The 223,123-nt window shown below is 60.9% G+C and carries 219 protein-coding genes, 1 tRNA gene, 1 other RNA gene and 6 pseudogenes (2 of these 227 cut by a window edge); 97 read left to right on the top strand and 130 right to left on the bottom strand.

Annotated elements, in window-relative coordinates; genetic code table 11:
* The 12 genes from ACS4RR_RS10350 to ACS4RR_RS10295 all read right to left on the bottom strand — a co-directional run.
* Positions 1-796, bottom strand: the 5' portion of a protein-coding gene (locus ACS4RR_RS10350; protein ID WP_260109074.1) for a UDP-N-acetylmuramoylalanyl-D-glutamyl-2,6-diaminopimelate--D-alanyl-D-alanine ligase. It extends 638 nt beyond the left edge of the window; the window shows 796 of its 1,434 coding nt (coding positions 1-796); the start codon lies at positions 794-796; its stop codon lies off the left edge, out of view.
* Positions 793-2,313 carry a UDP-N-acetylmuramoyl-L-alanyl-D-glutamate--2,6-diaminopimelate ligase gene (locus ACS4RR_RS10345; RefSeq protein ID WP_222279956.1) on the bottom strand — a complete coding sequence of 507 codons (1,521 nt, stop codon included), beginning with the start codon at positions 2,311-2,313 and terminating at the stop codon, positions 793-795. The genes ACS4RR_RS10350 and ACS4RR_RS10345 overlap by 4 nt, the downstream gene beginning before the upstream one ends.
* Before the next feature lie 6 nt (positions 2,314-2,319).
* On the bottom strand, positions 2,320-4,080 hold the full coding sequence (locus tag ACS4RR_RS10340) for a peptidoglycan D,D-transpeptidase FtsI family protein (protein WP_222279955.1): 1,761 nt from the start codon (positions 4,078-4,080) through the stop codon (positions 2,320-2,322).
* Entirely contained in the window at positions 4,080-4,598 is a 519-nt protein-coding gene (gene ftsL / locus ACS4RR_RS10335; protein ID WP_456190061.1) for a cell division protein FtsL, read from the bottom strand. The genes ACS4RR_RS10340 and ftsL overlap by 1 nt, the downstream gene beginning before the upstream one ends.
* A gap of 1 nt (position 4,599) precedes the next feature.
* Positions 4,600-5,625, bottom strand: a complete 1,026-nt coding sequence (gene rsmH / locus ACS4RR_RS10330; protein ID WP_222279954.1) for a 16S rRNA (cytosine(1402)-N(4))-methyltransferase RsmH — start codon at positions 5,623-5,625, stop codon at positions 4,600-4,602.
* 17 nt (positions 5,626-5,642) lie between these two features.
* A complete protein-coding gene (gene mraZ / locus ACS4RR_RS10325) occupies positions 5,643-6,080 on the bottom strand; it encodes a division/cell wall cluster transcriptional repressor MraZ (RefSeq protein WP_024320776.1) in 438 nt (145 codons plus the stop codon).
* 409 nt (positions 6,081-6,489) lie between these two features.
* An RNA gene (rnpB, locus tag ACS4RR_RS10320) (RNase P RNA component class A) lies at positions 6,490-6,887 on the bottom strand.
* A gap of 156 nt (positions 6,888-7,043) precedes the next feature.
* The gene (locus ACS4RR_RS10315; RefSeq protein WP_456190060.1) at positions 7,044-8,219 is read right to left on the bottom strand and encodes an NAD(P)/FAD-dependent oxidoreductase; all 1,176 of its coding nucleotides are present in this window, start codon (positions 8,217-8,219) and stop codon (positions 7,044-7,046) included.
* A gap of 11 nt (positions 8,220-8,230) precedes the next feature.
* Entirely contained in the window at positions 8,231-9,472 is a 1,242-nt protein-coding gene (locus ACS4RR_RS10310; RefSeq protein ID WP_407751602.1) for an NAD(P)/FAD-dependent oxidoreductase, read from the bottom strand.
* A gap of 99 nt (positions 9,473-9,571) precedes the next feature.
* A complete protein-coding gene (locus tag ACS4RR_RS10305; protein WP_222279951.1) occupies positions 9,572-10,195 on the bottom strand; it encodes a lytic transglycosylase domain-containing protein in 624 nt (207 codons plus the stop codon).
* 261 nt (positions 10,196-10,456) lie between these two features.
* The gene (locus ACS4RR_RS10300) at positions 10,457-11,218 is read right to left on the bottom strand and encodes an N-acetylmuramoyl-L-alanine amidase (RefSeq protein WP_162115953.1); all 762 of its coding nucleotides are present in this window, start codon (positions 11,216-11,218) and stop codon (positions 10,457-10,459) included.
* Entirely contained in the window at positions 11,215-11,922 is a 708-nt protein-coding gene (locus tag ACS4RR_RS10295) for a J domain-containing protein (protein ID WP_222279949.1), read from the bottom strand. Before ACS4RR_RS10295 ends, ACS4RR_RS10300 begins: the two co-directional genes overlap by 4 nt.
* A gap of 410 nt (positions 11,923-12,332) precedes the next feature.
* On the opposite strand from ACS4RR_RS10295, the gene ACS4RR_RS10290 reads away from it, so the two are divergent.
* From ACS4RR_RS10290 to ACS4RR_RS10280, 3 genes are all read left to right on the top strand, one after another.
* Entirely contained in the window at positions 12,333-13,544 is a 1,212-nt protein-coding gene (locus ACS4RR_RS10290; protein ID WP_222279948.1) for a pyrophosphate--fructose-6-phosphate 1-phosphotransferase, read from the top strand.
* A 57-nt stretch (positions 13,545-13,601) separates the two neighbouring features.
* On the top strand, positions 13,602-14,237 hold the full coding sequence (locus ACS4RR_RS10285) for a LysE family translocator (protein WP_162115951.1): 636 nt from the start codon (positions 13,602-13,604) through the stop codon (positions 14,235-14,237).
* 115 nt (positions 14,238-14,352) lie between these two features.
* Positions 14,353-15,276, top strand: a complete 924-nt coding sequence (locus ACS4RR_RS10280) for a lytic transglycosylase domain-containing protein (protein WP_222279947.1) — start codon at positions 14,353-14,355, stop codon at positions 15,274-15,276.
* Between the two features lie 29 nt (positions 15,277-15,305).
* Here ACS4RR_RS10280 and ACS4RR_RS10275 read toward each other — a convergent pair whose 3' ends face one another.
* Entirely contained in the window at positions 15,306-16,736 is a 1,431-nt protein-coding gene (locus ACS4RR_RS10275) for a serine hydrolase domain-containing protein (protein WP_456190059.1), read from the bottom strand.
* Positions 16,737-16,975: 239 nt separating this feature from the next.
* Here ACS4RR_RS10275 and ACS4RR_RS10270 point away from each other — a divergent pair, with 239 nt between their 5' ends.
* From ACS4RR_RS10270 to ACS4RR_RS10250, 5 genes are all read left to right on the top strand, one after another.
* A complete protein-coding gene (locus ACS4RR_RS10270) occupies positions 16,976-18,220 on the top strand; it encodes a BtaA family protein (protein ID WP_456190058.1) in 1,245 nt (414 codons plus the stop codon).
* On the top strand, positions 18,217-18,891 hold the full coding sequence (locus ACS4RR_RS10265) for a class I SAM-dependent methyltransferase (RefSeq protein WP_222279944.1): 675 nt from the start codon (positions 18,217-18,219) through the stop codon (positions 18,889-18,891). Before ACS4RR_RS10270 ends, ACS4RR_RS10265 begins: the two co-directional genes overlap by 4 nt.
* A gap of 125 nt (positions 18,892-19,016) precedes the next feature.
* Positions 19,017-19,814, top strand: coding sequence for a glycoside hydrolase family 25 protein (locus ACS4RR_RS10260; RefSeq protein WP_162115947.1), 798 nt, complete (start codon positions 19,017-19,019; stop codon positions 19,812-19,814).
* Between the two features lie 81 nt (positions 19,815-19,895).
* The gene (locus ACS4RR_RS10255; protein ID WP_456190057.1) at positions 19,896-21,113 is read left to right on the top strand and encodes a lytic murein transglycosylase; all 1,218 of its coding nucleotides are present in this window, start codon (positions 19,896-19,898) and stop codon (positions 21,111-21,113) included.
* A 133-nt stretch (positions 21,114-21,246) separates the two neighbouring features.
* On the top strand, positions 21,247-22,152 hold the full coding sequence (locus tag ACS4RR_RS10250) for a DMT family transporter (protein ID WP_162115945.1): 906 nt from the start codon (positions 21,247-21,249) through the stop codon (positions 22,150-22,152).
* Between the two features lie 479 nt (positions 22,153-22,631).
* Here the strand turns inward: ACS4RR_RS10250 and metF are convergent, their stop codons facing one another.
* The 4 genes from metF to ACS4RR_RS10230 form a co-directional block, all read right to left on the bottom strand.
* A complete protein-coding gene (gene metF / locus ACS4RR_RS10245) occupies positions 22,632-23,537 on the bottom strand; it encodes a methylenetetrahydrofolate reductase [NAD(P)H] (RefSeq protein ID WP_017965126.1) in 906 nt (301 codons plus the stop codon).
* A 1-nt stretch (position 23,538) separates the two neighbouring features.
* Positions 23,539-24,564, bottom strand: coding sequence for an ArsR/SmtB family transcription factor (locus tag ACS4RR_RS10240; RefSeq protein ID WP_018494816.1), 1,026 nt, complete (start codon positions 24,562-24,564; stop codon positions 23,539-23,541).
* Positions 24,565-24,776: 212 nt separating this feature from the next.
* Positions 24,777-26,426 (bottom strand): energy-dependent translational throttle protein EttA, encoded by a 1,650-nt coding sequence (ettA, locus tag ACS4RR_RS10235; protein ID WP_162115944.1) that lies wholly within the window; start codon positions 26,424-26,426, stop codon positions 24,777-24,779.
* A gap of 98 nt (positions 26,427-26,524) precedes the next feature.
* Positions 26,525-27,265, bottom strand: a complete 741-nt coding sequence (locus ACS4RR_RS10230; RefSeq protein WP_456190056.1) for a ribonuclease T2 family protein — start codon at positions 27,263-27,265, stop codon at positions 26,525-26,527.
* 158 nt (positions 27,266-27,423) lie between these two features.
* Here ACS4RR_RS10230 and ACS4RR_RS10225 point away from each other — a divergent pair, with 158 nt between their 5' ends.
* The 4 genes from ACS4RR_RS10225 (at position 27,424) to ACS4RR_RS10210 (ending at position 32,289) form a co-directional block, all read left to right on the top strand.
* Positions 27,424-28,353, top strand: a complete 930-nt coding sequence (locus ACS4RR_RS10225) for an alpha/beta fold hydrolase (RefSeq protein ID WP_456190055.1) — start codon at positions 27,424-27,426, stop codon at positions 28,351-28,353.
* Between the two features lie 31 nt (positions 28,354-28,384).
* Positions 28,385-29,341, top strand: a complete 957-nt coding sequence (locus tag ACS4RR_RS10220) for a DMT family transporter (protein WP_260109079.1) — start codon at positions 28,385-28,387, stop codon at positions 29,339-29,341.
* 73 nt (positions 29,342-29,414) lie between these two features.
* Positions 29,415-30,617, top strand: a complete 1,203-nt coding sequence (gene caiB / locus ACS4RR_RS10215) for a succinate--glutarate CoA-transferase (protein WP_456190054.1) — start codon at positions 29,415-29,417, stop codon at positions 30,615-30,617.
* 13 nt (positions 30,618-30,630) lie between these two features.
* Complete coding sequence (locus ACS4RR_RS10210; RefSeq protein ID WP_407751588.1) at positions 30,631-32,289, top strand: thiamine pyrophosphate-binding protein; 1,659 nt, start codon at positions 30,631-30,633, stop codon at positions 32,287-32,289.
* Positions 32,290-32,436: 147 nt separating this feature from the next.
* Here ACS4RR_RS10210 and ACS4RR_RS10205 read toward each other — a convergent pair whose 3' ends face one another.
* From ACS4RR_RS10205 to ACS4RR_RS10195, 3 genes are all read right to left on the bottom strand, one after another.
* Positions 32,437-32,781 carry a RidA family protein gene (locus tag ACS4RR_RS10205; RefSeq protein ID WP_456190053.1) on the bottom strand — a complete coding sequence of 115 codons (345 nt, stop codon included), beginning with the start codon at positions 32,779-32,781 and terminating at the stop codon, positions 32,437-32,439.
* A gap of 72 nt (positions 32,782-32,853) precedes the next feature.
* Positions 32,854-33,192 (bottom strand): protein tyrosine phosphatase family protein, encoded by a 339-nt coding sequence (locus ACS4RR_RS10200; protein ID WP_017965135.1) that lies wholly within the window; start codon positions 33,190-33,192, stop codon positions 32,854-32,856.
* Between the two features lie 71 nt (positions 33,193-33,263).
* Positions 33,264-34,103: an aldose 1-epimerase family protein gene (locus ACS4RR_RS10195; protein ID WP_456190052.1), complete on the bottom strand. Its 840-nt coding sequence runs from the start codon at positions 34,101-34,103 to the stop codon at positions 33,264-33,266.
* A 356-nt stretch (positions 34,104-34,459) separates the two neighbouring features.
* On the opposite strand from ACS4RR_RS10195, the gene ACS4RR_RS10190 reads away from it, so the two are divergent.
* Positions 34,460-35,860: a L,D-transpeptidase gene (locus ACS4RR_RS10190; protein ID WP_456190051.1), complete on the top strand. Its 1,401-nt coding sequence runs from the start codon at positions 34,460-34,462 to the stop codon at positions 35,858-35,860.
* 73 nt (positions 35,861-35,933) lie between these two features.
* On the opposite strand, the gene ACS4RR_RS10185 is transcribed toward ACS4RR_RS10190, so the two are convergent.
* The 6 genes from ACS4RR_RS10185 to ACS4RR_RS10160 all read right to left on the bottom strand — a co-directional run bounded on the left by ACS4RR_RS10185 (position 35,934) and on the right by ACS4RR_RS10160 (position 43,575).
* Positions 35,934-36,647: an AAA family ATPase gene (locus tag ACS4RR_RS10185; RefSeq protein ID WP_130669019.1), complete on the bottom strand. Its 714-nt coding sequence runs from the start codon at positions 36,645-36,647 to the stop codon at positions 35,934-35,936.
* A gap of 229 nt (positions 36,648-36,876) precedes the next feature.
* Entirely contained in the window at positions 36,877-38,028 is a 1,152-nt protein-coding gene (locus ACS4RR_RS10180) for an iron-containing alcohol dehydrogenase (RefSeq protein WP_170276387.1), read from the bottom strand.
* Positions 38,025-39,410 carry an aldehyde dehydrogenase family protein gene (locus tag ACS4RR_RS10175; protein ID WP_170276386.1) on the bottom strand — a complete coding sequence of 462 codons (1,386 nt, stop codon included), beginning with the start codon at positions 39,408-39,410 and terminating at the stop codon, positions 38,025-38,027. Before ACS4RR_RS10175 ends, ACS4RR_RS10180 begins: the two co-directional genes overlap by 4 nt.
* A 208-nt stretch (positions 39,411-39,618) precedes the next feature.
* Entirely contained in the window at positions 39,619-40,983 is a 1,365-nt protein-coding gene (locus ACS4RR_RS10170) for a glutamine synthetase family protein (protein WP_456190050.1), read from the bottom strand.
* A gap of 150 nt (positions 40,984-41,133) precedes the next feature.
* On the bottom strand, positions 41,134-42,684 hold the full coding sequence (locus ACS4RR_RS10165; protein ID WP_456190049.1) for an amino acid permease: 1,551 nt from the start codon (positions 42,682-42,684) through the stop codon (positions 41,134-41,136).
* 120 nt (positions 42,685-42,804) lie between these two features.
* Positions 42,805-43,575 carry an N-formylglutamate amidohydrolase gene (locus ACS4RR_RS10160; protein ID WP_456190141.1) on the bottom strand — a complete coding sequence of 257 codons (771 nt, stop codon included), beginning with the start codon at positions 43,573-43,575 and terminating at the stop codon, positions 42,805-42,807.
* 179 nt (positions 43,576-43,754) lie between these two features.
* Between ACS4RR_RS10160 and ACS4RR_RS10155 the strand changes: the two genes are divergently transcribed.
* From ACS4RR_RS10155 to ACS4RR_RS10135, 5 genes are all read left to right on the top strand, one after another.
* The gene (locus tag ACS4RR_RS10155) at positions 43,755-44,627 is read left to right on the top strand and encodes a MurR/RpiR family transcriptional regulator (RefSeq protein WP_456190048.1); all 873 of its coding nucleotides are present in this window, start codon (positions 43,755-43,757) and stop codon (positions 44,625-44,627) included.
* Positions 44,628-44,817: 190 nt separating this feature from the next.
* Positions 44,818-45,921 (top strand): ABC transporter substrate-binding protein, encoded by a 1,104-nt coding sequence (locus ACS4RR_RS10150; RefSeq protein ID WP_456190047.1) that lies wholly within the window; start codon positions 44,818-44,820, stop codon positions 45,919-45,921.
* A 71-nt stretch (positions 45,922-45,992) separates the two neighbouring features.
* Positions 45,993-46,886: an ABC transporter permease gene (locus ACS4RR_RS10145; protein ID WP_003561109.1), complete on the top strand. Its 894-nt coding sequence runs from the start codon at positions 45,993-45,995 to the stop codon at positions 46,884-46,886.
* Positions 46,883-47,671: an ABC transporter permease gene (locus tag ACS4RR_RS10140; RefSeq protein ID WP_170262233.1), complete on the top strand. Its 789-nt coding sequence runs from the start codon at positions 46,883-46,885 to the stop codon at positions 47,669-47,671. The genes ACS4RR_RS10145 and ACS4RR_RS10140 overlap by 4 nt, the downstream gene beginning before the upstream one ends.
* Before the next feature lie 12 nt (positions 47,672-47,683).
* The gene (locus ACS4RR_RS10135; RefSeq protein WP_017965148.1) at positions 47,684-48,745 is read left to right on the top strand and encodes an ABC transporter ATP-binding protein; all 1,062 of its coding nucleotides are present in this window, start codon (positions 47,684-47,686) and stop codon (positions 48,743-48,745) included.
* A gap of 69 nt (positions 48,746-48,814) precedes the next feature.
* Here ACS4RR_RS10135 and ACS4RR_RS10130 read toward each other — a convergent pair whose 3' ends face one another.
* From ACS4RR_RS10130 to ACS4RR_RS10110, 5 genes are all read right to left on the bottom strand, one after another.
* The gene (locus tag ACS4RR_RS10130; RefSeq protein WP_170276384.1) at positions 48,815-49,816 is read right to left on the bottom strand and encodes an ABC transporter ATP-binding protein; all 1,002 of its coding nucleotides are present in this window, start codon (positions 49,814-49,816) and stop codon (positions 48,815-48,817) included.
* A gap of 10 nt (positions 49,817-49,826) precedes the next feature.
* The gene (locus tag ACS4RR_RS10125; RefSeq protein WP_245268406.1) at positions 49,827-50,843 is read right to left on the bottom strand and encodes a Gfo/Idh/MocA family protein; all 1,017 of its coding nucleotides are present in this window, start codon (positions 50,841-50,843) and stop codon (positions 49,827-49,829) included.
* A gap of 47 nt (positions 50,844-50,890) precedes the next feature.
* Positions 50,891-51,730, bottom strand: a complete 840-nt coding sequence (locus ACS4RR_RS10120) for a carbohydrate ABC transporter permease (RefSeq protein WP_017965151.1) — start codon at positions 51,728-51,730, stop codon at positions 50,891-50,893.
* 9 nt (positions 51,731-51,739) lie between these two features.
* Positions 51,740-52,687: a carbohydrate ABC transporter permease gene (locus ACS4RR_RS10115; RefSeq protein WP_017965152.1), complete on the bottom strand. Its 948-nt coding sequence runs from the start codon at positions 52,685-52,687 to the stop codon at positions 51,740-51,742.
* A gap of 218 nt (positions 52,688-52,905) precedes the next feature.
* The gene (locus ACS4RR_RS10110) at positions 52,906-54,165 is read right to left on the bottom strand and encodes an ABC transporter substrate-binding protein (RefSeq protein ID WP_456190046.1); all 1,260 of its coding nucleotides are present in this window, start codon (positions 54,163-54,165) and stop codon (positions 52,906-52,908) included.
* A 529-nt stretch (positions 54,166-54,694) separates the two neighbouring features.
* Here ACS4RR_RS10110 and ACS4RR_RS10105 point away from each other — a divergent pair.
* Both ACS4RR_RS10105 and ACS4RR_RS10100 read left to right on the top strand, forming a co-directional pair.
* Complete coding sequence (locus ACS4RR_RS10105; protein ID WP_456190045.1) at positions 54,695-55,579, top strand: glucosamine kinase nucleotide-binding domain-containing protein; 885 nt, start codon at positions 54,695-54,697, stop codon at positions 55,577-55,579.
* The gene (locus tag ACS4RR_RS10100) at positions 55,576-56,340 is read left to right on the top strand and encodes a GntR family transcriptional regulator (protein ID WP_260296647.1); all 765 of its coding nucleotides are present in this window, start codon (positions 55,576-55,578) and stop codon (positions 56,338-56,340) included. Before ACS4RR_RS10105 ends, ACS4RR_RS10100 begins: the two co-directional genes overlap by 4 nt.
* 3 nt (positions 56,341-56,343) lie before the next feature.
* Here ACS4RR_RS10100 and ACS4RR_RS10095 read toward each other — a convergent pair whose 3' ends face one another.
* The 3 genes from ACS4RR_RS10095 to metH all read right to left on the bottom strand — a co-directional run bounded on the left by ACS4RR_RS10095 (position 56,344) and on the right by metH (position 61,057).
* The gene (locus tag ACS4RR_RS10095) at positions 56,344-56,745 is read right to left on the bottom strand and encodes a type II toxin-antitoxin system VapC family toxin (RefSeq protein WP_456190044.1); all 402 of its coding nucleotides are present in this window, start codon (positions 56,743-56,745) and stop codon (positions 56,344-56,346) included.
* Positions 56,742-56,975 (bottom strand): type II toxin-antitoxin system Phd/YefM family antitoxin, encoded by a 234-nt coding sequence (locus ACS4RR_RS10090; RefSeq protein ID WP_260296649.1) that lies wholly within the window; start codon positions 56,973-56,975, stop codon positions 56,742-56,744. The genes ACS4RR_RS10095 and ACS4RR_RS10090 overlap by 4 nt, the downstream gene beginning before the upstream one ends.
* A 308-nt stretch (positions 56,976-57,283) precedes the next feature.
* Positions 57,284-61,057 (bottom strand): methionine synthase, encoded by a 3,774-nt coding sequence (gene metH, locus ACS4RR_RS10085; protein WP_260296655.1) that lies wholly within the window; start codon positions 61,055-61,057, stop codon positions 57,284-57,286.
* A gap of 275 nt (positions 61,058-61,332) precedes the next feature.
* On the opposite strand from metH, the gene ACS4RR_RS10080 reads away from it, so the two are divergent.
* Positions 61,333-62,592 (top strand): AGE family epimerase/isomerase, encoded by a 1,260-nt coding sequence (locus ACS4RR_RS10080; protein ID WP_260296657.1) that lies wholly within the window; start codon positions 61,333-61,335, stop codon positions 62,590-62,592.
* A gap of 9 nt (positions 62,593-62,601) precedes the next feature.
* On the opposite strand, the gene ACS4RR_RS10075 is transcribed toward ACS4RR_RS10080, so the two are convergent.
* The 8 genes from ACS4RR_RS10075 to ACS4RR_RS10040 all read right to left on the bottom strand — a co-directional run bounded on the left by ACS4RR_RS10075 (position 62,602) and on the right by ACS4RR_RS10040 (position 69,788).
* A complete protein-coding gene (locus tag ACS4RR_RS10075; RefSeq protein ID WP_456190043.1) occupies positions 62,602-63,225 on the bottom strand; it encodes a DUF2799 domain-containing protein in 624 nt (207 codons plus the stop codon).
* 133 nt (positions 63,226-63,358) lie between these two features.
* Entirely contained in the window at positions 63,359-63,856 is a 498-nt protein-coding gene (locus ACS4RR_RS10070) for a heme-degrading domain-containing protein (RefSeq protein WP_456190042.1), read from the bottom strand.
* 130 nt (positions 63,857-63,986) lie between these two features.
* Complete coding sequence (locus ACS4RR_RS10065) at positions 63,987-64,598, bottom strand: flavin reductase family protein (protein ID WP_456190041.1); 612 nt, start codon at positions 64,596-64,598, stop codon at positions 63,987-63,989.
* A gap of 4 nt (positions 64,599-64,602) precedes the next feature.
* Positions 64,603-65,346, bottom strand: coding sequence for an aspartate/glutamate racemase family protein (locus tag ACS4RR_RS10060; RefSeq protein WP_456190040.1), 744 nt, complete (start codon positions 65,344-65,346; stop codon positions 64,603-64,605).
* Between the two features lies 1 nt (position 65,347).
* Complete coding sequence (locus ACS4RR_RS10055) at positions 65,348-66,169, bottom strand: ABC transporter permease (protein WP_017965164.1); 822 nt, start codon at positions 66,167-66,169, stop codon at positions 65,348-65,350.
* Between the two features lies 1 nt (position 66,170).
* Positions 66,171-67,085, bottom strand: coding sequence for an ABC transporter permease (locus tag ACS4RR_RS10050; protein ID WP_017965165.1), 915 nt, complete (start codon positions 67,083-67,085; stop codon positions 66,171-66,173).
* 262 nt (positions 67,086-67,347) lie between these two features.
* The gene (locus ACS4RR_RS10045) at positions 67,348-68,646 is read right to left on the bottom strand and encodes an ABC transporter substrate-binding protein (RefSeq protein WP_170262225.1); all 1,299 of its coding nucleotides are present in this window, start codon (positions 68,644-68,646) and stop codon (positions 67,348-67,350) included.
* 53 nt (positions 68,647-68,699) lie between these two features.
* Positions 68,700-69,788 carry an ABC transporter ATP-binding protein gene (locus ACS4RR_RS10040; protein ID WP_170255222.1) on the bottom strand — a complete coding sequence of 363 codons (1,089 nt, stop codon included), beginning with the start codon at positions 69,786-69,788 and terminating at the stop codon, positions 68,700-68,702.
* A gap of 267 nt (positions 69,789-70,055) precedes the next feature.
* Here ACS4RR_RS10040 and ACS4RR_RS10035 point away from each other — a divergent pair, with 267 nt between their 5' ends.
* Complete coding sequence (locus ACS4RR_RS10035; protein ID WP_162115916.1) at positions 70,056-70,766, top strand: GntR family transcriptional regulator; 711 nt, start codon at positions 70,056-70,058, stop codon at positions 70,764-70,766.
* A gap of 62 nt (positions 70,767-70,828) precedes the next feature.
* Here ACS4RR_RS10035 and ACS4RR_RS10030 read toward each other — a convergent pair whose 3' ends face one another.
* A complete protein-coding gene (locus ACS4RR_RS10030) occupies positions 70,829-71,242 on the bottom strand; it encodes a DUF4174 domain-containing protein (protein WP_017965169.1) in 414 nt (137 codons plus the stop codon).
* A 220-nt stretch (positions 71,243-71,462) separates the two neighbouring features.
* Positions 71,463-71,846, bottom strand: coding sequence for a BRA0787 family protein (locus tag ACS4RR_RS10025; protein ID WP_222386328.1), 384 nt, complete (start codon positions 71,844-71,846; stop codon positions 71,463-71,465).
* Between the two features lie 359 nt (positions 71,847-72,205).
* Here ACS4RR_RS10025 and ACS4RR_RS10020 point away from each other — a divergent pair, with 359 nt between their 5' ends.
* The 3 genes from ACS4RR_RS10020 to ACS4RR_RS10010 all read left to right on the top strand — a co-directional run bounded on the left by ACS4RR_RS10020 (position 72,206) and on the right by ACS4RR_RS10010 (position 73,051).
* The gene (locus ACS4RR_RS10020) at positions 72,206-72,412 is read left to right on the top strand and encodes a hypothetical protein (RefSeq protein ID WP_017965171.1); all 207 of its coding nucleotides are present in this window, start codon (positions 72,206-72,208) and stop codon (positions 72,410-72,412) included.
* A gap of 25 nt (positions 72,413-72,437) precedes the next feature.
* The gene (locus ACS4RR_RS10015) at positions 72,438-72,677 is read left to right on the top strand and encodes a DUF2934 domain-containing protein (protein ID WP_017965172.1); all 240 of its coding nucleotides are present in this window, start codon (positions 72,438-72,440) and stop codon (positions 72,675-72,677) included.
* A 158-nt stretch (positions 72,678-72,835) separates the two neighbouring features.
* Entirely contained in the window at positions 72,836-73,051 is a 216-nt protein-coding gene (locus tag ACS4RR_RS10010) for a hypothetical protein (protein WP_456190177.1), read from the top strand.
* A 174-nt stretch (positions 73,052-73,225) separates the two neighbouring features.
* Here ACS4RR_RS10010 and ACS4RR_RS10005 read toward each other — a convergent pair whose 3' ends face one another.
* Entirely contained in the window at positions 73,226-73,420 is a 195-nt protein-coding gene (locus ACS4RR_RS10005; protein WP_017965174.1) for a hypothetical protein, read from the bottom strand.
* A gap of 123 nt (positions 73,421-73,543) precedes the next feature.
* On the opposite strand from ACS4RR_RS10005, the gene ACS4RR_RS10000 reads away from it, so the two are divergent.
* The 3 genes from ACS4RR_RS10000 to ACS4RR_RS09990 all read left to right on the top strand — a co-directional run bounded on the left by ACS4RR_RS10000 (position 73,544) and on the right by ACS4RR_RS09990 (position 75,230).
* Entirely contained in the window at positions 73,544-74,269 is a 726-nt protein-coding gene (locus ACS4RR_RS10000) for a LuxR family transcriptional regulator (RefSeq protein WP_017965175.1), read from the top strand.
* Between the two features lie 95 nt (positions 74,270-74,364).
* Positions 74,365-75,030, top strand: a complete 666-nt coding sequence (locus tag ACS4RR_RS09995) for an acyl-homoserine-lactone synthase (protein ID WP_260109088.1) — start codon at positions 74,365-74,367, stop codon at positions 75,028-75,030.
* Positions 75,027-75,230 (top strand): hypothetical protein, encoded by a 204-nt coding sequence (locus tag ACS4RR_RS09990; protein ID WP_017965177.1) that lies wholly within the window; start codon positions 75,027-75,029, stop codon positions 75,228-75,230. Before ACS4RR_RS09995 ends, ACS4RR_RS09990 begins: the two co-directional genes overlap by 4 nt.
* Positions 75,231-75,325: 95 nt before the next feature.
* Here ACS4RR_RS09990 and ACS4RR_RS09985 read toward each other — a convergent pair whose 3' ends face one another.
* Complete coding sequence (locus ACS4RR_RS09985) at positions 75,326-75,694, bottom strand: response regulator (RefSeq protein ID WP_260109089.1); 369 nt, start codon at positions 75,692-75,694, stop codon at positions 75,326-75,328.
* A gap of 199 nt (positions 75,695-75,893) precedes the next feature.
* On the opposite strand from ACS4RR_RS09985, the gene ACS4RR_RS09980 reads away from it, so the two are divergent.
* Positions 75,894-75,969, top strand: a tRNA-Ile gene (locus tag ACS4RR_RS09980).
* Positions 75,970-76,047: 78 nt separating this feature from the next.
* Here ACS4RR_RS09980 and ACS4RR_RS09975 read toward each other — a convergent pair.
* Entirely contained in the window at positions 76,048-76,479 is a 432-nt protein-coding gene (locus ACS4RR_RS09975; protein ID WP_456190039.1) for a hypothetical protein, read from the bottom strand.
* 144 nt (positions 76,480-76,623) lie between these two features.
* On the opposite strand from ACS4RR_RS09975, the gene ACS4RR_RS09970 reads away from it, so the two are divergent.
* From ACS4RR_RS09970 to ACS4RR_RS09955, 4 genes are read left to right on the top strand one after another with little or no spacing between them, the layout of a single operon-like run.
* Positions 76,624-76,806, top strand: a complete 183-nt coding sequence (locus ACS4RR_RS09970) for a transcriptional regulator (protein ID WP_456190038.1) — start codon at positions 76,624-76,626, stop codon at positions 76,804-76,806.
* Entirely contained in the window at positions 76,807-77,064 is a 258-nt protein-coding gene (locus ACS4RR_RS09965) for a hypothetical protein (RefSeq protein ID WP_456190037.1), read from the top strand. It abuts the gene before it with no gap.
* Positions 77,061-77,585: a hypothetical protein gene (locus ACS4RR_RS09960; protein ID WP_456190036.1), complete on the top strand. Its 525-nt coding sequence runs from the start codon at positions 77,061-77,063 to the stop codon at positions 77,583-77,585. The genes ACS4RR_RS09965 and ACS4RR_RS09960 overlap by 4 nt, the downstream gene beginning before the upstream one ends.
* A 9-nt stretch (positions 77,586-77,594) precedes the next feature.
* The gene (locus tag ACS4RR_RS09955; RefSeq protein ID WP_456190035.1) at positions 77,595-78,104 is read left to right on the top strand and encodes a hypothetical protein; all 510 of its coding nucleotides are present in this window, start codon (positions 77,595-77,597) and stop codon (positions 78,102-78,104) included.
* A 4-nt stretch (positions 78,105-78,108) separates the two neighbouring features.
* On the opposite strand, the gene ACS4RR_RS09950 is transcribed toward ACS4RR_RS09955, so the two are convergent.
* Positions 78,109-78,357, bottom strand: coding sequence for a winged helix-turn-helix domain-containing protein (locus tag ACS4RR_RS09950; RefSeq protein WP_456190034.1), 249 nt, complete (start codon positions 78,355-78,357; stop codon positions 78,109-78,111).
* Positions 78,358-78,527: 170 nt separating this feature from the next.
* Here ACS4RR_RS09950 and ACS4RR_RS09945 point away from each other — a divergent pair, with 170 nt between their 5' ends.
* Positions 78,528-78,935: a type II toxin-antitoxin system PemK/MazF family toxin gene (locus tag ACS4RR_RS09945; protein WP_182208826.1), complete on the top strand. Its 408-nt coding sequence runs from the start codon at positions 78,528-78,530 to the stop codon at positions 78,933-78,935.
* Positions 78,936-79,173: 238 nt separating this feature from the next.
* Here ACS4RR_RS09945 and ACS4RR_RS09940 read toward each other — a convergent pair whose 3' ends face one another.
* The 5 genes from ACS4RR_RS09940 to ACS4RR_RS09920 form a co-directional block, all read right to left on the bottom strand.
* On the bottom strand, positions 79,174-79,707 hold the full coding sequence (locus ACS4RR_RS09940) for a helix-turn-helix transcriptional regulator (protein WP_456190033.1): 534 nt from the start codon (positions 79,705-79,707) through the stop codon (positions 79,174-79,176).
* Entirely contained in the window at positions 79,694-80,458 is a 765-nt protein-coding gene (locus ACS4RR_RS09935; RefSeq protein WP_456190032.1) for a hypothetical protein, read from the bottom strand. Before ACS4RR_RS09935 ends, ACS4RR_RS09940 begins: the two co-directional genes overlap by 14 nt.
* Positions 80,459-80,630: 172 nt before the next feature.
* Positions 80,631-80,822, bottom strand: coding sequence for a hypothetical protein (locus tag ACS4RR_RS09930; protein WP_456190031.1), 192 nt, complete (start codon positions 80,820-80,822; stop codon positions 80,631-80,633).
* 11 nt (positions 80,823-80,833) lie between these two features.
* The gene (locus tag ACS4RR_RS09925) at positions 80,834-81,190 is read right to left on the bottom strand and encodes a hypothetical protein (protein ID WP_456190030.1); all 357 of its coding nucleotides are present in this window, start codon (positions 81,188-81,190) and stop codon (positions 80,834-80,836) included.
* A complete protein-coding gene (locus tag ACS4RR_RS09920) occupies positions 81,190-82,641 on the bottom strand; it encodes a hypothetical protein (protein WP_456190029.1) in 1,452 nt (483 codons plus the stop codon). Before ACS4RR_RS09920 ends, ACS4RR_RS09925 begins: the two co-directional genes overlap by 1 nt.
* Positions 82,642-82,924: 283 nt before the next feature.
* Here ACS4RR_RS09920 and ACS4RR_RS09915 point away from each other — a divergent pair, with 283 nt between their 5' ends.
* Positions 82,925-84,067, top strand: a complete 1,143-nt coding sequence (locus ACS4RR_RS09915; protein WP_456190028.1) for a lysozyme family protein — start codon at positions 82,925-82,927, stop codon at positions 84,065-84,067.
* A 43-nt stretch (positions 84,068-84,110) separates the two neighbouring features.
* Here the strand turns inward: ACS4RR_RS09915 and ACS4RR_RS09910 are convergent, their stop codons facing one another.
* The 10 genes from ACS4RR_RS09910 to ACS4RR_RS09865 form a co-directional block, all read right to left on the bottom strand.
* Complete coding sequence (locus tag ACS4RR_RS09910; protein ID WP_456190027.1) at positions 84,111-86,522, bottom strand: hypothetical protein; 2,412 nt, start codon at positions 86,520-86,522, stop codon at positions 84,111-84,113.
* Between the two features lie 9 nt (positions 86,523-86,531).
* Positions 86,532-87,050 (bottom strand): hypothetical protein, encoded by a 519-nt coding sequence (locus ACS4RR_RS09905; RefSeq protein WP_456190026.1) that lies wholly within the window; start codon positions 87,048-87,050, stop codon positions 86,532-86,534.
* Positions 87,051-87,092: 42 nt separating this feature from the next.
* Positions 87,093-87,587, bottom strand: coding sequence for a hypothetical protein (locus tag ACS4RR_RS09900; RefSeq protein WP_130794516.1), 495 nt, complete (start codon positions 87,585-87,587; stop codon positions 87,093-87,095).
* 192 nt (positions 87,588-87,779) lie between these two features.
* Positions 87,780-88,019 carry a hypothetical protein gene (locus tag ACS4RR_RS09895; protein ID WP_130763670.1) on the bottom strand — a complete coding sequence of 80 codons (240 nt, stop codon included), beginning with the start codon at positions 88,017-88,019 and terminating at the stop codon, positions 87,780-87,782.
* 260 nt (positions 88,020-88,279) lie between these two features.
* Positions 88,280-88,453, bottom strand: coding sequence for a hypothetical protein (locus ACS4RR_RS09890; protein WP_168306749.1), 174 nt, complete (start codon positions 88,451-88,453; stop codon positions 88,280-88,282).
* A gap of 141 nt (positions 88,454-88,594) precedes the next feature.
* Positions 88,595-89,644: a hypothetical protein gene (locus tag ACS4RR_RS09885; protein ID WP_456190025.1), complete on the bottom strand. Its 1,050-nt coding sequence runs from the start codon at positions 89,642-89,644 to the stop codon at positions 88,595-88,597.
* Positions 89,645-89,912: 268 nt separating this feature from the next.
* On the bottom strand, positions 89,913-90,107 hold the full coding sequence (locus ACS4RR_RS09880) for a helix-turn-helix transcriptional regulator (RefSeq protein ID WP_456190024.1): 195 nt from the start codon (positions 90,105-90,107) through the stop codon (positions 89,913-89,915).
* Between the two features lie 123 nt (positions 90,108-90,230).
* On the bottom strand, positions 90,231-91,550 hold the full coding sequence (locus ACS4RR_RS09875) for a tyrosine-type recombinase/integrase (RefSeq protein ID WP_456190023.1): 1,320 nt from the start codon (positions 91,548-91,550) through the stop codon (positions 90,231-90,233).
* A gap of 347 nt (positions 91,551-91,897) precedes the next feature.
* The gene (locus ACS4RR_RS09870; RefSeq protein WP_456190022.1) at positions 91,898-92,692 is read right to left on the bottom strand and encodes a hypothetical protein; all 795 of its coding nucleotides are present in this window, start codon (positions 92,690-92,692) and stop codon (positions 91,898-91,900) included.
* Positions 92,693-93,780: 1,088 nt separating this feature from the next.
* Positions 93,781-94,485, bottom strand: a complete 705-nt coding sequence (locus ACS4RR_RS09865; protein WP_260109092.1) for an FkbM family methyltransferase — start codon at positions 94,483-94,485, stop codon at positions 93,781-93,783.
* Between the two features lie 336 nt (positions 94,486-94,821).
* On the opposite strand from ACS4RR_RS09865, the gene ACS4RR_RS09860 reads away from it, so the two are divergent.
* Positions 94,822-95,016 carry a hypothetical protein gene (locus tag ACS4RR_RS09860; protein WP_017965184.1) on the top strand — a complete coding sequence of 65 codons (195 nt, stop codon included), beginning with the start codon at positions 94,822-94,824 and terminating at the stop codon, positions 95,014-95,016.
* Positions 95,017-95,089: 73 nt separating this feature from the next.
* Here the strand turns inward: ACS4RR_RS09860 and ACS4RR_RS09855 are convergent, their stop codons facing one another.
* The gene (locus ACS4RR_RS09855; protein ID WP_260109093.1) at positions 95,090-95,281 is read right to left on the bottom strand and encodes a hypothetical protein; all 192 of its coding nucleotides are present in this window, start codon (positions 95,279-95,281) and stop codon (positions 95,090-95,092) included.
* A 255-nt stretch (positions 95,282-95,536) separates the two neighbouring features.
* On the opposite strand from ACS4RR_RS09855, the gene ACS4RR_RS09850 reads away from it, so the two are divergent.
* Positions 95,537-95,683 (top strand): hypothetical protein, encoded by a 147-nt coding sequence (locus tag ACS4RR_RS09850; protein ID WP_003541569.1) that lies wholly within the window; start codon positions 95,537-95,539, stop codon positions 95,681-95,683.
* A gap of 97 nt (positions 95,684-95,780) precedes the next feature.
* Here the strand turns inward: ACS4RR_RS09850 and ACS4RR_RS09845 are convergent.
* A pseudogene (locus ACS4RR_RS09845) lies at positions 95,781-96,226 on the bottom strand (GNAT family N-acetyltransferase).
* Positions 96,227-96,414: 188 nt separating this feature from the next.
* On the opposite strand from ACS4RR_RS09845, the gene ACS4RR_RS09840 reads away from it, so the two are divergent.
* Complete coding sequence (locus ACS4RR_RS09840; RefSeq protein ID WP_170276370.1) at positions 96,415-97,155, top strand: SIMPL domain-containing protein; 741 nt, start codon at positions 96,415-96,417, stop codon at positions 97,153-97,155.
* 488 nt (positions 97,156-97,643) lie between these two features.
* Here the strand turns inward: ACS4RR_RS09840 and ACS4RR_RS09835 are convergent, their stop codons facing one another.
* From ACS4RR_RS09835 to ACS4RR_RS09810, 6 genes and pseudogenes are all read right to left on the bottom strand, one after another.
* Complete coding sequence (locus ACS4RR_RS09835) at positions 97,644-98,003, bottom strand: hypothetical protein (protein WP_017965188.1); 360 nt, start codon at positions 98,001-98,003, stop codon at positions 97,644-97,646.
* Between the two features lie 176 nt (positions 98,004-98,179).
* Positions 98,180-98,485, bottom strand: a complete 306-nt coding sequence (locus ACS4RR_RS09830; RefSeq protein ID WP_162119546.1) for a hypothetical protein — start codon at positions 98,483-98,485, stop codon at positions 98,180-98,182.
* A gap of 118 nt (positions 98,486-98,603) precedes the next feature.
* Positions 98,604-98,804, bottom strand: a pseudogene (locus ACS4RR_RS09825) (YjbQ family protein); the annotation flags it as partial.
* A 13-nt stretch (positions 98,805-98,817) separates the two neighbouring features.
* Positions 98,818-99,169, bottom strand: a pseudogene (locus ACS4RR_RS09820) (DUF1428 domain-containing protein).
* A 115-nt stretch (positions 99,170-99,284) separates the two neighbouring features.
* The gene (locus tag ACS4RR_RS09815) at positions 99,285-99,956 is read right to left on the bottom strand and encodes a DUF922 domain-containing Zn-dependent protease (protein WP_456190021.1); all 672 of its coding nucleotides are present in this window, start codon (positions 99,954-99,956) and stop codon (positions 99,285-99,287) included.
* 3 nt (positions 99,957-99,959) lie between these two features.
* Positions 99,960-101,180 carry an MFS transporter gene (locus ACS4RR_RS09810; RefSeq protein ID WP_170254893.1) on the bottom strand — a complete coding sequence of 407 codons (1,221 nt, stop codon included), beginning with the start codon at positions 101,178-101,180 and terminating at the stop codon, positions 99,960-99,962.
* A gap of 237 nt (positions 101,181-101,417) precedes the next feature.
* Between ACS4RR_RS09810 and ACS4RR_RS09805 the strand changes: the two genes are divergently transcribed.
* Complete coding sequence (locus ACS4RR_RS09805) at positions 101,418-101,885, top strand: ester cyclase (protein WP_260109096.1); 468 nt, start codon at positions 101,418-101,420, stop codon at positions 101,883-101,885.
* Positions 101,885-102,811, top strand: coding sequence for an NADP-dependent oxidoreductase (locus tag ACS4RR_RS09800; protein ID WP_260109097.1), 927 nt, complete (start codon positions 101,885-101,887; stop codon positions 102,809-102,811). The genes ACS4RR_RS09805 and ACS4RR_RS09800 overlap by 1 nt, the downstream gene beginning before the upstream one ends.
* Positions 102,812-102,951: 140 nt before the next feature.
* On the opposite strand, the pseudogene ACS4RR_RS09795 reads toward ACS4RR_RS09800, so the two are convergent.
* Both ACS4RR_RS09795 and ACS4RR_RS09790 read right to left on the bottom strand, forming a co-directional pair.
* Positions 102,952-103,885 (bottom strand): annotated as a pseudogene (locus tag ACS4RR_RS09795) (LysR family transcriptional regulator).
* 78 nt (positions 103,886-103,963) lie between these two features.
* Positions 103,964-104,683, bottom strand: coding sequence for a Crp/Fnr family transcriptional regulator (locus ACS4RR_RS09790; protein ID WP_260109098.1), 720 nt, complete (start codon positions 104,681-104,683; stop codon positions 103,964-103,966).
* Positions 104,684-104,815: 132 nt separating this feature from the next.
* Here ACS4RR_RS09790 and ACS4RR_RS09785 point away from each other — a divergent pair, with 132 nt between their 5' ends.
* Positions 104,816-105,061, top strand: a complete 246-nt coding sequence (locus tag ACS4RR_RS09785) for a DUF6894 family protein (protein ID WP_162119554.1) — start codon at positions 104,816-104,818, stop codon at positions 105,059-105,061.
* Positions 105,062-105,228: 167 nt separating this feature from the next.
* On the opposite strand, the gene ACS4RR_RS09780 is transcribed toward ACS4RR_RS09785, so the two are convergent.
* From ACS4RR_RS09780 to dnaG, 16 genes are all read right to left on the bottom strand, one after another.
* On the bottom strand, positions 105,229-105,462 hold the full coding sequence (locus ACS4RR_RS09780) for a DUF6894 family protein (protein ID WP_162119555.1): 234 nt from the start codon (positions 105,460-105,462) through the stop codon (positions 105,229-105,231).
* An 80-nt stretch (positions 105,463-105,542) separates the two neighbouring features.
* Positions 105,543-105,941, bottom strand: a complete 399-nt coding sequence (locus ACS4RR_RS09775) for a DUF427 domain-containing protein (protein WP_260109099.1) — start codon at positions 105,939-105,941, stop codon at positions 105,543-105,545.
* 97 nt (positions 105,942-106,038) lie between these two features.
* On the bottom strand, positions 106,039-106,731 hold the full coding sequence (locus tag ACS4RR_RS09770; protein WP_260109100.1) for a B3/B4 domain-containing protein: 693 nt from the start codon (positions 106,729-106,731) through the stop codon (positions 106,039-106,041).
* A complete protein-coding gene (locus ACS4RR_RS09765; protein WP_260109101.1) occupies positions 106,731-107,630 on the bottom strand; it encodes a DMT family transporter in 900 nt (299 codons plus the stop codon). The genes ACS4RR_RS09770 and ACS4RR_RS09765 overlap by 1 nt, the downstream gene beginning before the upstream one ends.
* Before the next feature lie 83 nt (positions 107,631-107,713).
* Positions 107,714-108,520, bottom strand: coding sequence for an AraC family transcriptional regulator (locus tag ACS4RR_RS09760; RefSeq protein ID WP_260111054.1), 807 nt, complete (start codon positions 108,518-108,520; stop codon positions 107,714-107,716).
* Positions 108,521-108,597: 77 nt separating this feature from the next.
* Complete coding sequence (locus tag ACS4RR_RS09755; protein WP_456190020.1) at positions 108,598-109,395, bottom strand: APH(3') family aminoglycoside O-phosphotransferase; 798 nt, start codon at positions 109,393-109,395, stop codon at positions 108,598-108,600.
* Positions 109,396-109,501: 106 nt separating this feature from the next.
* Positions 109,502-109,663 carry a hypothetical protein gene (locus tag ACS4RR_RS09750; RefSeq protein WP_456190019.1) on the bottom strand — a complete coding sequence of 54 codons (162 nt, stop codon included), beginning with the start codon at positions 109,661-109,663 and terminating at the stop codon, positions 109,502-109,504.
* A 110-nt stretch (positions 109,664-109,773) separates the two neighbouring features.
* Positions 109,774-110,868: a DUF930 domain-containing protein gene (locus ACS4RR_RS09745; RefSeq protein ID WP_260111055.1), complete on the bottom strand. Its 1,095-nt coding sequence runs from the start codon at positions 110,866-110,868 to the stop codon at positions 109,774-109,776.
* Between the two features lie 36 nt (positions 110,869-110,904).
* Positions 110,905-111,642, bottom strand: coding sequence for a DUF930 domain-containing protein (locus tag ACS4RR_RS09740; RefSeq protein WP_456190018.1), 738 nt, complete (start codon positions 111,640-111,642; stop codon positions 110,905-110,907).
* 446 nt (positions 111,643-112,088) lie between these two features.
* Positions 112,089-112,382 (bottom strand): GYD domain-containing protein, encoded by a 294-nt coding sequence (locus ACS4RR_RS09735; protein ID WP_017965212.1) that lies wholly within the window; start codon positions 112,380-112,382, stop codon positions 112,089-112,091.
* A gap of 320 nt (positions 112,383-112,702) precedes the next feature.
* Positions 112,703-114,760 carry an RNA polymerase sigma factor RpoD gene (gene rpoD, locus ACS4RR_RS09730; protein ID WP_456190017.1) on the bottom strand — a complete coding sequence of 686 codons (2,058 nt, stop codon included), beginning with the start codon at positions 114,758-114,760 and terminating at the stop codon, positions 112,703-112,705.
* Between the two features lie 467 nt (positions 114,761-115,227).
* Entirely contained in the window at positions 115,228-116,265 is a 1,038-nt protein-coding gene (tdh, locus tag ACS4RR_RS09725) for an L-threonine 3-dehydrogenase (protein WP_011652887.1), read from the bottom strand.
* Positions 116,266-116,482: 217 nt separating this feature from the next.
* The gene (locus tag ACS4RR_RS09720) at positions 116,483-117,670 is read right to left on the bottom strand and encodes a glycine C-acetyltransferase (protein ID WP_260109104.1); all 1,188 of its coding nucleotides are present in this window, start codon (positions 117,668-117,670) and stop codon (positions 116,483-116,485) included.
* Between the two features lie 65 nt (positions 117,671-117,735).
* The gene (locus ACS4RR_RS09715) at positions 117,736-118,464 is read right to left on the bottom strand and encodes a class I SAM-dependent methyltransferase (protein WP_017965217.1); all 729 of its coding nucleotides are present in this window, start codon (positions 118,462-118,464) and stop codon (positions 117,736-117,738) included.
* 69 nt (positions 118,465-118,533) lie between these two features.
* Positions 118,534-120,402 (bottom strand): DNA helicase RecQ, encoded by a 1,869-nt coding sequence (gene recQ / locus ACS4RR_RS09710; RefSeq protein ID WP_222279928.1) that lies wholly within the window; start codon positions 120,400-120,402, stop codon positions 118,534-118,536.
* Positions 120,402-122,411: a DNA primase gene (gene dnaG, locus ACS4RR_RS09705; RefSeq protein WP_260109106.1), complete on the bottom strand. Its 2,010-nt coding sequence runs from the start codon at positions 122,409-122,411 to the stop codon at positions 120,402-120,404. The genes recQ and dnaG overlap by 1 nt, the downstream gene beginning before the upstream one ends.
* Positions 122,412-123,081: 670 nt before the next feature.
* On the opposite strand from dnaG, the gene ACS4RR_RS09700 reads away from it, so the two are divergent.
* On the top strand, positions 123,082-123,972 hold the full coding sequence (locus ACS4RR_RS09700) for a hypothetical protein (RefSeq protein ID WP_222386522.1): 891 nt from the start codon (positions 123,082-123,084) through the stop codon (positions 123,970-123,972).
* Between the two features lie 3 nt (positions 123,973-123,975).
* On the opposite strand, the gene ACS4RR_RS09695 is transcribed toward ACS4RR_RS09700, so the two are convergent.
* On the bottom strand, positions 123,976-124,431 hold the full coding sequence (locus ACS4RR_RS09695; RefSeq protein WP_222386523.1) for a GatB/YqeY domain-containing protein: 456 nt from the start codon (positions 124,429-124,431) through the stop codon (positions 123,976-123,978).
* 270 nt (positions 124,432-124,701) lie between these two features.
* Between ACS4RR_RS09695 and carA the strand changes: the two genes are divergently transcribed.
* Together carA and ACS4RR_RS09685 are read left to right on the top strand one after the other, a co-directional pair.
* Positions 124,702-125,907, top strand: a complete 1,206-nt coding sequence (carA, locus tag ACS4RR_RS09690; RefSeq protein WP_032985309.1) for a glutamine-hydrolyzing carbamoyl-phosphate synthase small subunit — start codon at positions 124,702-124,704, stop codon at positions 125,905-125,907.
* A 226-nt stretch (positions 125,908-126,133) separates the two neighbouring features.
* Positions 126,134-126,454, top strand: a complete 321-nt coding sequence (locus tag ACS4RR_RS09685) for an antibiotic biosynthesis monooxygenase family protein (RefSeq protein ID WP_260109107.1) — start codon at positions 126,134-126,136, stop codon at positions 126,452-126,454.
* Between the two features lie 17 nt (positions 126,455-126,471).
* Here the strand turns inward: ACS4RR_RS09685 and ACS4RR_RS09680 are convergent, their stop codons facing one another.
* Both ACS4RR_RS09680 and ACS4RR_RS09675 read right to left on the bottom strand, forming a co-directional pair.
* Positions 126,472-127,875, bottom strand: coding sequence for an MATE family efflux transporter (locus ACS4RR_RS09680; RefSeq protein WP_456190016.1), 1,404 nt, complete (start codon positions 127,873-127,875; stop codon positions 126,472-126,474).
* A 142-nt stretch (positions 127,876-128,017) separates the two neighbouring features.
* Entirely contained in the window at positions 128,018-129,262 is a 1,245-nt protein-coding gene (locus ACS4RR_RS09675; RefSeq protein ID WP_260109108.1) for a TCR/Tet family MFS transporter, read from the bottom strand.
* Between the two features lie 397 nt (positions 129,263-129,659).
* Between ACS4RR_RS09675 and ACS4RR_RS09670 the strand changes: the two genes are divergently transcribed.
* Positions 129,660-130,655: an aldo/keto reductase gene (locus ACS4RR_RS09670; RefSeq protein ID WP_260109109.1), complete on the top strand. Its 996-nt coding sequence runs from the start codon at positions 129,660-129,662 to the stop codon at positions 130,653-130,655.
* A gap of 56 nt (positions 130,656-130,711) precedes the next feature.
* On the opposite strand, the gene ypfJ is transcribed toward ACS4RR_RS09670, so the two are convergent.
* Entirely contained in the window at positions 130,712-131,632 is a 921-nt protein-coding gene (gene ypfJ / locus ACS4RR_RS09665) for a KPN_02809 family neutral zinc metallopeptidase (protein ID WP_017965273.1), read from the bottom strand.
* A gap of 679 nt (positions 131,633-132,311) precedes the next feature.
* On the opposite strand from ypfJ, the gene carB reads away from it, so the two are divergent.
* The 4 genes from carB (at position 132,312) to ACS4RR_RS09645 (ending at position 138,952) form a co-directional block, all read left to right on the top strand.
* On the top strand, positions 132,312-135,800 hold the full coding sequence (carB, locus tag ACS4RR_RS09660; protein ID WP_260109110.1) for a carbamoyl-phosphate synthase large subunit: 3,489 nt from the start codon (positions 132,312-132,314) through the stop codon (positions 135,798-135,800).
* 138 nt (positions 135,801-135,938) lie between these two features.
* The gene (locus tag ACS4RR_RS09655; protein ID WP_456190015.1) at positions 135,939-137,204 is read left to right on the top strand and encodes a T6SS phospholipase effector Tle1-like catalytic domain-containing protein; all 1,266 of its coding nucleotides are present in this window, start codon (positions 135,939-135,941) and stop codon (positions 137,202-137,204) included.
* A 185-nt stretch (positions 137,205-137,389) separates the two neighbouring features.
* Positions 137,390-137,866: a transcription elongation factor GreA gene (gene greA / locus ACS4RR_RS09650; RefSeq protein ID WP_017965278.1), complete on the top strand. Its 477-nt coding sequence runs from the start codon at positions 137,390-137,392 to the stop codon at positions 137,864-137,866.
* Between the two features lie 27 nt (positions 137,867-137,893).
* Positions 137,894-138,952: a glycosyltransferase family 4 protein gene (locus ACS4RR_RS09645; protein ID WP_260056473.1), complete on the top strand. Its 1,059-nt coding sequence runs from the start codon at positions 137,894-137,896 to the stop codon at positions 138,950-138,952.
* A 73-nt stretch (positions 138,953-139,025) separates the two neighbouring features.
* Here the strand turns inward: ACS4RR_RS09645 and ACS4RR_RS09640 are convergent, their stop codons facing one another.
* Positions 139,026-140,360: a dicarboxylate/amino acid:cation symporter gene (locus ACS4RR_RS09640; RefSeq protein ID WP_170262666.1), complete on the bottom strand. Its 1,335-nt coding sequence runs from the start codon at positions 140,358-140,360 to the stop codon at positions 139,026-139,028.
* 224 nt (positions 140,361-140,584) lie between these two features.
* Here ACS4RR_RS09640 and ACS4RR_RS09635 point away from each other — a divergent pair, with 224 nt between their 5' ends.
* Both ACS4RR_RS09635 and ACS4RR_RS09630 read left to right on the top strand, forming a co-directional pair.
* Entirely contained in the window at positions 140,585-142,453 is a 1,869-nt protein-coding gene (locus tag ACS4RR_RS09635) for a sensor histidine kinase (protein WP_260109112.1), read from the top strand.
* Between the two features lie 4 nt (positions 142,454-142,457).
* The gene (locus ACS4RR_RS09630) at positions 142,458-143,804 is read left to right on the top strand and encodes a sigma-54-dependent transcriptional regulator (protein ID WP_260109113.1); all 1,347 of its coding nucleotides are present in this window, start codon (positions 142,458-142,460) and stop codon (positions 143,802-143,804) included.
* Positions 143,805-143,836: 32 nt separating this feature from the next.
* Here the strand turns inward: ACS4RR_RS09630 and ACS4RR_RS09625 are convergent, their stop codons facing one another.
* Entirely contained in the window at positions 143,837-144,304 is a 468-nt protein-coding gene (locus tag ACS4RR_RS09625) for an Lrp/AsnC family transcriptional regulator (protein WP_456190014.1), read from the bottom strand.
* A gap of 230 nt (positions 144,305-144,534) precedes the next feature.
* Here ACS4RR_RS09625 and trxB point away from each other — a divergent pair, with 230 nt between their 5' ends.
* The 6 genes from trxB (at position 144,535) to ACS4RR_RS09595 (ending at position 150,470) form a co-directional block, all read left to right on the top strand.
* Positions 144,535-145,509 (top strand): thioredoxin-disulfide reductase, encoded by a 975-nt coding sequence (gene trxB, locus ACS4RR_RS09620; protein ID WP_260296706.1) that lies wholly within the window; start codon positions 144,535-144,537, stop codon positions 145,507-145,509.
* A gap of 22 nt (positions 145,510-145,531) precedes the next feature.
* Positions 145,532-146,428: a LysR family transcriptional regulator VtlR gene (locus ACS4RR_RS09615; protein WP_026154247.1), complete on the top strand. Its 897-nt coding sequence runs from the start codon at positions 145,532-145,534 to the stop codon at positions 146,426-146,428.
* A 554-nt stretch (positions 146,429-146,982) separates the two neighbouring features.
* Positions 146,983-147,276 (top strand): ArsR/SmtB family transcription factor, encoded by a 294-nt coding sequence (locus tag ACS4RR_RS09610; RefSeq protein WP_011652911.1) that lies wholly within the window; start codon positions 146,983-146,985, stop codon positions 147,274-147,276.
* A gap of 1 nt (position 147,277) precedes the next feature.
* Positions 147,278-148,444, top strand: coding sequence for an MFS transporter (locus ACS4RR_RS09605; RefSeq protein ID WP_260109116.1), 1,167 nt, complete (start codon positions 147,278-147,280; stop codon positions 148,442-148,444).
* 25 nt (positions 148,445-148,469) lie between these two features.
* Positions 148,470-149,594, top strand: a complete 1,125-nt coding sequence (locus ACS4RR_RS09600) for an alkene reductase (RefSeq protein WP_456190013.1) — start codon at positions 148,470-148,472, stop codon at positions 149,592-149,594.
* 75 nt (positions 149,595-149,669) lie between these two features.
* The gene (locus ACS4RR_RS09595) at positions 149,670-150,470 is read left to right on the top strand and encodes an aminoglycoside phosphotransferase family protein (protein WP_456190012.1); all 801 of its coding nucleotides are present in this window, start codon (positions 149,670-149,672) and stop codon (positions 150,468-150,470) included.
* Here ACS4RR_RS09595 and ACS4RR_RS09590 read toward each other — a convergent pair.
* Entirely contained in the window at positions 150,467-151,489 is a 1,023-nt protein-coding gene (locus ACS4RR_RS09590) for an NAD-dependent epimerase/dehydratase family protein (RefSeq protein WP_260109119.1), read from the bottom strand. The two genes, ACS4RR_RS09595 and ACS4RR_RS09590, sit on opposite strands and share 4 nt — an antisense overlap.
* 94 nt (positions 151,490-151,583) lie before the next feature.
* Between ACS4RR_RS09590 and ACS4RR_RS09585 the strand changes: the two genes are divergently transcribed.
* Entirely contained in the window at positions 151,584-152,483 is a 900-nt protein-coding gene (locus ACS4RR_RS09585) for a LysR family transcriptional regulator (RefSeq protein WP_017965289.1), read from the top strand.
* 104 nt (positions 152,484-152,587) lie between these two features.
* The gene (locus tag ACS4RR_RS09580) at positions 152,588-153,103 is read left to right on the top strand and encodes a GrpB family protein (RefSeq protein ID WP_260296708.1); all 516 of its coding nucleotides are present in this window, start codon (positions 152,588-152,590) and stop codon (positions 153,101-153,103) included.
* Positions 153,104-153,105: 2 nt separating this feature from the next.
* Here ACS4RR_RS09580 and ACS4RR_RS09575 read toward each other — a convergent pair whose 3' ends face one another.
* On the bottom strand, positions 153,106-153,387 hold the full coding sequence (locus ACS4RR_RS09575; protein WP_017965291.1) for a DUF2188 domain-containing protein: 282 nt from the start codon (positions 153,385-153,387) through the stop codon (positions 153,106-153,108).
* A gap of 231 nt (positions 153,388-153,618) precedes the next feature.
* Between ACS4RR_RS09575 and ACS4RR_RS09570 the strand changes: the two genes are divergently transcribed.
* Positions 153,619-154,716, top strand: a complete 1,098-nt coding sequence (locus ACS4RR_RS09570) for a calcium:cation antiporter (protein ID WP_260109122.1) — start codon at positions 153,619-153,621, stop codon at positions 154,714-154,716.
* A gap of 40 nt (positions 154,717-154,756) precedes the next feature.
* On the opposite strand, the gene ACS4RR_RS09565 is transcribed toward ACS4RR_RS09570, so the two are convergent.
* The 6 genes from ACS4RR_RS09565 to ACS4RR_RS09540 form a co-directional block, all read right to left on the bottom strand.
* Entirely contained in the window at positions 154,757-155,446 is a 690-nt protein-coding gene (locus ACS4RR_RS09565) for a glycosyltransferase family protein (RefSeq protein WP_260109123.1), read from the bottom strand.
* A 95-nt stretch (positions 155,447-155,541) separates the two neighbouring features.
* Entirely contained in the window at positions 155,542-156,411 is an 870-nt protein-coding gene (locus ACS4RR_RS09560) for a 3-deoxy-manno-octulosonate cytidylyltransferase (protein ID WP_260109124.1), read from the bottom strand.
* 43 nt (positions 156,412-156,454) lie between these two features.
* Entirely contained in the window at positions 156,455-157,345 is an 891-nt protein-coding gene (locus tag ACS4RR_RS09555; RefSeq protein ID WP_312858810.1) for a glycosyltransferase family 8 protein, read from the bottom strand.
* A 197-nt stretch (positions 157,346-157,542) separates the two neighbouring features.
* The gene (locus ACS4RR_RS09550; protein WP_260109126.1) at positions 157,543-157,929 is read right to left on the bottom strand and encodes a type II toxin-antitoxin system VapC family toxin; all 387 of its coding nucleotides are present in this window, start codon (positions 157,927-157,929) and stop codon (positions 157,543-157,545) included.
* Between the two features lie 2 nt (positions 157,930-157,931).
* Positions 157,932-158,192, bottom strand: a complete 261-nt coding sequence (locus ACS4RR_RS09545; RefSeq protein ID WP_011652922.1) for a type II toxin-antitoxin system Phd/YefM family antitoxin — start codon at positions 158,190-158,192, stop codon at positions 157,932-157,934.
* 102 nt (positions 158,193-158,294) lie between these two features.
* On the bottom strand, positions 158,295-159,497 hold the full coding sequence (locus tag ACS4RR_RS09540; protein WP_003561278.1) for a pyridoxal phosphate-dependent aminotransferase: 1,203 nt from the start codon (positions 159,495-159,497) through the stop codon (positions 158,295-158,297).
* A gap of 378 nt (positions 159,498-159,875) precedes the next feature.
* Here ACS4RR_RS09540 and ACS4RR_RS09535 point away from each other — a divergent pair, with 378 nt between their 5' ends.
* From ACS4RR_RS09535 to ACS4RR_RS09525, 3 genes are read left to right on the top strand one after another with little or no spacing between them, the layout of a single operon-like run.
* Positions 159,876-162,266 (top strand): marine proteobacterial sortase target protein, encoded by a 2,391-nt coding sequence (locus ACS4RR_RS09535; protein WP_510177801.1) that lies wholly within the window; start codon positions 159,876-159,878, stop codon positions 162,264-162,266.
* Positions 162,256-163,029 (top strand): class GN sortase, encoded by a 774-nt coding sequence (locus tag ACS4RR_RS09530; RefSeq protein ID WP_456190010.1) that lies wholly within the window; start codon positions 162,256-162,258, stop codon positions 163,027-163,029. Before ACS4RR_RS09535 ends, ACS4RR_RS09530 begins: the two co-directional genes overlap by 11 nt.
* A 60-nt stretch (positions 163,030-163,089) precedes the next feature.
* A complete protein-coding gene (locus tag ACS4RR_RS09525; RefSeq protein ID WP_260109129.1) occupies positions 163,090-164,232 on the top strand; it encodes a PQQ-dependent sugar dehydrogenase in 1,143 nt (380 codons plus the stop codon).
* A gap of 4 nt (positions 164,233-164,236) precedes the next feature.
* On the opposite strand, the gene ACS4RR_RS09520 is transcribed toward ACS4RR_RS09525, so the two are convergent.
* Positions 164,237-164,707: a DUF3052 domain-containing protein gene (locus tag ACS4RR_RS09520; RefSeq protein WP_456190009.1), complete on the bottom strand. Its 471-nt coding sequence runs from the start codon at positions 164,705-164,707 to the stop codon at positions 164,237-164,239.
* Positions 164,708-164,807: 100 nt separating this feature from the next.
* On the opposite strand from ACS4RR_RS09520, the gene ACS4RR_RS09515 reads away from it, so the two are divergent.
* The 3 genes and pseudogenes from ACS4RR_RS09515 (at position 164,808) to ACS4RR_RS09505 (ending at position 167,016) form a co-directional block, all read left to right on the top strand.
* Positions 164,808-165,698 carry a DMT family transporter gene (locus ACS4RR_RS09515; RefSeq protein WP_407768193.1) on the top strand — a complete coding sequence of 297 codons (891 nt, stop codon included), beginning with the start codon at positions 164,808-164,810 and terminating at the stop codon, positions 165,696-165,698.
* 486 nt (positions 165,699-166,184) lie between these two features.
* Entirely contained in the window at positions 166,185-166,400 is a 216-nt protein-coding gene (locus tag ACS4RR_RS09510; RefSeq protein WP_260109131.1) for a cold-shock protein, read from the top strand.
* A gap of 147 nt (positions 166,401-166,547) precedes the next feature.
* Positions 166,548-167,016 (top strand): annotated as a pseudogene (locus ACS4RR_RS09505) (BA14K family protein).
* A 60-nt stretch (positions 167,017-167,076) separates the two neighbouring features.
* Here ACS4RR_RS09505 and ACS4RR_RS09500 read toward each other — a convergent pair.
* Positions 167,077-167,949, bottom strand: coding sequence for an oxidoreductase (locus ACS4RR_RS09500; protein WP_260109133.1), 873 nt, complete (start codon positions 167,947-167,949; stop codon positions 167,077-167,079).
* 34 nt (positions 167,950-167,983) lie between these two features.
* On the opposite strand from ACS4RR_RS09500, the gene ACS4RR_RS09495 reads away from it, so the two are divergent.
* Positions 167,984-168,442, top strand: a complete 459-nt coding sequence (locus ACS4RR_RS09495; protein WP_260296718.1) for a winged helix-turn-helix transcriptional regulator — start codon at positions 167,984-167,986, stop codon at positions 168,440-168,442.
* 48 nt (positions 168,443-168,490) lie between these two features.
* Here ACS4RR_RS09495 and ACS4RR_RS09490 read toward each other — a convergent pair whose 3' ends face one another.
* The 4 genes from ACS4RR_RS09490 to ACS4RR_RS09475 form a co-directional block, all read right to left on the bottom strand.
* Positions 168,491-169,867: an ATP-binding protein gene (locus ACS4RR_RS09490; protein WP_017965306.1), complete on the bottom strand. Its 1,377-nt coding sequence runs from the start codon at positions 169,865-169,867 to the stop codon at positions 168,491-168,493.
* A 24-nt stretch (positions 169,868-169,891) separates the two neighbouring features.
* Positions 169,892-170,593, bottom strand: coding sequence for a response regulator (locus ACS4RR_RS09485; RefSeq protein WP_260056483.1), 702 nt, complete (start codon positions 170,591-170,593; stop codon positions 169,892-169,894).
* Entirely contained in the window at positions 170,594-171,085 is a 492-nt protein-coding gene (locus ACS4RR_RS09480) for a MarR family winged helix-turn-helix transcriptional regulator (protein WP_017965308.1), read from the bottom strand.
* A 522-nt stretch (positions 171,086-171,607) separates the two neighbouring features.
* The gene (locus ACS4RR_RS09475; protein ID WP_260056485.1) at positions 171,608-172,225 is read right to left on the bottom strand and encodes a DUF1236 domain-containing protein; all 618 of its coding nucleotides are present in this window, start codon (positions 172,223-172,225) and stop codon (positions 171,608-171,610) included.
* Between the two features lie 287 nt (positions 172,226-172,512).
* Here ACS4RR_RS09475 and ACS4RR_RS09470 point away from each other — a divergent pair, with 287 nt between their 5' ends.
* Positions 172,513-173,208 carry an MBL fold metallo-hydrolase gene (locus ACS4RR_RS09470; protein ID WP_260109135.1) on the top strand — a complete coding sequence of 232 codons (696 nt, stop codon included), beginning with the start codon at positions 172,513-172,515 and terminating at the stop codon, positions 173,206-173,208.
* A gap of 220 nt (positions 173,209-173,428) precedes the next feature.
* On the opposite strand, the gene ACS4RR_RS09465 is transcribed toward ACS4RR_RS09470, so the two are convergent.
* The 4 genes from ACS4RR_RS09465 to ACS4RR_RS09450 form a co-directional block, all read right to left on the bottom strand.
* The gene (locus ACS4RR_RS09465; RefSeq protein WP_130744750.1) at positions 173,429-173,770 is read right to left on the bottom strand and encodes a tRNA-binding protein; all 342 of its coding nucleotides are present in this window, start codon (positions 173,768-173,770) and stop codon (positions 173,429-173,431) included.
* 10 nt (positions 173,771-173,780) lie between these two features.
* A complete protein-coding gene (gene proC / locus ACS4RR_RS09460; protein WP_222279915.1) occupies positions 173,781-174,608 on the bottom strand; it encodes a pyrroline-5-carboxylate reductase in 828 nt (275 codons plus the stop codon).
* Position 174,609: 1 nt separating this feature from the next.
* The gene (locus ACS4RR_RS09455; RefSeq protein ID WP_017965314.1) at positions 174,610-175,110 is read right to left on the bottom strand and encodes a type III secretion system chaperone family protein; all 501 of its coding nucleotides are present in this window, start codon (positions 175,108-175,110) and stop codon (positions 174,610-174,612) included.
* A gap of 389 nt (positions 175,111-175,499) precedes the next feature.
* Positions 175,500-175,760 carry an accessory factor UbiK family protein gene (locus tag ACS4RR_RS09450; protein ID WP_003561307.1) on the bottom strand — a complete coding sequence of 87 codons (261 nt, stop codon included), beginning with the start codon at positions 175,758-175,760 and terminating at the stop codon, positions 175,500-175,502.
* Between the two features lie 201 nt (positions 175,761-175,961).
* Between ACS4RR_RS09450 and lgt the strand changes: the two genes are divergently transcribed.
* The 6 genes from lgt to ACS4RR_RS09420 all read left to right on the top strand — a co-directional run bounded on the left by lgt (position 175,962) and on the right by ACS4RR_RS09420 (position 181,944).
* On the top strand, positions 175,962-176,810 hold the full coding sequence (gene lgt, locus ACS4RR_RS09445; RefSeq protein WP_456190008.1) for a prolipoprotein diacylglyceryl transferase: 849 nt from the start codon (positions 175,962-175,964) through the stop codon (positions 176,808-176,810).
* A 19-nt stretch (positions 176,811-176,829) separates the two neighbouring features.
* The gene (locus ACS4RR_RS09440) at positions 176,830-177,930 is read left to right on the top strand and encodes a class I SAM-dependent methyltransferase (RefSeq protein ID WP_456190007.1); all 1,101 of its coding nucleotides are present in this window, start codon (positions 176,830-176,832) and stop codon (positions 177,928-177,930) included.
* A 111-nt stretch (positions 177,931-178,041) separates the two neighbouring features.
* Positions 178,042-178,836 (top strand): peptidoglycan editing factor PgeF, encoded by a 795-nt coding sequence (gene pgeF, locus ACS4RR_RS09435; RefSeq protein ID WP_456190006.1) that lies wholly within the window; start codon positions 178,042-178,044, stop codon positions 178,834-178,836.
* A gap of 5 nt (positions 178,837-178,841) precedes the next feature.
* Positions 178,842-179,993: a M24 family metallopeptidase gene (locus ACS4RR_RS09430; protein WP_017965319.1), complete on the top strand. Its 1,152-nt coding sequence runs from the start codon at positions 178,842-178,844 to the stop codon at positions 179,991-179,993.
* 91 nt (positions 179,994-180,084) lie between these two features.
* Positions 180,085-180,906 (top strand): hypothetical protein, encoded by an 822-nt coding sequence (locus ACS4RR_RS09425; protein ID WP_456190005.1) that lies wholly within the window; start codon positions 180,085-180,087, stop codon positions 180,904-180,906.
* Positions 180,907-181,011: 105 nt separating this feature from the next.
* Positions 181,012-181,944, top strand: coding sequence for a ribose-phosphate pyrophosphokinase (locus ACS4RR_RS09420; RefSeq protein ID WP_017965321.1), 933 nt, complete (start codon positions 181,012-181,014; stop codon positions 181,942-181,944).
* A gap of 53 nt (positions 181,945-181,997) precedes the next feature.
* Here ACS4RR_RS09420 and ACS4RR_RS09415 read toward each other — a convergent pair whose 3' ends face one another.
* The 3 genes from ACS4RR_RS09415 to ACS4RR_RS09405 form a co-directional block, all read right to left on the bottom strand.
* Complete coding sequence (locus ACS4RR_RS09415; RefSeq protein ID WP_456190004.1) at positions 181,998-183,296, bottom strand: FAD-dependent oxidoreductase; 1,299 nt, start codon at positions 183,294-183,296, stop codon at positions 181,998-182,000.
* Between the two features lie 4 nt (positions 183,297-183,300).
* Positions 183,301-183,870, bottom strand: coding sequence for a PadR family transcriptional regulator (locus ACS4RR_RS09410; protein ID WP_456190003.1), 570 nt, complete (start codon positions 183,868-183,870; stop codon positions 183,301-183,303).
* 174 nt (positions 183,871-184,044) lie between these two features.
* Positions 184,045-185,073, bottom strand: a complete 1,029-nt coding sequence (locus tag ACS4RR_RS09405; RefSeq protein WP_456190002.1) for an aldo/keto reductase — start codon at positions 185,071-185,073, stop codon at positions 184,045-184,047.
* Between the two features lie 117 nt (positions 185,074-185,190).
* Between ACS4RR_RS09405 and ACS4RR_RS09400 the strand changes: the two genes are divergently transcribed.
* On the top strand, positions 185,191-186,096 hold the full coding sequence (locus ACS4RR_RS09400; RefSeq protein WP_456190001.1) for a LysR family transcriptional regulator: 906 nt from the start codon (positions 185,191-185,193) through the stop codon (positions 186,094-186,096).
* 48 nt (positions 186,097-186,144) lie between these two features.
* On the opposite strand, the gene ACS4RR_RS09395 is transcribed toward ACS4RR_RS09400, so the two are convergent.
* Positions 186,145-187,620, bottom strand: a complete 1,476-nt coding sequence (locus ACS4RR_RS09395) for a hypothetical protein (RefSeq protein ID WP_456190000.1) — start codon at positions 187,618-187,620, stop codon at positions 186,145-186,147.
* 393 nt (positions 187,621-188,013) lie between these two features.
* Between ACS4RR_RS09395 and ACS4RR_RS09390 the strand changes: the two genes are divergently transcribed.
* The 5 genes from ACS4RR_RS09390 to ACS4RR_RS09370 all read left to right on the top strand — a co-directional run bounded on the left by ACS4RR_RS09390 (position 188,014) and on the right by ACS4RR_RS09370 (position 193,244).
* Positions 188,014-188,622: a 50S ribosomal protein L25/general stress protein Ctc gene (locus ACS4RR_RS09390; RefSeq protein WP_017965326.1), complete on the top strand. Its 609-nt coding sequence runs from the start codon at positions 188,014-188,016 to the stop codon at positions 188,620-188,622.
* A gap of 235 nt (positions 188,623-188,857) precedes the next feature.
* Positions 188,858-191,209, top strand: coding sequence for an EAL domain-containing protein (locus tag ACS4RR_RS09385; RefSeq protein WP_017965327.1), 2,352 nt, complete (start codon positions 188,858-188,860; stop codon positions 191,207-191,209).
* Between the two features lie 25 nt (positions 191,210-191,234).
* Positions 191,235-191,948, top strand: a complete 714-nt coding sequence (locus ACS4RR_RS09380) for a substrate-binding periplasmic protein (RefSeq protein ID WP_026154253.1) — start codon at positions 191,235-191,237, stop codon at positions 191,946-191,948.
* Between the two features lie 106 nt (positions 191,949-192,054).
* Entirely contained in the window at positions 192,055-192,786 is a 732-nt protein-coding gene (gene pth / locus ACS4RR_RS09375; protein WP_260296731.1) for an aminoacyl-tRNA hydrolase, read from the top strand.
* Positions 192,787-192,791: 5 nt separating this feature from the next.
* Positions 192,792-193,244, top strand: coding sequence for a GNAT family N-acetyltransferase (locus ACS4RR_RS09370; protein WP_445944929.1), 453 nt, complete (start codon positions 192,792-192,794; stop codon positions 193,242-193,244).
* A gap of 31 nt (positions 193,245-193,275) precedes the next feature.
* Here ACS4RR_RS09370 and clpS read toward each other — a convergent pair whose 3' ends face one another.
* Positions 193,276-193,587: an ATP-dependent Clp protease adapter ClpS gene (clpS, locus tag ACS4RR_RS09365; RefSeq protein ID WP_162116518.1), complete on the bottom strand. Its 312-nt coding sequence runs from the start codon at positions 193,585-193,587 to the stop codon at positions 193,276-193,278.
* Positions 193,588-193,928: 341 nt separating this feature from the next.
* Here clpS and ychF point away from each other — a divergent pair, with 341 nt between their 5' ends.
* Positions 193,929-195,032 carry a redox-regulated ATPase YchF gene (gene ychF, locus ACS4RR_RS09360; protein WP_456189999.1) on the top strand — a complete coding sequence of 368 codons (1,104 nt, stop codon included), beginning with the start codon at positions 193,929-193,931 and terminating at the stop codon, positions 195,030-195,032.
* Positions 195,033-195,104: 72 nt separating this feature from the next.
* Here ychF and ACS4RR_RS09355 read toward each other — a convergent pair whose 3' ends face one another.
* Positions 195,105-196,199 (bottom strand): LTA synthase family protein, encoded by a 1,095-nt coding sequence (locus ACS4RR_RS09355; RefSeq protein ID WP_260296736.1) that lies wholly within the window; start codon positions 196,197-196,199, stop codon positions 195,105-195,107.
* Positions 196,200-196,280: 81 nt separating this feature from the next.
* Between ACS4RR_RS09355 and ACS4RR_RS09350 the strand changes: the two genes are divergently transcribed.
* Together ACS4RR_RS09350 and ACS4RR_RS09345 are read left to right on the top strand one after the other, a co-directional pair.
* Complete coding sequence (locus ACS4RR_RS09350; protein ID WP_260296737.1) at positions 196,281-196,772, top strand: MaoC family dehydratase; 492 nt, start codon at positions 196,281-196,283, stop codon at positions 196,770-196,772.
* Positions 196,769-197,236, top strand: coding sequence for a MaoC family dehydratase (locus ACS4RR_RS09345; protein ID WP_017965335.1), 468 nt, complete (start codon positions 196,769-196,771; stop codon positions 197,234-197,236). Before ACS4RR_RS09350 ends, ACS4RR_RS09345 begins: the two co-directional genes overlap by 4 nt.
* Positions 197,237-197,254: 18 nt before the next feature.
* Here the strand turns inward: ACS4RR_RS09345 and ACS4RR_RS09340 are convergent, their stop codons facing one another.
* The 4 genes from ACS4RR_RS09340 to petA form a co-directional block, all read right to left on the bottom strand.
* Positions 197,255-197,797, bottom strand: a complete 543-nt coding sequence (locus tag ACS4RR_RS09340; protein WP_017965336.1) for an adenine phosphoribosyltransferase — start codon at positions 197,795-197,797, stop codon at positions 197,255-197,257.
* 115 nt (positions 197,798-197,912) lie between these two features.
* Positions 197,913-198,797, bottom strand: coding sequence for a cytochrome c1 (locus ACS4RR_RS09335; protein WP_017965337.1), 885 nt, complete (start codon positions 198,795-198,797; stop codon positions 197,913-197,915).
* A gap of 20 nt (positions 198,798-198,817) precedes the next feature.
* Positions 198,818-200,098 (bottom strand): cytochrome b, encoded by a 1,281-nt coding sequence (locus ACS4RR_RS09330; RefSeq protein ID WP_017965338.1) that lies wholly within the window; start codon positions 200,096-200,098, stop codon positions 198,818-198,820.
* A 14-nt stretch (positions 200,099-200,112) separates the two neighbouring features.
* Entirely contained in the window at positions 200,113-200,691 is a 579-nt protein-coding gene (gene petA, locus ACS4RR_RS09325) for a ubiquinol-cytochrome c reductase iron-sulfur subunit (protein ID WP_456189998.1), read from the bottom strand.
* Positions 200,692-200,975: 284 nt separating this feature from the next.
* Between petA and ACS4RR_RS09320 the strand changes: the two genes are divergently transcribed.
* On the top strand, positions 200,976-201,908 hold the full coding sequence (locus tag ACS4RR_RS09320; RefSeq protein ID WP_456189997.1) for an endonuclease/exonuclease/phosphatase family protein: 933 nt from the start codon (positions 200,976-200,978) through the stop codon (positions 201,906-201,908).
* Here ACS4RR_RS09320 and ACS4RR_RS09315 read toward each other — a convergent pair.
* The gene (locus ACS4RR_RS09315) at positions 201,864-203,777 is read right to left on the bottom strand and encodes an ABC transporter ATP-binding protein (protein ID WP_456189996.1); all 1,914 of its coding nucleotides are present in this window, start codon (positions 203,775-203,777) and stop codon (positions 201,864-201,866) included. The two genes, ACS4RR_RS09320 and ACS4RR_RS09315, sit on opposite strands and share 45 nt — an antisense overlap.
* A 162-nt stretch (positions 203,778-203,939) precedes the next feature.
* On the opposite strand from ACS4RR_RS09315, the gene ACS4RR_RS09310 reads away from it, so the two are divergent.
* Positions 203,940-204,170 (top strand): ribbon-helix-helix domain-containing protein, encoded by a 231-nt coding sequence (locus ACS4RR_RS09310; protein ID WP_026154255.1) that lies wholly within the window; start codon positions 203,940-203,942, stop codon positions 204,168-204,170.
* A gap of 111 nt (positions 204,171-204,281) precedes the next feature.
* On the opposite strand, the gene ACS4RR_RS09305 is transcribed toward ACS4RR_RS09310, so the two are convergent.
* Positions 204,282-206,138: an ABC transporter ATP-binding protein gene (locus tag ACS4RR_RS09305; protein ID WP_456189995.1), complete on the bottom strand. Its 1,857-nt coding sequence runs from the start codon at positions 206,136-206,138 to the stop codon at positions 204,282-204,284.
* Positions 206,139-206,524: 386 nt separating this feature from the next.
* Here ACS4RR_RS09305 and ACS4RR_RS09300 point away from each other — a divergent pair, with 386 nt between their 5' ends.
* Together ACS4RR_RS09300 and ACS4RR_RS09295 are read left to right on the top strand one after the other, a co-directional pair.
* A complete protein-coding gene (locus tag ACS4RR_RS09300) occupies positions 206,525-206,986 on the top strand; it encodes a tRNA (cytidine(34)-2'-O)-methyltransferase (protein WP_260296742.1) in 462 nt (153 codons plus the stop codon).
* Between the two features lie 209 nt (positions 206,987-207,195).
* A pseudogene (locus ACS4RR_RS09295) lies at positions 207,196-208,841 on the top strand (Na/Pi cotransporter family protein).
* A 3-nt stretch (positions 208,842-208,844) separates the two neighbouring features.
* Here ACS4RR_RS09295 and ACS4RR_RS09290 read toward each other — a convergent pair.
* The gene (locus ACS4RR_RS09290) at positions 208,845-209,105 is read right to left on the bottom strand and encodes a hypothetical protein (RefSeq protein WP_017965345.1); all 261 of its coding nucleotides are present in this window, start codon (positions 209,103-209,105) and stop codon (positions 208,845-208,847) included.
* A 179-nt stretch (positions 209,106-209,284) separates the two neighbouring features.
* Between ACS4RR_RS09290 and hemF the strand changes: the two genes are divergently transcribed.
* The 3 genes from hemF (at position 209,285) to ACS4RR_RS09275 (ending at position 210,869) form a co-directional block, all read left to right on the top strand.
* Positions 209,285-210,196, top strand: a complete 912-nt coding sequence (gene hemF, locus ACS4RR_RS09285) for an oxygen-dependent coproporphyrinogen oxidase (RefSeq protein ID WP_260109155.1) — start codon at positions 209,285-209,287, stop codon at positions 210,194-210,196.
* Positions 210,197-210,299: 103 nt separating this feature from the next.
* Positions 210,300-210,569 (top strand): hypothetical protein, encoded by a 270-nt coding sequence (locus ACS4RR_RS09280; RefSeq protein WP_017965347.1) that lies wholly within the window; start codon positions 210,300-210,302, stop codon positions 210,567-210,569.
* Positions 210,570-210,683: 114 nt separating this feature from the next.
* Positions 210,684-210,869, top strand: coding sequence for a DUF1059 domain-containing protein (locus ACS4RR_RS09275; protein ID WP_003565542.1), 186 nt, complete (start codon positions 210,684-210,686; stop codon positions 210,867-210,869).
* Here ACS4RR_RS09275 and ACS4RR_RS09270 read toward each other — a convergent pair whose 3' ends face one another.
* Genes ACS4RR_RS09270 through ACS4RR_RS09260 form a run of 3 tightly spaced genes read right to left on the bottom strand, consistent with a single transcriptional unit; the run spans position 210,870 to position 213,390 of the window.
* Positions 210,870-212,123, bottom strand: a complete 1,254-nt coding sequence (locus tag ACS4RR_RS09270; RefSeq protein WP_260296744.1) for a CCA tRNA nucleotidyltransferase — start codon at positions 212,121-212,123, stop codon at positions 210,870-210,872.
* On the bottom strand, positions 212,120-212,770 hold the full coding sequence (locus ACS4RR_RS09265) for a CoA pyrophosphatase (RefSeq protein ID WP_017965349.1): 651 nt from the start codon (positions 212,768-212,770) through the stop codon (positions 212,120-212,122). Before ACS4RR_RS09265 ends, ACS4RR_RS09270 begins: the two co-directional genes overlap by 4 nt.
* A complete protein-coding gene (locus tag ACS4RR_RS09260; RefSeq protein WP_017965350.1) occupies positions 212,767-213,390 on the bottom strand; it encodes a DUF1285 domain-containing protein in 624 nt (207 codons plus the stop codon). The genes ACS4RR_RS09265 and ACS4RR_RS09260 overlap by 4 nt, the downstream gene beginning before the upstream one ends.
* A gap of 158 nt (positions 213,391-213,548) precedes the next feature.
* Here ACS4RR_RS09260 and ACS4RR_RS09255 point away from each other — a divergent pair, with 158 nt between their 5' ends.
* The 6 genes from ACS4RR_RS09255 (at position 213,549) to ACS4RR_RS09230 (ending at position 221,834) form a co-directional block, all read left to right on the top strand.
* On the top strand, positions 213,549-214,559 hold the full coding sequence (locus ACS4RR_RS09255; protein WP_017965351.1) for an AAA family ATPase: 1,011 nt from the start codon (positions 213,549-213,551) through the stop codon (positions 214,557-214,559).
* Between the two features lie 13 nt (positions 214,560-214,572).
* Positions 214,573-215,493 (top strand): DUF58 domain-containing protein, encoded by a 921-nt coding sequence (locus ACS4RR_RS09250; protein WP_162116506.1) that lies wholly within the window; start codon positions 214,573-214,575, stop codon positions 215,491-215,493.
* Positions 215,490-218,303, top strand: a complete 2,814-nt coding sequence (locus ACS4RR_RS09245; protein WP_456189994.1) for a DUF4159 domain-containing protein — start codon at positions 215,490-215,492, stop codon at positions 218,301-218,303. The genes ACS4RR_RS09250 and ACS4RR_RS09245 overlap by 4 nt, the downstream gene beginning before the upstream one ends.
* A 1-nt stretch (position 218,304) precedes the next feature.
* A complete protein-coding gene (locus ACS4RR_RS09240) occupies positions 218,305-220,374 on the top strand; it encodes a hypothetical protein (RefSeq protein ID WP_260109158.1) in 2,070 nt (689 codons plus the stop codon).
* A 4-nt stretch (positions 220,375-220,378) separates the two neighbouring features.
* Entirely contained in the window at positions 220,379-220,795 is a 417-nt protein-coding gene (locus ACS4RR_RS09235) for a GNAT family N-acetyltransferase (protein WP_260109159.1), read from the top strand.
* Positions 220,796-220,885: 90 nt separating this feature from the next.
* A protein-coding gene (locus tag ACS4RR_RS09230; protein WP_260109160.1) for an IS630 family transposase occupies positions 220,886-221,834 on the top strand; the annotation gives its coding sequence in 2 pieces (ribosomal slippage) (positions 220,886-221,221 and positions 221,223-221,834; 948 coding nt in all).
* Positions 221,835-222,043: 209 nt separating this feature from the next.
* On the opposite strand, the gene ACS4RR_RS09225 is transcribed toward ACS4RR_RS09230, so the two are convergent.
* A complete protein-coding gene (locus ACS4RR_RS09225; RefSeq protein ID WP_162116502.1) occupies positions 222,044-222,607 on the bottom strand; it encodes a GNAT family N-acetyltransferase in 564 nt (187 codons plus the stop codon).
* 194 nt (positions 222,608-222,801) lie between these two features.
* Between ACS4RR_RS09225 and ACS4RR_RS09220 the strand changes: the two genes are divergently transcribed.
* Positions 222,802-223,123: the beginning of a glutathione S-transferase family protein gene (locus tag ACS4RR_RS09220; protein ID WP_026154256.1), read on the top strand. The gene runs 689 nt beyond the window's last position; the window shows 322 of its 1,011 coding nt (coding positions 1-322); it begins with the start codon at positions 222,802-222,804; its stop codon lies off the right edge, out of view.

Raw genomic sequence — 223,123 nt, 5'->3', positions numbered from 1 at the left:
CGGAGCCATTGAATTCTGCGAGCCGGAATTCGGCCTTGGCATGCTGGCCGAAGGAATGGATATGCTCGATGCCGTGTGATTGCGCCGTGCGGTCGAGGAAATTGAACTGGTCGTTGTCGCGGTTGAGCACGACATGACCACCGGGTTCGAGCCCCTCGAAGATCTCGGCCTTGGCGGCGGCGATTTCCTTGATATTTTTGAAATTGCCGAGATGCGCCGGCGCGATCGTCGTGATGATGGCGACATCGGGACGAATCATCGCCACCAGCGGCCGGATCTCGCCGGGATGGTTCATTCCGACTTCGAAGACGCCGTAATCCGCATCCTCAGGCATGCGTGCCAGCGTCAGCGGCACGCCCCAATGATTATTGAAGGAGGCGACGGAGGCGTGCACCTTGCCGGAGGGCGACAGCACATGCCGCAGCATTTCCTTGGTGGTCGTCTTTCCCACAGATCCCGTCACCGCGATGATCTGGGCCTTTGAGCGCTCGCGCGAGGCAAGGCCAAGCCGGCCGAGTGCCGCGAGCACGTCTTCCACGACGATCATCGGCACCGTCAGCCGACCCATGGCGGGAAGCCGCGCCTCGCTGACGACGAGAAGGGAGGCACCGTTCGCCATCGCCATCGATGCGTAGTCGTGACCGTCGACACGGTCGCCCTTGATCGCGAAGAAGGCTTCGCCTAGCGAAATCGAACGGCTGTCGATGGAGATGCCGGTGATTCCTTCGGGCGGAGTGCCGAAGGGGCGCCCCGCCATCGCTGCGATCATGTCTTCGGTCGTCCAGAGCCAGCTCAAGATTTCAGGTCCTCCAAGGCCTTGCGCACCTCCGCATGATCGGAAAACGGCAGGGTGACGTCGCCGATCGTCTGCCCTTCCTCATGCCCCTTTCCGGCGACGATCAGCGTATCCCCGGATCTCAGCATGCCCGCAGCCTCGCGGATCGCCGCGGCGCGATCGGCAATTTCCGAGGCGCAGCTTGCTGCCGCCATGATCTCCGCCCGGATCGAGGCCGGCTCCTCCGAACGCGGATTATCGTCGGTGACGATGACGACGTCGGCAAGTCGGCAGGCGATTTCGCCCATGATCGGCCGCTTGCCGCGGTCACGGTCGCCGCCGCAGCCGAAGACGACGATGACGCGGCCGGTGGTGAAGGGTCTGACCGAGCCCAGCACGTTTTCCAGCGCGTCCGGCTTGTGGGCGTAATCGACATAGGCGAGCGCCCCGTCTTTTGTATGGCCGACAAGTTCGAGACGGCCGGACGCGCCGACGAGCTTCTCGAGCGCGGCCATCGCAACCTTCGCCTCAACGCCGGTCGACATGGCAAGCCCCGCCGCGACCAGTGCGTTGGCGACCTGGAAGTCGCCGGCCAGCGGAATGTCCACCTCGAAGATCTCGCCGCCGATATGGATCTCGGCCGTCTGCTTGTGGCGGAAGTGCTCGACCCGCTTCAACGAGAGGTAGTCACCCTTTCGCCCGACGGTACGAACATCGTGACCGGCATCGGTCGCGGCCTTGATCGCCTGCGCCGACCACGGATCGTCAGCGAAGATCACCGCCGGCGATCCCTTCGGCAACAGCGTATCGAAAAGCCGCATCTTGGCGGCCATATAGGCCTCGATCGTCGGATGATAATCCATGTGGTCCCGGCCGAGATTGGTGAAGGCGGCTGCCGCAAGCTTCACGCCGTCGAGCCGGCACTGGTCGAGGCCGTGGCTGGAGGCCTCCATAGCGGCATGCGTCACGCCCTCTCCGGCAAGTTCCGCCAACAGCTCATGCAGCGACACAGGATCGGGCGTCGTCAGCGAGCCATATTCGTTGCGCGTCGGCGAGACGATGCCCGTCGTGCCGATCATCGCGGCCGCGTGGCCGGCATGCGCCCAGATCTGCCGGGTGAAAGAAGCGACGGAGGTTTTGCCCGCGGTGCCGGTGACGGCGACCATGGTATCGGGCTGCCTGCCATGGAAACGCGCGGCGGCGATGGAAAGGAAACGCCGCGGCTCCTTGACTGCAAGCACCGGGATCGCAGCAGCGACGGCTTGGGAGGCGATCGCGACGGCAGCGCCGCGGCCGGCGGCATCCGCGATGAAGCCTGCGCCGTCCGCCTTGGTGCCGGCGACCGCGACGAAAGCATTGCCCGGCGCCACCTTGCGGCTGTCCGAAGACAGGCCTGAAATATCAAGCAAACCTGCCGGGCCTTCGAGCTGTGCTTCAAGTTCCGGAAACTGATCTCCGGCCAGGTCTCGCAATTTCATCGCACGCACTTTTCTCTCTTGAATCCGGTTCACCCCTCGCGAATCGGCGTCGATATTCATTCACACTCAATAAGACACCAGCAAGGCCGATCCGCCCTCCCCGAATTTCGGCTCGATGCCGAGAATGGGGGCCGCGCGGCTGATGATCTCGCGGGCGATCGGACCGGCAGTACCGGCCGAGATCGTTCCGCCATAGGCCTTCTCACCGGTCTTCGGCTCGTCGCAGAAGGTGATCACCGCATATTTGGGATCGTTGATCGGGAATGCGGCGATGAAGGAATTGAAATTCAGGGTCGCCGAATAACGCCCGTTCACCACCTTGTCAGCCGTGCCGGTCTTGCTGCCGACGGAAAAGCCCGGCACGCGGGCGACGCGCCCGGATCCCTTGTAGCCGTTGAAGTCAAGGAGATAGCGAATCTCGTCGCTGGTCGACTTCTTGATCACCTGCGTGGCGATCTGATCGGCCTGCTCGCGCGTGCGCGGCAGGAATGTCGGCTCGATCAGCTTGCCGCCGTTGACGAGAGCGGCAGCCGCCACCCCTGTCTGCAGCGCCGTCGTCGAGACGCCATGGCCGAAGGAAATCGTGATCGAATTGATCTTCTTCCAAACGCGCGGCTGGCTCGGCATCTTCACTTCGGGCAGCTCGGTCTGCATCTTCGTCAAGAGGCCGAACTTGGTCAGATAGTCCTTCTGCGCATCGATGCCGACGATGTCGATGACGCGCGCCGTGCCGATATTCGACGAATATTGGAAAATCTCGGGAACAGTCAGCCAGCGGCGCTGCCCGTGAAAATCGTGGATGGTGAAACCGCCGATATAGATCGATTTGCTGGCATCGAAACTATCGGTCATCTTCACCTTGCCGCTGTCGAGCGCCATGGCCAGCGAAAAGGTCTTGAAGGTCGAACCCATTTCGAAAGTGCCGTTGGTCATCCGGTTGAGCCAACCCTCCTTGGCGCCTTCCTGCGGATCGTTCGGATCGAAATCCGGCGCCGATGCCATCGCCAGCACTTCTCCCGTATGCACGTCGATGACCGCAGCACCCGCGCCCTTGGACTGAAAGTTGTTGACGGCGTTGACGACCGCGTCCCGCACGATGTTCTGCACGCGCAGGTCGATCGATAGCCGCACCGGCTCGAGCGGCTGGTCGCTGGTCATGCCGACGGAGGCGAGATCCGCAAGCCCCTGGTCGTCGATAAATTTCTCCATGCCGGCGACACCGCGGTTGTCGATGTTGACGTAACCGAGGATATGCGCGGCGGTCGAGCCGCCCGGATAGAAGCGGCGCTTCTCCGGCCGGAAGCCGATCCCGGGAATGCCGAGCGCCAGGATCTGGCTCTGCTGCTTCGGCGTCAGCTGCCGGCGCAGCCAGGCGAAATGCGAGGTCTTGACCGAGAGTTTCTTGTAGGTGTCCTTGACGTCGAGCTCGGGCAGCACCGTCGCGAGCTTCTCGACCGCCTCGTCGGCGTCGACGATCTTGTTCGGTTCGGCAAACAGCGAGACGGTACGGATGTCCGTCGCCAGCACCTCGCCGTTGCGGTCGAGAATGTCGGGGCGCGAGGCCATCAGCCGGTCGGGCGGCAGGATGCTGGAGACGACCTCCTGGTCCTTCATTGCATATTCGACGAGACGGCCGCCGATGACCGCGTAGACACCCATGAAGCCAAGGATCAGCAGGCCGACGCGGCTTTTTGCCTGCCCTGATTTCTTCTTGCGCGATCCCTCGATCGCCAAGCCGGCGGGGGAAGGACCACCGAAGCGGTTATAGACGCCGGCGGAGAAATGCGCCTGGCTCTTCAAAACCATGATGCGGGAAAGAAACGACATTATTCCTCCACCGATCCGGTTTCGATCTGATCTGCATCCTCTGCCTCACCGCGCGGCGAAGGCGTTGGAATGGGTTGTGCCTTGGCGATGGCTTGCGCGCCCTTGGCGGTGTCTGGCGCGCCCTTGGCACTGGCCACGGTCGCGCCTTTGGCGCTGGCCTTCTTGGCGCTGGCCTCGGTCGCGCTTTTGGCGCTGACCTTGGCCTCCGTCACATCAGGCACGGGAACCTCGGATTTCAGCATCGGCAATTCCTTGGCATGCACCAGCGCCGTCGATTCCGTCGGCTGCAGCTTCAATTCGTCATTATAGGCTCTGACCAGTCGCTCCAGCCGGTTCGGCTGCGATTGCAGCGCCCAGTCGGCCTTGAGAAGGTCGATCGTGTCCTTCTCGAGCTTGATCTCGGCTTCGAGGCGGTGAACCTCCTCGAGCTTCAATTCGGCGCGGTGCTTGATCGTGTAGGTTACGGCGGCAGTGGCCGTCATGACGCCGATGAGCACGAGATCAAACGTTTTCAGCATATCAACCACCAAGCTTTCCGAGGCTGGCAAGATTGGGAAACCCGAAGAGCGACATATCCGCGGCTTCGGCGGCAGCGTCGGTCCTCAGGCCAGCGCGAAGCTTGGCGGAGCGGGCACGCGGATTGATCTCCGCCTCCGCCTCGCTTGCCGAAACCATCGGCTTGCCGATGACCGCAAAGGTTGCGGCCCGCTCATGTGCGACCGGCAGGTGCCGCGAACCCGACGCCTTGCCGGCGCGGTCGGAGAAGAATTTCTTGACGATGCGGTCTTCGAGCGAATGAAAGGTGACGACGACGAGCCGCCCGCCGGGTTTCAGTGCCGCCTCCGCCGCAAACAGCGCCTGCGCCAACTCGCCGAGCTCGTCATTGACGAAGATGCGCAATGCCTGGAAGACGCGCGTTGCCGGATGGATCTTGTCCTTCATCTTGCGCGGCGTGACGAGCTCGACGAGACCGGCGAGATCGCGTGTCGTTTCGAACGGCTTTTCGGCGCGGCGCTTCTCGATCGCATGGGCGATGCGCGGCGCCTGGCTTTCCTCACCGAGAAAATGGAAGATGCGGATGAGATCGGCGACCTTGGCACGGTTGACGACATCGGCGGCCGAAACGCCTTCGGCCGACATCCGCATGTCGAGCGGACCGTTTTTCTGGAAGGAGAAGCCGCGCTCGGCCTCGTCGATCTGCATGGAAGAGACGCCGATATCGAGCACGACGCCGTCGAGCCCGCGCGGCGGCGCGTAATCGCCAAGATGCGAGAATTGCGAATGAACGAGCCTGAGCCGACCGCCATGGGCAGCGACCATCGCTTGGCCCGCCGCAATTGCCGTCGGATCGCGGTCGAGCGCGATCACGTCGGCGCCGGTCGCCAGGATGGCCGAGCTATAGCCGCCCGCACCAAATGTGCCGTCGAGGATGAGTTTGCGGGGCGCGGGCGCCAGCGCCGCAAGGACTTCGACGAGAAGAACCGGAATGTGGCGAACCGGTCCGCCACCGGCATCAGTTGAACCTCCGCCAGGATTCGCCACCATTCCGTTCCCTCGTTCTTTCAGGAACGCTTGCCCGCCAGCTTGCGCTCCCCTCGTGCTTGCGCCTGTGCAGCCACAAAAGCCTGCGGCTGCCAGAGCTGAAAATGATCCGCCCGACCGACGAAGGTCACTTCGTCCGAGATGCCAGTGAAGCCCCGAATGAAATCCGTGACCATCAGCCGCCCCTCGGCGTCGAGCTTCATGAAGACCCCGCCTCCATGAATGAGAAGCGACATCTCGTTCGCATCCGGCGAAAACGGATCCTCCGCAGCAATCTGCCGTTCGAATCTTTCGAGAAGATCCGGACCGCCGACGCTGATCGCCGGAAACACAAAGTCCTGAAAGCAGTAGAGCTCCTGGACGTTGCGCTGCGCCAGCACGGAACGGAAAGCCGAAGGCACGGAAACCCTGCCCTTGGCGTCGATCCTGTTGGTCGCGTTCGAAAGGAAGCGGCTCATCACACGAAACATCCGTTCCCGCAGGGATCCGGACCAAAAAACGCCCGAAACTCCCGATATCAGGCACAGCTTCGCAAGCCGGATGAGCAAAAACCCTTCCGACGCTTCCGGAGAGGAAGACGCCTTTGCTTTGCGATGAATGGGCAGATGATTGCCCTGGTGCAGTGCGCATTTGGGATAGCATGGGACCATATGGGCGTCAATGGGATACGCCCATTTTGCAACGGACGCATGATCAAAAATTTATAAGCCGTTAAGTTTAACAAAGGGTTAGCAGCTTACCCTACAAATGACACGCATTGGTAAAGCCACAAGCAAAATCCATCCTATGGATGCATAAACATTCGCTTGAAACAGTCGGTTTCAGCGACTTACGCGGAAATCCGGCTGCCGCGCCGTTAAGATGGTAATCGCCAGTTGGCCTGTAAGCCGGGTTCTGTATGGCTCCGGCGTGAACCGGAACGTGGCAGCCATTCCTCTGGGACAGCGTTCGCACGCTGCCTCACGCAACCCACCCGGATGACTGGCCTGGAAACCGGCCGGAAGGCCTTTCGGCCTGCCACGTCATCCCTATTCGGTCTTGCTCCCGGTGGGGTTTACCGTGCCATTTCCGTTGCCGGAGATGCGGTGGGCTCTTACCCCACCCTTTCACCCTTACCTGTCATGACAGGCGGTTTGCTTTCTGTGGCACTTTCCCTGAGGTCGCCCTCGCCGGACGTTATCCGGCACCGTGTTTCCGTGGAGCCCGGACTTTCCTCACCCTACCGCCTTTCGGCATTGGTAAAGCGCGGCTGCCCAGCCAACTGGCACGGCTCCCATAAACGAGAGGGATCGCAATTGCTATCGAAATAAACGATATCGCTCAGAGCAATTCCAGCAACACTGCGCATCGGTTTTGCGTTCGGAATTGCGGAACAACAAAAAAGAGAGCACCCCCGTGGTTCGGAGAAAAACGGAAATGCTCTAGCGAAATTGCGGTGTGAAATCCGTGGAATAGCCCTGTACGCCGATTCCGCCTGACAAAAGCAGCTCGGCCCCAAGCCGGCCGATTTCGTCCGAGCTCTTGGCCGACGTTCCGGCACAGCCCGTGAGCACCGCGATTTCTGGCGATGAGGTGTAGCCAATCATCGGGTAGCCGCTTTCCGTATGCGACACGACGCAGGCCGCCGTCGAAATCGAGAGCGGCACGATATCGGGCACGAGACCTTCAACGATGCGTTTGAGATGCGCGCGCACCGTATCGCGGCCCTCGGTCTTGAACCAGGCGCGCATATCGGCGTTGTCGCTGAGTGCCATATCGTCAGGATCGCCGCCGATCTTCAAGTAGAATTTGCCGTCGGGATACCGGATCGGCGGCAGCAGGTAGATTTCGATGCCGGGCGCCCGGAGAATGAGCGACGGCATCGCGGCCAGGCGCGCAGCATCGGCCTCGCTTACCTCGAAAAGCGTCACGGTCCGGGCATAAACCGTCATGGCAAGGGGCCGCGGCAACAGATTCTCCGCAATGGAAAATCCGCCCGCTGCCAGCAGCACTTTTTCACCGCGGCAGGTCCGGCCGCCTGATGTTTCGACGACAGCCACGCCGCCCTCGCTGCGGATCGAAACGACATAGTCACGAATGACGGTGGCGCCTGCCTTTTCGGCGAGCAGCGACTGCGCCTTGACCAGGCTGCGCGGACTGATGTGGCCCGCCCCCTTCGCCTCGAAGACGCCGGCGCCACCATCAGGAAAGGCGAAAAAGGAAAAGACGGCCTTCAGGCCGGCCCCATCGAGAAGGCGAGTCTCGACACCGAGCGAGATGGCGGCCTGTCGGGTTCTCTCGAGATAATCGCTCTGCGTCGGCGCGACGACGGCACAGCCGACCTCGCGATAGAAGTCGATGCCGCTGTCGCGAGCGATCTCGCCATAACGGCCGATCGAACGGTTGGCGAGCAGCGCCCAATTGCGGTCGGGATCGATGGTACGGGTGATGCGCCCCTCGTCGTAATGGCTGGCGAAGACGCCCTGATGCGCCTTGCGGTCATCAGGCTCGTCCGGACCGATCACTGCGACACCGTCCACTTGCCGCGCCAGATGCCGCGCCGCCGCTGCCCCCATGAGCCCGCGGCCGACGACGATATATTTGAAATCGACTGCCATGCTTTTCGTCTCTACGACGCCGCCTGTCTTTTCAGACCCGCAAAGGACGCTGCATCATCTTGAATTGCTGCGAAGACCGGCGTCAGTTCGCCGCCGAAATCCTGATCGCCGAGCCGTCCTTCCGCCAGAAGTACCGCTCCCAGCCGCCCGAGTTCGTCGGAGGACTTGGCCGCGACGAAATTGCCCCCAGTCAGCACAGCGACGCGTGGCGACTGCGTAAATCCGGCATAGGGATAACCGGTCGGCGTGAAATTGGCCACGCAGGGCGCCGAAGTCACGCGGCAGCCGGCAAGCTCCGGCATCAGCTGCAAGGCAATACGCGAGAGATGATCGCGCTCGGCAGCACTGCCGTCGGAACGGAACCACGCGCCGGCATCCTCCAACCTCTCGAAGCAAAGCGGCTCGGTGTCGCCACCGAGTTTCAGATAGGTCTTGCCGTCGGGATAACGCACCGGCGGCAGGATATAGATGTGATCCTCTTCCCGGTCACCGAGCACGATCGTCGACGGCATATCGCCGAAAATCGCCATCTCGCGCTCGCCGATTTCGTAGAAAGCGACGGTGCGCGCCATAACCCTGGTATCGACGGGACGCGGCAGCAGGGCATGGAAATTGCCGAAACCGCCGGCGGCGACCAGCACACGTTCGGCGCTGTAACTTCTGCCGCCGGCCGTCACCTCGACATGGGAACCGGCGTCGTGCACGGATGTCGCGGTTGCCTCGATAAGCGAGACACCACCCTGTTCGGCAAGCTTGATCTGCGCCCGCACCAGCGCCCGCGGATTGATGTGGCCGGCGCGCTTACGCTCGAAATATCCGCTGAAATCAGGGTCAAAGGCAAGATAGGGAAAACGTTGGGGAAGCTCCGGCGGTGTGATGGTCTCGATATCGCTGCCGAGCGACCGGCTGACGGCCAGTGCCCGGTTGATATAGTCCTGCTCGTCCGTCGGGGTCGGACCGGCAAAGAGGCAACCGACCTCCGAATGGAAGGAAATGCCGCTCCTTGCCTCGATCTCGCCGTAGCGGTCGAGCGCGCGGGCGGCGAAGGTTCCCCAGGCAAGATTGCCGTCGAAAGTGCGGGTGATGCGCGCTTCGTCGTAGTGGCTGGCGAAGACGCCGTGATGGGCCTTGCGCTGGTCCGGCTCACGCGGGCCGATCAGCGCGATGCCGTCGGCCATCGAGGAGAGATGCCGTGCGGCGGCGGCACCCATCATGCCGCATCCGATGATGATGAACCTGAAATCGACTGCCATATCCCACCTCGTTTCAAGGCGGGATATCACGGCAAGCGTGCTGATTCATATCCGTAAAAATGCCGCAAGGGAATTTCGTCCCGACGCGACTGGCTATGCTCAGTCGAGCATCGCTAGGACCTTGCCGCAATAGGTCTTCGACACCGGGTTCATGCGCGTGGCGGCATGACCGGCATTGTATTTTAGGATGGTGTTGCAGGTCTCGCCACCACCGAGATCATGGGCGGCAGCCAGATATTTCATGCCATACTTGATGTTGGTTTCCGGGTCGAACAAGCCCTTGGCGCTGCCAGAATAGCCCATCATGCGGGCAGTGGCAGGCTTTATCTGCATGAGGCCGATCTCACCGTGGCTGCCGCGCGCATTCGGATTGAAATTGCTTTCGATGCGGATGACCGCGGTCGCAAGCGCAACCGGTACATTATATTGGTTCGCATATTTGCTGATCAGTGCGGAATAGAAATTGCCGGAAACATCGGCGACGGGATAGCCGCTCTGGCGCTCGACCGTCTTCAGCGGGCGTTCCGCCGTCTTGAGCGGACGCTTCGCGGGCTTGACCGAACGCTCCGCTTTTTTCAACGGACGCTCTGTCTTCTTCGAAGGACGCTCGACTTTCTTCACCGGCGCATCGGCTCGCACACCCCAACCATTCGCAAAGGCAAAGCTATTTCCCGCCAGCACCATGCCAACGCATGTTGCAGCAACAACAATCAGTTTTCTCATGTAGTCTTGAACACTCCGACCCAAAGAATTTCCGGACGGCGCGCCTCGCTGTCATAATGAATACCAGATCAAGGATGGATCTGGATTCGCGGTAATTCTTATCGTTTCATATAGCGCCCGTGGTTTAACTTGAAAAAAACCCCCGGCACCGCTTAGCGGCGTTCTTAGACCATCGTAATGCGGAGATAATAGGGAAATGATGTGGCGAGGCGGTTTTCTCGCCGGTCGCCAAAAAACCGTCCTGATATCCGGCTCTTCCGGTCAGGAATAATGCGGCAACGCCGACAGCAACCGGTGCAGCGTGTCGATCGTCGAGAAATCGGCAATGCCATCCACCCGTTCGGGCCGGAAATGGCGCTGGAAAGCTTCCACGTCGCCTGCCGTTTTTTCGGAGAATTCACCCGTGATTTCAGTGCTGTAACCATAAAGAGACAGCATCGATTGCAGCGCTTCCACAGGTTGGCCGGTATCGCCGCGCTGGAAGAAGCGCCCACCGGTGATCGTTGCCGGCTCGACCCAGTGGCCGATGCCTGCCCGGTGGAGCTCGGCCCAGGGGAATTTCTCACCCGGATCGACCTTGCGGATCGGGGCGACATCGGAATGCCCGAGCACCCGTTCCGGCACGATCGACCAACGTTTGACACAGTCGCGACACAATTCGATCACCGCGGCGATCTGCTCTTTCGGATAATCAGGGAGCCCGCCGGGATGGCCGGCATTGGCGATCTCGATGCCGATCGACAGCGAATTGATATCGGTCTCGCCGTGCCAACTGCTTTTTCCCGCATGCCAGGCACGTTGCATTTCCGGCACGAGCTGCACCACCTCGCCGTTCTCATGCACGAAATAATGGCTGGAAACCTGGCTCTCGGCGCGACAGAGCCAGTCGAGCGCACCATCTGCCGTCGGCATGCCGGTATAGTGCAGCAGGATCATGTCGGGACGGCGCCCATCCGCCCGTTCGCCATGGTTCGGCGAAGGCTGCACGCGGGCGCTTCTGCAGTCGGCCTCGAAAGAGGTCATGCGGCGCGGCGTTCCTTCTCGATCGCCTCATAGGCCGCGTTCAGCGCCGCCATGCGCTCATTGGCGATCACATGGAATTCCTTCGGCACGCCACGCGAGATCAGCCGATCGGGATGATGTTCGCTGACGAGGCCGTAGTAACGGCGGCGGATGGACGGGAAATCATCCGAAGGCGAGACGCCGAGCACCTTGTAGGGATCGCCGCCGGACGAGACGTGGCGGGCGGCAATCTGCTCGAAGCGGGTCTCGCTCATCTGGAAGATCTCACCGATATGGCGCAGAAAATTCAGTTCCTTCTCGTGGATCAGCCCGTCGGCCTTGGCGATGTGGAAGAGGCCGTCGAGCACGTCTTCCAGCACCGTGCAATTGGCCGCACAGGTGACGCACAGCGTGGAGAGTCGTTCGGCATAGGCTTCGTAGCCGGCAACGTCTTGGCGCGCGAGGTTATAAAGCCTGGCGACGTTCTTTGCCTGATCCTGCGGGAATTCGAAGATTTCGCGAAAGGCTTCGACCTCCTTCTCGCTAACGATGCCGTCGGCCTTGGCCATCTTGGCCGACAGCGCGATGATCGCCACGGAGAAAGCCACCTTACGCCGGGTCTCGGGATCGCCTTCGAAAACCGTGCGGATAGCCTCGACCACCGCAGACAGCGCATTGCCTGCAGTATTGCCAATGGCATTCAACAGTTTTTCCCAGAAGGACATCGAAAATCTCACACACTTGTCAACTTATAGGCAAACAGCTTGACCAAAGAATCGCAGCCTTTGCAAGGCGACTATTGGTCGTAGGGCCGAACACAGTTTTCACGATTTGGTAATTGTCGCACCGCAGCAAACGTTTCATCGCGCCCGCTTCATCTCGTATCAGGCGACTGACCGGCAGTCGCCGGCACCCGCCCGGCACGTGGGCTCCGGTGCGCGCGACGGAAATTTCCACAACAGTTCTCGGCGAGCAGATCGGGCTTGAAACGATTATATCGCACTTCCAGTCGCCTTTGCAGTCCAACGCGGCAGAAAGGCGCGTTTTTCGTAAATTCTTTACTTTACAGGCCCCTTTCCCTGCCGCATCCATGCGCTAGGTAACGCCGCCGCACCGAAACGCCATAGGAGGGATCATGGCCAAGCAGAAAGTCGCAATGCTGACCGCCGGAGGCCTGGCGCCCTGTCTCTCTTCCGCTGTCGGTGGCCTCATCGAACGCTACAGCGACGTCGCGCCCGATCTCGATATTGTCGCTTACAAGTCGGGCTACCAGGGTGTGCTCATCGGCGACAGCCTCGAGATCACCCGCGAGATGCGCGAAAAAGCGCCGCTGCTGCACCGCTACGGCGGCTCGCCGATCGGCAATAGCCGCGTCAAGCTCACCAATGCCGCCGACTGCGTCAAGCGCGGCCTGGTCAAGGAAGGCGAGAACCCGCTGCGGGTCGCCGCCGAACGCCTTGCCAATGACGGCATCACCATTCTCCACACGATCGGCGGCGACGACACGAACACCACGGCCGCCGACCTTGCGGCCTACCTCGCCGCCAACGGCTACGATCTGACCGTCGTCGGCCTGCCGAAGACTGTCGACAATGACGTCGTACCGATCCGCCGGTCGCTCGGCGCCTGGACGGCCGCCGAAGTTGGCGCGCATTTCTTCGACAATGTCGGCAACGAGCAGACGGCCGCGCCGCGCACTCTCGTCATCCACGAGGTGATGGGCCGCCATTCTGGCTGGCTGACGGCCGCCACCGCTCGCGCCTATCTCCAGCGCACCAGCGGCAACCAGTATGTCGATGGCCTGATGATGAACGCACATCTGAAGAGCATCGACGCCGTCTACCTTCCTGAGATGGCCTTCGACCTCGACGCTGAGGCCGCCCGTCTGAAGGAGAGCATGGACCGCAACGGCCACGCTACCGTCTTCGTCTCGGAAGGCGCCTGCCTCGACGCCATCGTCGCCGAGCGCGAAGCCGCCGGCGAGACCGTCAAGCGCGACGCCTTTGGCCATGTGAAGATCGACACGATCAATGTCGGCGCCTGGTTCCAGAAGCAGTTCGCCAATCTCTTGAACGCCGAGCGTTCCCTCGTGCAGAAATCGGGCTATTTCGCTCGCTCCGCGCCTGCCAACGGCGACGACCTCAGGCTGATCCAGAGCATGGTCGATCTCGCCGTCGAAAGCGCTCTCAATAAAATCTCCGGCGTCACCGGCCACGACGAAGGCCAGAACGGTAAATTGCGCACTATAGAATTCCCGCGCATCAAGGGCGGCAAGACTTTTGATCTTTCGACGGGATGGTTTGCCGAAGTCATGGACAATATAGGCCAGAAATACAAAGAAGCGTGATTGACGGATGGTTAATATGATGTCTTTGCTTATTCCCGAGGAATAGGAGGAGACACCATGTCACTTGAAGCTTGGCTCGCTTTTGCGGCTGCATCCGCCATCATGCTGGCCATACCGGGACCGACGATACTGCTCGTCGTTTCCTATGCGCTCGGTCATGGACGCAGGACGGCGTTTGCGACGGTGAGCGGCGTGGCGCTTGGTGACTTCACGGCGATGACGGCTTCTCTCTTCGGTCTCGGCGCCGTTCTGGCCGCCTCCGCGACCCTCTTCACCGTCTTGAAGTGGATCGGCGGCGCCTACCTGATCTGGCTGGGAATCAAGCTCTGGCGGGCTCCCATCATCGGCGAACCGGTTGCCGACAACGACAATCTGCCGGAGGAGAAGTCGCTCAAGATCTTCTTCCACGCCTATGTCGTCACCGCCCTCAATCCGAAGAGCATCATCTTCTTCGTCGCCTTCGTGCCGCAGTTCCTCAATCCGGCCCTGCCCTTTGTCGGGCAGATGGCGATCATGGAAGCGACCTTCCTTGTACTGGCGATCCTCAACGCCTCCACCTACGCTTTTCTCGCCCATACCGCGCGCGGATTGATTCGCAAGGCGAGCATCCAGCGCGCCGTAAACCGCACCGGAGGCACTCTGCTGATCGCTGCAGGTGCCGTAACGGCCGGATATCGCCGTATTGCAGCCTAGAAATATTCCGTGGTTGCCGGAATGTCACGAATAGGTTAATGGGGTCACCAGGGCTTAAGGTTTTTGGTAACTTTTATACGCTGCCGGGGCGGCGCGATTTCACGAAAGTGGCGGAATGGTAGCGATCGGATTATGCGGCCTGAAACGCAGTCTTGTCGTTTCCACGATACTCTGCGGCATGATGACGGGATGTGCGAGCGTCGAATACACGTCCCAGACCGAACTGACCGCTGTCCAGACCGTCGTGCCGATGCCGAAACCCGGCGAAGATGCAACACTCGCCGCGATCCCGACAGCCGAAGGTGCAGCCGTGGCCGACGCCACCATTCCCCAGGCATCACCCTCCTCCCTGACCGCAACGGCGATGCCGGCCGTGACAGCTTCTCAGCCTGGCGATCTTACAATGCCGCCGGCAGCCTATGCGCAGATCCCGCTGACGCCCGAGATGACGGCGATCCAGTCCGTCGTGCCGACGCCGCGTCCGGGAACGCCGGCACAGCCGACGACGCAGCTTGCCTTTGCCGCCACACCGCAGAACAGCGCGCTTGCAGCACTGGCCGCAGTCGACACCACGCCGCGCGCCAGCATGGACTACGGTTTCGACGAATCCGGGCCGATCGATCCGCCGACGGCGCCACCGATGTTCAGCGATGACGACAAAGACGATGCGCCGACGGTCGAGAAGAGCTTCGTCACCAAGCTCATTGCCAAATATTCGAAGCTCTACGAAATTCCCGAGACGCTGCTCCACCGCATCGTCCATCGCGAGAGCCGCTATAATCCGAAGGCCTACAACAAGCGCGGCTATTTCGGCCTCATGCAGATCAAGTACAACACCGCCAAGTCCATGGGTTATGACGGTGCCCCGGGTGGCCTCTTTGATGCCGAGACCAACATCAAATATGCCGCGAAATATCTGCGCGGCGCCTGGCTCGTCTCCGACAATAAGGAAGACGATGCCGTCCGCCTGTATGCGCGCGGCTATTATTACGACGCCAAGCGCAAGGGCATGACCGACATCGCCCAAGGAAATTATTGAAATCTGGAGATAACGGCTGAAGCCCTTGCCTATGGCAGTGGCTGAGCTTGTCGTTGCGATCCGGCCTGCTGCTGCGGCGCCCCCGATTGCGGCAGGGCCGCCAGGATCGCCTTCAGCAGCACCTGCGGCTGATAGTTGAGCCGGCTCGGCGTCAGGCCAAGTCTGACGACCACCAGATTGGCGGAGGGGACGATCGCCATGCTCTGCCCGTCATGTCCCGTCAGCCAGAACGTATCCTCCGGCAGCCCGGCCTCAGCGCTCGAGTTGTCGCCGGGGCCAGCCAGCCAAGCCTGACCTTGCGTATACCGCCCGTTCGAAGCCGCCGTCGGAGTGCGCATGGCGCCGACGAAACCCTCCGGCAACAGCCGCTGGCCATTCCAGACGCCGTCCTGGAGCAGGAACTGCCCGAAGCGCGCCCAGTCATGCGCCGTCGCATAGAGATAGGAGCTTCCGGCAAAGGTGCCGCGCGCATCGAGCTCGAACACGGCGCTCGTCATGCCGAGCGGCGAAAACAACGCATCGTGCGGATAAGAAAAGGCCGCCTGAGTATTGCCGACCCTGTCCATCCAGATGCGCGACAGCAGCACGGCCGTGCCACTCGAATAGCGGAAGCGTTGACCGGGTGCGGCCTCCATCGGCGCATTGGCCGGCAGCGATACCATGTCGGGATTGAGGTAGAGCATGCGCGTCACATCGGCGACGTCGCCATAGTCCTCATTGAAGGCAAGGCCGCTCTCCATGCCAAGCAGGTCGGAAACCTTGATCCTGGCGCGCGCATCGTTCTTCCACTGCGCCAGCAGCTTATCATCGTCGAAGGAGATCTTGCCCCCGAGCATCAGCCGGCCGAGGATCGTCGCATTCACCGTCTTCGTCATCGACCAGCCGATCAGCGGCGTCTTCGCCGAGAAGCCGGGGCCATAGGCCTCAGTGACGATGCGGCCATCGCGCACCACCACGATCGCCCGCATTGCCGGGCCGGCAACTCCGGTATCGGCAAGCAGCGCGGCGATCTTTCCGTCCTGCCGATCGCCGGTGCCCTCACCCTCCGGCCATAATGCATCGTTCGCCTGCACCTTGGCCGGCGGATCGAAGGGCACCGCATTCGCCGCCGCCTCGAAATTGCCGTCCGGCACGCTCGTGCAGCCGAAAGCGCCGCGATAGAGCGCATAACTCGGCGCAAACAGCCCCATGAAGCGCGCCGTCACACGGTCGTTGTCGCGGTCGACGCTGACGCGCACCAGCCGCAGCAACGGATTTCCGGGCGCCTGGACATCGTCATGGAGCACATCCTCAGCCTCTCGGCCAGCAATGAAGACGTTGGAACAGACGATCTTGGCGGCATAACCGTCGCCGACGCGCAGCAATTCCGGCGGCCGGATGAAGAGCCAGGCGGCAGCAGCGATGACGACGAGAACGAGAAGGAGAGCGAGCGCCTTCAGGATACGCAGGGCAAATCGCATGGCATTCCTCCCTGCCGGGAGAGAAGCAGGAATCGCACGCGCCGGAAAGGGGCCGGAACGAAGAAGGCTCGTCATTGCGATCACTTTCCCAGGAGTGCGGGCAATCGATTTTCGCGAGAGCAAACGATCGCTCTCCCAAGGAGGTCGAAGTCTCCGAAGAACGGTGCCCCACAGCCCGCGTCATCAAACTGTAGCAGAGGCGCGTTACACGCCCTGAACGCTAAAAAGGTGACAGACTCATGTCAGAATTTGCACCGGATGCCGGCTTCCGCAAGAACCGGAAACTCAAGGACGCCCTTCTCCGCCACAAGGCTTTTTCGAAGGATGGCTTTTCCGAGCGTCTCTTCGGCCTTCTCTTTTCCGGCCTCGTCTATCCGCAGATCTGGGAGGATCCGGATCTCGACATGCAGGCGATGGAGCTGAAGCCCAACCATCGCATCGTCACCATCGGTTCTGGCGGCTGCAACATGCTCGCCTATCTCTCCGAGGCGCCGGCCTCAATCGACGTCGTCGATCTCAACCCGCATCACATCGCCCTGAACCGCCTGAAGCTTGCCGCCTTCAAACACCTTCCCGGCCATGCCGATCTCGTCCGCTTCCTGGCGATGCCGAACGAGAAGTCGAACAGCCGCGCCTACGACCAGCATCTCGCCGCCCGCCTCGATGAGGCGACCCGCAGCTACTGGAACGGCCGCAAATTCGGCCGCCGCCGTGTCACCGTCTTCGACCGCAACATCTACGAAACCGGTCTGCTCGGCCGCTTCATCGGCGCGGCCCATCTTCTTGCCCGCCTGCATGGCGTCAAGCTGCGCGAGATGACCAAGACCCGCTCGATCCGCGAGCAGCGCCAGTTCTTCGACGAGCAGATCGCGCCGCTCTTCGAAAAGCCGGTCGTGCGCTGGATCACCGGTCGCAAGAGCTCGCTCTTCGGCCTCGGCATTCCGCCGCAGCAATATGACGAGCTCGCAAGCCTTGCGGCCGATCATTCGATCGCGCCGGTTTTGAAGCACCGCCTGGAAAAGCTCGCCTGTCATTTCCCGATGAGCGACAACTATTTCGCCTGGCAGGCCTTCGGCCGCCGCTACGGCACCGAAGCGGAAGGCCCGCTGCCGACCTATCTGAAGTCGGAGCACTATGAGGTGATCCGTGCCAACGTCGACCGCGTCAACGTCCACCACGCAAGCTTTACCGAGCTTCTCGCTCGCGAGCCGGCCGCCTCGCGCGACCGCTACATCCTGCTCGACGCACAGGACTGGATGACCGACGAGCAACTGAACGACGTCTGGACTGAAATCACCCGCACGGCGCGCGAAGGCGCCCGCGTGATCTTCCGCACCGCCGCAGAAAAAAGCATTATCGAAGGCCGCCTGGCGCCTGTGATCCGCGACCAGTGGGATTACTTCGAGGAGAAGTCGCGTGAACTGACCGCGCTCGATCGTTCGGCAATCTACGGCGGCTTCCACATTTACGGGAAGAAGGCGTGAGCAAGGTCGGCACTGAGGCGGCGGGAAAGAGCAATGAACATGCCAGCCTGATGGATGGCATGTACCGCTACCAGCGGCATATCTACGACCTGACCCGCAAATATTACCTTCTCGGCCGCGACAGCACGATCCGCCATCTCGACGTGCCCGAAGGCGGCACTCTGCTTGAAGTCGGCTGCGGCACCGGGCGCAACATGGCCTTCGCCCACAGGCATTTCCCGACCGCCAAACTGTTCGGCCTCGACATTTCACAGGAAATGCTGATTTCGGCGCGCAGGACCTTCGCCACCAAGGCGACGATCCCGGAATTCCGCATCGCCGATGCCACGGCGTTCACACCGCGCGAATTCGGCGTCAGCGGCTTCGACCGCATCCTCATTTCCTATGCCTTGTCGATGATCCCGGACTGGGAGCGCGCCGTCGATGCATCGATCGCCGCGCTCAATCCCGGCGGCCAGCTGCACATCGTCGATTTCGGCCAGCAAGAAGGTTTGCCGGGCTGGTTCCGGCGCATGCTGCAGTCCTGGCTTGCGAAATTCCACGTCACCCCGCGCGCCGATCTGCGTGAGGTTCTGGAAGCGCAAGCCCATGAAAACAACGCGATATTGTTGTTCGATACCGTCGGCGGCGGTTATGCCTGGCGGGCTGCCATTATCAGCAAGCGCTTATAATTCGCTTGAAACTAACCGATTTTTTACGTTGATATGGTGAAAAGAGGATTATCCTCTGCTGGCTCGTCATCTTCGAAGGTCAGGCTGTGGGGCAAAGAGATCATTCGAGTTACGACAGGACGCCCATGCGCCGGTTTTTGTTTTGCGTTTTGCCCCTGGCCATCCTGCTGGCCGGCTGCAGCTCTTCCGGTCATGACTATCTCGAAACGGCGTCGATCAAACCGAAGACACGCTTCAAGGATACCGATCCGCAGGATTTCGGGGCGAAGCATCCGCAGGAGAACGCGATCCACGGCATCGACATCTCCAAATGGCAGGGCGATATCGACTGGGGCACGGTGAAGAATTCCGGAGTGGCCTTTGCCTTCATCAAGGCGACGGAAGGCAAGGACAGGGTCGATCCGCGCTTCGACGAATACTGGCGCGAGGCCCGCGCCGCCGGCATCCCGCACGCTCCCTATCATTTCTATTATTTCTGCTCCTCCGCCGACGAGCAGGCCGACTGGTTCATCCGCAATGTGCCGAAGGAGGCCATGCGCCTGCCGCCGGTGCTTGACGTCGAATGGAACGCCGAATCGAAGACTTGCCGCTACCGCCCCGACGCTGAAACGGTGCGTGCCGCAATGCAGCGTTTCATGGATCGGCTGGAGGCCTATTACGGCAAGCGCCCGATCATCTATACCTCGGTGGATTTCCATCGCGACAATCTCGCCGGCTACTTCCAGGATTATCATTTCTGGGTCCGTTCAGTCGCAAAACATCCCGAGGTGACCTACTCCGACCGCCGCTGGGCCTTCTGGCAATATACCTCGACCGGCGTTATTCCCGGCATCAATGGTCCCACAGATATCAATGTCTTCGCCGGCAGCGCAAAGAACTGGAACAATTGGGTCGCGGCCGTTTCCAAGGATAGAAATTCTTAGTAACGTCTTGCGATGTTTCTTGCTTCCGTCACATTCGTCTGTGAAAGCGACGGCAATCTGTTTGATATAAGGACCGCATCCATGCACCGCTCGCTCGCAAGCCGCTCTGCACTCGCTCTTCTGTTTGCCCTCGCCCTCGCAGGCGGCGCGGCCGCCCAGCAGGCGCCAGACGCAGCCCCGGCAGCGCCCTGCGGCGACGATCTGTCAGCCTTCCTCGATGGCGTCAAGAAAGATGCGGTCGCAGCCGGCGCAAGTGCGGCAGCCGCCGACGAGGCCTTCGCCGGCGCCGAGATCGACCCCAAGGTCCTGAGCCGTGATCGCGCTCAGGGCGTCTTCAAGCAGACCTTCCTCGAATTCTCCCAGCGCACCGTCAGCCAGGCCCGCCTCGACATCGGCCGCCAGAAGATGAAGCAATATGCCGACGTCTTTGCCCGCGCCGAGCAGGAGTTCGGCGTCCCGCCGGGCGTCATCACCGCCTTCTGGGCGATGGAAACCGATTTCGGCGCCGTCCAGGGCGATTTCAACACCCGCAACGCCCTGGTGACGCTGTCGCATGACTGCCGCCGCCCGGAACTCTTCCGCCCGCAACTGATCGCCCTTGTCGAGATGGTTCAGCACGGCGACCTCGACCCCGCCACCAATACCGGCGCCTGGGCCGGCGAGATCGGCCAGGTGCAGATGCTGCCGCGCGACATCGTTGTCTATGGCATGGATGGCGACGGTGATGGTCATATCCGCCTGAAGCAAAGCAGCCCGGATGCCATCCTGACGGCGGCGAAATTCATCCAGCATCTCGGCTTCGAGCGCGGCCAGCCCTGGCTGCAGGAAGTGACTCTGCCCGATAATCTGCCCTGGGAAAAATCCGGCCTCGGCGGCACGATGAAAGCGGGAGAGTGGTTCGCGCTCGGTGTCAAGCCGCGTGACGGCAATACCGCATTCGGCAACCTCGAAGGCGACCTCGTTCTGCCGCAGGGCCGCATGGGGCCGGCCTTCATCGCCTATCCCAATTTCAAGATCTATCTCGAATGGAACAAGTCGTTCATCTACACGACCTCGGCTGCCTATTTCGGGACGCGCCTTTCGGGCGCCGAGCCCTATCTCAAGGGCGTGCCGGAACAGGGGCTCGCCAGCGACCAGATGAAGGCGCTGCAGACCAAGCTGCAGTCGCTTGGCCATGATGTCGGCGAGATCGACGGCATCCTCGGCTCCGGCACGCGTGTCGCGATCCAGAAGGAACAGCAGCGCCTCGGCATGCCCGCCGATGGCTGGGCGACGCCTGCCCTTCTCAACGCTCTCTGATCTCCGCTGACTTTTTACCGCCGCCCGCTTCGCAAGAAACGGGTGGCGCGATCCGCTGCTTGCGCTAAAGGATCAAGTCGAAATCCGGTGCCGGCTTTCGGCAAGACGAGCGGCTCACGGTGGAGGAAGCGACGTGGACAGCAGGATGAATGCTTGGACCTGGGGCCTGCTGGTCCTGCTCGGCCTGATCTGGGGCGGCTCCTTCTTCTTTGCCCGCATCGCCGTCCAGCATGTGCCGCCGCTGACCCTCGTCTTCTTCAGGCTGCTGCTCGCGGCGCTGGCGCTGCATATCTATATCGCCGGCCGTTTCGACTTCTATGCGATCCTCAAGGCCCGCTGGCGCGAATTCCTGATCCTCGGGCTCATCAACAATGCCCTGCCGCACGCGCTGATCTTCTTCGGCCAGACCCGCATCGGCGCCGGTCTTGCGGCGATCCTGAATGCAACGACACCGATCTGGACCGTGCTGATCGCCAACTACTTCACCTCAGACGAGAAGCTGTCGCCGGCAAAGATCGCCGGCTGCCTCGTTGGCCTGATCGGAACGATCGTGCTGATCGGACCCGGCATGTCGGCCGGCGGTGAAGCCCCGCTCTGGGCACTGCTTCTTCCCGTGCTTGCCGCCATCTCCTATGGCTTCGCCGCCACTTACGGCAAACGCTTCAAGGATGTTCCTGCCCCTGTCACCGCAGCCGGCCAGTTGACCGCCTCCTCGCTGATTGCGCTGCCGCTGTCGCTGCTGACCGATCGTCCCTGGGCGCTTGCCGCACCGCCGCTGGATGCGCTCCTGGCCATCCTGGCGCTGGCGCTACTGTCGACGGCCTTCGGCTACATCCTCTATTTCCGGATCATGGCGACCGCCGGCGCCACCAACGCCTCGCTCGTCACGCTGCTGGTGCCGCCGAGCGCCATTCTTCTCGGCGTGCTTTTCCTCGGCGAAAGGCTCGCACTTGGCGAATTGGCCGGCATGGCGCTGATCGGTTTCGGCCTCATCATTCTCGATGGCCGCGCCTATCGCCTGCTGGCGAAAGCTGTTTGAACCGGTTGCGAATTTCGTATGTTTTCAACCGGTTGCCGATCCGCCATGTTTTAGACGCATAGGTAAATCCACAATCGCCTGATTTAACGGCATGTTAAATTGTGTGAACAAAAAACTGTTGAAAATTATCTATTTATTTCAAAGGTTTGCAAGAGCACCATTCGACTTATCCACCGAACCGTTCTGCAGCGCAGCATAAGATCTGCTTCCCAACCGACATATTTCAGACATATTATCGGCCGGTTAACGCGAGGAGACAGACATGGGACTCACGCAATCCTTGAATGTTCTGTTGGTCAGTGCTGCGTTTGCTTTCGTCTTGTCCATGCTCTTCATCTGAGCCGGCCGGCGAAGGTGTGACGACTGATAGTGCCTGAACTCCTGAATAGCTGATCAATCCGCCAACGAAAAAGCGCATGTCCCGCCCGACATGCGCTTTTCACTTCTACAGCGCCGCGCGTCTTTCAGACGCGCAAAGATCAGGCGGCTGCGCCCGCACTTTTTGCCGCCGGGCGGGAGAGGCCGAGATTGTCGAGCACGGCGGAAACCAGCGGCGCGCGGTTCATCGTATAGAGATGGAAATCATGGATGCCACGCCGGACGAGATCCTCGATCTGTTCGGCGGCGACCTCGGCGGCGACCTTCGCCCGCTCCTCGGGCTTGTCGTCGAATCCTGCAAAGCGTTCGTCGAGGAAGGCGGGGATGATTGTGCCGCAGGCCCCGGCGAAGCGTTTCAGCTGCGTCAGGTTCTGGATCGGCATGATGCCGGGCACAACGGGGATCGAGATGCCGGCGCCGCGCACCCGTTCCAGGTAGCGCTCGAAATTGTCGTTGTCGAAGAAGAATTGCGTCAGTGCCCGGTCGGCGCCATTGTCGGCCTTGCGCTTCAGCATGTCGATATCGGCCGCCGTATCGCGGCTCTCCGGGTGTTTTTCCGGATAGGCGGAGACCGAAATCTCGAAATCGCCAATTTCCTTGAGGCCGGCCACCAGCTCCGCGGCATTGGCATAACCGCCTGGATGCGGCTGGTAGGGCGCGCCGGCGCCGCCTGGCGCATCGCCGCGCAGCGCCACGAAATGCGTCACGCCGGCTTTGCGGAAGGTGTCGACCACCTGGTGCGTCTCTTCCTTCGTCGCACCGACGCAAGTGAGATGCGAAGCAGTGGCAAGCGGCGTCTGCGACAGGAACCGCGTGACGGTGGAAAGTGTCGGCGCTTTGGTGGTGCCGCCGGCGCCATAGGTCACCGACACGAAATCCGGGTCCCAGTCCTGCAACTGGCCGACGGCGTGCCAGAGCTGGCCTTCCATCTCCTCCGATTTGGGCGGAAAGAATTCGAAAGAGACTCTAATGTCGTTGCGGCCGCGTGCTTCGTTTTTCAAAGCCATGTCATACCCTCCCGGCAAATGTAGGTTCAGCGCCCTCGCTCGTCTGCGAAGCCATCAGGCGCCTCGGATCGCGCGCGAGCCAGACGGTGACCGTCAAGCCTTGCCCGCTTTGCTGACCCGGATGAAGATCGACGGCCTGCTCGACGTCGAGCCCGGCCTTGCGCAGCCAGTCGGACATCGCCTGGTGCGAAAAGCCGAGACGGACATGCGCATGCTCGTCGCGGAGATATTCGAGCGTGTGCGGCGCCAGGTCGATGACCACGAGCCGACCGCCCGGCCGGAGCATGCGCGCCGCTTCCGCGATCGCAATTTCCGGCTGATCGAAGAAATGCAGCACCTGATGGATCGTCACCAAGTCGAAATCCTGTCCCTCGAACGGCAGGTTCAGGATATCGGCGTGGCGCACGGTGGCCTTGGTGATGCGGGACTTGTCGAGATTGGCGCGCGCCACGCTCAGCATGTCACGGCTGGCATCGACGCCGATCGCCCGGCGGTAGAGGCCGGACAGAAGCTCGAGGATGCGGCCGGTGCCGGTGCCGAGATCAAGCAGAGAATCGATCGGCTGGTTACCGAGCAGCCGGATGACGGCAGCGTCGACCTCCTCATCAGCCGCATGCAGGCGGCGAAGCTCGTCCCATTCGGCCGCGTTGCGGCTGAAATAGGCCTGCGCCCGCTCGGCGCGCTGACGCTTGACTTGCGACAGCCGCTCGCCATCGCGAAGGATGGTCGGATCGTTCTCGGAGACATGCTTGAGCAGGGCCCGCACCAGCATGGCCGCCTTGCCATCCTGCTTCAGACGGAAATAGGCCCAAGCGCCCTCCTGATATCGTTCGATCAGTTCGGCTTCGCCGAGCAGCTTCAGATGGCGGGAGATGCGCGGCTGGGACTGGCCGAGAATTTCGGTAAGATCGGTAACCGTCAGGTCGCCGCCGTCAAGAAGCGCCAGAAGACGCAGGCGCGTGGGCTCGCCGGCCGCCTTCAAGACGTCCACCAGCGCATCCAGTCCAAGCTTCAACGGTTCGCTCATCTCTAATCCAATCAAGACATAAAGATATCTTTATGTGATTTGAAAAGCAGTGGCAAGCAGCAATTCGCTCTCTCCACGAAATTGCCTGCTCAGATTGCGACAGAGCCCGACATGAAAAAGCCCCAGCGAATGAACTGAACCCCGAGGTTGGATGTCCAACTTTCGGGGGCCAGTTCAGAACCGGGGCTCTCACAAACGAAAAATGGGTGAAATCAGCGTGTCAGACGCTTATGGGCCTGGCTGCCCGGGTTGAGGGCGTCGGGGCCGAGACGACGAACCTTGTCCTGTTCATAATCCTCGAAGTTGCCTTCGAACCATTCGACATGGCCGTCGCCTTCGAAAGCCAGAATATGCGTCGCCAGCCGGTCGAGGAACATGCGATCATGGCTGATGATGATGGCGCAGCCGGCGAAGTTTTCCAGCGCGTTTTCAAGGGCACCCAGCGTTTCCGTATCGAGGTCGTTGGTCGGTTCGTCGAGCAGCAGAACGTTGCCGCCGGCCTTCAGCATCTTGGCAAGGTGAACGCGGTTGCGCTGACCACCGGAGAGATTGCCGACCTTCTGCTGCTGATCGCCGCCCTTGAAGTTGAAGGCGCCGCAATAGGCGCGGGAGTTCATGTCGAACTTGCCGAGCTTGATGATTTCGGCGCCGCCGGAAATTTCCTCCCATACCGTCTTGTCGGCCGCAAGGGTGTCACGGCTCTGGTCGACATAACCGAGATGCACGGTTTCGCCGATGCGGATCGAACCCCCATCCGGCTTTTCCTGACCGGTGATCATCCTGAATAGCGTCGTCTTGCCGGCGCCGTTCGGGCCGATGATGCCGACGATGCCGCCGGGCGGCAGCTTGATCGACAGGTCGTTGATCAGCGTGCGGCCCTCGAAGCCCTTGGTGACGCCCTCCATCTCGATGACCACCTGGCCGAGGCGCTCGCTGACCGGGATGATGATCTGCGCGTCGCCGGGACGCTGCTTCTCGGCGGCATCCACCAACTGCTCGTAGGACTTGATACGGGCCTTGGACTTGGCCTGACGGGCCTTCGGGCTGGAAGCGATCCATTCCTGTTCGCGGCTGATCGCCTTCTGGCGCGATGCGTCTTCGCGGCTTTCCTGCAGCATGCGCTTGGCTTTCGCCTGCAGGTAGGCCGAATAGTTGCCTTCGTAGGGAATGCCACGGCCGCGGTCGAGTTCGAGGATCCATCCGGTGACGTTGTCCAGGAAGTAGCGATCGTGGGTAATCATCATCACGGCGCCCGGATAGTCGCGCAGATGTTTTTCGAGCCAAGCGATGGTTTCGGCGTCCAGGTGGTTGGTCGGTTCGTCGAGCAGCAGCAGGTCCGGCTGCGAAAGCAGCAGGCGGCAGAGCGCGACACGGCGTCGCTCACCACCCGAAAGGCTGGTGACATCGGCGTCGCGCGGCGGGCAGCGCAGCGCTTCCATCGCCATTTCGACCTGGCTTTCCAGATCCCAGAGGTTCTGGCTATCGATGACGTCCTGAAGCTTGGCGCCCTCTTCCGCCGTCTCGTCGGAATAGTTCATCATCAATTCATTGTAGCGATCGAGGACAGCCGTCTTCGAGGCAACGCCTTCCATGACGTTCTCGAACACCGTCTTGTTTGCATCGAGATGCGGCTCCTGCTCCAGATAGCCGACGGTCGCACCTTCGGCGAGCCAGGCTTCGCCGGTATACTCCTTGTCTTGGCCTGCGATGATGCGCAGCACGGTGGATTTACCCGCGCCGTTCGGACCAAGGATACCGATCTTGGCATCCGGGTAGAACGAAAGGTGGATATTCTCCAGGATCTTCTTGTTGCCATAGGCCTTGTTAAGGCCGGACATATGATAGATGAACTGACGTGCCATGCTGCGCTGCTCCGGGCGGGAAACTTCGATTGTGCCGCTATGTAGGCGAAACAGCGCCTGCGGGCAACGCCGAAACCCGGTTTACTCAGGATTTCCGGTCAAAAGCCCGCAGCGTCGACGACGCCCTCGTCGCAGCCGAACGACGTTTTTCCCGCACCCTGGATCAGATCGGCGAGGCCCGTACTTTTCGCCGATGCCGCCCCGGCGGCTTCCGAAAGCCCGATCGTCAGCTCGCTGATCAGCCTGACATTGCCGGCCCGTCGGCAGCTCATCTTGACGCGGTCGCCGGCGCCCGGCCCGAAACTCTTGTCGAAAGCCGCCTTGATCGCTTCGGACTTGACCGGCTTGCCGATGTTGGCAGCGAAGAGATCGCGCACGGCCGACGCGTTCAGTGCGCCCACCAGATGCACGCCGACACCGAAATAGTCGTCGGCGCTCATCTTCGTGCAGGTGCCATGCTTCACCCATTCATGCCGTTCCAGGCCGGATTCCGTGCCGGGCATCGCCTTTGCCAGCGCCGTCTTCGTCTCGGCCGCAAGCGTGACCTCCGGCAGCTTGTTCCAGTCGCCATCCTTGTCGGCGGTCTTCTGCTCGGCGCTCACCCCGCAATAATCCTCCCGCATCGGCCAGAGCCCGTGCAACGAGAAGTTCGTCGCGTCGGGGCGCTCGCCGGTCTGGCTTGCGCATTCGGCCTTCTTCTGGTTCGTCTGGCAAAAGGCCGGCTGCCAGCTCGCCGCCAGAATGAAGCGGGTGCGCCCGCCAGCCTCCTGCGCCACGGCGGCGCCGGCAACAACCATCGACAAGGCAATCGTCAAGGTACGCAACTGCATGCTGCTCATTTCAACCCCCAAAAAAGAACAATACAGGAACAAATAAGCACGAAGATCGAATGGCCGCAACCCTGAATCGCAACAGGGCCGCAATTTATTGTCGGATAATCAAGCACCCATGTTGCAATTGCCCAGCGATCTGGTCTGTTGCCGCCGGGAGGATCCATATGTTTGCTGAAACGCAAAGGCTGGCCGTGCCTGGGGCGTCGCTGGCCTATCACCATGCCAAGGCCGAAGCTGCAGCTCGTGCCATCCTGTTGATATCGCACGGCTTGGCCGAACATTCGAAACGATACCGCTCCTTTGCCGAGGCGATGGCGGCGCGCGGCTATCACGTCTATGCCCATGATCACCGAGGCCACGGCGAGACGACGGCACCCGATGCGCCGATCGGTCGCTTTGCCTGGCGGGGTGGGGTCGAAAAGGTGGCCGGCGACGTCATCGCTATGCGCGGTTATGCGGCCTCCCGCCATCCCGGCCTGCCTGTGATCCTCTTCGGCCATTCGATGGGCGGCCTCATCGCCCTCAACGCTGCCGTCACGGCTCCGGCCGACTTCGACGCCGTCGCGATCTGGAATTCGAATTTCGCCGTCGGCCTTGCCGGCCGCGCCGCCCAGGCGATCCTGCTTGCCGAGCGCATGCTGAAGGGCTCCGACGTGCCGAGCGGCCTGCTGCCGAAGCTTACCTTCGGCACCTGGGGCAAATCCATTCCCGGCCGCCGCACCGAGTTCGACTGGCTGTCGCGTCTTCCCGATGAAGTCGACAAGTATGTCACCGATCCGCTCTGCGGCTTCGACGCCTCAGTCTCTCTCTGGCTCGATCTCTTCGAGCTGACCTTCCGCGCGCCGCAGAAAATCCACCTCGACCGGCTGCCGCGGGACATGCCGATCCATCTCGTCGGAGGCGGGGAGGATCCTGCGACGGAGCGTGGAAAAGCCCTGCTCTGGCTGTCAAACCATTTGAAAGGGCAAGGCTTCTCCCGTATCAGCACTGAGATATATCAGGACATGCGTCACGAAACACTAAATGAGATCGGTGCGGATGCGGCGATCGCAGCCTTCGCGGACTGGTGCGACAGGGCCGTCGCAGGATCCTGAGCGACCAATATCCTGAGGCAGGGATTTCATCATGAACAGCACCTCCGCCCGCCCTGTTTCGTCCGCCTCCGACGTGACTATGGGGCTTGCGCTGATGTTTATCTCGGTGATGTTATCGCCGATCATCGATATCTTCGCCAAGCTTGCCATCCTCACCGTCCCGTCCGCCGAAATCACCGCCGCCCGCTTCGCCGTGCAAGCGCTCTGCATGCTGCCAATCGTCGTGTGGCGGCGCAGCTTCGCCGATTTTTCCTGGCGCCAGAGCCTGTTCCACGCGATCCGCGGCGCGATCATCACGATCTCGATGATCTCCTTTGTCACTACGCTGAAATACATGGCAGTCGCTGACGCAATAGCGATCTTCTTCGTCGAACCGATCATGTTGACGATCCTCGGCGGTATCTTCCTGAAGGAGATGATCGGTTGGCGGCGTTACACGGCCTGCGGCGTCGGCTTCTTCGGAGCGATGCTGATCATCCAGCCGAGTTTCGAAGAGGTCGGCTACATCGCTCTTCTGCCTGTCGTCAGCGCCTTCTGTATTGCGATCTTCGTGCTGATGACCCGCGTGCTCTCGCATAGGGAAGATCCCTGGTCGATGCAGTTCCAGATGGGCATCTGGGGCCTGCTCTTCTGCATCATCCTGCTTTATCTCAGCCGGGGAACCGGCTCCGACATCTTCGATCCGGTCATGCCGGAAGGCCGCGCCTGGTTCTATCTCGCCGGCGTCGGCGCTATGGCCGCGATATCGGGCATCCTTGGCGTCTATGCTTATCGCGCAGCACCGGCTTCAACGCTTGCGCCGCTGCAATATTTCGAGATCGTCTCGGCAACGATCTTCGCCTGGCTGGTCTTCGGCGACTTCCCGAACGCGCTCAAATGGCTCGGCATCATAATTATCATGGCGTCTGGCTTCTATATCCTCTGGCGCGAGCGGCGCTTTGCATCGAAACCGGTATCCGATACATCAGAGGCGACGTGGACGCCGTAAATCTAGAATGAGAGTACAATTCCGAAAACCGCTCACACTTTTCGGCACTATGCTCTGAACCTGCCGGAGGAACATGACGGAGACCGTGACGAAAAAACCGCCGCTTGCCGGCATCCGGGTGATCGAGCTTGCCCGCGTGCTCGCCGGCCCCTGGGCGGGACAGATGCTCGCCGATCTCGGCGCCGACGTCATCAAGGTCGAAAATCCAGACGGCGGCGACGATACGCGCCAATGGGGGCCACCTTTCGTCGAGGGCGCCGACGGCAACAACCTCTCGGCCGCCTATTACCACGCCGCCAATCGCGGCAAGCGCTCCGTCACCGCCGACCTGAAGAGCGCCGAAGGCCAGGATCTCGTCCGCCGCCTCGTCTCCACCGCCGATGTGGTGATCGAGAATTTCAAAGTCGGCGGCCTCGTCAAATACGGGCTCGATTATGACAGCCTGCGCAAGGCGAACCCGAAGCTCGTCTATTGTTCGATCACCGGCTTCGGGCAGAACGGCCCTTACGCCAGCTTCGCCGGCTACGACTACATCGTCCAGGGCATGTCCGGCTTCATGTCGATCACCGGTGAGCCGGACGGCCAGCCAATGAAGGCAGGTGTTGCCATCGCCGATATCTTCACCGGCATCTATGCCGTCTCGGCGATCGAAGCCGCCCTGATCCACGCCCTGAAGTCAGGCGAAGGCCAGTTGGTCGACGTGGCCCTGCTCGATGTGCAATCGGCCGTGCTCGCCAACCAGAACATGAATTACCTGGTTTCCGGCGAGGCACCGACCCGCCTCGGCAACGCCCATCCCAATATCTCGCCCTATGAGGTCGTGCCGACGGCTGACGGGTATCTCATTCTCGCAGTTGGAAATGACGGCCAATTCCGCCGCCTCTGCAGCGTCCTCGGCCTGGAGACCATCGCCGGTGACGAGCGTTTTGCCACCAACAAGGCGCGCGTCGGCAATCGCGGCGAAGTGCACCGCCTCATCTCCACCGAGACGCTGAAATGGCAGAAGGCGGATCTGCTGAAGGCCTGTGAAGCGAACGCGGTTCCATCAGGCGCAATCAACACGATCGAGGAAATGTTCGCCCATCCGCAGGTGCGGGCCCGCGGCCTGCGCATCAACCTTGAGGATGGCGTCGGCACCGTGATCCCCGGTGTCAGGACGCCCGTGGTGCTGTCGGAGACGCCGCTGCATTATATCAGGCCGAGCCCGCGTCTCGGCGAACACCAGGCAGAAATTCTGGCGGAACTCGCCGAGCGCGAGAGAAAGGCGTCGTCATGAGGAAGGCATCGTCATGAAGAAGACGGGCGGGGAACTGATCGTCGAGGCGCTGAAGGCGAACGGTGTCAAACGTCTCTCCTGCGTGCCCGGCGAGAGCTTCCTCGCCGTGCTCGACGCGTTGCGCGACAGCGATATCGACGTCCTCGTCTGCCGCCAGGAGGGCGGAGCGGCGATGATGGCGGATTGCTGGGGCAGGCTGACCGGCGAACCCGGCATCTGCATGGTGACCCGCGGCCCCGGCGCCACCAACGCCTCCGCCGGCCTGCATATATCAAGGCAGGACTCGATCCCGATGATCCTGTTCATCGGCCAGGTGCAGCGGGAAGCACGCGAGCGCGAGGCCTTTCAGGAGGTCGAATTCCGCCGCGCCTTTACCGAATTCGCCAAATGGGTGGGCGAGATCGACGATGCCGCCCGCATTCCCGAGTTCGTCACCCGCGCCTTTGCGGTCGCAACGTCCGGCCGGCCCGGCCCTGTCGTGCTGACGCTGCCGGAGGACATGCTGCGCGATGAGGTCGAAGCACCCCGCGCCAGGCATTATGCCAATGTTGAGGCCCATCCCGGCCGCCGCCAGATCGACGATTTCTGCGTAAGATTGCTGAAGGCCGAGCGTCCGATGGTCATCCTTGGCGGCACACGTTGGGATGCCGATGCGGTCGCCGATTTTCAGAGCTTCGCCGAGCGTTTCCACCTGCCTGTCGGCTGCTCCTTCCGCCGGCAGATGCTGTTCGATCATCTCCATCCCTGCTACGCCGGCGATGTCGGCATCGGCATCAATCCGGCATTGGCAAAGGAGATCAAGGAGAGCGACCTGCTGATCCTGCTTGGCAGCCGCATGTCCGAAATGCCGTCCTCGTCCTATACGCTGATCGATATCCCCTACCCCCAGCAATCGCTGGTGCATATCTATCCCGACCCTTCCGAGCTCGGCCGCATCTACCGTCCGGATCTTGCCATTTGCGCCGCACCTGCCGATTTCGTCGCCGGGCTCGCCGATCTGGAAGCGCCGGCCAAACCACATTGGACCGAGCGCACCGTGCGCCTGCACCAGGCCTATCTCGCCTGGTCGAAACCACCCTCGACAGGTCCAGGCGCTGTCCAGATGGGGCCGATCATGGAATGGCTGGAGGCCAATACCGGGCCGCAGGCGATCTTCACCAATGGTGCGGGCAACTACGCCACTTGGGTGCACCGCTTCCATCGTTTTCGCCGCTTCAACACTCAGGCCGCCCCCACCTCCGGGTCAATGGGTTACGGCCTGCCGGCGGCGGTGGCAGCCAAGCGGCTGTTTCCCGAGCGTGAGGTCATTTGCTTTGCCGGCGACGGCTGCTTCCTGATGCACGGCCAGGAATTCGCCACCGCCATCCGCTACGAGCTGCCGATCATCGCAATCGTCGTCAACAACGGCATGTACGGCACGATCCGCATGCATCAGGAGCGCGAGTATCCCGGCCGCGTCAGCAGCACCGATCTGACCAATCCCGACTTCGCGGCCCTTGCCCGCGCCTATGGCGGCCACGGCGAGACGGTGGAAACGACGGCGGATTTCGCCCCGGCCTTCGAGCGAGCACGCGCCAGCGGCAAGCCGGCAATCATCGAGGTCAAGCTCGATCCCGAAGCGATCACGCCGACACGCACGCTTTCCGAAATCGCGCAAACAAAAAGCCGGTGAGCACGCGCAGCGCTCACCGGCTTCAGGCAATCGAAATGGTGCGACTTAGAGCGGTTCAGCTTTTCATAGAAGCGCAGAGCCGCTCTAACCTTTGGTTTTTGCGCAATTCCGGACGGAAAACCGCTTCGCACTTTTCCTGGAGTTGCTTTAGCCGAGTGCTGCCGTAATGATGAACTCGACCTTGTATTTCGGCGCAGCGAGCTTGGCTTCGCTGGTGGCGCGGGCCGGCGGATTGGCCGGATCGATCCAGCCTTCCCAGACGGCGTTCATCTCGGCGAAATCGGCGATATCGGACAGGTAGATGATCGTCTGCAGGATCTTCGACTTGCTGCTGCCTGATGCAGCCAGCAGGCGGTCGACTTCGGCAAGGGAGGACTTGCACTGATCGGTGACGCTTTCGCCCTCGCCGACCTGGCCTGCGAGATAGACCGTGTTGCCGTGAATGACGGCGCCGCTCATGCGCGAGCCGACGTCGATACGCTTGATGCTCATTATAGTCTCCTGAGTGAATGGCAGGTGGCGGCGCTGAGGTTCAACGCCGGAAAATCGGCCCCCCGAACGGGCTCAACTACGGATATGGTGGGTCTTCTGGTAAATCGCCGTCGAGCGTGCGCCAGAGCGGCAATAGCCGAGCATTGGCCGCGGGAATTCATCGAGCGCGTCGACCATGCCCTGTACGGCTTCCTCGGTCACGCCCATCGGTCCAACCGGCACATGGGCGATCTCGAGGCCGAGCTCCCTGGCGCGCGCCTCAATGACGGAGAACGACGTCTGGTCGGGACTTTCGTGGTCGGGACGGTGGCAGACGATCGATTTGAACCCCAGCGCCTTGATCTCGTCGAGCTCCTCCAGCGTGATCTGGCCTGAAACCGAATATTCATCGTCGATCTGGCGAATATCCATCGTCTTGTCTCCTCAAAAATCGTGGGTTGAAGGTCTACGACGGAGGTCTGCCAGCGTCAACAACACTTCTCTCATAGGAAAGCAAAGGTCAGCGCATAGCTGCGGCTCTCGCCTGGCGCCAGCATGTGGAACTCGCCGGCTGCCTGAAGCTCGTCGCGCGATATCCAGCGATGCGAAACGGGCTCGATTCCGATGATATGGGCGGGCGCCTTCTGGTTCCGCCAGACCTGCAGATGGGGCAGCGTGTCGGCGCGGAAGCGCACGCGCAGCGTCCTGCCGCCGATTGCGGCGATCGGTCCGAGGCGGACCTCCGCAAAACCCTCCTCCGCAGCCGGCGCCGCGACGCAGAAGATGCCACCCGGCTCCTCCCCGAATGCCCAGGGGAAACCGCCATTCTCCAGCATCCGGCCTTCAAGCCGTGTGCCCTCGTCCAGCCATTTGCCGCCGGTGTTCATGTGATACATCAGGAACGTCGGCACCGTCCGATCGCTCGTATTGACGACCCGATCCTCGAGCCGCACCTCGCCGCTCGCCCCATCGATCCGCCACAGCCGCTCGATGCGCTGCGGCAATCCTTCGATGGTGGTGATGTCGATATCGGCGCGGCATTCGGCGTTGCCATTCTCGAATTTCGTCCACAGCACCTTTGCCGCATGGCCGGCGGCCGATCCGTGCAGCGGATAGACCTTGCCATCATCCCGGCCCGGGATCGGCTGGCGGTGGCGGATATGATCCGGCCCGCAGGTGAAGAGAAAGCCCTCGAGCGAGTGATCGATCTGCGTATCACCGTCGTCGGGAATGGCACGTTTCGGCGCGATGTCGACGCCGTCGACGATACATCCGCCGATATCCAGCACCGATGTTTCGTCCAGCATCAGGCGCGGCCCGCTTGCGGCGGCAAATTCGATCATCACAGTCTCCTCGGGGAATTGTCGCTTTTAGAGCGCCGTGCGTCCTTTCGGACGCACAAAGGACGCTAACACTTTGAATCGACGCATCCTGCTTTCCGAAAATCCAATCCGATTTTCGGAAAGCAGGATGCGCTAGCGTTAGGTTTCGCGTCGCCATTCGTCAATCGGCGTCGTCCCCATCTTGCGTTTTTGCAGCAACCGTGGATTTTGCGGAACTGACACAAGGACGCAAACGTTTATGAGTAAAAGGAAATCTTAGTGATTTTCATATTTTGTTCAGCACGCTTTCATAAATTCCATACTAGCGTCAAAATTCGCAGGTGTGTGTCTGCCAGTCACTGTTCGAGGTATGAGACGTGAATCGCTTTTTGAAGTCGGCCTTTTGCTTCGCGGCCGTCCTGGCTGCCCTTGCGGCTACAGCGCCGGAGGCAGGCGCACAGCAGTTCCGCGATCGCCGCCAGAGCGATATCGTGCTTGTGACGCCAAGCGGCGAAATCCTCGATTATGTTCCAGCTGGCTATATCTACGCCCGCGACCGTAGCGGCAATCGCGTGCTGATCGACGACTATGGCAATGTCGTCGCCACCGAGATGCGCGCCCGCGGCTACTATCCGCCGCGGCCCGGCCCGCGGGAAGTCTATAACGACCAGTACGGCAACGATCCCTATTATCCCGACAACAATCCCGATGGCGACACACGTTATTCCGAGCGCGGCGCCGTCACCGGCGGTATTCCGGGCGATGCGGCGATCGAACGTCAGCCGCTCGGCGACGAGCCCTATCCCGATGACAACAGCATCGGCAATCCGCAGCCTGGCGGCGACTATGCCTCGATCGACCCCGACCAGCAGATCCCGCCCGCCGACCAGCCGAAGACCGCACCCGATGAGCCCGTCATCACGCTGAAGAACAAGTCGAAGCCCGAGATCGTCGCATTGCAGGTCTTCCTCGATCGCGCCGGCATCTCTCCGGGCGTCATCGACGGCCATATGGGCTCGAACGTCACCAAGGGCATCTATGCCTATGACCAGATGACCGGCTCGAAGCTCGATCCGAACGACACCGACGCCATTCTGGAAGAGCTGCGCATGAACGGCGGCCTGCCCGTCGTCAGCTACACGATCACGCCGGCCGATGCCGCCGGTCCCTTCGTCGCTGAGATCCCGGAAGATTATTCGCACAAGGCGCTGCTGCCGTCGCTCGCCTACACCTCGACGACCGAAATGCTGGCCGAACGCTTCCACATGGATGAGGCCTTTCTCAAAGAGATGAACCCCGGCGCCGATTTCACCGTTGCAGGCACCATCATCAAGGTCGTCAATCCGGGCGAGCCGAAGAGCGGCGAAGTTGCCCGCATTATCGCCGACAAGGGCCGCAAGCAGGTCTTCGCCTATGACGGCGCCGGCAATCTCCTCGCCGCCTATCCGGCATCGATCGGCTCCACCGACACCCCTTCTCCGTCGGGCTTGGTAAATGTCGAGCGCGTCGCCCTCAATCCCGGTTATACCTATAATCCGAAGATCAATTTCCAGCAGGGTGCCAACGACAAGATCCTCAACATCCCGCCCGGTCCGAACGGCCCCGTCGGCACCGTCTGGATGGCGCTTTCCAAGCCGACATACGGCATTCACGGCACGCCCGAACCCTCGAAGATCGGCCGCACCCAGAGCCACGGTTGTATCCGTCTGACCAACTGGGATGCGACAGAGCTTGCCAAAATGGTCAAGCCGGGAGTGACGGTCGAATTCGTCGATTGAAATCATTCTCGCGATAGAAACGACAAGGCCGCCGGATCGCTCCGACGGCCTTGTCGTTTCATGCAGGAGATATTCAGGCTGCGGAGCGGACCATCGGGCTCGTCACGCGGGCGGATGCCGTCAGCCTCACCGGCAGCTTGCGCATCATTTCCTCGGCAAAACAGGTGGCGTTTTCCCGTGCCTTGTCGAGATTGCTGACGCGTGTGGGATCGATCGTGTGCAGCGTGCCGCCACAGTCGAAGATGTCGCGGAAGGCGGAGCGTTCGATGATAGCCGTATCGAGCACCGGCACATGCCGCTCGCTGAGCAGCGACTTGACGACTTGCAGCGCCCGCGTCGTCACCATCGAGTTGACGCGGGTGAGCACCACCGAATGGCCGATCTTGATGCCGGCCTTCTCATCCAGGTACTGCAGCAGTTCGAGCACCTGCGCGCCGCCCCGCGCATCCATGGCGCAGCCCTGGATCGGGATCAGCACGTGGTCGGAAAGGCCGACAGCGGTGGCAAGCAACGGATTGCGCGCACCGGGCAGATCGACGATGAAATAGTCGGTATTGTGCTTGTTCTCGCTGATATGCACCGGCAGCGACGCAGTCGTGACGAAATCGATCACCGAAAGATTGGGCACATGACCTGATATTTCGTGCCAGCGCGAAATCCAGTGCTGCGGGTCGGCGTCGAGAATGGTGACGCGATAGCCTTTGCGGGCAAGCTCGGTCGCGAGCAGCAGAACAGCGGTCGTCTTGCCGGCGCCGCCCTTGGTATTTGCGAATGTGATGACAGGCATGTTCGGCCCTCGGAAGGAATGGTGCGAGCTGGAATCGCTCTTTTACGCACCGTCGGAGCATCGTGCGGTTAATTCATTCTTTCTAATCATGGTTAACAAATTCGAAACACGCGCGGCGAAATTGCAGCCGGTATTTTTCACATCCCTAAAAATAGGGATGCCACCGTAACGAAAAAAGCCTGGAAAACCGAGGTTTTCCAGGCCAGTCTGTTGGTCCGCTCTTATCTTGTCAGAAGCAATCCTTGAAAAGGGCCTTGGTATTTTCCAGCGTCATTGCAACCGGGTTGCCGCCCGCGCTCGGATCTTCGATCGCCATGGCCGACAATTCGTCGATGCGGTCGGCAGCGATTCCCATCGCCGACAGCGTCTCCGGCACGCCGAGTTCCGAGCGGAGCTTCAGCACATAGTCGTAGAACCCGTCGAAACCGCCCGAAATGCCGAGATAGGCGGCGGCTCGGCCGATCTTCTCCTCGATCGGCTTGCGGTTGAAGCGCAGCACCGCCGGCATCACCACCGCATTGGTCATGCCGTGATGGGTGTTGTAGACGGCGCCGATCGGGTGCGATAGCGCGTGGATGGCGCCGAGCCCCTTCTGGAAGGCGACCGCTCCCATGGCGGCAGCGGCCATCATGTTGGCGCGGGCTTCCAGATCGGTGCCTTCCCGATAGGCGCGCGGCAGGAACTCCTTGACGAGACGCAGGCCTTCGAGCGCGATGCCAGCCGACATCGGGTGATAGAAGGGCGAGGAATAGGCCTCCAGACAATGGGCGAAGGCATCCATGCCGGTGCCGGCCGTGATGATCTTCGGCATGCCGACCGTCAGTTCCGGATCGGAAATGACGACGCCGGGCAGGAACTTCGGATGGAAGATGATCTTCTTCACATGGGTTTCGGAATTGGTAATGACGCTGGCGCGCCCAACTTCGGAACCGGTGCCTGCCGTTGTCGGCACCGCAACGATCGGGGCGATGCCCTCAAGGCTCGCACGCGTCCACCAGTCGCCGATATCCTCGAAGTCCCATACTGGCCGCGTCTGGCCGGCCATGAAGGCGACGCACTTGCCGAGATCGAGGCCGGAGCCGCCGCCGAAGGCAACGACGCCGTCATGGCCGCCGTCCTTGAAAGCCCTGACGCCGGCTTCGAGGTTCTTCTCGTTCGGGTTCGGATCGACATCGGCAAAGATCGCCCGGCCGAGACCGGCATCTTCGAGGATATCGAGCGCAGTCTTGGTGATCGCCATCGAGGCAAGGCCCCGGTCTGTGACGAGCAGCGGCTTCTTGATGCCGAGGCTCTTGCAGGCGTCGGCCAGTTCCGCGATGCGGCCCCGGCCGAGCTTGACCGATGTCGGATAGCTCCAGTTTGCGGTGATGTTGCTGCTCATGCTGTGACTTTCTTCAGATGGAAGGATTTCGGGCGCGTCAGATTGTGGAAGCCGATGATCGACAACGAGCCGCCGCGGCCGGTCTCCTTGACGCCGGTCCAGCAAAGCGCCGGATCGAGATAATCTGCGCGGTTCATGAAAACGGTGCCGGTTTCGATCTCGCGCCCAAGCCGCCCTGCCCGCTCGACATCTTGGGTCCAGAGCGAGGCCGTCAGCCCGTACTGGCTGTCGTTCATCAAAGCGAGTGCCTCCTCGTCGCTCTTCACCTTCATGATGCCGACTGCCGGACCGAAAGTCTCTTCGCGCATGAAGGCCATGGAGTGGTCGACATCGACGAGGATCTGCGGGGCGAGATAAGCGCCGCCGTCGTCCTGGGGGAAAAGCTTGGGATCGACAAGAGTTTTGGCGCCCTTGGAAACAGCATCGGCGATCTGCTCGCGCACCACCTTGGCGAAGCGCTTGTGCGCCATCGGCCCGAGCGATGTCTCGAGATCGAGCGGATTGCCGAGTTTGTAGTTCGACACCCAGGCGACCGATTTCTCGACGAAGGCATCGTAGAGCGATTCATGCACATAGATACGCTCGATGCCGCAGCAGCATTGGCCGGAGTTGTAGGTCGCGCCGTCCATCAGCGTGTCGACGGCCGCCTCGAGATCGGCGTCCTCCATGACATAACCAGGATCCTTGCCGCCGAGCTCGAGGCCGAGGCCGGTGAAGGTGCCGGCAGCCGCCCGCTCCATTGACCGCCCACCTTCGACCGATCCGGTGAAGTTGACGAAATTGAAGCTGCCGGCGGCAATCAGCGCAGACGTCGTTTCATGATCGAGGAAGACGTTCTGGAACACATCCTCAGGAACGCCGGCCTCGATGAAGGCCTGCACCAGTCGCTCACCGACCAGCAGCGTCTGCGAGGCATGTTTAAGCACCACGGTATTGCCGGCCATCAGCGCCGGCGCAATCGTGTTGATCGCCGTCATATAGGGATAGTTCCACGGCGCGACGACGAAGACGACGCCATGCGCCTCGCGCTCGATGCGGCGCTCGAAACGCTCGCTCTCCTCGACGACGACAGGCGCCAGCGCATCCGCCGCGATCGAAGCGACATAGTTGGAGCGCTCGTTGAAGCCCTTATATTCGCCGCCATACTTAACCGGCCGGCCCATCTGCCAGGCAAGCTCCGGCACGACGACGTCGGCCATCTCGTTCAACCGCGCGGCACCCTTCAGCACCAGTTGCACACGCTCTTCGAGCGGCCGTTTCGCCCAGGCTTTCTGCGCTTTGCGGGCGCGCGCCACCACATCCTTGGCGGCATCGAGAGAAAGGGCTGCGCGCTCGGCATAGACCGACCCGTCAACCGGTGAAATGCATTGGATCATTGCCATGATCTGTTTCCTGTCCTCGTACTCTTCAAAATTTGCGTGAAGCCGTGGCCCCTCATCCGCCTGCCGGCACCTTCTCCCCGTAAACGGGGCGAAGGGGACATACCGCACCGGTATTCCCCAACATTGACGCTGCGTTTGGCACGTCCCCTCTCCCCGTTTTTACGGGGAGAGGGTTAGGGTGAGGGGCAAGCAAACCCGCAAATGCCTATTAAGCTCTTTCGAAACCGCGCGCCACTTCCCAGTCGGTGATGCGGCGGTCGTATTCTTCCTGCTCCCATTCGGCGGCGCGGGTGTAATGATCGATCACCTCGTCGCCGAAGGCTTTTCGCAGCATCGCCGATTCCGTCATTTCAGTCGTGGCCGCGCGCAGAGTGCGCGGGATTTCGCGGACGCCCTTGCCGCCATAGGCGTCGCCGACGAAGGGGGCTTCGAGTTCGAGCTCGTTCTCGATGCCGTCAATGCCGGCGGCAAGCAGCGCGGCGAAGGCGAGATAAGGATTGAGATCGGAGCCGCCGACGCGGCACTCGATACGGATACCCTTGGTCTCCTCGCCGCACAGGCGATAGCCGGCCGTTCGGTTGTCCTTGCTCCAGATCGCCTTAGTCGGTGCAAATGTGCCCGCCATGAAGCGCTTGTAGGAATTAATGTAGGGCGCCAGGAAATAGGTGATCTCGCTCGCATGGGCGAGAAGCCCGGCGACGTAATTGTGCATCAGCGGCGACATGCCGTATTTGCCGGTATGGTCGAAGAATAGCGGCTTTTCCTCCAGGCTCCAAAGCGACTGGTGGATATGCGAGGAACTGCCGGCGGCATTGTAATTCCACTTGGCGAGGAATGTGATGGCCTTGCCCTTCGACCAGGCGATCTCCTTGCAGCCGTTCTTGATGATCGCGTGCCGGTCTGCCATGGCGAGCGCATCGGCGTAGCGCACGTTGATCTCCTCCTGGCCGGCCGATGCCTCACCCTTGGAGTTCTCAACCGGAATGCCGGCGCCCTGCAGCCCGGTGCGGATCGCCCGCATCACCTCTTCTTCCTTGGTGGTCTGGAAGATGTGGTAGTCCTCGTTGTAGGCGCTGACGAGCTTGAGGTTGCGGTAGCCGGAAGCCTGCGCCGCTTCGTAGCTCTGGTCGAACAGGAAGAATTCGAGCTCGGAGGCCATGTAGGCCTTCATGCCCATATCCTCGAGCCGCTTCACCTGCTTCTTCAGGATCGCGCGCGGCGAGTGGGCGACCTCCTCGTGCGTATGGTGGTCAAGCATATCGCAGAGCACCAGCGCGGTGCCTTCGAGCCAGGGAATACGACGCAGCGTCGCAAGATCTGGCTTCATCGTATAGTCGCCGTAGCCCTTCTCCCAACTCGTCGCCCTGTAGCCGGAGACGGTCTCCATCTCCATGTCGGTGGCGATCAGGTAGTTGCAGCTGTGTGTTTCTTTCCAGGCGCTCTCAACGAAATATTCCGCCTGGAAACGCTTGCCCATCAGCCGGCCCTGCATATCCACCTGGCAGGCCAGAACCGTGTCGATGCGCCCGTCGGCAACATCCTTCCTGAGATCGTCGATTGTGTAGCTGCTCATGATTGATCCGCCTGAACGAGAAATGGGAAAATCGGAAACCGGGGCAACGAAATGGCATGCCATCGCCGGAATTGGCCGGCCGGATGCCTTTTCGTTGGACCGGTGATGGGGCCGCAGGATGCGGCCCCGCCATTTGAGAGGGAAGCTTTCTCAGGCTTCGCCGACCGCCGCTTCAGCCGCGGCGATTTCAGCCTGACGCTTCGCGATATCGTCGCCGATCGGCGGGCCCTTGAAGCGGCGGTTTTCAAATGCGAACCAGACGATGCCTGTCAGCACGAGGAAGCCGACGGTAATCTCCAGCGCCCAGTCGTTCGGCGGCTGGATGCCGATATAAAAGATCAGGATCATCGAAATAATGGCAAGAACCGCGATCACCTTATACAGCCCGATCCCCATATCCCACGGCCCCATCGTCGGCCATTTCGCCGTTCCAATCGAAACAAGGCCGAGCGCGATCGGCACTGCGAAGGACAGGAACAGGAAGATGACCGTGCACGACACGACGATCGAATAGGCCGGCGTGCCGGCAATGGTGATTGCCGAGGTGAACCAAACGAAGAGGACCGAAAGGATCGAGCCCGTCCAGATGGCGGCGACCGGCGTGCGGAAATTTGGGCTGACCTTGGCGAGGGCCGACGATGCCGGAAGGCCCTTGTCGCGCGAGAAGGCGAAGATCATGCGCGAAACCGAGGTGACGGTCGCAAGCCCGCAGAGGAACTGCGAAACGAAGATCAGGAAGTAGAGAATGCTCTTGATCGTTGGGTTCGTCTGAGCGTCCATCGCCCAGAAGAACACGTTCCAGCCCTGCTTTGCCGCATCGTCCATGTTCGGGATCATCAGCACGAAGGCGCACAACATGATGTAACCGAATAGCGCCGACCAGAGTACCGCCGAAACCATGCCACGCGGTACGGAGACGGCGGCCTTGACGGTCTCTTCCGAGGTATGCGCCGAGGCATCGTAGCCGGTGATGGTGTAGATCGGCAGCAGCAGGCCGAGCAGGAATGCCATGCCGGTCGAGACGGTGCCCGGCCAAACCAGCGATGCGCCTTCGGTGCCGGTATAATTAGCGAAGGTGAACAGGCGCGAAATATCCCAGCTAGGAGCAGCCGCCAGGCAGACGATCGTCAGCAGCAGCGCCGTCGCGAAGATCAGATACCCCGAAAAATCGGTGAGCTTGGCGGTGAGAGCAATGCCAAAATGGTTGATGCCGGCCTGCAGAGCCGTGATGATCGCCACGAAGACGACTCGGTGAAGAAGCGTGTCCTCGATGCCGAACTGCGGACCGAAAGCGCCGAAAAAGAAGTAGAAAGTGCCGACATTGATGGCGCCAAGCACGGTGACGAGACCGAGCAGGTTGAGCCAGGCCGACAGCCAGCCGGTGAAGCGATTGCCGAGGATCGAGCCCCAGTGATAAAGCCCGCCGGCCGTCGGATAAGCGGAGCCGATCTGTGCGAGGCCGAGGGCGAAGATGAAGGATATTAAGCAGCCGAGAGGCCAGCCGATACCGATGGCAGCACCACCGGCGCCCGAAGTCGCCTGCCCGAGCGAATTGATGCCGCCGGAAAGGATGCAAATGATCGAAAACGAGATTGCGAAATTCGAGAACGAACTCATGCGTCGTTCGAGTTCCTGGGCATAGCCCATGGAATGCAGGATGTGTACATCCTGCTTCTTGTCCAGTTCGGTATAGTCCGACATGACTTCCCCCTGTTCACGACCGGCCGCGGAATTGCGGGCCGGTTCAGTGCCAATTGTCCGCGGCAATTGCGCCATGCGGACGTCCGCAGTTAAACTGCTCCCTCGGGTCTTCTTTTTATCTCAGGCGTCCAGGCTTTGCTGGAGCAGCCCTTTCAGATAGTCGGCCATGACCCCTTGGCCGGTATCGTCTGCGATGAGGTCGTTGCGGACCTCGATCATCACATTGCGTAAACCGTTCGAAAGCCCGTGCAGGATCAGCGTGTGGGTCACGCCGTCCTCAGGCCCGTAAGGCTCGTTGCGCTCTGTCCTGTAGAGTGGCGCTTCAGCCGCAGCGTCCAACATAAGGTCGGCAAGCCGGCTGTCCTCATCGTGCAATATGCCGAGTTCCACGGCGCGTTCGCGGCCATGATAGACCGGCGTGAAGCTGTGCATCGTCACGATGATGCTGTCTTGCCCCCTCGCCCGACGATCGCGGATCAGCCCGCGAATGGCGTCGTGGAAAGGCACATAGAGCGCGTCGGTGCGCGCAAGCCGTTCTTCGGGGTTCAAATTCTTATTGCCGGGAATGGCGTAGATCTCGCTGGTCTCTGGCATGGCGCCGGGTGAACTGGGCGGCCGGTTACAGTCGTAGATAAGCCGCGAGAACCGCTGGTAAACGAGAGTCGCGTCGAGCGCTTGCGATATGTTGCGGGCGACGGCAAGCGCGCCCGGGTCCCAGGCAATGTGACTGGAGAGCGCTTCGCTGGGCATGCCGAGATCGCCGAAAAGGGCTGGAAGGGCATATGAAGCGTGCTCGCAGATGAGAAGCACCGGGCTCCGGCCGTGGATACGTTCGATCCCGACGCAGTCACCGTCCGCTTCACTGAGGATTTTCGGCCGGGCCAGCACCAAAGGCGCCACTCCTTTTCCCTTAACAAATTCTTGATGAAGAAAAGAATTCTTCAGGTTTCGGCCAGTGTCAAGCATCCACTGAAAATTTCTTTTCATGACAGTAGTTGACATGGATTATGACAGCGTTGTTAACTTTGAGTGGGAAAGTGGCGCCAGACCATCCCGGGGAGCATAGTTACGTGACAGTTGCGTCGAAGACGGTTTCGGACGTCATACACTCGCATTTGGGGGTGTTGACGCGTGCCGAGAAGCAGCTGGCCGAAAGCCTGCTCGACAATTATCCGGTCTCCGGCCTCGGCAGCATCACTACGATTGCCGAGAATGCCGGCGTCTCGACGCCGACCGTCGTACGCATGGTGCAGAAGCTTGGCTTTAAGGGCTATCCGGACTTTCAGGCACATCTGCATCAGGAAGTCGAGGCGACGATCTCGAACCCGATCACCAAGCACGACCGCTGGGCGCAAAATGCGCCGGGCACCCATATTCTCAACCGTTTCGCCGATGCGATCATGGGCAATCTGCGCCAGACGCTGACCGATCTCGACACCGCGACTTTCGACAGCGTCGCCGCGCTGCTTTCCGACCGCAAGCGCGGCCTCTATTTCGTCGGCGGCCGCATCACCGGCGCGCTCGCCGAATACTTCTTCACCCATATGCAGGTCATCCGGCCGGCAACGACGCTGCTGTCGTCGAATTCCAGCAGCTGGCCGCAATATGCCCTCAACATGAATGCCGGCGACATCCTGATTATCTTCGATATCCGCCGCTACGAGCAGGAGATGGTGAGCCTCGCCACCGCCGCCCGCAAGCGCGGCGCCGAAATCGTCGTCTTCACCGACCAGTGGGGCTCGCCTGCCGCCAAGCTCGCCAGGCATGCCTTCCGCGTCCGGATCGAGGCGCCGTCGGCCTGGGATTCCTCCGTCGTCACCCTTTTCATCGTCGAAGCGCTGATCGAGGCCGTTCAGAATTCGACCTGGGACGAGACGAAGGAACGCATGAAGACACTGGAGGGCCTGTTCGAGCAGACCAGGCTTTTCCGCAAACCGGGTTAGGAGGACAAGACTAAAACAGAAGAAAAACAATGACGGATTTTGGCGAAGGCAGACGGCGTTGTCGCAAACAAAACATTTGCTGCAACCTCCGCTATTCGCAGCAGAATTAACGTCATCCAACTGTCACACAAGCTTCATGTAATCTCATTAACAGCATCGCCAGACACTGAAAACCCGAAGGAGAACAACAGTGATCTCTAACATTTCTCGACTACTGTCGCTTTCTACTGCGATGATCGTGGCTTCGACCGCGATTGCCGCTGCCGAGCCGAGCGCTGAACTTATCGCCGCCGCCAAGAAGGAAGGCACCCTGACGACGATCGCTCTTCCGCACGACTGGTGCGGCTACGGCGAAGTCATCGCCGGCTTCAAGGCCAAGTATGGCCTCGAGGTCAACGAGCTCAACCCGGATGCGGGTTCGGGCGACGAAGTCGAAGCCATCAAGGCCAACAAGGGCAACACCGGCCCGCAGGCTCCTGACGTCATCGACGTCGGCCTCTCTTTCGGCCCGTCCGCCAAGAAAGACGGCCTGATCCAGCCTTACAAGGTCTCCACCTGGGACTCTATCCCGGATACCGCCAAGGATGCCGAAGGCTACTGGTACGGCGATTATTACGGCGTTCTCTCGTTCCTCGTGAACAAGGATCTCGTCAAGGAATCGCCGGCCGATTGGGCCGATCTGAAGAAGAGCGACTACGCAAACAACGTCGCCCTCGCGGGCGATCCGCGCGCCGCCAACCAGGCTGTCCAGGGCGTTTATGCCGCTGGTCTTTCCGCATCCGGCGGTGACGCGGCCAAGGCAGGCGAAGAGGGCCTGAAGTTCTTCGCCGAATTGAACAAGAGCGGCAATTTCGTGCCGGTTGTCGGCAAGGCGGCTCCGTTCGCCCAGGGCTCCACGCCGATCATCATTGCCTGGGATTACAACGCCCTCTCCTGGGGCGAAAGCCTGAAGGGCAACCCTCCCTTCGAGGTCGTCGTTCCGAAGACAGGCGTCGTTGCCGGCGTCTACGTCCAGGCTATCTCCGCCTTCGCTCCGCACCCCAACGCTGCGAAGCTCTGGATGGAATACCTCTATTCCGACGAAGGTCAGCTCGGCTGGCTGAAGGGCTATTGCCACCCGATCCGCTTCAACGATCTTGCCAAGAACAACAAGATCCCGAAGGAACTGCTCGACAAGCTGCCGCCGGCTGCATCCTATGAAAAGGCTGTCTTCCCGACGCTCGAACAACAGTCTGCCGGCAAGGAAGCGATCACCAAGAATTGGGATTCCGTCGTCGGCGCCGCCGTCAAGTAACCTCTGATCCTGCCTCCCCGCCGCAAGGCGGGGGAGGTTTCTCACTCCGACGCCCCAGGATGAGCTTTTCCATGAGCACCGTTTCAACGCCTATGGTGCGCAGCGCCCCCTTGATCAACAGAGATCGCGTGATCGACTGGCTGGGCATTGCACCCTTCATCATTTTCTCCCTGCTGTTCCTGATCATCCCCACGCTTTATCTTGTGGCGGGCGCATTCCTGACGCCCGAGGGCGATTTGACGCTGAAGAATATCGGTGATCTCTTTACCCCATCCATCATGAGCGCCTACTCGATCAGCATCCGTGTGTCGGTGGCGTCGGCTCTGGGCGGTGCGCTGATCGGCTTCTTCCTCGCCTGGGCCGTCGTGCTCGGCGGCCTGCCCGCCTCCGTCCGCTCGACGCTCCTGACCTTCTCCGGCGTCGCCTCGAATTTTGCCGGCGTGCCGCTCGCCTTCGCCTTTCTCGCAACGCTCGGCCGCACCGGGCTTGTGACGATTTTCCTGCGCGAATGGTTCGGCTTCAATCTCTACGGCACCGGCTTCAATCTGCTGTCCTTCTTCGGCCTCACCATCACCTACATGTATTTCCAGATCCCGCTGATGGTGCTGATTCTGACGCCCGCCCTCGACGGCATGAAGAAGGAATGGCGCGAAGCCTCACAGATCCTTGGCGCCACCAACCGCCAGTACTGGACGATGGTCGCGCTGCCGATCCTCTGGCCGAGCCTGCTGGGCACGACGCTGCTGCTCTTCGCCAACGCTTTCGGCGCCATTGCCACCGCTTTCGCGCTGACCGGCAGCTCGCTGAACATCGTGCCGATCCTGCTCTACGCGCAGATCCGCGGCGATGTTCTGCACAATGCCAATCTCGGTTACGCCATCGCGCTCGGCATGATCGTCATCACCGGCGTCTCCAACGTCCTTTATCTCATGCTGCGCATGCGCGCAGAACGGTGGCAGAAATGAAAGCTCAGCGTTTCGGAGCCTGGATCGCCGTCATTCTAGGTGCATCCTATTTCGTCATTCCGTTGATCGGCACAATCGAGTTTTCATTGCGCATGCGTCGCGGCGAATACAGCCTCGATGCCTACAAGTCGGTATTCTCCGACATTCAGTTCCGGGAGACCTTCGGCTATTCCATGCTGATGGCGTTGCTCACCATCGTCTTCGGCATGCTGCTCGTCGTGCCGACAGCCTATTGGGTGCGGCTGCGGCTGCCGCAGATGCGTCCGGTCGTCGAATTCATCACCCTGCTGCCGCTTGTCATTCCAGCGATCGTCATTGTCTTCGGATACCTCAGGATGTATAATTCGTCGTCCTACCTGCCGCTGACGGGTTCGACGACCGGCACCAATGTCCTGCTGGTCTTCTCCTATATCACCCTGTCTCTGCCTTATATGTACCGCGCCGTCGATACCGCCATGCGCGCCATCGACGTCCGCACGCTGACGGAAGCGGCCGAAAGCCTCGGCGCCCGATGGACGACCATCATGTTCAAATGCATTTTCCCGAACGTCATGAGCGGCGTGCTCTCAGGCGCTTTCATCACGCTCGCGATCGTCATGGGCGAATTCACCTTTGCCGCACTTCTGAACCGTCCGGCCTTCGGTCCCTACCTGCAGCTCGTCGGCGCCAACAAGGCCTATGAGCCTTCGGCGCTTGCCGTCATCGCCTTCTCGATCACCTGGCTCAGCATGGGCCTGCTCAACATCGTTTCCCGCGTCGGCAAAGCCCGCCCGGCAAAGGCTTAAGGTATCTGGCTCATGTCTTTTCTCACGCTGACCAACATTCAGAAATCCTTCGGCCCGGTTCAGGTCGTCAAGAACTTCAACATGACGATCGAGAAGGGTGAGTTCGTCTCCTTCCTCGGACCGTCGGGCTGCGGCAAGACGACCGTTCTGCGCATGATCGCCGGCTTCGAAACGCCAACCGGCGGCACGCTGACCATCAACGGCAAGGACCAAAGCGCGCTGAAGCCGAACCAGCGCAACATCGGCATGGTGTTCCAGGCCTACGCGCTCTTCCCCAACATGACGGTACACGACAATGTCGCCTTCGGTCTCAAGGTCGCCGGCGCCCCAAAACCTGAAATCGACGCCCGCGTCAAGGAAATGCTCGGCCTGATCAAGCTCGATCACCTGGCCGACCGCTTCCCCTATCAACTGTCGGGCGGCCAGCAGCAGCGAGTAGCCCTTGCCCGTGCGCTTGCCGTCAAGCCGCAGGTGCTGCTGCTCGACGAGCCGCTCTCCGCACTCGACGCCAAGATCCGCGTGTCGCTGCGCGAGGAAATCCGCCAGATCCAGCAGCAGCTCGGCATCACCACGGTCTTCGTCACCCATGATCAGGAAGAAGCCCTGTCGATTTCCGACCGCATCGTCGTCATGAATGCCGGCAAGGCCGACCAGATCGGTTCGCCTTTCGAGATCTACAATACGCCGGCAACGCGTTTCGTCGCCTCCTTCGTCGGCACGCTGAACCTCATCGAGGCCAAGGTCGTCGATCCCGATACCAACCGCATCCAGATCGGCGATCAGGGTATAACGCTGAAGCAATCGGTCGCTGCCCACAAGGCCGGAGAAACCATCTCGCTGGCGCTACGCCCGGAAGCGGGCTCGCTCTCCGACAGCGTCAAGAGCGACACGGCGCTGACCGGCCAGGTCGTTTCGGCCCACTTCTTGGGGTCGGTCATCCGCACCCGCATGAATGTCGGCGGCAACGTCATCTCCTTCGACATGTTCAACAGCCCGGGCACTACCCCGCCGCAGGCCGGCGAAACGGTAACGCTGCGCTTCATGGCAGCCGACCTGCTCATCATCCGCGACTGATTTCGCCAATCCCACTCATGCAAAAGGCGCCGCAAAACGGCGCCTTTTGTTGTCGGAAATTTGGATCGTTCAGCGGATCGCCTGGTCGTCGACGTCAAAGCGATGGACATGCGCCTGGTCCGGTGTCGCATAGACGATCTCGTCCGGCTCGTACTGGTGCTCGCCAAACAGGCGTGCCGTCAACAGGCCGCACTGGTCGGATTCCAGATAGATGATTGTGTCGGCGCCGAGATGCTCGACATGCACGACCTTCGCAGCCCAAGTCCCCTGCTCGCGCGACAGCGTCATATGTTCGGGACGAACGCCGATCGTCTTGGCACTGTGATCGCCGACTTTCTCGGCCGCGATGAAATTCATCTGCGGCGAGCCGATGAAGCCGGCGACGAAGACATTGGCCGGTCGTTTGTAGAGTTCCATCGGCGAACCGATCTGCTCGATCGCCCCGGCATTCAAAACGACGATCTTGTCGGCAAGCGTCATCGCCTCGACCTGGTCGTGGGTGACATAGATCATCGTCGCCTTCAGGCTGCGGTGCAGTCGGGCGATCTCGAGGCGGGTCTGGACGCGCAACGCCGCATCGAGGTTCGACAGCGGCTCATCGAACAGGAAGAGTTCCGGTTCGCGCACGATGGCACGGCCGATCGCCACACGCTGGCGCTGGCCGCCGGAGAGCTCGGCCGGCCGGCGCGCCAGATAGGGTTCCAGCGAAAGCATGCCGGACGCCTTGCTGACACGCTTGTCGATCTCGTCCTTGCCGGTGCCGGCCTGCTTGAGGCCAAGCCCCATATTGTCCTTGACCGTCAGATGCGGATAGAGCGCATAGGACTGGAACACCATGGCGATTCCACGCTTGGCCGGCGGCGTCAGCGTCTCGTCGCGGCCATTGATGACGACGGCGCCCGACGTGACGTCTTCGAGGCCAGCAATGCTGCGCAACAGCGTCGATTTCCCGCAGCCCGAGGGCCCGACGAAGATGACGAATTCGCCGTCCTCGACCTCAAGGTCGATGCCTTTCAGCACCTCATGCGTGCCATAGGTCTTGCGGATGGATTTGAGTTGAAGCGATCCCACTATCTTTCCCTTACAATCTGACCGGCTGGCCGGTACGCACGCTCTCGTCGGCGGCAAGGCAGATGCGCAGCGATGCCACCGCGTCGGCCATATGGCGGTCGAGGTCCATATCCTCGCGGATCGCCCTCAGCATGAAAGCCTGCTCCAGGTTACAGAGTTCCTGATGGCCGGGCTCGCCTTCCATCGTCATGTCCTGGTCGGGCCGGATGAACTTGCCGTCCGGGCCGGTCTCGGCCGTGTGCAGACGGATCACCGAAGTCTTGGTGTGCGTGTCGATATCGTCGGACTTGGCGTTCGGATCCATGACGATCGACACGGCGCCTTTTGGCGACATCACATCTTTCACGAAGAAGGCGGTTTCCGAGATCATCGGGCCCCAGCCGGCCTCGTACCAGCCGACGGAACCATCCTCGAACAGCACCTGCAAGTGACCGTAATTATACATGTTGGCGGCGATCTCTTCCGACATGCGCAGCCCCATGCCGCGCACCTCGACAGCCCTTGCGTCGGTGATCTGGCTCATGACGTCGACATAATGCACACCGCAATCGACGATCGGCGAGGTCGTGCGCATCAGCGACTTGTGCGTCTCCCATGTCGGGCCGTTGGACTGCTGGTTGAGATTCATGCGGAAGACGTAAGGCGGGCCGAGCTTGCGCGCCTCCTCGATCAGCTTCATCCAGGAAGGATGATGGCGAAGGATATAACCGACCACCAACTTGCGCCTGGCTGTCCTGGCAGCCGCCACGACGCGCTCGGCATCGGCGACCGTGGTTGCCAGCGGCTTTTCCACGAAGACGTCGCAGCCGGCCTCGAAGGCGGCGACCGCGTAATCAGCATGGCTGTCGGAATAGGTATTGATCGAGCAGAGCTCCGGTTTCAGCTCGGCGAGCGCCGTCATGAAATCGGGATGGATCGGGTACTGCTCGAGCTCCGGCGCAAGCTGCGACGGCGTCGAGCGGTTGACGAGACCGACGATCTCAAAGCCCGGATTGTTGTGATAGGCGAGCGCGTGGCTGCGGCCCATGTTGCCGAGGCCGGCAACGAGGACGCGGATCGGCTTTTCGGATTGGCTCACTTGACGGCTCCTGACGTGATGCCGCGGATCAGTTGCCGCGAGAAGATGACGTAGAGGACGAGGATCGGCAGGATCGCCAGCGACAGCGCCGCCAGCACCGCGTTCCAGTTGGTGACGAACTGGCCGATGAAGATCTGCGAGCCTAGCGTCACCGTCTTGGTAGCCTCGGAGGGTGCGAGGATCAGCGGGAACCAGAGATCGTTCCAGATCGGGATCATGGTGAAGACGGCGACCGTCGCCATGGCCGGGCGCACGAGCGGCAGCACCAGGCGGAAGAAGATCGCATATTCGGAAAGCCCGTCGATACGCCCGGCATTCTTCAGGTCGTCCGAAACCGTGCGCATGAATTCCGACAGGATGAAGATCGCCAGCGGTATGCCCTGCGCGGTATAGACGAGGATCAGCGCCGTCAGCGTATTGACGAGGCCGGCCGCCACCATGCCCTGCAGGATCGCCACCGTGCCGAGACGGATCGGGATCATGATGCCGATCGCCATGTAGAGCCCGAGCAGCATGTTGCCGCGGAAGCGATACTCAGAGAGCGCAAAGGCCGCCATGGCGCCGAACAGCAGCACCAGCAGGATCGAAACGATCGTGACGATGAAGCTGTTCTGGAAATAGATGGCGAAATCGCCCTGCCCGAGCACCGTCTGATAGCCGACGAGGCTGAAGGTCGACGGCGTCGGGATCATCAGCGGCTCGCGGAAGATCGAGGCACGATCCTTGAACGAGTTGACGATGGTCAGGAAGACCGGAAACAGCGCGACCAGCGTATAGGCGCTGAGCGCCAGATGCACGAGGCCGGTGCGGATGGGAGATGTGCGTGCCTTGGACATGCCCGCTCCTCAGAACTGATAGCGACGCATGCGCCGCTGGATGACGAAGAGATAAAGCGAGACGCCGGCGAGAATGATCAGGAACATCACCGTGGCGATCGTCGCACCCATCGAGCGGTCGCCGAGCTGAAGCTGGAAACCGAAAAAGGTACGGTAAAGCAGCGTGCCGAGAATGTCGGTCGACATATCAGGCCCGGCAAGCGCCCCCTGCACGGTATAGATCAGGTCGAAGGCATTGAAATTGCCGACGAAGGTCAGGATCGAGATGATGCCGATCGCCGGCAGGATGAGCGGCAGCTTGATTTTCCAGAACTGGGCCCAACCGGTAATGCCGTCGCATTCGGCCGCCTCGATCACCTCTTCGGGGATGCTGAGCAATGCGGCATAGATCAGCATCATCGGAATGCCGATATATTGCCAGTTCGAGATCAGCGACACGGCAATCAGCGCAGGACCGGATTGCCCGAGCCAGGGTGCGAAGGCCCACTTCATGCCGACAAGGCTCATCAGCCAGGGAGCTACACCCCAGATCGGCGAAAGGATGAGCTTCCAGATGAAGCCGACGATGACGAACGACAAGAGCGTCGGCAGGAACATTGCCGTGCGGTAGAAGGCGACGCCGCGCAGCTTCGGCACAGAAAGCAGGGCGGCAAGCGCCACGCCGATCGGGTTCTGCACGCACATGTGGATGGCAAAGAAGATCAGGTTGTTGACCAGCGCATTCCAGAAATCGCGCGCCCAGCGCGCGTCGCCGAACAGCACCTTGAAATTCGCCAGTCCGACGAAGGCCGGCTGCCCATCGACCGTATTGTAGAGCGAAAGCCTGAGCGTTTCGATGAGCGGCAGCACCATGACGGCGGAATAGACGATCAAGGCCGGCAACATGAAGACGAAGATGTGCCAGCGCACCGGGCGCCTGATCGGGACGATATCGACCGCGTTGTCGGTTTCGCTCATGGCTTTTGCCTGTTCTTGTCGACTGGCCGCAAGGCGCAGCACAGGTGGAAACGGTTGCGCCTCACCCTAACTCTCTGCCACCTGGAAAGAGAGGAAACGCCCCTGCTGAGAAACGATATCGGGCTGGGAGGTCGCTGCGAGGTCTCCTTCTCCCCGCCAGCGGGGAGAAGGTGGCCGGCAGGCCGGATGAGGGGCTGCAAACGCCGCCCCTGATCACATCACTTGGCCGGCTTGTACCAGCTGTCGAGGCCCTTCTGGAGCTTTTCGGCAGCAATCGCAGGCGTATCCGTGCCGTTGATCACGTTGGCCGATTCGACCCAGGTCTCATTTTCAAGGTTCGGGGTGCCGCGTGACAAGATCTGGTAGGTCGAGCGCACCGTCGACTTGTACGGGCCGCGCCAGGAAACGAATTCCTGAGCGAGCGGATCGGACATCTTGACCGCGGTGGAGTTCAGGCTGAAGAAGCCCGGCAGCGAGTTGGCGTAGATATCGGCGAACTCCGGCGAAGCGACCCAGCTGAGGAACTTCTTGGCTTCTTCGGCATGGGTGCTCTTGGCATTCAGGGCGACACCGATATCCGGGTGGTCGGAGATGTAGCCCGTGTCACCTGCCTTCGGAACCGGTGGCGGGAAAGCACCCATCTTGAACTGAGCCTGGCTGTTGAACAGCGCGATTTCCCATGAACCAGCCGGATAGATCGCGGCCCGGCCGAGCGTGAACAGGTTCTGGCTATCGGAGTAGGTCTGGGCTTCGAAGCCGTCGCCGAGATAGGGCTTCCACTTGGCAAGCTCTTCAAAGGGCTTGACCCATTCGGGATCCGTCAGCTTCTGCTTTCCTTCGATCAGAGCCTTGCGCCCCTCCTCGCCCTTCCAGTAGTTGGGGCCGATGTTCTGGTAGCCCATGGTGGCGGCTTCCCAGAGATCCTTCGTACCCATGGCGAGCGGGATGTAGGTGCCGTCGGCCTTGATCTTGTCAAGCGCTGCGTAGAATTCGTCCTGGGTCTTCGGCACCGAGATGCCGAGCGTGTCGAAGGCATCCTTGTTGTAGATGAAGCCGTGGATGACCGAAGCCATCGGCACGCAGAAGGTCGACTTGCCGTCGTCGGTGCTCCAAGCGGCCTTGGCGACCGGCGAGAAGTTCTCCATGCCAGGCAGGCTGGTGATGTCAACGAGCTGCTTCTTGTTGAAGAGTTCGAGCGAGGCATCGAACGGACGGCAGGTGATGATATCGCCTGCGGAGCCGGCATCGAGCTTGGCGTTCAGCGAGGCGTTGTATTCGGTCGGCGCGGTCGGCGAGAAGACGACCTTGATGCCCGGGTTCTTCGCTTCGAAGGCCGGGATTATCTTCTCCTGCCAGATCTGCAGGTCGTCGTTACGCCAGCTTTCGACCGTCAGCGTGACGTCGGCGGCGTGGACGAGACCCGCTGAAGTCAGCAGACTGGAGGCAAGCAGCAGGCTTTTCAGAGCAGTGTTTTTCATTTCCCTCTCCTGTTTTAAGCGCCGCTAGGCGCTGTTTTCGATCTGAAACAAGCAATTGGTGTGTCTGAGCCAACACCCAACGCCCCTTGGAGGACCGTCAGCAATGCCGGTCCCGAAAGCTCGACGGACACGAAGGCGGATCGCCTGCGGCCGAACTGCGCGCCTTCCCGGCGGCTACACCGGGAGCGGCGAAATGATGGGGAAAGCCAATGGATGCCTGAGCTTCGCCACCAGCTTGACGGGCCGGCAGGTCGTTCTCTTGATCATCCTCGAAGCGGTTCCGGCTCGGCTTAACTGCCGATTTTCGTGGGCCTCGAAGTGCTGTTCCCTTGTTACCGAATTAAGGCCAAAAAAATACCAATTGTCCAGCCGAATTTAACCTTTTGGCCAGATAAAATCGATCTAAAAATTTTATGAAGCAAAATCAACACGATAAAAAGATGAATTTTCTCCATCATTGCCACTTGGTAAATGGTATTTTTTTGGTATTGTATTGAAGACCGTGGGGAACGGCATATTCGGAGGCCCGATGACGGAGCTTGCAATCGGCATAGACGGCGGCGGAACGAGCTGCCGGGCCGCAGTCGCGGACAGGAACGGCAATGTCATCGGCCGCGGCAGATCCGGCCCTGCCAACATCCTGTCGGATTTGGAAAACTCCCTTCTCAATATCGTCGAATCCGCCCGGCAGGCGCTCGGCGATGCCGGGCTTGCCGATGAAACCCTTTCCGCCGTCGCAGCCGTCGTCGGCGTCGCCGGCGCCAATGTCGGCGATTACGGCAGGCAGATCGAAAAGGCCCTGCCGTTTGCCGAAGGCCGCGTTGTCACCGATGCGCTGATCGCCCTGCAGGGCGCGCTCGGCGATGCCGACGGCATCGTCGGCGCCTTCGGCACCGGCTCGGTTTATAATGCCCGTAGGGACGGCCGGCTGAACGGCATCGGCGGCTGGGGTTTCGTTGTCGGCGACCAGGCAAGCGGTGCCCGTCTGGGCCGCGATCTCCTGGAACGATCGCTGCTCGCCCATGACGGGGTGCGCCCGGCATCGCCGATCACCGACGCGACTTTGGCCGAATACGGCAACGATCCCGAGCGCATCGCCGAATTCGCCCATTCGGCAAGACCGAAGGATTTTGCCCGTTACGCCCCCACCGTCTTCGAACATGCGGCTAAGGGCGATGCCGTGGCAGTCGCCATCGTCACGGAGGCGGCAACGGCGATCGGCGAAAGTCTCGAAGCACTGCTCTGGCCCGAATGCCCGTCGATCTGCCTGCTCGGCGGTCTTGCCGAAGCTTATGAGCCGTGGCTTTCTGAACGTTACAAGCCTTTGCTTGCCAGACCGAAGGGCGATGCCCTGCAGGGCGCAGTGGAGCTTGCGGTCAAGCTCATGAACGACGGCCAGAGGGGTGCGGCATGACCGATGACCTCGCCACCCTCCTTTCTCTGGAGCGCCTGCAGGCAGCCGGCACGGGGCCGCTCTACGTCAAGCTGCGCCGCACGCTCGAAGCAGCCGTGCGCACCGGCACGCTTGGTCACGGCGATGCGCTGCCGCCGGAACGCGACATCGCCGAATTCGCCGCCGTCAGTCGCGTCACTGTGCGCAAGGCGATAGACGAACTCGTCGCCGACGGCCTCTTGGTGCGCCGTCACGGTTCGGGCACCTTCGTCGCCAAGCCGGTCTCCAAGGTCGAGCAGCGCCTGTCGCAGCTTACCTCCTTTACCGAGGATATGGCGCGCCGCGGCATGTCCTCGCGCTCCGAATGGCTGCATAAGGGCATCCACACCCCCTCGCCCGACGAGATGATGATCCTTGGCCTCAGTACCGACGTCAAGGTTTCGCGCCTCTCCCGTCTGCGCATCGCCGACGACCAGCCGCTGGCGATCGAGAATGCCAGCGTCTCCGGCGAGTTCCTTCCCGATCCCGCAGCCGTCACCAATTCGCTCTATGCCGAGCTCGAACGCCTCCAGGTCCGCCCGGTGCGCGCCGTGCAGCGTATCTCGGCAACCAATATGAAGGAGGCCGACGCCCAGCTTCTCGGCGTCTCCGTCGGCGCGGCCGGCCTGTCGATCGAGCGTATCTCCTACCTGGGTTCCGGCCGCGCCGTCGAATTCACCCGCTCGCTCTATCGCGGCGATGCCTATGATTTTGTCGCGGAACTGACGATTGCAGTGACGTAAGCCTTACCAGAAGCGGGCGATCCAGAGCTGATTTCCGACAAGATCATCGAAGATCGCATCGGCGGAGATAAGCGGTAGCCCATTCTGCATGGCGGTCGCGGCAAGAAGCCGGTCGAACGGATCGCGATGTGTCCAGTCCATCATGTCTGCGGTCAGACAGATTTCCGGTGTCAATGCCGCGGCAATGCCACCCTGTTCATGCAGCAGTTCCGGCAACCGGCCAATGAAAGGCTCCATCTCCGGCCATTTGCCGAGACGAACCTTCTGCCCGATTTCAAATAGCGATATTGGGCTGACGAAAATCGTCTCCGCTTTTTCGATCAGAGCAATTGCCTTGGCCGAGAGCCGCTCATCGCCGATCAGCGACCATGCCCAAGCATGGGTGTCGAGCAGCAGCGAGTTCACTCGCCCCCTTCCCAAGGCGCAAGCTCGTCCTGATCCATGCGCTCAAAAAAGTCGGGGCCATTTCCAACAACTTGTCCCTTGAGCAGCCCGATCTTGAAGGAAGACTGCACAATCGGAATGATCTTCACGACAGGCTTGCGTCCCTTGGCGATCACCACTTCCTTACCGGAAAGGGCAGCGTCGATCAATTTCGACAGATTGGTCTTTGCGGCATGGATGGTAACTTGCATCGTCGCCTCATTAGCTAACTTGGCTAAGCATGCCACCGCATCGTCAATTGCGCTATCAAATTCAAATAGCCTGAATGCGGGTAATTATCAGCCGCATCAAAATCATAAAAGCCGGAAGGCGACCCCCTTCCGGCTTTTCATTTATTGAACCAATCTCTGAGGACGCCGCCATAGAATAGGATGATTTTAGGCCGGGTCGGCCTAAAATCTGAATCCTGTTCTACATTATATAGTTAGAGCATGATGTCGTCCGAAAACCGCTCACACTTTTCGGCATCATGCTCTAAGCGACCGCGAAGACTCGGCAATCAGGCCGCGTCCTCGATCTGCTCGTCCGCCTTGCGCGGCACATAGTTCAGCACCGGTCCGAGCCAGCGCTCGACTTCCGAAACCTGCATGCCCTTGCGGGCCGCATAGTCTTCCACCTGATCGCGCTCCACCTTGGCGACGCCGAAATAATAGGAGTCGGGATGGCCGATATAGAGGCCGGAGACCGAGGAGCCGGGCCACATCGCATAGCTTTCCGTCAGCTTCACGCCGGCTGCTTTTTCGGCGTCTAGCAGTTTGAACAGCGTTGCCTTTTCGGTGTGGTCGGGCTGAGCAGGATAACCGGGCGCCGGGCGAATGCCGGCATAGGCTTCGGTGATGAGATCCTCCTTGCTGAGCGTCTCGTCCTTGGCATAGCCCCAGTATTCGCGTCGCACCTGCTCGTGCATGCGCTCGGCAAAAGCTTCGGCGAAGCGGTCGGCCAGCGCCTTGACGAGGATCGACGAATAATCGTCGTTCGCCCGCTCGAAACGCTCGGCGATGGCGATTTCCTCGATCCCCGCCGTCACCACGAAGCCGCCGACATAATCCTGAACACCGCTTGTGACAGGCGCCACGAAGTCGGAGAGCGCCACGTTCGGCCGCCCGTCCCGCTTCGAAAGCTGCTGGCGCAGCGTATAGAAGGTCTCAAGCTCGTGTTTGCGGCTCTCGTCCGTGAACAGCCGGATATCGTCGCCGACCGCGCCGGCCGGCCAGAAGCCGATGACGGCGCGCGGGCGGAACCACTTCTCATCGATGATCTTCTTCAGCATCGCCTGCGCATCGGCCCAGAGCGCACGCGCCGCCTCGCCCTGCTTCTCGTCGTCGAGAATGGCGGGGTACCGGCCGCGCAGCTCCCAGGTCTGGAAGAACGGCGTCCAGTCGATGTATTTGGCAAGCTCGGCCAGATCGTAATCCTCGAACACCCGCGTGCCGAAGAATTGCGGCTTCACCGGCTGGTAGGCAGACCAGTCGATCTTGTGGGCATTCTCTCGAGCCCGGGGCAACGGCAGGCGCACCTTCTCGGCCTCGCTGCGCGCATGGGCGGCCGCCACCTTGGCATATTCAGTGCGGATATCGTCGACATAGCTCTGTCGCGTTTCCGGCGACAGCAGTGCGGAGACGACGCCGACGGCGCGGCTCGCATCGGTGACGTAGACCGTCTGCCCCTTATTGTAGCCGGGATGGATCTTCACGGCCGTATGCACGCGGCTGGTCGTCGCACCACCGATCAAAAGCGGGATCTCGAAGCCCTGGCGCTCCATCTCGGCGGCGACATGCACCATTTCGTCGAGTGACGGCGTGATCAAGCCGGAGAGGCCGATGACATCGACCTTCTCTGCAATGGCCGTTTCGAGGATCTTCGTCGCCGGCACCATGACGCCGAGGTCGACGATCTCGTAATTGTTGCAGGCAAGCACGACGCCGACGATGTTCTTGCCGATATCGTGCACGTCGCCCTTGACCGTCGCCATCAGGATCTTGCCGGCCGACCGGCGTTCCTCGCCGCCATTGAGACGCTTTTCCTCTTCCATGTAGGGCAGCAGCACGGCCACCGCCTGCTTCATCACGCGCGCCGACTTGACCACCTGCGGCAGGAACATCTTGCCCGAACCGAACAGGTCACCGACGACGTTCATGCCGGCCATCAGCGGCCCTTCGATGACGTGCAGCGGCCGAGCGGCCTGCTGGCGCGCCTCCTCGGTATCGGCCTCGATATATTCGGTGATGCCATTGACCAGCGCATGCTCGAGGCGCTTCTCGACGCTCCATTCGCGCCAGGAAAGATCCTGGACGCGGCCTTCGCGTGCCGCGCCGCCACGGAATTTCTCCGCCACTTCGAGCAGCCGCTCGGTTCCGTCGGGACGGCGGTTCAGCACCACGTCCTCGCAGGCCTCGCGCAGCTCGGGATCGATGTTGTCGTAGACGGCAAGCTGGCCGGCATTGACGATGCCCATGTCCATACCCGCCTGGATGGCATGGTAGAGGAACACGGCGTGCATCGCCTCGCGCACCGGCTCGTTGCCGCGGAACGAGAAGGATAGGTTCGAAACACCGCCCGAAATATGCACCAGCGGCATGCGCTCGCGGATCGTCCGCGTCGCCTCGATGAAGTCGACGCCGTAGTTATTATGCTCCTCGATGCCGGTCGCGACAGCGAAGATGTTCGGGTCGAATATGATGTCCTCGGGCGGGTAGCCGATCTTTTCGGTCAGCAGCTTGTAAGCGCGCGTGCAGATATCCACCTTGCGCTGGTAGCTGTCCGCCTGCCCCGTCTCATCGAAGGCCATGACGACAACGGCAGCGCCGTAATTGTGCAGCAGCCGCGCCTGGGCGAGGAAATTCTCCTCGCCTTCCTTCAGCGAGATCGAATTGACGATCGGCTTGCCCTGGACGCGCTTCAGGCCGGATTCGATGATCGAGAATTTCGACGAGTCGATCATGACGGGCACACGGGCGATGTCAGGCTCGGCAGCGATCAGATTGAGGAACTCGACCATCGCCTTTTCGGAATCGATCAGTCCCTCGTCCATATTGATATCGATCACCTGGGCGCCGTTCTCGACCTGATCGCGGGCGACGTCGAGCGCTGCGGTGAAATCGCCGTTGGTGATCAGCTTGCGGAAGCGGGCCGAGCCGGTGACGTTGGTGCGCTCGCCGACATTGACGAAGGGGATATCTTTGGTCAGTTCGAAAGGTTCGAGGCCCGACAGCGACATGAAGGGGCGATGCTCCGGAATCGGCCGCGGCTTGTATTTCGCAACGGTCTCGGCGATCGCCTTGATGTGCTCCGGCGTCGAGCCGCAGCAGCCGCCGACGATGTTGACGAGGCCCTCGCGGGCGAAGCCGTCGATCTGCGCCGCCATCAGCTCCGGCGTTTCGTCATACTGGCCGAATTCGTTTGGCAGGCCGGCATTCGGATAGGCGCAGATGAAGGTGTCGGCAACACCCGAAAGCTCTTGCAAATGCGGGCGCATCGCATTGGCGCCGAGCGCGCAGTTGAGGCCGATCGTGAAGGGATTGGCGTGACGCACCGAGTTCCAGAAGGCCGACGGCGTCTGGCCGGACAGCGTGCGGCCGGAAAGATCGGTGATCGTGCCCGAGATCATCACCGGCAGGCGCACGCCCTTGGCCTCGAAGCGCTCCTCACAGGCGAAGATCGCAGCCTTGGCGTTCAGCGTGTCGAAGATCGTCTCGATCAGGATGATGTCGGCGCCGCCGTCGATCAGACCGTCGATCTGCTCGCCATAGGCGGAACGCAGATCGTCGAAGGTGACGGCGCGGAAACCGGGGTTGTTGACATCGGGCGAGATCGAGGCGGTGCGGTTGGTCGGCCCGATGGCGCCGGCAACGAAACGGCGGCGGCCATCCTCGCGCTCGGCGCGCTGTGCCGCCCGGCGCACGATCTCCGCACCTTCCTTGTTGAGGTCGTAGACGGCACCTTCCATCTCGTAATCGGCCTGCGCGATGCGGGTCGAAGAGAAGGTATTGGTCTCGAGAATATCGGCGCCGGCCTTGGCGTATCTGTAATGGATCTCTTCGATCGCGTCCGGCTGGGTCAGGATCAGAAGGTCGTTATTGCCCTTCTGGTGACAGGCGCAGCCGATGAAGCGCGTCCCGCGAAACTGGTCTTCGTCATAGCCGAGACCCTGGATCTGCGTGCCCATGGCGCCGTCGAGAACAAGGATGCGCTCGCTCGCGGCTTGTCTCAAAGCTGCGAAAACTTCACTGCCGTCACGTTTGCCCGTTTCCGGACCAAAGAGATTATCAAACACGGGAAGGCTCCTTGACGTCGTAAGACCAGACATCCAAATCACATAAAGATATCTTTATGTCAATATATGCCTGTCAATTTCGTGCTTTGTAAGCCTACAGCGCCGCGCGTCTTTTCAGACGCGCAAAGGACGTTGTAATAGTTTGAATCGACGCATCGTGCCTCCGAAGAACGATCCCGCTTTGCGGGCCAATGCGATATCTCGCCGGATGACAGACTCGTCCGACCCCTATATAGGCGTTTACAACGCTTTGTGCACGAAATCGGAGGAGTATCATGGCACCCGCAATCGGCAACGCCGTCCTTGGAAACTGGGCGAGCCGCGCCTATCACCGCAGCTGGCTGCTGACCCAAGCGAACGGTCTCTTCGATTTCTTCCAGCACAATTCGGTCAATCCCAAGGGCGGCTTTTACGATCTCGACGACGAAGGTAGGCCTCTCGACGCCGAGGGCCAGGTTCGCGGCATCCATATCGCGGCGCGCGCGGTGCATTGCTTCTCGATCGGCGCGCTGCTCGGCCGCCCCGGAGCCTCCGACGTCGTCGACCACGGCATGGACTATATCTGGAACCATCATCGAGACCGGAAAAACGGCGGCTATTTCTGGTCGCTCAACAATGACGGTCCCGTCGATTCCGACAAGCAGGGCTATGGCCATGCTTTCGTGCTGCTCGCCGCCTCAGCGGCAAAGACCATCGGCCATCCGCTTGCCGACGGCATGCTGGCCGATATCACCAAGATCCTCAACACGAAGTTCTGGGAAGCGAAGCACGGCGCCATCGCCGAGGAATTCACCGCCGACTGGCAGCCGCTCGACGGCGGCGCCTATCGCGGCCAGAACTCCAACATGCACCTGACCGAAGCACTGATGGCCGCCTTCGAAGCCACCGGCGACAGGGAATACCTGACCAAGGCCGAAAGCATCGCCGATCTCGTCATCCGCCGCGCCGCCGGCTCGGTGGACTGGCGCGTTGCCGAGCATTTCGACGCCGAATGGAACCTCGACAAGACTTACTATCATCCGAACGAAATGTTCCGCCCGGCCGGCACGACGCCCGGCCACTGGCTGGAATGGGCCCGCCTCATCCTGCAGCTCTGGGCGCTCGGCGGCAAACGGATCGAGTGGATGCCGGATGCGGCCAAGGCGCTTTTCGCCCAATCCATGGCGCTCGGCTGGGACAACGACAAGGGCGGCTTCTTCTATACGCTCGATTGGGACGACAAGCCCGCCAAGCGCAACAAGCTCTGGTGGCCGGCTTGCGAAGGTGTGGCTGCCGCACATTTTCTCAACGAGCACCTGCCGAGCGATTTCCATGAGGAGAGCTACCGCAAGATCTGGAACGTGATCGAACGCGCCTTCATCGATCACAAGAACGGCGGCTGGCACGAGGAGCTGACGGAACATCTCGTTCCCTCCCACTCGCTGTTCCCCGGCAAAGGCGATATCTATCACGCCCTGCAGGCCTGCCTCATTCCGCTTTTCCCGGCAACCGGCAGCCTGACAAAGGGCATCGCCGAGGCCGGCGGGAAGCTCTGAGGTCGGGGATCAGTAACCCGGCGCCGGCAGTTCGGCGTTCGGGTTCCGCTGGAACCATCCGACGTCACTGCTGATACGGTCGAGTTCGTCCTGCACGTCGCGCTGATCGCGGCGGATGTCGTGCATGTCGTCTTCCAGATCCTCGATCCGCCGGCGAAGTTCCGTGCGGTCGCCATCCTTGGCATCCCGCAGCTTGTCGGAAAGATCGTCGATATCAGTCTCCTTCGAACTATAATCGTTCTGCATCGAGCTAAGGCGTGACTGCAGCTCGTGCTGCTTGCTGCCGAGGCCGAAGCGGCGCAGGAAACCGGGCGCGGTCTCCTGAGGGCAGACATTGGCGTAGCCGCTGCCCGCCTGGCCGCGCGCAAGCCCGCTGAGTGGCGTGCAGTAGCGCACCAGCCCCATTTGATATCCCTGAAACCAGATCGTCTGATCGGGCACGATCTTGATCCGCTCGCAGGATTTCGCATGTGCGGCGAAGCGCTGTTGCGGCTCGTAGCCCGCCGCCCCGTCGCTCTCGCCGATTACCCGCCAGTCGGCGGCGACGCATTCCTCCTTGGACAGCGTATTGCAGGAGACAAGGAAAAGGCCGAAGCCGATGGTGACGGCAAGCGCAAGAAACAAACGGATCATGGCGTCCCGGGTAGGATGAAGGAGGGCGATGCCGCATCCTAGCCGCAGGACAAGCCCGCGTCACCGGAGCGGCGACGCGATTTTGCAGTTTTCATGGCTTTTTTCTGTCAAAATTACGGCGGGACAGGCCGCATCAAAGCGTCGGGGCGAGCCGCAGCGTATCCAGATCCTTGGCGAGCATCAGCGCCAGCGCCTCGACCGCGAGATTGTGGTCGTCACGCTGCGGCAGTCCTGAGACGGTGACCGCGCCGATGCAGCCGGTACCCTTGACGTTAATCGGGAAACTGCCGCCATGCGGCGCATAGTCGGCGCCGGAAAGCCCGTTATCCTCGACCGTCTTGCCATCCTTCTGCAGCTTCAGGCCGCAGGCATAGCTGCTGCGGAAATAACGCAGTACCATGTTGCGCTTGCGCCGGACCCAGTTGACGTTATCAGGCGTTACACCCGGCAGTGCCGCATAGAAGACCGGCATCGAATGCAGGCTCACGTCGATCGCGATGCCGAGGCCGCGCTCGGTGGCGAGTTCGTGCAGGAGTTTGCCGAGCTGCCATGCCGTCGTCAGGTCGAAGGCATCGAAGCTCAGCACTTTCTCCTGCTCCGCGATCCGGCTGAGATCGTCCTCGATTATCATGGGTAAAGCGCTCCTCTGCCGCGATGATCCGTAGCCGACCATTCTCGCGAGGAGCAAAAAAGTAAAGCAAAATCTTGGACCTATCCCTGGAGCAATTCCAGCAAAACTGCGCAAACGGAAATGCTCTGTGTCAAAGCTTCGGCGTCAGCATCTCGAAACGGTCGCGGATGGTGGCACAGGTATCGCCGCCGAGCCGCGCAATCGCATCGACCGCAGCCGGATCGACATGCAGCCTTTCCGGATCGACGACCCCGTCGCGGTAATGCGCATAGACGATCTCGCCCATGACGATCTGCCGTGAGCGGCCGAGCTCCAGCGTCAGATGCCGCCGGCATTCGAAAGCGGCCGGCGCCTCGGCGATGAAGGGCGAGGCGACCTTCTCGCCCGGCATCGCCGTCAGGCCGGCTTCCTTCAACTCGTCGACGCCGCGCGGATATTTGGCGCCGCAGACATGCATCGCCTCGGCGATGGCCAAGGAGACGATATTGACCGTGAACACCTCGGTCATGCGGATATTATGGCCGGTGTCCTTGAACGACATGTCGGCATTGTTCTCGACCCCGATCGCAAGGATCGGCGGATCGGCCGAAAGGCAGTTGAAGAAACTGAAGGGTGCGGCGTTGATCCGGCCATTCTCGTCGACCGTCGTCACCAGCGCGATCGGCCGCGGGATGATCGTGCCGATCATCAGCTTGTAGCGTTGGCGCTCGGTGAGCTGCTTGAAATCGAAAGAGACGGACATCGGTTCAGCCGACCTTGAGGACCGGCGAGAAACCGCTCATCGCCCCGGCAAAAGGCTTCGGCAGCGGCGAGGCGTAGGAGCCGCGCTTGCTGGTGGAAAGTCCGAGCGACACCAGCGCTTCGGCCTGCTTGACGGCGGCGGCAACGCCATCGACGACAGGCACGCCGTAGATCTTCTGCAGCTCACGCGCCAGATCGGTCATGCCGGCGCAGCCGAGCACGATCGCCTCGGCGCCGTCTTCCAAAAGCGCCCGCTCGATTTCGGCTCTGAGCTTGCCGATCGCGCCCGAGGCCGGATCTTCCAGCTCCAGCACCGGGATGTCGGAGGCGCGCACCTTGGCGCGGTCGCCCATGCCGTAGCGGCGCACCAGATTGTCGATCAGCACCCGCGACCGCTCCAGCGTCGTCACCACGGTGAAGCGCTGCGCCAGAAAGCCCGCCGTCACCACCGCAGATTCGCAGAGCCCGAGGATCGGCACATCGGCGAAGGTTCGCGCCGCTTCGAGCCCGGTATCGTCGAAGCAGGCGATAACGGCCGCGTCATAACCCGCCGTCTGTCGCTCCTTGAGTTCGGAGAGCAGACCGGGGATCGCTAAGGCCCCGTCGTAATGTCCCTCGATGGAAAGCGGCCCCATGCGCGAGGTGGCGGCGATGATCTCCGTACCGGATGCCGCCACCGCACGCGCGGCGGTCGCGGCCTTGTCGGTCATGGAGGCCGTGGTGTTCGGATTGACGATGAGGATGCGCATGTCAGTTTATCTTTGCCTGCCGCCGGCTGAGCATCGTCATGATGCCGAGCGCAAGGAGAATGATTGTGAAGGAAAACAGCGTCGTCACCGTGCCGAGCGCATAGAGCACCGGCGTCGTGACGTTGGTCGTCATGCCATAGATTTCGAGCGGCAGCGTGTTGTAGGTGCCTGATGTCATCAGCGTGCGGGCGAATTCGTCATAGGAGAGCGTGAAGCCGAACAGGCCGACGCCGATCAGGCTGGGGGCGATCATAGGCAGCACGACATGGCAGAACGTCTGCCAGGAGCTGGCGCCAAGGTCACGCGCCGCCTCTTCATAAGCCGGCGAGAAGCGGTTGAAGACGGCAAACATGATCAGCACGCCGAAAGGCAGCGTCCAGGTCAGATGGGCGCCGAAGGCCGACGAATACCAGGCAGGCTTGAGGCCACCCTCCTGGAAGACGACGCCGATGCCGAGCGAGATGATGATCGACGGCACGACGAGGCTTGCGACCGTGGCATAAAACAGCGCCGTCGAACCGGGGAAACGGCGCCGGAAGGCAAGGCCGGCGAGCAGCGAGACGACGACGGTCACCGCCATCACCATCAGCCCCAGGGTGAAGGAGCGGCGGAAGGAGGCGCCGAAATCGCCGACCGCCTGCTTCTCGAACAGGTTGAAGAACCAATGGGTGGAAACGCCGTTCATCGGGAAGGTCAGGCCGCCATCCGGCCCCTGGAAGGAGAGGATCAGGATCGCCGAAAGCGGGCCGTAGAGGAACAGCACGAAGATGACGAAGAAGAGCGCCAGCAGGTAGAATTCCAGGCCGCGTTTTTCGTGGCTCATCTCAAAGCTCCTTGCGGATGTCGACAACACGCAGGATGGCCGCGACCATCAACAGCACGACGGCGAGCAGCACCACGGCGTTGGCGGCAGCGGCCGGATATTGCAGCAGCGACATCTGGTTTTTCATCATCAGCGCTACCGAGGCGCTTTGGCCGCCGGACATCACCTGCACTGTCGAAAAATCAGCCATGACGAGCGTGACGACGAAGATCGTGCCGATCGCCATGCCGGGCTTGGCGAGCGGGATGACGACATTCCATAACACCTGCCAGCCGGAGGCGCCGGCATCGCGCGCCGCCTCGAATAGCGACCGGTCGATGCGCATCAGCGTGTTGAAGATCGGCGTCACCATGAACAGCGTATAGAGATGCACCATGGCGAGCACGACGGCGAAATCGGAATAGAGCAGCCATTCGATCGGCTTGGGGATGATGCCCATCTCGATCAGCGTCGAATTGACGAGGCCGTTGCGTCCGAGCACCGGGATCCACGAGATCATGCGGATGATATTCGACGTCATGAACGGCACGGTGCAGACGAGGAAGAGGATCATCTGCGTCGAGGTCTTGCGGATGTGGAAGGCCAGGAAATAGGCGACCCAGAAGCCGATGACGAGCGTCAGCGACCAGACGATCGCTGTGAATTTCAGCGTGTTGAGATAGGTCTTCCACGTCACCCACGAACCGAGCGTTTCGGTGTAGTTCATCGTCAGGAAATCGGGATAGAGGCCGGCAAAGTCGTAGTCCCAGAAGCTGACGACGGCGATCATGGCGATCGGCAGCAGGAAGAAGAAGCCGAGAATGACGAACAGCGGCGTCGCCTGGAGATAGGATATCGCCGATGGAGAAAGCCTCAGCCCACGCCCGCCGCGCGCGCCCTGCCCATCCTCCTCCGTTTCCGCTGCGATGGTCGCCATGATCCGGTTCTCCGTTCTGATTTGGAACGAAGGTGCGTGCCGCCCCCTCATCCGCCTGCCGGCACTTTCTCCCCGCTGGGGAGAAGAGATTCGCGGCAGCGCCTAGTCCACCGCGAACCTTGATTTTGTCTCACGACGTGGCCACGGACTCCCTCTTCTCTCCAGCGGGGAGAAGGTGGCCCAAAGGGTCGGATGAGGGGGCGGAGCGAAGCGACGTCTTGAGCATCGCGAAAGACAGTAGCTCTCCGCCCTCTCGACGTGCCTAGGCAGCGATGAACTCGTTCCAGCGGCGGACCATGTAGCGGTCCTCGTCCATCACGGAGTTCCAGCAGGCCACCGCGCCCATGCGGGCTTCGAAGGAGCCACCGTCGCGAACGGCGCCGGCCTTCTCCATGACCTTGCCTTCAGGCGACAGGATGTCGCCGGCAGCCGGCTTGCCTTCGATCCAGTAGCCCCATTCATCGGCCGACATGAATTGCTTGGCGGTGTCCATGCAGGCGGAGTAATAGCCCTGGCGGTTGAGGTAGCCGCCGACCCAGCCCGATGTGTACCAGTTGATGTATTCATAGGCGGCATCGAGCTCAGCGCCCTTGAGATGCGAGGCAAGGCCGAGACCGCCGCCCCAGGCGCGGTAGCCTTCCTTGAGCGGCTGGAAAGTGCAGGCGATGCCCTTGGAGCGGACGGCGGCGACAGCCGGCGACCACATCGACTGGATGACGACTTCGCCCGAGGCCATCAGGTTGACGCTTTCGTCGAACGACTTCCAGAAGGCGCGGAACTGGCCGTCGCCCTTGGTCTTGATCAGGAACTCGATCGTCTTGTCGATCTCTTCCTTCGTCATGTTGCCCTTGTCGGCATATTTGATCTTGCCCGAGGCTTCCATGATCATCGCCGCATCCATGATGCCGATCGACGGGATGTTGAGGATCGCGGTCTTGCCCTTGAAGGCCGGATCGAGAATATCGGCCCAGCTGGTGATCGGACGGCCGGTAAGGTCGGGGCGGATGCCGAGCGTGTCGGCATTGTAGATGGTCGGAACCATCGTCATCCACTGTGTCGGCTCCTTGGCGAACTTCTTGGAACCCTGCGCCTCGACGAAGCCGACCGTGTGCGGCGCCGTGCCCTGGGCAATGACGCTGTCTGCCTTCAGCTTGCCATTGATGAACAGCGGTACGATCTTGTCGTAATATTTCAGCTTCTTGACATCCATCGGCTGCATGACGCCGGTCGGGAACACTTTCTTGGCGATCCAGTATTCGATGTCGGCAATATCGTAACTGTCGGGCTGGGTGACGGCACGCTGGGCGGCGGCGTCGGAATCGGTTGCCGTCATTTCCAGCGTGATGCCGAGATCGGCCTTGCACTTCTCGGCGATGGCATTGATGTTGGAAACGCCGGTGCCGAACTGGCGAAGCGTGATGTTCGTCTTCGCCCAGATGGTGGGAAAGCCGGTAATCGCGCCGGAGCCGGCGATGGCGCCGACGGCGGCAGCACCCGTCTTCAGCAGCGTGCGGCGGGAAAGACCCTTCTCCGCCTTGGTCGATGTCGTTTCAGTCGTCATGTCAGTTCCCCTTTTCTTGATATGGAAGGTTCATGGTTCTTGATGGTGATGGTTTATGCAGAAGGTCGGCCGAGAAGCACGGCATCTTCGGGCGCCCAGCTGAGCGAAACGGTGTCGCCGACGGCAACCGGCCGGGCGAAATATTCAGCGTCGTCAGCGATGACGGTGAAGTCGTCGCTGCCGGCGCCGAGAACGGTGATCTTCACGGAAGAGCCGCGATATTCGATGTTGGAGACGATGCCATCGAAGCCGAGTGTCCATTCGCTCGCCACCTGCAGCCGCACGCGGTCGGTGCGGATGCCGATATCGACCGGCTCGCCGACCTCCCTGCCCGTCCCGCGCACGGAAAAGCTCTGACCTTCCGGTACGGTCATGACGAGCACGCCGTTCTCGCTCGAGGTCACCCGGCCGGACAGCACGTTGTGATCGCCCATAAACCGCGCGACGAAGGCCGTCGCCGGCCGCTCGAAGACCTCGCGCGGTGCCGCCGCTTGCTCGATCCGGCCGTCATTCATGATGACGATGACGTCGGCGAGCGCCATCGCCTCTTCCTGGCTGTGGGTGACGTGCACGAAGGTGATGCCGAGCGTCTTCTGCAGTTTCTTGAGTTCGGCACGCATGCGGATCTTCAGGAACGGATCGAGCGCCGACAGTGGCTCGTCGAGCAGCAGCGCTTCCGGATCGGTGATCAGCGCGCGCGCCAGCGCCACGCGCTGCTGCTGGCCGCCGGAAAGCTGGGCCGGACGCCGGTTGGCATAACCCTCCATCTGCATCAGCTTCAGCATCTCGAGCGCCTTGGCCCGGCGCTCTTGCTTATCGACGCCCTTCATCTTGAGGCTGAAGGCGACGTTGTCGATCAAATCGAGATGCGGGAAGAGCGCGTAGGACTGGAACATCATCGCCGTGCCGCGCCTGGCCGGCGGAAAATCGGTGACGACGACATTGCCGAGCCTGATGTCGCCCGACGAGATGCTCTCATGGCCGGCGATCATGCGCAGCGTCGAGGTCTTGCCGCAGCCCGACGGACCGAGGAAGCAGCAATAGGAGCCGGCCGGAATCTTCAGGCTGATCGCATGGACCGCCGTCGTCGCGCCGTAGGCCTTCGAAACGGATACTATATCGATCTCTGCCGCTTTCGACATCATGCGTTCCCCTGTTCGGAAAAGACGATGCATCTGCCGTGCCAGACTCCGTGTCTTGAGGTAAGCTATTGCAAGACAATGACTTTATCAAAAGCGCCATTGAGAGAGCAAATTATAGGCGCAGCGCTATCTGCACATGATTTAGGCTATCGTGCGCAATTTGTGCAAAATATCGTATACAATCTCACCACCAATTCCGGGACAAAATCTGTTTAACTTTTGCTGCGAACATGGCTATGCTTTGCCGACCATCGGGAAATAAATTTCATGAAATCCGCCGCCAAGGCTCAGCAGGCCGAAGACTCCGCCGAAACAGGCGCGCAACAGATCCGCGATGCCATTCGCGAAGCGATCGTCGAGCGCAGGCTCTCGCCCGGCACCAAGCTTTCGGAAGGCGACGTCGGCAATCTCTTCAATGTTAGCCGCACGCTTGCCCGCGCCGCCCTGCAGGCGCTGTCCTATGAAGGTCTTGTCAGCGTCGAGAAGAACCGCGGCGCCTTCGTCGCCTATCCCTCGCCGGAAGAGGCTCGTCAGATCTTTTCCGCCCGCCGGCTGGTCGAACCCGGCATTTTGCGCGAGGCAGCGGCGCGGATCACGCCTGATGACATTACCCATCTGCGACAGCTTCTGCTGGAAGAAGGCCGCCTGATGAGCGAGCGTGGCCAGACGGCGCGCCGCGCCGAAATCAAGGCATCGGGCGATTTTCATCTGATGCTGGCGGCCTTATCGGGAAACTCAATCATGCAGCGCTTCATGGAAGAGCTTGTCGCCCGCTCGTCTCTGGTGATTGCGCTCTACGGGCAGTCGACCGCATCGAGCTGCGGCCATTCCGAACACGGTGACATCATCTCGGCGATCGAAGCCGACGAACTCGACCGCGCCTGCCAGCTGATGCTGCATCACATCGCCCATATCGAGGCCGATCTCGACCTGCGCGAACGCAAGAGCCTGGGCCTCAAGGAAGCCTTCGAACTCTGAACATGCAAAAGACGCGGGACGCGGATGCTTCACCGCGCCCGCTTCAAATGGCTTTCGAAACGCTACCAAGGCGTCTTCTTCGGCAACATCTCAAAGGCAGCGAAGATATCCTCGGCGCTCATCGGCTCGCTCGAGCGCAGCTTAACGGTTCCGTCGCGTCCGATCAGGATCAGCCCGAACTCGCCGGACGGCGGCCCCTGCAGCCGCTCGCGAATATCGTCGGCATCGAGTTCCCAGTCATCGTCAAACAGCGCAAACGCGCCGCCGCCGGCGATGCTGAACACCTCGACGTCTTCCTCGATCAGGCGCATATGCGCCTTGCGCAGCCATTCGTCCTGGATAAGCGCGCGGTCATCTTGCGCATCGGCAAAGATGATCAGCACCCGTTTCCTGTCGCGAAACTGCTCGAGCGATTGCGGAAGCTCAGGCTCACGCCTGGGTGTACCGATGATTTCATGAACAATAGATTTTAGCATGGTGCTTCATTCCTCGCCCGTCACCACTGCATAATTCTTAAATCGGCATCGATCTAGGGATGGATTATGCAGCAATTCCACGTGCTACAGCGCCCTTTGCGACTCTCGGAAAGGGCGCTGTAGTGGCGGGCTGTGCCTGCCGAATTAAACGGCTGGGAATAAGCGAGGTTCCGCCAAAAAGCGAAAAAGGATCGCAGCCATGGCCGCGGTCCTCACCCTATCAGTCGCGGCCCTGGTCTTCGGACGCGTGGGCCGAAACGGCGACGATATCCGCAGCCCCGGTGACGTGAAGGCGCTTGCGCACCAAAACGCCCATGACACGCGCCGCCGTCGAGAATGTCATCTGGTCGAGCGGGCCTTCGCCTTCCCACGGCTTGGTCAGCCGTTCGGTGACGGCGCCGACGATGTTCATCGGCACGATGTCGGTGCATTCGCGCATGGCTTCGAAAACGAAGCTGATGGGCATGACCCGTCCTTCGTAGGTCACGATCGGTTCGGTCAATTCACTGTCCCATTCCTCGAAGGCATAGAGCGCTTCGCGAAACAGCTGCTGGAGGTCGAACGGCGCATGGCCGTCATGAAGTGGCGGCAGTGCATTGATCATGTCTGTCTCCTCTTGATGGATTGAAGCCAAAGTCCTCCGGTATCGGTCGCGCCAACGCGGGGAACGGGACGTTTTGCTGCCCCTGCGAACCGAATAACACGATTGATTCTATAGGGTAACGCGCTGGGGTAAAGCCCATTTATCCCAGCGCATGGAAGCAAATTCCATAACGCCATGATATTCTTGCATGTTTTAGTGGAAATTTTCTTGGCGTGCGCCATTCGTCAAATATTTTTGCCTCCCGCCTGAGATCGGTCCGGAATGGGACAAAGGGCAGAGATCGCTGCGAAATCACGGAACTTTTGGCATTGTAATCTGTTTTGTTCCCGCATCCGCCAAACCGACTGGGGTTACCACCAATGACGCAAATACGTGAACCGGAGCGCCGGAGCAGAATCCTGCGCGGCCGTCCCTACAGCCTTGATGAATTCGCCTCCAAATACGGCCTCCGAAACGACCAGGCTGAGAGCCTGTTCACCCGTTTCGGGCCCTCCTCGATCGAGCTCGACCTGCTGATGGCAGCCAAGCGCCGGCCACCGGTCCTGCAGGACAGAATTGCCGAATAACGCTTTTGATGAATGGAATGGATCGATGAGCGACAGACGCCACGAATGGATCAGCAAGAGAGCTTACGCGATTTGGGAAGAACAGGGCCGGCCCGATGGCCGCGATGACGAGCATTGGCGCCAGGCCGTTTCCGAACGCGATGCGCTGGAACGCACGCAAGCCTCTGTCGATGGTCGCGAGGTGCTGGTGAAGTTTCGTCCGAAACCGCAGCGGCCCGAAGTGCCGCGTCAGGACTGGGTCAATCCTTCGACAAAGGTCGGCTAAGCCTTCCCTGCCTCCGGCTCAGCCGAGGCTGAGCCGGAAGCGCGCCTGAAAATTTCCCTGCCACCACATCGGGAAATTGGTTCCCCACTTATTGGGGTTGCCCGTCTCGATCGCCTGCGGAATGAAGCGCTCCTGATATTGCCGCAGACTTTCTCGGCATGATCGGCAAAGCCGATATCGAGATGGGTCTTGAAGACCAGATGCACACGCTTTTCAGTCATTCCATTCCATACATCGGTGATGATATCCGAAATTCTGCCGGCGCTACAAAGGCGCGACGGAATGTAACCGTTTCCACAAGCACCATTGCTCCTGCTGCAAACGCTTCGCCAACCGTTTCGGAACAAATCGATGAAATGATACGGATTTCTTAACCATAGATCCAGAACGCTACGTCTCGATCCTTTCGCCGCGAAATCGAATCACGACATGAATGAAGACGTCTTCATCGGCAATCTGGTAGATGGCGGTGGGATTTTCCTGCCGACTGGCATCATTGCCCTGTCTAAATTGCGGAGAAAAGCCTGAGCCCCTCGGGAAGGCGATCGTCAGAAAGCGTTGCTTTCCTGGCAGAGCGCCCGGTGGACCTCGGTCCAGAACAGCGCCAGCGGCGTGTCGCCGTTGCGTTCGGCAACGAGGGCGCGGATCAGCGCTTCGGAGCCTGCCATGTCCTGCCAGCTGGATTTCAGGCCCTTGGCGGCCTGTTGGCATTCGGCAATCGCGAATGGTCTCTTGCTGTCCATATGAGGTCTCCTCATGACAGGCGCTAGCAGATGGGGCCCGGATTGTCATTCCCCGCATATGTGGGGATGCCTTGTATTTATGGCGGTCCTCACGGTAAGATTGAGGGAATTGGGGCAGTGGAAATGATTGAGAATACCTACAGCGAAAAGTTCGAGCCCGCTTTCGAACAGATCAAGGCTGCGGCCAATGTGGATGCCGCCATCCGCATTCTCCAGGCAGAATATGCCCTCGATTTCGTGACTTACCATCTCGCCCAGACGATCGCGGCCAAGATCGATTCGCCCTTCGTACGCACCACCTATCCGGATGCCTGGGTCTCCCGCTACCTCCTGAACAGCTATGTGAAGGTCGATCCCATCGTCAAACAGGGCTTCGAACGCCAGCTGCCCTTCGATTGGAGTGAGGTCGAGCCGACGCCCGAGGCCTATGCCATGCTGGTCGATGCGCAGAAGCACGGCATCGGCGGCAACGGCTACTCCATTCCCGTCGCCGACAAAGCGCAACGTCGTGCGCTCTTGTCGCTGAATGCCCGCATACCGGCCGAGGAATGGGCCGAGCTCGTCCGCCGCTGCCGCAATGAATGGATCGAGATCGCCCACCTGATCCACCGCAAGGCCGTCTACGAGCTGCATGGCGAAAACGATCCGGTGCCGGCATTGTCGCCGCGTGAGATCGAATGTCTGCACTGGACGGCGCTGGGCAAGGATTACAAGGATATTTCGGTCATCCTCGGCATATCCGAGCACACCACCCGCGATTATCTGAAGACCGCCCGCTTCAAGCTCGGCTGCGCCACGATCTCGGCCGCCGCCTCGCGGGCCGTGCAGCTACGCATCATCAATCCCTGATCCCCTCATCTGAGGGGGCCCATCTGAGGGAATTTCCGATCCGGCCCGCCTGAACCATTCTGCTTTCCACGAACTTGAAAACGCTGGAGGGCAAAATGTTCGTTATCGTTCAGGCACATGAGTATCAGAAATACGCTGCCGTACTCGACCAGATGTTTCGCCTGCGCAAGAAGGTCTTCGCCGATACGCTCGGCTGGGACGTTCCCGTCATCGGCCCCTACGAACGCGACAGCTACGATTCGATCGCCCCCGCCTATCTCGTCTGGTGCAACGACAGCCGCACCCGGCTCTATGGCGGCATGCGTCTGATGCCGACGACAGGCCCGACCCTTCTCTACGACGTCTTCCGCGAGACGTTTCCCGATGCCGCCAATCTTATCGCCCCCGGCATCTGGGAAGGCACGCGCATGTGCATCGACGAGGAGGCGATCGCCAAGGATTTCTCCAATGTCGACGCCGGCCGCGCCTTCTCAATGATGCTGCTCGCGCTTTGCGAATGCGCGCTCGATCACGGCATCCATACGATGATTTCCAACTACGAACCTTACCTCAAGCGCGTCTACAAGCGCGCCGGCGCCGAAGTGGAAGAACTCGGCCGTGCAGACGGCTACGGCAAATATCCCGTCTGCTGTGGCGCCTTCGAAGTATCGGACCGGGTGCTGCGCAAGATGCGCGCCGCCCTCGGCCTCACCCTACCCCTTTATGTCAGGCACGTGCCGGCCCGCTCGGTCGTGACCCAATTCCTGGAGATGGCAGCATGAACCGCCTCGCTGAAACCGCCACACAGACCGCAATGCAGAAGGATATCGGCGCGCTGGAGCGCCATGTTCTTGCATCCCGCGAGATCGCCACGCAGATAGGGGATCCCTTCCTCTCCTATCTCCTCTCGATGGCGCTGTTCACGATCTACGAGAAGAAGGCCCATCATGAGAACGAGGCGCTGAGGAGCAGCTTCAGCTGAGGGTGTGGTTCCCCTCCGCCCTGCCTGAAGACGAGCATGTCTCCCGGCGCCTCGCGCGCAGCCGCAGAAACAGTCCCCGTTTTGCGGCTGCGCGCTTACGCCATCAGGGCATCGATCGTTGAAATCAGCGTGTCGTGCATGTAGGGCTTCGGCAGGAAGGCGGTATTCGCGGGCAGCGCCATCGGATCGAGCCGCACCATGCCCGAGGTGATGATGATGCCGATATTCGGACGCATCGCCCTCACCCGATTGGCAAGCTGGAGACCGTCCATCGAACCGGCCATATTGACGTCGGTGAAGAGGATATCGACATCCTGCCTGCCCTTCAGCACCACCAGAGCCTCGTCGGCATTCGCCGCCTCCAGCGCCACATGGCCGACCTCCTCCAGCACATCGAGGATATTGAACCGGATCAGCGGCTCGTCCTCCACGATGAGCACAACTGCGCTGTTCAAAGCCACCATCTGCGATCGCCCTCTTCATGCGGAATGTGACTTGAATAAGTGTCGCCCGGTCGAGAAGGTTCCAGTGGCTGCCCACGAAATATGCATCGTCCACAGATGCTTGCGCTCCCCGCTTGTGGCTCCCCCGGATTTGCGTTAGAGCGGAAACCGTGCTGCGGGAACCATTGCCCCGGCACCCAAGCGCCGCACACGGCGCCAAGGGCCTGTAGCTCAATGGTTAGAGCCGGCGGCTCATAACCGCTTGGTTGGGGGTTCGAGTCCCTCCGGGCCCACCAAAGATGTCAAGGGCTTAGTCGACATTTTAACTGATCGGCTAAGCCCTTTCCCATTTCCGGGCAACATCTAGGGCAACATTAGCCCGCGGATGTCTGGCCGCGAGCAGACTTCAGGAAGTCGACCGCTTCAGTGACATCGTCGTAGACCATGCTCACACCTGTTTGCAGGGCATTGACCTCATCACTGCCCAGCCCCATTCCTTCGAGCGCATATTCGATAAGGGAAACCATCGACCTTACGTGCCCAAGACGATCCTGCAGGCAGGTGAGGTTCCAGGCGGCTGCTGCCGCTTCTTCCTTCGCTGCCCGGATCTCCGTTTCATCATCGCGGCGCCCGATCGTGATGTGGTTGTGGCATGGGAGCGAGGCGGCGACAATGTGGACATACTCGCGGCGCGGTGCGCGGTCCAAGAGGGATGAGATCTCGCGGGAAAGCTCCATGATACGGTTTTCAGCAATGATCTCGGATGGCAAGCCTTCAGCGGCTGCCGGCGCGGTGGCGTTCGACATTGATTCTCTCCTTGCAGAGTTTTCGTAACACTGATACGATATCGTAATTAAATTAGCAGTCAATATAAATCGTAACGGGGTTATGAATTGCTTCCGATCCAATGCAAAATGGCGCGAACAGCGCTCGGGATAGGTGTTCGAGAATTGGCCGAACTGGCGAAGGTCTCGCCGGACACGATAGCGCGGCTGGAGCGCGGCGAGGCTCTACGAGAGAGAACGGTTGAGGACATCAAAACTGCACTTGAAAATGGCGGCGTGATCTTCCTTGATGACGGCACAACAACCGATGGCGGCCCCGGCGTGAGGCTGAGGAGAGGGAACGCTTAAATGGCAGAAAGCTATGAAGCTCTGTCGAAACTTTCAGTGAACGATCTGAAGAAGAGCTACGACAGCATTGCGACGTCAACCGCAGTGGGCCTGAACTTTTACCGGGAGGAAATTGCCCGCCGCGAAGCTGACGCGCAGAATAAAACAATGCTCGCCTTCACTAAGCAGGTCAGAGACATGACCATTGCCATCACCGTGATGACGCTACTGGTGTTGGCTCTCACCGTTTTCAATATCGCTTTGGTGTGGCGGTCATGACAAGCCTCCCGATCTGGATCCAAGTACTTCAGGCGCTACTGACGCCGGCGATCGCCATCGGCGTTGGTGTAATTGCCTACATGCAATGGCGAACGGCCCATCAAAAGGTGGTTCTCGATCTTTTTGATAGGCGCTATCGAGTATATCAGTTGGCACGCGATGCGGTTGGCATGGTTGCGAGAACCGGGAACAGCGACAGGGAAGCTGAGCTAGCGATGCTGGAAGCGATGGAGGCGTCCAGATTCCTCTTCGGGAAAGATGTCTCGCTTTACCTTCGTCAGCTCTACATGAACGCTGTCGATCTGGAAGAAGCAAGCTTCATCGATCGGACCCAGTCCGGCACGAAAGCGACGGAACAGCGATCCGAGCTCTTCAAGAGAGTCACGGCATTCTATGAAGAGGCGCCAGAGCTTTTTGGGCGCTATATGTCCATGGACCAGAAACGTGCACCTACCCCAACCGAGTGGCTTACTGAGCGCAATAGAGTGCGCCTCAGCTATGCGGATGAAAAGCAGCGATAGGAGGGGCAATTGAGCGCAGCGGACTTCGTGCCGTTTTTCACCATCCCCGGCTCGATCATTGGCGTCGTCACCGGCGCATTCGTTATCTGGGAGCGATTCTTCCGCTATCAGCCGACGGCCTTCATCATCTCCAAACCTCTGATCCCCGGAGGCGCTCAGAAGGGCTGCTATCTCCGTGTCGTCAACCGCAGTGAGCGGCCAATCCTTATGTCGTGGCCAACCGGGACCACAGATAATGCGCTGCGAATCGCGACAGATCACTCCACTCGGTCAATCGTCAAATCCCTGCTGCACGGAGAAAAAGCTGTCGTGCTCGACGGTGGGCAAGAGGCGGCCTTTCCAGTTCTCAAGCCGGCAAATTGGCTTTCTCTGGACTCTGATCAAACGATAGAGACCACGGTCCGTTGGCGTTTCGTGCAGCCAGTAATCTGGAAGCGCGACCGGTCTTTCCTCGTGCGGATCTCGAAACGCTCATATCTGCATTTGCTAGATGAAGTGGAAGACGACGCTGAGGACTGAGGTGTCAATCTCTCCAATGCTCTTTACCATCTGGCACGTACGGCCCGCCGGCGCCATCCGCGCGAAGACCGTAGCGACGATCCAGCCAGGCAACGCACGCCGGCCAGTACCGACGATCTGCGAATAGTGGATCTTTCACGGGAAAGCCCGATTTCTCGGCCGCCGGCAACGCTATCCTGAGCCTGTCGAGCGTAAGGCCGAGACGGCTAGCGAGCTCGCTCTCGGTGATGAAAAGGGCGCCTGATTTTGCCATGATGTTCCTTCTGATCGGCAGGAATATGATTCTGGCGCCACTGTTCCGTCAAGCCGCCGACCATTCCTGAATAACGGGAGACCCGGGAGTGAGGGTCAAGCGCCATGACTCAACTGTGAATAGCGCAGAAGGCGCTGAAAAACTGGCGCGGGTTCAGGTAATCATCAGGCATGTCGATTCGATATGCTGTTGCTCCGGGGACGCTTGTGCTGTGCGATTATTCGCTGGGAGGTTTCCGCACGCCTGAAATGATCAAGAGGCGCCCGGCAATCGTCGTCTCACCACGATTGCCCCATCGCGACGGGCTGTGCGCCGTTGTGCCTCTGTCAACTACTGCTCCCACGCACGAGCTTGAATACATAGTGGAGCTGATCCTTGACCCACCTTTGCCCAAGCCATTCGACTCCCCTTTTATGTGGGCGAAGTGCGATATGATTGCTACTGTCTGCTTTGACCGGCTCGACCTCTTCCGAGGTGGTCGTGATCAGCAAGGGAAGAGGAAATATCTGACCCGCCGGGTGGACGAAGCGACCTTCAAAAGAATCCGCGCTGGCGTCCTCGCCGGGCTCGGCTTTTAACTTGACCTTAATCGAAGAATCCCCATATTGAACTCGATCGCTGGCGGTGAAAACCGTTCAGCCTCAAGACCTCCATGGAGGCAGACCCCGCCAAGGCGATAACAAGCGTGGCGGGGTTTCTTGTTTCTTGCGGCGATGGCGAGATCCTGGCGCCGGAGCACCGGGAAGACGACGGACCGCCCCGGCGATTAAAGGCAGACGGACACAGCTCTTCCGCCCCTCCGGCACAACAAAGCTCTCATGTCGATTGCGTAGCGTCAAGTTGCGCTGCCAGCTTCTTGAGGTTGCGTGGCGTCCGTGGCAGCTCAACGAGCACTATTCCCAGGCGGAGCCCACCCAGCCACAGCGGGAACACCTCGGGCCCCATGCCGCGACCTTGTGGACGTTCCCAGTTCTCGAGTTTCGACGTGTAGCCCTCCTGCATGCCTGAGACGGCATCGAGCTCGATCGTGGTCAACTTCATCTTTGCCCGGTGCTTGATCATGGCGTCGACAAACTCACCGTAATCGTTGATCACGCCCGAGGCCGCCTTCAGGCCATTCACCACCGAGATTTCATCCGGGTCGAAGCCGTCCCTGATCATTTCCCACCGGACGATGTCGCTCTCTCGGTAGTAGTGCCGGCGGTTGATGAACCGCGGGTTCGGAAATCTGACCGCCTCGTCAGCGATCCATCGCCGGAGGGTGCGGCGGGAAATGCCATAGCGAGCCAGGACGTCGGCCGAAGAGAGATGCCGCCCCTCTGTGGGCTTCACGCGGTTACTGATCCGCATCTTTGGCCTCGTCGCTGAGCTGGTTTTCGATGAATTCCATGTTGCGGATGGTCTCATCCTCGATCTTGCCGCGCAGAGCGGCGCGTTCCTGCTCGACCCATGATCTTGTGTCGGTGATGTTGTGCAGGTCCCAGGACACGTTGCCGATCTGCCGAGAGCGGATCCTGCTCAAAGCGGTGCCGAGATAGTTTCCTAGCCGCAGAAAGACAGCGTCGTCATCCAGGTCACGAGCGTGATTGACATGCACCCCACCCGGCACAACTCGGTAAATATCTCCGAGGCGTCTGAGGTGTTCCGGCTGACTGCTATAGAAATCAATGGAATCGCGGATGTGGAGACGTTGCTTCTCCGAAAGGGAGGTGTATCTGCCGATTGCTTCCGCAAAGCCCAGCGCATGGCCTTCGGCATCCTTCAAGGCAGCAATTCTCTCATCTTCGTTGATCCGTGCCGCATTCGCGATTTCACCGGCGCGGATGCGCGTATTGGCAATGGCAGCCTTTGCGGTCGCTGCGTCTTCCCGTTTTTCCGCGCCGGCGATCGCCGTATCGAAGGCCGACAAGCGTTCGGTGATTTGCGAAATTTCGTCACTGTGCTGGAAGTCGTCGCCCCGTTCAAGAGCGTCGGCTTGCGCCTGCCTTAGCTCCAACAGACGCTCTTCGGCTTCGGATTTCTGCTGGATCAGTGCGGCCGAAGAGAGAGGGGTTTTCTGTGACATTTTTCTTTCGTTCCATGTGCGTTTCAGATGGGTCACGAGGTAGCAACTGACAAATCCTCACGCAAAGCACAGACGCCACCCTGGTAAAGGTCTGATTTCACGTGCGTTTTCGGAAACAAAAAGCACAGCTGTCAAATGACATGTGCTGCACCCGTTACTGCCTTCCAATCGGTCGAGCAGTCTGGCGGGTGCTGGTGGAACCACAGGGTCAGTCGGCGGCGCGGAGGCGCTCGCGTGCGTTGTTGATGATGTTGATGTCCTGGGTGAGCCGAAGGATCTTGTCACTGTTCTCCGGCTCGGCGCCGGTCATCACCGCCGCCACGTCCTGATCGACCATTGCGGCGATCTCGGCTTCCAGCTCGTCCACTCGGTTCGTCAGCGCATCGAGTCTCTGACCCATGTCGTTGCCTTTCATAGCTTTGACGCGGCCAAAAAGAAGGCGTCGACCGCGGACGCCGTGAACCCCAATGCCGCGAAGCCGGCGGCCATCATTGGGCTGTCCTTGACAAAGGTGCCGCTGTATTCAAAGGCATCTTGGGTTTCGCCATCCTGCTGCGCCACCCATGCCTTGACCTGGTCGAGCAGGCCGGCACGCCGCAGCATCAGCCGGAATTGGCGCGCGGAAACCGAGGACACCATGACAGGAGCATTCAGGAACGCGATCACGGCGGGATCGCTGCCGAGTAGAAATTCCTCCGCAAGCCCGTCCTGATGTTGCTCATAGAGGCCGTCGATTGCACCTGTGGTCGATCGGGAAACGTAAGGCATTATGCGTTCCTCCCGCATGGGAAATAGAAACCATCGTTCCAAACCCACATATTGCCAGTGGCGCCAGACACTCGGCGGATCTGCTTGCTGGTGTTAGTCCAGATTTCGTCGGAGCCGACGGCATAGCCACTTGCGACCTGAATCGTGCCAACATTTCCGCCCGCATCATTGCCGCCAGCGACAAGAGTTCCTTGCGCCGGATCATGGAACAGGGCTGAGTTGGTTGTCGCGCTGGATGTAAACATAAACCGGAGGTTTGCTTTGACCTTCACCCCGTTCGGCACAGTGATCGCCAGCAGTGCCGAAGTCGTAGTAATAGTGGTGTTGGTGACCTCTGTGATCGGCCCAACAAAGGCGTATTCATGCCTCGGGTACATGATGAAAGGCCGGATAACCGAACTCGCATTGGTTAGCACCACGCCGATGCATTTGACGATGGTATAGCCGGCGAGCAGGGAGACATTGACGCCAGCGATCGTTGCCGAGGTTGAGAAGACAGCCTCAAAGCTCCCATCGGAAACCTTGCGTAGCGCATAAAGGAAATAGGTGCCGTTTGCCGCGACCGCACCGGTGTCAAGACCGCCGTTGCCGCTGCCGGCAACCCAGGTGCCGTTGATGCGCTTGGTCAGTGTTGCCAAGTTGGCGACAACCACAGATCCGACGCGCGCCTTCCCGGTTCCGATATCGACATGGGTGTTGGGATTGCCGGAGTTATTGCTTAGGAGAAGGTCTTCGATCCCGGACAGAAGCAGCGCCTTGGTCGCTGAGATATCAGTCTCAATTGCCGCAAGCGCGTTCTCGACGCTGCCAGCACCCCGCGAAATCTGAGCCGACGTGTAATCGCCACTCTGAGCGACTACAATCCCGGTTCGGCTATTGAACGAGCCGACGCCCGCGACGCCACCCAAAGCCCACTCCTGAGCCTTCCTCGCCCAATATTCGGACGCTCGCTTACCTGGAATGACATCAAGGTCGCCGTTCTCTGCCCACTTCGCTGCCAACGCCGCGGATGCCGCGGCGGATGCAGCATTTGCTTGAGCATTCCCGACATCCGTCGCAGTGAAAACGCCGCCTTCCTCGCCATAGGGAGCTTTATGGGCACGGCGATTTTCGCGCGCCGCTTCCTGCACCTCTGCCTCGATTGTGTCGAGCGCCAGATTTTGATCGGGAATGGGCAGCGGGCCGCCATTCACAAATCGCGATGACCGGCGCGGCGCTCTTTTGCCGAACACGATGACTTCGCCGGTAATTCCTGGAGAGAATACGGCTTTTGCATCCGTCGAGATCCCGGCGGCATAGGTCGCGCTGATCGTGAAATCGAAGCGCTCGATGCTATCGACTGTGACGCCGATATCGGAGCTATCGAAAACTGGGAAACCCGCCGCGAACTGCGTGGTCGCGGCGACTGGATTATAGGTCGAGATGCGATCGTCGGGCGTGGTGATGGACATGACCGGACAGTGCCGCTCGCGGCATTCCGCTGCAAAGCACAGGATTAGCAGTCATCCTGATTGAAGCTTCGCCAGGACATAGAGCCCGGTGCGCTGAAATGACTGGTGCAGCTGATCCTCATCACGGGCTTCCCTCGAGTTGATCGATGAGGCGTCGAAGGTTCTGCGCCGGCACCAAGCGGCGGATGCGGCGGGTATTGACTTCAAATCTTCCACCCTTGCGCGCACGCCCAGGTCAGGTGATGATAGTTAGCAGCATAAACTGTCGAGTGGAAACATTGTGATGGCGACGGATTGGGATGGACTGAGTCTAGAGGACCGAAAGCAAAGATTTGAAGAGAAAAAATGGGAGGACGAGAAGCAATTTCGTCAACGCGGGCCAGACTGGACTAGCCGTTTCTCTCCTTTGCTAGTTACAGTCATAACTGGAATGATCGCGCTTGCCGCGTCTGCGGTGGGTGCGCTTATCCAAGGAAGCAACACTCTCAATCTCGAAAGAGAAAAATTCTCATATACTCAAACAACGGAAAAAGAGAAGTTCGATTACACTCGAACCATGGAAAAGGAGAAGTTTGACGCGTCACAGCAACTTGAGAAAAGCAAACAACAGCATGAACTCGTGCTGAAAATGATCAGTGTAGGTGATGAATCGCAGGCGAAAAGAAATATCAGGTTTCTCGCGGAATCGGGCCTAATTTCTGATCAGGTCCTCGCTAAGAAATTGCTGGACGTGAACGTCACGGGCGTTCTACCTGCCTCTGTCGATAATTCCGCGGCCGGGCAGGTGAGTTCATCGGTTGGCTCTGCGAAGTTATTGGCGCTTATATCACCAGCCGCACTCGACCTCATAGTGCGCTTTGAAACAGGGCCGGACTACTACGAGAAGAACCTTTCGCATCCGTTTCTTTCAGGGAGCATGGGGTCAGGCGTAACGATCGGCATCGGATACGATCTGGGCTATGCGAGCGCTGCGAAAATGCGCAGTGATTGGCAAGGGTTACTTCCAGATGATGTCATAGACAGACTCTCCAATGCTGTTGGCGTAGTCGGTCCCGCTGCAGAGCTTATGGCAACTCAATTGAAGGACATCACGATCCCCTGGAACGCGGCGCTTTCGCAATTTCAGACTAGGACGCTACCACCGATCATCGATCAGCTACAGAGTTCGCTTCAAAACTTTGGTGATCTGCCTCCCGACAGCGCGGGGGCTCTCGTCGCTTTGGCCTTCAACAGAGGCACAACAACATTCACAAGGACGGGAGACACGAATGCTGAAATGCGAGAAATCGCACAATTGATGGCTGAGAGAAGATTTGCGGAAATTCCATCTCAGATACGCTCGATGAAACGTTTGTGGCCGTCGATGCCTGGTCTTCAACAGCGGCGGGAGTTAGAGGCCACTCTTTTTGAGAAGGGATTACGTTGACGCCTTGGCTATACTATCTCGGTGGGCCTGGAGTTGAACTCCCCTAAGGCAATTTCGGAAGGCGTTGCGGCAGTCCATCACCAGGCGCCCACCAGAAGGTTTGTCCGAAGTCTTTCTTCATCCGCTTTTCGTAGCGATTGAACGATTGTCGGTAATTCGGATCGATCATTGCCTGGATGTTATCGAAGATGAGCCGATCGGTTGCCGCCTTCGTGTACCAGAGCGACGAGCCAGGCGTCCAAGCCTTGAGGTGATCGGCAAGGGTTTTTCCCTTGAGTTCTCCGTTCCCTGCGATCGTCTGGGCAAGATCTCCAGCGCCAGCAATGAGCGCCCCCGGAGCGGGACCGGCAAGATACTGCGTGATGCCTTCCTTGCCTCGGGTCGTCGACGAATAGACGAAATCGGCGAGCATGCCGCCGCCACCGCCGCGAATGAAGGATTGCATCCAGAACTTGGGATCCGCCATACTCTGAGGGTCGCGACCAGCGATGATACTCTGCATCTGCGAAGTGACCGCGCCCGCAATCGTCATCGTGATTAGAAGCTGCGTAGTTCGGTACGCGCGGTTCGACATGCTGCCCTGCGTGAGGCCGCGCATCAGGTGCGTCATCATAAACGTCATTGGGAACGATTTGAACTGAGTGGCCGATCGGACAGCTTCACCGATCACGGTACCGCGCTGCAGGCCAAGGGACATTTTTCCCCGGATGCGGGCATCGGGCTCGACCACGGCGAAGTGACGCTCGTCGATGATGGCCGACATCAGCCGGTCGGCGAGGCGCTGATCCTCGACGCCGTTCACATCGAAGAACTTCGCCCCTTCTGCCTCGATATGAGGCGAAACCCGCAGCTTGTCCCAGTCGCCGGCATTGAAACCGTAGCGGTCGAGGAAGCCACGGAATACCGGATCCAGATCCTCGAACTTGTTTTCGGTCTGCCTTGCGATCATGCCCATGAATTCCATGGAGAACGCGCGCTTGAGACCTTCGGTCCACGTGTTGATACCGGTGACACGCATAAGGCCATCAGCAATGCGGCCGGTGATGCCTTGCCCGATCACCTCGTCATCGAAGCGCTTGGTTCCGATCGCGGTATCGAGCACCGTCGCCGCCGTAAGATTGAGCTGCCGTGCCAGTTCTTCCGCGCCATGGCGGTTCGTGGTCAGGTCGGTGACCAGCCTGGAAAGCACCGCCGCCGCCGGCACGTTGTTGTAGTTCGATGCGAGGATGGCGGTCATGGAGTCGCCCGGCAGCGCCGAGATGGTTGCCGATCCGAGCCGAGAAGCAGTCATGAGGTTGCGCATGCCGCCGCCGATACCGGCGATCAGATCGCTCTGCGCCACGCCGAGGCGGCCTGAAAGAGCATCGAACGTCCGCTGCACCGAGACCGGATTATTCATCGTGGTCCAGTCCACCAGCTTTCCGACGTTGCCCTTTTGAGCGAAATCATCACGAGCTGCCTGAATGAGCTTGTTGAAGGTGCCCTCATAATTTGGCCCGAGCACCTCGACGAAGGCGATCTCTTTCGCCATCGCCTGGACGTGCCCCATCATGGTGTTGAAGAGGCCGCCCGAGCCGACGCCATATTTCTGCATCAGCCGCTTATAGGTGTCCGGATTCTCGAACCGGAAGACGCGGAGCTGATTGGAGAAGCCGCCGGCGCCGGAGCCTTGCCCTTTGCCGATCGTGATATCGTTGAAGGCGTTGGCGATGATGCCCGGCACCGCAGCTTTCGGCGCCTCGCCATGCCCGGCCTTGTCCATGACCTTGAGGTTCCCGCCCTCGTATTCCGTCATCAGGTCGTTGATGAAGGTCCGCTCGCCAATGTTCTTGACCTGCTTCGCGTCCCAGCTTTGAGGCAGCCGCCAATCCTCCAGCACCGAAAGCGGCTTGCCTTCCCGCTTCACACGATCGACCGCATATTTCGCTGTCTCGCTGAACGCCTGCGCCGCAGCCTTGGCATCAGCGTCCCCAGAGTCGACGCCGTAGATCTCGTCAACGACGTTCCAGATGGATTCGGTGTCCTGCCTGAGCCCGGCCATGGTGGAGCGGTATTTGTCCATTGTGCCGTTCATGATGCCGAGCAGCTTTTTCGTCACCGACTCCGCATGGCTTTCGATGTTGATGGCATCCTTCGTGGCCGCCCCGCCTTCCCAGTTGTCGCGCACCAGCGCCGACATCAGGCCGGTTGACTTGCCTTTCGGGTGGAGCTCCATGCGGTTCGCGATCTCGGATTGACGGATCGCCTGTTTCGCCGCCATCAGCTTCCGCTCTTGCGCCGCCTGCATCATCACCCGGGCCGCCTCGAGCGCGCCGGCAGCATCAGCAGAGGCAGGCCCCATCGATGGATAGAGCCGGCCCTGAATGCCTTCGTGGAGCGCCAGCGCGTCATCTGCCGCTTTCTGGCTGATCCGGTTCGCCTGGACGAGACGCGCGAGGCAGTTCTGTATGCTCATGACCTTTTCCTATCGAATTGGGCTGGCGATTTCATCGTCGATCGGGTTTGCATCGATCGTTGGCGGGCTCTTGCCCTTCGCTGCACCGATGCGGATCACGTAGCCCGGCGTCACGTTCACCGTGTTGTTCACCTGGACGTTGACCTGTGTTTCCGGGCGATCGAACGCGAGGGTCTCCGCCGCCTTCAGCCTGACGTTTTGGCCGGCCGCGGTCGCCTTGAGGGCGCTATCGTCGCGGATCTGCGCGATGGTCCGGATGCTGGCGGCGCGCTCGCCGTTCCGATAAGCCGCAAGCTGCTTTTGATAGAAATGCTCCACCGCCGGCTTCAACAGTGCGGCGCGAAGCGCGCGCCCGGATATGCCTGCAGCGCCAGCGGCGTCTTCCATTTTGACAATGGCGCCCGGATCATCCTTTTTGCCGAAGATGAGAAGCTCGATCGCTGTCATCACCGTCGGCGTCAGCCCCGAGCCGCGCCCGGACTGCTTATGACGGCCACGCTTCGACGCCTCACGGGCCTTGGCGGCCACCAACGCAGTCGGGCTGTTGTCGTGACGGACTGCCATCGGGCGTCACTCCGCCGCCAGCCAGGCCGACAACGTGATCGAGGGAGTGGTGCCCCCAAGCAGCGCGTAGAGCTGGAGATACCGGAACAGGAACTGCCCGCGGAGGTTCGTCACCGGCACCACGAAGCGGCCCGACAAGCGACCGGAGGGCGGCATCGAGTTCGACGCCGGCGCCACCGTCGGCAGCAGCCGGCCCGCTGACGCCGCGGCGAAGTCTTGGGTCGCCAAGATCTCCACGTTGCCATTGCCGAAAGCGGCGTCATTCGACCCGAGCAGCATCAGCCGGTACGTCTCATCATTCGACGACAGATCGAGGGCGGACAGTTCGAGCGAGAGCCGGCCTTCCCATAAGCCGTTTCCGATGTCGACCTGCGTCTGTGTGTTGTTCACATAGCCGGAGGCGGTCAGCGTCTGACCAGCCGCGAAGGCCGTGGCGACGTCGAGCGGAACCGCGCGGTGCGGGAGGACCGACGGGAGGGGCGAAGGGTTCGACAGGGGCATTGGGAATTCCTCGTGATGGTGAAAAAATTCAAGCCCGGGTGTTCGGGTAAGTGCGAGGCGCGTGTGAGGGTGGAACTGGGAATTTACCGCCGAGTTTTGCCCCCACCCCCCCTCGCTGTGGAGCGATGACAGGAAGAAGGGGGTGGGGGCCGCTCGACGGACACCAGTCCGCCACAGCAAGCGCCACGATGGCTAAGCCGGTGACCGGATAAGCAGCTTCCCGTTCACCTGGTCGGCGGCGCGTTCTCTCACGGCTGCCGATGCTGCCTGGCGCTCTTCCGCCTTCTGCAGGTCATAGGCACGCCGTTGCCCGGCGCTCCACGGCTCAAGAGACCATTCGTCGGGGTGATTGGCAGCGGCGGCTTTCGCATCGATTTCGGGAAGATCGGCGACATCGCCATTGCGATGATATGCGGGCACTTTGGGCAGCATTTGAGAGGCTCCGGTTGTGAGTTCGCGGTCTCTCCGGCCATCGCTCCGGCGAAAAACGTCACTGATCCTAGCTGGTTTGTTGCCCTCACGTTGCCCAAAGGCTTCAGAGCGGCGCTTCATCAAGCATGATCAACGACTCTATATTCCTGATTTTCAACGACTTTGCAACATGAATGCCGAAACAGACCAAGCGGTTATAGGCTCTCCTCTTCCGTAGTAGATGCGGCACCTGAAATGCTGGGGCTCGCTCCCCTGCCCGCTCAAGACACCACCTGCTGCTCTTCAACCATCGCCTTTCGACGGTATTCACTGAAGGAGATGACGTTGCTGTCAACCGGTCGCGGATCTTCCCTCCTCAGCATCTCCTCGCGCTCGAGACGGGCATAGACGGCTCTGACAATGTCGGGTGGAAAGCAATCTTCAAATCTGGTCATTTCGTTTTCTCCATCGCTTGAGAGTTTACGACCCGAAGGTCGGATGTCGATCTGGATCGACTAGGCCCGGCCCGGCTATGAGGGCCATGTTAGTACGGGGGTATAGGTATTCATTGATCCCACCTTGATATCCCCTTGATCCTACCTTGATACTACTTTGATACCGGAATCCTCGACCGTGGCCGCCATCTCGTCGAAGGCCAGCGCGGTCTTTCTCCACTCATTAGCTTTGGCCAACCATTCGCTGGTGCGGGCGGTTTGAGGCCGGTATTTCATTCGGGCGATGCCGATCAATTCGACGTCCGGCCGAAGCTTCGAGACAGGGATGAGCATTGTCGTACGTTCATCATCGAAGAATGGCGCCATGCGCCGCCCTGCCCCGATCGCGGCGATCGTGATGGCCTTCTCGCCGTCCTCGCCGTTGGCCCACGGAAGCGGGTGAATGACTTCGGCATCATCGCCATCGCTCTCGACGAGGTGGGCGACGAACTCCACCAAGCCAGCGCTTAGGAGCATGTTCCACGCATCCCAGAAGCCTCCCTCAAACCAGAACGGGGCGTTTTTGTATGTCTGACTTCCTGTCGTCGGATCCGGCTTAAAAGCCCACACCACATAGATGCCATGCCGGCCGATCTCTCGGCGCGAGAACGGCTGGCGGATGCCAATGCCGCGATGCCATTCGACCCCGCCGCAGTCGGCCAAGTCATGGTAGAAATACAGGTCGATGAACAGGCGGAGAGCCTTGAGGTTCTGTGACTGCCGAAGCAGCTTCACGGGCGGCGTCTCGTCGGCAGCACCTTCGACAAGTGCATTGGGAAGCCATATCCATTGTGGATTTTCCAGCTCCTCCAGTGCCTCGTGGTATTTTTTCCTGGCGCGGCGCGCCGGCGTGATCGTCTTCGCGACAACGGCCGGCACCTCGTTGGCAGGCTTCAGAAAGTAGCTTCGCCTCTTGCCGCGCTTCTCAACGGTCATCAGGCCGGCGCCAACCAGGTTGTCGATTGCGCCGGTGGCCCGGCGATGATGCATTCCCGTTCGAGCCTCGATCGAGGTGGCCGACCAGCTTGATGTTCGCTGATCCCCGCCGGTACCGCTGGCGATGACGAGGTAGGCGACCGCCTCATTCAGTCCCAGATCGCATGCAGCGCCCCAGCAGCGCCGATCGACAGCAAAGAAGGGCGCCCGGCTCATACCGGCCTCCCGCAGCGTTTGCAGAGCACCGGATCGGCCGGCACGATCGTTTGGCGCGCGCGGAACTGAAGCCGGCAAGTGGGGCACTGAAACAAACGGGTGATCATCGTCACCGCATCGAGGAGGCTGTTGGCCTCGTTTCGGAGATCGGCGCGGGAAGTGTTCGAGCGCCGCGGCGCGCCGTCGAGTGGCAGCCCGCCCTTGGCTGGCTCATACCCTCGCCTCGCAACACTCTCCCGGCTCTTGAGCTTAGAGAAGTCGCGCCTGGTCATCGCGCAACCCTATCACGCTCATCCACTCGAGATCTCATCCACTCGTCCACCTCGCTTTCCAGCCAGGCGTTACGAGACGGAGACGTTTTGATTGGCTTGGGAAACTGACCCTTCTTGATCAGCCGCCAAAGGGTGGCTCTCGATATCGATACGCCCTTCGCCTTCAGCTCTTCCGAAGAGATGAACCGCATTGCTTGCCTCAACTTTTGCTGCGCAATGCGACGGCATCGCGCTCAAGCCAAACTCCGCGGGCACCTCCTGTTGTGAACTTCGATGAAACTCAGTGAGATCGTGTGAAACATCAGCCCTGAAAATCACACTTCGTCACCGGCCCTTTTCTCGAATGTGACGACATTTTCAGGACCAGTTGGCGCCACGATTTGCTTCAAGGCTACAGCCCAGCGCTGAAGAGCTTCACGCATCTCGGGTTCGAATTCGTATTGGTCATAGACACGCCGCAGGCCGGTCTTGCCGTGACCGATCACCATCTCAGCAACGTCCGAATTCACACGGAGACCAGAGAGGCGCGTGCGCACCGTCCGGCGGATATCGTGGAAAACCCACTCAGGAAGTTCTGCATCCGGGTCGGCCTTGCGCAGCTCGGCAAGCATCGCAGCGTCCAAGGTTTCTTTTGCTCGACTGAAGCCGTTGATCGGCTTCAATCCCATTGTCGTGCTGAAAAGAAACTTGCCTGTTTTCTCGCCTTTGTACCGAGGCAAGGAACTCAGAATCGCCTGAACATCATCGGCGATAGGAACTATGTGCGACTGACCGGATTTGAAGCGCTCCTCAGGAACCGTCCAGAGCGCCCTATTGGCCCCCGCAAATTCCGGCCACTCCGCTTCGGCAACCTCAGCTTTCCGCTGGCCTGTCAGCATGAGCATCTTGTAAAATGGGCCCAGCGGGTAAGACGTTGCGTCCGCCGCCGCCCAATAGGCGCGGATCTCATCATCGGTCAGAACGCGTGTGCTGACCGTCTTCGTGAGCTTGAAGTGCTTCGGCTGCAGATGCTGTGTCGGATTCGCCGTGAGGCCGTATCCCTGGCGGCGCTCCGGCCACATCGCCCAGGAGAAAATCGCCTTGACGTGCCCCCAGACATTATAGGCCATGCCCGGTGCCGGCCGATCGCGAATGGCGCCGATCAGCTCTGCGATATCCGCATCGGTGACTTCGGGAATCGGCTTCTTCAAGAATTTGTTGCGCTTCGGGTCGAGTAGTTCGCGCCGGATCTCTTTCTCGTCCTGCGCAGCATGGCGATTCCTCTTCCTTGTGGGGATATCGGCAAGATAATCCAACGTCACCCGCTCGAACGTGTTTTCACGCTTGCGAGCTTCCGCCTCCCTCTCCTTCTGCTCTTCCGCCTTCGGATCGATGCCACGGGTAATGAGCTGCAACCACTTCCGGGCAGTCTCGCGTGCGCCCTCCAGCGTCACGGCGCCATATTCGCCGATCGCTCGACGCGTCGGATTCGAGCTTCCCGGAAATCGGGCAACCAGCACGAATGTCTTCGTTCCCTTGTCGGTCACACGGACCGCGAGACCCGGCGTTATGCCGTCGGAGATGTCGTACCGCTCTCCCTTGGGTGCAGCCTTGAGGGCTTGGAGCCGTTTATCGGTCAGATTTTCGCGGGGCAACAGCAATCTCCATTGGGGCAACGTCGGGGCAACAGAATGCGCGAGATCTGGTGAAACATCGCGATACGCAGTGAAACACCACCGCCCGGATAAATCAAGATTTTCAGTGGGATGTTGTGAAGACTGAAACGCGGTGCTACACGATGAAACAGAACCACCTACGGCTCATAACCGCTTGGTTGGGGGTTCGAGTCCCTCCGGGCCCACCATTCCTCTTGTATCAATCCAGCCGGTGTAGCCGGGCGCAAATCCCGGAATTTTGATACCAGGTTTCGGAATTTTCCGTTTCAAAAAAGCATTCGAATGTCTTGTCCTGAGCCGCACAAACCGCCCTTCGCCGGGCGTACTCATTTCTGGTGAAGATCTGGGTGCGTCGATCCCGGCACGCTCGTTCGCAAGGAATGCTGCGGAAACCCACAGGTCTTCTCAAACTTTCCCCGATGGTCGAAAGGATTGTCGGATGCACGCCATCCGCTTCCAGACGTCACCTCCGAGTTCGGTAACCGATTCCACAGATGCATTAGGCCTTCGGCGTCCGGTCCGGTAATCGCGAAGTCAATATATTTAAGTTTGTCGATCAACTTCGTCACATCGGGATGGTCAAATGAATGTATCTCGAGCTTATGGGCAAATTTGTTCCGGATCTCAGCTATTAGCTTCAAGGCTTTGCGGGCGCCTGATCCGACTATGCCCAACGCAAAAGCGATATCCACTCTTGCAGTGAAAGTGTTGAGCGGCCCATACCGCATCGGGTCGAATAGACGATCAATAATCTCTGGATCAGAATGCCGCCCAGGGAAATAGCGTTCAATTGCCGAACGCAAGAGCTCCTCGACGACGGTTACGTGAACAATAGCAATCGAGCGGTCCGCCTCGCGGCGAGCCTGTCTCATCGCTTCGCCTTGAGAGACGACTGCATCGTAGGCTGCCTCTCCTCCCCAGGCCACGATCATTGCGTTTCTTACTTTGGCTTGAAGTGCTTCAGACCAAGCCCTTTGCTCTTCAATCGACCAGATTGGCGGCTGAGGCTGCTCACTTTCTTCACCACGCGCTAAACGTTCTGCGTGCTTTAGGAGTGCTGCCTGCAGGCGTGCTATCTCATCGTCCATTTCGACGAGCCGTGCGGCTGTAACCTTTGTCATTGAAGCAACCCGAGCGACTTAGCTGCGGCCTTTGTGATCGTGCACAGCGGCGCGTTCAATTTCGCCATCAACGTCACACTAGTACGAATGAACTGCAGTGCCTCCGGATTCAATAGTTTATTTGTCAACGTACTTTTCCAAAGCATTCTGGTCGATACCGTAAGCGCAGGGGTCAGCATGAGCGATGATCTGCGCGAGGCCGCCAGCAAGTTCCTGTCCGTAAGGTCCAATCGGCCGCTGCCTCACTGCTCCATACTGATAACGCGACGGCCAAAACCCCGATATCCCGCTAACGCGTAATTACCCTCAAAGATCAACTCTTTCGCGTTGTACCAACTCCGCTGGAAGTGTAATAGGTCAATTCGACGGGCGTAATTTAGCATCCACTGATATCTGCAGAATTTCCCTGTCGCAGGTTGTTCTCCCCATAAACTCAAGTTCTCTACTGGTTGGAAGGACTTGCGACAGGCCTTCTGCCTTGTTTTCCAAAGCCCTGTTCGTTGCCGCTTGCTGTTCTTTTGCCGTGGAACCCAAGGGGTTCAATGCGACCTAACCCCGTGCGCGCCGGATATGGCATCCGAGCCTGACGGCGCCTTCTGCCAATGCAAGCTGCTGGCGCCGATGGCGGATGTCCTCGAGCAGAGTGCCTATTCGGCCGCCTTATCTCCTTTGCGAAAGGCTACTACCTCGGCGAATTCGTCGCCGGCCGGGCTTGACCTTCGCTCTGGATTGATGGCCGCACCCATGAGCCTCCTACTGCTCCAGATCGGCAATCGACCGGGGTGAATGGGACTCCTTCGACAGGCTGCGGCTCCCCATATCGTCGTTGTCCAATCAAACGACATCTGTAGGCGTGGCCGAGGCAACCTTGATCCGCATCTTTCGGCACGGCGTGTTGTCAGAAGGGAGAGCGGAGCCGCCGGCTGCAGGCAGTTGGCCGCAATCGCCCAACTGCAATCTCCGCTCGCTCGGTCTATGGAAGGCCAGTCATGGATTGGGCCATAGGGGCGATATGGCGCAAAACATCGGCTGCCGCCATGACAGCATCTGATGAAGGGGTGGTGGGCACCGGGCACGCGAAAGGCGCTTTATAGATCCTCGCGGATAGAAAAAACGTAGTTGTAAGGCGTTCCGGAAGAGCCCTTCTGGACCTCGTCGATCGACAGGGAACGAAATTTTCGATCTTTCAGGCAATAGGCAGAATATCCGAACGGCTTAAGATAATCGATCACACTGGCGACGGCGTTGGGTCGATGCCGGTCTTCCGCTTCGATGAGCAGGTTTGGGTGATCCCGGTGCAATATAGCCTCCGCGCCTTCGAGCACTTTTAGTTCGTGCCCTTCAACGTCGATCTTAATGAAGCCTACAGTGTCGAACTCATAGCTATCCAAGCGCCGGGTTGGAACGGAAATTTCTTCGACACTTTGCGTCGATAGCGTATTCTGCTCCTCAATCGTGGCGCAGCCATCCATGAGCTGATCACTGGGGATCCGCATCGTTGCAACGCCAGCGCTGTCGGACAGTGCGACCTGCTCGACCCGAACCGACGAACCAAGCGCAGCCTTCAGAAAAGCGACCATGTTAGGCTGGGGTTCGAAGGCGACGACATCGCGCGCATACTTGGACAGGAACCAAGAATAGACACCGTAGTTCGCACCTATATCGATTGCAGTCTGGCCCCGACGGCATAATCTATCGAGGATCCGAAGCTCGGGCTCACCATGGCGCCATTCTCGTGAAGCGCGCGTCCATAGCCTGAACCGAGGTGGAGCAATATTGGCGATATGAAGCATGTAGGCTCCCGGTAACTCGAACGCATGCGCTATCCGCTCGTCGAGCGGCGTGACCCTATTTTTCCATCTTCGGTGAATTGGCAACCAGTGGCTAGATCATCGATAGTTGATGCCTTGCGCGGCCATTTCGCCACGCCTAGTTCTTTAGGTGAAGCCGACTTAGCCGTGGATCCCTTCTGTAGGCGTTGCCATGCAACCATGATCGCGGCAGCGAGCGCTGACGAAGGGGGTTTCAGCCAATAACAAAATCTTGATCGACAACGATAGTGATCAGGACGTCCCATGGCCCTACTTGCCAGGATTATACGGACACTTTGGACAGTGAGGGGTGAGGAAATGCTTCAAACTCGCAAACTATTGGAGGCCATGACCGCCGTCTTCGTCATTGCCATGTCGGCATCGGCCTGCAGCACGAGCCCAAACGACTCGATGCAAACGGGCTCGATCGGCTATACCGCTCATAGCGCTGACTTTGCCCTTCGGCCCGCCTGCCGCGATGGATTCGGCAATGATCGCCCATGCAGCTACTAGCGCCGGGAAATTAGAAGTCTGATTGAATCACACGGCTTCGTCCGGCGGCATCATGCCCGATCGGCGCAGATTTCTAATAGCTACAAGAACGTCCATCGCTCGGCCTGAACCCACCCCCACAGGCCGGATTAAGCGGCTGGCTCTCATAGTAACCGCCGCCGATCGACGACGTCTGGTCGAGGCTTCCGGACGAAGTGCAAGCCGAAATGATCGTGGCAAGAATGATCAGCGTTCCGGTCGCGATAAATGCGAAAAATCGGTTCATCTGAGCTTCTCCTTCGGAAGGGCATAGTTTTACCCCAAGCGGGCAATCTACCACGCCAGGGCGGATACAGACGAGGATTTATAGCGCCCGACCGCTCTCGGCGGCCCCTTCTAACGCCAATGTGATCACCTTTTAGGCCAGCCCCGCCCGAGCCATGCACCGTCACATAACTGTCATGCAAAATTGCACATTGTTATGGCAGCCTGGGCAAAATATATGCTGCCGGCTAACAAAAAAAAGAATGAGTAAACTGCCATGAGTGCCATACAGAAACTTTTCAACCGCAATCTCCTCACCCGTTTCGTCGCCGGTCTCGGTGCTGTTCCCCAGCGTATTCGGAACGCCCGCGAAGAGCGCAAGCCCGCCATCCATCCATCTTTCATGGACGATTTCGGCGCCTAGTCGGACGATTGGCGATCAGCTGACCCGCGTCCCGCGATAGCGATCTCACATGTCACCCCAAATGACATCAGATGTTGAAGCCGTCTGCGGCTCCTGATCAGTCCGCGGCGGAAAATTCCTTCCGGAACCAAATCCGGTCAACGGGCCGGCCTCCCGCATGCCCGCTGACCCTGCCGAATTTGACATATCCGAGCCTCGGATAGAAGTCCGGGGCCTGGGTCGAGAGCGTGTCGACGCAGGCCATGAGGGCGGCGCGGCGGCGGCCCTCTTCTTCCGCCGCCGCCATCAGCTTCCTGCCGATGCCGCTCAGGCACAGCGATTTTGCGACCCACAGATTGCCGATGAAAAGAACCGAGATGGAAACAGCCGCGTTATCCCGCCGGCAAGCTCTCCACTCTCCCGCCAGACGATGGCGAAGGCCCCCCGTCTGATCTCAGCGCTCTCGTTGAAGGCACTTATGCCGTCGGAAATCGCGGTGGCGATCTCGGCCGGGACGGGATCGAACGTTTCGAACAGTGCCTCCTCGTCGTCGATGGTCGCCATATGATAGCGAGCCGTCGGTTCCGGTCCAGCCGTTTCGGCTCGGCGGACGTCCTTGGGGCTTAGGCTCCAACGCGGGCATCTCACACATTTTTCTCTCGCTGCGCATGCGCCTGTCTTTTCCGCCGCAATAGCTTCACAATCAACCGGCAGAAAGCTGTTCAGGGAAACAACAACCAAGGAATGAAAACATGGCGCCGAACTATACCAGAACTGTCCTGATGACCGCCCTTCTGGCGCTGCCGCCCGCCGCCGCAGCGCCCGCATTCGCGCAGGAGGCAAAACCGCGCGAGCCGGTAATTTCGGTGACCGGCGACGGCGAATCGTCCATCGCTCCCGATACGGCCGTCGTCAATCTCGCCGTCGTCAAACAGGCGAAAACCGCCCGCGAAGCGCTCGATGAGAACAACAAGGCGATGAACGACGTGCTTGCCGCGCTGAAGAGCGGCGGCATCGCCGAGCGCGACCTGCAGACCTCGGGCTTTTCCATCCAGCCGCAATACAACTATCCGCAGCCGGTCGACGGCCAACAGCAGCAGCCGCAGCTGATCGGCTACCAGACCATCAATTCGATCACCATCCGCCTGCGCGACCTCGCCAAGCTCGGCGCGGTGATCGACCAGTCCGTCAGCCTCGGCATCAACCAGGGCGGCGATATCCAGTTTACCAACGACAAGCCGGACGCCGTCATCGACGAGGCACGCAAGGATGCTGTCGCCAGTGCCGTCAAGAAGGCGAAGACGCTGAGTGAAGCCGCCGGCGTCAAGCTCGGCCGCATTCTCGAGATCAACGAGAATATGCCGCGCGCGATGCCGCAGCCGGTCTATCGCGCCACGATGATGAAGGAAGCCTCCGACGCTGCCGTTCCCGTCCAGGGCGGCGAGAACAACTACAATGTCAGCGTCACCGTGACCTTCGCCATCGAGCAGTAAAATGAAAGCCGCGCATCTTTTCAGATGCGCGGCCACCGAACTGCTGACAGTGTCTACCGACTTCCTGCGGATTGAGACACAAACAGAGTTCAGTGTCGCGACATCTTGGCTCTGGAAATCGGCGAGACCAGCCTCTCATCCGGCTGCCGCCACCTTCTCCCCGCTCGCGGGGCGAAGGGACCCCGCCGCGACCTATCCGTTCCCCACCAGCCCCTCGCAGGGCACGTCCCCTCTCCCCGTTTTACGGGGAGAGGGTTAGGGTGAGGGGCAGCCCTTGGCGCGAACCAGACGGGCGTGGACAGGGCCGAGGATGACGCCGGGGAAAGAGCGAGGTTGTCATAAAACTGAACGCCGCGCGTCTTTCCAGACGCGCGGCGCTGTAAAAAGGACTTTCACAAAAAGAAAACCGCCCTTGCCGATCCGGGGAGACTGGCAAAGGCGGTTGTGGCCGCTGCATCGGGGAGACGAGGCGGCATTCTACTTTGATATCAGCGGCGCAGAGCGGGGCAGCCGCGGACATTGGCGAAGCTCATCTCATCGGGGCCGCGACGCGTCCAACCCTGGACGATCACCCGGCGTGGCGTGATGTCGACGACCCGGGCGCGACGAAAGCCGTAATCCCGGGCGAGGTTTTCGGCGAGCTGCGGATTGCAGCCGCGCGACGGGCGGCCGTAGCCCGGAGGTGGACGATCAAAACCCGGCGGCGGACGGCGGTAATCCTGCGGCGGACCACGGTCCGGCTCGCCGATAATGATATTCAACTGGGCGGCGGCCGGGGCCACCGTGCCGGCCAGGGTGCCGGCTGTCAGCATGACGGCAAGACCCGCCTTTGCCAGAAACTGCATCATCAAAAACCTTTTCGTTTGAAAGTCGGGCGGTCGAGCCGCCCTCCCCATTGGTCCGCATTACGCCGAAGCGTCATTTGGGAATCAGTCATACAGGTGAGAGAAGAGACGGCTGAAAGTGTCAGCGTCAAGGCAGAAACGGACCGGAAGCGCCGCAGCGGCGCCTCCGGCCGTTGTCCTCAGCGCCGGATCAGCGGGCAGCCGCGGACATTCGCGAAGATGATCCTGTCCCAGCCGCGCCGGTCGCGCCCGGCTACGACAACGACCCGGGGCGACATGCGGGTGATATGGGCTCTGCGCAGACCGAAATCACGCGCCTTGTTCACCGCATGGATCGGCGAGCAGCCGCGGATCGGACGATGATATTGCGCCTCGACGACGAAGTTCGTCTGGGGCCCGGCGGCCGCCGCTGTCGAAACCGTGGCCGGCATGGAGCAGAGGGCGAGCAATGCGGCCAGCGAGGCCTTGGCCAGGAAATGCGTCATGGAGTGTCTCCGTCGGTTTGATAGGCTCTCCCTTCAGGGATTGTCTCGACAGTAAACGCTGCAAACTGAACGGTGTTCGAACCACCCATTCAGTTTTCATTCACAAGGATTAACTCTCTCACGGGCTGAGATGCAGGACGATTTCGCGCCGGTGCGGGCGGTCGCGATGTTCGAAAAGATAAAGGCCCTGCCATGTGCCGAGCATCAGCCGCCCTTCCGCAACGGGAATGCCCGTCGAGACCTGGGTCAGCGCCGCCTTGATATGCGCCGGCATGTCGTCTGGCCCCTCGGCCCTATGCACGACCCAGCCCAAGGCAGGGCTGCCTGGGGCATCAGAGCTTGAGCAGCGTCTCGAAGCCGCCATAGATCATCCGCTTGCCGTCAAACGGCATCTGCCACTGGTCGCCCTTGAGCCTCGGATCGGCCATCACCTTGATTGATATCGTCGCGCTCCTGGCGCGAGCCGTAGACGATCCAGGAAAACACCACCACCTCATCCTCCTTCGCCTGCACGGCGCGGGGAAAGGAGGTCAGCTCGCCATAGGGCACGTCGTCGCCGAGACATTCGACATATTCGAGCGCGCCATATTCCTTCCAGATCGAGCCGGCGAAGGTCGAGAATTCCTTGTAGGCCTCGATATTCGCCTTCGGAACCGCCACGATGAAACCATCGACATAGGACATCTCGCTCCTCCTTTGCGTGTCTGCGCCCGGTTATCACGGAAGAGATAGGAGACTTGCCAAGCGGGTCCAGTTCGCTGCCGAGCGGTTAGCCGCGCCCTTGTCAGCCTCCTGGCATTCAGGGCCCGTTGACCAGCTTGAGGATGAGCTGCTGGATATTGCCGCCGTCACCCATTTCGATCTTGTCGAAGTCACGGCCGCGCTGGCGCTGTCTCTGGGAGATCTCGCCGAGCCGCCGGGTCAGCTCGATCCTGATCTTCTTGCAATCGGGATCGTCGGCAATGGTGAGGCCGACGCTCGTCGTCTCGATCTCATTGACCATCTCCTTGATGGTCTCGCCATGCACCCGCTCATGCGCCTGCACGCCTGATATGAAGGCCTCCCAGCTGCTCTTCACGGCGGCTGGCAGCGCAGCAGATGGTTTCGGCAGCGTATAGGTGATGATGAGCTTCGGCCGGTTGGTCACGATAACGCAGGCATTTCCCTGCGCTTCGTATTTCCTGGTCCAGGTCAGCTTGAATGTCGTATGCGCGATTGCCCGGCCGAAGCCGCCCGCCTCCGGCCCACGCTCGCCGATCGATGCATAGAGCCCGGCCCCCGACGTGCCTGATATCGAATAGGGCCGCACCTCTTCGACCGCCTGCCACTCGGCCAGCGCCACGGCCGGCACGGAGATGAAAAACGCCGCAAGCACATAGGATAGAAAATTTGTCGTCACGGACGGCTCCGCCGAATGTTGTTTGGGGACGAACCTAACGGGAGCACTCGCCGCTTTCAACGCGTCATGCATCCGCTAGCCCTGCAACGTCTTGACCTTGGTGAGATCCGGGAAGAGCCGCATCCACAGGAGCACGACGACAATCGTACCGAGCCCGCCGACAACGCCGGTGGCGACCGGCCCGAGGGCTGCCGCCATCATGCCGGATTCGAATTCGCCGAGCTGGTTGGAGGTACCGATGAACAGCGAGTTGACGGCACTGACTCGGCCGCGCATCTCGTCCGGCGTCAGCAGCTGCACCAGCGAGCTGCGCACGACGACGCTTACCGTGTCGGACGCGCCGACGACGAACAGCGCTACGACGGAAAGTGCAATATTGGTCGAAAGCGAGAAGACGATGGTGGCGACGCCGAACACGGCGACGGCGGCAAGCATCTTGCGCCCGACATTGCTTTCGAGCGGCCGGCGCGCAAGCACGATCGACATCACGAGCGCGCCGATCGCCGGCGCGGCGCGCAAAAGGCCGAGCCCCCAGGGGCCGGCTTGCAGGATATCGCGGGCAAACATTGGCAGCAGCGCGGTCGCGCCGCCCAGCAGCACCGCGAAGAGATCGAGCGAAATCGTGCCGAGCATCACCGGCCGGCTGCGGATGAAGGAGACGCCGGCAAAGACCGAAGCGAGCGTCACCGGCTCGCGCCTAGCAGGGCTCCATTGCATCCGGATGGAGATGACGTTGAAACTCGCAACGGCAAAAAGCAGCGCGGCAATTGCAAAGGGCGCGACGGGATGGAGGCCGTAAAGCAGGCCGCCGAGCGAGGGGCCGATGATCAGCGCCGTCTGCATCATCGAGGTCGAGGTTGCAACCGCCTTCTGCAGCATTGAGGCCGGCACGATGTTCGGCAACAGCGCCGCCATGGTCGGGCGCTCGAAGGCAACGACGGCGCCGAGCACCGTGACGGCGGCGAGGATGCCGGCCGGCGTCAGCCATTGCTGCCAGGTAGCGATCGCCAGCACCAGCGCCGTCACCGCCTCGATCAATTGGCAGACAAGCCCGATGCGCCGCCGGTCCAACCGGTCGGCGACATGGCCGACGACGAAGGTCAGCACCACCATCGGCAGGAACTGGCAGAGGCCGACGAGGCCGAGCGCAAAGGCGCTGTGCGTCTGGTCGTAGATCATCCATCCCATGGCGATGCCAATGGACTGGAAGGAGAGCGAGGAAAAAACGCGGGAGGCAGCGAAATTCAGATAGCCGGGGTGGCGAAGAACGCTCCCCGGTCCTTGGGATATATCCATTGCGATGTCACCGGCCGGCTACGGTCGCGCCAGCCTTTATAAGGAGTTTAGGAAGGTCGGAGCGGTGTTCTGCCCGAATGGGCGATTTGTCAATCGCAAGGCGCAGCCGCCGCCGGTTTGTACTGGTCTCACCTCGTCAGCATATCAATTATCAATGATCGCTTATATCGGATATCGATTTCCGATATGACAGCCGCATGCCCTAATCTCCTCTTGTCATAAACAAAGAGGCTCTCGATGACCTTTGATACAACCGCAAGCGCACTGACTGCAGGTCAGCATGCAACGCTTGAAACCTTCTACGGCGCATTCACCCGCAAGAACCCCGATCTTCTCGACGAAGCCGTCACATCGGGCTGGCAGGATATTCCGCTCGCCCCCGGCCAGGGTCCCGGCCCAGCTGGGCTGAAGCCGATCATCCTCGGCTTCATCGAATCCCTGCCGGATGTGGAGATCGTTGTCGACGAAGTGATCGGTTTCAACGATCGCGCCGGCGTTCGCGCCCGTATTGTCGGCACCCAGCGCGGCGCGCTCTTCGGCATTCCGGCCACGAACCGCCGGATCGAGATCGCGCTCCATGAATTCCACCGCTTCGAAGGCGACAGGATCTCCCATACCTGGCACCTCGAGGACTGGTTCGGCATGCTGCACCAACTCGGCGCTTGGCTGCCGAAGGCGGTGTCCCTGCATCCGGAGAGCGCGTGATGAAGGCCGCCCGTATCTATGCCCACGGTGTAATCGACGATATCCGGATCGAGGATGTGCCGGAGCCGGTACCCGGCCTCGACGAGGTGCTCATCCGCGTCGAGGCAGCCGCCCTCAATCCAATGGATAACAAGCTGCTTGCCGGATATCTGAAGGACTTCTTCCCCCTCGCCTTCCCCTATACGCTCGGAACCGATCTCGCTGGAACGGTGGTGGCAACAGGTCCGCTCGTCGCCACCGTCAGGCCAGGTGTAAGAGTGATCGCGCGCACAGACCCAACGAGCGGCGGCGCCTTCGCCGAACTGGCGGCCGTGCCCGCCCGACTGGTTGTTCCAATTCCGCGCGATCTGCCGTTCTTAAACTTTGCCGGCCTGCCGACGGCTGCGGCCAGCGCCTGGCAGGCGCTGTTCGAGGCCGGAGCCATCCAGCCCGGCCAATCGGTGCTCATCCATGCCGGCGCTGGTGGCGTCGGCAGCTTCGCCGTTCAGCTCGCAAAGCGTGCCGGCGCGCATGTGACGGCGACAGCCTCTGCGGCCAATCTCGATCTCGTCCGCTCGCTCGGTGCCGACCAGGTGATCGACTATCGCAACCAGGATTTTACTGCCGTCGCTGGGGCCGTCGACCTGGTGATCGACACGGTCGGCGGCGAAACGCTGGAGCGCTCGCTCGGCGTCATCCGCCCCGGCGGCAAGCTCATCGGCCTTTCCGCACCGTTCGACACCGAAGGGCCGAAGGCGCGCGGCATCGATGCGCAGTTTCTCTTTCATGAGAGCGATGCCGGCCGCCTGGCCGCAGTGGCAGCACTCGCCGCAGATCGTCGTCTCCAAAGCGTCATCGGCCAGGAGTTCGCCCTTGCGGACACGGTCGAGGCTTTGCGGTACCTTTCGAAGGGCGGCGCCCGCGGCAAGACCGTGGTGAGACCCTAGAACAGGATGATTTTAGGCCTGTTCGGCCTAAAGTCTGAATCCTGTTCTCAATGAAAGAGTTAGAGCATGATGTCGTCCGAAAACCGCTCACACTTTTCGGCATCATGCTCTAAACGAGGCGGCTGATGCCAAAAGCGGGATCAGCGCAATTCCTCGGATTGATCCTGCTTCGCGGCCGCGACGGAGCGGATCAGTTCGCGGAACCACTGCTGCCCGACATGGGAATCGTTGCGGCGATGCCATGACAGCGCAAAGGAGACCGGCAGCAGTTCGATCGGCGGCTTGTGGATCGACAGCCGGGCGCGGCTGTCCGAGACCTCGACGACGCCGCGCATCAGCGTGGCGACGAGATCGGTCTCGGCGACGATCGCCGGCGCCGCATACATTTGCGGCAACGTCAGGCCGAGCCTGCGGCGCAGACCGAATTCCGAAAGCTTCCGGTCGACATGGCCATAACGATCGCCTTCCGGTGATACGAGCAGGTGGTCGAGAGCGACGAAGGTTTCGAGATCAAGACCTCTTGCCGCGGCGATGATCGGCGCGGACGATCGAAACGAAGCTCTCCTCGAAAAGCAGCCGGGAAAGGATGCGTGGCGACGAGGAGACCGGCACGCCGACCGCCGCATCCACCTCGCCGGCGTCGAGCATCTCCACCGCCCTTTCCCGGGCAACGAAACCCTTGACGTCGACGCTGATTTTCGGCGCGGCCTGCCTGATCGCCGCCAGCAGTTTCGGCAGAAGCACGAAGGCTGGATGTTCGGAAAGACCGAGCCGGAACGAAGCCGATGACGACCGCGGATCGAAGACGCCACTGAAAGCCAGCGCCTCTTGCGCATGCCGCAGAGATTTTCCGATCGGCTCGGCCAGATCGAGCGCCCGCGGTGTCGGCTCCAATCCGCTCGGGCTGCGCACGAAGAGCTCATCCTGAAAAAGCTGCCGTAACCTGGCAAGTGCTGCACTCATTGCCGGCTGGGTGCGGCCGATGCGGGCGCCAGCCCGGGTGACGCTGCGCTCCGCCATGATCGCGTCGAAGGCGACGAGGAGGTTGAGATCGACCGCTTGAAGACTATTCATGATGTGGATGATGCCCGTCAACTACTATAGACTGGCAGCATGTTGAAAACCCTCTTTATGTGCAAGAGCCGTTGACGTTTAGCGCGGCTCCCTGGAGATGCTGAGATAGCCGGGATCGAATTCGGCGATCTCCTGCAGGCGTTCCCAGTCGACGATGGTAATCGTTCGGTACTCCCAGGTGAACACGCCCTCGCGCCTTAGGGCCTGCAATGTCTTGTTCAGGTGGACGACGGAGACGCCGAGCACGTCGGCCATCTCGATCTGCGTCAAAGGAAACTGGAAGCTTGGGCCGCGCGTCCGCTTCACCACCTGCAGCCGCACGAAGAGCTCGCAGACGAGATGGGCGATATGGGCGCGCTTGGAGCGCCGGCCCATGGCGACGATCCACTCGCGGTGGATGGCGCCATCGACCAGCGTGTCGAGCCAGAGCAGCCGGGTCAGATGCGGCATGCTTTCGGTGATCGCCCTGAGGTCGGCGTGATCGGCGAAAGCGACGCGACAGGACGACATCGCAACGACGCCATGATCCATCTTCTTGATTGGGAAAGCGTGCAGATCGACAAAATCGCCAGCGACGTGCAGCGCGGTGATCTGACGACTGCCATCGGCCATCACCCTGTAGCGGGCCGCAAAACCATCGAGCAGCAGCGTGCTGTAGGTCGGACGGCTTCCTTCGGAGACGAGATCCTCTCCGGCAAGGAAGTGCCTCTCCTTGACGATGATCGCTCTGAGATGACTTTCCTCCTCAGCCGACAACACATCGCGACTTGCAAGGTTCAGCAGCAGCGGCTCGATCACGGGCTTGTCTGCCGATGTAGGAAAAGTCTCCCGATCATTTCGATGCGACCCATATTTTCTTTAAGAATCAATGCCTAACCTCGGAACAATTGTCTTCTCTGTGATTTCTCCCTGTGACGCGCAGGAAGAAACATGGCTCGCTACTATTTCGATCTACACAACGGCGAAGGTCCCACGCGCGACGAGCACGGCACCGAGCTCAAATCTCGCGAAGACATTCCGAAAGAAGTGACCCGCATCCTGCTGGATGTGGCCCGTGACGAACTGCCGGCGGGCGATCGCATGACCATCGCCGTCACCGTTCGCGACGAAAGCGGCGAGCCGGTCACGGTTGCCAGTCTCGTCTTCAGCAATGAATGGCTCGACGTCTTACGATAGCGGCGGCCGTTCAAAGGTTGCCGCCGATTACACATACGCACCAATCCGACTCGGTCGATTAGCGCGACGCTAAGTCCCGCCTTCACCGCGGGCAATTAAATTTGACATAGTTTCCGAATGCTTTGGTCTGGATCGAGGGGGATCACAGCCCAGCAAACCGATCACGGCTACTTCGGAATTTCTTCGAGAATCAGTCGTATTTCCGCAAGCGGCGTACGGCTTTCATCGAAGAGTTCCACCGACATCATGTTCAGAGGTGCAGCAGGCAGGCCTTCGGCGGCCATCTCAGCCAACACGCGCCGTGCCTCCGCTTTCGCGGCTTCGATGGATTCAAAATCATAGGCCGTCTCGGTCGTCCCGGCGCCATCACGATCGAAAAGTTGAAAGTAGAATTTCGGCACGACGCACCCCCGCTAAATGAGCCTAACGGGCTGGCAGCACACAAGTTCCGCCGAAACGGGTTTCCGTGTCATGCGTATCGTCAGAAGGCGCCGGCTTCCGGAGAGGCCATCTCCTCGATGCCATCGACACGGTCGGGATAGAAGGCGAGATGGTCCTTGATGCTGCTGACCGCGGCATTCGGCGCCTCATAGGTCCAGACGGCATTCTTCGAGCGCTCGCCGCCCGGAATGATGCTGTAATAGGAGGCGTCGCCCTTATAAGGGCAATGGCTGCTGTGGTCGGTGCGTTGAAGCAGCGACATGTCCACATCCCTGCGCGGAATATACTGCACCGGCGGATAGGAGGCCTCGCGCAGCGTCAGCGCATTGCGGGTATCGGCAATCGTCTTGCCACCGAGCATGACGACGACACGGGAGGGATTGTGCTCGACGGTGATCGGATGATCCGGCCCCGGAATCTTGATCGACTTATCTGACATCGGGTTCGTCTCCAGAAGCTATCGATCGCATAGAGATAGGGCGGGCATGCGGCCGGCCCAAGGCCCCGAACGCAGCTATCCCTGAAACGCTGCGTCCTTAGAATTCGAAACGCGGCGATACCGGACTTAGCATCGCCGTTTTCGGCGTCGCCGGCCAGTGCCGTGCAAGCGCATCCGCAACTGTTTCGACCAGCCTGGCGATGTCATCGCCGGTCGAGGCGTGCAGGGCCTCGGCAACGATCAGCACCGAGCGCGTGGTCTCCCGCACCGCCGAAAACCCACTCTGCCGGTTCGTCCAGCGCCGCGCATGCGCGTTCTCCCCGCCATCTGCGAAGATCACTTCGTTCGGCTCCGGATGTTCGCTCTCGCCGGCGAAGGTGAGATAGGTCTCGTCACCTTTGGCTCGCCGGACTTCGAGATCGCCAACGATCTTTTCAGTGTCGAAGACGGCGATCGGAATGGCAAAGGCGAGCGAAATCGCATTGCAGAGATCGATGAGCGGATGCAGGCGCGGCGGCGCATGTTCGTGACGGAAGCGACGCAGCAGCGCCTCGGAAGCGCAGCGGTATTGCGTCGGCTTCAGCCCCATACGGGAAAAGCCGCGCCGCCAGGCCTGGATTTCGGGGAATTCGCCTTCCTGCGCTCGCGTCAGCCGGGCCTCGGCGATCGCGTTGAAGTCTGCGATCGCCGCCTCGACATCGGCATTCGCATGGATCCCTCCCACATGCAGCACACCGGCGCGGAGCTCCGGAAAGGCCTGCCATATGGCATCGGAATGGCTGAACTGCATCACCTATCTCCCCTGGCAAGCTTCATTCTACGGCTCCCGGCAAAGGCAAGCCCGAGCACGGCCGCAAGCACACAGGCAATGCCGGCGATCTGGTTGAGCCCGACCGGCTCGCCAAGAATGATGAACGCAAACATGACGGCGGAAATCGGCGCCAGCGCGGTGAAGAGCGCGGCCTCCGTGCCACTCACCCTTTCTGCCCCCGCATACCACAGCAGAAATCCGCCGACGGTCGGCACCAGCGCATAATATACGACGGCGGCGACAGCGCTTGCGGAAATACCATGTGCGAAAGGCACTTCGAACATGGCCGGGATGGCGGCGACGATAAAACCGATGCCGGCCATCAGCGTCGACTGCGCAAGCGGCGCTATCTCCGTCTTCAATCTTTTGTTCAGCAGGATGAATAGCCCTTCGCAGACGACGGCCAGGAAGATCAGCGCATTGCCGGCCAATGATCCGCCTGCCGCATCCGGCGTGGAGGCGATCGACAGCACGCCTGATGTCGCAAGCGACACCGCGAGAAGCAGGGCGCGCTGCGGGCGTTCGCGAAGCAGCAGGATGGAGATTGCGGCCGAAACCACTGGCAGCGTGCCGATGATGACGCCGGCATCGGCCGCCGAGGTCAGGCTGAGGCCGGAGATCAGCAGTGTCGTATAACCGACGCTGCCCGCCCCGGCCTGGATGATGAGGATGAGCCGGTCATGTCGGGAAAACCTCGGCAGCCGCGCGCCGGTCGCCCACATCAGCAGGAGTAAGACCGGAAAGGCGATGGCAAAGCGCAACGCGGTGGCGCTGAACGGCGGCAGACCCGACGCGATCAGCTTGCTGGCGATCACCGTGCTTCCGACAGTCAGCATCGCCAGCGCCAGATAGACATAACCTTGAACCTGCCTCGACATTCAGCGCCTCCTGTTGGATGCGCCGAGAAAACAGCAGGATTAGATCAGGGTCTTGAACGAAATTGCAGGTGCAAAGTAGGCGCTCAGAGAAAGGCGCCGGCATAGAGGCGCGGCGACAGGCCGTATTTGCGCACGAAGACGCGCGTCATGTGGCTCTGATCGGCAAAGCCGCTGGCAAAGGCCGCTTCCGCGAGCGGCATGCCCTGAGCGATCAGCCGGCGAGCGATGTGGATGCGGGCCTGGACGAGATAGGCATGCGGCGTCAATCCGGTCGCCTTGGCAAAACCGCGCAGCACCTGGAAACGGCTGAGCCCGCTTTCCCTGGAGAGATCGGCGAGGGAGACGGCGGCAAGCGGATCGTCATCGATCAGATCTCGGGCCGCACGGATCGACGCCGGCACCGGTGGTCGCTCTTCGGCATCACAGCGCTCCCGCATGACATCGGCGACGAGTTGCAGAATCAGTTCCTCGCGAAGCAGCCGATCCGCCGCTCGGCCGCGGGTCACCGCGTCAAACAGCGTCTCGAAACGGGCGGCGATCGCCGCATTGCGGATGACCGGATGCGGGATTTCCGATCGCCTCCCCCCGCCTTCGCTGATCTCTTGCGACAGGCCGCCGACGATGCCGCGATCGAAATAGAGGATGCGCCACGACCGCACCTCGCCGATCGGGGCGCCATCATGCACCTCGTTCGGATTGACCGTGATGATGTCGCCGGCCTCAGCCTCCACCATGCCGCGGCCGCTAAGCGACGACTGCGCCCCGGCGGAAATCAGGCCGATGCCGAACTGCTTATGCGTATGCCGCGGAAAGCTGTGATGCGTTTCCGCCTCCACCGCTTCGACGCCTGATAGCGCCGAGCGCAACATCCTGAACTGGTTTTTCGCCATCATCTGTCCGCAGGTTCGATCCCGGCCACTCTGCCAGCCGCCGTGAGATGACGCAATCATGGGGCCAGACTGGCTGCCTAGAAGAATTCGTCGAGCAGCTGATAATAATCAAGTCTCGCCAGATCCGTGGCCGGCATGCCGTAGCGATCGAGGAAGGGCTGCACCAGCGCCTCGCCGAAATTATAGGCGACGCTGCGGCAGGCGAGTGCAATATCCTGATAGCGGTCAGCGACGCCGAGACGACTGCAGTCGATATAGCCGGAGAACCCGTCTTCCGAAGCGATGAAATTCGGCAGGCAGGCATCACCATGGGTAACGACGAGATCCTCGCGGTCCGGCCTCCCGCTTTGGAGTTCGGCAAACAGAGCTTCGGCACTCTTTCCAAGCCGCGTCTCATCGAAATCGGTCTCGTCGACTATGCCGGCCTGCATCCGTGCTTTCGCCGCCGCGATACGCGTCTCCAGCCGATGGTCGAAGGAGCAGGATGCGATCGGCAGGCGATGCAGGTCAAGAAGTGCTGCAGCCAGTAGCTCGACCCGCGCAAGCCGCGTCAGCACAGATGCACTGGCGAGGTCACTCCCGGACAGCGCGCTGATCAGCAACCGGTTGTGCACACCGTCGCTGTCCTCTTCGATGATATCGGGACATGGCAGACCGCAAGCCTTGAGCCAGCGAAGCCTGGCTGCCTCGTCGGCGAGTTCGCCGAAATCGCCAGCCTCTTCGACCTTCAGATAAAGCGTCGACAACCCGAGAGCTTCCAGCCGGAAGACGCGCGCGGCGGAACGGCCGAGCGCATCGCGTTCGAACCGGTAGCCGGCCAGACGGGCATCAAGCGCGCCCGCTGATGGTGGTTGATCCTCTTGGAAAATCGACATGATATCTAGGCCATTGATGCTGGCGCATTGTCCCGACAAGGCGGGGCACCGCAAGCGGCGCGATCGGTCAGCACACATTGGCAGACTGAGCGAGCCTTCTTCGACCTCAATGAACGGTTTCGGTGGGCGCGGCTTCGAGAAGGATTTCGAAAGCCTCTTCCAGAGCAGCCACCAAAATATCGGTCAGCTCATCGCCTTTGTTTTCCAGGAACACCGCACTCACGGCTTCGTCCTGTCGCTCAAAAAAACGCTCGATCTCATTCGACATATCATCTGTCCTCTTCTTCACCGGAATCATCACGGCCATGGGGAGAGGCTAGGTGCGGTTCCTTGCGCGTGGCTTGTTCCCGAATGATAGGCAATCCAGGATTGCTAGGACTATTCACGAATTTCATATTTCGCATACTGACTGCGGGGGATCAATCCGCCAACTTCGTGGGCAAACGACACGACTTTCGTCGCGTCCTCATTCACCTCGCAGCGGAAACGAACCTGGTACCAGCCCTTGACTGTGCCAAAGGCGGCATCTCTCACATCAAGGATGGTACCGGTTCGCAATCCAAAACTAGGCAATGCGGATGGGAAATAACGCGGCGAACCGTGAACGAGTTGGCCCTGAAGCTCGGTGGCGCAAAGCGTGGCCACTCGCTCTTTGCGCGGAAGACCGCTGACCGCAGTTTGCGCAAACAAACTGCCATCTTCCGTCCGTGAAAACAGAGTTTTTGCCTTGGGCAGATCATCTTTAGCTATCACTTTCGGTTTCTCAGCGGTCTGCTGCTCCGGCGGCTTGGCCCGCTCGATACTTGTATTGGCTTCGCCAGAGACGCCTGTCGGCGGCCCATTACGCTCTGGGGAAACCTCAGTCGTCGCGACCTCAGGAAGCTTCACATCGTCCGGCACCGGCTTTGAAGGAGGCTCCTCAGTTTTTGGTTTTTCTGCAGCAGCCTTTGTCGGCATCTGCGCCGGTTCGGCATCGTGCCGCGGCGGAGTTGTTGCGGGTTTGGTTTCGCCCTGAGGAGAGTTTCCCGCCAACGACTTTTCGGGGCCGCTATTTCTGTCGCCAAACTCGATGACAGGGCTCAGAGTCGGCATAGGCTTCGGCTTGGCTTGCTCGGGAGTCTTGCCGGCCGGTGGTGGCGGTGGTGGAGGCGGCGGAGGCGGAGGTGGTTCCTTCTTGGCCTCTTCCGGCGGCTTCGGCTCCGGTGGTTTTTCCTTGGGCTCCGGTTTCTTGTCCTCCGGCGGCGGAACGAGCTCCACCTTCACGCTCTCGTCTTCAACAGGCTTCGGCTCGATCGTCGGCAGCCCGAAAATCAGAAGAGCAAGGATAGGAATATGCGCAACAACGGACGCGACGACGCCCCAGCGGATTTCAGGCCGCTGCTTTCCCGTTTCGTGCTGCGTTTCCGCCGGTTCTACGTCTTCTTCTGTCACAGCAGCGATGTGGCCTCTAAAGCCGGCAGCATCAAGCCACAAAAGAAAAAAACCGCGTGATCGCAGCAGCGATGAGGGCTATTGGTCGGCCGCTCCATCGTCGGCCACCAGATTGTGCTCCTGCCATTCATCTTGCGGAATGGCATCGCCGACGAGGAAGGCGAAGGACACGACCTTGCCGGAGACGGCATCAAGCTCACATTTGAATTTGATGTTGTACCACTTCCGTTTGCTACGGAAGGCGCCGCCATTCACCTCGACATTGTTGCCGCTGACCTGCTCCGCCGCCATCGCATAGGGCGCAAGCGCATCCGGCGCCATGGCCGGCTGCGCCCGGCGCACCTGCTCCAGCGCCTCGAGATCACAGAGCTGCAGATTGCGCTCGCCGCCGGCAAGGCCACGCAGTGCCTCGCGGGCGCGGCGACTGCGCGGATCGGCAAGGACCTTGTCGGAAAACAGCTGCCTTGCCTCGACGAATTCCGCCGGCTTTGGCGTCGGCGGAGTAATCGGTGCCACAGTAGGCATTGCCGCAGCAGGCGGATTATTCGAAATGGGCGCAGCCGCCTCGGCTTCAGGCTCTGCGGCCTCAGGCTTGGCCTGTTCCGGCGAAGGCGCCTTGGTTGGCTCGGGCATGTTCAGCGATTCCATAGCCTGCGGGACGATCTCCACTGAGAGGCCGTCATCCGGCGATGGCAGCGGCGGCTCGGCCTTCGGCAACAGCAGCAGCAGGAGCAGGATCGCGATGGCATGCAGCGCGAACGACGCCGCAGCGCCCCGCTGGATCCCGTCATCCCATTTGCCCGCCGCCAGTTCCATCGGTCAGGAAGCGGCTGTCGGACGATCGATGACGATCATGAAACTGAGGAGCGCTTTCATCATGAGCTTGCCGAAAAGTCGGGCCGGAGCCTGCCGCGGAAATTAAAGCACGCCGCAACACTGCCAGCGCAGCGAGTGCTCCGCAACATCTAAGATCGACGATCGCCGGCCCTAGAGCCTTTCCGGGTTAGATTGAAGCATTCTGCCGGAGCAGGTTTTCGTCAGGGCAGAGGCGATTGGCGACGAGCATACCCCAAGGTACGTCCGAGCCGATCGCCTCTGATCCTGGCGGAAAGATGCCCGGCCCTTCGGGTTGGCTGAAACGGGCCGGCTGATCGACCGGCCGGCTTGGCCGTAGAGCTTGGCTACGACGCGCGCCGGCCGGTCGATCATCCGACTCCGTTTGAGCCAACAGAATGCTGCAATCTAACCCGGAAAGGCTCTAGCTACCCGAGCGAGCCGATGAGATCCCGGTAGGCGGCCTCCGGGAACGCCTTCAGCGTCTCCGTGCGGACATTGCCGCCCATCGCCAGCGAGAGGGTAAAATGCGCCATGACTGCGTCATCGGGCGCCTCGCAGACGGCGACCATGTCGTGCCCGCCCATCGTCAGAAAGAACTGGTTGAAGGAGCCGCCGACGCCGGCGAGCAACTTCTTCGCCGCATCGAGCCGTTTTGCCGAGTCGCGGACATTGCGGATGCCCTGATCCGTCCAATTGATCAAAAGAATGTAAGTGGTCATGTCGCACCTCCCAGAGCATGCTGCCGAAAAGTGTCAGCCGTTTTCGGACGACGTCATGCTCTATTTCTTTGATGTGGATCCGAATTCAGATTTCAGGCCTGTCGGGGCTGAAACTATCCGGATCTAGCGGAGGATTCGTTCACACAGGCACACGTCAGCCCTCGCTCGCGGGTTGCGATCGATGCCTTCCCCCGTGGCCGGATTATAGGCTTGTCAGCCTGGAGGGACAAGAAAGATGCCGGGATCATTGGTATTAATCACAAAAGGAAAAGCCGGGCGCGAAGCCCGGCTTTTCCAATCAGAACGACGTGGCCGAAGCCTTAGCTGTCGAGGAAACTTCTCAGCTTTCTGGAGCGGCTCGGGTGCTTCAGCTTGCGCAGCGCCTTCGCCTCGATCTGTCGGATACGTTCGCGAGTGACCGAGAACTGCTGACCGACTTCTTCGAGCGTATGGTCGGTGTTCATGCCGATGCCGAAGCGCATGCGCAGAACACGTTCTTCGCGCGGCGTCAGCGAGGCCAGAACGCGGGTGGTCGTCTCGCGCAGGTTCGCCTGGATGGCGGCGTCGATCGGCAGCAGCGCGTTCTTGTCCTCGATGAAATCGCCGAGATGCGAATCCTCTTCGTCACCGACAGGGGTTTCGAGCGAGATCGGCTCCTTGGCGATCTTCAGGACCTTGCGGACCTTTTCGAGCGGCATGGCCAGCTTTTCGGCCAGCTCTTCCGGCGTCGGCTCGCGGCCGATTTCGTGCAGCATCTGGCGCGACGTGCGGACGATCTTGTTGATCGTCTCGATCATGTGCACCGGAATGCGGATCGTGCGGGCCTGGTCGGCGATCGAACGGGTGATCGCCTGACGGATCCACCATGTCGCATAGGTCGAGAACTTGTAACCGCGGCGGTATTCGAACTTGTCGACCGCTTTCATCAGGCCGATATTGCCTTCCTGAATGAGGTCGAGGAACTGCAGGCCGCGGTTCGTGTATTTCTTGGCGATGGAGATGACCAGGCGAAGGTTCGCTTCGACCATTTCCTTCTTGGCGATACGCGCTTCGCGCTCGCCCTTCTGCACCATATGGACGATCCGGCGGAATTCCGAGATCGAGATACCGGTCTCGGTCGCCAGATTCTGGATTTCCTGGCGAATGTCGCGGATCGTCGTGTTTTCGCCCCTGGCGAATTCCTTCCAGCCGCGGGCGGCCAGATTGCCGATCGACTTCATCCAATTCGGATCGAGCTCGGCGCCCTGGTACTGTTCCAGGAAGGAGTCACGCTTGACGCCATAGGATTCGGCCAGACGCAGCAGGCGGCCCTCGTTGGAAACGAGGCGCTTGTTGATGTCGTAGAGCTGCTCGACCAGGGCGTCGATGCGGTTCTGGTTCAAGGACAGAGACTTGACGGCCTTGATGAGCTCATCCTTGAGCTCCTTGTAACGGCGCTCCTGGGCAGTGGACAGCGTGCCGGAAGCCGACAGCCGCTGCTCGACCTGCTGGTCCTGCAGCTTGCGCAGCTTCTTGTAAGTCTCGGCGATCGTATCGAGCGTCTCCATCACCTGCGGGCGAAGCTCGGCCTCCATCGCCGCCAGCGAAAGGTTGGATCCGTCCTCGTCCTCTTCCTCCTCTTCGGGAGGCAGGCCTTCGCCGCCGACATCGGTGATGTCGTCGTCACCGGAGCGGGCGCGACGGGTCTTTTCCTTCTCTTCTGCGAGCTTGCGATCGGCCTCGATCTTCTCCGGGCTCTGGAACTGCGGCGCAGCCTTGGCTTCAGGGCCGGAATAGGTCGTTTCGAGATCGATGATCTCGCGCAGCAACGTCGTGCCTTCGTTGAGCTCGTCGCGCCAGATGATCAGTGCCTGGAAGGTCAGCGGGCTCTCACAGAGGCCCGCGATCATCGTTTCGCGGCCGGCCTCGATACGCTTGGCGATCGCGATTTCGCCCTCGCGGGACAGAAGCTCCACCGAGCCCATCTCGCGCAGGTACATGCGAACCGGATCGTCGGTACGATCGGTCGGTTCTTTCTTCTTGGCGGTCGCCAGCGCCGTGCCGCTCGAAGGCGCGAGTTCGCCGCCTTCGCTCTCCTCCTCGCCGCCGGCGTCGTCGTCATCGCTGCCGCCGGAAGCACCGGCTTCCTCGGCTTCCTCGTCTTCGATGACGTTGATGCCCATGTCGGACAGCATCGACATCGTATCTTCGATCTGCTCGGACGTCACTTCTTCGGACGGCAGGACCGCGTTGAGCTCGTCCATGGTCACATAGCCGCGCTTCTTGGCGGCTTTGATCATCTTCTTGACCGCGTCGTCGGAAAGATCGAGAAGAGGGCCGTCGCTTGCGCCGTCGCGTTCGACTTCCGCGTCTTCGTTCTCTTTGACCTTGGTTGCCATTTATATCGTCGCCTTCCTGACGCTATCCAATCTCGCTACGGTGAACGGGCTGTCTCAGGGCCTGACGCGCCGCACGCGCCGCCCTCGAATCACCTTTGCCCACCTAACGGGATGACATTTAAAGCCTGATTAACCACGATTACCGGCACCGGACAGCAAAGCTTTCTTGCTTTTGGATTTCCGGCCATGGTTGCGCGATCCGCCTTGACCCAGTTCACCATTCAACAAGTCGAACGGTGATTCCCACATTTTTTGTTCTCGTCAAGCTTTTCCAGAAAAAAAGCCCACAAAAATACGGAAAAAGCCTTATCCACAGGCTTTGAACCGCGGCAGCGATTGCGAACCCTTATTTAAGATGCTGCGAACAAAAGACAAGGGCAGCAAGAATTTTGCCCGCCGCGCGGTCTTATACGCAGGATTTTCTGCCGGTTTTGCTGTTGTGCCGGCGGCAAAAACCGTTCGACCCCTCACATCCAGTCCATGACAACCTTGCCGGAGTTGCCCGACCGCATCGCCTCGAAGCCGTCGCGAAAATCGTCGATGCCGATCCGGTGGGTGATGATGGGCGCAAGGTCGAGGCCGCCCTGGACGAAGGCGATCATCTTGTACCAGGTCTCGAACATCTCACGACCGTAGATGCCCTTGAGATTGAGCATCTTGAAGATCACCTTGTTCCAGTCGATCTCGAAGCCCGCCGGCGCGATGCCGAGAATGGCGATCTTGCCGCCATTGTTCATCTTGTCGATCATGTCGCGGAAGGCAGGTGCGGCCCCCGACATTTCGAGCCCGACGTCGAATCCCTCCGTCATGCCGATCGCCTTCATCACGTCGGCGAGGTTTTCCTTCGATGCGTCGACGACATGGTCGATGCCGAGCTTGCGCGCCAACTCCAGCCGGTGGGGATTGATATCGGTGATGACGACCTTGCGGGCGCCGGATCGCTTGGCGACGAGCGCGCCCATGATGCCGATCGGCCCGGCGCCGGTGACGAGCACGTCCTCGCCGACGAGATCGAAGGAAAGCGCGGTGTGCACGGCATTGCCGAACGGATCGAAGATCGCGGCGATCTCGTCGGAAATATCATCCGGGATCGGCACGACATTGCTTTCGGGAATGCAGACGAATTCGCCGAAGGAGCCCGGGCGGTTGACGCCGACGCCGAGCGTGTTGCGGCAGAGATGCCCCCTGCCCGCCCGGCAGTTGCGGCACTTGCCGCAGACGATATGCCCCTCGCCGGAGACCCGCTCGCCGACATGATAGCGGGTGACCGCCGAGCCGATCTCGGCGATCTCGCCGGAGAATTCATGGCCGACCACCATCGGCACGGGAATGGTCTTCTGCGCCCACTGGTCCCAGTTCCAGATATGGACGTCGGTGCCGCAGATCGCCGATTTCTTCACCCGGATCAGCACATCGTTCGGCCCGACCTCAGGCACAGGCACATTCTCCATCCAAAGCCCGACCTCCGGTTTCGCTTTGACCAGCGCCTTCATCATGTTCGACATCGACAATATCCGCCCTTGTTCTGGTGCTCGACTTCGCTACTCCCTCTTCTCCCCGTCGGGGAGAAGGTGCCCGTAGGGCGGATGAGGGGGCGGCACGGCACGCCATATAAACCTTACGTTGTTCCTCGCTTGCCGCTCGAAACGTCGCTTCGCTCCGCCCCCTCATCTGTCCTGACGGACATCTTCTCCCCGCTGGGGAGAAGAGGGAAAGCCTTTCTCAAATCACACCCAGTTCCCGCCCTGCCTCGGCAAAGGCCGCGATTGCCCGCTCCACATCCGCCCGCGAATGCGCCGCCGACATTTGCGTGCGGATGCGGGCGTGGCCTTTCGGCACGACGGGGAAGGAGAAGCCGATCACATAGATCCCCTTCTTCAGCATCAGGCTTGCCATATCCTGGGCGAGCTTGGCATCACCCAGCATGACGGGGATAATCGGATGGCCTTCGCCGGCAAGCGTGAAGCCGAGCTTGGTCATTTCGGTGCGGAACAGATCGGCATTGTCGGAAAGGCGCTTGCGCAAGGCATCGCCATTTTCGATAAGGTCGAAAACCTTGAGCGAGGCGGCGGCGATGACGGGCGCCAGCGTGTTAGAGAACAGATAGGGCCGCGAGCGCTGCCGCAGCCACTCCACAACTTCGGCCTTGGCAGAGGTATAGCCGCCCGAGGCGCCGCCGAGCGCCTTGCCCAGCGTGCCGGTGATAATGTCGATCCGGCCTTCGACGCCGCAATGTTCGGCAGAGCCGCGACCGTTCTTGCCGACGAAACCGACGGCATGGCTGTCATCGACCATGACCATCGCACCGTATTTCTCGGCGAGATCGCAGACACCGCCCAAATTGGCGATGATTCCGTCCATCGAGAAGACGCCGTCGGTGGCAACCAGCTTGAAGCGGCTGCCTTCGGCCTTTTTCAGTTCCTCTTCGAGTGCCGCCACGTCGTTGTTGGCGTAGCGGAAGCGCTTGGCCTTCGAAAGCCTGACGCCGTCGATGATCGAGGCGTGGTTCAGCGCGTCCGAGATGATTGCGTCCTCTTCCGACAGCAGCGTTTCGAAGAGACCGCCATTGGCGTCGAAACAGGAGGAATAGAGGATCGTGTCTTCCATGCCGAGGAAGGAGGAGATGCGCGCCTCGAGCTGCTTATGCTCTTCCTGCGTACCGCAGATGAAACGCACCGAGGCCATGCCGTAGCCGTATCGGTCGAGCGCTTGCTTGCCGGCCTCGGCCAGTTCCTCGTTGTCGGCAAGGCCGAGATAGTTGTTGGCGCAGAAATTCAGCACCCGCTCGCCGGTGGAAATCGCGATCTCGCCCGCCTGCTTGGAGCTGATGACGCGCTCGGATTTGTAGAGGCCGGCATCCTTCAGCGCCGAGATCTCGTTGCTGAGATGGGAGAGAAATTGCGAGGTCATGGACGGCCTTTCCCGGAGATTTCCGTTTGCCCGCCGGGTTAGCATATTGCCGCCCGTTTGTCTTCTCAGCGCTGAACCGCAATCAGCAGGAACATCGGCCGGTCCAGCTCCTCGGCCCAGTCTGGATTGTCTTGGAGCTCATCTTCGCTCGGGCTCCACTCCTCGACATGGCGAATGGCAAAACCGGCCGCGATCAAGGTGTTGAGCGTGGTGCCGAGCTTGCGATGCTGCTTGACGACACCCTTGGCGAGCCAGTCGGTGGTGCGCGGACCTTCGACGGAATAGCGGTCGAGCGGCCAGATGCGCCGCCCTTCGGCATCGGTTGCCCAGGCGGGATTGGTCGGCGCCATGAAGATCGGATGCTCGATGGTGAAGACGAATTGCGATCCCGGCAAAAGCGCGCGATAGACCGTCGCGGCGAGACCGGCGAAATCCTCGATATAATGCAGCGCCAGCGAGCTATAGGCGAAATCGAAGGAGGCTTGAGCAAGTCTGAGACGCTCGAGATCGGCGATCTCGTAGGTGATCGCTGCGTCAGCCGTATCGGCCCTCGCTCTGGCGATCATCTTTTCCGAGATGTCGAGCGCAAGCACGCTTGCAGCACCCTGGCTCACGGCAAAACGCGAAAACCAGCCGAAGCCGCAGCCGAGATCGACAACACGCTTGCCGGAAAGATCGGGCAGCAACGCGCGCACCGCCGGCCACTCCGATGCTCCGTCGAGCCCGTGCAAGGATCGTCTCATGCCGCTGTATCCGGCGAAGAATTCCGGTCGGTCGTAGATATTCTGGGCCATCGGCACTCCTCCCTTAAGAGCAGGAATACCATGCCCCCTCGTCCGATCTCAAGGATCAGACGGGTCCGCTCAGCCGTTGTCCTGCGCCAGGATGATCTCGAGGAAGGCATCGCCGTAACGTTCGAGCTTCGCCTGCCCGACGCCTGATATGGCGAGCAACTCCTTGCGGCTGCGAGGTCGCTCCGTGGCGAAGGCGATCAGCGTCGTATCGGGGAAGACGACATAGGGCGGCACGCCGAGCGATTTGGCGATCGCCATGCGCTCGGCCCTGAGCGCCTCGAAAAGACCGCCGTCTGCGCCTGACAGTCCCGATTTGCGTTCGCTGCGCTCTGCCTTCTTCGTGCGCCGTTCCGAGGCCGGGCGGTCCTTGCGGAAGAACACCTGCCGCTCGTGCTTGAAGACGGCGCGCGCCTCCGGCTCCAGCTTCAGCGCCCCGAAAGCCTCGTGGTCGACGCGGATCAGCCCCATGGCGAGCAACTGGCGGAAGACCGACTGCCAGGCGCGCGCCGGAATATCCTTGCCGGCGCCGAAGACCGGCATCTCGGCATGGCCGAAACGTTCGGTCTTTTCGTTGACGTTGCCGAGCAGGACATCGACGACATGGCCAGCGCCGAAACGCTCGCCGGTGCGGTAGACGGCCGCCAGCGCCTTGATCGCCGCCTCCGTGCCCTCCCAGGTCTCGACCGGCTTCAGGCAGGTGTCGCAATTGCCGCATTGTCCGGCATGCGCTTCGCCGAAATGGGCAAGAATTGCCTGACGGCGGCAGGAGGCGGTCTCGCAGATCGCCAGCAATGCGTTGAGCTTGGCGCGTTCGACCCGCTTGATCTCCGCGGCGGCGCTGCCCTCGTCGATCATCCGGCCGCGCTGGATGACGTCGGCCATGCCATAGGCCATCCAGACTTCGGACGGCAGGCCGTCGCGGCCGGCGCGGCCTGTCTCCTGATAATAGGCTTCGACCGAGCCCGGCAGGTCGAGATGGGCGACATAACGCACGTTCGGTTTGTCGATGCCCATGCCGAAGGCGACGGTGGCGACCAGGCAAAGATTCTCTTCCTTCAAGAAGGCATCCTGATTGGCGTCACGAACCGCCCTGTCCATGCCGGCATGATAGGCACGGGCGCGAATGCCCTGGCCGTTCAGCCATTCCGCCGTATCCTCGACCTTGGCGCGCGACAAGCAATAGACGATGCCGCTGTCGCCCTTGTGGCCGGACAGGAACCTCAGCAGTTGCTGGCGCGGCTGGTCGCGCTCGACGATCTCGTAGGCAATGTTCGGTCGGTCGAAGCTGGTGGTGAAGATTTCGGCAGCATCGAGCCCCAGCCGCTCGATGATGTCGTCGCGCGTATGCGGATCGGCCGTCGCCGTCAGCGCCACTCTGGGAACACCGGGATATTGCTCGCCAAGCCGGCCGAGAGCGCGATATTCCGGCCGGAAATCATGACCCCATTGCGAGACGCAATGGGCCTCGTCGATGGCAAACAGCGCGATCTTCTCGTTGGCGATCAGCTCGCGGAAACCATCGGTCAGAATGCGCTCGGGCGTCACATAGAGAAGGTCGAGCTGGCCTGCCGAAAGCGCGCGGCGAACCTCGACGAACTCCTCGCGCGACAGCGACGAATTGAGCGCGGCCGCCCGGATGCCGAGCTGCTTCATCGCCTCCACCTGATCGCGCATCAGCGCAATTAGCGGCGAAACGACGATACCGACGCCGTCGCGGCAGAGCGCCGGGATCTGGAAGCACAGCGATTTGCCGGCACCCGTGGGAAAGAGCACGACCGCATCGCCGCCGGAAACCACATGCTCGACGACTTGCTGCTGCTTGCCGCGGAAGGAGGAATAGCCGTAGACCTGCTTGAGGATATCGAGCGGCGAGCGGCCGGAAGAAAACAGCGCGCCGGAAGCGGAAAAGTCCGGTTCGTTTCGTTCGGTCAGCGACATCAGTGGTTCGCCGCCCCTTTGACGCGGCCGGAAAGCACGCCGAAGCCATCGATGATGGCCTCCTGGTTCTCTAGGCGCACCCCTTCGAAATGCACTTCCTGCTGCGCGCGCATCAGCTGAACGATCGCCTCGCCGTCGCCGGCTTCGGTCGCCAGCGCGATTTCGCGCTCGAGCTCGATCTTCTGCCGGCGCAACGCCTTCGCCCGCTTGTGGGAGGCCAGCGCCTGGCGGTATCCCTCACGCGCATCCTCCATCGCCGCCTCCTCGGTCGCGATCCACAGCCGGGCATTGCGCACCTGCTGGTCGAGGCTCTTGATGAGCGGGCCGAAGCCTTCGAATTCCAGCCTTTCGGTCAGATATTCGCGTGTCAGATGCGGGCCGGCGACAGCCGCGGCCGCCCCCAGCATCGCCGACCAGAGCCGCTGCAGCTCGCGGCTGTCATATTCGATCGCGGCGATCTCGTCATAATCGTCGATCATCAGCGAGGGGTGATTGACGACGGTCAGCGCCAGCACGCTTTCCCGCAGTGCCGTATTGTTCTGGTGGCCACGCACCGGGCCTGAACGGGCGAGCCTTTCGGAAATGACGCTCGGGCTTTTTGGCCCGGCCTTGCCCGCATTGTCGCGGCCCGTCCGGTAATTGCCATTGCCGTTGAAGCCGCCGCGGCGATCGCCATTATTGCGGTTCTGGAACTGCGGCTGGAAGAAGACGTTCAGCCGATCGCGAATATCCTGCTGGTAGTGACGGCGGACGTTCTCGTCGGCGATGACAGCGACCAATTGCTTCAGCCGCGCCTCGAGCTCGGCGCGCGCCTCGGGCGTGTCGAACTTGCCGGTATTGATCTCCCGGCTCCAAAGCATCTCGGAGAGCGGCTTTGCCTGGCTCATCACCTTGTCGAAAGGCGCACGCCCATCATCGCGCACCAGATCGTCGGGATCCTTGCCGTCGGGCAGAAGCGCAAAGCGAACGGAACGGCCGGGCTTCAGATGCGGCAATGCCAGTTCGGCGGCGCGGTTGGCAGCGCGGATGCCGGCGCCGTCGCCGTCGAAGCAGAGCACCGGCTGCGGCACCATCTTCCAGAGCAGCTCGAGCTGGTTTTCGGTGAGCGCCGTGCCGAGCGGCGCGACAGCATTCTCTATGCCCGCCTGATAGAGCGCGATTACATCCATATAGCCTTCGACGGCGATGATTGTGCCGGTCGCATCGTCGTCCTGACCGTCGCTGCGGCCCGGTCCCTGGATCGCGCGCCGCGCGCGGGCGAAATTGTAAAGGACATTGCCCTTGTGGAAGAGCTCCGTCTCGTTGGAGTTCAGATATTTCGCCGGCGCATCGGCCGACATGGCGCGGCCGCCGAAAGCGATCACCTTTTCCCGCGACGAAAGGATCGGGAACATGATGCGGTCGCGGAAACGATCGTAGGAAACCGGCACGTTTTCATGGACGACCAGGCCGCAGGCCTCGATCTGCTCCTTGGAGACACCCTTGCCGGCGAGGAATTCCTTGAGCGCATTGCGACTGTCAGGCGCAAAGCCGAGACGGAAGGTCTCGATGGTGCGCCCCGTCAATCCGCGGTCGCGCAGATAGGCGCGCGCCCTCGCCCCGTTCGCCGTCTGCAGCTGATCCTGGAAAAATTGTGTCGCCATTTCCATGACGTCGATCAGCGAGCCGCGCTCCTTCTCGCGCTTCTCCATCACAGGGTCGGCAAGCGGCATCGGCACGCCGGCCATATCGGCGATCTGCTGCACCGCCTCGGGAAAGCTCAGGCCCTCCAGCTCGGTCAGGAAGCGGAAATGGTCTCCGGTGACGCCGCAGCCGAAGCAGTGGTAGCGGCCCTTTCGGTCCTCGCAATGGAAGCTCGGCGATTTCTCGCCATGGAACGGGCAGCAGGCCCAGTAATCGCCGCGCGACACGTTGGTCTTGCGCTTGTCCCAGCTGACGCGGCGCGAAATCACGTTCGAAATCGGAACGCGATCGCGGATATCATCGAGAAAGGTGTTGGAAAAGCGCATTTATACCTCTTGGCCAACCTCCATATAAGCTGCTTTTCCGCTCCATGCCACGAAACTTGTCATGAAAACCCGCTATTCACAGGCTATGTGGCGGTCATCGTCGGTTCCGATTATCCAATCAACAACACGTTATCGCCCCCTGCGACAGGGTGCGACATTATTGTCCCTTCAGAGCCAGAATTCCGTCGTCAGAAAAGCTTCGGCAAGAGCGGCGGCATCCAACAGAGGTGAGAAAAAATATTTTTGAAACAATGGATTACCCCTTCAGATGATTGCGCCTCATCATTCTGCTCGCCACTTCCCGACAGTCCGCCTCGACGCCTCTTAAACCACCGTTTCCGGCAATTATTATTTTTTTGTAATTTGAATATGCCGCTGCACCGCAATAGGTTCGATCTCAACAAAGCGATCCCCGAGCGAAGCACCATCCCTACCCCCGGCGCCGCTTCGCAAGGGTGCCTTTGCAAATACCCTCCGGCTTGGGCTTCGGCCCTGCGTGCCGGCGGACGCAAAGAGCAAGAAGGCAGGAGCGCCCCCAGCTCCTGCCTTCTTAAATTTTGTGCTCTCTTGCGACGACTCTCCTTTTGAAATTAACCGCTTATTGACAAAACCGTTGACAGGCGGCGCTCGCATGAAAGATGGATGCGCCGAACTCCCTGGACCTCTCCAAATGGCTTTTACCGCGGACAATCTTGCAGCAGACGACCGCTTTCTCGCGGCCATCCTTCATTGCGCCGATCAGATGCTCGCCATCTATCGCGAGAGCCCGCGCATCGCCTCGATCTTCGCCGCGCAGCAGCGCTGGCTGATGGCCCATGCCGGCTTCGCGCTTCATTACGGTTATTCCGACGACGGGAAGAGCGGCGGCCTCTATTCCGGCCGCTTCATCGATTTTGCAGTCAGGAACGATATTGCCAGCCGCAACACGGCCGCGGCCTTCATGCAGGAAATGCTGGCCTATCGCTTCCTGCGACCGGTTCCCGGTCCCGATAAGCGCACACGCTACCTCGAGCCCACCGAAATCGCCGAGCAGCATTTCGCCCGATGGCTCGTCGCCCATATGATGATCCTCGACGGTCTCGACGGTGGTGAGCGCGCCAATAAGATCGCCGCCGAGCCCTCGGCGATGATGGCAGCGATCCAGCCGCTGATCGCAAGGGCGATCATCGGGAGTGAGGCGGTCCGCAATCCGGGCGCCACCTTCAACCTCTTCAACTGGGCGAATTCCGGCGGGCTGGTGATGGACTACCTGATCTCGCGCCTTCCCGAATTTCCAAGGACGGCCGACCGCGTCGTACTCGGCCCTCTGTCGCTCAGGGAAATCCGCGAACAGTTCATGATCTCCAACACCCACCTGAAGCGCCTTCTGATGCAGGCGGCGACCATGGAGAGCATTGGCTGGACCGAACCCTCCCGCAAGGGCGACTTCTGGCTGTCGGCCCACTTCATCCGCGAATATTGGAATTATCAGGCAGCGAAATTCGCCATCATCGATGCCGCCGCCGAAGCGGTGCTCGGGCCTGCGGTCCGTGACGAACCGCAGGCAAGACGCGCCATCTGAGGCTTATCCGTTCAACAGTTCCTTGACCGTCGCCGACGCCTTGGCGAAATCCATCTGGCCGGCATAACGCTCCTTCAGCGCCGCCATCACCTTGCCCATGTCCTTGGCGCCCGCGGCACCCGTCTCGGCGATGATCGCCGACACGTTGGCGCGCACTTCACTGTCCGAAAGTTGCTTCGGCATGAAATCCTGGATGACGGTGATTTCCGCGCGCTCCTTGGCGGCAAGCTCCGGCCGGGAATTCTCCTCGTAGATCTTGGCCGATTCGTCGCGCTGCTTCACCATCTTGGCGAGAATCTGCAGGATCTCGTCGTCGCTCGCCTGCTCCTTGCCGATGCCGCGATTGGCGATATCCCGGTCCTTGACCGCGGCCTGAATCAGCCGGACGGTGGAAAGCCGCTCCGCATTCTTGGCCTTCATCGCCTCTTTCAGCTGGGTGGCGAGTTGATCGCGCAGCATGGTCTTCACTCCTGTTTTGATGCCGCTTCATAAACCAGGCTGATGCGGGGGATCAAATAAATTGCGCGGTCGGCGCGATAAAGCGCAGGAAAACGGCGGCAATCTCGGCTACAAAGATTGACGCTAAGCGATTGCGTGGCTATTTACCGCCACCTGCACCAAAATTCGTGATCAGGCCTGAAGCGCGCGGCATTGCCGCGTCCACACGCCTGCGAGATCAAAAGGCGGCGAGCCGCGGCAACGCGCCCGCCTGCCGGAAATGGGATGAAGATGACCGCGACAGCACCCTGGACAATCGAAAAGCCGACCGCCCTGCTCGTTCTTGCCGACGGCACGGTCATCGAAGGCAAGGGCATCGGCGCCACCGGCAAGGTGCCGGCCGAAGTGGTTTTCAACACCGCGCTGACAGGCTACGAGGAGATCCTGACGGACCCTTCCTATCTCGGCCAGATCGTCACCTTCACCTTCCCGCATATCGGCAATATCGGCACCAATGATGAAGACATCGAGGATCTGACTCCTGCCGCCCGCCATGGCGCCGTCGGCGTCATCTTCAAGGCCGACATCACGGACCCCTCGAACTACCGCGCCGCCAAGCACCTCGACCAATGGCTGAAGGCCCGCGGCGTCATCGGTCTCTGCGGCATCGACACGCGCGCGCTGACCGCTTGGATCCGCGAGAACGGCGCTCCGAACGCGGTGATCGCCCACGACCCGAACGGCGTCTTCGACATCGAGACGCTGAAGGCCGAAGCCAAAGCCTGGAGCGGCCTCGAAGGTCTCGACCTTGCCAAGATCGCCTCGTCCGGCCAGTCCTCGCAATGGGTCGAAACGCCGTGGGTGTGGAATGAAGGTTACGGTGAACTCAAGGCGACGGACGCGAAATACCACGTCGTCTGCCTGGATTACGGCGTCAAGCGCAACATCCTACGCCTGTTTGCCGGCCTCGGCTGCAAAGTGACGGTCGTGCCGGCCGCAACGAGCGCCGAAGATGTGCTCGCCATGCAGCCGGACGGCATCTTCCTGTCGAACGGCCCGGGCGATCCGGCGGCAACCGGCGAATATGCCGTGCCCGTGATCAAGACGCTTGTTAAGACCGATATCCCGGTCTTCGGCATCTGCCTCGGCCACCAGATGCTGGGGCTCGCACTCGGCGCGAAGACCGAGAAAATGCATCAGGGCCATCATGGCGCCAACCATCCCGTCAAGGACCATACCACAGGAAAGGTCGAGATCGTCTCGATGAACCACGGCTTCGCGGTAGACTCGAAGTCGCTGCCCGATGGCGTTGAAGAGACTCATATTTCACTTTTCGACGGCACCAATTGCGGCCTGCGCGTCCTCGGCAAGCAGGTCTTCTCGGTCCAGCACCACCCGGAAGCCTCTCCCGGCCCGCAGGACAGCCACTATCTCTTCCGCCGCTTCATCAACATGGTGCGCGAGAAGAAGGGCGAACCGGCGCTCGCCGAACGCTGATTTCAAGCAACACCGATTTCCGATGAAGGCCCGCTTACAGCGCCGCGCGTCTTTTCAGCCGCAAAGGACGCTGTAACACTTTGAATTGCTACATAATTCCTTAAATCGATTCCGATTTGAGGAATTATGCAGCGGCCGGGCCTTTTTCTTTATCCGCCTCTTGACATCAGCTTAACTTGAGGAATTACAGATCTGCCTGCAGACATCTGATGCAGGAGAAAACTGGATGAACGGAGCTTTCTTTCGAGTAGACAAGTTCATCGTGCCGGCGGCGGCGCGAGAAGAATTTCTCGTCAGAGTGATGATGACCCACAAGCTGCTGGAAGCGCAGGACGGTTTCATCGATCACAGGGTGCTGGAGCAGGTCGCCGGTCCGGGCGAATTCAATTTCGTCACGATTGCCGAATGGGAAAATACAGAGGTCGTCGAACGCGCGCGGGCCGCCGTCGCTGCGGCTCACAAGGCCGCCAATTTCGATCCGCAGGAAATGTTTGCGTGTCTCGGCATTCGTGCAGATATCGCAGGCTACAAGCCTGTCGCGGCCTGACCGCAGAGGCGGCCGGCTCAGGCGTGGGCCAGTTCCGCCTCCCGGCGAAGAAGAAGGTAGAAGCGCGCGCAGAGCATGACGGCGGCGGCCGCCAGTCCGACGAGGAAGCCGAACCAGATGCCGATGCCACCGAAACCCAGCGGGAAGGCAAAGGCCCAGGCGAGGAAGAAGCCGATCGGCCAGTAGGCGATCAACGCCATGACCATCGGCACGCGTGCGTCCTTGAGGCCGCGCAGCAATCCATTGGCAATCACCTGCAGCCCGTCGACGAGCTGGAAAAGTCCGGCAACGACGATCAGCGGCCCGGCATAGGCAAGCACCCTAGGCGCTTCGGGCGAGTTGACGTCGAGGAACCAGCTGCCGAGGAATTGTGGCATGGTGGCAAAGAGCACGCTGCCGACCGCCGAAATGGCGCAGGCGAGGATGAGCACCGTGATCGAACCGCGCACCAGCCCTTGATAATCGCCCTGCCCATGCGCGACGCCGACGCGCACCGTCGCCGCTTGGCTGAGGCCGAGCGGGATCATGAAGGCGATCGAGGCCCATTGCAGGGCAATGCCGTGGGCGGCGAGCTCGATGGTGCCGATATAGCCCATCAAGAGCGAAGCCACCGTGAACAGGCTGACTTCGGCGAGGATGGTGACGCTGATCGGGAAACCGAGCCGGATGACCTCCAGCAGCGCATGCCAGTCGGGCTTCCAGAACCGCACGAAGATCTCGTAGCGGCGCGTCTCTTCCCGCCGCTGCACGAAAGCCAGGATGAACAGGAAGCCGGCTGTCTGCACGGCGACCGAAACGATCGCCGCACCTTCGAGCCCCATCGCCGGAAAGCCGAAATGGCCGAGCACGAGCATATAGGCGAAAATCGCATTCATCAACAGCGTGGCGATGGTGACGTTGAGGATGATGCCCGCCTTGCCGATGGCGCTGACCAGCGCGCGCATGACATTGAAAAGCAGTGCCGGCAGCACGCCGAACTGGCCGATCATGATGTAGCCGTGAGCGAGCTTGGCCACCTCGGGCTTCTGCTGTGCGAAAAGGAGGATCTGCTCCGAATTGAAGAAGGCCGGCTGCATGATCACCCAGTATGCGATCACCACCCACAGACCCATGCGCAGCGACCGGCGCACCGAGACGAGGTCGCCGCGGCCATAGGCCTGTGCCACCATTGGAATGACGGCGATGGCAAAGCCCGAGCCGAAGATCAGGATCGTGAACAGGAACTGCGCCGCAAGCACCATTGCCGCCAGATGCTCGGCGCCGAGGCGGCCGACGATCATCACGTCGGTGGTGTTGATGCCGAGCTGGGCAAGCTGCGCGCCGATCAGCGGAACGCCGAGCGCCAGCGTGGCGCGGAAATGTGCGCCCCAACGATTATCGGTTGTCGGCGCAAGCCTGCGCGCGTCGATCGGCGTGTCCATGACACCAGTCCTGTGATTGAAATATGCGTCGCCGCAACTTGCGGCGAAATACCATCCGGGCTTAGATCAAAGCCCTGCAAAGAACTACCCCAAATGAGGCAGATGATGAAAAATTCATCATCGCATCACCATTTCTGATCGGTCAGCCCGTGGCTTCCAGCGCCTCGGCCGGCTCCCTCACCCGAACCCTTGTGAGGAATACCCCGGCGGCCAGAAGGATGAGCACGGCGGCCGTGAGATACGGCGCGCCGGCAAAAGTGACAGGCGCCTCGGGCCGCGTGAAGTAGGAAAACATCTGCGTGAAGATCAGTGGCCCGACAATGGTGGTGATGCTGCTGAGACTGGTCAGCGCGCCCTGCAGCTCGCCCTGCGCCGACGGCGGCACCATGCCGGCGGCGATGCTGCGCAGCGGCGGGTCGGCGACGTTTTCGATGACGGTCGCGACGATGACAACGTAAACCACCCAGCCCTCCCAGGCGAAGGCATAGCCGGTCAATCCTGCAGCTGAAAAGCAGATGCCGAGAAGAGCGGTCTTCCACTCGCCGAGCACCGGCACGATCCGCGGCAGAACCAGCCCCATGACGGTCGCGGCGCCGATGCCGTAAATGCCGAGCGACAGGCCGATCTGTCCCTCGCTCCAACCGTAGCGATAGGTTGAGACGAACGACCAGACCGAGGGATAGACGGCATGCGCCAGGAAGAATAGGAACATGACGAGGCTGACCCAGCCGATGCCGGGATAATGGCGCATCTGGCGCAACGCGCCGAGCGGATTGGCGCGTTTCCATTCGAACCGGCGGCGGTTCTTCGCCTCCAGCGTTTCGGGCAAAAGGAAGCAGGCGGCGATGAAATTGACAAGCGACAGCGCAGCCGCGCCGAGGAATGGCACACGGGGGCCGAATTCGCCGAGGACACCGCCAACGACGGGGCCGATGGTGAAGCCGACGCCGAAGGCGATGCCGATCAGCCCGAAATTCTTCGCCCGGTTCTCCTCCGTGCTGATGTCGGCGATATAGGCCGAGCAGGTGGCGAAGCTGCCGCCGCTGATGCCGGCAAGCACGCGGCCGACGAACAGCATCCAGAAGCTGGTGGCGATGCCGCAGATGAAATTGTCGATCGCGAAGGTCAGCACCGAAAGCAAAAGGATCGGCCGGCGGCCGAAACGGTCGGACAGGTTTCCGAGCAGCGGCGCGAACAGGAATTGCATGCCGGCATAGACGAGCATCAGCCACCCGCCGTCGATCGCCGCATCGCTGACGCTGCCGCCGGTCAGTTGCTCCAGATAGGCGGGCAGCACCGGCATGATGATGGCGATGCCGATAATGTCGAGGAAAAGGATGATGAAGACCAGGAAAAGGCCGCGGCGAACAAATTTCGGGTCAAGCATGAGGCATCTCTACAGCGGTTGGTCCTGAAAAGACGATCTCGTCGCCGAGAAAGTGACATAGCTCAGAAAAGAAACCGAAACAATCCGTGAACATTTCAAAGCTTTTGATAATGCTGTACGGGAATTTATGAGAGATCTCAACCGGAGGGCGCGCGCTGCCGTTCCAGCTTCAGAAAATCGAGAGCCGCCCAGCGGATCGTCGGGCAACGCGTTCTCTTGCAATCGCCGCGACGGCATCCAGATCACAAGAGAGACCGGTCATTGTGCATTCCCCCGCACAGCCTGTTTGATACTCTCCGATTATCGCCCGAATGCGAAAGCGGTAGAACGGCAGCATCGATGACGACGCCCGGCGCGGATATGCGATCGCGCCGCGGCGCAGAAGATGGAGAAGACAATGCAGACCTATCGTTTGGGAAAGACCGGACCCGATGTCTCGGCCATCAGCCTCGGCTGCATGGGTATGTCGGGCATGTACGGCCCGTCCGATCGCGCAGAAAGCATCGCGACGATCCATGCCGCCCTCGATGCCGGCATCAACCTGCTCGACACCGGCGATTTCTACGGCATGGGCCATAACGAAATGCTAATCGGCGAGGCATTGAAGGGCCGCAGGCGCGAAAACGCCGTCATCAGCGTCAAGTTCGGCGGCTTGCGCGATCCCGTCGGCTGCTGGAACGGCATTGACGCCCGCCCGGTCGCGGTGAAGAACTTCCTCAGCTATACGCTGCAGCGCCTCGGCGTCGACTATATCGACATCTATCGTCCTGCCCGCCTCGATCCGAACGTGCCGATCGAAGACACGGTCGGTGCCATCGCCGACATGGTCAAGGCGGGTTATGTCAGGCATATCGGCTTGTCGGAAGTCGGCGCCGATACCATCCGTCGCGCCGCCGCTGTCGCCCCGATCGTCGACCTGCAGATCGAATATTCGCTGATCTCGCGCGGCATTGAGGAGAAGATCCTGCCGACGACACGCGAACTCGGCATCTCGATCACCGCTTACGGCGTGCTCTCGCGCGGCCTGATCAGCGGCCACTGGCAAAAGGGCCACGGTGGGACGGCCGGCGATTTCCGCGCCTACAGCCCGCGCTTCCAGGAAGGCAATATCGAGCAGAACCTCGCTCTGGTGGAGAAGCTGCGTGAGATTGCCGAGGCAAAGAGCGTGTCTGTCGCCCAGATCGCCATCGCCTGGGTTGCCGCCAAGGGCAAGGATATCGTCCCGATCATCGGCGCTCGCCGCCGCGATCGATTGACGGAGGCGCTCGGCTCACGCGCCGTCGATCTTTCACCGCAAGATTTCGCCATCATCGAACGCGCCGTGCCGAAAGATGCGGCCGCGGGTGGGCGTTATCCCGAACACATGCTGCAGCATATGGACAGCGAGAAATAAGGACGGATCGGGAGGGCCGCGATGAGTGTTGTGCCATGCGCCCTTCCTCTCCACTCCTAAATCGGCCCGGAGAACGTATCGCAGGCCGACAACTGGCCGCTGTCGAAGCCACGCTTGAACCATCTGACGCGCTGCTCCGAGGTGCCGTGGTTGAAGCTTTCCGGGACGACGTAACCCTGTGACCGCTTCTGCAGCGTATCGTCGCCGATCTGCTGGGCGGCGTTCAGCGCCTCCTCCAAGTCGCCGGACTCCAGCAGGCCCTTCTGCTGGGTATATTTGCCCCAGATGCCGGCGAAGCAGTCGGCCTGCAGCTCGACGCGCACGGACATCTTGTTGGCCTCGGCCTCGCTCATGCGCTGGCGGGCCTGGTTGAACTTCGGCAGGATGCCGAGCAAGTTCTGCACGTGATGGCCGACCTCGTGGGCAACGACATAGGCCTCGGCAAAATCGCCCGACGCGCCGAACCGGTCGGAAAGCTCCCGGAAGAACTCGGTGTCGAGATAGACCTTGTGGTCGCTCGGGCAGTAGAACGGACCTGTTGCCGCCGATGCCGAGCCGCAGGCCGAAGCCGTCGAGCCCGAAAACAGCACGAGGCGTGGCTCCTCGTAATTCTGGCCCTGCGCCTGGAAAATGCCCTGCCAGGTATCTTCGGTCTCGGCAAGAACGGTGCGCATGAAGGCGGTCATCTCGTCATTGGCAGGCGTGCGCGTGCCGCCGGACTGGCTCTGCTCGTAGCCGGGACCGCTCGTCGTGCCGCCGGTATCGAGCACCTGCATCAGGTCGATACCCATCGCCTTGAAGATAAAATAGATGACGACGAGGAAGATGATCGTGCCGATGCTGAGGCCACCGCCGGCCCGGCGAACGCCACCGCCGGAGGGGAAATTAAAGCCGCCGCCGCGGCCGAAACCGCCGCCGGTCGGATCGCCGCGGCGATCCTCGATATTGTCGGACTGACGCCGGCCTCTCCATTCCATCTTCGCTCTCCCCGGCAATGCCCCTGCTTGCACTCAAGCAATCTATATATCCGTCGGCGGCCGGAATTCCAGCGACTTCATTCGCACCGAAAACAAACGTCTCGGCGGCCTCACTTGTTCGTTGAGCGTGGTTGCGGTGGTCCTTTCTGTCCGGCGCCTTTGTGGGCGATGCCTGGCCACTTTCCCTCCTCTTGGCGCGCCAACTCCTTATCCACTGTCTCCCGCGAGCCTTCTGCCGGTTCTTTGTCTTTAGGATCTACCATCACAGTCTCCAGTTTTTTCTCAGCCGCGAACTTTTACGGGCATGATATTGTTCCCGTAAATCAGCGGGCAGACCCGCATGATTGAACATTTCACCCACGGACGCACCACTGGATCTCTTCCTGTGACAGGATCATGGTTGAGCCGCCGAATCCAGACGGATCGGACTTGAGGAAGCGCCCGACGCCCTCACCAATCCGGCGGGTGACGGCGAAATCCAGGTGCTGGTCGTGTCTGACGAGAAGTAGCCCTTCGCGCCGTGTTGGATTCGTGTCGATTCCGCGATTTATGGGGTTCCGTTTGCAAATACATTTGCCTATAAGCCGCTTCTAGCCTGAAAAGACCCAGCATGCGCGACCCGACCCGGTGATCTCCCACCCTGGCCGGCTTTCTGCGCAGCCAGAAAACGGAAGCACTCATGCCGAAGCGCCAAGATATCAAATCGATCCTCATCATCGGCGCGGGACCGATCGTCATCGGCCAGGCTTGCGAGTTCGACTATTCCGGCACCCAGGCCTGCAAGGCGCTGAAGGAGGAAGGCTACCGCGTCATCCTCGTCAACTCCAACCCGGCGACGATCATGACCGATCCGGGTCTTGCCGACGCCACCTATGTCGAGCCGATCACCCCCGAAGTCGTCGCCAAGATCATCGCCAAGGAGCGCCCGGATGCGCTGCTGCCGACCATGGGCGGCCAGACGGCGCTGAACACCGCGCTTTCGCTGAAGCGCATGGGCGTGCTCGACCGCTACAATGTCGAGATGATCGGCGCCAAGCCCGCCGCCATCGACATGGCCGAGGACCGCGCGCTGTTCCGCGAGGCGATGGCCCGTATCGGGCTGGAAACCCCGCGCTCCATGCTGGCGAACGCCACCGACATCAAGGACCTCGACCGCAAGACGCACGAGGCCGAACGCGTCAAGCTGCGTGAAAGCCTTTCCGGCCCCGCCCTCGACACGGCGCTGGACGAGCTGGAAAACCAGTGGAACCTCGGCGAAAGCGACCGCAAACAGCGTTACATGAGCCATGCCATGGCGATTGCTGCCCAGGCGATCGACCATGTCGGCCTGCCCGCCATCATCCGCCCCTCCTTCACGCTCGGCGGCACCGGCGGCGGCATCGCCTACAATCGCTCGGAATTCTTCGAGATTGTCGGCGGTGGTCTCGATGCCTCGCCGACCACCGAAGTGCTGGTCGAGGAATCGGTGCTCGGCTGGAAGGAATATGAAATGGAGGTCGTCCGCGACAAGGCGGACAACTGCATCATCATCTGCTCGATCGAAAACATCGACCCGATGGGCGTCCACACCGGCGATTCGATCACCGTCGCCCCGGCGCTGACGCTGACCGACAAGGAATACCAGATCATGCGCAACGCCTCGATCGCGGTGCTGCGCGAGATCGGGGTCGAGACCGGCGGCTCGAACGTCCAGTTCGCCGTCAATCCGAAGGACGGCCGCCTCGTCGTCATCGAAATGAACCCGCGCGTCTCGCGCTCGTCGGCGCTCGCCTCCAAGGCCACAGGCTTCCCGATCGCCAAGATCGCCGCCAAGCTCGCGATCGGCTATACGCTCGACGAACTGGAAAACGACATCACCGGTGGCGCAACGCCTGCCTCCTTCGAACCGTCGATCGACTACGTCGTCACCAAGATCCCACGTTTCGCCTTCGAGAAATTCCCCGGCGCCTCGCCGGTGCTGACGACCGCGATGAAGTCGGTCGGCGAAGTCATGGCAATCGGCCGCACCTTCGCCGAATCGCTGCAGAAGGCGCTGCGTGGCTTGGAAACCGGCCTGACCGGCCTCGACGAAATCGAGATCCCCGGCTATGAAGAGGGCGAATCCAGCCAGAACGCCATCCGCGCTGCAATCGGCACACCGACGCCCGATCGGCTCCGCATGGTCGCCCAGGCGCTGCGCCAGGGCATGAGCGAAGCCGAAGTCCACGAAGGCTGCAAGATCGACCCCTGGTTCATCGCCGAGCTGAAGGCGATCGTCGAGATGGAGGCCCGTATTCGCGAGCAGGGCCTGCCGCAGGATGCCGCCAACCTGCGCATGCTGAAGGCCATGGGCTTTTCCGACGCGCGCCTGGCGACGCTGACCGGCAAGCGCCCGAAGGAAGTCGCCGAATTCCGCAACAGCCTGAACGTCCGCCCCGTCTTCAAGCGCATCGACACCTGTGCGGCCGAATTCGCCTCGCCGACGGCCTACATGTATTCGACCTACGAGACGCCCTTCGTCGGCGCCGCCCGCTCGGAGGCCGAGATTTCCGACCGCAAGAAAGTCGTCATCCTCGGCGGCGGCCCGAACCGCATCGGTCAGGGCATCGAGTTCGATTATTGCTGCTGCCATGCCGCCTTCGCGTTGAAGGATGCGGGTTATGAAGCGATCATGATCAACTGCAACCCGGAAACCGTCTCGACCGACTACGACACGTCGGACCGCCTCTATTTCGAGCCGCTAACGGCCGAAGACGTGATCGAGATCCTGCGGGCAGAACAGGAAAAGGGTGAGGTCGTCGGCGTCATCGTCCAGTTCGGCGGCCAGACGCCGCTGAAGCTTGCCGAGGCGCTGGAAAAGAACGGCATCCCGATCCTCGGTACCGCGCCCGACATGATCGACCTTGCCGAGGACCGCGACCGCTTCCAGAAGCTGCTGATGAAGCTCGACCTCAACCAGCCGAACAACGGCATCGCCTATTCGGTCGAGCAGGCCCGCATGGTCGCCACCGAAATCGGCTTCCCGCTGGTCGTGCGTCCCTCTTACGTGCTCGGCGGCCGCGCCATGCAGATCCTGCATTCGGAAGGCCAGCTGCAGAGCTACCTGCTCGATACCGTGCCTGAACTGGTACCTGAGGATATCAAGCAGCGCTATCCCAACGACAAGACCGGCCAGATCAACACCCTGCTCGGCAAGAACCCGCTGCTCTTCGACAGCTATCTCAGCAACGCCATCGAAGTCGATGTCGACTGCCTCTCAGACGGCACCGACGTCTATGTCGCCGGCATCATGGAGCACATCGAGGAAGCCGGCATCCATTCCGGCGACAGCGCCTGCTCGCTGCCGCCGCGCTCGCTGTCGGTCGAACTGCTCGACGAACTCGAACGCCAAGCCAAGGCTATGGCCAAGGCGCTCAATGTCGGCGGCCTGATGAACGTCCAGTTCGCCATCAAGGACGGCACCGTCTACGTTCTCGAAGTCAATCCGCGCGCCTCGCGCACCGTGCCCTTCGTCGCCAAGACCATCGGCGCGCCGATCGCCAAGATCGCCGCCCGCGTCATGGCCGGCGAGAAACTCGACGCCACCTTCGCCGCCTATGGTGAAAAGCCCGATCCGCGCAAGCTGAAGCACATTGCCGTCAAGGAAGCCGTCTTCCCCTTCGCCCGCTTCCCCGGCGTCGACACGCTGCTCGGCCCGGAAATGCGCTCGACCGGCGAAGTCATCGGCCTCGATACCGATTTTGCGCTGGCCTTCGCCAAGTCGCAGCTTGGCGCCGGCGTCGAGCTCCCGCGTGACGGCACGGTCTTCGTCTCCGTGCGCGACGCCGACAAGCCGCGCGTTCTCCCGGCGATTCGCATCCTCGTCGAACAGGGATTCAAGGTGCTGGCGACCGGCGGCACCGCCCGCTTCCTCGCCGAAAACGGCATCACCGCCACCAAGATCAACAAGGTGCTGGAAGGCCGTCCGCACATCGAGGACGCGATCCGCAACCGCCAGGTCCAGCTCGTCATCAACACGACCGATGGCAACAAGGCGATCTCGGACTCCAAGTCGTTGCGCCGTGCGACGCTGATGCAGAAGGTGCCTTATTACACGACGATGGCAGGCGCCGAGGCCGCCGCCCAAGCGATCAAGGCGCTGAAGGCCGGCAATCTGGAAGTGCGGCCGCTGCAAAGCTACTTCGCCTGAGATCGATCCACAGGCGGGCGCAGCGCGCGCGCCTGCTCCTGTCCCGAATTCGAATGAGAAACAAGGCGCGGCCTTCGCGCTTCGTCCGATGTACATCTTTCGCGATCATGTTAGCATTCCCGCAAACAGGGGGCGAGCATGAGCAAGAATATCGTCATCCTCTTCGATGGCACGTCGAATGAGATTGCGGCGGACCGCACCAATATCCTCAGGCTTTTCGGCGTTCTGAAACGTTCGTCGACGCAAATCGTCTACTACGATCCCGGTGTCGGCACATTTGGCGCGGCCAATGCCTGGTCCAGGGCCTATCGCAAGAGCATCGAAGTCTGGGGCCTGGCGACCGGGTGGGGTCTCGACCAGAACGTCAAGGAAGCCTACCGCTTCATCGTCGACAATTATGAGCACGCGCCACGCGGCAGCGGTGAGGATAGCGACCGCATCCATATCTTCGGCTTCAGCCGCGGCGCCTATGGCGCCCGGGTTCTCGCCGGCTTCATTCATGCGCTGGGCATCGTCAGCCGGCACCATGTCAATCTCATCGATTATGCCTACAGGACCTACAAGGGCATCTCCGACAACGAAGCGAAGGCCGGCGGCTTCGCCGGCGCGACCGACGATGATGCTCCATCGGCCTTTTCCAGCATGCGGCTCTATGAAAGGACGCTGAAGACCTACCGGCCGAAGATCAAGCTGCTCGGGCTTTTCGATACCGTAGCCTCGGTGATCGAGATGGGCAAATGGCTGCCGCAGCTAAGGACCCTGCCCTTCACCAGGAAGAATCCGAGCGTCGAATGGGTGCGCCATGCCATGGCGATCGACGAGCGGCGGACGATGTTCAACCTGATCCCCTGGACGCCGGGGCAGGAATATTGGGGCGGGCCATTCCGGCCGAAGGAGCCGGTGCCGCAGAACGTCAAGGAAGTCTGGTTTGCCGGCGTCCACGGCGACGTCGGCGGCGGCTACCCGGAAAAGGAAAGCGGCATCATCAAGATCCCGCTCGAATGGATGATCAGTGAAACCAAGCAGACCGGCCTCGACTATATCGACCAGACGGTCAAGGCAGTCGTGCTCGGGAACAACAGCAGGCCGATCCAGAACTACGTGGCCCCGAACGCGCAAGCCAATCCGCACCATTCGATGACCGCCGGATGGCGGCTTCTCGAATATATTCCCCGCCGCGTGCCCGAAACCTCCTGGCGCAAGCGCGGCAACACGGAAGGGATCTACCTGCCGCTCCAGGATCGCCGTTTCATTCCTGACGGTGCGGTCATCCACCAGTCGGTGATCGATCGCGGAAATCTGTCCCCGAACCTGCCGCGGCAGGGAAGCTTCACGATAGAGCCATGGTCGGACCGCCCACCGGCCAAGGATGGGCCGGACCATCCGCCTCCTGCACAATTTTGAGGCGCATCACCTGATGTTGGGGCGGGCCGCGTTTCTTTCATGCGAATTTTCTGGAAATCGGCCTTGGCGATCTGCTATAAGCGTCCGACTAAGATTGTGGCACGGTTCCGAAGCTCCCCTTCGGGACCTGTTTTCTTTTGTGTTCGCCGCTGATTGTGCGGATACAAGGATTGAAGGACAGAAAAATGGTTGAAAAGGTACCGATGACACAGGGCGGTTTCGTCAAGCTGCAGGAAGAGCTGCGCTGGCGCCAGCAGGAGGAGCGCCCGCGAATCATCGAGGCGATCGCCGAAGCCCGTGCCCATGGCGACCTTTCCGAAAACGCCGAATACCACGCCGCCAAGGAAGCCCAGAGCCACAATGAAGGCCGCATCAGCGAGCTGGAAGACCTGACGGCGCGCGCCGAGGTCATCGACCTCACCAAGATGTCGGGCGACAAGATCAAGTTCGGCGCCAAGGTGAAGCTCGTCGACGAGGACACCGAGGAAGAAAAGACCTACCAGATCGTTGGCGACCAGGAAGCCGACGTCAAGGCCGGCCGCATCTCCATCTCTTCGCCGATCGCCCGAGCGCTGATCGGCAAGGAAGTCGGCGATTCCATCGAGGTCAACGCGCCGGGTGGCTCCAAGGCCTACGAGATCCTTCAGGTTTCCTGGGGCTGATCGCCCGCCAGCCGCGAGACCCCTCCCTTGCCGGATATTCGTGACGTCGAGATCATCGCGCCTAATTTCAAGCGCCGGCTCTCCGGCGTCACGTCGACCATCGTCCAGCTCATCCCGTGCCAGATCCGGCTCGGCATCAAGATCGCGACACTCGGTCCCGGCCTGCCGGAGGACCTGCCGAAACTTAAATGGCGGCAGCTCCTCGGCCTCTGGCGCCCGCCTGCGCGCCGGCGCCGGCGTATCTGGCACGCTCGCCGCAACAACGAGATGGCCGTCGGCATCCTGCTTCGCCATCTCACGCGCATGCCGCTGAAGCTTCTCTTCACCTCGGCGGCGCAACGCCGCCACACCGCCTATACGAAATGGCTGATCCGCCGCATGGACGCTGTCATCGCGACCAGTGACCGTTCCGGCTCGTTCCTCGAGGTGCCGCACACGGTCATCCAGCACGGCGTTGACCTTGCGCTGTTCCATCCGCCGGAAACCGCAGAGGACGGCATCGCCGCCACCGGCCTGCCCGGCCGCCATCTGGTCGGCTGTTTCGGCCGCGTGCGCCATCAGAAAGGCACTGATCTTTTCGTCAGGGCGATGATCGAACTGCTGCCGCAGCACCCACAATGGACGGCCGTCGTCTCCGGCCGCGTGACCGCGGAGCACGCGGCATTCGCAGACAGTCTCAAGGCGGATGTCGCCGCCGCCGGGCTGAGCGACCGCATCCTCTTTCTCGGCGAAGTGCCTGACATCAAGGTCTGGTATCGCCGCCTGACGCTTTACGTCGCCCCTTCTCGCAACGAAGGCTTCGGCCTGACGCCGCTCGAAGCCATGGCTTCGCGCACCGCGGTGGTGGCATCGGATGCGGGCGCCTATGCCGAACTCATCGTCACGGGCGAGACAGGCTCGGTCGTCGCCGCCGGCGATGGCGAAGCGCTGACGCGGGCAATCGCGCCCTACATCGCAGAACCCGCTCTGGCGATCGCGCATGGCGAGAATGCGCTGCGGCATGTCAGGGCGAATTTCGCGCTGGAGAAGGAAGCGAGCGCGATCGGCGCCGTTTACAACAGCCTTCTCGGCGACAATCGCAGCTGAGGCGGAAAAGAGGAACGGCCCGTCGGATAACGGGCCGTTGCAAGAATTCTAGGACTGCGAACAGTCCGGCTGGTTATTCGGCCGGCTGCAACCCGGCAGCCGAAGTATCCTCTCCGGTCTGGCCACCCAGCGCCGCAGCAAGCTGCGCCGTATCCAGCTCGTTTTCCCAACGCGCCACGACGATCGTTGCAACCGCATTGCCGACGAGGTTGGTCAGCGCCCGGCATTCCGACATGAAGCGGTCGATGCCGAGGATGAGCGCCATGCCGGCGACCGGCACGGAGGGCACGACGGAGAGCGTCGCGGCAAGCGTGATGAAGCCGGCGCCGGTGATGCCTGCGGCACCCTTGGAGCTCAGCATCGCCACCAAGAGCAGCAGGATCTGGTCACCCCAGGAGAGATGGATGCCGGTTGCCTGGGCGATGAACAGCGCCGCCAGCGTCATGTAGATGTTGGTGCCGTCAAGATTGAAGGAATAGCCTGTCGGGATGACGAGACCGACGACCGAGCGCTTGCAGCCGGCCTTTTCCATCTTGTTCATCAGTCCCGGAAGGGCGGCCTCCGAAGACGACGTGCCGAGGACCAGTAGCAGTTCTTCCTTGATGTAGCGCAGCAGCGCCACGATCGAGAAGCCATTGTAGCGGGCAACAGCGCCGAGAACGACGAGGACGAAGAGCAGCGAGGTGAGGTAGAAGGTGCCGATCAGCATGGCGAGGTTGGCGATCGACCCGACGCCGTACTTGCCGATGGTGAATGCCATGGCGCCGAACGCACCGATCGGGGCAGCCTTCATCAGGATGGCGACAAGCTTGAACACGGGCGCAGTCAGGGCATTGAGGAAGTTGACGACCGGTTCGCTCTTTTCGCCGACCATCGCGAGCGCGATACCAAAGAGCACCGAGAAGAACAGCACCTGCAGAATGTCGCCATCGGCAAAGGCGCCGACGATCGTCGTCGGGATGATGTTGGTCAGGAAACCTACGACGCTCTGCTCATGCGCCTTTGCGGCGTAGCTGGCGACCGCCGCCGGGTCCAGCGAGGCCGGATCGATGTTCATGCCGGCCCCGGGCTGGACGACATTGGCGACGATCATGCCGATGATAAGCGCCGCCGTCGAGAAGGTCAGGAAGTAGAGCATCGCCTTGCCTGCGACGCGGCCGACCTTCTGCAGGTCGCTCATGCCGGCAATGCCGGTCGCGACCGTCAGGAAGATGACCGGGGCGATGATCATCTTGACGAGCTTGATGAAGGCATCACCAAGCGGCTTCAACTGGGTACCGAATTCGGGATAGAAATGGCCGAGCAGGATACCCGCGGCGATAGCCGCGAGAACCTGAACGTAAAGATGGCTATAAAAGGGCTTTTTGCCCTTGCTGCCTGCAACTGCATCGATTGGTGCTGCGATCATGATATCCTCCTAATGGCTCGTCCGGAACGAACTCCGGCCTCCCGAGCCGTTCGCTTCAAGTCCAACAGCTCAGCCGTTGTTGGCATTCCTTTCGCAATCGGCGTGCCAGTTTTACGCCACCAGACAAACAATTGATTTCGTTACAAAAAAATTTATCAAACTACGGATAACTAATTAAGAAATGCGGAAATCCGCACAAATGCGTTTGCGTTTCGTGCAGAAAAATGCACAAATCTGCCATGTCCGTGTCGCCGAAATTGTGGCCTTCTCTACCCTTGCATCACCGCATCCGCCGGACATGGTGGGCCTATGCTGTGCTCGCCCTTGTCGCCGTCGTGGCCAGCCTGTGGGTAAGCGGCGAGATCGGCCGCCATCGGGCGGAGGCTGCCCTCGAGGAACAGGCCCGCATGGATGCGAGGCTGAATGCGGCTTTGCTGCGCACGGTTCTCGAAAAATACCGAGCGCTTCCCTTCGTGCTGTCGCAGGACGTGGCTCTCGCCGCGGCTCTAGCGGGAAACGATGCCGGCACATTCGAGCGGCTCAGTCAGAAGCTGGAAATGCTGACGGCGGGCACGAAGGCCGCCGTCATCTATGTCATCGACAAGGACGGCATGGCGGTTTCGGCCAGCAACTGGCGCGAACCGACGAGCTTCGTCGGTAATGACTATCGTTTCCGCGAGTATTTTCAGGGGGCGGCCGAAAGAGGACAGGCCGAGCACTTCGCGCTCGGCACGGTCAGCAAGAAGCCGGGTCTCTATATCTCCCAGCGGATTTCGGGCAGCAATGGCCTGCTGGGCGTCGTTGTGGTCAAGGTCGAATTCGACGACGTCGAGGCGGATTGGAACGCCTCGGGCACCCCGTCCTACGTCGTTGACGAGCGCGGCATTGTCCTCATCACCAGCATCCCGTCATGGCGATTCATGACGATCGGCCGGATCGCCGAAGACCGGCTGACGGCGATCCGCGAAAGCCTTCAATTCGGCGCTGCGCCGCTTCAGCCTCTACCGCTCGACATGGTCCGAAATCTCGGCGACGGGCTCGATATCGTCGAGATCGTCATGCCGGGCGATGCAGGGAAAACCAGGTTTCTCGATGTCGCAACGTCGGTGCCGGCGACCGGATGGCATTTGCAGCATCTGGTGGCGCTGGGGTCATCCGTCGATGCGGGGATTCGCGAAGCCCGCATGCTGGCATTGCTGATACTCCTGCCGCTGCTGGCCGGAGCAGCCTTCCTGTTGCGCCGCCGCCATATGATCACCCTGCGGATCTCCAGCGAACAGCAGGCGCGGGAGGAACTGGAACGGCGGGTAGTCGAGCGGACGCTGGATCTCAGCCAGGCTCGGGACCGGCTGCAGGCTGAAATCATCGGCCACAAGAGCACGGAACAGAAGCTGCAGGCAGTGCAACAGGATCTGGTGCAGGCCAACCGGCTGGCCATCCTGGGTCAGGTGGCCGCCGGCGTCGCCCATGAAATCAACCAGCCGGTCGCGACCATCCGCGCCTATGCCGATAACGCCCGCACCTTCCTCGATCGCGGCCAGACGGCGCCTGCCGGCGAAAATCTCGAAAATATTGCGGCGCTGACGGAACGCATAGGTTCGATCACCGATGAATTGAAGACCTTTGCGCGCAAGGGCCGCGGCAGCGCCGAACCAACCGGATTGAAGGACGTCATCGAGGGCGCCGTGATGCTGTTGCGCAGCCGGTTTGCCGGCCGCATGGATACGCTCGACATCGACCTGCCGCCCGCCGAACTGCAGGTGATGGGAAACCGGATCCGTCTCGAGCAGGTGCTGATCAATCTGCTTCAGAATGCCCTGGAGGCGGTAGCGCCGAAGGCCGGAGAGGGTCGCGTCGAGGTCAGAACATACACCGATGCAGGGATGGTAACGGTCACGGTCGACGACAACGGTCCCGGCATCCCGCCTGATATTCGGAAGGGCTTGTTCACGCCGTTCAATACCTCGAAGGAAAGCGGTCTCGGCCTCGGCCTGGTGATCTCCAAGGATATCGTCGGCGACTATGGCGGCCGGATGGAGGTTTTAAGCGGCAATAGCGGAACCCGGTTCATCGTTCAGCTGAGGAAGGCTTGAGATCATGGAAACGCCGACCCCTGTTGCGCTGATCGACGACGACGAGGACCTGCGCCGCGCCACCGCGCAGACGCTCGAACTCGCAGGATTTTCCGTTTCCGCCTATGATGGCGCGAAAGCCGCGCTGGCGGATCTGTCGGCGGACTTTGCTGGCCCCGTCGTCACCGATATCCGCATGCCGGAGATCGACGGACTGCAACTCTTCGCCACGCTCCAGAGCGTCGATGCCGACCTGCCGGTAATCCTGATGACCGGCCACGGTGATATTCCCATGGCCGTTCAGGCGATCCAGGACGGCGCCTATGATTTCATCGCCAAGCCCTTCGCAGCCGATCGGCTCGTCCAGAGCGTGCGTCGCGCAAGCGAGAAGCGGCGGCTTGTTCTGGAAAACCGCATGCTGCGGAAAGCAGCCGAAGATGCGCAGGAGAATTTGCCGCTGATCGGCCAGACGCCTGTCATGGAAAATCTTAGAAACATCCTTCGCCACATCGCCGATACCGATGTGGACGTGCTTGTCGCAGGCGAAACGGGCAGCGGCAAGGAAGTGGTAGCCCAGATCCTGCATCAGTGGAGCCACCGCCGGAAGGGCAATTTCGTGGCGCTGAATTGTGGCGCCCTGCCCGAAACCGTCATCGAAAGCGAACTGTTCGGCCACGAGGCCGGCGCCTTTACCGGCGCCCAGAAGCGCCGCACGGGCCGCATCGAACATGCGAGCGGCGGCACGCTGTTCCTCGACGAGATCGAAAGCATGCCGGCCGCCACCCAGGTCAAGATGCTGAGGGTGCTGGAGATGCGCGAGATCACGCCGCTCGGCACCAATGAGGTGCGTCCGGTCGATCTTCGCGTCGTCGCGGCCGCCAAGATCGACCTCGGGGATCCTTCGGTGCGCGGCGATTTTCGCGAGGATCTCTATTACAGGCTGAACGTCGTGACGATCTCCATTCCGCCGCTGAGAGAACGCCGCGACGACATTCCGCTGCTGTTTTCCCACTTCGCCGCTCGCGCCGCGGAGCGTTTCCGTCGCGATGTCCCGCCGCTTTCCCCGGATGTGCGGCAGCATCTCGCCTCGCACACATGGCCGGGGAATGTCCGCGAACTCTCGCATTATGCCGAACGCGTCGTGCTTGGCGTGGAAGGCGGTGGAACGGCAGCGGTCCCTCCGCAGCCGACGGATGCGACGCTTCCCGAACGGCTGGAGCGCTACGAGGCGGAGATCATTCGCGACGCGCTGTCGGCCAATGACGGCGACGTCCGCCGCACCATCGAGGCGCTCGGCATTCCGAGAAAGACGTTTTACGACAAACTCCAGCGCCACGGCATCAACCGGGGCGGCTATATCTCGCGCAAGTAGTTGTCGATGATGTTTGATCTGCCGAGGTGGCGTTAGACTTCCACCAGTCCCAGCTTCTTCACCTGCCGGATCGTCAGCATGGTGCGCACGGTATCGACATGTTCGTTCGCCGTCAGCACCTCGATGACAAAATCCTGAAAGCGGGTGAGGTTCTCCGCCACGCAATGCAGCAGGAAATCGCTGTCGCCGGAGACCATCCAGGCCTGGCGCACCAGCGGCCATTCGGCGGTGGCGGCGGCAAACGCCTTGAGATTGCCTTCCGACTGATGCTTGAGGCCCACCATGCAAAAAGCGACGAGGTCAGATCCGAGCTTCGGGCTATTCAGCATCGCGTGATAGCTCTCGATGATGCCGGCTTCCTCGAGCTTGCGCACCCGGCGCAGGCACGGCGGCGCCGAGATGCCGACGCGATCGGCAAGCTCCACATTGGTCATGCGGCCGTCGGCCTGCAGCTCCCGGAGTATCTTTATATCGATGACGTCGAGTTCCGCACGACCCACATCATTGCCTTTCTTTAATTCTCCGCGGCGAGCTTCTATATAAAGCCGCGGAATACGCAAGAAAGTTTCACGCCGATGACGGATTCTTGCACATCTGGGCGATTTGCCTTGTTGGTAACGCAAGGCTGCCCTTGAATAAAAGCATTGGACGTTCATAAATGGCGCAGGACCGCGAAACGGCCGCAATCGCTCATTAGCCGCCGCCCTCCTGCCAGTCGAAAGGAAATGACATGCCCGCCCGCCATACCAAGGTGCTCATCATCGGTTCCGGACCCGCAGGCTATACCGCCGCGGTCTATGCCGCGCGCGCCATGCTGAAACCGGTTTTGATCGCCGGTCTCGAACAGGGCGGCCAGCTGATGATCACCACTGATGTCGAAAACTATCCGGGCTTTGCCGATCCGATCCAAGGTCCCTGGTTGATGGAACAGATGCTGCAGCAGGCAAAACATGTCGGCGCCGAGATCGTCAACGACCTCGTGACCGAAGTCGACATGAACCAGCGTCCTTTCGTCGCCCGCACCGACAGCGGCCAGGTCTGGACCGCCGATACGCTGATCATTGCCACCGGCGCCAAGGCCAAATGGCTCGGCATCGAGAGCGAGCAGCATTTCCAGGGCTTTGGCGTTTCGGCCTGCGCCACCTGCGACGGTTTCTTCTATCGCAACAAGGATGTGATTGTGGTTGGCGGCGGCAACAGCGCCGTCGAGGAGGCGCTCTATCTCTCCAACATCGCCAAGTCGGTGACATTAGTGCACCGCCGCGACTTCTTCCGAGCCGAGAAGATTCTGCAGGAACGCCTGTTCTCCAAGGACAATGTCAAGGTGCTGTGGAATACCGAAGTGGGCGAGATTACCGGCACGCCGGCCAAGCCGCCGATGCCGCAATCCGTATCCGGCGCGCGCCTGCGCGATGTCAGAACCGGCACGATCACCGAAGTGGCGATCGATGGCGTCTTCGTCGCGATCGGCCATGCGCCGGCAACCGAGCTCTTCAAAGACAAGCTGAAGCTGAAGGACAATGGTTATCTCTGGACTGCGCCGGATTCGACCGCGACCAGCCTGGAGGGGGTCTATGCAGCAGGCGACGTGACGGATGACACATTCCGCCAGGCGATCACTGCCGCCGGCTTGGGGTGCATGGCTGCACTTGAAGCCGAGCGATACTTGACGGGCCACATGCCCGTCGCCGTGGCCGCGGAGTAAGATCGGCATGAGGGGTGGGGGAATGCCATTGGATTGGGACAAGCTGCGTATTTTTCACGCAGCTGCCGAGGCGGGTTCGTTCACGCATGCGGCGGATAAACTGCATCTGTCCCAATCCGCCATCAGCCGCCAGGTCAGCGCCCTGGAGCAGGATGTCGGCACCAAGCTGTTTCACCGCCATGCACGCGGCTTGATTCTGACGGAACAAGGCGAGTTGCTTTACCGCACCGCCCATGACGTGCTGCTGAAGCTCGAAACCGTGAAGATGCAGCTCACCGAGACGACCGAGACGCCATCCGGCAAGCTGCGCGTCACGACGACGGTCGGCCTCGGCCAGGGCTGGCTGACCGACAAGATCCAGGAATTCCTGCAGCTTTATCCCGATGTGCAGATCCAGCTGATCCTCGACAACGAGGAAGTGGATGTGAACATGCGTCATGCCGACTGCGCCATCCGCCTGCGCCAGCCGCAGCAATCCGACCTCATCCAGCGCAAACTCTTCACCGTGCACATGCACGTCTATGCGGCCCCGTCCTACATCAATCGTCATGGCGAGCCGCAAAAGGTCGAGGATCTCGACAGTCACCGCATCATCACCTTCGGCGAGCCGGCGCCAAGCTACCTGCTCGACGTCAACTGGCTTGAGGTCGCCGGTCGCTCGTCCGACAACAAGCGTATTCCGCATCTGCAGATCAACAGCCAGACCTCGATCAAACGCGCTGCCCTGCTCGGCATTGGCGTCGCCTGCCTGCCGGATTACATCGTCGGCCGCGACCCAGGCCTGATTCAACTGGCGATCAACGCCGACGTCCCTTCCTTCGACACGTATTTCTGCTATCCCGACGAGATCAAGAACGCCGCCAAGCTGAAGGCCTTCCGCGATTTCATCGTCAGCAAGGCCAGAAACTGGAACTTTTAAGCTTGGTTTTATTGAAGAATTGCCGACTATGCAGAACACGCATGACTGGCATGCACAAATGAGGGTTGCCGTTTGCCCATTAAACCACCATATCGCACATAGCTGATGCACATGGTGGCTTTTCCTCCCAGTTCCACCGCATTAGCTGTTCCCCTCTGGAGGTTTTTGACCTTCACACTTATAAGGGCCCTGGTTTTCCAGTGGCCCTCTTTTTTTGCCTTTCTTCCTCAACGAAATGCCGCACCGCAAAAAATTTGTGCGGCGCATAGCAGACATGCACAAAAAAGCATTGAAACCTGCTCAAGGAAGCACCATATCGACCTCAGCTGATGCACCTTGTGGTTTCTCTCCCAGTACCACCGCATTAGCTGTTCCCCTCTGGAGGTTTTTTGACCTTCACAATTATAAGGGCCCTGGTTTTCCAGTGGCCCTCTTTTTTTGCCCAAAATTTGCTCATTCAATAAAACTCAACGCCTCACGCCTCCGTGATTTGCATATCGAAGTCAGACGATTGATATATCGGTCAGAAACGATTTATAATTCGGCGAACCACGATGGATAAAGACGAAATTATCAAGGCGCTCGCCCATCCGACCCGGATGGACATTCTGAACTGGCTGAAAAATCCCGAGGAGCATTTCCCCTCGCAGGAGCATCCTTTTGAAATGGGCGTCTGCGCCAGCCAGTTCGAGCGCTGCGGCCTGTCGCAGTCGACGGTCTCGGCCCATCTCGGCACGCTGCATCGCGCCGGCCTCGTCACCACCAAACGCGTCGGCCAGTGGATCTTTTACAAGCGCAACGAAGAAACCATCGCCGCCTTCCTCAAGCAGCTGACGCAGGACCTCTAGAATGCCTCTCGCCCTCCTCGTTCTTGCCTTGAGCTCGTTTGCGATAGGCACCACCGAATTCGTCATCATGGGTCTGTTGCCGGAGGTTGCCGCCGATCTCTCGGTCAGCATCCCGCAGGCCGGATGGCTGGTGACCGGTTATGCCCTTGCGGTCGCGATCGGGGCACCTGTGATGGCGATTTCGACCGCGAAGCTGAAGCGCCGCACCGCCCTGATTGCGCTGATGGCCTTCTTCATCGCCGGCAACCTGCTTTGCGCACTGGCGAGCGACTATTGGGTGCTGATGATCGCCCGTGTCGTGACGGCACTTTGCCACGGCGCCTTCTTCGGCATCGGCTCGGTGGTCGCCGCCGGCCTCGTTGCCGAAGACCGAAAGGCCCGCGCCGTCGCGCTGATGTTTACCGGCCTGACGCTTGCCAATGTTCTCGGCGTGCCGCTCGGCACCGCGATCGGCCAAGCCTATGGCTGGCGCGCCACCTTTGTCATCGTCACTGTCATCGGCATCGTCACCATATCAGGCCTGATCGTCATCCTGCCCAAGGATAGGCAGCAAGAAAACGGCAGCATTCTGCGTGAGATCGCAGCCCTGCGGAATGGCCGCCTGTGGCTGGCGCTCTCCACCACCGTTTTCTTCGCCGCCTCTATGTTCGCCCTCTTCACCTATATCGCGCCGCTGCTACGCGACATCACCGGCGTGTCGCCGGAAGGCGTCACCTGGACGCTGTTCCTGATCGGCCTTGGGCTGACCATCGGCAACCTCGTCGGCGGCAAGCTTGCCGATTGGCGGCTCGGCGCAACGCTTGCCGGCGTCTTCGCCGCGATCGCCATCACTTCGATCGCCTTCAGCTATACGAGCCGCTTCTTCATCCCGGCCGAAATCACCCTCTTCCTTTGGGCGATGGCAAGCTTTGCCGCCGTGCCGGCGCTTCAGGTCGGCGTCGTCGGCTACGGCAAGGATGCGCCGAATCTCGTCTCCACGATCAACATCGGCGCCTTCAACACCGGAAATGCGCTCGGCGCCTGGGTGGGCGGCCTCGTCATCGACGCCGGCTTCGATCTCACCCGCGTTCCGCTCGCCGCAGCCTTGATGGCCCTGATCGGCCTCGGCGCGACGGCGCTCACCTATCTCTCCGCCAGGGGCCGGGCCGCCCTCGCCCCTGCCGAGTGATCCTCCCGCAAAAGAAAGGACCATCATGGCCAAGCTTTTCGAACCCGCGAAAGTCGGCGACATATCAGTCAAGAACCGCGTCGTCATGGCGCCGCTCACCCGCAACCGCTCGCCGGGCGCAGTTCCTAACGACCTCAACGTCGAATACTACCGCCAGCGCGCCACAGCAGGCCTGATCATCACCGAAGCAACCGCGATCACCCATCAGGGCCAGGGATATGCCAACGTGCCTGGTCTCTACAGCAAAGAGGCTCTCGACGGCTGGAAGCGCGTCACCGACGCCGTTCACGCAGCCGGTGGCAAGATCGTCGTCCAGATGTGGCATGTCGGCCGCATCTCGCACACGACGCTGCAGCCGAACGATGGCAAGCCAGTTTCCGCGACCAATCGCATTGCCAAAGCCAAAACCTACCTGGTCAATGCCGACGGCACCGGCAGCTTTGCCGACACCTCCGAGCCGCGCGCGCTCGATACCGCCGAAATCCCCGGCATCATCGAGGATTACCGCAAGGCTGCCCGTGCGGCGATCGACGCCGGCTTCGACGGTGTCGAGATCCACGGCGCCAACGGCTACCTGCTCGACCACTTCATCCGCGACGGTATCAATGACCGTACTGATGCATATGGCGGCTCGATCGAAAACCGCACCCGCCTGACCTTCGAAGTCGTCGACGCCGTGGTGAAGGAAATCGGCGCGGGCCGCACGGCGATCCGGATCTCGCCGGTGACGCCGTCAGGCGAAAGCTACGATTCCAATCCGCAGGCGACCTTCACCCATGTCGTCGAAGGCCTGGCCAAATACGATTTCGCTTATATCCATGTCATCGAAGGTCAGACCGGCGGCGACCGCGACTACAAGCAGGGCGACAATCCCTCCTTCGATTACAAGGCGCTGCGCCAGACTTATGAAGAGGCCGGCGGCAAGGCCGACTGGATGGTCAACAATGGCTACGATCGCGATCTGGCGATCGACGCCGTCGAAAGCGGCCGCGCCGATCTCGTCGCCTTCGGTAAGCCCTTCATCGCCAATCCCGATCTCGTCGAGCGCCTGGAACACAATCTGCCGCTCAACACGCCCGACCAGTCGACCTTCTACGGCGGCACCGGCAAGGGCTATATCGACTATCCCATCCTCGAAAAGGTCGCTTGAAGCTTTCACACGCGAACGCGAATCCCGCCGAAAGGCGGGATTTCCATTTTCGACGGGTTTTTGTAGGGTGCCGCCATGTTCGCTCCCTATCTTGACCGCTGGTCGCTAATATCAGACGGCGAGCCCATCATCACCCATTCAAGCCGCCTGCTCCCGGTCCTCTGGCGGGATAAGCCCGCCATGCTGAAAGTCGCGACAGATATCGACGAACGATACGGCGCTCTTCTGATGCAGTGGTGGGACGGTGACGGCGCAGCCTATGTCTACGCCCATGAGGGCGACGCCGTGCTGCTGGAACGGGCGACGGGAAAACGCTCGCTGCTTGCCATGGCAATGAACGGCGAGGACGATGAGGCAAGCCGCATCCTCTGCGGCACGGCGGCACGGCTGCATGCGCCGCGCGAAAAACCACCTCCCGATCCCATCCCTCTCACCCGCTGGTTTCGGGATCTGGAACCGGCAGCGGGCAAGCATGGCGGCACGTTTGCCGATTGCTCGGCGATCGCCAACGTCCTCCTTGCCGATCAGCGTGATGTCACCATCCTCCACGGCGACATCCATCACGGCAACATTCTCGATTTCGAGGCGCGCGGCTGGCTGGCGATCGATCCGAAGCGGCTGTACGGCGAGCGCGGCTTCGATTTCGCCAATATCTTCGCCAACGAAGAACTGCCAACGATCACCGATCCTGCCCGTTTCCGCCGCCAGCTCGACATCGTCTCAACGGACGCGAAGCTGGAACCGAAGCGGCTGCTCCAATGGATCGCCGCCTATTCCGGCCTTTCCGCCGCCTGGTTCCTCGGTGATCCGAATATTCAGCAGGCAGAAACCGCCCTGACGGTCGCCCGGATCGCGCTGGCCGAACTCGAGAGCTAACCCGCGTTCTGCGACGGCTGCCCGATAAGGTCTGCCGCGGCTTGATGGTGCGAATCGGGCAGGCAGCCAAGTGCCACGAGCGAAGTCCTGACCGCTTCGTCGATCGGCGTCTGCGGCTCCTTGCCGAGTTCGGCCACAAGCCTGGTGTTCCGCATCCGCACCGGCAGCTTCCAGAGATAACGCATCTCCTTGATCTCCCGCATCACCGGAACGAAGGGCGCCGCCAGCGGCACGATCCACCAGGGAAAGCCGCCGATCTTTGCTTTGCCGCCGGCGACGCGCTTGATTGCTTCGGCCATCTGCATGCCGTCCGCATCCCAAAAGCCCTCCATGTGATAGACGGAGAAAGGCGGCAGCCGATCGGCCCGCTCGATGAGCTGGGCGATGGTTTCCGCCATGTCTGGCAGGTAGGCCCATTGATGACCGATGCCTCGCCGACCCGGGTTCCTGATCGTGGCGACGGGCTTGCCTGGGGTCACGAGACCGGACGAAAACCAGCTGTTGGCCGTCGTGCCTGGACCGAAGAAATCCCCTGCCCTGACGATGATGGCGCCGGCGCCGGACTGCGAGGCCGCCTTCAGCCGCTCCTCCATTTCGACGCGGATCGCCCCCTTCTTCGTCGTCGGATGCTGCGGGCTTTCTTCCGTCGGCGTCGGCAGGGCATCGGGACCAAAATTATAGATGTTGCCCGGCAGCACGATTCGCGCGCCGACGGCGCGAGCAGCGGCGATGGTATTGTCGAGCATCGGCAGCACCAGCGTTTCCCAGTCGCGGTAGCCGGGTGGGTTGACGGCATGGACGATAAGGCCGACGCCTTCAGCCGCCTTCAGGACGTCGCCGGCATTCATCGCATCGCCCTGCATCCAGTCGAAGGCTGGCTCGTTCCTCGACACCTTGGCGGCATCACGATTGAGCGCCCGGATGCGCCAGCCGCGCGCAAGCAGCCTGCGGGCAACCGCGCCGCCGATACCGCCGGTGGCGCCGAGAACGAGGGCCGTCGTTTTCATTTCGCTATTCATGACAATCATCTCCTTCGATTGGATGAGAGGATCATGCCATCAGAGCGAGATAAACGAAATTGACGAAAGAAGTGCATCTGCTATACGAAAATACATGAACTCCGAACCGAGCTGGGATTTCTACCGCAGTTTCCTGACCGTGCTCCAACAGGGATCGTTGTCGGCCGCCGCCCGCGAACTGGGGCTGACCCAGCCGACCATAGGCCGCCATGTCGACGCACTGGAACTAGCGATCGGCGCCGAACTCTTCACCCGCTCGCCGAATGGGCTGCTGCCAACCGACGCCGCACTGGCGCTGAGGCCTTACGCCGAGACGCTGGCGGCAACCACGGCCGCCCTTTTACGCACCGCATCCGGCCAGCGCGAGCGCGTGGCTGGAACGGTCAGGATCAGCGCCAGTGAGGTCATCGCCGTCGAAGTGCTGCCCGGAATTCTCGGACCGCTGCAGGAAACCTATCCCGAATTGCAGATCGAGCTCTCGGCATCCGATACGATCGAGGACCTGGTGAACCGCGAGGCCGATATCGCCGTGCGCATGGCCGAGCCGCAGCAGACTGCACTCGTCGTGCGCCGCATCGGCGATATCCCGCTCGGCTTTCACGCCCATCGCCGCTATCTCGAACGATACGGCATTCCGCAAACCTTGGCTGACCTCGCAAACCACCGCCTCATCGGCTTCGACCGGCAGACGGCCTATGTCCGTATGGTGATGAAACGCTATGCGGTGCCTGGCATCGAATTCTCCTTCCGCTCCGACAACAACCTCGCCCAGCTTTCGGCGATCCGTGCCGGCGTTGGCATCGGCATCTGCCAGACAGGACTCGCGCGCGAAAATCCCGACTTGGTTCACATCCTGCCTGATGCCTTCAGCCTACCGCTCGGCACGTGGGTGGCGATGCATGAGAGCCTGAAGTCTTCGCCGCGCTGCCGCGCTACCTTTGACGTATTGGTCAAGGGGCTTCAGGACTATCTCCGATATTCGACCAGCGCATAATCGCAAAAATCAGAATCGATTTTCGCAAAGAATCATGCGCAAATTTCGAAGCAATAGAACCTCCTTAACGCGTCTTATCGGACGCGCACCCCGGCGGGATGCAAATGACAAAGCACCATGCGGTTGAACTCGTGCCCTGCGATCCGCGATGGCCGCAAGCCTTTCAGCGTATCCGCGGCAAGCTTCTAACCTTGCTGCCGCAGGCGCTCGCCATCGATCACATCGGCAGCACGTCCATACCGGGCATGATGGCCAAGCCGCTTATCGACCTCGACATCGTTCTTCCCGGCCTCGAGCATATCGAGGACGCCACACGCGTGCTTCTGGCCGAAGGCTATGAGCCGCGCGGCAACCGCTATGACGACGATGTCTGGGCGTTTTTATCGAGAGGTTCGGTGCCGGCAGAACGGGTCTACCTTTGCCCTTCCGGCAACGGCACGCATCGAAACAGACTGGCTTTCCGGGATTATCTCATCGCGCATCCGCAAGCGGCGGCCGATTATGCCGCGCTCAAACGCAGCCTGGCAGTCGAATTCAGGATGGACGGCGACCGCTATACTGCGCATAAGCGCGAATTCGTCGATACGATCGTCGCGCGGGCATTGACGGGCGATGGTTAGCTTCAGATGCCTTGCGAGGCTTCGGCTGTACGGTCCTTCCACAAGCCGTCCACCACCTCGGTTTCCGGCCGATCGCCGCCCTCGGCATATTCCTCATGCCATTTGCCGTTCTCGTCCTGCCAACTGATCTCGGCGGAATCGCCGCCGACCTGCTGTTCGGCCGCGACGATGCGTGCAGCTTCGAGCGCCTCGGCATGGGTCGGGAATGCCTCGGAATAGACACCTCCCAGCCTGTAGGCCCAGCCGCCGTCATGCGGCACGACTTCGTAGACCACCTTGATCATGCATTCGTCTCCTCATCTTCTTGTTGCGCATTCGCATGCTTCCGGACAGGATCCGGATCATCGCGGCCGCTTGACGAGAATTCGAGGACGCCGCGATCTGCTTTCCGGCCCCGATGACATTCAGTATTCCATTAAACGCCGAAGACTGCAAATGGCACTCGACCGCGGCTTTCTTGATAGGCGAAATCAGGGACTTAAATAAAATGTATGAATCTGAACAGGAGCAGAGGCTTGGGGATCGCGTCACGCCTTAAAGAGGAAAAGTTTCTGGTCGCCGCACTTGTCGTTGCAGCGATCGCCTATCTCTTGGAACACGCAGTGATCGAGATGGGGCGCGGCGTCGCGCTGATTGCCGCCGCTGCCCTGGTCGGCACCATCGTGCTCGCCTCGATCCGCGTTGCCCATCATGCCGAGCTGCTCGCCGTCAAGGTCGGCGATCCCTACGGCACGATGATCCTGACGCTCTCGGCCGTTGCCGTCGAAGTCATCATCCTCGCCATCATGATGAGTGGCGAAAGCTCGCCGACGCTGGTGCGCGACACGATCTATTCGGCCCTGATGCTCGATATCAACGGCATTCTCGGCTTGGCCGCTCTGCTCGGCGGCCTCAAGCACGGCGAACAGCCCTATAACGACAATTCCGGCAAGACCTACGGCGTGATGATCCTCACCGCGATGGGCATCTCGATGATTGTGCCGGAATTCGTGCCCAGCGACAAATGGCACTATTATTCCGCCTTCACCATCGCCGCGATGATCGCGCTTTACGGCCTCTTCCTGCGCATGCAGGTTGGCCAGCACAGCTATTTCTTCAGCTACAGTTACCCGCGCTCCGAACGAAAGAAGGAAAGCCCCGACGAGCATGGCGCCGACGAGTCGGCCGCGATCTCGATCGCCACCATTCTCGTCGGCGTCGTCATTATCGGCCTGCTGGCGGAGTTCATGGCGGCCTTCATGACCGAAGGCCTGCGCGATAGCGGCGCGCCGATCGCCGTGACCGCCGTGGTCGTCGCAGCGATTTCGGCCGCACCCGAGATCCTGACCGCATTAAGGGCGGCACTCAGGAACCGCATGCAGGCGACGGTCAACATCGCCATGGGCGCCTCGCTGTCGACGGTCATCTTGACCGTGCCCGTGATGGAAGCGATCGCGCTCTATACCGGCCAGCCCTTCATCATGGCGATGACCCCGGTGCAGACGGTGATGGTGGCGGTCACGCTGATTGCCGCCGCGATCAACCTCAACGACGGCGAGACCAACGCTATCGAGGGCATGACGCATTTCATCCTCTTCGCCACCTTCGTCATGCTGACGGCGCTGGGGCTCTGAAGGCTCCCGCCCCCGCGGGGGAAGGGCAAGAACAGGCTGTTTAGGCGGGCTGTTGGGCAAAGAGCAGGCGTTCGCGGGCTGCGAACCATTCCTCGGCGTAATCGTCGTTCTTGTATTCCTCGAAATACGGCCCGCCATCGGTGAAATGGACGTTCTTGGCGTCTTCGCGGTAGTTGTATTCATTGACGAGGTAATTCCACGTCACCGGCAATTCGCCGATGAGCTCTTCATTCTCCAGCCATTTGAACTGATGCAGTTGCAGCCCGGTCGCGGTATTGACGTAGTCGGGCGTCAGTGCGCGGCATTCGTCATTGTTGAAGAGGATGAAGCTCGACCAGTTCTTCTTTTCGTACTTGGTCTGTGCCTGCCCGAGGAACTTGGTGTCGATCTTCGGCTGGTAATCATGTTTGACGCACATGACGGCGTAACGCTCGTCGCGCAATGCCCAAAGCTCGGCGATATCGGCACGCATCAGCATGTCGCAATCCATGAAGATGCTCCAGCCCTCGTAACCGCTCAGATAGGGCGTCAGGAAACGCGAGAAGGAGAACTCCGTGGATTGCAGCGCGTTGCGCTGGCGGGTGAAAATCCCGCCAAGATTGGAGAGCGCAATGGGCGAGAACTCGACCGGGATCGACGACTTCTCGATGATGCTCTGCACGAGAACGTGGTAGGCAACCACTTCCTTGGGATCGAATCCCACGAAAATTCGGACGTTCTGTTGTTCCATTGTCCACCTCGATCGCCAGTATAGAGAGATGAATTGATTGGTATCGGAAACAGCGTTTTTGGCCACCCACGCCTGTAAGCAAAGGCCTGCGACAGTCATCCCTTCGACTTATCGAGAAAACGCTGCTTGCGGGTTTTCGGTTTGAACCGCCGAAAGAAATTGTCGACGGCGCGGATGAATTTGGTGACGGACATCAGCCTGTCGATCTGGCTGTTCGTATTGTCGAGCCGCTCCGACAAGACCTCGGCCGCAGTCATCGCGATCTCGACCGGCGGCACCTCAGGAAACCGTTTGGCGAGCGCCGAATAGGGGCTGGCATCGACGCCGCCCACCATGGAGATCGACCCCATGCGCGCAAAGAGACGCAGGAAGATCTGCTCGAACGTCCAATCGTGCACGTCGAACACCTTCCACTTCTCGCTCCGCTTCGCCGAAAAGCCGGCAAGCAGGATATTGCCCGGCAGCTGCAGATCGGCGAGCCACAGCGCTACCGCAAAGCCGCTCGTCGCGATCTTGCCGATCGGATAGAGATCGGCGAGCATTTGTGTCAGATCAAGGTGACGGGCCTCAGCGCCTTCGAAGCAGCTCTTTTCGCTGAGATTTTCCTCGACGGAGACCCGGATGTTGACGACGCCGAGGAAATCGTCGCCGCCAAAGAAGCGCAAGACATCCGCCGCTTCGCGCCGATGGACGATATGGGCGCCCATTACGTCGCTGCGGGCAACCAGCATGGAATGGCCGACGAAGGGTTCGTCGAGCACCTTATAGACCTTGTTGAAGAAGACGTAGAGCACCGTCTCAGGCAATTCGCCCCGCAGCCGTTCGAGATCGACCGCCTCGCTGTTTGCGACCAGCACGACATGGGAATAGCCCGACAACAGCGCCTTCCACGCTTCCGGCGTCAAGAAATTGAAGCCTCCGTCCGGAGCGGTCGTAGCCTTGTTATCGCTAGGGATTGCTTCCATATCGGCTCACATGCACTTTCCAAGGACGACGCGGTCCGCCCGACTAGCTGTTGCTGAAATAGGCGCGCATCCGGGCAAGCCGCGTCAGCCCGCCGATCTGCTTTCCCACATGCGAGAGGAAGCCCGCCACTCGGTCCGTCATCGACGGTTGCCTGCAGAAAGACGCCCAGGGTGTGTTGCGAAGATCTTCGGCATAACGATTGGCCATCCGCCGGTGCACCCAGGGCACGGTGGCCTGCCACGGCTTTTTCCGGCCGGTGAAATGAAAGATGGCCGGCCGATCGACGAAAGGCAGCAGGCCCGTCTGTGTATTCCAGCGCGGATCGAGCACCAGCCAGTCGCGGTCGAACGTGACGTTCAACGCATCCTGGTCATTGTTCTCGAACAGATGCGACCGCTCCTCGAAGATTTCCCGGGTCCTGGCGAAAAGCCCCCTCGCCCGGCAGACGGACCAGTCGAACAGCAGTACGCCGGCATTGAAGTAGCGGCCGCCATGGCCCATGCCGATCTTGCGCTGCCGCGCCCCGGCCTTCTCGGGAAAGGCCATGACATAGTCGTCGACCGCAGCAAGCGCCTTGCCTTGCAGATCCATCGCGAAGAGATCGTCGACCGGCGCAACCGTAAGCACATCGGCATCGAGATAGAGCAGCCGCTCGACATGATCGGGAATGTACAGATCCATGTAGAGCCGCGCCAGCGTCGCCCCCGACCAGCGACCCCGCGCTTGCAGCGCCGTATCCGGCGTATTGTAGGGCAGCACCCTGATCGCCATGTCGTGCAGCCGCGCGAAATTTCCGACCTCGGCGATCTCGTTCGACTTGAGGTCGATGCCGAGAAGCAGGAACTCAACAGTGGAACCTGAGAGATTGCGCTTGACCGAAAGCAGGGTGCAGCAGGCGGCCGGCAGCATGTTGACATCCGAACAGACGATCACGGCACTCTGCTGCAAAATCCCAGCCCCCCGAAGCGGCAATTTAAACTTGATGCCGGATATCTAGTTGGTTTGATGCCAACCCGCAACCGCAGATCACCCGCCGGACCGTCGCTCTGCGTCACGTTTTGAATCGGATTTCAACGACTTGCAAGGCAAAGCGGATTCAGATGAGGAGCATATTGAATCGGAACGTGAACTTAGAGCCGCAGCGCCAATGGATGATCGACGAGCAGCCGGTCCACTGTCGCAAGCTGCAGCCCCTCGACCTTGCATTGCGCAAGCAGCAAGCGATCGAAGGGATCGCGCGTCTCCGGCTCGGGGTTGGCGGCGGTGATGACGTGCGCGATATCGATGGGCAGGATCGTCAGCCCGGTCTCCCCGAGATAAACGGGAATGGTCTCGAGCGGCAATCCGGGCTGCAATTTTCCAAGCCTTGTCTTGATGGCAATTTCCCAGAGGCTGGCGACGCTGACGAAACCGATGGCGGCACCGTCCGAAAGCACCTGCTCGGCACGCGGAAAACGCTCCGCCAGTTTCTTCTGGGCAACTGCAATCACCATGTGCGTGTCAAGCAGCAGACGCATGATCACGGCAGCGGCTTGAGAAGAAAATCTTCCGGCAAAGGATCGTCGAAGTCGTCGGCGATATACATCTCCGTGCGCGTGATACCCTTGGAACGAAGATAGGCTTCGCCGGCCTCCAGGTTCAAACCGCCGCGTTTTTGATGCGGCACGAGATCGAACACCGGCCGGCCGTTGCGTGTCACGACAATGGTTTCACCTTCCTCAACCTCACGGGCGAGTTCGGTCAGGCGGTTCTTCGCATCGCGGATCGAGACGGTTTTCATGATGGCAAATGTAGCTACATGCGGCTACATCGTCAATGTCAGAGCAATTGAAAAAGGCCGGCCGTCACCGGCAGGCCCTCAATCGGCGTTACAGTAAGCCGCTTACTTGCAAGCGCCGCAGAAGCGCTGGATGCGGCGGCAGGCTTCCTCGAGCAGCTCTTCCGAAGTCGCGTAGGAGATGCGGAAGTTCGGGCCAAGACCGAAGGCCGAACCGTGAACGACGGCAACACCTTCCGTTTCCAGAAGCTCGGAAACGAAATCCTCGTCCGTCTCGATGACCTTGCCCGACGGCGCCGTCTTGCCGATCAGGCCGGCGCAGGACGGATAGACATAGAAGGCGCCTTCCGGCACCGGGCAGACAATGCCCTTGGCCTGGTTCAGCATCGAAACGACGAGATCGCGACGGCCTTCGAAGATCTTCTTGTTTTCAGGGATGAAGTCCTGCGTGCCGTTCAGCGCTTCGACAGCCGCCCACTGGGCGATCGACGTCGCACCCGAGGTCTGCTGCCCCTGGATCATGTCCATGGCCTTGATGAGCTGGATCGGACCGGCCGCATAGCCGATGCGCCAGCCGGTCATCGCATAGGCCTTGGAGACGCCGTTCATCGTCAGCGTGCGGTCGTAAAGCTTCGGCTCGACTTCCACAGGCGTGACGAACTTGAAGTCGCCATAGGTCAGGTGCTCGTACATGTCGTCGGTCAGCACCCAGACCTGCGGATGCTTCATCAGCACATCCGTCAGCGCCTTCAGCTCGTCCTGCGTATAGGCCGCCCCCGTCGGGTTGGACGGCGAGTTGAAGATGAACCACTTGGTCTTCGGCGTGATCGCCTTTTCGAGATCGGCCGCCTGGAGCTTGAAGTTATGCTCCTGGGTGGCCGAAACGAAAACCGGCGTGCCGCCGCACAGCGCCACCATCTCAGGATAAGAAACCCAGTAAGGCGCCGGGATGACGACTTCGTCGCCGGGATTCAGCGTTGCCATGAAGGCGTTGAAAAGGATCTGCTTGCCGCCGGTGCCGACGATCGTCTGCTCCCAGGAATAGTCGAGGCCGTTCTCGCGCTTGAACTTGGCGGCGATCGCCTTGCGCAGCTCGGGAATGCCGGAGACCGGCGTGTACTTCGTTTCGCCGCGGTTGATCGCGTCGATGGCGGCCGTCTTGATATTATCGGGCGTATCGAAATCCGGCTCACCTGCGCCGAGACCAATGACGTCACGTCCTTTTGCTTTCAGCTCGCGCGCTTTCTGGGAGACGGCGATGGTGGCTGAAGGCTTCACACGGGAAAGAGCATCGGCAAGGAAAGCCATGATAACGGTCCTAATGGTTGAAACGGGCAGAAAGCCGGGACCGGAGTTCTGCGGTTAGCTCTATGTCCAATGTATGACGGCATTTCAAGCGGAAAGGCGTCATGGTGGCATGATTCTTATTGATCGGTTCGCCGCACCGCCCGTCCAGCACGCCGCCCCCTTCGGAGAGGCCTATGTCACGTGGTTGAAACACCATGCGGAGATCTTGAATCAATCTCTGAGGTCGTCCGGATTTATCCCCTGAAATCAGTGGCCTCGTCGAATTCGGCCATTGCCATGAATAAGCCGCAACAAATGCCGCGCCACGCCGCAATTCCGTCGCGAGCGCGCCGAGATCGAAGCAGCATCATCCGGCATCCGAAATTGGTTATTGAGGGTATGCCAATGTTTCTGGAAGATGAGTTTGCCATCAGGCGCATGCGCATGCGTCGGATCTCCATTTCATGTCTCGTTGCCATCACCGCTTTTGCCGCCTGCATCACCGCGATGCTGGGGCTTGCCTCCGCCGCTCGCGCCGATGCACAGCCGGCATCCGGTCAACTCGCGGCTCTTGTCCGGCCGAACGACGTTAACAGCGGCTCGCTGCTCTTTCCGTCGAAGGAGCCGGGCTTCTATGTCGAAGCGCCGCGGCTGAAGACCGATGTCGCCATCGATGTCTCCGGCCCGATCGCCAGGGTAAAGGTGACGCAGCGCTTTCAAAATCCGAGCCAGGGCTGGGTCGAGGGCACCTACGTTTTCCCGTTGCCGGATAATTCCGCCGTCGACGCGCTGAAAATGCAGATCGGCGAACGTTTCATCGAAGGCCAGATCAAGCCGCGCCAGGAAGCCCGTGAGATCTACGAGCAGGCCAAGGCCGAGGGCAAGAAGACGGCGTTGCTCGAACAGCAGCGGCCGAACATCTTCACCAACCAGGTCGCCAATATCGGTCCCGGCGAAACCATCGTCGTCCAGATCGAATACCAGCAGACGATCCACCAGTCGGGCGGCGAGTTCTCGCTGCGCTTCCCGATGGTCGTCGCCCCGCGTTACAATCCGGCACCGATCGTCCAGACCGTCGAGTTCAACAACGGCGCCGGTTTTGCCACGCCGCGCGACCCCGTGGAAAACCGGGACAAGATCGAAGCCTCCGTGCTTGATCCGCGTGAGAACGCCAAGATCAATCCAGTCGCGCTGACAGTCAACCTGAAAGCCGGCTTCGCGCTTGGCGACGTCAAATCCTCGTTCCACGCGGTCGATATCAGCCAGGACGGCGACCAGGCGAGGACGATCAGCCTGAAGGCGGACACCGTTCCCGCCGATAAGGATTTTGAGCTCACCTGGAAGGCCGCTCCCGGCAAGATGCCGAGTGCCGGTCTCTTCCGCGAAGTGATTGATGGTAAGACCTATCTGCTCGCCTTCGTCACCCCACCCACGGCCCCGGATACGGCAGCGCCGCCGGCAAAACGCGAGGTGGTCTTCGTCATCGACAATTCCGGCTCGATGTCCGGCCCGTCGATCGAGCAGGCAAGGCAGAGCCTGGCGCTTGCCATTGCCAAGCTGAACCCAGACGACCGCTTCAACGTCATCCGTTTCGACGATACGATGACCGATTATTTCAAGGGTCTCGTCGCAGCCACCCCTGACAATCGCGAAAAGGCGATCGCCTATGTCAGAGGCCTGACCGCTGACGGCGGCACGGAAATGCTGCCTGCCTTGCAGGCTGCGCTGCGCAACCAGGGACCGGTCGCAAGCGGAGCGTTGCGCCAGGTCGTATTCCTGACGGATGGTGCGATCGGCAACGAACAGCAGCTTTTTGAGGAAATCACCGCGAATCGAGCCGATGCCCGCGTCTTCACCGTCGGCATCGGCTCGGCACCGAACACCTATTTCATGACCAAGGCCGCCGAAGTCGGCCGCGGCACCTTCACGGCGATCGGCTCGACCGATCAGGTGGCAAGCCGCATGGGCGAGCTTTTCGCTAAGCTGCAGAACCCAACCATGACCGATATCACCGCCACCTTCGAAGGCATCGAGGCCGAGGATATCACGCCGAACCCGATGCCGGACCTCTACAGCGGCGAGCCGGTCGTGCTGACCGCGCAGCTGCCTCACGATCAGCCCGCCGGCAAGCTGCAGATCATCGGCAAGACAGGCGACCAGCCGTGGCGCGTCGAAATGGATATCGCCAATGCCGCCAACGGCAACGGCATTTCCAAGCTCTGGGCGCGGCGCAAGATCGACGATTTCGAGGCGCGCGCCTATGAACGTCAGGATCCGGCCGCGCTCGACAAGGATATCGAGACCGTGGCGCTCGCCCATCATCTCGTCTCTCGCGTCACCAGCCTGGTTGCCGTCGACATCACTCCGTCTCGTCCGGTCGACCAGCCACTCGGCTCAACCAAGCTGCCGCTCAACCTGCCGGAAGGTTGGGACTTTGATAAGGTCCTCGGCGAAACCCCTGCTCCTCTTGGCGGCACGGAGCGCCATGGCTCGGCTACGCCGACAGGAAACCCCGGATCGGTGCAGGCTGCGGCCGAAACACGGGAGCTCGCCGCGTCGCCTGAGATCGCAAACATGATGGCCGCAGCCCCGACCGCCAAGGCGGCCACCATGATCGCGCAAAAAAGCACGACCGTGAACCTGCCGCAGACGGCGACGCGCGCCGACGAGCAGATCATCCGCGGTCTGACCATGCTGCTCGTGGCGCTGACGGCGGCAAGCGGGCTTGCCGTGTGGCGGCGACGCCTCAAGGGCATTATTGCGGTCGGGGTCAAGCGAAATGGTCTCTAGGCTCTCCGCAAGCCAGAATGAGGAAGCGGCCGAATTCGAGCCGCTTCCGACCTATCTGGAACTCGCCATGGCCGCCGCCACGGCCTATGATCGGCCGAAAATGCGCCAGAAGAGGGGTTTCTTCCTCTGGCGCCTTTCCTCGATCGAAAAAGCAATTGCCTTTGCCATCGCCGGCCTTGCCCTCTATGGTCTGGCGCTGATCGGCGACGGCTTCCTGCTGAAGGCGAAGGCAGAGCTTTCCCAGGTTCTGCTGAAACGCGCCTTCGCTGCCGAATTGCGGGGCGAAGAAACAAAACCCTGGCCCTGGGCGGATTTTACCACCGAGGCCAAGGTGCGCGCCCCGCGCCTCGGCAAGGAGGCGATCGTGCTCTCCGGCGCCTCCGGCGAGGCTCTCGCCTTCGGTCCGGCCTGGCTCGCCAACACGCCCCAACCGGGCGAGGAAGGCACCTCCGTCATCGCCGCCCATCGCGACACGCACTTCCGCTGGCTGCAGTATATAAGGCCCGGCGATATGATCGAGGTCACTCGCCGCGACGGCAAACTATTGACCTTCAAGGCCAGCGAGGGCCGCATCGCCCCGTGGGATGCCAACGGCATCGATCCCTCCTCCGATGGCCGCCGCCTGGTGCTGACCACCTGCTGGCCCTTCAATGCCACCGAACAGGGGCCGCTGCGCTACATCCTTGAGGCAGAATTGGTCGATGACCAGGCGACGGGATCGGTTCAACCGGTAAACACAAAGCCGTTACTGCAGGTCGAATGAGGGTTGAAGCCCTCCCCTGCCCACTCCACGTTCAGCCTGGAGAGACCGCAGGGAAGCAAGATGAAGAGAATATCCGCCCTCCATTTCGCCACAGCACTGGTTCTGTTCGGCACCGTATCGGCGGATGCAGCCGACACCATCAAGACTCAGGATCTCGTGGTGCGGGTCGACAAGCTCGCCGACGACCTCGAACATCCCTGGGCGGTCGAGGTCTTGCCCGACGGGGCCTATCTCGTGACCGAGCGGCCTGGCCGCATGCGCATCGTCCGCGACGGCAAGATTTCAGACCCGATCGGCGGCGTGCCCAAGGTCAGCGCCCGTGGCCAGGGAGGCCTGATGGACGTGGCGCTCGCTCCGGACTTTGCGACATCCAGAAAACTCTATTTCACCGCCGCCATCGCCAACAGCCAGGGCTCCGGCACCGAGGCCTTCAGCGCCACGCTTTCAACTGACGAAAAGACGCTCCATGCCGTGACGCCTGTTTTCACCATGCGGCGCTTCACGCCAGGCAACATCCAGTACGGTTCGCGCATCGCGATTGCCCGCGACGGTTCGCTGTTCATCAGCGTCGGCGACCGTGGCGACCGCGACCGCTCGCAAGACTGGCAAGACGATGCCGGCTCGATCATCCACATCAATGCCGACGGTAGCATCCCTGCCGATAATCCGTTCAAAGACGGCGGCAAGGCGCTGCCGGAAATCTGGTCGAAAGGCCACCGCAACCCGCAGGGCATCACCTTCGACGCCAAGGATGGCAAGCTCTATACCGCAGAGCACGGCGCGCGCGGCGGCGACGAGATCAACCAGCCCGAGGCCGGCAAGAATTACGGCTGGCCGATCATCACCTATGGCCGCGACTATTCGGGCGCCGAAATCGGCGAAGGCACCGCCAAGGAAGGGCTGGAACAGCCGCTGCATTATTGGGATCCTTCAATTGCGCCCGGCGCGCTCGCCGTCTATCGCGGCGCCATGTTCCCGGAATGGGACGGCAATTTCCTCGTCGCGGCGCTGAAGTTCCAGCTGCTCTCGCGCATGCAGCGTGACGATAGCGGCGCCTTTGTTGCCGAAGAGCGCCTGTTCGAGGGCGAATACGGCCGCATCCGCGACGTTGTCATCGCACCCGACGGTGCGCTGCTGATGGTGACGGACGAGGATAACGGCGCGCTGCTCAGGGTCTCAAGAGCGCAAGCCCGTAACGGCTGAGCGATCACAACGCGCCGCGCAGCTCCTTGCGGATGACGAACTTCAGCCCGGACCAGATCTCGTCGACGGCGCAGACCTTGACGTCGACCAGACCGGTTGGGAGCAGAACCGCCCGCACTACGTCCTCCGTGATGTCAGTCGGCACGCGTGAACTCTTCTTCGGCCAGGATATCCAGACCATGCCGTCCCGCCTCAAGACACGGAAAAGCGCTGGCGCAACAGCCTCCAGCGCCGGCCGTTCGGTCGTAAACAGATGCACATAGTCAAACGCACGCTGAGGCGTCTCGGGAAGCACGCGGACGACCGAAGCAAAACCGTCGAAGCCATAGATGTCACCGATCGTTTCCGGAATGCCGAGAAGAGCGGCGGTCTGCCCGTGTGCAAGGCCGAGTTTCCTGACAAGCGGCGTGCCGGAATAACCTGCCGTACCAGGCGCCGCCCCATCGCCGGCCGGCTTCCGTTCCTCGTGTCGCATGCATTCATCTCCGTCAACCGACACGAAGTCTTCACCCTTGCCGAAAGGAAACGCAACTGCTAACCGCTTGGGCACATCTCCCTTCCCCATTGAGGACGACATGACACGCGTTCAGGCGAACCTCCTCCTATTGCTTGCAGCCGCCATCTGGGGCGGCGGCTTCGTCGCGCAGTCGACGGCGATGAAGGCGATCGGCCCCTTCTGGTTCATCGGCCTGCGCTTTGCCGTCGCCACCCTGGCCGTGCTGCCTTTTGTCCTTTTCGAAGCGCGCAAGGCAAAGAAGAAGACAAGCGCGCGCCATGCCAAGCTCTACATCCTGATCGGCCTTGCCCTTTTCGGCGGTGCAGCCACGCAGCAGGTCGGACTGCAGACGACGACGGTGACGAATTCCAGCTTCATCACCGGCCTCTACGTCGTTTTCGTGCCGCTGATCGCCGTGTTCTTCCTGCGCCGTGCTCCGCATTGGATCATCTGGCCGGGCGCGCTGATGGCGATCACCGGCATCTACCTTCTGTCCGGCGGCCATCTCTCGGCGATGGCGCCTGGCGATCTGCTGACCGTCGTCTGCGCCGTCTTCTGGGCGATCCAGATCACCCTTGCCGGCACGACCGTTTCGGAGACCGGAAGGCCGCTCGCGCTCTCCGCCGTGCAATTCGCCGTCACCGCGGTCTGTGCGCTGGCCGTTGCCGCAGCCGTCGAACCGGTCAGCCTTTCGGCGATACAGGCCGCGGCGCCGGAGATCCTTTATGTCGGTATCTTCTCCTCCGGCGTGGCTTTCGTGCTGCAGGTGATCGGCCAGCGCTACACGACGCCCTCGCAGGCAGCGATCTTTCTTTCTTCCGAAGCGCTCTTCGGTGCCTCACTTGCAGCCCTGCTGCTCGGCGAAACGATGCCGGCAACAGGTTATGCAGGTTGCGCGCTAATGTTTATCGCTATGCTTGTGGTCGAGCTCGTGCCCGGGTTCACCCGGCGGCGCCTGCCAGCCGCGTGATCACCCGTCCAGATATGGGCGAGTCACCCATCGGAAAAAAATTTTATTCGATGCGGGAGACGCGCTGGCGTTGCATTTTTGGGAAAATCTGCTCGGAACTTATATTGCAGACGATATAAAACGTTAATCATTCCCTGTCGACGAAGGAAATTTTGCGTTTTTGCGCAAATTGGAGATCTACAGGGGTGTGCCCGGAACGACACGTTAAAAAACTTTTGCTTGCCAAAATCCTTTAAACGCAGCACTCTCAGCGCGTTCGGGCATTTTGCGAGCATGGGAAGTCCTTAAGTATTTGCGCGCCGGGAACGCTAATATTCCGGTCAGCCGGTTCCGAAAATGGCGGGAGAAACTCCTGCCTGGAACAGGCCGAGGTAGAGGGGACCTTTTTCTCAAATTTCAAGAATTGCCTGCCAACACCTCCCGCAAGGGGGCAATGCTATGATGCTGCCCGTGTGGATGGCGGGCAGAGAGAAAAGGACCTGACGCATGGCAGAGACTGGCACTGTAAAATTCTTCAATACCGACAAAGGCTTCGGCTTCATCAAGCCGGACCGGGGCGGCGCCGATATCTTCGTTCACATTTCTGCCGTTCAGGCCTCTGGCCTGGCCGGTCTGACGGAAAACCAGAAGGTAAGCTTCGACACGGAGCCGGATCGCCGCGGCAAGGGCCCGAAGGCCGTCAATCTGCAGATTGCGAGCTGAACCCTTAACAAGGCTGGCGAGTTCGAGTTGAAGCCCGGCAGCAATGCCGGGTTTTGTCGTTCAGCCTTCGTTCAGCTACAAATCTGTACGACTGTGACCATCGAGAAAGGGACCGGCTTTCGGTTCCCGGGATTAGGATTTACACTTATGAACAGGCTCGCCAAGACCCTTCTGCTGACGGCAACCGCTGCTGCACTCACGCTTTCCGCCATTGGTGAAGCGTCGGCCGGTGACCGCCACTGGCGCCACGATAATCACCGGCAACAACGATGCGTGGGTCGGCGGCGCCGTTGGGCTGGCCACCGGCCTGATCGTCGGCTCTGCCATCGCCAATGCTAATAACGGTCCGGGTTACGAAGAGCGCCGCTACATCGATCCGGCCTATGAGCCTGATTACTACGAGCCCGCTCCGGTCTATCGCGCCCCGCGTCGTGTTTATGTCGAGCAACCGCAATATGTCGAGCAGCCGCGATACTATGCGCCGGTTCGCACGGCGGTAGAACCCTGGTCGCCGCAATGGGAGCGCTACTGCTCTTACCGCTACCGCTCCTTTGATCCGCGCAGTGGCACCTATATCGGCGATGACGGCCGCAGCCACTTCTGCACCGCCGGCTGATTGCACGGCAATCCTTGCTACAAAGCGCCGCTTCTCAGCGGCGCTTTTGTTTTTGCCTCGTCAGCCGGCTTTCTTTTCCCAAGGCATCGGTCCTGCCTCGGCATCCGGCTCAAAATCGGTCGAGACGCTGACGGCGCGCCATTCACGATCGGCCTCGATACGCGCCGCATCCGCTTTCTCGACATTGCGCACGGCATCGCTGCCGAGCAGCAGCCGGAACGGCGGCTCGTCCAGACCGGCAATGTGGATGACGACCGCAGCCGCTTTGGCGGGATCGCCGGGTTGGCGGCCGTTATACGCACGCTGGAAGCGCGCCGTAGCACCGACCGTCTCCGCATAGTCCTGCCGCCCTTCGGCAAGCACCGTCGAGGAGCCGGCGAAATCGGTCCTGAAGCCGCCGGGCTCGATCACCGTCACCTTGATCCCGAATGGCGCGACCTCCTTCGCCAGCACCTCGGAAAAGCCCTCAACACCGAATTTCGCCGCCGAATAGGCGCCGCGCCCGGCAGGTCCGATCCGGCCGCCGACGGATGAGAACTGGATGATGTGCCCCGCTCCCTGTCCGCGCATCAGGGCGATGACTGCCTTGGTCATGATGATCGTGCCGAACAGGTTGGTCTCGATCTGGGCGCGAAAATCGGCAAGGCTGGTATCCTCGATCGAGCCCACATTGCCGTAGCCGGCATTGTTGACAAGCATGTCGATGCGCCCGAACCGCTTCACACCCGCCTCGATTGCCGCCGCTGCCGCTACCTCGTCGGTCACGTCAAGCGCCAGCGTCAGCACCTGATCGCCATACTGCTCGGAAAGATCGGCAAGCTGGCCGGGATCGCGCGCCGTCGCCACCAGATTGTCGCCGGAGGCCAGAACCGCCTCCGCCAGCGCCCGGCCGAGACCGCGCGAACTCCCTGTTATCAACCAGACTCTGGACATCGGAAACCCTCCTTCTTTGGTTCCCGGCTGATGTATGGTCTACTGTATCCGATCGAAAGAAGGTACCCAGACGATCTATACACACCTTGAGGTAACTGACGTGAGCAGCGACATCTTCGATTTCTGCAGCAGCATGACGGACGAGCAGGATGCTCGGGCCCGCGAACTGATCGAGCGGGCGGCGGCGAAATGGCCGCTGCGCATCCTGCATGTGCTCTCCGATGCCGGCGCACCCCTGCGCTTCTCGCGCCTCATGGAGAGGGTCGAGGGCATCAGCCAGAAAGTGCTGACGCAGACGCTGCGCACCCTCGAAAGAGATGGCCTCATCATCCGCACACTCTATCCCGAAGTGCCGCCGCGCGTCGAATATGAGTTGACGCCGCTCGGACGCGACCTTCTCATGCAAGTCGCCGCGCTCTGGCGCTGGATCGTCGAACACCTGGACGATTTCGATGCACGCAAAGCCGTGAAGCTGACGGCGGCCCGTGCCTGAAGCGCGTCGCCATCTTTCAAACCGCTGCACAGTTTTGCGCGACATGCTTTAGGCCGGAATGCGGACCGTTGCCCTCAGTCCACCGAGCGGGCTGTCGCCGAGCGTGACGTTGCCGCCATGGCTGCGGGCGATGTCGCGAGCAATCGCAAGGCCGAGGCCGGTGCCCGACGCATCGAGATTGCGCGCCGTATCCAGCCGGAAGAATGGCTTGAACACGTCCTCGCGATTCTTTTCCGGAATGCCCGGCCCGTCATCGTCGAAGATGACGGTCAGCCATTTGGCATTGTGCTTGGCCTCGATGTCGAGCCTATCCGCGTAGCGACGCGCGTTCGAAGCCAGGTTGGTGACGAGACGCATGAAGGCGTTCGGCCGGACGGATATGTCGTCATCGCCTTCGATGGAATAGCTGAATTTTTTACCATGCAGGGCGAAATCGGATTCCAGCTTCGCAAAGATCTCGCTGAGTTTGAGTTCGCCGACATCCTCTTCGACCTCGCCGCGCGCAAAGGCCATATAGGCTTCCAGCATGGTCTGCATGTCGTTGACGTCGTCATTCAAACCATGCAGGTCGGGATTGTCGCCGGCGAGCGCCAATTGCAGCTTGAAGCGGGTGAGGATGGTGCGCAGATCATGGCTGACACCGGAGAGCATCGCGGTGCGCTGCTCGATCTGCCGTTCGATTCGCTCGCGCATCAGGATGAAGGCAAGACCGGCACGCCTGACCTCGTCGGCGCCGCGCGGATAGAAATCATCAGGCTTCTGCCCCTTGCCGAAACTTTCAGCCGCTCGCGCCAAGGTGAGGATCGGCCGGATCTGCCCGCGCAGGAAGAGGATCGAGATGCCGATCAGCACCAGTGAGGTGCCGACCATCCAGACGATGAAGATATGGGTGTTCGACGCATAGGTCTGGCTGCGCTTGGTCAGCACCCGCAGGATCTTGTTGTCGAGTTTGATGCGGATCTCGACGAGGTTCGAGTTGCCGACCGTGTCGATCCAGAAGGGCCGGTGAATCTCGTCGGTGATCTCGTCGCTGAGGATGCCGTCGAGGATCGAGAAGAACGGCTTGACGCGCGGTGGCGGCAGGTCGCCGTCCGGCTCGATCGAGATCTGCAGGCTGAGCTGGTCGCGGGCGATACGGATGATCTCGCTATAATCCGAATTTTGCGGATAGGTCTCGATGATCTCGATGATCGCGGCGATGTCACGGGTGACGGCAAGCGACAGCCGCTCCGTCACCATTTGCCAATGGCGCTCCATGAAGACGGCGGCGACGACGGATTGCAAGAGCACCATCGGAATGATGATGATCAGCAACGAGCGCGCGTAAAGTCCGGTCGGCAGCCGGCGGCGCAGCCAGCGGACGACCCAGCGCCAGCCCGGCGCAGAAGTGCGGTCTTCCCGCCGCAAGCTGTCGATCGTCACCATCAGCGCCGGTCCCGAACCTTGAGTTTAGTCGATGCTCAGCCTGTATCCGATACCGCGCACGGTCTGCAGCCAGACGGGATTGGCGGGATCATCCTCGATCTTACGCCGCAGCCGGTTGATCTGCACATCGATCGTCCGTTCGCCGACTTCGGTGTCGTTGCCGATCAGTTCATGGCGGGGGATCGTGTCGCCGGCACGCCGTGCAAAGAGCAGCATGATCTCCTGCTCGCGGTCGGTGAGCCGGATCACCTCGCTGGCTTTCTTCAGCTCCTTGCGGGTCAAGGAGAAAGTGTAAGGCCCAAACATAACCTGTTCGATCTTCAGCCCCTCGCCGTTGGCGTTGCGGCGCAGGATATTGTTGATGCGCAGCACCAGCTCGCGCGGATCGAAGGGTTTGGAGAGATAGTCGTCGGCGCCGGCTTCGAGGCCTTCGATGCGGTTGCCCGATTCCGCCAGCGCCGTCAGCATGATGATCGGGACGTTCTTGATGGCGCGAAGCCCGCGGGTGACAACGATTCCGGATTCGCCGGGCATCATCACGTCCATGATGATGAGGTCGAAATCCAGACCGGTGAGCTTGCGCTGCGCCTCGGCGCCGTCGGCGGCGACAGTAACGCGGAAGCCGTTCTCGGCGAGATAACGATTGAGCAGCGCGCGGATGCGGGAGTCGTCATCGACCACCAGCAAATGCGCCGCATCGTCGGAAATACCTGTCTTGACTGCCATTCAATCCGCCCTTTGTCTATCCCGCATTCCGCTGAGGAAAGCTTTTACGCCCTCCCGCACCTCCGCAGAAGCCCCTTCGAATGCCCGCTCAATGCGGCGCGATTGCGGCTCAGCAAGGGCAAGCGCCAGCTCTCGTCCCGATTTCGTCGGATAAAGCTTGCGCTGCCGCCGATCCTCAGGGCCGGCCACTTGGCGAATATAGCCTGAATCGATCAGCTGTTTCAGCACCCTTGCGAGGCTCTGCTTGGTGATCTTTAAGGTATCGAGAAGATCGGCAACCGTCATGCCGGGGTTGCGGTTGACGAAATGCACGACGCGATGGTGCGCCCGGCCGAAGCCGCTCTTTTCGAGGATGGCGTCAGGATCGGAAACGAAATCGCGATAGGCGAAGAAGAACAGCTCGATGATCTCGAAATCGATAATCCCCGTATCTTCCATCGGCGTGGCCAGCGGCTCTGGCTTGCTTGCTTTCGGGCCGGTCTGTCGTGGCACTCGGCACTTCCTTCTCTCTGTCATCTTTACTGAGATAAATTTGCGTCGCTGCTAACTTTCCTGAACTCTGCGCGAGCGCCGCACGGTCTCGCATTCTCCTGGAAACCAAGGCCCGTCCGGCACTCCGACGCAATAGGCGATTTCCCCTTGCGTCTGTGGATAAAACGTAATGGTGACAACAATCAACAGGCATGGCGCTCAAGCACCGGAGGAGTTTAGGGAGGGCTTCAGTTCCTTTCGACCAGCTGGACGGCGAAATCTAGTTCAACGGCGAGTTCGTCGCCTGGGAAAGACGCTAAGATCCACGTACTGATCCGCCTCTATATCGCCGAATATCGCCGTCCCGATCCGAAGACTCGGCGATCTCCCAATCGCCCAGCTACGCCGATCTGCGCATCAGATTTCATTATACTTGGGAGGAAAAGGTTATAAAAATCAACCATACTGGCGGGAAGGTAGGCGGAGAACCTGCGAAAAGCGAGGCGACCTGATGGCCGCCCCGTTTGCACTTCGCTGAGTGCGTCACTGATAGACGTAGACGATCCGGCGGGTCCCCGGATCCACCAGCACGGGCCGGTCGTTGATCCTGGTGTATCGATACTCGTAGTCCGGGATCGTCTGGAAGGTGACATCGTCAGGCACCTCAGCGCCGACGACGACATCGCCGCCGAGCTGCACCGTCTGGCCCGGATTGGTTTCGATATAAGTGCGGACCGTCTCCGGCGGGGTGATGGTCTCGACCGCTCCGACGGGGCCGAGCAACTCGTCGCCAGGTGCCGGCTGTGGCTCGGCCGGCACGACACTCGCGGTCGACTCATAAGTCACGCTGGGTACGCCGATCTCGGCACGGTGCTGCTCGACGATGACAGGACTGCCGCCTTGATCGACCTGCAGATAATCGGCATAGACCCAACCGCGCATGCCGTTGACGTCGACACGGCACCAGCGGCTGCCTTCGATGCAGCCGTCGAGGACCGCTGTCGAGCCGCGGGTAGCAAGGCCGACTGCCGGATATTGCGGACCCGGACCGGCGCGGACGTTGAGATCGTTGACCGTCGTCGCTATAATCTCAGCCTGCGCGACACCGCCGCTCGCCAGGAGCACGGCTCCAGCCAACAGAATGTTTCTCTTCAAGGTCATGTGAGCGTCTCCTTGGTTTCGATGGGCTGACAACGCGTGGGGTTCCACGATGTTCCCATGCGCTCCGCCGAGCGAAATGCGGCTTATGGGGGATTTCATCCAAGTGCTTCGAAGAATTGAACAAAATTCAATTTTTCCGCTCTATTACAATGGCGGAGAGGGGCGTAAATTCTTGTTGCAGTCCGTCGTTTTGCCGTGAGGCGGACCGCAATCGCGGAAGATTCCGGCTGCCCTTGCCACGGTTTCGGACTATACCCCACGCAGTAGAGACACCAAGCGAGGCACTTATGGGCATGCTCCAGGCCGGCATCATTCCGGTGACACCCTTCCAGCAGAATTGCACGATCTTCTTCGATCCCGATACCAAGGAAGGCGTCGTCGTCGATCCCGGCGGCGACGTGCCGCTCATTCTGCAGGCGATTGCCCAGAACGGCCTGACCATCAAGGAAATCTGGCTGACGCACGGCCATCTCGACCATGCCGGCGGTGCCCGCGAACTGAAGGAAGCTCTCGGCATCGACGTGGTCGGCCCGCATCAGGACGACCTGCCGCTGCTGCAGCGGATCGAGACCCAGGCCGCGAAATACGGCATATCAGGATTGCGTAACGTCGTGCCCGACCGGTGGCTGAAGGATGGCGACAAGATCTCTTTCGGCGCCCATGAATTCGAGGTCTATCACACACCCGGCCATGCCCCCGGCCACGTCATCTATTTCAACCGTGCGCAGAATTTCGCCCATCTCGGCGATGTCCTCTTCAACGGCTCGATCGGTCGCACCGACCTGCCCGGCGGCGATCATCAGCAGCTTCTCGATTCGATCCGCGACAAGGTATTGCCGCTCGGCGATGAGGTCGGATTCATTTGCGGCCACGGCCCGGGCAGCCGCATCGGCGACGAGCGGCGAAGCAATCCATTTCTGCAGGAAATCAGATCTCGTGGAGGATCCGATGCCGGCGCATCGGGCGACGCCCCGAACAACTAGAGCATGATGCCGAAAAGTGTGCGCGGTTTTCGGACGACATCATGCTCTATTTCTTTGATTTAGATCTGGGTGATTTTAGGCCGATCAGGCCTAAAATCACCCTGATCTAATGCATGTCGACAAATGCTGCAGCGGTTTTGGGATAACGACTTGCATAAAGACTTAAAGCGGATCGCCTGAATCCGATTCGACGCGACGCGCTTTAAGTGTGAGCTCGCGCTCACATCATCTTTCGGCCGTTTGGCACCGGCTGTTCGACCGCAGCAAGTACGATCGCGCCGTTCTCGTCTTCGAATCCCAGCGTCAGCACTTCCGAGCGGAACGGCCCGATCTGGCGCGGCGGGAAATTGACGACGCCGAGCACTTGCCGGCCCAGCAGGCTTTCCGGCGTATAATGCACGGTGATCTGTGCCGAGGATTTTTTAACGCCGATCTCCGGGCCGAAATCGATCACCAGCTTGATTGCCGGCTTGCGCGCTTCCGGAAAGGGACTGGCCTCGATGATCGTGCCGACACGAATGTCGACCCGCTCGAAATCGGCGTAGTTGATCTCTTCTGCCATATGGTCTCCGTCAGCCGGCCAGTTCCTCGGCCCGCTTGCGCGCCGCCGCAAGGGCTGCGTCGAACAGAGGCTGCATGCCATTCTCGGCCATCAGCACGGCGAGCGCCGCCGCCGTTGTGCCGCCGGGAGAAGTCACGTTCTCTCGCAGCCGCGAAGCGTCGTCGGGGGACTGGTGCATGAGTTCACCAGCCCCCGCGACTGTTTCCCGCGCGAGACGCATGGCGAGGTCCGCCTGCAGACCGAGTTTGCGGCCTGCCTCCGCCATACATTCGACGAGATAGAATACGTAGGCCGGACCGCTGCCCGAAAGCGCCGTCACGGCATCGATATCGGCTTCCGCCGGCACCCATTCGACCGGGCCCGAGACGCGCAGAAGAGAATGGACGCGTTTGCGCTGCTGATCGCTGACCCCTGAATTGGCAAAGGCGCCGGTGATGCCGCGCCCGACCATGGCCGGCGTGTTCGGCATGGCGCGCACCATGGCGGCCTTGCCGAGATGTCTCTCGAGGAAACCGAGCGTCTTGCCGGCTGCGACCGAGACGACGACCGTGCCCGACCCGACCGCACTTTTCACCGCGGGTAGCACAGTTTCCATCACCTGCGGCTTGACCGCCAGGAACAGCACGCTTGCCTTCAAATCCATGGGAAGCGCAGTCAGATGGGTCGCGCCGGCCTCGTTGATCGCCGCCAGCATCGCCGGCGACGGGCCAGGATCGACGACAATGACGGCCGAGCCCGGAACGCCGCTTTTCAGCCAGCCGGACAGCATCGCCCCACCCATGTTTCCGGCGCCGATCAGGACGACGGGATGTGTCGAGGAGAAAGGAGTCGTTGGCATCTTATGCCTCGCCGACCGTTTCAAACAGCACGGCTTCCATCGCCTTCGTCGCTTCCATGCCGGACCATACGACGAACTGGAATGCCTGGAAATAGGCTTCGCAGGTGTCGAGCGCACTGGAAAGCAGCACCTCCACCTGGCGATTGGTAGGCTCGGCACCGCCGGCAAGCAGCAGCGATTGGCGGAAAATGACCACATCTTCCTGACGCCAGAGGTCGAAATGACCCATCAGCACCTGCCCGTTGATCGCCGAGAGCAGCTTGACAACCTCGTTGACCCTGATGTCGGGAACTTTGATATCGAAGGCGCAGCCAAGATGCAGCGCCTCGAACTCCTCCATCCAGGAGAAGGAGATGTGATAGTCCGTCCAGCGGCCCTCAACCGTCATCGCGATCTCGTCCTCGCCGGACCGCTCGAACGACCAGTCGTTGTTGGAGGCAACGTACTCGATCATATCGACCGGGTTCGACTGACGCTCGACTTCCAATTCCATCAGGTTCATGCAGCACCTTCTTGACCGGAACGAATGCGACCTAACTTCGTGTACGAACACAAGAAAGACACACGCAAAATACCGGAACCACCACTCGGATGATCGTTGAACCGCTGCCAGACTTAACGCAGATAACCTGCCCGGAGCTTACCAAGTCGCTTCGAATCATCATTTAAAATCAGTGTATAGCGCCCCTTGCCCCCTGCCAGCCCCCCGAACGGAAAATAGGACCGGCCACTGTGGAAAGGCTCTTCGAAATTCAATTCAGAAGGGAGAATAAGCGACTCTGCGAATTGGCTTTTTTGGCAGTGTCCACAGGTGGAAAACTCACCTGGTTTTTTTACGGAAGATGCGGCGTGTGGCACGAAGGCAACGCCGCATCTGTGTCGTATCGGGACTTAAGCGCCCTCGCCGGCAAGTTTCGCCTCGAGCACGGCGATGCGGGCGGCAAGCGCCTCGTTCTCGTCGCGTGCCTTGATCGCCATCTCGCGCACGGCCTCGAACTCCTCGCGCTTGACGATGTCCATGCTGTTCAGCCAACGCTCGGCCTGGGCGTTGAAGGCGGTTTCGATCTCCTTGCGGACGCCCTGGGCGGCACCGGCCGCATCGGTCATCAGCTTGGCGAATTCGTCCATGATGCGGTTCGTTCCGGTCGTCATGGCGTTTTTCTCCCTTCGCATGAGGTGAATTCAGCCCTTCAGGGCATCGAGGATTGAGGTAGGGCTTCGCCACCGACGATGCAAGCGCTTTGCACGGGATAAGCTTGCCAGCGCTGGCCAGGAACGAGCCATCACGAACAATGGACTTGACCGTCCGGGATCGCAGCGGCATGTTCCGCGCAACTCAACAGGTGGAAAACCTTGCCGATAGCAGCCGATCTCCTTGCCATCATGCCTTTCCCGGATATCGATCCGATCGCCTTTTCGATCGGTCCGCTGGCGATTCACTGGTACGGCCTCGCCTATGTCGCCGGCATCCTGCTCGGCTGGGCCTATGCGCGCCGCATCGCCGCCAATGACAGTCTCTGGCCCGGCAACGTCTCGCCGATGTCAAGGACGCAACTCGACGATTTCATCGTCTGGGCAGCGCTTGGCGTCGTCCTCGGCGGTCGTCTCGGCTATATTTTCTTCTATGATCTCTCAGCCGTCCTGCGCAGTCCGGTCCGGGCGCTCGAGATCTGGAACGGTGGCATGTCCTTCCATGGCGGCCTGACCGGCACGACGGTTGCCATGATCCTCTTTGCGCGCCGCAACGCCATACCGATCTGGAGCTTGTTCGACATCGTCGCCACCGTCGTTCCCTTCGGTCTGTTTTTTGGCCGCATTGCCAATTTCATCAATGGCGAGCTGTGGGGCCGGTTGACCGACGTGCCGTGGGCCGTGGTCTTCCCGACCGGCGGTCCCTTCGCCCGCCACCCAAGCCAGCTTTACGAAGCCGGCCTCGAAGGCATTGTTCTGCTCGTGGTGCTAGCGGCCTTGGTCTACGGTATGCGCGCGCTGAAAAGCCCCGGCTTCATCACAGGCGTCTTCGTCTGCGGCTATGCGCTGTCACGTATCTTCGTCGAATTCTTCCGCGAGCCCGACGCCCAACTCGGTTACCTCCTCGGCACGAACTGGCTGACCATGGGCATGGTGCTCTCCTCCCCGATGATCCTGCTCGGCCTCTGGGCGATGCTGCGGGCCCGCCGCCAGGCTGCACTGCAGCTTTGAAAACGGCAGGACGCGCGACATGACCACCGCTCTAGGCAAAAAGATCAAGGCAATCATCCAGGCCAACGGCCCGATCAGCGTCACCGATTATTTCTCACTGTGCCTCGCCGATCCCGAACACGGCTATTACCGGACGCGCGAGCCCTTCGGCCGTTCCGGCGATTTCGTCACCGCGCCCGAGGTCAGCCAGATCTTCGGCGAGATGATCGGCGTTTTCATCGTCCATGCCTGGCAGCGCCACGGCGCACCGACGGATGTGCGCCTCGTCGAGATCGGCCCCGGCCGCGGCACGATGATGGCTGACATGCTCCGCGTCATCTCCCGCATCGCCCCGCCACTCCTGGACGCTATGAGCGTGCATCTCGTCGAAACCAGCGAGCGCCTGCGTGACGTCCAGAGCCAGACACTCGAGCATTACGGCGAGAAAATCGCCTGGCATAATGGCTTCGACGAAGTGCCGCCCGGCTTCACGCTGATGGCCGCCAACGAACTCTTCGACGCCATCCCGATCCGCCAGTTCGTCCGCATGCCGACGGGTTTCCGCGAGCGCATGGTCGGCATCGACGCCGATGGCGAGCTGACCTTCGCCGCCGGCGTCGCCGGTCTCGATCCCGCGCTTCTTCCCGAACCGGTGCAGAACGTTCCGGTCGGCACCCTCTTTGAAATCTCGCCGGCCCGCCAGGCGGTGATGATCGCAATCTGCGAGCGGCTGCGCGTCTTCGGCGGCACGGCGCTTACGGTCGATTACGGCCATCTCGTCACCGGCTTCGGCGATACGCTGCAGGCCGTGCGCATGCATGAATTCGACCCGCCGCTCGCCCATCCCGGTGAAGCCGATCTGACAAGTCATGTCGATTTCCAGCAGCTCGCCGAAACGGCGCTTGCGGCCGGCGTCCATCTGAACGGCGCCCTGCATCAAGGTGATTTTCTAAGTGGCCTCGGCATTCTCGAACGTGCGGCGGCCCTCGGTCGGGATCGCGAGCCGCAAACCCGGCAGGTCATCCAGGCGGCAGTCGAAAGGCTTGCCGGCGCCGGTGAAGGCCGGATGGGCGAACTCTTCAAGGTGATGGCGGTCTCCCATCCTGCCATCGATCTCATGCCCTTTCGTCCGGTGGATTGACAGGGCGCACGCGGCTGGTTCAACATCGGCCCGAAACAAGAACTTGAAGCGCGCCGCATATGCGATGCGCTTGGGATCATAACAAACCCTCCGAAAACCCCGGAATCACAGATGCAGGACGCGGCCTCTCCCGCACCGATCGAAAGCGCGCTGCTGAACGAAGCGGCGGGCAGCACTATCCGGCACGGTTATTTCACGCGGGCCGGCGGCGTTTCCGAAGGGCTGTATCGTGGCCTCAATGTCGGCCTCGGCTCCAGCGACGAACGTGACAAGGTCCTCGAAAACCGCCGTCGCGTCGCCGCCTGGTTCGGTCTGCCGGTCGAGCGGCTGGCAACCGTGCATCAGGTCCATTCTCCCGATGTCGTGATGGTCGGTGCCGATTATGACGGCGCCCGCCCTGACGCCGATGCGATGGTAACGCGCACCCCGGGAATCGCGCTTGGCGTGCTCGCCGCCGATTGCGGGCCGATCCTCTTTGCCGATCCCGATAACCGCGTCATCGGCGCAGCCCATGCCGGCTGGAAGGGCGCGCTGACGGGCGTGATCGAAAATACCATCGCCGCCATGGAGGCTCTCGGTGCGGACCGCGCTCGCATCGTCGCCTGTCTCGGCCCCTCGATCAGCCAGGCAAGTTATGAGGTCGGTCCCGAGTTCGTAGAGCGTTTCGTCGCCGAAAACCCGGAGGACGTGCGCTTTTTTGTGCCTTCCGCGACGCCCGGCCATGCCATGTTCAACCTGCCGGGGTTAACCGTCGACCGACTGACGAAAGCCGGCGTGCGTGCCGAAAGCCTCGGCCTCTGCACCTATCCGGATAGCGAGCGCTTCTTTTCCTACCGCAGGACGACACATCGCAAGGAGCCGGATTACGGCCGCCAGATTTCCGCGATATCAATCAGGGAGACTTGAGCAGAATGGCACTGCATTTCGAAAAGGCCGAATTCGCAAGCCGGCTTGCGCGCCTCACCGAGAAGATGAAGGAAGAAAAGCTCGACGCCTTGCTGCTCTTCGCCCAGGAAAGCATGTACTGGCTGACCGGCTACGACACCTTCGGCTACTGCTTCTTCCAGACGCTGGTCGTCAAGAGCGACGGCACCATGGCGCTGATGACCCGCTCGGCCGATCTTCGCCAGGCGAGGCATACCTCGATCCTCGATGACATCCATATCTGGGTCGACCGGGTCAATGCCGATCCGACGCTCGACCTGAAGAACCTGCTGGTCGAGATGGATCTGCTTGGCGCCCGCATCGGTGTCGAATATGATACGCACGGCATGACCGGCCGCGTCGCCCGTCTGCTCGACGCGCAATTGACCATCTTCGGCCAGATCGTCGATGCTTCCTATCTCGTCAGCCGCCTGCGCCTGATCAAGAGCCCGACGGAGGTCGCCTATGTCGAGCGCGCCGCCGTTCTCGCCGACGATGCGCTCGATGCGGCGATCCGGCTGACGAAACCCGGCGCCGACGAGGCCGATATCCTTGCTGCCATGCAGGGCGCGGTCTTTTCCGGCGGCGGCGACTACCCCGCCAACGAGTTCATCATCGGCTCCGGCGCCGACGCGCTGCTCTGCCGCTACAAGGCCGGCCGCCGCAAGCTCGACGCCAGCGACCAGCTGACGCTCGAATGGGCCGGCGCCTATGCGCATTACCACGCCGCCATGATGCGCACGATCGTCATCGGCGCGCCGACGCACCGCCACCGCGAGCTCTACAACGCCTGCCGCGAAACCATCGAGGCGATCGAGACCGTGCTGAAGCCCGGCCAGACCTTTGGCGATGTCTTCGACATGCATGCCAAGATCATCGACGAGCGCGGCCTGGCCCGCCACCGGCTGAATGCCTGCGGTTATTCGCTCGGCGCCCGCTTCTCGCCCTCCTGGATGGAGCATCAGATGTTCCATGTCGGCAATCCGCAGCCGATCGAGCCGAACATGTCGCTCTTCGTGCACATGATCATCGCCGATTCCGATACGGGCACGGCGATGACGCTCGGCCAAACTTATTTGACGACAACGGATGCGCCGCGCGCGCTGTCCCGCCATCCGCTCGATTTCATCGGCCTCTGACCGGTGAGAATCCGGAATTGACAGACGACCGTCCCCACCCGCATAAATTCGGGTGGGGCTGATTGCGATTGTGGGAAGGACGGATCAAGGGATGACGCGAGCTGCGATTGTGCCCACGCTCCTATTCGTCATGGCTCTGCTGACCGCCTGCAATACCACCGATGCGCTGACCCCGCAGGTCGATATCGGCGATTCCTCAGGGGCGGCACCTTCGAGTCCGGTGACGCAGAGCGAGGCCGAGCGTTTGGCGGGTAGCCGCCAGCCGAGTTTCGCGGGAAATCGGCAGCCGGGCGGCTACCATCCAGCCTATGATCAGTCGCAGCAGGCCTATCGATCCGGCACCGGCGCGCCACCGACGACGATGCAGGAGCAGGCAAACGCCCTATCGAGGAGCGGCTCCTCGCCGGCCGCTTCCACCCCGATCGAGGGACAATCGCTGCCACCGCCGGCGGCCAGTGGTAGGCTCCCCGCACAGTCGGCTGAACCGGCCGAGACGCAACAGCCGCAACAGACCGCCGCCCTCAGCCCCGCCCCCTCCTCCGCCCGGGGCAAAACCGTGCGCTTCCTGCCGATCATCGGCGCGCCGGTGCAGGCCGTGACCCCGCTCTCGCGCCAGCTCGGCGCCGAGGCACGCGCGCATGGCCTTTCCATCAAAAGTTCCAACGACGCGAGCAGCGATTACATCCTCAAAGGCTATCTCTCCGCCTTCAGCGATGATGGCAAGGTCACCGTGGTCTATGTCTGGGATATTCTCGACAGCGGCGGGGGTCGCCTGCACCGCATCCAGGGGCAAGAAAGCGTGCCGACGGCTGCGACCGATCCCTGGGCGGGCGTTCCGGCCTCGGTGATGCAGCAGATCGGCTCAAAAACGATCGCGGAATTCTCCTCCTGGCGGCAGACTCAGGGTGGTTAGTCACAAACTTTTTGCAAATATGGAAGCCTGTGGCGCCTTTGCCCTTGCATTCACGGGGAAGCTGACTAAAAAGCGCGGCTATCAGCGCATAACAGGCGGACCAAAATGAAGGTTTTCGCAGGCAATTCGAACCGGCAACTCGCCGAAGCGATCTGCAACTATCTCAATGTTCCCTTGGGGAAAGCCAGTGTTCGAAGGTTTGCCGATCAGGAAATCTTCGTGGAGATCCAGGAAAATGTGCGCGGTGAGGATGTTTTCCTCGTGCAACCGACCGCCTTTCCCGCCAACGATCATCTGATGGAACTGCTGATCATGATCGACGCCATGCGTCGTTCGTCAGCTCGCCGCATCACCGCCGTCCTACCCTATTTCGGCTATGCCCGTCAGGACCGCCGGGCTTCCGGGCGCACGCCGATCTCCGCCAAGCTGGTCGCAAACCTCATTACAGAGGCCGGCGCTGACCGCGTCATGACGCTCGATCTCCATGCCGGGCAGATCCAGGGTTTCTTCGATATACCCACCGACAACCTCTTTGCCATGCCCGTGCTGACCCGCGACATCAAGAGCCACTATGACCTCAGCAACGTCGTGGTCGTCTCGCCCGACGTCGGCGGTGTGGTTCGCGCCCGCGCGCTCGCGAAGCGCCTGGACTGTCTTCTGGCCATCGTCGACAAGCGCCGCGATCGGCCGGGTGACTCCGAAGTCATGAACATCATCGGCGACATTGCCGGCAAGGACTGCCTGCTGATCGACGATATCGTCGATTCCGGTGGCACGCTCTGCAACGCGGCCGACGCGATGCTGGCCAAGGGCGCGTCCAGCGTCACCGCCTATATCACCCACGGCGTTCTCTCCGGCGGCGCGGTCACTCGCGTCACCTCCTCGAAGCTGCGCGAACTCGTCATCACGGATTCGATCCAGCCGACCACGGCCGTGCTTTCGGCACACAATATCCGCGTCGTAACGACAGCGCCGCTGATCGGCGAAGCCATCAGCCGAACGGCCCAGGAAGAGTCCGTCTCCAGCCTGTTTGACTGAAAACATCAGGCATCCGACGAACTTCCGGATATTGCTGATTGTCAGCGACTATCTTAGTTTTCGCCGCGAACTCGCATCATCTGCCGAAAGGCGCGCCGCTTTAGTGCAGGTATTGCGTTGACGATGCGCATTGTGCTGCGCATGAAAGCGAGCTGAACTGTGCCGACAATCGGCCGATGAGCCAGATCGTTAGCATCCATCTGCTTTTTCGATACTTGGACTGCTTCGGTACTGTAGCGAAGCATCTCGATTTCGTAGGCGTGTATGGCTTCGACGAGCGGCCTTCGCCCTTGGTTCGCTTCGACCAGCATGCGTCCAAGCAGAGCGGCATCGCGAAGTGCGGTGTTGGCACCCGCGCCTCGTCCGGGTGTCATCGTATGGACGGCGTCACCGAGCAGCGTGACATTCGAACTTGTCCAAGGCGTCAGCGGGACGGAGGTCCTGACCTTGACATCGTGGATCATCGAGGGCTCCGTCATATGGATGAGAGCACGTAGGTGCGGATGCCAGTCTCGAGCGAGCTCCAAGCCCAGCTCTCTCAATTGTTCACCGTTCAGGCCGGACGGATCCCGCGGACAATTCTGCCGAGCGCCCCAGATACCCCAGCCGATGCTGTCCTCGTCGAGTGCTTCGACGAAATCCGGCCAACGCGAAGCAAACCCGGGGTCACTTCGGCTGTCGGCGAACTCGAGCGAGTGAATGATTGCGCCAAAGCCCATCGGTGCCATAATCAGTGACATGCCTTTGAACATTTTGTCCGACAGCAGAGCTTTCGTCTCGACTGTCATAGGAATTTTGCCCCCGAGCGATACGATCCCAGTGTCTTCCAGACGCGCGTTCGGCAAGCGTTGCTTGCATACGGTGGAACTCGTGCCGTCAGCACCCACCAGGACATCTCCCGTCGCGAGGCTTCCATCCTGAAAGCACGCGGTGACGGACCCGTCCGCGTTGCTTGTGTAACCTTGAAGCGCCTTCCCAAAGAACACGTCGTCTTCAAGTCCCCGGAGCAGAACCCGCCTCAGCGTTTTTCGAACCACGTTCTTTTCACCGTCGAGAGCGTTCGGGTCTGCAGCATCGACGTCGAAGCTCAGCACTTCGCCGAGCTGTTCCGTGAGCATGTTGAAATAGCGCGGCGACCTGGCGCAGGTGGCGACATAGAGGTCGTAGAGTTCGCCGGGGATACAGGCTTTTAGCGCTCGGCTTCCAGCCGGGCTGATGCCGACGCGATAGCCACCGGTGTCAGCGTTCGGCGCAAGGTCGCGCTCATACACCGCTATGCAAACTCCAGCCTGCTTAAGCAGATGGGCGAGTGCCAGACCGCCGGTCCCGGCGCCGATAATCAAAACTTTCATGGTGCTATTCCGGGTCAAGGTTGAGGTCGATCGAGAACTTCGCGGCGATCTGCCTCAGCCACTCATCTGTCCAGGTGATGCGCTCGGCGCTGAGGTCCTCGACAACGCCGTTGACCCAAGACAATTCGGTTGCGTGAAGCGCCCGGAGATAGTCCATCTCCAGAAGGAAGAGCCTTGGTACGGCCTGCGCCTCCTGCAGGACTTCGTCGATCCGGCGAAGTTCTGACTCGATGGCTTTTGCTCTGCGCTCAAGCTGGCTCGCCACATCGCTCGGCGTGAGAAGAGGAAGAAATGATATGGCTGCGGGGAATTCCGGATATTCCCGTGTCACGGTCGACAACATCTCGCGCATCCATTCCAGCGCGATGTCGCGGCCCTTCTCGGTTATCTCGTACACGGTCCGCTCGGGACGCTTGTCATCCCGGACTGTTTTCTGCGGAGTGATCAAACCCTCGCGTTCGAGCCGCTGGATCGTTTGATAGAGGCTCGCCCTCTGCGTGACATTGATCACCTCGTCCTTGCCGCGCTCCTTGATGAGCCGCTGCATCCGGTAAGGATGCAGCGGCTCCTCCATGAGCATTCCAAGAACAGCGAGCGCGGTTGGAGAGCGTTTGATTGTCATAGTCATAGTATTACTAGTTATTTTATGACTAATCAATGCGATGATGAATGCCGGAGCCCCGGCTCGACGTCAGTTCGACCCAGTGGCGTGGCGACGCGCCTCTTGCGACAAATCCCCTATCGGCGATCAGTGACCGAAGGCCGCTTTCTGCGGCTGGTCGACGAGATTGTCGATGAACCAGTTCGGATAGACCGGCACCGGCTCAGTCGCCGCATCGAGCGCTGCATGGTCGCCTTCATCAAGCACCAGCTCTGCCGCACCGAGATTGTCGGCCAGTTGATGCGGTTTCGAGGCGCCGAGCAACACGCTTGAGACCGTCTTTTTCGCAAGCAGCCAGGCGATCGCCACCTGGGCGACGCTCGCCCCATGCGCGGCGGCGATCACCCGCATGCGCTCGACCAGCGCGAATCCCCGTTCCTTGTCGAAGGGCAGGATATCGAAACCGGAATAGCGGTTGTCGGGATCGCTGAGCGTTTCGCGGGTGTACTTGCCGGAAAGAAAGCCGGAGGCGAGCGGGCTCCAGACGGTCAGCCCGAGGCCGTAACGCTGCATCATGGGAAGAATGTCGCGCTCGACGTCGCGGCCAAGCAGCGAATAATACATCTGTCCATGCGTGAAGGGCGCCAGCCCGTTCGCCTTCTGGATTTCAAGCGCCGCCGCCACCTTCCAGGCCGACCAGTTGGAAAAGCCGATATAACGCACCTTGCCGGAGCGCACCACGGCATCGAGCGCCGCGAGCGTCTCTTCGAGCGGCGTGAACGGATCCTCCTTGTGGACAATATAGACGTCGATCCAGTCCGTTCTGAGCCGTTTCAGGCTTTCCTCGACCGACCAGAGGATGTGGCGGCGGGAGAGCCCGGCCTGGCCGAGAGGCGTACCGGTGCGGAAGCCGACCTTGGTGGCAATAACCACCTCGCTGCGCCGCGCCATCAGCACCTGTCCGAGGATCGTTTCCGACTGGCCGGATGCGTAGGCGTTTGCCGTATCGAAGAAGTTGATGCCGGCATCAAGTGCCTGTCCGACAAGCGCATCGGCAACATCGGCATCGGTCTTGTAGATCGCGCCTAAGCTGCGGTCGCCCGATGTGAAGGTCATCGCGCCGAAGGCAAGCCTGGAAACGGCAAGGCCGGTCCGGCCGAGGGTCGTATATTGCATGTCATCCTCCATCCATTGGATTGTCGTGATCGGATGGAAAGATAATGCCTCAAAACATTATTGCGAAAAATCCGCCGAATCGATAAGGCTTATGAAGTTTACCTTCATAATAGACCGATGGCGCCCGACCCCTTCAACGGTTTGACGGAATTCCTGGCCGTCGCCGACGCCAGGAGCTTCACCGCTGCCGCCGCATCGCTCGGCGTCACGCCGACTGCCGTCAGCCAGACGATCCGCGCGCTCGAGGCGAGGCTCGGCGTGCCGCTCTTTGTCCGCACCACGCGGCGCGTCGCGCTCACCGAAGCCGGTGCCGCGCTCTTCCAGCGCGTCCGTCCGGCTGCCGCCGATATATCAGATGCCTTCGACATGCTGGGTGGCTTCCGCGACCGCCCGCTCGGGCACCTGCGCCTCACCGTGCCGCGCATGGCCGTGCCGCTGATCGTGACGCCGCTGCTGCCGCAATTTCGCAACGCCTATCCCGATATCTCCGTCGAGATCTCGGTCGATGATGCGGCAATCGATATCACCGAGCGCGGTTTCGACGCCGGCATCCGCGTCGGCGAGGCGATCGAAAAGGACATGATCGTCATGCGGCTGACATCTGATATCACCTGGACGGTCGTCGGCTCGCCCGGCTATTTCGCCCGATACGGCCAGCCAGTGACGCCGGAGGACCTCACCCGCCATCAGGCGATCCGCTACCGCTATCCGACGTCAGGCGTCATCTATCGCTGGGAATTCGAGCGAGGCGGCCACGACTTCTCCGTCGATGCGCCGGGCAGCCTGATGGTGAACGACTTCCTGCTGCTGCTCGAGCTCGCCGAGGCCGGGCTCGGTCTTGCCTATTTGCCGGATATTTCCGTCGGCGAGGCCGTGACATCAGGGCGGCTCGAACGCGTGCTCGATCCCTTCTTGCCGACCACGCCCGGTCTCTTTGCCTATTTCCCCGCCCGCTCGCAGACGCAGCTGAAGTTGCGCGCTTTCCTCGACATGGCAACGGCGCTGCTGCGCCGCAAAGGGTGATACCCTAGCCGGCGCATCTGCTCTTCGGTCGAAAGACCCTGGGATACGCTATTGCGGCTGGACCGTTTCCTGGTCCGCTTCCTTGACCACTTGGCCGTTAACGGTGATCGCGCCGTCGCGGCCGATGCTGATGTCCCAGCGCGAACGGCCATCTGCATCGGTCTTGGCGAAGCCCTTCACCATCATCATGCCGAAGGAGACTTGGTTGAGGTCGGGATCCGTCTTGGCAAGCTCCTGAACCGCGGCAATCGTCTTGTCGAGATCGCGGGCAAGGATCGTCGCCTCCATCGAATAGTCCTTCTGGGTATCGACCCGTCCCTCGATCTTGCCCGTCATGTCGACGTCGTAGACATCGGACTTGGCGCTGACCTTCGGAAACTCGATGGTGAGCCGGCCATCGCGGAAGAGCTTTTTCGCCATCTCATCGCCGCTTTGCTCTGCAGGCTTGGCCTTGAAATCCATCGCCATGAGCGCGTCGCCGAAGGTGGCGAAATCCAGATTCGGAATGGCGAGCTGCAGATCGAAATTGGTCGGCACGAAGGGCGAATAACTTGCCGGCATTGCCGGACTGTCGAGGCTGATGTCCTGCGCATCGATGCCGAAGCCGAAACGCATGGCGTCGCTCGGCCCATCCATAACCAGGTTGTAACCGAATGCCTTGACGCCGCCATTGCCCATCTGGTTGCTGACGGTCAGATTATTGACCCCGATCGTCTCGCTGAACGAGGCAAGAATCGGAAAGGCTTGCTTCAGCATTCCCTTTATCTTGTCGCTGTTTTCCGGGCTTAATTCTTTCTCCTCGAGATGGTCGAGAATGAAAAGGACGATCTCGCGGATTTGCTTGGCCGGCAGACCGTTCACCTTGGCATCGAAATCGATCGAGTCGGCACGGATTTCAACAGGCGGCATTTGCAGGCCGGAAACCTGCTCGACGAAAGTCGACATGGAGCCGCCGCCCGCAAAATCGATACGCCCATTGCCGCCTGCGCTGTCCGTCGAGGTCAGCTTTTGGTCCATCCCGGCAAAGCTGGCATGGACTTCCTCGGTGTCGGACTTGCTGGCGACTTTGATGTCCTTGGCGGTGAAGGTGCCAGAGCGCAGGTAGCTGATCGCCGGGTCGAAGACGCCGGTATAGACAAGCGAAGCGATGGAGTAGGAGAAATCCGTCGGCTTCTGGTCTGGGCCTTTGAAATGGCCGGAGACATTGAGGTTGTTGTCACCCTCAATGTTCCAGAGCCCGCCATCGAGCGGCGTAGCGAACATGGAGAACGGCGTCAGCCCGCTGATCGCAAATGTCGCTGGATCGGCCTTGGCAAGCAGCTTCGCCAGATCGTAGATGATCTCGTAGCGTGTGCCCGCCGGATTGACGGTGACCATGCCGCTCTTCGCCAGATCCTCGGGAAGCAGCTTCGTCAGATTGTCCTTGACCGCATTGGCGCCATCCTGATTGATCTCGACGCCCTGGGCCGTGGTGACAAGGCAAAGTGCCAGCAAGCTCGTTGCCGTGACAAGTTTGAGACGCATAGTCCGATTTCTCCTCAGCCCCTTTTTGAATGCGGCCATCCAAAGATGCGAAGCGCGCCGATGTCAACCTCAGCTGTGGAAGAGAATAGCGATTTTGCCGTTCGTACGGCCGCGTATTTCGGACGGGCGAGAACATCGCCTCCTCGTGTGCGGCACTCGGCTCACCGTTGACGATCGACGCGATGCTCGAATGCGGTTTCGGTTTGCCGAAGCGTGTAGAAAACAGCCAAATCCGCAACTTGCGTTTCCGATCGACTTATAATATAGGCCACCGGTCCGTGTAGACACCCTTGGAGGCAACGCGGATGAGGTCGGGTCATACCGCCTCCGGTTCGTCGGAACAAGGCTTTTGCCCGCCGCCGAACTCTCCAAATAACCTCGAAAGGAATAGCCATGAGCCAGGAAACTTACGAGCTCAAGGCCGAGGCGCGCGAACGGGTTGGTAAGGGGTCCGCCCGTGAACTTCGCCGCAACGGTTTGATTCCCGCTGTCATCTATGGTGACAAGCAGGCCCCCATTTCCATCGCTCTCAACACCAATGAGGTGACGAAGCGTATTCACGCCGGTGCTTTCATGACCACCGTGGCGACGATCGACGTCGACGGCAAGAAGCACAAGGTTCTGCCGAAGGACTACCAGCTCGATCCGGTCCGTGACTTCACCATGCATGTCGATTTCCTGCGCGTCTCCGGCAACACCCAGGTGACCGTCGAAATCCCGGTTCACTTCATCAACGAAGAGAAGTCCCCGGGCCTCAAGGTCGGCGGCGTTCTGAACATCGTTCGCCATGAAGTCGAAGTTCATTGCCCGGCCGATGCGATCCCTGAGTTCTTCAACATTGATCTCAGCGGCAAGAAGATCGGCGACAGCGTCCATATCGCGGAAGTCACTCTGCCGAAGGGCGTCACCCCGGTCATCGACCGCGACTTCACGATCGCGACGATTATCGCTCCGGCTGCCGGCATCGACGAGAGCGCCGCGGAAGGCGAAGCCGAAGCCTGATCGCTTCGATCAATTTGTAAAGCATATGGCCCGCTTTCCCCAGTGGACTGGCCCCCGAAGGTTGTCGTCCAACTTTCGGAGGCCAATTCACAGGGAAAGCGGGCTTTTCATTGCCCCGTAAGGCCCCGTTTCAGCAACATTTAACAAATTCGTGAAAGCATGTTCCGTCAGCTGCGAAGAAGCCCGCCTTAATGCGCGACGGCAAATGTGGCGGCCTGGGGGAGTAGACGGAAACATGAACAATTCCGTTGAGAACAGATTTTTTGCGATAGTTTGCGGAGCGCTACTTGTTTTTGTCGCTCCCCTCTTTGTTCTCTTCCTTTTTCTTTCCTCGGAACGGGCCGACAAGGAAATACGTGATCACATCTCCGTTCTTCTCGTCGCCAATGCCCAGGCGCTTGCCAAACCTCTGTGGGACCTCGATGAGGAGAGCGTTACCCAGATCAGCGCGACAGTCGTTTCCCAAGGCGCCATCGTCAAGGTCGAAGTGCGTGACCAGTCAGGCCAGCTCGATGTCAGCCAGTCTACCATTCCACGCTCCTTCGACGGAAAGCTGGTGCAGGTGTCGCGCGCCATCATCTACAACACTGTCGACGGTCCGAAGAACCTCGGCAGCATCAGCGTCTATTATCCGGCACTCGGCCTGTTTTCCGGCCTGAAGCAGGAAGAGGTCGTCTTCATCTCGATCTTCATCTTCGCGGTGCTGACCGTTTTCGGCACGGCGCTGATCGGCAACCGTTTCTTCGTCATCCAGCCGCTGATGCGGCTGACGGCGGCGATCGAGGCCACCCGCCAGTTGGGCTCCCGTCATCATGTCGACTGGCAGTCGAACGACGAGATGGGACGGCTTGCCCATAGCTTTAACGAGATGCAGACCAAGCTCGAAAGCGAGGAAAAGGAGCTGAAGCTCGCCCACCGCCGCGCCACCGACATCTACAATCTGACGCCCGCCATGCTCTTCTCACTCGATGAGGAAGACCGCATCACCGCCGTCAGTGATTATTGGCTGCTTGCCACAGGTTATGACCGCGCCGCCGTCATCGGCCGCAACTTCGCCGATCTCGTCACTTCCGCCACCCGTGACAAATTCGTCAAGCGCCGCCGGGCCGAAAGCGGCATGACCGTCACCGTCAAGTTTGTCTGCCTGGACGGTCGCACCATGGACGTCCTGATCATGGAATCAGAGGCGGGAGCCGGCGCTCACGACCGCCTCTCGCTATCGGTCATGACCGATGTCACCGAACTCAAGGCCTCCGAGGACCGCAACCACCGCCAGGCAATCACCGATCACCTGACCGGGCTTCTTAATCGCCAGGGCTTCGAGGCCGTCCTCGACAACAAGATCGCCGCCGCCGACGCCGCCGGCCAGGAGCTCGCCTGTCTCTTCGTCGATCTCGACCGCTTCAAGTGGATCAACGACAATATGGGCCATGCCGCCGGCGACATGGCGCTGGTCGAGCTCGTCGAGCGCCTGAAAACCCATCTTGCCCCCTGCGACGAGGCAGCCCGTCTCGGCGGCGACGAATTTGCCATCTTGCTGCCGGCAAAGGACGCCGAAAAACGCGCCAAGGCAATGTGCGAGCAGATTGCCACGCTCTTCGAAACGCCATTCGCCCCGGACATGCATCTGAGCGCTTCCGTCGGTATCGCCATCTATCCGCATCATGCCGCAACCGCGGCCGAACTGCTGCAGAAATCCGACATGGCGATGTATGCCAAGAAACGCGACGGCAAAAACGGCGCGCAGCTCTTCGACAATGCCATGCTCGACCGTGCCCGCCGCCGCGCCGAGATCGAAGCCAATATCGAAGCCGGCCTCGTCGACAACTGGTTCGAGGCCTTCCTGCAGCCGATCGTCAACCTGAACGGTCGCGGCATATCAGGTTTCGAGGCGCTAATGCGCCTCAACCATCCACAGAAGGGCTTGATGCCGCCGGCCGAGATCATCAGTGTCGCCGAGGAGACGGCAAAAATTGTCCGCGTCGGCAACGTCATCATGGAAAAGGCGGTCGCCAACCTCGCGGAGATCTCCCGCATCCCCGGTATGCAGGATACCTATCTCGCCATCAACTTCTCGCCGCTGCAGTTCGAGCCGGCGCTGCCGGCCCGTCTTGCCGCCATCGTCGGTCGCCACGGCATCCGTCCCGAGCGCATCGTCGTCGAGATCACCGAGGCTGTGCTGATGCACGACAACCCTGAGATCCGCATGATCGTCACCGAGCTTCGTCGCTTCGGCTGCCGTATCGCGCTTGACGATTTCGGCACCGGCTATTCGTCGCTGAGCTACCTGAACCGCTTCCCTGTCGACATCATCAAGATCGACCAGTCTTTCACCCGCGCGATCAACGATGGCGATGACGACGTGCGCCAGAAAAGCCGGATGCTGATCGAAGGCATCACCACGCTCTCCCACAAGATGGACTGCACCGTTATTGCCGAAGGCATCGAGACCGAAGAGGAGTGCCGCACGCTCCACCAGATGGGGCTTGACTATGGCCAGGGCTACCTCTTCCACCGTCCGCAGCACGCCGCCACGCTGATCGAGGAACTAATGGCCTCGCAATCGGCCATCGCACGCGCCTCGTAAACGAAGAACGAAGGAGATGATGCCGATGAAAAAGCTCCTGCTTCTCGCATGCCTGGCGCTGCCATGCACCGCCCATGCGCAAACGGTGACCTTCGCGACCGAGGATTATGCCCCCTTCAACTATCGCGAAGGCAAGGAGATCAAGGGCGCGACCGTCGAGCAGGTCGAAAAGATAATGGCCGCGATCGGCGTCGACTACACGATCGAAATCATGCCCTGGGCGCGCGCTTTCAGCCTTGCCCGCACGGCGCCGATGACCTGTGTCTTCGCGACCGCCCACAATGGCGCGCGTGACCCGTTATTTAAATGGGTCGAGCCGCTGCTCGTCGACCGTAACATCCTGATCACCCGCAAGGGTTCTGATGTCACCGCCAGCAATCTGGACGAGGCGAAGAAATACACGGTCGGCACTCAGCGCGAGGATTACACCGAGACGATTCTGAAGGAGAAGGGCTTCACCAAGCTCGATGTCGCCAGCGACTTCAACGCGACGCTGCGCAAACTGCTTGGCGGGCGCATCGACATGATGCCGATCTCCGAACTCTATTTCGAAAAGCTGCAGGCCGAGCAGCCGGTGGAGATGGTGACCGTGCTCTCCTCCCAGCCGATGGGCATCGCCTGCGAGAAGAACTTTCCGGCCGATCTGCTCGCCAGGATGCAGACTGCCCTCGACAAGCTGATCGCCGATGGCGACCAAAAGCAGATCTTCCTGAAATACGGCATGAACCTGTCGGACTGACCCTATCTGAGTGACCTTGGCCGACAGACCGCTGCCCTTTCCGCTTGACTTTGCTTTCGTTTCGCGGTGGTGAACGGCTGGAAGTTCTAGCAAGGAAAAACAGACCATGCTGATCATCGCGGGTCTCGGCAATCCCGGCGGCAAGTACGCCGGCAACCGCCACAATATCGGCTTCATGGCCGTCGACGCCATTCATCGGCGCCACAGCTTTTCGCCCTGGTCGAAGAAGTTCAGGGCCGAGATCGCCGAGGGCGAGCTCGGCGGCGAGAAGGTGCTGCTGATCAAGCCGCAGACCTTCATGAATCTTTCCGGCGAGTCCGTCGGCGAAGCGATGCGTTTCTACAAGCTCCAGCCGGCCGATCTCGTGGCGATCTACGACGAACTCGACCTTCCCCAGGGCAAGGCGCGGCTGAAGACCGGTGGCGGCCACAACGGCCACAACGGCATCAAGTCGCTCGACGCCCATTGCGGCAAGGAGTACCGGCGGTTGCGCCTCGGCATCGGCCATCCCGGCGTCAAGGAGATGGTTCAGAGCCACGTGCTCGGCGATTTCACCAAGGCCGACAAGGCCTGGGTGGAGCCGCTTCTGGACACGCTCGCCGACAATGCCGACATGCTGGTGCGAAACGAGGATTCGCAGTTGATGAACAAGATCGCGCTGGCGCTCGGCGGCAAGGCCGAGGAGGAGAAGCCAGCCAAGGAAAAAAAGGACGCCGAGAAGAAGCCGGCCGGCCAGTCGCATATCCAGCAGGCTCGCGGCCACAACCAGCCGAAGCTGCCGGTGACCGGCCCGATGGCCGACATGCTGAAAAAGATGTTCGGCAACAAGGGCGATTGAGATTGATGCCGGATGGAGACGTCATCATCCGGCCTGCCGTCCGCGGCGATCTTCCCGGTCTCCTGGCCCTCTACCGACAGCTGAACCCCACCGATCCGGTTCTTGACGAGGCCAGTGCCGAGAAACGCTTTTCCGCCATCCTGGCTCAGCCGGGCATGACCGTCTTCATCGGTGTCGCGGGTAACGTAGCCATCGCCACCGTCACTCTCGTCGTCGTGCCGAACCTGACGCGGAACGGCGCCTCCTATGCGCTCATCGAAAACGTCGTAACCCATGCCGATCATCGCAAGCGCGGTTATGCCCGCGCCGTCATCGCCCATGCGGTTGCAGACGCCTGGAGCGCCGGCTGCTACAAGGTGATGCTGCTCACCGGCTCCAAAAATCTGGCAACATTGCGCTTCTATGAGAATTGCGGCTTCGTGCAGGAGAAGACCGGCTATCAGATTCGCCGGCTTTGATCCCGTTTTAGAGGCGGCCCTCAGGCAGCACCTATTCTTCCGGTTCGGTGGTGAACATCAGCGGAAAGCCCATGCCCTTGGCAAGGTCGATGCCTTCCTTGGCCTTGGTCTCGGCGATATCTCTGGCGCAGACCACGACCACGCAGGAACCGAGCTTGTGCGCCGTCATCATCACCCGGTAGCCGGTCTCCTCGCTCATGCGGAAGACGGCCTTAAGGACCATGATGACGAACTCGCGCGGGGTATAGTCATCATTGACGAGGATGACCTTGTAGAGCTTCGGCTTGTCCAGCTTCGGCTTCACCTTGGTCTTCGGTTTCACGGCAATGTCACTGTCACTCATCGGAAAAATCCACCCGTTGATGACATGGGATCAGGAATCTTCAAAACCATCTAATCATTGTCGATGACGAATTTTCGACAGCCGGCCGGCCGGCTCCCCGCCCCAAACAGGCAAGAGCTTGTCGCCGGCTTCGACACCGATAGGGCCACTGCCTCTATACGAACAGCGACCGGCATTCTGATGAAATCAGCAATACGTCGAAATCTGCATCGGTATTCAAGAATAGGCCAGCACCGATCCGTCGGCAAGTGAGGTACGCTAAAAGCTCTCTAAGACTTGACCACATTGCTCCTTTATCTCATAGGCACCAGCAAGGAATTCAAGAACAGCAGGTTTCAGCCATGGGCTTCAAATGCGGTATCGTCGGGCTGCCGAATGTCGGCAAATCGACCCTCTTCAACGCGCTCACCAAGACGGCCGCCGCACAGGCGGCGAATTATCCCTTCTGCACCATCGAGCCGAACACCGGCGAAGTCGCCGTTCCCGATCCGCGCATGCGCAAGCTTGCCGACGTCGCCAAGTCGAAGGAATTGATCCCGACCCGCATCTCCTTCGTCGATATCGCCGGCCTGGTGCGCGGCGCCTCGAAGGGTGAAGGCCTCGGCAACCAGTTTCTCGCCAATATCCGCGAGGTCGATGCTATCGTGCATGTGCTGCGCTGCTTCGAAGACAGCGACATCACCCATGTCGAGGGCCGCATCAACCCGGTCGCCGATGCTGAGACGATCGAGACCGAGCTGATGCTTGCCGATCTCGAGAGCCTGGAGCGCCGCACCGAGCAGACCCGCAAGCGCGCCACCGGCAAGGACAAGGATTCGGTGGCGATGCTGCCGATCATGGAAGCCTCGCTGAAGCTGCTCGGCGAAGGCAAGCCGGTTCGCACGCTGCTGTCGACGCTCGACGCGGAAGAAATCGTCATCCTCAAGAGCCTCAATCTTCTGACTTCGCATCCCGTGCTCTACGTCTGCAACGTCGCCGAAGGCGATGCCTCGACCGGCAACGAATTCACCGAGGCCGTCGCGGTGATGGCAAAGGAGCAGGGTGCCGAAACCGTCACGATCTCGGCGGCGATCGAGTCTGAGGTCGCCCAGCTTCCCGAGGAGGAGGCCAAGGAATTCCTCTCCGCCCTCGACCTCGACGAGGCGGGCCTCGACCGGCTGATCCGCGCCGGCTACAAGCTGCTCCACCTCATCACCTATTTCACCGTCGGCCCGAAGGAAACACGCGCCTGGACGATCGAGCGCGGCACCAAGGCGCCGCAGGCCGCCGGCGTCATTCATTCGGATTTCGAACGCGGCTTCATCCGCGCCAACACCATCGCCTATGACGACTACATCAAATATAACGGTGAAGTCGGCGCCAAGGATGCCGGCAAAGCTCGCGACGAAGGCAAGGAATATGTCGTCCAGGACGGCGACGTCATCCACTTCCGCTTCAACACCTGAACGGATACTGCCGCTATCCCGATCGATTCATTTCGCCCAAATCGCTCAGCGGTTTGGGCGAAATCGTAAGATTTACGGAGTTGCCTCTAAGACGGCCGGCGGCAGTCTTTGCGAAATGGCGGCCGGCAGCGCCCGCAGCACGATGCGGCGCAGCGGCATCCAGCCCGTTCCGATAACGAGCACGATCACCCCGACGACGATCAGCGTGGTGAAGATATAGGTATCAACCGTCGCACTTCCCTGCCGGAAAATGCCGTAAATCGCAAAGCCGAGCGACAGCAGTCCAGACGTGACGAAGGCCCGCCGGTCGATGACAAGGCCGATCAGCATCAGCACCGCAACGCTGATAACGATGATCGGCGTCTTGATCGAAACCGTCTGGGCAACATCCAGCAAATTGCCGTCGAACGAAATCAGCAGGCGGACGCTGAAGAGCAGCGCCGGTGCAGCACCCAGATGAAGCCAGAAGGCGATATCGGAGCGTGTCGTCCGGCGCATCCGATCGCCAAGGTCGAAATACAGCGCCGTTGCGAACAGCCCGAGAGCGCAAACGAGGCAGACCATCGCGAGCAAGACGGGATGGTTGGCGAAGAATTGCGGATCCCCGCTCGCCCATTGCATGAGCCGCAAAAGCAGGGTGAGGACGAATGCAAGCGCCGACATGATGCAGAGCGCCAACGCCAACGGCACACGATAGCGGACATAATAGGCGCCGAGAATGATAGGGAAGCCGGCAACGAACTTCGTCGCCTCCGCCCCGTTGAAAGCGGGTGTTATCGGCTTGAAAAAGTAGGACATCAGCAGGAATGTCCAGCAGAACAGCGCGATCGTCAGGCTGACTGCCGGCAGAGCAAGCCGCTGCCGGCGCACCAGGATCTCCGAAAGCACAATGATCGCAGGCAGCACGGCATAAAGTGCGGCAAGCCCCCAGAGGCCGCCGAGCGCCACGACGACACCGATCGTGATCAGCACATCGTGAAAGCCGCGCACGAAACGCGGTGTCTCGGTATCCGACCAAGCCTGCTCTTCCTGCGCTGCGATTACCGGCCGCGCCTCTATGACGGTGACGCCGCGCTCGGCCAGAAACGGCAAAAGCCGCCCGCCTGCCTCCGGCGAAATCAGCCCCTGGTGTGCAGCTTCGTCGAGTATCGATCTCAGTTCCGTCATACCCGTTTATCTCCCCGGAATCATTGAGCCCGCGCGGATGCTATTGTAAGCATTGTGCGCTGCATATGGCGGGAGGAACGAATGTCGGCAGAAAAACTTTCCTTCGAGGATTTCCGGCCCGGCTGCCGCTTCGCGCTTGGCCCGAAGCTGGTCATCGCCGAAGAAATCATTGAGTTTGCAAGGGAATTCGATCCGCAGCCGATGCATCTCGATGAGGCTGCCGGCCGCGCCAGCATTCTCGGCGGGCTTGCTGCCTCCGGCTGGCACACCTCTTCGATGTTCATGCGCATGATGGCCGACAGCTATGTGCTGCATTCGCTCTGCGAAGGTGCGCCGGGCGTCGATCTGATGGAATGGCGAAAGCCGGTGCTTGCCGGCGACACGCTGTCAGGCCATTCGACCGTGCTCGAAGCCCGGCCGATGCGCTCACGCCCCGGCATGGGCATCGTCAAATTCCGCCATGAGGTGGAAAACCAGCGCGGCGAACTTGTCTGCGTCTCGGAGAATTCGGTCATGTTCGGCATGCGTGCCCGTCCCGCAGATATCGGCATAAGCCCGGAGACGTCAGCATGAGGATGTCCGATCTTTACGCGGTTGGCGAGAAGGCCGAGATCGGCAGCTACACTTTTACCGAAGAAAACATCATCCGTTTCGCGACGCGATACGATCCGCAGCGTTTCCATGTCGACAAAGAAGCCGCCAAAGACACCCTCTTCGGCGATCTCTGCGCCTCGGGCTGGCACACCACCGCCGCCTGGATGCGAACCTTCCTCGCCTTCTGGGAAAGGCAGAGTGTCGCACTCGCACAAAAGGGTCTAACGTCGCCGAACCTCGGCCCCTCGCCTGGTTTCCAGAAATTGCAATGGCTGCGGCCGGTCTTCGTCGGCGACGTCGTCACCTACTCCGTCGCCTTCCTCTCCAGCCGGGCGCTCGCGTCACGACCGGGATGGCACCTCAACACCATCCTCTGCGAGGGCGTCAATCAAAACGGCGATGCTGTTATCCGCTTCGAAAGCGGCGTGCTCGAATTCGACTGACGCTGCAGGCAGGAAGACTCAGTGGCCGGAGAATTCGACCAGCGTGTGCACGATAACGCCGAGTTCTTCCAGCTTTCTGCGGCCGCCGAGATCCGGCAGGTCGATGACGAAGCAGGCGCCGACCACTTCCGCGCCCATCTGGCGCAGCAGCTTCGTTGCGCCGACGGCCGTGCCGCCGGTGGCGATCAGGTCGTCGACCAGGATCACCTTCTCGCCGGGCTGCACCGCATCGCGATGCATCTCCATCTCGTCGACGCCATATTCCAGACTGTAGGCGATGCGCACGGTCTCGTGCGGCAGTTTGCCCTTCTTGCGGATCGGCACGAAGCCCGAGGAAAGCTGGTGGGCCACCGCACCGCCCAGAATGAAGCCGCGCGCCTCCATGCCGGCGATCTTGTCGATTTTCGTGCCCGCATAGGGCTGCACCAGTTCGTCAACCGCCCTGCGGAAAGTGCGTGGATTGCCGAGCAGCGTGGTGATGTCACGGAAAATGATGCCGGGCTTGGGATAGTCGGAAATGGAGCGGATGCTGGCTGCGAGCTCCGAAATCGTATTGTCCATGGAAAGTCCATATTCTGCGAGGGCATGAAACTGGCCGCACCCTATCAATTGCCAGGGGCGGAACCAACAGAAAAGGCGGCCCGAGGCCGCCTTTTGAATGTCGATCGGGAACCGCTCAATGTTCCTTGTTGGCGTAGATCGAGCGCTTCGTCAGGTAGATCAGCACCGTGAAGATCAAGAGGAAGATCATCACCATGAAGCCCGTACGCTTGCGCTCCTCAAGATGCGGCTCGGCGGCCCACATCAGGAAGGCGGAGACGTCTTTCGAATACTGGTCGACCGTCGCCGGCGCGCCATCGTCATAGGTCACCTGGCCGTCGGAGAGCGGCTTCGGCATGGCAAGGACAGCCGCGGCATGGAAATAAGGGTTATAATGGCCGCCCTGCGGCACCTGGAAACCGGCTGGCGGCTCTTCATAACCGGTCAGCAGCGAATGGATGTAATCCGGGCCACCTTCCTGATATTGCGTGAAGATGTCGAAGACGAATTGCGGGAAGCCGCGCTCGACTTCGCGAGCCTTTGCAATCAGCGAAAAGTCGGGCGGAGCCGCACCGTTGTTGGAAGCAGCAGCGGCCTCCGCGTTGGGGAAAGGCGCCGGGAAGTGATCGGAAGGGACCGCTTTGCGGGTAAACATTTCACCGGCAGCGTTCGGGCCGTCCTGAACCTCGTAATTCGCTGCGAAAGCCTTCACCTGCGCCTCGGAATAACCGAGCTCGTCGAGCATGCGGAAGGGCACGAGGTTCATCGAATGGCAGGCGGAACAGACTTCGGTATAAACCTTGAGGCCGCGCTGAAGCTGACCCTTGTCGTAGTGGCCGAACGGACCGGCAAAAGTCCATTCCTCCTCCTTCGGCTCCTTCAGCGGATAGTGCGGCGTCGCACTTTCCTCATGATGGGCGGGAGCCGCGCCGTTTGCGGGCGTCGCTTCCTGGGCAAAGGCGGCGCTGCTGAGAACGGTAGCGACAGCGAGCGGCAGAATGCTTGCAACAAGCTTTTTCATATTCCTATTCCTTCGCTCGCTTACGCTTTGGCCGCCGCACTGGCTGCAGCTGTTTTGTTGCGCTTTTCGAGCACCGCTTCGGTGATCGAGTTCGGGATGCGGCGCGGCGTTTCCACCAAGCCGAGAACTGGCATCGCGACCAGGAAGAAAGCGAAGTAGAGGAGTGTGCAGAACTGCGAGATCATGACATAGCCACCTTCCGCCGGCTGCGAACCGAGCCAGCCGAGGATGATCGCATTGATCACGAACAGCCAGTAGAACAGCTTGTACCAGGGGCGGTAAACGGCCGAACGGACCTTCGACGTATCGAGCCAGGGCAGGAAGAACAGCACGATGATCGCGCCGAACATCACCAGCACGCCGCCAAGCTTGGAGTCGATCGGACCGACGTTGAAGGTGATCGAACGCAGCATCGCGTAGAACGGCAGGAAGTACCATTCCGGAACGATATGGGCCGGCGTCTTCAATGGGTCGGCTGGGATGTAGTTGTCGGCGTGGCCGAGGAAGTTCGGCAGGTAGAAGACGAAATAGGCATAGACCAGCAGGAAGATTGAGACGCCGAGAGCATCCTTCATCGTCGCATAAGGCGTGAAGCGCACCGTGTCCGTCTTCGTCTTGACCTCGACGCCCGTCGGGTTCGTCTGGCCGACGACGTGCAGTGCCCAGATGTGCAGGATGACAACGCCGGCGATCATGAACGGCAGCAGGTAGTGTAGCGAGAAGAAGCGGTTCAGCGTCGGGTTTTCGACCGCGAAACCGCCGAGCAGGAACTGCTGCACCCATTCGCCAATCAGCGGGAAGGCCGAGAAGAAGCCGGTGATGACGGTGGCGCCCCAGAAGGACATCTGGCCCCAGGGCAGAACGTAGCCCATGAAGCCGGTCGCCATCATCAAGAGGTAGATGACCACGCCGAGGATCCAGAGGATTTCGCGCGGCGCCTTGTAGGAGCCGTAATAGAGGCCGCGGGCAATGTGCAGGTACACCGCGACGAAGAAGAAGGATGCGCCGTTGGCATGCATATAGCGCAGCAGCCAGCCGTGGTTGACGTCGCGCATGATCTTTTCAACGGAGTTGAAGGCGACCGACGATTCGGCAGCGTAATGCATGGCGAGCGTGACGCCCGTCAGGATCTGCACCACCAGCATGACGGCGAGCATGGCGCCGAAGGTGTAGGCGTAATTCAGGTTACGCGGAACCGGATAGGCGACGAAGCTGTCATAGACCATGCGCGGCAATGGAAGGCGCGCATCGACCCATTTCTCGAGGCCGGTTGATGGCTCGTAGCTGGAATGGCCACTCATTAATCAGTCTCCCCTCAACCGATCTTGATCTTGGTATCGGACAAAAATGAAAAGGTCGGAATCGCCAGGTTCTGCGGCGCCGGGCCTTTGCGGATGCGGCCGGCCGTGTCGTAGACCGAGCCATGGCAGGGACAGAACCAACCATTATATTCACCGGCCTGGCCGAGCGGCACGCAGCCGAGATGCGTGCAGGTGCCGATCATGACGATCCAGTTTTCCTTGCCCTTGCCGCCCGAACGGTCAACACCCGTTGCCTGAGCGTCGACAGGAAGGTTTGCATTGCGCGCGATCGGGTCCTTCAGCTCGCCAAGCTGGACGGCGTTTGCCGCTTCCACTTCCTCAGGCGTGCGATTGCGGATGAAGATCGGCTTGCCGCGCCATTTGACCGTCAGAGACATGCCAGGCTCAAGGCTGGCAACGTCGACTTCGATGGAGGCGAGAGCGAGCGTCGAAGCGTCAGGACGCATCTGATCGATGAATGGCCAAGCGACTGCAACGGCGCCGACGGCGCCTGCCATACCAGTGGTGAGATAAAGGAAATCACGGCGAGTGGGTTCGCCCATGCCCTCGCTTGTCGTTTCGTGTTCGCTCACGGCTAACATCCTCTGCGCAATTTTCGCGGAATTCCGCCCTGCCCCCTCTACCGGCGAATCTCTCTGGACACAATTCGGCCATAGATTCCCCGGCAATCCGGCGCGTTCTATGCTTGATCGCAAATTATGTCCAGCCTTGGCAAGGGGATGAGGGCACAATGTCGCGGGAAATTTCGGAGGAATTTTTTAAGGCAAACACGCGCTTGCCATTATGTTGCATTGCAACAAAAACGGCCTCGTGATAGGCGCAGTCGCAGCCACGCCAGCGAGCCGGACCGGAGCGGATGAGAGACACGATTTTTTGCGTATTCAGCGTCCTCACGACCCTCGTTCTCGCCATCGTCTCTCTGCGATACATTGCCGATTTCTATCTGCTGTCGTTCTTTTACAGCTTCCAGGTCCATCTGGCGGTGGCCGGCGTGGTGGCCTCCGTCGCAGCCCTTCTCGTCAAGCGGCATTGGTATGCGCTGCTGACCTTCGCGGTATCGGTGGTCCTTGCCGTCCACGGCGTCGTGATGATGCGCGAGTTCATCGAACCATCAGTCGAGGAGAGCCGCCCGGCCCTGTTCAGGCTGATGTCCTTCAATATCGAGAACGATAATTTCGCAAACGGCCCTGACATCGCCGACATGGTCATCGCCTCGGGCGCCGATGTCGTCAACATCCTGGAGGCCGAACCGCTGCTGTCTGAACTGCCGCGGTTGTTGAAGGCCTATCCCTATTACATCGGATGCGGCGTCGGCATGGAGCAATGCGATACGCTGGTCTTGTCGAAACGTCCGCTGATCGAACCCCACATCCGCAATCTCGGCCTGCTCTGGCGCAATCGGCTGACGATCTCGACGATCGATTTCGACGGCCAGAAGGTCAATTTCCTCACCGCGCACCTGACAAAACCTTATTACGATGAGTTCCACGGCCTCGAAATCTGGGATCTCGCGGAGATCATCCCTTCCCTTTCGGGACCGCTCGTCCTTTCCGGTGATTTCAATACGTCGATTCTGGCGCCAGACGTGCAGTATCTCATGCGCACCCAAAGCTTGGGCACGGTATCGCTGGAGCCCGCGACATGGCCGATCCGGGCCGGCGCCTTCGGTATTCCGATCGATCACGTCTTTACCCGGGCGCCGCTGCGGCTGAAATCGGTGCGCCGCATCGAGAACGGCTTCGGATCAAATCATTTTGGCCTCATGGCGGAATTTGTCGTCGATCCTTGAGCCCGTGTCCTCATCCGTAGCGAGGAAGCCGCCGGACTGGCGCGCCCAAAGTTCGGCATAGAGCCCGCCGTGACGAAGCAGTTCGTCATGACTGCCTTCCTCGATGATCCGGCCGAGATCGACGACGATCAGCCGGTCGAGCGCGGCGATCGTCGACAGCCGATGGGCGATCGCAAGCACCGTCTTGCCTTCCATGATCCGATGGAGATTCGACTGGATCGCTTCCTCCACTTCCGAATCGAGCGCCGACGTCGCTTCGTCGAGAACGAGGATTGGGGCGTCCTTCAGCATGACGCGGGCAATGGCGATGCGCTGCCGCTGCCCGCCTGACAGTTTGACGCCGCGTTCGCCGACATGCGCATCGAAACCTCTACGGCCCTGCTGATCCTGCAGGCGGGCGATGAAGTCGATGGCTTCGGCGCGCCTCGCCGCCTCCACCAGCCCGTCCTCGCCGGCATCCGGCCGTCCGAACAGGATATTGTCGCGCACCGAACGATGCAGCAACGAGGTGTCCTGGCTGACGACGCCGATCTGCATCCTGAGCGATTCCTGCGTCACGGCTGCAATATCCTGGCCGTCGATCAGAATGCGGCCGTCCTGAATATCGTAGAGGCGCAGCAGCAGGTTCATCAGCGTTGATTTCCCCGCGCCCGAACGACCGACGATCCCGACCTTCTCGCCGGGCCGAATGGTCAGGGAGAAATTCTCGACGACCGGCTGATGACCCTTGCCGTAGCGGAAGGAAACATTGTCGAAGCGGATACCCGGCTGCCGGACCACCAGGTTTTTCGCATCAAGCCGATTGACGAGCCCTAGAGGTTGGGAGATCAGTTCGGCGGCGTTCTGGATGGTGCCTAGATTGCGCATGATGCCGTTGAACTGCGTCATCAGCCGTCCGAGCAGGAAATTCAACCTCAGCACCAGTGCCAGAGAGAATGCCACCGCGCCCGAACTGACCAGGCCGCGCAGCCAGAGATCGACGCTCAGCCCGGCCATCGTCACGATCATCAGGCCGGAGAGCAGCGCCATGGAGGCCCTGACGCCGGTGATGAACCGCGTGAAGCGCAGCACCGTATCCTGAAAGATATCGAAGCCCTGCCGCATATAGCGGTCGCTCTCCTCATCGCGCGCAAACAGCTTTAGCGTCTGCATGTTGCTGTAGGAGTCGACCATCCTGCCGTTCAGCATCGATCCGGCTTCCGCCGTTTCGCGGGAATGATGGCGGATGCGCGGAACGAAGTGGCGCGCAAGCAGGCTGAAGGCGCCAAGCCAGAACAGCACGACGGCGGCAAGGGAAAAGTCCAGCCGGGCGACGAGCACGAGCGTCGTTACGGCATAAATGCCGACGAACCAGACGCTTTCCATCAGCGAGGTGACGAGATCGCCGGTCGCTTGCCCCGCCGACCAGACCTTGGTGACGATGCGCCCGGAGAAATCGCTCTGGAAGAACGACAATGACTGCCTGGAGACGTAGAGATAGGATTGCCAGCGAGCGAGATTGTAGAAGCCCGGTGTGATCACCTGCTGGTCGACGAGTGCGATCAGGAAGGCGACGACGAAGCGTACGAGCCCGATAAGGGCGAGCATGCCGAACAATTCGCCGCCATGGGCGGCGAGAAGACCGTTCCAGCCGGCACCCGGCGTGATGCTCCCGAGGATATCGACCAAGCGTCCGACGAACCAGAATAGTGCAGCCTCGATTGCCGCCGATGTCCCACCGAGAACGAGCATGGCGATAAACGGCATCCTCGCCTGGCTGATATAGAACCAGATGAATCCGAGCGTCGAGCGCGGCGGTTGGAGATTGGCGCGTGGGCGGAACGGGTCGATCCAGGTTTCGAACCGGCGGAGGATGGGCTTCAGCAACATAGAAGCGATATAGGCGGATTAGCCGACCCGGCAAAGGGAATGAAAAGCGGACAGAATGTTATATTTTGGTAATTATCGATAACATCGGCGGCATCGGCATTGACTGCCCCTCAACCGGTCACAATCTGACGTTACAATCGCGCTTCACCGGAGACAACGTCCATGGAAACGAAAATGCTCGATGCGCATATTCCGCTTCCGCTTGCAGAAAGGCTGGATGCCCTGGCCATCGACCTGGCGCTGCCGCGCGATGAAATCGTCACCGAGGCCATCACCGCCTGGATCGACCAGGAGGAGCGCCGCCGCATCACAGCGTTGCGCACGATCGCCGCCGCCAACAACATCGTCCTCATCGAACATCACCGCGCGATTGATTGGGCCGACAGCCTTTGAACGTCTAAGAAGCAAACGCGGTCAGGTTTCAGCAACCGTCCAGCAAGCTCATAGCCACCCTAAGAATTCAAGAGGCCCTCCCCACTTCCGTGGAGAGGGCCTCATTGCATCTTATTGCGCCGCTACTTCCGCTTCCTCGGCATGATCGGAGAGGAAGCCGCCGGACTGGCGGTTCCAGAGGTCGGCATAGATGCCGCCTCCCGCGATCAGTTCGCTGTGCGAACCGGCCTCGATGATCCGGCCCTTGTCGAGCACGATCAGCCGGTCCATCTCCGTCAGCGTCGAAAGCCGATGGGCGATCGCGATCACCGTCTTGCCCTCCATCAGGGCGAAGAGGTTTTCCTGGATCGCCGCCTCAACTTCCAGATCAAGCGCCGAGGTCGCCTCGTCGAGCACCAGGATCGGCGCGTCCTTGAGGAAGACGCGGGCGATCGCGATGCGCTGCCGCTGGCCGCCGGAGAGCTTGACGCCGCGTTCGCCGACCTGCGCGTCCAGCCCTTCGCGGCCCTGCAAGTCGACGAGACCTTCGATGAACTCCCAGGCATTCGCGCGTTTGGCGGCCTCGATCACCTCGGCGTCCGTTGCATCGGGGCGACCGTAGGCGATGTTGTCGCGGATCGAGCGATGCAGCAGCGAGGTGTCCTGCGTCACCACGCCGATCAGCGAGCGCAGGCTTTCCTGCGAAACGCCGGCGATGTCCTGCCCGTCGATGGTGATGCGGCCGGCCTCCAAATCATAGAAGCGCAGCAGCAGGTTCATCAGTGTCGTCTTGCCGGCGCCGGAGCGGCCGACCAGCCCGACCTTCTCGCCCGCCTTGATGTCGAGCGAAAGATTGTCGATGACGCCCTTGCTCTTGCCGTAGTGAAAGCGGATCCGGTCGTAGTGGATCGCACCCTTCTTCGCCGTCAGGGTGGGTGCGCCCGGCTTGTCGACGATGTCGTGCTGTTTGCTCATCATCTCCATGCCGTCATAGACCGTGCCGATATTCTCAAACAGTGCCGAGACTTCCCACATGATCCATTGCGACATGCCGTTGACACGCATGGCAAGACCGATGGCGATGGCGATGGCGCCGACCGAGATCGCTCCATTCAGCCAGAACCAGATCGATAGGCCCGAGATGACGAAGAGCGCGATGCAGTTGTTCATGTAGACGCTGATATGGAAGAGTGTCACCTTGCGCATCTGCTTGTGCACGGTCTGCAGGAACTCGTCCATGCCCTGCTTGGCGTAAACCTCCTCGCGCCCCGCATGCGAAAACAGCTTGACGGTCGCGATATTGGTATAGCTGTCGACCACGCGTCCCGTCATCATCGAGCGCGCATCCGCCTGCGCCGCCGCGATCTTGCGAAGCCGCGGCACGAAATAGGCGACGATGCTAATATAGACCGCCAGCCAGACGAGGATCGGGATCATCAGCCGCCAGTCGGCCGCTGCGATGACGACGATCATCGTCAGGAAGTAGGTGACGACATAGACGAAGACGTCGAGGATCTTCATCACCGTTTCGCGCACCGCAAGCGACGTCTGCATCACCTTGGTCGCGACGCGTCCGGCAAACTCATTGGCAAAGAACGACATGCTGTGGCGCAGCAGGAAGCGGTGCATCTGCCAGCGTGCGATCATCGGATAATTGCCGAGCATCATCTGATGCATGATGAGAGAATCGAGCCCGGCAGTCAGCGGCAGGCCGACCAGCACCAGCGCCGCCATCCAGAAAAGCTTGTGACCTTCTCTCTCCAGGAAGGTGGCGCGGTCAGCATTGGTCAGCCAGTCGACGATGTCACCGAGGAACTGGAAGAGCGCCACTTCGCCGATCGCGATCAGTGCGGTCAGCACGGCCATCAGGCCGAGCCAGGGCGCGGCCGGCTTGCTGTAGTGCCAGCAGAAGGCAAAAAGGCCTTTCGGCGGGACGACGGGGTCCTCGCTTGGAAAGGGATTGAGTCGCTGTTCGAACCAGCCAAACATGAAATTGCTCCGAAACGTCAGCGTTCCGGCTCCCGGCTTCGCGCCATCCCAGCGCTACGCAAGCACACATGGGAACCGAACGTTCAAGGGGCGAGGCTGAGACAGCCGCACAATGGATCAGAAAAGGAAATTCAGGGAAGCAAGCCGCACTATCGGCGGAAAATCGCACCGCTTGGCATCACGGCCGGGAGGCGCACATACAGCAAAATATTCATTCTGGCGCTCCTTGCTGGCGATTGAAGATATGCACCGATAACGCGAAAACGACGAATTTTCCAGCCCTATTCTGCCAGAGAAATCATCTTTTCGGGCCCAAACGCGTCATGTTGCTTCGAAATCACAGTTGCATTAGGCCTTTGGCGGTGAAAGCGGAAAGATGGCGCATCATGACTTCACTCAGACTGGCACTCTATCAGCCGGATATTCCGGGCAATACCGGCACGATCCTGCGCCTTGCCGCCTGCCTTGGTTTCGCGGTCGATCTGATCGAGCCCGCCGGCTTCGACATTTCCGACCGCAACCTGAAACGGGCCGGCATGGATTATATCGCCGCTGCCGCCCTCACCCGCCATGTCAGCTGGGACCGCTTCGAGGCGTGGCGTCTGATCACCGGCCGCCGCCTGATCCTCGCCTCGATCAAGGCGGCGGATCGCTATACCGATCTTGCCTACCGCACGGACGATATCCTGCTTTTCGGTCGCGAAAGCGCCGGCGTGCCGGATCAGGTGCATGAGAGGGCCGATGCGCGCGTCCTGATCCCGATGGTCGAAGGCCAGCGCTCGATCAACGTCGCAGTCTCGGCCGCGATGATCGTCGGCGAGGCGATGCGCCAGACTGTCTGGGCTTGAACCACATCAGACTGGCGGAGAATAATCCGGCGCAATCGTAAATCAGCTCCGCATTGTCGGAAATTGACATTGCCAAGCCGTCAAACCGGTTTATATTTATTAGCCGAACAATCAAAACTGCTCCCCGACCTCTAAGATTCCAACGGCTTGGAAAGTTTTATTTAGAAAAACCACGCTCTTAGGACGTGAAAGAAGAATAAAACAACAAAATGGACTCTACAATTATCATGATCAACCTGTTCGGCGCCGTGGCTCTGCTGCTGTTCGGCCTCGCGCAGGTAAAGGATGGCGTATCCAGAGCCTTCGGCGCCCGCCTGAGAACAGGTCTGGCGACCGGCACGCGCGGCAGCCTTCGTTCTTTCCTGTCAGGCCTCGTCGCAACCATCGCGCTGCAGAGCTCGACGGCAACGGCACTGATGACGGCCTCCTTCGTCGAGCGTGACCTGATCAAGCCGCGCATGGCGCAGATCGTCCTGCTCGGCGCTAATGTCGGTACCGCGATCACCGCCTGGATCGTGGCAACGGGCATCGAATGGCTCTCTCCTCTCCTGATTCTTGCCGGCATCGTGCTTTGCCGCGGCCGTTCAAGCGCCAGCCAGGGTGGTGGCACAGCGCTGATCGGCATCGGCCTGATGCTGCTGTCGCTGCACCTGCTTGGCCTTGCGACGGAACCGATGCGCGCCTCTCCCGCCCTTGCCGCTTTCATCGGCCTGCTGGACGGCGCCCTGCCCGTGGCGATGATCGTCTCGGCAGCACTTGCCTTCGCATCTTCGTCGAGCCTTGCGGTGGTGGTGCTCATCCTGTCACTCGCCTCGGCCGGCGTGGTTTCCGCAGAACTCGTCATCGTGCTCGTGCTCGGCGCCAATCTCGGCGGCGCAATACCGCCTGTCGTCGCGACATTGTCCGGCCCGGTTTCGGCGCGGCGCGTCACCCTCGGCAATCTCGCCGTCCGCACGCTCGGCTGCCTTATCGCCCTGCCGCTGGCAGGATATGGCGCGGAACTCATTCAAATGCTGCCCTTCGGCCCTGCCAAGCTGCCGGTCGATGCCCATCTTGCCTTCAACCTTCTGCTGGCGGCGCTGGCCTGGCCATTCTCCCGGCCGCTCGCTGCCCTGATGGCCCGGCTGGTGCCGGATCAAGCCGAGCCCGACAGCGCTCCGAAATATCTGGATGCGCAGGAGCTTTCGACGCCGGTCGTGGCGCTGGCCAGCGCTACCCGCGAAGTGCTCGGCGTCGGCGACCTGATCGAGCGCATGCTGATCCGGGTGTCCGAAGCCTTCGAACACGGTGATCCCTCCAAACTTGCCGAGATTCCGCCCTCGAAGAGCGCGTCGACCGGCTGCAGCAGGCGGTGAAGGTCTATCTCTCGAAGCTCGGCCGCGAGGGTCTCAGCGACGAGAACGCCCGCCGCTCGATCGTCGTCATCGATTATGCGATCAACCTCGAACATATGGGCGATATCATCGAGAAGGGCCTAGCGGAGCAGGTGGCGAAGAAGATCTCCCTTGGCCTGAAATTTTCCGAGGACGGTTATCAGGAACTGCGCAAGCTGTTCGACCTGACGATCGACAATCTGCGGGTCGCCCAGACGATCTTCGTCACCCGCGATTTCAATCTCGCGCGTCAGATGATGGAGGTAAAAGTAGAGGTGCGCCGCATGGAAAAGCAGTCTGCCGAGCGCCATCTCGAACGTCTGCGTGACGGCCGCACCGACAGCCTGCAGACGAGTTCGCTCCATCTCGACATGTTGCGCGACCTGAAGCGCATCAACGCCCACATCGTCTCGGTGGCGCATCCGATCATGGATGAAAGCGGCCTGCTGATCGAAAGCCGCGTGCGGGCGACCGCAAAGTGACGGTCAGTCGGCCGAAGGCAGGCGGCGCATGGTGAATTCGATCTGGTCGCCGTCGAGCTGACGCCAACTCTCCACCTCGGTCCAATAGGCGGCTTTCGGATATTCGTCGAACCATTCGCGCGCCTTGGCGCGTGCGTCCATGAGGCCGAGGCAATATGTCTCACGCACGAAATGGTCTTTCTTGCGCGGAGGATTTTCCGCCCGATGTCTCGCTATCCTGCGCTTCAGGCCGTCGAAGGACGGAGGCCCTGGAACTTTTTTCATCAAACTTACCTCCTTGGAAAAGGTAATATCGAAATTCTTGATTTGCGAGTCGAATCTTGGAAGCGCACGGACGGTGATTGGCCACGCTTGGCGAGATGCAGCACCAACTGCTAATTATGGCGTGCAATCAACAATGAGCGAGTCGCCTCCGAAGGAGATGTCGATCGCCGGAGGCGCAAATGGAACGACCTGAACTGCCGATCGGCTTGCCCGGCGACATCGAAGACAAGAAGGCCGCTGCCCGCAATTGGTTCGAGGGATTGCGCGATACGATCTGCGCCTCCTTCGAGGCCATCGAGGATGAGCTGGAAGGGCCGCTTTCCGACCAGCAGCCTGGCCGCTTCGTCGCCAAGGACTGGTCACGCGAAAACGGCGCCGGCGGCGGTGGCCGAATGTCGATGATGGAAGGCCGCGTCTTCGAGAAGGTCGGCGTCCACACCTCCACAGTCCACGGCGAGTTCTCTCCGGATTTCCGTGGCCAGATACCTGGCGCCAAGGACGATCCGCGTTTCTGGGCCTCGGGCATTTCCCTGATCGCTCATCCCGTCAACCCAAACGTTCCGGCGGTGCATATGAACACCCGCATGGTGGTCACATCAAGCCACTGGTTCGGCGGCGGAGCCGACCTGACGCCGGTGCTGTCGCGCCGCCGCACGCAGGAGGATGAGGATAGCCAGCTTTTCCACAAGGCCATGGAGATCGCCTGCCGCAATCATGCCGTCGCCGATTACGATGCCTACAAGGCCTGGTGCGACGAATATTTCTTCCTGAAACACCGCAACGAGGCCCGCGGCATCGGCGGCATCTTCTACGACTGGCTGCATTCGAGCGAGGAAGCCGGCGGCTGGGATGCCGATTTCGCCTTCACGCGCGATGTCGGCCGGGCCTTCTCCATGGTCTATCCAAAGATCGTCCGCTCCAATTTCAATAAATTGTGGACGGAGGCCGACCGCGACGAACAATTGATCCGCCGGGGCCGCTACGTCGAATTCAATCTGCTGTATGATCGCGGCACGATCTTCGGCCTGAAGACCGGCGGCAACGTTGAATCCATTCTCTCATCGTTGCCCCCCGTCGTCCGCTGGCCATGAAACTGTGAGATCTCGTCGATAAATTCGAGTTGATAGACCTTCACGAAAACTCAGTGCGTCCTAACTTTATGTGTATGTGCGTAACAATCGGAGGAGGATTGTCATGACGATACAAGGTGGCTCGCCTGCGTCCACGGATGTCCAGGAAACATCCCGCGCGATCGACACGCCTGAGTTTTTAACGCGCATCGCGGAGAAACTGCGGGCCAAGAGCGGCTCGGATCTGCCGCTGTCCTGCTTCGTCGAGCAGGTCAAGCTGCAACTGGCCAGCGGAAAGTCGCCGGAACAGCTGCAGAATGAAGCAGCGGCCGCCAACAGCAACATGCCCCGCCATCTCTTGGATACCTACAAAGCCTGGGCGATGCCCGACTGACTTTGCCTTTGCTGGCCGGCATGTCGATGCCGGCCGGAACCTTCCCTCCCCCCGCACATTCATAAACCGCGTACGATCGCGACCGTCATTGTGTTTCGAACAGAGGAGAAGATCATGCGACTTTTCGAATGCGGCACTCTCGTTCCGGGCTGCGCCTGGCATACAAGGGCGGATAGCGACGCCGAGGTGGTCCGCCGTGCCGTCGAGCACCTGAAAAATGCTCACGGCGAAACCACGATCCGCGAAAACATGGTGGATAATATCAAGGCTCGCATCCGCGACGAGGTGAACGCAGCCTGATTATTGCACGCGCTCCTGCAGCCGGGCGAGCAGCGCCGCCCGGTCGGAAACGAAATTTTCCTCCACCCACTGGTTTTCCAGAGCGGCAAGCAGCTCGCCGACACGCGGACCGGACGCGATTCCCGCCGAAATCACATCGCCGCCGTTCAGCGGAAACTGCGGTTTCTTCCAGTGCATTGCCTTGTCCAGCAGCTTGATGAGCCGCGCCGACCGCGCCATCTCGTCGAAATCACCTTCGGCCTTGCCGCGCGCAACCGCAAGCGCCAGCTTCAGCCGCGTCGTGATGCCGTCGGCGCCGTTGCGGTAAAGCAGCCGTTCGAAGGCGGCCGGCGACATATCGTCGTTAACAGGCGCTGCCGTTGCCCAGGCCTTGAGGGTGGCCGTCTCCGCATTCGAGAGCTTGAGCCGGGCTGCAAGCAGCTCCATGCGCGCAGCATCCGGCGGCACGATCGCCGCAAGGCGCAGCAGTGGATCGGGCGTCCAGCCGAGCGCCTTTTCGGTGGTAATCAGCGAAGGGATTGCATCGATCCCCCATCGTTCCGACTCCGGCAGGATTTCCGTCAGCACCGCCACCTGCCGCATCCAAAGCAGCGCCCGGCCGGGATCGCCGGCGCCAAGCAGCTTTCTGAGTTCAGACCAGACGCGCTCTGCCGAAAGCGTCTTCAGTTTCGAACGTGCGAGGGAACATGCCTTCAGCCCTTCGGCATCCGGCCGTCCGGAACCGTAATAGGCAAAGAAGCGGAAGAAACGCAGGATGCGCAGATGGTCCTCGGCAATTCGCCTTGCAGGATCGCCGATGAAGCGGATGTTTCGCGTCTCAATGTCGGCAAGTCCGCCAACGAGATCCACCACCTCGCCCTCGGCATCGGCATAAAGCGCGTTGATCGTCAGATCCCGCCGTTCGGCATCTGCCTTCCAGTCAGTGCTGAAGGCAACCTTGGCATGCCGCCCGTCGGTCTCGACATCGGTGCGAAGAGTCGTCACCTCGAAAGGTTTGCCGTCGATGACGAGCGTCACCGTGCCGTGCTCCAGGCCGGTTGGGACTGCCTTGATGCCAGCCGCCGCCGCCCGCTCCATCACCGCCTCCGGTCTGAGTGTCGTAGCGATGTCGACATCATTGACCGGCAGGCCCATCAGGCTGTTGCGCACCGCACCGCCAACCACCCGCCCTTCCCCGCCATCGGCGTTGAGAAGCGCTAGGATCCGACCGAGGGCCGGATCGCGGAACCATGCTTGGTCGGCAAGGCCGGTCATGCATAAAGCCTTTCGTAAAGCGTACGGACGATGCCGGCGGTGATGCCCCAGATCATTCTGGTTTCATAAGGCATGCGGTAGAAATGCCGGTCGATGCCGTCGATGACACGTCTGTCGCGGGTGTGATTGGCAGGATCCATCAGGAAGGAAAGCGGCACCTCGAACACGTCGTCCACCTCGGTCGGGTTCAGCGTCAGCGCAAAGCCCGGCGTGACGACGCCGAGCACCGGCGTGATGCGGAAGCCCGTCGAGGCAAGGTAATTCGGCAGTCGTCCGACGGTTTCGACGAAAGAACCGGCCAGGCCGATCTCCTCCTCCGTCTCACGGATCGCTGCCATTTCGGGCGAGATATCGGCGGGGTCGATCGAGCCGCCGGGAAAGGCGATCTGCCCGGAATGCTTGCGCAGCGTCGTCGTGCGCTTGGTGAAGATCACATACGCCTCCTCGCCGTCATCGACGACGGGCACGAGCACGGCGGCGTCGCGCAGCTTGAAGGTCTCGACCTCGGCCACGATATCGGGATTGAGGATGTGGTCCCCGTGATCGCGCCAGGCATGGTCGACCGGCCCGCCATTCTGGTTGAGCGCGCGGCGGCGGAATTCGGCTGCGGAAAACAGCGGGTAGCGGTGGGTGATCGCATCATTCATCGGCAAAGAGCATCCAGTTCGTCGGCCGGCATAATCGGGAAGACTTCGCCGGCGGAGCGTATCGCAAACATCGTCTGCCCCTCCACCTTGAAAGTCTCGCCGAGCGCGACCAGTTCATACATCACTGCACGCGATACCAGCGCCTCCAGCCGCCCGCGCACATGCAGATAGGGTTTTAATTCGGCATTCTCGCCCGCAATGGCAAAGCGCAGCCGATGCTCTCCTCCCGCCTCCACGACATCGCCGACATTGGTACGAAAAGTCAGCACCTGTTGGCCTTGCCCCTCCGTCACGCTCATCTCCACGGCGATGAAAGGCGCGTCGACGACCCTTATACCGACCTTTTCCACAGGAGTTACGAGATAGGTCTTCTGGTCGTCGTCTTTCCTCAAAACCGTCGAGAACAGCCGCACCAGCGCCGGTCGGCCGATCGGCGTGCCCATGTAGAACCAGGTGCCGTCCGCCCGGATTTCCATGTCGATATCGCCGCAGAAAGGCGGATTCCACCGTTCGACTGGCGGTAATCCTCGTTTTTTGCCGGCATTTTCCTCAGAGGCACGCAAAATCAGCGCGGCAAGTCCCGCCGCATCCGCCTGTCCGCTGATTTCCTCGGCTGCCATTCTTCCGTCCCGGTTTGTCCTTAACGAAGTAAAGTCACGAGATAGTCATTCGTAACGAACTTGTCAGCCCGTCACATCTCCATAACTCTATCGGGTATGAGGCACATGTATAAGTCCGCCGATTCGCTGCCGAATGATTTCAGCCGTTGGAGATGCCCGTGGGTATGATGAAGACCGAAGCCAGCCTCGATGAAAAGGCGATCGTCGCCGCCGCCGAAAAAGCGCTCTCCGATATCGCCGCCATCCGCGGGGAAGTCTCGAAGGTGATCTTCGGTCAGGAAAGCGTCGTCGAGAACACCATTCTCGCCGTGCTGTCCGGCGGTCATGCCCTGCTCGTCGGCGTTCCCGGCCTTGCCAAGACCAGACTGGTGACGACGCTCGGCGAGGTGCTCGGCCTTGCCGCCAACCGCATCCAGTTCACGCCCGATCTGATGCCCTCGGATATTCTCGGCTCCGAGGTGATGGACCAGGACGACAGTGGACGCCGCTCCTTCCGTTTCGTCAAGGGTCCGGTCTTCGCCCAGCTCCTGATGGCCGACGAGATCAACCGCGCCTCACCGCGTACCCAGTCGGCCCTTCTGCAATCCATGCAGGAATATCACATCACGATCGCCGGCCAGCGCTATGACCTGCCCGCGCCCTTCCATGTGCTTGCCACCCAGAACCCGCTCGAGCAAGAAGGCACCTATCCTCTGCCCGAAGCCCAGCTCGACCGCTTCCTGCTGCAAGTCGATGTCAACTACCCCGAACTTGCGGCCGAGCGCCAGATCCTGCTCGAGACGACGGGCTTGGGCGAAACCCGGCCGGAAGCCATCATCGATGCGCAGCGGCTGATCGAAATCCAGACCCTGGTGCGGCAGATGCCGGTGAGCGGCACGGTTGTCGATGCCATCCTGGCGCTGGTACGCTCCGCCCGCCCAGGACAGGGCAATGCCTCGACCGACAAGAACGTCGCCTGGGGTCCAGGCCCGCGCGCCGGCCAGGCGATGATGCTCTGCGCGCGTGCCCGCGCGCTCTACGAAGGCCGTCTCGCACCGTCTCTGGACGATATCTTCGCGCTCGCCGAACCCATTCTCCAGCATCGCATGGCGCTGACTTTCGCCGCCCGCGCCGAAGGCATGTCGGTGCGCGATGTCATCGCCGGACTGGTCAAGCAGGCAAAGGGATAAGGAAGCCGGACGCGTGGCATCTATCGGACAGATCGTCAATCCGACACCCGGCAGCGATGCCCTTTCCCGCGCCAGGCAGCGGGCCGCGTTGGTGCCGGACTGCCTGGTGGAAGCCAAGCGCATCGCCAACACTGTGATCGCCGGCTGGCATGGTCGCCGCAAGCGCGGCATCGGCGAGAATTTCTGGCAGTTTCGCCCTTATGCCGAAGGCGAGAGCCTGTCCCGCATCGACTGGCGCCGTTCCGCCCGCGACGACCATACCTACGTGCGCGAGCGCGAGTGGGAGGCCGCGCACACGATCTGGCTCTGGTGCGACATGTCGCCCTCGATGATGTACAAGTCGAGCTATGGCAGCGTCTCTAAGGAAAGCCGTGCGCTGGTCATCATGCTGGCGCTTGCCGAAATCCTCGCCCGCTCCGGCGAACGCATCGGCTGCCCCGGCATCATGGAACCCGCTTCCGCCCGCAACGCCGCGGAACGCCTCGCAGCCGCGCTCATGCACACACCGCTGACCGGCGGCCTGCCGGAAACGGCGATGATCCGCGGCTGGAGCGACCTCGTCCTCATCGGCGATTTCCTCGACGATGCGCCGGCAATCATGGAACGGCTCGGCCCGCTTGCCCGCCGCGGCCTGCGCGGCCACGTGGTCGAGATATCAGATCCCGCCGAAGAGATATTCCCCTATAGCGGCCGCACCGAATTCACAGATCCGGAGAGCGGCGCCAAGCTTATCTCCGGCCGCGCCGAACATATCCGCGAGGCCTATCGCACCGCCTATCTCGCCCGCAGGGACAGCCTCGGCCAGTCGCTGCGCCATCTCGGCTGGACCTTCGCGAGCCACCGCACCGATCACCTTGCGTCGGAGGCGCTGGTCGCGGTGCACGTGTATCTGTCCGGCATGCCGGCCAAGGCTACGCATGGAGGGCAGCTATGAACGCCCTTCCCTTCGCTTTCGCCTATCCCGCCATTCTAGGCGCGCTCCTTGCCTTGCCCGTCATCTGGTGGCTGCTGCGGCTGACGCCGCCACGTCCGAAGACCGAAGTCTTCCCGCCGCTGAAGATCCTCGCCTCCGTGCTGAAGCGCGAGGAGACGCCGGCGCAAAGCCCGTGGTGGCTGACGCTGCTGCGCATGCTGCTCGCCGCCGCCATCATCCTTGCGATCGCCGATCCGGTTTTCAATCCGCGCACCAGTTCGCTCGCATCAGGTGGCCCGCTCGTCCTCTTCGTCGACAACAGCTGGGCGGCGGCACCGGACTGGGAGCGCCGCATCCAGACCGCCGACGCATTGATAGACGATGCCGAATCCGCCGGCACGCCTGTGTCGATCGCCTTCACCGCCGATCCGACCAACGACGCCGTGCCCGGCACCGCCGCTGCCGCCCGCGACAAGCTGCGCGCCGCCGAGCCACGACCGCTTGTGCCGGACCGCGAACGCGCCTTCCAGGCGCTGCGCGCCGCGATGAATGGCATCAAGCCTGGTACCCTCGCCTTCCTGACCGACGGCGCCGCCGCCAAGCCAGACGACCCGACGGTGCGCAGGCTCGCCGAACTCCAGCCCGCCGATCTGCGCCTGATCGAAGGCGATGCCGCGCGGACAGTGGCGATCACCGCCGCCAACAATGCGGCAGACGCCATGACCGTAAAGGTCACTCGGCTCAATACCTCGCATGCCGCATCCGTGGCGTTGAACGCCGTCGATACCCAGGGCCGCTCGATCGCCAACGGTAGGGTGGACTTCCGCCCCGGCCAGAGCGTCGCGACGAGTTCGATCACCGCACCCTTCGAGATGCGCAACGATTTCGCAGGCGTCAGCGTCGACAACGGTGCCACCGCAGGCGCCGTCCACCTTCTCGACGATGCATTCAAGCGCCGTCGCGTCGTCTTGCTGTCGGGCGAAGGAGGGGATGAGTTCCAGCCGCTGCTCTCGCCGCTCTATTATATCCAGCGAGCGCTGCAGCCCTACGCGGATCTGATCCAACCCGCCGATTCCGATCTTTCGGTCGCAATACCAAAACTTCTCGCCAGCAATCCCTCCATCATCATCATGGCCGATATCGGCCGGCTGCCGGAGGAGACCTACGAGCCTCTGACGCGCTGGATATCGAATGGCGGCATGCTCCTGCGTTTTGCCGGCCCGCGCATGGCGGCAGCCCCTGCGGACGATCCGCTGATCCCCGTCATCCTGCGCCAGGGAGAACGGGCGCTGGGCGGCACTTTGTCCTGGAGCGAGCCGCAGTCACTTGCCGAATTTCCAAGTTTCGGACCTTTCGCCCGAATAGCGCGTCCTGCCGATGTCGTCGTCAAGCGGCAGGTGCTTGCCGAACCGACACCCGATCTTGCCGAACGCACCTGGGCGAACCTGGCTGACGGCACGCCGCTCGTGACGATGAAGCAGCTCGCATCCGGCCAGATCGTCCTGTTTCACGTCACCGCGGAAGCAACCTGGTCCAATCTGCCGATCTCAGGCACTTTCGTCGACATGCTGCGTCACCTCCTGCAGATATCGCGCTCGGGCGGCGTGACTTCGGAAGCGCGCGGCAATGCGCGTGTCTCCGAAACCCTGCCGCCATTCCGTATGCTGACGGCCAAGGGCACGCTCGTCTCCGAGACGGGTTCGGCGCGGCCGCTCATCCCGCAAGCCGGAGCCGAACCGACGGCGAATTTCGACAACCCGCCCGGGCTCTACGGTTCGGAGGACGGTTTCACCTCCCTGAACGTGCTGCCCGAGAACGCCGAACTGACGCCGCTCGACACAACAGGGACCAATGCCGTGCGCGAAGGCCTGATCGGCGGCGAAAGCTGGTCGGCAAAACCCGCACTCTTTCTCGCAGCCTTTCTGCTGCTCTTGGCCGATAGCCTGATCGTTCTGTTCATGAATGGCGCATTCTCGCGATTGCGCCCGGCTGTCCGCACCACAGCGATGATCGCGGTCGCCGTCGGCGCCGGCTTTCTCATCCAACCCGGCACGCTTCACGCCGACGACTCCCGGCCCGGCGACGACCTCATCTTGCAGAGGCTTGATAATACACACCTCGCCTATGTCGTTACCGGCGAACAGGAGGTAGACAATATATCCGAGCGCGGTCTCGAGGGACTGACCCAGTTCCTGACTTTTCGCACGACGCTGGAGCCGGCACCGCCCGTGGGCATCGACCTCACCAAAGACGAGCTCTCCTTCTATCCGATCATCTATTGGCCGGTTTCGGCGACTGCGCCGATGCCGTCGACGGCAGCGATCAGCCGTATCGACGCCTATATGCGCAATGGCGGCACTGTGCTTTTCGATACGCGCGATCAGATCAGCGCATTGGACAATGGCGGCAATGTCAGCGCCAACGGAGAGAGGCTGCAGACAATCCTCGCCAATCTCGATATTCCGGCGCTCGAACCGGTACCATCAGACCATGTGCTGACGAAGTCCTTCTATCTCCTGTCGAGCTTTCCCGGTCGTTATACCGGCAGCCCGCTTTGGATCGAGTCCCGGCAGGGCGGTCAGGGGCCGAGCGAAAAATCGGCGGCGACAGCCGACGGCGTTTCGCCGATCCTGATCACCGGCAATGATTTCGCCGGCGCTTGGGCGATCGACGACAATGGCGTACCGATGCTGCCAACCGTGCCGTCGGATGAAACGCAGCGCGAATATGCCTACCGTTCCGGTGTCAACATCATGATGTATATGCTGACCGGCAACTACAAGACCGACCAGGTCCATGTTCCCGACCTCCTCGAACGGTTAGGACAATGAGATGACGTTCGACTTTTCGCCCTTCCTGCCTTGGCCTGTTTTGGCCGCATTGGCTGCCGTCAGCACGATCGTCGCCGTCTTCGCGATCTGGCGCGGCATCCGCGGCGCCTGGATCAGAACGCTGGCAGCACTCGCCATGTTGACCGCGCTTGCCAATCCTGTGCTCCTGCAGGAAGACAGGGATCAGTTGTCGACGATCGTCCCCGTTCTTGTCGATCGAAGCCAGAGCCAGCAGACGCCCGATCGCGTCAAGATGACCGACGATGCGCTTGCTGCCCTCAAAGGACAGCTCGCCCGCTTCCCCCAGATAGAGCCCCGCTTCGTCGATGTCGAAGGCGACGTCAATTCCGACGTGCCGTCCACGCGCCTGTTCGACGCGCTGTCGGCCAACATTGCCGATGTCCCGCCCGCCCGTATCGGCGGCGCCATCATGCTGACCGACGGTGAAGTCCATGATGTTCCGGCCGCCAATCAGGCGCTCGGTTTCGACGCGCCGATCCATGGTCTCGTAACCGGCAAGGCCAACGAATTCGATCGCCGCATCGAAGTCATCAAGGGGCCGCGCTTCGGCATCGTCAACGAAGAGCAGCAGGTAATCTTGCGCGTCTTCGACGACGGTCCGAGCCCCGGCGGCACGGCCGATGTCACGGTGAAGCTGAATGGTGACGAGATCGCCACCCTGCAGGCGACACCCGGGCAGGATACGCCCTTCTCCTTCAAGGTGCCGGGTGGCGGCAGCAATGTGCTCGAATTCTCGGTCGCAGCCCTTCCCGGCGAAGTCACCACCGCCAACAACCGTGCCGTCCACGTCATCGACGGCATCCGCCAGAATCTCCGCGTCCTGCTCGTTTCCGGCGAGCCGCATGCCGGCGAGCGCGCCTGGCGCAACCTGCTGAAATCCGATGCGTCGGTCGATCTCGTCCACTTCACCATCCTGCGTCCGCCGGAAAAACAGGACGGAACGCCGATCAACGAGCTGTCGCTGATCGCCTTCCCGACGCGTGAGCTCTTCGTCGACAAGATCAAGGATTTCGACCTGATCATCTTTGATCGCTACCAACACCGCGGCGTGCTGCCGCTGCTCTATTACGATTACATCACGCAATATGTCGACAACGGCGGCGCGCTGCTGATCGCCGCCGGTCCCGAGCACGCTGGCCCCGATTCCATTGCACTGACGCCACTTTCCTCGGTCCTGCCGGCAACGCCGACTGGAGAGATGATCGAAAAGGCCTTCTATCCCCGCCTCTCCGAGGAAGGCCGCAAACATCCCGTCACGCGCGGCCTTGACGGGTCGGGCGAGGACCCGCCGCATTGGGGCCGCTGGTTCCGCAGCGTCGATGTCGACCGGCCGCAGGGCGAGACGATCATGCTCGGCGCCGACAATCACCCGCTGCTGGTTCTGAACCGGGCTGGTCAGGGCCGCGTCGCCATGCTGCTTTCCGATCAGGGCTGGCTCTGGGCGCGCGGCTTCGAAGGCGGCGGTCCGAACGTTTCGCTCTATCGCCGTATCGCCCATTGGCTGATGAAGGAGCCGGCGCTCGAGGAAGAAGCGCTGACGGCGCGCGCCTCCGGCCGGACCCTTGAGATCACGCGCCAGACGATCGGCGACAATCCCGGCAACGCCACCGTGCGTTATCCTTCCGGCAAGACCGAAACTCTGCCGCTTACCCAGTCCGAACCGGGCCTCTACAAGGCCGAGAAGAGGATGGACGAAATCGGTCTCTTCGAAATTCGCAACGGCAATCTGTCGACGCTTGTCCATATCGGCGCCGTCGATGCACCGGAATTCAAGGCGATGATCTCGACGACCGATTTGCTGAAACCGGTCGCCGACAGAAGCAAGGGTCTCGTCGCCCGCGTCTCCAATGCAAATGGCGCGATCTCGGTGCCGCCGATCCTGCCGGTGCGCGGCCAGGTGCGCGTCTCCGACAACGATCGCATGATGATCCGCATGACCAGCGAGACCGTCTTGAAGGGCATCAACACGCTGCCGCTCTTTGCCGGTTTCGCCGGCGTCGGCATCCTGCTGCTCGCCTTCGGCGCCATGTGGTGGCGCGAAGGGCGGTAATCTCATGCCGGAATTCGAGCTCACCGCCGCGCCCTCGACAGAAGAGCTCGCGGCAATCACCGACGCGCTCTCGGCGTTCAACAACAGCGATGTCGGCCCCTCGGATCGCCGGCCGCTTGCGGTCCTCATCCGCGATACCGACGGCAAGGTGACGGGCGGTCTTTCCGGTTTTACCGCCTGGGGCTGGCTTTTCACCCAGATGCTCTACATTCCCGACACACTGCGCGGCACCGGTATATCAGGCAATATCCTCGCAAAGGCGGAAGAAGAGGCGAGAGCCCGGGGATGCCGCGGCGCTTGGATCGACACGTTCAACCCGCGGGCTCTGCGCGCCTACCTCAGCCAGGGTTATGAGGTCTTCGGGGAGCTTGAGGATTTCCCGGAAGGCCGCACGCGCAGCTTCCTCCGGAAAAGTCTCTAGAGCGTATCCGGATTTAGTTGAATCGGAAGGGATTCCGTTTTTGTGTGTTTTGTGATTCAAGATGCTGGCTGGAGTGGAGGCCAGCATCGAATGACGCGACCTCTTTCCAATGATCTTCGTGAGCGTGTTGTTGCTGCAATCGAAGCCGGTGAGAGCTGCCGGTCGGTTGCGGCGCGGTTCGGTATTGCCGTGTCTTCAGCGGTAAAGTGGTCGCAGCGTTATCGTTCGAGCGGATCTGTCGCGCCTGGGAAGATGGGCGGCCACCGCAAGCGGGTTCTGGAGCCGCATCGGGCGTTTATCGTGGAGCGGATCAACCAGACGCCGCATGTGTCACTGCACAGGTTGAAGGAAGAGCTGGCCGCGCGAGGGGTGAAGGTATCCCACGATACGGTATGGCAGTTCCTGCGGCGTGAGGGATTGCGGTTCAAAAAAAACACTGTTCGCCCTTGAGCAGGCGCGCGCTGACGTCGCGCGACGGCGACAGCGCTGGCGATCCTGGCAGGCTGGCCTCGATCCAAGACGGCTGGTCTTCATCGATGAAACCTGGATCAAGACCAACATGGCGCCGCTTCGAGGGTGGGGGCCGAAGGGCAAACGCCTGCGCAGCTTCGCGCCGCACGGACATTGGCGCACCCTGACTTTCCTCGGCGCGTTGCGCTGCGATCGGCTTACCGCACCCTGTGTCTTCGATGGACCGATCAACGGTGAGTGCTTTCGCGCCTATGTCGAGCAGCAACTCGTACCGGTGCTCAAACCCGGCGACATCGTCGTGATGGATAATCTCGGCTCCCACAAGTCGGCCGCCATCCGTCAGATGATCCGCAACGCTGGTGCTCGGCTCTGGTACTTGCCGCCATACTCCCCCGACCTCAATCCGATCGAACAGGCTTTCGCCAAAATCAAGCACTGGATGCGCCTGGCTCAGAAGCGAACCATCGATGACACCTGGCGCCACATCGGACACCTCGTCACAACCATCGAGCCCAGCGAATGCAGCAACTACTTCGACAATGCCGGATACGCTTCCGTCAAAACCTGAAACGCTCTAGAGCACTTTCCGTTTTTCGTCGAACCACGAAAGTGCTCTATCTCTTTGTTTTCACGCAATTCTGGACGCTGTGCACTTTTGCTGGAATTGCTCTGGCGCATCGGCCCGAAAGCCGGAATCGATTTTCGGAAAGCACGATGCGTAGAGTCAAAGTGTTAGAGCGTCCTTTGTGCGTCCGAAAGGACGCGTAGCGCTCTAAATCATTCACGCCAAGCGATCGTGCCCTTCAGCCGCGCCTGCACGCCGTCGGCAATCGGAACGACAAGCACACGACCGGGATCGACCGGGCCTGGAAAAGAAAGCGCATTGTAGGCGACCTTCTCGAAACCGAGCGGGCCGTAATAGGGCGGGTCGCCGACGAGGATGACGGCTTCCGAGCCCTTGCGCCTTGCCGCCTCCACCGCGATCCGCACCAGTTCCCGGCCGATGCCCTTGTTCTTGTGGGAGGGGCGGACGGCGAGCGGGCCAAGCAGATGGCCCTTCACCGTGCCGGCCAGTACCGGCGTCATACGCACGGAGGCGATCGTCTCACCGTTATCGGTGCAGATGAAGGAGAGCGACAGATCATGCGGCCCCTGCTCACGGATGCGCGCGGCAGCGCGCGTGAAGCGGCCCGGACCGAAGGCTTCTTCGTTGATGTGTTCGATGGCGGCGTCATGAGACGCGTCTTCAGTGAGGTAGACGAGATCGTGCTTGTACATGATGACAGAAACCGGATGGACAGATTGATGGGTCTCGAACACGCCTAGGGCGTTCGGGAGCATCAGCGTCGTCGCGGGTTTCTGGAAATGAACATCAGGCAGGGGTCCGAAAATCGTGAAAACGCCGATAGCAGGAAAAATTTCCGCCGTCCAACGCAAAATGCGCGACGTGACGCACTGTTCAATCTTTGTCGCCTGTAAAGCCCTGGCATCTGCGATATCTTCCGTTCCAACACGCAATGAAGGGAATGAAGACCATGGGAATGCTGGTGGATGGCGTCTGGCATGACGTCTGGTACGACACGAAGGAGAGCAAGGGCCATTTCAAGCGGCAGCCCTCGCAGTTCCGCAACTGGGTGACATCGGACGGTGAGGCCGGCCCTTCGGGCAGTGGTGGCTTCAAGGCCGAGGCCGGGCGTTACCATCTCTATGTCTCGCTCGCCTGCCCCTGGGCGCACCGCACGCTGATCTTCCGCAAGCTGAAGAAGCTCGAAGAGCTGATCTCGGTCTCCGTCGTCGATCCGCTGATGCTCGAGAACGGCTGGGAGTTCAAGGTCGGCGGCGGTGCCACCGGCGACC

Source organism: Rhizobium zaerense (assembly GCF_051810725.1).
GTDB lineage: Bacteria > Pseudomonadota > Alphaproteobacteria > Rhizobiales > Rhizobiaceae > Rhizobium > Rhizobium leguminosarum_I.
This window is presented reverse-complemented; position numbering and strand designations above follow the sequence as displayed.

Excerpts from the sequence above, each read along its gene's own strand:
- ACS4RR_RS10345 (WP_222279956.1), bottom strand. The coding sequence starts at position 2,313 with ATGAATATCGACGCCGATTCGCGAGGGGTGAACCGGATTCAAGAGAGA.
- ACS4RR_RS10340 (WP_222279955.1), bottom strand. The coding sequence starts at position 4,080 with ATGTCGTTTCTTTCCCGCATCATGGTTTTGAAGAGCCAGGCGCATTTC.
- ftsL (WP_456190061.1), bottom strand. The coding sequence starts at position 4,598 with ATGCTGAAAACGTTTGATCTCGTGCTCATCGGCGTCATGACGGCCACT.
- rsmH (WP_222279954.1), bottom strand. The coding sequence starts at position 5,625 with ATGGTGGCGAATCCTGGCGGAGGTTCAACTGATGCCGGTGGCGGACCG.
- mraZ (WP_024320776.1), bottom strand. The coding sequence starts at position 6,080 with ATGAGCCGCTTCCTTTCGAACGCGACCAACAGGATCGACGCCAAGGGC.
- ACS4RR_RS10315 (WP_456190060.1), bottom strand. The coding sequence starts at position 8,219 with ATGGCAGTCGATTTCAAATATATCGTCGTCGGCCGCGGGCTCATGGGG.
- ACS4RR_RS10310 (WP_407751602.1), bottom strand. The coding sequence starts at position 9,472 with ATGGCAGTCGATTTCAGGTTCATCATCATCGGATGCGGCATGATGGGT.
- ACS4RR_RS10305 (WP_222279951.1), bottom strand. The coding sequence starts at position 10,195 with ATGAGAAAACTGATTGTTGTTGCTGCAACATGCGTTGGCATGGTGCTG.
- ACS4RR_RS10300 (WP_162115953.1), bottom strand. The coding sequence starts at position 11,218 with ATGACCTCTTTCGAGGCCGACTGCAGAAGCGCCCGCGTGCAGCCTTCG.
- ACS4RR_RS10295 (WP_222279949.1), bottom strand. The coding sequence starts at position 11,922 with ATGTCCTTCTGGGAAAAACTGTTGAATGCCATTGGCAATACTGCAGGC.
- ACS4RR_RS10290 (WP_222279948.1), top strand. The coding sequence starts at position 12,333 with ATGGCCAAGCAGAAAGTCGCAATGCTGACCGCCGGAGGCCTGGCGCCC.
- ACS4RR_RS10285 (WP_162115951.1), top strand. The coding sequence starts at position 13,602 with ATGTCACTTGAAGCTTGGCTCGCTTTTGCGGCTGCATCCGCCATCATG.
- ACS4RR_RS10280 (WP_222279947.1), top strand. The coding sequence starts at position 14,353 with ATGGTAGCGATCGGATTATGCGGCCTGAAACGCAGTCTTGTCGTTTCC.
- ACS4RR_RS10275 (WP_456190059.1), bottom strand. The coding sequence starts at position 16,736 with ATGCGATTTGCCCTGCGTATCCTGAAGGCGCTCGCTCTCCTTCTCGTT.
- ACS4RR_RS10270 (WP_456190058.1), top strand. The coding sequence starts at position 16,976 with ATGTCAGAATTTGCACCGGATGCCGGCTTCCGCAAGAACCGGAAACTC.
- ACS4RR_RS10260 (WP_162115947.1), top strand. The coding sequence starts at position 19,017 with ATGCGCCGGTTTTTGTTTTGCGTTTTGCCCCTGGCCATCCTGCTGGCC.
- ACS4RR_RS10255 (WP_456190057.1), top strand. The coding sequence starts at position 19,896 with ATGCACCGCTCGCTCGCAAGCCGCTCTGCACTCGCTCTTCTGTTTGCC.
- metF (WP_017965126.1), bottom strand. The coding sequence starts at position 23,537 with ATGGCTTTGAAAAACGAAGCACGCGGCCGCAACGACATTAGAGTCTCT.
- ACS4RR_RS10240 (WP_018494816.1), bottom strand. The coding sequence starts at position 24,564 with ATGAGCGAACCGTTGAAGCTTGGACTGGATGCGCTGGTGGACGTCTTG.
- ettA (WP_162115944.1), bottom strand. The coding sequence starts at position 26,426 with ATGGCACGTCAGTTCATCTATCATATGTCCGGCCTTAACAAGGCCTAT.
- ACS4RR_RS10230 (WP_456190056.1), bottom strand. The coding sequence starts at position 27,265 with ATGAGCAGCATGCAGTTGCGTACCTTGACGATTGCCTTGTCGATGGTT.
- ACS4RR_RS10225 (WP_456190055.1), top strand. The coding sequence starts at position 27,424 with ATGTTTGCTGAAACGCAAAGGCTGGCCGTGCCTGGGGCGTCGCTGGCC.
- ACS4RR_RS10220 (WP_260109079.1), top strand. The coding sequence starts at position 28,385 with ATGAACAGCACCTCCGCCCGCCCTGTTTCGTCCGCCTCCGACGTGACT.
- caiB (WP_456190054.1), top strand. The coding sequence starts at position 29,415 with ATGACGGAGACCGTGACGAAAAAACCGCCGCTTGCCGGCATCCGGGTG.
- ACS4RR_RS10210 (WP_407751588.1), top strand. The coding sequence starts at position 30,631 with ATGAAGAAGACGGGCGGGGAACTGATCGTCGAGGCGCTGAAGGCGAAC.
- ACS4RR_RS10205 (WP_456190053.1), bottom strand. The coding sequence starts at position 32,781 with ATGAGCATCAAGCGTATCGACGTCGGCTCGCGCATGAGCGGCGCCGTC.
- ACS4RR_RS10200 (WP_017965135.1), bottom strand. The coding sequence starts at position 33,192 with ATGGATATTCGCCAGATCGACGATGAATATTCGGTTTCAGGCCAGATC.
- ACS4RR_RS10195 (WP_456190052.1), bottom strand. The coding sequence starts at position 34,103 with ATGATCGAATTTGCCGCCGCAAGCGGGCCGCGCCTGATGCTGGACGAA.
- ACS4RR_RS10185 (WP_130669019.1), bottom strand. The coding sequence starts at position 36,647 with ATGCCTGTCATCACATTCGCAAATACCAAGGGCGGCGCCGGCAAGACG.
- ACS4RR_RS10180 (WP_170276387.1), bottom strand. The coding sequence starts at position 38,028 with ATGAGCAGCAACATCACCGCAAACTGGAGCTATCCGACATCGGTCAAG.
- ACS4RR_RS10175 (WP_170276386.1), bottom strand. The coding sequence starts at position 39,410 with ATGGCAATGATCCAATGCATTTCACCGGTTGACGGGTCGGTCTATGCC.
- ACS4RR_RS10170 (WP_456190050.1), bottom strand. The coding sequence starts at position 40,983 with ATGAGCAGCTACACAATCGACGATCTCAGGAAGGATGTTGCCGACGGG.
- ACS4RR_RS10165 (WP_456190049.1), bottom strand. The coding sequence starts at position 42,684 with ATGTCGGACTATACCGAACTGGACAAGAAGCAGGATGTACACATCCTG.
- ACS4RR_RS10145 (WP_003561109.1), top strand. The coding sequence starts at position 45,993 with ATGAGCACCGTTTCAACGCCTATGGTGCGCAGCGCCCCCTTGATCAAC.
- ACS4RR_RS10140 (WP_170262233.1), top strand. The coding sequence starts at position 46,883 with ATGAAAGCTCAGCGTTTCGGAGCCTGGATCGCCGTCATTCTAGGTGCA.
- ACS4RR_RS10135 (WP_017965148.1), top strand. The coding sequence starts at position 47,684 with ATGTCTTTTCTCACGCTGACCAACATTCAGAAATCCTTCGGCCCGGTT.
- ACS4RR_RS10125 (WP_245268406.1), bottom strand. The coding sequence starts at position 50,843 with ATGGGCCGCAGCCACGCGCTCGCCTATCACAACAATCCGGGCTTTGAG.
- ACS4RR_RS10120 (WP_017965151.1), bottom strand. The coding sequence starts at position 51,730 with ATGTCCAAGGCACGCACATCTCCCATCCGCACCGGCCTCGTGCATCTG.
- ACS4RR_RS10115 (WP_017965152.1), bottom strand. The coding sequence starts at position 52,687 with ATGAGCGAAACCGACAACGCGGTCGATATCGTCCCGATCAGGCGCCCG.
- ACS4RR_RS10110 (WP_456190046.1), bottom strand. The coding sequence starts at position 54,165 with ATGAAAAACACTGCTCTGAAAAGCCTGCTGCTTGCCTCCAGTCTGCTG.
- ACS4RR_RS10105 (WP_456190045.1), top strand. The coding sequence starts at position 54,695 with ATGACGGAGCTTGCAATCGGCATAGACGGCGGCGGAACGAGCTGCCGG.
- ACS4RR_RS10100 (WP_260296647.1), top strand. The coding sequence starts at position 55,576 with ATGACCGATGACCTCGCCACCCTCCTTTCTCTGGAGCGCCTGCAGGCA.
- ACS4RR_RS10090 (WP_260296649.1), bottom strand. The coding sequence starts at position 56,975 with ATGCAAGTTACCATCCATGCCGCAAAGACCAATCTGTCGAAATTGATC.
- ACS4RR_RS10080 (WP_260296657.1), top strand. The coding sequence starts at position 61,333 with ATGGCACCCGCAATCGGCAACGCCGTCCTTGGAAACTGGGCGAGCCGC.
- ACS4RR_RS10075 (WP_456190043.1), bottom strand. The coding sequence starts at position 63,225 with ATGATCCGTTTGTTTCTTGCGCTTGCCGTCACCATCGGCTTCGGCCTT.
- ACS4RR_RS10070 (WP_456190042.1), bottom strand. The coding sequence starts at position 63,856 with ATGATAATCGAGGACGATCTCAGCCGGATCGCGGAGCAGGAGAAAGTG.
- ACS4RR_RS10065 (WP_456190041.1), bottom strand. The coding sequence starts at position 64,598 with ATGTCCGTCTCTTTCGATTTCAAGCAGCTCACCGAGCGCCAACGCTAC.
- ACS4RR_RS10060 (WP_456190040.1), bottom strand. The coding sequence starts at position 65,346 with ATGCGCATCCTCATCGTCAATCCGAACACCACGGCCTCCATGACCGAC.
- ACS4RR_RS10055 (WP_017965164.1), bottom strand. The coding sequence starts at position 66,169 with ATGAGCCACGAAAAACGCGGCCTGGAATTCTACCTGCTGGCGCTCTTC.
- ACS4RR_RS10050 (WP_017965165.1), bottom strand. The coding sequence starts at position 67,085 with ATGGCGACCATCGCAGCGGAAACGGAGGAGGATGGGCAGGGCGCGCGC.
- ACS4RR_RS10045 (WP_170262225.1), bottom strand. The coding sequence starts at position 68,646 with ATGACGACTGAAACGACATCGACCAAGGCGGAGAAGGGTCTTTCCCGC.
- ACS4RR_RS10040 (WP_170255222.1), bottom strand. The coding sequence starts at position 69,788 with ATGTCGAAAGCGGCAGAGATCGATATAGTATCCGTTTCGAAGGCCTAC.
- ACS4RR_RS10035 (WP_162115916.1), top strand. The coding sequence starts at position 70,056 with ATGAAATCCGCCGCCAAGGCTCAGCAGGCCGAAGACTCCGCCGAAACA.
- ACS4RR_RS10030 (WP_017965169.1), bottom strand. The coding sequence starts at position 71,242 with ATGCTAAAATCTATTGTTCATGAAATCATCGGTACACCCAGGCGTGAG.
- ACS4RR_RS10025 (WP_222386328.1), bottom strand. The coding sequence starts at position 71,846 with ATGATCAATGCACTGCCGCCACTTCATGACGGCCATGCGCCGTTCGAC.
- ACS4RR_RS10020 (WP_017965171.1), top strand. The coding sequence starts at position 72,206 with ATGACGCAAATACGTGAACCGGAGCGCCGGAGCAGAATCCTGCGCGGC.
- ACS4RR_RS10015 (WP_017965172.1), top strand. The coding sequence starts at position 72,438 with ATGAGCGACAGACGCCACGAATGGATCAGCAAGAGAGCTTACGCGATT.
- ACS4RR_RS10010 (WP_456190177.1), top strand. The coding sequence starts at position 72,836 with ATGATCGGCAAAGCCGATATCGAGATGGGTCTTGAAGACCAGATGCAC.
- ACS4RR_RS10005 (WP_017965174.1), bottom strand. The coding sequence starts at position 73,420 with ATGGACAGCAAGAGACCATTCGCGATTGCCGAATGCCAACAGGCCGCC.
- ACS4RR_RS10000 (WP_017965175.1), top strand. The coding sequence starts at position 73,544 with ATGATTGAGAATACCTACAGCGAAAAGTTCGAGCCCGCTTTCGAACAG.
- ACS4RR_RS09995 (WP_260109088.1), top strand. The coding sequence starts at position 74,365 with ATGTTCGTTATCGTTCAGGCACATGAGTATCAGAAATACGCTGCCGTA.
- ACS4RR_RS09990 (WP_017965177.1), top strand. The coding sequence starts at position 75,027 with ATGAACCGCCTCGCTGAAACCGCCACACAGACCGCAATGCAGAAGGAT.
- ACS4RR_RS09985 (WP_260109089.1), bottom strand. The coding sequence starts at position 75,694 with ATGGTGGCTTTGAACAGCGCAGTTGTGCTCATCGTGGAGGACGAGCCG.
- ACS4RR_RS09975 (WP_456190039.1), bottom strand. The coding sequence starts at position 76,479 with ATGTCGAACGCCACCGCGCCGGCAGCCGCTGAAGGCTTGCCATCCGAG.
- ACS4RR_RS09965 (WP_456190037.1), top strand. The coding sequence starts at position 76,807 with ATGGCAGAAAGCTATGAAGCTCTGTCGAAACTTTCAGTGAACGATCTG.
- ACS4RR_RS09960 (WP_456190036.1), top strand. The coding sequence starts at position 77,061 with ATGACAAGCCTCCCGATCTGGATCCAAGTACTTCAGGCGCTACTGACG.
- ACS4RR_RS09950 (WP_456190034.1), bottom strand. The coding sequence starts at position 78,357 with ATGGCAAAATCAGGCGCCCTTTTCATCACCGAGAGCGAGCTCGCTAGC.
- ACS4RR_RS09945 (WP_182208826.1), top strand. The coding sequence starts at position 78,528 with ATGTCGATTCGATATGCTGTTGCTCCGGGGACGCTTGTGCTGTGCGAT.
- ACS4RR_RS09940 (WP_456190033.1), bottom strand. The coding sequence starts at position 79,707 with ATGCGGATCAGTAACCGCGTGAAGCCCACAGAGGGGCGGCATCTCTCT.
- ACS4RR_RS09930 (WP_456190031.1), bottom strand. The coding sequence starts at position 80,822 with ATGGGTCAGAGACTCGATGCGCTGACGAACCGAGTGGACGAGCTGGAA.
- ACS4RR_RS09925 (WP_456190030.1), bottom strand. The coding sequence starts at position 81,190 with ATGCCTTACGTTTCCCGATCGACCACAGGTGCAATCGACGGCCTCTAT.
- ACS4RR_RS09920 (WP_456190029.1), bottom strand. The coding sequence starts at position 82,641 with ATGTCCATCACCACGCCCGACGATCGCATCTCGACCTATAATCCAGTC.
- ACS4RR_RS09915 (WP_456190028.1), top strand. The coding sequence starts at position 82,925 with ATGGCGACGGATTGGGATGGACTGAGTCTAGAGGACCGAAAGCAAAGA.
- ACS4RR_RS09910 (WP_456190027.1), bottom strand. The coding sequence starts at position 86,522 with ATGAGCATACAGAACTGCCTCGCGCGTCTCGTCCAGGCGAACCGGATC.
- ACS4RR_RS09900 (WP_130794516.1), bottom strand. The coding sequence starts at position 87,587 with ATGCCCCTGTCGAACCCTTCGCCCCTCCCGTCGGTCCTCCCGCACCGC.
- ACS4RR_RS09895 (WP_130763670.1), bottom strand. The coding sequence starts at position 88,019 with ATGCTGCCCAAAGTGCCCGCATATCATCGCAATGGCGATGTCGCCGAT.
- ACS4RR_RS09890 (WP_168306749.1), bottom strand. The coding sequence starts at position 88,453 with ATGACCAGATTTGAAGATTGCTTTCCACCCGACATTGTCAGAGCCGTC.
- ACS4RR_RS09885 (WP_456190025.1), bottom strand. The coding sequence starts at position 89,644 with ATGAGCCGGGCGCCCTTCTTTGCTGTCGATCGGCGCTGCTGGGGCGCT.
- ACS4RR_RS09880 (WP_456190024.1), bottom strand. The coding sequence starts at position 90,107 with ATGCGGTTCATCTCTTCGGAAGAGCTGAAGGCGAAGGGCGTATCGATA.
- ACS4RR_RS09870 (WP_456190022.1), bottom strand. The coding sequence starts at position 92,692 with ATGACAAAGGTTACAGCCGCACGGCTCGTCGAAATGGACGATGAGATA.
- ACS4RR_RS09865 (WP_260109092.1), bottom strand. The coding sequence starts at position 94,485 with ATGCTTCATATCGCCAATATTGCTCCACCTCGGTTCAGGCTATGGACG.
- ACS4RR_RS09860 (WP_017965184.1), top strand. The coding sequence starts at position 94,822 with ATGCTTCAAACTCGCAAACTATTGGAGGCCATGACCGCCGTCTTCGTC.
- ACS4RR_RS09855 (WP_260109093.1), bottom strand. The coding sequence starts at position 95,281 with ATGAACCGATTTTTCGCATTTATCGCGACCGGAACGCTGATCATTCTT.
- ACS4RR_RS09850 (WP_003541569.1), top strand. The coding sequence starts at position 95,537 with ATGAGTGCCATACAGAAACTTTTCAACCGCAATCTCCTCACCCGTTTC.
- ACS4RR_RS09840 (WP_170276370.1), top strand. The coding sequence starts at position 96,415 with ATGGCGCCGAACTATACCAGAACTGTCCTGATGACCGCCCTTCTGGCG.
- ACS4RR_RS09835 (WP_017965188.1), bottom strand. The coding sequence starts at position 98,003 with ATGATGCAGTTTCTGGCAAAGGCGGGTCTTGCCGTCATGCTGACAGCC.
- ACS4RR_RS09830 (WP_162119546.1), bottom strand. The coding sequence starts at position 98,485 with ATGACGCATTTCCTGGCCAAGGCCTCGCTGGCCGCATTGCTCGCCCTC.
- ACS4RR_RS09815 (WP_456190021.1), bottom strand. The coding sequence starts at position 99,956 with ATGCATGACGCGTTGAAAGCGGCGAGTGCTCCCGTTAGGTTCGTCCCC.
- ACS4RR_RS09810 (WP_170254893.1), bottom strand. The coding sequence starts at position 101,180 with ATGGATATATCCCAAGGACCGGGGAGCGTTCTTCGCCACCCCGGCTAT.
- ACS4RR_RS09805 (WP_260109096.1), top strand. The coding sequence starts at position 101,418 with ATGACCTTTGATACAACCGCAAGCGCACTGACTGCAGGTCAGCATGCA.
- ACS4RR_RS09800 (WP_260109097.1), top strand. The coding sequence starts at position 101,885 with ATGAAGGCCGCCCGTATCTATGCCCACGGTGTAATCGACGATATCCGG.
- ACS4RR_RS09785 (WP_162119554.1), top strand. The coding sequence starts at position 104,816 with ATGGCTCGCTACTATTTCGATCTACACAACGGCGAAGGTCCCACGCGC.
- ACS4RR_RS09775 (WP_260109099.1), bottom strand. The coding sequence starts at position 105,941 with ATGTCAGATAAGTCGATCAAGATTCCGGGGCCGGATCATCCGATCACC.
- ACS4RR_RS09770 (WP_260109100.1), bottom strand. The coding sequence starts at position 106,731 with ATGCAGTTCAGCCATTCCGATGCCATATGGCAGGCCTTTCCGGAGCTC.
- ACS4RR_RS09765 (WP_260109101.1), bottom strand. The coding sequence starts at position 107,630 with ATGTCGAGGCAGGTTCAAGGTTATGTCTATCTGGCGCTGGCGATGCTG.
- ACS4RR_RS09760 (WP_260111054.1), bottom strand. The coding sequence starts at position 108,520 with ATGGCGAAAAACCAGTTCAGGATGTTGCGCTCGGCGCTATCAGGCGTC.
- ACS4RR_RS09755 (WP_456190020.1), bottom strand. The coding sequence starts at position 109,395 with ATGTCGATTTTCCAAGAGGATCAACCACCATCAGCGGGCGCGCTTGAT.
- ACS4RR_RS09750 (WP_456190019.1), bottom strand. The coding sequence starts at position 109,663 with ATGTCGAATGAGATCGAGCGTTTTTTTGAGCGACAGGACGAAGCCGTG.
- ACS4RR_RS09740 (WP_456190018.1), bottom strand. The coding sequence starts at position 111,642 with ATGGAACTGGCGGCGGGCAAATGGGATGACGGGATCCAGCGGGGCGCT.
- ACS4RR_RS09735 (WP_017965212.1), bottom strand. The coding sequence starts at position 112,382 with ATGACCACTTACATTCTTTTGATCAATTGGACGGATCAGGGCATCCGC.
- rpoD (WP_456190017.1), bottom strand. The coding sequence starts at position 114,760 with ATGGCAACCAAGGTCAAAGAGAACGAAGACGCGGAAGTCGAACGCGAC.
- tdh (WP_011652887.1), bottom strand. The coding sequence starts at position 116,265 with ATGTCGAACATGATGAAGGCGCTGGTCAAAGCGAAACCGGAGGTCGGG.
- ACS4RR_RS09720 (WP_260109104.1), bottom strand. The coding sequence starts at position 117,670 with ATGACCTCGCAATTTCTCTCCCATCTCAGCAACGAGATCTCGGCGCTG.
- ACS4RR_RS09715 (WP_017965217.1), bottom strand. The coding sequence starts at position 118,464 with ATGGCCCAGAATATCTACGACCGACCGGAATTCTTCGCCGGATACAGC.
- recQ (WP_222279928.1), bottom strand. The coding sequence starts at position 120,402 with ATGTCGCTGACCGAACGAAACGAACCGGACTTTTCCGCTTCCGGCGCG.
- dnaG (WP_260109106.1), bottom strand. The coding sequence starts at position 122,411 with ATGCGCTTTTCCAACACCTTTCTCGATGATATCCGCGATCGCGTTCCG.
- ACS4RR_RS09700 (WP_222386522.1), top strand. The coding sequence starts at position 123,082 with ATGGCTTTTACCGCGGACAATCTTGCAGCAGACGACCGCTTTCTCGCG.
- ACS4RR_RS09695 (WP_222386523.1), bottom strand. The coding sequence starts at position 124,431 with ATGCTGCGCGATCAACTCGCCACCCAGCTGAAAGAGGCGATGAAGGCC.
- carA (WP_032985309.1), top strand. The coding sequence starts at position 124,702 with ATGACCGCGACAGCACCCTGGACAATCGAAAAGCCGACCGCCCTGCTC.
- ACS4RR_RS09685 (WP_260109107.1), top strand. The coding sequence starts at position 126,134 with ATGAACGGAGCTTTCTTTCGAGTAGACAAGTTCATCGTGCCGGCGGCG.
- ACS4RR_RS09680 (WP_456190016.1), bottom strand. The coding sequence starts at position 127,875 with ATGGACACGCCGATCGACGCGCGCAGGCTTGCGCCGACAACCGATAAT.
- ACS4RR_RS09675 (WP_260109108.1), bottom strand. The coding sequence starts at position 129,262 with ATGCTTGACCCGAAATTTGTTCGCCGCGGCCTTTTCCTGGTCTTCATC.
- ACS4RR_RS09670 (WP_260109109.1), top strand. The coding sequence starts at position 129,660 with ATGCAGACCTATCGTTTGGGAAAGACCGGACCCGATGTCTCGGCCATC.
- ypfJ (WP_017965273.1), bottom strand. The coding sequence starts at position 131,632 with ATGGAATGGAGAGGCCGGCGTCAGTCCGACAATATCGAGGATCGCCGC.
- carB (WP_260109110.1), top strand. The coding sequence starts at position 132,312 with ATGCCGAAGCGCCAAGATATCAAATCGATCCTCATCATCGGCGCGGGA.
- ACS4RR_RS09655 (WP_456190015.1), top strand. The coding sequence starts at position 135,939 with ATGAGCAAGAATATCGTCATCCTCTTCGATGGCACGTCGAATGAGATT.
- greA (WP_017965278.1), top strand. The coding sequence starts at position 137,390 with ATGGTTGAAAAGGTACCGATGACACAGGGCGGTTTCGTCAAGCTGCAG.
- ACS4RR_RS09640 (WP_170262666.1), bottom strand. The coding sequence starts at position 140,360 with ATGATCGCAGCACCAATCGATGCAGTTGCAGGCAGCAAGGGCAAAAAG.
- ACS4RR_RS09635 (WP_260109112.1), top strand. The coding sequence starts at position 140,585 with ATGCACAAATCTGCCATGTCCGTGTCGCCGAAATTGTGGCCTTCTCTA.
- ACS4RR_RS09630 (WP_260109113.1), top strand. The coding sequence starts at position 142,458 with ATGGAAACGCCGACCCCTGTTGCGCTGATCGACGACGACGAGGACCTG.
- trxB (WP_260296706.1), top strand. The coding sequence starts at position 144,535 with ATGCCCGCCCGCCATACCAAGGTGCTCATCATCGGTTCCGGACCCGCA.
- ACS4RR_RS09615 (WP_026154247.1), top strand. The coding sequence starts at position 145,532 with ATGCCATTGGATTGGGACAAGCTGCGTATTTTTCACGCAGCTGCCGAG.
- ACS4RR_RS09610 (WP_011652911.1), top strand. The coding sequence starts at position 146,983 with ATGGATAAAGACGAAATTATCAAGGCGCTCGCCCATCCGACCCGGATG.
- ACS4RR_RS09605 (WP_260109116.1), top strand. The coding sequence starts at position 147,278 with ATGCCTCTCGCCCTCCTCGTTCTTGCCTTGAGCTCGTTTGCGATAGGC.
- ACS4RR_RS09600 (WP_456190013.1), top strand. The coding sequence starts at position 148,470 with ATGGCCAAGCTTTTCGAACCCGCGAAAGTCGGCGACATATCAGTCAAG.
- ACS4RR_RS09595 (WP_456190012.1), top strand. The coding sequence starts at position 149,670 with ATGTTCGCTCCCTATCTTGACCGCTGGTCGCTAATATCAGACGGCGAG.
- ACS4RR_RS09590 (WP_260109119.1), bottom strand. The coding sequence starts at position 151,489 with ATGAATAGCGAAATGAAAACGACGGCCCTCGTTCTCGGCGCCACCGGC.
- ACS4RR_RS09585 (WP_017965289.1), top strand. The coding sequence starts at position 151,584 with ATGAACTCCGAACCGAGCTGGGATTTCTACCGCAGTTTCCTGACCGTG.
- ACS4RR_RS09580 (WP_260296708.1), top strand. The coding sequence starts at position 152,588 with ATGACAAAGCACCATGCGGTTGAACTCGTGCCCTGCGATCCGCGATGG.
- ACS4RR_RS09575 (WP_017965291.1), bottom strand. The coding sequence starts at position 153,387 with ATGATCAAGGTGGTCTACGAAGTCGTGCCGCATGACGGCGGCTGGGCC.
- ACS4RR_RS09565 (WP_260109123.1), bottom strand. The coding sequence starts at position 155,446 with ATGGAACAACAGAACGTCCGAATTTTCGTGGGATTCGATCCCAAGGAA.
- ACS4RR_RS09560 (WP_260109124.1), bottom strand. The coding sequence starts at position 156,411 with ATGGAAGCAATCCCTAGCGATAACAAGGCTACGACCGCTCCGGACGGA.
- ACS4RR_RS09550 (WP_260109126.1), bottom strand. The coding sequence starts at position 157,929 with ATGCGTCTGCTGCTTGACACGCACATGGTGATTGCAGTTGCCCAGAAG.
- ACS4RR_RS09545 (WP_011652922.1), bottom strand. The coding sequence starts at position 158,192 with ATGAAAACCGTCTCGATCCGCGATGCGAAGAACCGCCTGACCGAACTC.
- ACS4RR_RS09540 (WP_003561278.1), bottom strand. The coding sequence starts at position 159,497 with ATGGCTTTCCTTGCCGATGCTCTTTCCCGTGTGAAGCCTTCAGCCACC.
- ACS4RR_RS09535 (WP_510177801.1), top strand. The coding sequence starts at position 159,876 with ATGCCAATGTTTCTGGAAGATGAGTTTGCCATCAGGCGCATGCGCATG.
- ACS4RR_RS09530 (WP_456190010.1), top strand. The coding sequence starts at position 162,256 with ATGGTCTCTAGGCTCTCCGCAAGCCAGAATGAGGAAGCGGCCGAATTC.
- ACS4RR_RS09525 (WP_260109129.1), top strand. The coding sequence starts at position 163,090 with ATGAAGAGAATATCCGCCCTCCATTTCGCCACAGCACTGGTTCTGTTC.
- ACS4RR_RS09520 (WP_456190009.1), bottom strand. The coding sequence starts at position 164,707 with ATGCGACACGAGGAACGGAAGCCGGCCGGCGATGGGGCGGCGCCTGGT.
- ACS4RR_RS09515 (WP_407768193.1), top strand. The coding sequence starts at position 164,808 with ATGACACGCGTTCAGGCGAACCTCCTCCTATTGCTTGCAGCCGCCATC.
- ACS4RR_RS09510 (WP_260109131.1), top strand. The coding sequence starts at position 166,185 with ATGGCAGAGACTGGCACTGTAAAATTCTTCAATACCGACAAAGGCTTC.
- ACS4RR_RS09500 (WP_260109133.1), bottom strand. The coding sequence starts at position 167,949 with ATGTCCAGAGTCTGGTTGATAACAGGGAGTTCGCGCGGTCTCGGCCGG.
- ACS4RR_RS09495 (WP_260296718.1), top strand. The coding sequence starts at position 167,984 with ATGGTCTACTGTATCCGATCGAAAGAAGGTACCCAGACGATCTATACA.
- ACS4RR_RS09490 (WP_017965306.1), bottom strand. The coding sequence starts at position 169,867 with ATGGTGACGATCGACAGCTTGCGGCGGGAAGACCGCACTTCTGCGCCG.
- ACS4RR_RS09485 (WP_260056483.1), bottom strand. The coding sequence starts at position 170,593 with ATGGCAGTCAAGACAGGTATTTCCGACGATGCGGCGCATTTGCTGGTG.
- ACS4RR_RS09475 (WP_260056485.1), bottom strand. The coding sequence starts at position 172,225 with ATGACCTTGAAGAGAAACATTCTGTTGGCTGGAGCCGTGCTCCTGGCG.
- ACS4RR_RS09470 (WP_260109135.1), top strand. The coding sequence starts at position 172,513 with ATGGGCATGCTCCAGGCCGGCATCATTCCGGTGACACCCTTCCAGCAG.
- ACS4RR_RS09465 (WP_130744750.1), bottom strand. The coding sequence starts at position 173,770 with ATGGCAGAAGAGATCAACTACGCCGATTTCGAGCGGGTCGACATTCGT.
- proC (WP_222279915.1), bottom strand. The coding sequence starts at position 174,608 with ATGCCAACGACTCCTTTCTCCTCGACACATCCCGTCGTCCTGATCGGC.
- ACS4RR_RS09455 (WP_017965314.1), bottom strand. The coding sequence starts at position 175,110 with ATGAACCTGATGGAATTGGAAGTCGAGCGTCAGTCGAACCCGGTCGAT.
- ACS4RR_RS09450 (WP_003561307.1), bottom strand. The coding sequence starts at position 175,760 with ATGACGACCGGAACGAACCGCATCATGGACGAATTCGCCAAGCTGATG.
- ACS4RR_RS09440 (WP_456190007.1), top strand. The coding sequence starts at position 176,830 with ATGACCACCGCTCTAGGCAAAAAGATCAAGGCAATCATCCAGGCCAAC.
- pgeF (WP_456190006.1), top strand. The coding sequence starts at position 178,042 with ATGCAGGACGCGGCCTCTCCCGCACCGATCGAAAGCGCGCTGCTGAAC.
- ACS4RR_RS09430 (WP_017965319.1), top strand. The coding sequence starts at position 178,842 with ATGGCACTGCATTTCGAAAAGGCCGAATTCGCAAGCCGGCTTGCGCGC.
- ACS4RR_RS09425 (WP_456190005.1), top strand. The coding sequence starts at position 180,085 with ATGACGCGAGCTGCGATTGTGCCCACGCTCCTATTCGTCATGGCTCTG.
- ACS4RR_RS09420 (WP_017965321.1), top strand. The coding sequence starts at position 181,012 with ATGAAGGTTTTCGCAGGCAATTCGAACCGGCAACTCGCCGAAGCGATC.
- ACS4RR_RS09415 (WP_456190004.1), bottom strand. The coding sequence starts at position 183,296 with ATGAAAGTTTTGATTATCGGCGCCGGGACCGGCGGTCTGGCACTCGCC.
- ACS4RR_RS09410 (WP_456190003.1), bottom strand. The coding sequence starts at position 183,870 with ATGGAGGAGCCGCTGCATCCTTACCGGATGCAGCGGCTCATCAAGGAG.
- ACS4RR_RS09405 (WP_456190002.1), bottom strand. The coding sequence starts at position 185,073 with ATGCAATATACGACCCTCGGCCGGACCGGCCTTGCCGTTTCCAGGCTT.
- ACS4RR_RS09400 (WP_456190001.1), top strand. The coding sequence starts at position 185,191 with ATGGCGCCCGACCCCTTCAACGGTTTGACGGAATTCCTGGCCGTCGCC.
- ACS4RR_RS09395 (WP_456190000.1), bottom strand. The coding sequence starts at position 187,620 with ATGCGTCTCAAACTTGTCACGGCAACGAGCTTGCTGGCACTTTGCCTT.
- ACS4RR_RS09390 (WP_017965326.1), top strand. The coding sequence starts at position 188,014 with ATGAGCCAGGAAACTTACGAGCTCAAGGCCGAGGCGCGCGAACGGGTT.
- ACS4RR_RS09385 (WP_017965327.1), top strand. The coding sequence starts at position 188,858 with ATGAACAATTCCGTTGAGAACAGATTTTTTGCGATAGTTTGCGGAGCG.
- ACS4RR_RS09380 (WP_026154253.1), top strand. The coding sequence starts at position 191,235 with ATGAAAAAGCTCCTGCTTCTCGCATGCCTGGCGCTGCCATGCACCGCC.
- pth (WP_260296731.1), top strand. The coding sequence starts at position 192,055 with ATGCTGATCATCGCGGGTCTCGGCAATCCCGGCGGCAAGTACGCCGGC.
- ACS4RR_RS09370 (WP_445944929.1), top strand. The coding sequence starts at position 192,792 with ATGCCGGATGGAGACGTCATCATCCGGCCTGCCGTCCGCGGCGATCTT.
- clpS (WP_162116518.1), bottom strand. The coding sequence starts at position 193,587 with ATGAGTGACAGTGACATTGCCGTGAAACCGAAGACCAAGGTGAAGCCG.
- ychF (WP_456189999.1), top strand. The coding sequence starts at position 193,929 with ATGGGCTTCAAATGCGGTATCGTCGGGCTGCCGAATGTCGGCAAATCG.
- ACS4RR_RS09355 (WP_260296736.1), bottom strand. The coding sequence starts at position 196,199 with ATGACGGAACTGAGATCGATACTCGACGAAGCTGCACACCAGGGGCTG.
- ACS4RR_RS09350 (WP_260296737.1), top strand. The coding sequence starts at position 196,281 with ATGTCGGCAGAAAAACTTTCCTTCGAGGATTTCCGGCCCGGCTGCCGC.
- ACS4RR_RS09345 (WP_017965335.1), top strand. The coding sequence starts at position 196,769 with ATGAGGATGTCCGATCTTTACGCGGTTGGCGAGAAGGCCGAGATCGGC.
- ACS4RR_RS09340 (WP_017965336.1), bottom strand. The coding sequence starts at position 197,797 with ATGGACAATACGATTTCGGAGCTCGCAGCCAGCATCCGCTCCATTTCC.
- ACS4RR_RS09335 (WP_017965337.1), bottom strand. The coding sequence starts at position 198,797 with ATGAAAAAGCTTGTTGCAAGCATTCTGCCGCTCGCTGTCGCTACCGTT.
- ACS4RR_RS09330 (WP_017965338.1), bottom strand. The coding sequence starts at position 200,098 with ATGAGTGGCCATTCCAGCTACGAGCCATCAACCGGCCTCGAGAAATGG.
- ACS4RR_RS09320 (WP_456189997.1), top strand. The coding sequence starts at position 200,976 with ATGAGAGACACGATTTTTTGCGTATTCAGCGTCCTCACGACCCTCGTT.
- ACS4RR_RS09315 (WP_456189996.1), bottom strand. The coding sequence starts at position 203,777 with ATGTTGCTGAAGCCCATCCTCCGCCGGTTCGAAACCTGGATCGACCCG.
- ACS4RR_RS09310 (WP_026154255.1), top strand. The coding sequence starts at position 203,940 with ATGGAAACGAAAATGCTCGATGCGCATATTCCGCTTCCGCTTGCAGAA.
- ACS4RR_RS09305 (WP_456189995.1), bottom strand. The coding sequence starts at position 206,138 with ATGTTTGGCTGGTTCGAACAGCGACTCAATCCCTTTCCAAGCGAGGAC.
- ACS4RR_RS09300 (WP_260296742.1), top strand. The coding sequence starts at position 206,525 with ATGACTTCACTCAGACTGGCACTCTATCAGCCGGATATTCCGGGCAAT.
- ACS4RR_RS09290 (WP_017965345.1), bottom strand. The coding sequence starts at position 209,105 with ATGAAAAAAGTTCCAGGGCCTCCGTCCTTCGACGGCCTGAAGCGCAGG.
- hemF (WP_260109155.1), top strand. The coding sequence starts at position 209,285 with ATGGAACGACCTGAACTGCCGATCGGCTTGCCCGGCGACATCGAAGAC.
- ACS4RR_RS09280 (WP_017965347.1), top strand. The coding sequence starts at position 210,300 with ATGACGATACAAGGTGGCTCGCCTGCGTCCACGGATGTCCAGGAAACA.
- ACS4RR_RS09275 (WP_003565542.1), top strand. The coding sequence starts at position 210,684 with ATGCGACTTTTCGAATGCGGCACTCTCGTTCCGGGCTGCGCCTGGCAT.
- ACS4RR_RS09270 (WP_260296744.1), bottom strand. The coding sequence starts at position 212,123 with ATGACCGGCCTTGCCGACCAAGCATGGTTCCGCGATCCGGCCCTCGGT.
- ACS4RR_RS09265 (WP_017965349.1), bottom strand. The coding sequence starts at position 212,770 with ATGAATGATGCGATCACCCACCGCTACCCGCTGTTTTCCGCAGCCGAA.
- ACS4RR_RS09260 (WP_017965350.1), bottom strand. The coding sequence starts at position 213,390 with ATGGCAGCCGAGGAAATCAGCGGACAGGCGGATGCGGCGGGACTTGCC.
- ACS4RR_RS09245 (WP_456189994.1), top strand. The coding sequence starts at position 215,490 with ATGAACGCCCTTCCCTTCGCTTTCGCCTATCCCGCCATTCTAGGCGCG.
- ACS4RR_RS09240 (WP_260109158.1), top strand. The coding sequence starts at position 218,305 with ATGACGTTCGACTTTTCGCCCTTCCTGCCTTGGCCTGTTTTGGCCGCA.
- ACS4RR_RS09235 (WP_260109159.1), top strand. The coding sequence starts at position 220,379 with ATGCCGGAATTCGAGCTCACCGCCGCGCCCTCGACAGAAGAGCTCGCG.
- ACS4RR_RS09225 (WP_162116502.1), bottom strand. The coding sequence starts at position 222,607 with ATGCTCCCGAACGCCCTAGGCGTGTTCGAGACCCATCAATCTGTCCAT.